Source organism: Rickettsia endosymbiont of Urophora cardui (assembly GCF_964030725.1).
Lineage (GTDB): Bacteria > Pseudomonadota > Alphaproteobacteria > Rickettsiales > Rickettsiaceae > Rickettsia.
In genome coordinates this window covers 173,015-403,700 of sequence record NZ_CAXIPY010000004.1, presented here as the reverse complement: position 1 = coordinate 403,700, position 230,686 = coordinate 173,015, and the positions used below count along the sequence as shown (strand labels likewise).

Below are 230,686 nucleotides of genomic sequence, written 5' to 3'. Positions count from 1 at the left end.
CCTTCTACCATAATTATTCTTTACCCTCCATGCTTGGTATCCTTTGTTTTGTTGATATATAACAGCTGCATCTCTCTCAGTTTTATCCCTAAGCGATTGAACTTTTACTGAAGAGTTTGGGGGTCTAATAACTGGTTTTATCTTCTTCTTTCTCAACAATTGATATGTAGATTCACCGTCATACCCTCGATCTCCCAGAAAATCCTTGGCTCTGACATTAGCTATTAGTAGTCCAATCTGTGATCTATCATCTATAGTATGCTCTGTGGTACTATCGGCAAGTATCATACCTTGATCTTCTATAACGATATGTAGCTTTTTCCATATGCGACGCTTATATTGCTTACCATGCTTATTTTCTAGCCATTCGTTCCCTGTGTAGGCTTGTATCCCTGTACTATCCATTGAAATACAACTAAATTCTTTATCTTGATTTCCATGTAAATACCTAAGATCTAATGACTTCATACGCTTACTTAATGTTGTATAGTCTGGACATCTAATAGATAAACCCGATATTTCAAAGAGCCAGTTTATAAAGCCTTGGGTTTGGCGTAACTTAAGACCGAATAAGCATCTGATCTTCAAACACTGTAATATAGCGTGATCACTATAGCGTCTAGGTCTTCCTCGTTTCATTTCCTCTCTGTACAGCATACCAGCCAATCGCCAAATCACTGGCAATCATAAAATCTATGCGACCCCTATTGCGTAAAAAATTATTATATTCTGACCAATTCGTTATTTTATATTTAGAATACTTGCGTGATTTACTAAAAGGGGCTTTCTTCCGAGATCTCATATAATCTGGATTATTTTTAATTCAGGACATCTTACCAGATTATCACCACTCTTGCTCTACAAATCTTATTTATGCAACAAAGCCAAGATTCATAGGCAATATTTGCAATTTCTTTAGCGTTATTCATAGATGTTTCATAAATAGATTTGAAACATTTTTGGTGACAATCGCTAGCTTGCTTAAAATCATTAGTACCCATTGCTTCTTTAGTAGAATTCAAAATGGTATTAACATTATGTTGTATCATTTCGGAGTTTTTCTTAAGCAAATTTTGCATGCTTTCAGTAGCCATTTGATTTGTTGTTACTAAAATATTTAAAGCTCTTTGCATTGTTCCGGTGGTAGATGAAAAATCTATATTAGGCATATTTTTTAAAGAACTCATATAAAGTTCAGGATTCATATAAGATTTCATAAAATCTAAAAATTGTGTATTATTTAACATTATTTTTCTCCTAAAAATAAATTAAACTTTGTAAAATATAAGTGACTGTGTGTTTTGTGGGTTTGTTAAGAACCCTTAACCCCTTAGTCCATGCTAACATTTATAAAATTACGAGTCAATAATTGTTAGATGGTAAGTTAATATTAAAATTAATTAAGCTTTATAAATAGTTAGATACACAAACACAAGAATTAATAATTAAGTGGCAAAAATACCTCAGCTTGCAAAAAAATTACTCTAATCATACCATGATTTCCTATAATAATGATCTTAAACATTTCCTTGAGTTCATGAATTATTATAATTCGGATATCGTCACAATGGATTATATTAAGGCAGCAGATATAAGATTGATGTGAAGTTGGCTTGCTAAAAGAAAATGTGATAATTTGGTTACTTCATCAATTGCCCGTGTTTTATCTGCCATAAAGAATTTTTATAACGCCAATTTAGGATAAGAGAAGTTGTTCTGGAGCTAAAGCATCAAGTTTTATACGAGATTTAGTGATAGCATAAGAAGTAACACAAGCTAGAATATGCACCAAGAAATTAACAGGAGATCTATGCCTTATATGCTCTAGGTTCATTCTATTTTTTAGTATATTAAATACTGATTCAATTAATGATCGTTTACGTAACATAGCTTTATCTTCTAATTCTAGTAAATAATTCTTCATATCCTTGCTAATATTAGTTATCATTCTTAAATTTCTAGAATAGAGTTTAAACCATAACTCTTTACAAATATATGCTTTATCACCAAATACCTTACCTGTTATCTTCTGAGTTATAGATTCAAGAACAGATAAATCAGCTCTATTTGCTTTTGTTATTTTAACAGCTATAATCTCTGCTTTATGATTAACTGAAGTTTTGACAAAAAATTTTTATTAAAAAAAGTGGCGAGTGTATCAATCTATAATTTGTATTATATATCCAATAATTTACTTTAAATTGTAGAAATATCGCTTTTAAGCTGATAAAAGCACTAAATATTTAACCGCATAGCGAAAATCTAGGGAGCTTGCTCCCTAGATGGATAGCGTTATAATATAAGCGTTGGCATATTATAATTTAGTAGAATGGAATTGAGGCGTAATAGTCATCATGTTTTTAGAATAATGTATCACTTTGTGTGGATACCAAAATCAACTAAACGCAATGGATAAAATTGAAAAAGAAACAAAGCAGTTTAACCTGTTTTGAAACTCGGTCGCTTGCGGCCGAGTTCTTCATCTTTAAATATTTAGTCTATCCGCCAAAAACACTTCAAATCCTGATCATTTGTAATGGGATAGAGTTTTGACAACAAATTGCTAAGATTTTCAATAAAAATTAATAAGTTATGTTAATTTTTACTGATACATTTCTGTGTTGGTCTAATTTTGATATGGAGCTATTGTTAACGATTTTTTATCGTTCATCTAGTTTTTGCATGATGATATTTTTGATTTATGTGGAGTTAGACACGATTTGTAAATGATTTGCAATGCATCGTAAATTCAAACCAATAGCAGAGATTATTGGATTGATAATATCTCCTATCATACCTTTCAAGAAGTTTCTACCCATCCGACCATATTGCTTTAAGTGACCTATTATTGGTTCTATGGCACTGCGTCTCTTGATCATAGACTTGTCCTCTTGTAACAACTTCTTCCGCGTTTTTGGGGTATATACCTTACTCTTCTCCTTTACATTGCTACCACTATACCCAAGATCAACAAATGATTTCTTTATCTTGATTCCAGTGACACTCTCTACTGCTTCAAAGCTCTGATGCAATGTATGACCATCATAAGGATTATTATGAAACGATTTTGCGGATAAAACAAAATTTCTACGACCACTTACTACTACCGCTACTTTATTGCCAAACTCATATGGCTTGTTGCGTTTTCCCTTTCCTATACACTCTACTTCAGGGGCATGAAAACTATATAATACTTTGTTATCTTCTTTATATTGCTTTTTAGCTTCTCTTTTTAAAACAGATTGGTTATGTATTTGTTTTATTTTTTGCAATACTTCTTGATTTTTGAGAGACAAGTTTAATTGCTTATTTTTGATCTCACGCTCACATACTCTAATCAAACGACCCAGTAATATTTTTAAATGCTTCATTATTTTCCAACGCTTCTTGGCTTTACTATGTTCTTTATATTTCCATAGCTTTACTATATCGCGTTTATAGGTTCTAGCGTATGTTTCATTCAAATGTATACCCAAACTGTTGCAAAGCTTTACTATGCTAAGCCTAGCTTTATCCATTAAATAAACATCGTGTGGGTGTTTGATATTCTTAATTTGTACAGTCGTATCAGCGATGATTAATTCCAAATCTTTTTTTTTAATTGTGTTAGTTTTTATCCCAACCCTGATCAACTCCGATAATATCTCATTATATCCAGCTTCACCTAATACACTACGAAACCGTCGTATACTAGTTTCCGAGATAGCTATGTCTTTTTCTATATATTCCCACCCGCAGAAATACTGCCAATACATATTCTCTTTTAGCTCTTCCTCTGATAATGAATCTGAAAAATTATACATTGCTTGTAGCATCGTTATGCCAAGCATCACTCTATGACATTTTCTATTTCTACCAAATTTCTTAATACAAACATTTTTTGATAACCACTCTTCGAGCCTAGACCAATTTATTAATTCTCTTAATTTATATAGCTTATTATTTGGGTTTAATTCTTCTTTTAATTTATAACCAAACAGTTTCCCTTGTTCTTGCGATTTGATAATGTTGTCTATTGGCATTGACTGAAATCCATAAGGTTTATGACCATATTTTATCATTTTCTTACGGATTGTTGTATTACTTCTTGTCTTAAAACCATATTATCTATAAGGCTTGTAGAGTTTTGGCGGACGGACTATTTAGTGCTTTTATCAGCTTAAAAGCGATATTTCTACAATTTAAAGTAAATTATTGGATATATAATACAAATTATAGATTGATACACTCGCCACTTTTTTTAATAAAAATTTTTTGTCAAAACTTCAGATTTAGGCATAGTGTTGCCTCGCATTTACTAGAAAATGGGGCAGATTTACGCTCTATTCAAGAGCTGTTAGGACATAAAAGTTTTCAACTACACAAAGCTATACAAAAACAAGTATAAAGCATTTAGAAACGGCATATGTTACCGCACATCCAATCAAAAAATAAAATGTTATTTAATAATCTTCTTGCGTTAATTTTAAGTTATATATTATATTAATTTAAAACCTTATAAACGCTAATTTAGGATAAGGGATAGATAGAAAGCTTATAGATAAAGGGTTTAAAGGAGATTAATGTTGAGTTATGATAGATTTTTTTAATCTCTCAGGGTTTAATTCCCCGAAGCTCTGCTTCGTGATATCATAAGAAACAACTAAAACTTTTTTAGATACCTCGTAGCTCTGCTGCGAGGAGCATCATTAAAAGATCAGTAACTCAACATGAAAAGATGTATCATAACTGTATATTATTTAGTAGATAATTTTTGTAAAATATATGAAGAATGGATAGAACACCGTCTATTATCAACAAATCAGCAAAGGCATAGAATAGGAAAATTAAGTCTTGCAGAATTGATGACAATAGTCGTATATTTTTATCTATCGCCTTGCAAGGACTTTAAAAACTATTATTTATACTACTTACCGCATAAATATAAGGGTTACTTTAATGTCCCCCTACGGGGATAAAAAATCCCTCGCCTTCAGGCGAAGGGAAGATATAATGAAGTTGCTTTAGCAACGAATTTATAAAAAGATATGAGAAGTTATAGAAAAAATAGTCATAGCCAGTATGATTTAAAAGTACATATTATATGGATACCAAAGTATAGAAAAAGAGCATTGGTAGGAAAAGTAGCTGAGAGAGTCAGGGATTTATTAAGGCAAATTTGCATGGAACATGAAGCATATATAATTTCAGGTAAAGTATCTTGTGATCATGTTCATATATTTATTTCATACCGTCCTCAAGTGGCTTTAAGTAAGCTTGTACAATATCTAAAAGGGAGTAGCTCAAGAATATTATTGCAAGAATTTGCTCATTTAAGGAAACAATTTTGGGGTAATCATTTTTGGGCTAGAGGATATATGGCAGTGAGTTCAGGTAATATTACTGACGAAATGATACAGCAGTATATTGATGAACAAGAAGGTGAGCCAGTAAATGATGATCGATTTCTAATCGATTCCACTTTATAACCCCTCAGCTTATAGCTGAGGGTTGTTTAGTTTACCATGTTATAGTAGAATAGTACAATTATGGCCAAGGTTAATATTGCCATTGTCAATAATGTTGCAATTACTACGAGGTGAAGATACAGGAATATATTTTATTGATTCAACAAAACTATCTATTTGTCATGCTAAGCGCACTTCTAGTAATAGAGTTTTTGGTAAAATTGCCAAAGTTGGGATGAGTAGTTATGGTTGGTTTATGGGATTTAAATTACATTTAATCATTAATCATAAAGCAGAGATTATAGCTGTTAAAATAACAAAAGCAAATAGAGCTGATTTATCTGTTCTTGAATCTATAACTCAGAAGATAACAGGTAAGGTATTTGGTGATAAAGCATATATTTGTAAAGAGTTATGGTTTAAACTCTATTCTAGAAATTTAAGAATGATAACTAATATTCGCAAGGATATGAAGAATTATTTACTAGAATTAGAAGATAAAGCTATGTTACGTAAACGATCATTAATTGAATCAGTATTTAATATACTAAAAAATAGAATGAACCTAGAGCATACAAGGCATAGATCTCCTGTTAATTTCTTGGTGCATATTCTAGCTTGTGTTACTTCTTATGCTATCACTAAATCTCGTATAAAACTTGATGCTTTAGCTCCAGAACAACTTCTCTTATCCTAAATTGGCGTTATAAGTATAGGTACTAAATAGATAATATTGAGATTATGAATATGTTTAACATTACTACATTGCCTGAAGAATATAAGCCGTCTAAAGACGAAGAATATATGTGTAAAAATCACTTAGAATATTTTAGGCAAAAACTTTTAAAGTGGAAAAATTCTTTACTAAGTGAATCTCAAGAAACTTTAAATCATCTAAAAGAAGAAAATTGGAATGAATCAGACCCTAATGATCGTGCTACTACTGAAACAGAAACTGCTTTCGAACTTCGTACTAGAGACAGATATCGCAAGTTATGCGAAAAAATAGAGCAAGCATTAAAGCGTATTGAAGAGGGTGAATATGGTTATTGTGAAGAAACAGGCGACCCTATAGGTATAAAAAGGTTAGAAGCACGACCAATAGCTACATTATGTATTGAAGCACAAATGCAGCATGAAAATTATGAAAAAAATCATTTAGACGAACCGCAGAGATAAGGGCGCTGTTTCAGTAAGTGTGTAAATTTCTAGGATAGGTTATAACTGAAGTTTTGACAAAAATTCTAATTTTTCTGACTAAAGTAAAAATTTGTATTTAAAGTTAAATAGTCTATCCGCCAAAAACACTTCAAATCCTGATCATTTGTAATGGGATAGAGTTTTGACAACAAATTGCTAAGATTTTCAATAAAAATTAATAAGTTATGTTAATTTTTACTGATACATTTCTGTGTTGGTCTAATTTTGATATGGAGCTATTGTTAACGATTTTTTATCGTTCATCTAGTTTTTGCATGATGATATTTTTGATTTATGTGGAGTTAGACACGATTTGTAAATGATTTGCAATGCATCGTAAATTCAAACCAATAGCAGAGATTATTGGATTGATAATATCTCCTATCATACCTTTCAAGAAGTTTCTACCCATCCGACCATATTGCTTTAAGTGACCTATTATTGGTTCTATGGCACTGCGTCTCTTGATCATAGACTTGTCCTCTTGTAACAACTTCTTCCGCGTTTTTGGGGTATATACCTCAGGAGTTTCGCACTTAGCAAATAATATGCTAATCTAGAGAAAAATAGTTTTAGATAAAAATGACAAGATCAAAATGTAGCAAAGATTTATATAAATCATTCTTACAAGCAAGTAGTGTAAGATATACTAGCAAAGCATTATCTGAAGTAAGTCCATTAGATCTATCGCACGATAGTGCAAGTCGATGGTTAAAGAGTAAGGATTTTCGCCCTAGCGAAATCTATAGCAAAGTGTCAAAATATATTGATCTGGAAGATCCTTGTTTATTAGTGGGAGATGACACCTTATTGTCAAAGCAATACAGTAAGAGGATCGAGCTTGTAAATTATCAATATTCTGGGGCTGTACATGATGTTATACCTGGTATAGGAATGGTAAACTTACTGCATTACAATACTCAAATTGATCAATCTACTCCTGTAGATTATAGAATATATGATAAAGAAACTGATGGTAAAACAAAGAACGAGCATTTTTGTGATATGCTTACTTTAGCTAAAGAAAGAGGTATCAAGCCTGATGCTATAGTTATGGATGCTTGGTATAGTGGTTTGGATAATTTAAAACATATACGTAATTTAGGTTGGATATGGGTTACCAACCTAAGAAAAAATAGAAAAGTTAATCGTAATGTTAGCTTGGAAACTTTAGAGATTCCCGATGAAGGGCTAAAAATTCACCTACGTGGATACGGTTGGGTTACGGTATTTAAGTTTGTGGCAAAAAATGGTCGCATTGATTACATAACAACTAATTTAGAGAATCCTACACGTGAGCAAATAGAGAAAATTGTTAAGGCGCGTTGGTCTATAGAAGTTTATCATCGAGAATTGAAACAAACTTGTGGTATTGAATGCTGTCAGGCACGCACGGGTCGAGCTCAAAGAAATCATATTTGCCTTGCTGTATTGGCCTGGCTTGATATGAACAAAAGGAGGATAAATGAAAACATTACTTTATATCAACAAACTTGGGAAGTTATAAAAACATCAATTCAGAACAACATTAAATGGCTTCTAACTAATACACAATTTTGCTAAGTGCGAAACTCCTGTACCTTACTCTTCTCCTTTACATTGCTACCACTATACCCAAGATCAACAAATGATTTCTTTATCTTGATTCCAGTGACACTCTCTACTGCTTCAAAGCTCTGATGCAATGTATGACCATCATAAGGATTATTATGAAACGATTTTGCGGATAAAACAAAATTTCTACGACCACTTACTACTAACGCTACTTTATTGCCAAACTCATATGGCTTGTTGCGTTTTCCCTTTCCTATACACTCTACTTCAGGGGCATGAAAACTATATAATACTTTGTTATCTTCTTTATATTGCTTTTTAGCTTCTCTTTTTAAAACAGATTGGTTATGTATTTGTTTTATTTTTTGCAATACTTCTTGATTTTTGAGAGACAAGTTTAATTGCTTATTTTTGATCTCACGCTCACATACTCTAATCAAACGACCCAGTAATATTTTTAAATGCTTCATTATTTTCCAACGCTTCTTGGCTTTACTATGTTCTTTATATTTCCATAGCTTTACTATATCGCGTTTATAGGTTCTAGCGTATGTTTCATTCAAATGTATACCCAAACTGTTGCAAAGCTTTACTATGCTAAGCCTAGCTTTATCCATTAAATAAACATCGTGTGGGTGTTTGATATTCTTAATTTGTACAGTCGTATCAGCGATGATTAATTCCAAATCTTTTTTTTTAATTGTGTTAGTTTTTATCCCAACCCTGATCAACTCCGATAATATCTCATTATATCCAGCTTCACCTAATACACTACGAAACCGTCGTATACTAGTTTCCGAGATAGCTATGTCTTTTTCTATATATTCCCACCCGCAGAAATACTGCCAATACATATTCTCTTTTAGCTCTTCCTCTGATAATGAATCTGAAAAATTATACATTGCTTGTAGCATCGTTATGCCAAGCATCACTCTATGACATTTTCTATTTCTACCAAATTTCTTAATACAAACATTTTTTGATAACCACTCTTCGAGCCTAGACCAATTTATTAATTCTCTTAATTTATATAGCTTATTATTTGGGTTTAATTCTTCTTTTAATTTATAACCAAACAGTTTCCCTTGTTCTTGCGATTTGATAATGTTGTCTATTGGCATTGACTGAAATCCATAAGGTTTATGACCATATTTTATCATTTTCTTACGGATTGTTGTATTACTTCTTGTCTTAAAACCATATTATCTATAAGGCTTGTAGAGTTTTGGCGGACGGACTAAATATTTAGTGCTTTTATCAGTTTAAAAGCGATATTTCTACAATTTAAAGTAAATTATTTGATATATAATACAAATTATAGATTGATACACCCGCCACTTTTTTTAATGATGCTCCTCGCAGCAGAGCTGCGAGGTATCTATCCAAAAAGCTTTAACTGTTTTTGTTGAAATGCTTTATAAGAAGGTTTGCCTGAACCTTGATTCTGTACATAATTACGTAATTTCTGCTCATCACCATGTTTACCTACTGTGCTCATAAAATATCCTTTACTCCAAAACTCACTTCCCCATAATTTTTCTTTAAGATTTGGATATTTCTCAAACATTTTCTTAGAAGTAATACTTTTTATGATTTGAGTTATTGTTGTTGGGCTATACATTGGTATTGACTGTAATAAAAAATGTACGTGATCTTTATCTACTCCTATTTCTAAAAATCTAATTTCATAACGATCTTCTATGTGCTCACAAATTTTACACAAATAATCATCTAGTTCTTGATTGAATATTACTCTTCTATACTTTGCCGGCGTTACTAAATGATATATTAGTACTGTGACATTATGACTCTTATGTATATAACTGCTTTCTTCCATTCAAGTAGTATATCACGAAGCAGAGCTTCGGGGAATTAAACCCTGAGAGATTAAAAAAAGTGGCGAGTGTATCAATCTATAATTTGTATTATATATCAAATAATTGATGAACGAACATTAGAATTACCCATGACGAATATTAAAATTACCCATTTTTGAGTAAAAAATATTGTCTAAAGTGTTACATTATTATCCTCCGATTTTATAGTTAATTTTTTGCCTTTAGCTGTAGCGATTCTATAACTTTCAGTATTGAGTTCAAGAATTGAAGAATGGTGAACCAATCTGTCAATAACTGCTGACGTAGTCATTTCATCTTTAAAAATAGTATTCCATTTTGCAAAAACTAAATTGCTAGTAATTAATACACTACGCATTTCATAACGTTCAGCTAATAAGGTAAATAAAACATCAGTTTCTTCACGATTATATGGTACATATGATATATCATCAATTATCAATATTTCAAAATATATAATGGACTAATGGTATGGACCTCCTGATATAGAGAATGAAAAGCAGTTGCTAATCTTCTAGGGTTAATATTTAACATATTAAAACAACAATTAAAGAGGTCCATATGGAGGTTACTACAATTGGTATAGATATTGCAAAAAGAATTTTTCAAATTCATGGTGTAGATAAAAATGGCAAGACAGTATTAAAGAAAAAATTGATGAGAGATCAGGTTTTGACATTTATGGCTAATTTACCACAATGTTTAGTAGGGATGGAAGCTTGTGGTGGTTCTAGTTATTGGGCAAGAGAAATAACTAAATTAGGGCATGAAGTAAAACTAATGGCACCGCAATTTGTCAAACCATATGTTAAAACTAATAAAAATGATCAAGCAGATGCTGAAGCGATATGTGAAGCCGTGACAAGACCTAATATGAGATTTGTTGCAATTAAAACTATAGAGCAACAAGAAATTTTATCAATACATAGGGTAAGAGAGAGATTGGTAAAAAATCGTACAGCACTTGCTAATGAAATTAGGGGGCTACTACATGAGTTTGGTTTTATTGTTCCTCAAGGCATTAATAAGGTTATCACAAAATTAATCTCTCAGGGTTTAATTCCCCGAAGCTCTGCTTCGTGATATCATAAGAAACAACTAAAACTTTTTTAGATACCTCGTAGCTCTGCTGCGAGGAGCATCATTTGAGATTTTAGATGCAGGGAAATTAAGCCAGTTAAGTTATCTGTAGAAGTCAAGATTTGATCTTACAGACACTATAAATTTCGTACCTGATTGTCAGTTAAATTTTGACTGTCAGATACATATTCAAGATACAAGATTTCATTATTCTTTTCAACAGCTAATTTCTTACTATCCTTAAAAGTTTGCATAGGAGTTTTACCATAACAATATTTACCAGAATGAGGTCTTTCATTATTGAAATACTCTAGCCAGATATCAAGATCTAATTGTAGGTCATCAAGATTTGTATAAATCTTTTTCCGCATAGCTGTATCAAAGAATTCTTGTTTCATTGTTTTATTAAAACGCTCACACATACCGTTTGTTTGAGGAGAATATGCTTTAGTAGTAGTATGCTCTATACCTTCGATACTTAGAAATAATTCAAAAGCATGATGCTCTATATTCCCCTTATATTCTGACCCACGATCTGTAAGAATACGAAGTATTGGTATCCCTTGAGTCTCATACCATGGTAACACTCGGTCATTAAGCATATCAGCAGCAGTTAAAGCTGTTTTATCAGTATATAGTTTAACATCAGCTACTCTGCTGTAGCTATCAATAAATACCTGAGAATAAACCTTACCTATACCCTTAAAGTTGCCTACATAATATGTATCTTGGCATCCTAGATACCCTGGATGCTGTGTCTCAATTTCTCCATGAGCTTCTTTTTCATTACGACGCTTCTCTAGCACTTGTAATTGTGCCTCAGTAAGCACAATACCATCTTGAGCCATTTTTGCTTCTAATGCTTTAAGTCTTTTACTGATGTTGTTTAAATCATTACGTAACCAAATTGATCTTACTCCCCCAGGTGATACAAGTACACCAGTTTTTTTAAGCTCATTTGATACTCTTAGCTGACCATATGCTGGATATTCTATTGCCATATCTAGTACTGCTTTCTCTACAGCAGGATCAACTCTATTCGCTATTATTGGCTTTCTTCGACTAATTTCATACAACGCTTCTTCGCCACCAGTTTCATACAGTTCTTTAAATCTGTAATAACTATCTCTACTATATCCCATCGCTTTACATGCTGATGATATACTACCAAGGCTCTTAGCTAATTCAAGTAAACCTAATTTTGGTTTTATTATTTTTTGATTTAAGTTCATTCTTTATCTCCATTTAATAATTAATTTATTTTACTAAATGTAAGATATAATCTTGTATCTTAGTATTGTCTTTAGTAAACAACTATAAGATACTTAAGGGCACTTAAGTAAGAAGACTAATATGCCGTATTAAATCTTAGGGCTATGTAACCCTGTAGTTGAGATCAAACAATTAGTCTTCACATACTCATTAAAGATCGGACGGTATTCTTAGGTCTTGAAATTAATCAATGAACCTGTATTTACAAGGTTGATCTTTGGGTATTCTACTTATTATTAACATAGAAGGTCAAATATGAGTAGCATTATTTTGGGTATAGATATTTCTAAAGCAACATTTGACGTAGCTTTATTAAATGATAATAAAATCAAAACCAAAAAGTTTAATAATACTGCAAAAGGCTTTGCTGCACTAAAACAATGGTTAGAAAAAAAGGGAATAGATACTGCTCACGCTTGTATGGAATCAACAGGTGGTTACGAAGTTAGGTTAGCTCAATATCTTTATGATAATACATTTAAAGTTAGTGTCGTAAATCCAGCTCGCATCAAGGGCTTTGCAATGAGCAAGCTTTCAAGAGTTAAAACTGACAAATCTGATTGTGAATTGATAGCTTCTTTTTGCAAGGCTATGCAACCTGATCTTTGGCAACCAACCCCTATACATATTAAAGAATTACAACAATGGGTAAGACGCTTGGATAGTTTGATTGCTAATAAAAATCAAGAAAATAATAGATTGAGCGGAGCAAGTAAAGCAGTTGCCATTAACATTATGATTCATATTGAATTTCTGGATAAGCAAATTAAGGAAGTAGAAGAACTTATCTCTAATCATATTAAAGGACACAAAGACTTACATGATAAAAGTAAACTTCTTGATTCAATCCCTGGTATAGGAGAAAAAACAATAGGAGTGATACTTGCTTTTCTTGTTGTAGAAAATTTTAATTCTGCAAAACAACTAGCTGCGTTTGTTGGTCTTAACCCAAAGCCAAAACAATCAGGCACTTCTGTCCATGGAATAGGAAAAATATCAAAAACAGGAGATGCTAATTTACGTAAAGCTTTTTATATGCCTGCCATAGTTGCTATAAAACATAATCCGATTATTAAGGATTTTAGTCAACGTTTGAGCAATGTTGGAAAATCTAAAATGGTTATAGTGATTGCTGCTATGCGTAAGTTGCTTCACATAATTTATGGTGTTCTTAATAACAAAACATCTTTTAGTGCAAATATAAAAACCCTGTAAAATAAAATTGAGGTAAAATAATGAAAAAGTTGTTGACACTCAAGACGGTATCTCAACTATTACAATTTAATGTTGTTCTGAATTGATGTTTTTATAACTTCCCAAGTTTGTTGATATAAAGTAATGTTTTCATTTATCCTCCTTTTGTTCATATCAAGCCAGGCCAATACAGCAAGGCAAATATGATTTCTTTGAGCTCGACCCGTGCGTGCCTGACAGCATTCAATACCACAAGTTTGTTTCAATTCTCGATGATAAACTTCTATAGACCAACGCGCCTTAACAATTTTCTCTATTTGCTCACGTGTAGGATTCTCTAAATTAGTTGTTATGTAATCAATGCGACCATTTTTTGCCACAAACTTAAATACCGTAACCCAACCGTATCCACGTAGGTGAATTTTTAGCCCTTCATCGGGAATCTCTAAAGTTTCCAAGCTAACATTACGATTAACTTTTCTATTTTTTCTTAGGTTGGTAACCCATATCCAACCTAAATTACGTATATGTTTTAAATTATCCAAACCACTATACCAAGCATCCATAACTATAGCATCAGGCTTGATACCTCTTTCTTTAGCTAAAGTAAGCATATCACAAAAATGCTCGTTCTTTGTTTTACCATCAGTTTCTTTATCATATATTCTATAATCTACAGGAGTAGATTGATCAATTTGAGTATTGTAATGCAGTAAGTTTACCATTCCTATACCAGGTATAACATCATGTACAGCCCCAGAATATTGATAATTTACAAGCTCGATCCTCTTACTGTATTGCTTTGACAATAAGGTGTCATCTCCCACTAATAAACAAGGATCTTCCAGATCAATATATTTTGACACTTTGCTATAGATTTCGCTAGGGCGAAAATCCTTACTCTTTAACCATCGACTTGCACTATCGTGCGATAGATCTAATGGACTTACTTCAGATAATGCTTTGCTAGTATATCTTACACTACTTGCTTGTAAGAATGATTTATATAAATCTTTGCTACATTCTGATCTTGTCATTTTTATCTAAAACTATTTTTCTCTAGATTAGCATATTATTTGCTAAGTGCGAAACTCCTGTGAATATCAAGAACAAATAAATCATTTACAAGAGCAAAATGATGAACTTGCTAAAGCTCTTGGTAGAATCACAGTTGAGAGGGACTGGGCCGTGGGAAAGCTCAAAAGCTTGGATTTATCAAATAAAAAGAGTCTTGTACACTCCAAGCTAAATCAACTCTCAAAATCAAGACAGTGTCAGGAGTTTCGCACTTAGCAAAATTGTGTATTAGTTAGAAGCCATTTAATGTTGTTCTGAATTGATGTTTTTATAACTTCCCAAGTTTGTTGATATAAAGTAATGTTTTCATTTATCCTCCTTTTGTTCATATCAAGCCAGGCCAATACAGCAAGGCAAATATGATTTCTTTGAGCTCGACCCGTGCGTGCCTGACAGCATTCAATACCACAAGTTTGTTTCAATTCTCGATGATAAACTTCTATAGACCAACGCGCCTTAACAATTTTCTCTATTTGCTCACGTGTAGGATTCTCTAAATTAGTTGTTATGTAATCAATGCGACCATTTTTTGCCACAAACTTAAATACCGTAACCCAACCGTATCCACGTAGGTGAATTTTTAGCCCTTCATCGGGAATCTCTAAAGTTTCCAAGCTAACATTACGATTAACTTTTCTATTTTTTCTTAGGTTGGTAACCCATATCCAACCTAAATTACGTATATGTTTTAAATTATCCAAACCACTATACCAAGCATCCATAACTATAGCATCAGGCTTGATATAGCTAACACGGAAATGTTTCTACCACATATTAGGAAAAACTTAGGCATTGATCAATAATTTTATGTAAACAGTTTTTAAAGTTAGTCCAGCAATGTTTAATAGTATTTAGATCTGGTGAATATGTGAGTAAATACAAAAACTATGGTAAAAACCTTTTCGCGTTAGCTATACCTCTTTCTTTAGCTAAAGTAAGCATATCACGAAAATGCTCGTTCTTTGTTTTACCATCAGTTTCTTTATCATATATTCTATAATCTACAGGAGTAGATTGATCAATTTGAGTATTGTAATGCAGTAAGTTTACCATTCCTATACCAGGTATAACATCATGTACAGCCCCAGAATATTGATAATTTACAAGCTCGATCCTCTTACTGTATTGCTTTGACAATAAGGTGTCATCTCCCACTAATAAACAAGGATCTTCCAGATCAATATATTTTGACACTTTGCTATAGATTTCGCTAGGGCGAAAATCCTTACTCTTTAACCATCGACTTGCACTATCGTGCGATAGATCTAATGGACTTACTTCAGATAATGCTTTGCTAGTATATCTTACACTACTTGCTTGTAAGAATGATTTATATAAATCTTTGCTACATTTTGATCTTGTCATTTTTATCTAAAACTATTTTTCTCTAGATTAGCATATTATTTGCTAAGTGCGAAACTCCTGAGTGTGAACTATTAAAGATTAGTCGATCTACAGCCTACTATAAATCCAAGGAGATGAGTATAAATAAATTAAGTATTTTAAATAGAATAGATGAAATATATACAGATAATCCTGAATTTGGTTATCGCTATATTCATCAACAGTTACTAGAAGATGGTTTTATTGTCGGTAAAGATCGAGTACTGAAATATATGAGGATGATGGGTATAGAAGCTATTTACCCACATAAGAAAAAATCTACTTCTCGAAACGATAGTGAGCATAAGATCTATAGCTACTTACTTGATCAATATTGGACTAAATCTGGCTCAACAAAGCAAGTGTATGTGCCTAATGTGAATGAGGTTTGGAGTGGTGACATTACTTACATTAGAACTAATGGTGGCTTTATGTATATGGCAGCTATTATAGATTGGCATAGCAAGGCCATATTGAGCTATAAACTGTCAAATTCTATGGATGCATCTCTTGTAACTGATGTCTTGAAACAAGCTCTCAGTAAGTATAACGCTCCACAGATATTTAATAGTGATCAAGGTAGCCAATATACCAGTTATGACCACATAAATATTCTCAAGGAGCATGATATCCAAATTTCAATGAATGGCAAAGGTAGAAGTATTGATAATATAGTAATAGAAAGGTTTTTTAGAACTTTAAAATATAATTGTATCTTTATTAATGATTTTAACAATGTTAAAGAGTTAAAAGAGGGGATTGATCATTATCTGAATAAATATAATTATCACAGATTTCATTCAAGTATTGGTTATAAAAAGCCTATGAATGTATATCTGAATTATATGCAAAATTATCAGCAAATTGCTGCCTGATAATCGAAAAATTAGGAAAACATACTACTCATTTTTTTGTCTTGATTTTTCATGTATGGACCTCCTGTAGAATGCAAGAAAAAAATAACATCAATAATAAAAACAAACAAATGCAGTCATGTATCCGGCTTATAGCTGATAAATCAACCTAATTTATTCTACAGCCCTGATGGAATTCGCTGGCTTACAAACTATATACTTATCAGTCCATCGGCTTCTAAAAGAGCCACTGAAAAACGCAGTTTTTTTGTAAGCTAAGGTTTGTCTTATTTACCATCAATATTAATTATCTCAAGCATATTTCGGGTTGGAATCTCTTACATATTGTTTTGCTTTTACCTATTCATTATATAGTCTATCCGCCAAAAACACTTCAAATCCTGATCATTTGTAATGGGATAGAGTTTTGACAACAAATTGCTAAGATTTTCAATAAAAATTAATAAGTTATGTTAATTTTTACTGATACATTTCTGTGTTGGTCTAATTTTGATATGGAGCTATTGTTAACGATTTTTTATCGTTCATCTAGTTTTTGCATGATGATATTTTTGATTTATGTGGAGTTAGACACGATTTGTAAATGATTTGCAATGCATCGTAAATTCAAACCAATAGCAGAGATTATTGGATTGATAATATCTCCTATCATACCTTTCAAGAAGTTTCTACCCATCCGACCATATTGCTTTAAGTGACCTATTATTGGTTCTATGGCACTGCGTCTCTTGATCATAGACTTGTCCTCTTGTAACAACTTCTTCCGCGTTTTTGGGGTATATACCTTACTCTTCTCCTTTACATTGCTACCACTATACCCAAGATCAACAAATGATTTCTTTATCTTGATTCCAGTGACACTCTCTACTGCTTCAAAGCTCTGATGCAATGTATGACCATCATAAGGATTATTATGAAACGATTTTGCGGATAAAACAAAATTTCTACGACCACTTACTACTACCGCTACTTTATTGCCAAACTCATATGGCTTGTTGCGTTTTCCCTTTCCTATACACTCTACTTCAGGGGCATGAAAACTATATAATACTTTGTTATCTTCTTTATATTGCTTTTTAGCTTCTCTTTTTAAAACAGATTGGTTATGTATTTGTTTTATTTTTTGCAATACTTCTTGATTTTTGAGAGACAAGTTTAATTGCTTATTTTTGATCTCACGCTCACATACTCTAATCAAACGACCCAGTAATATTTTTAAATGCTTCATTATTTTCCAACGCTTCTTGGCTTTACTATGTTCTTTATATTTCCATAGCTTTACTATATCGCGTTTATAGGTTCTAGCGTATGTTTCATTCAAATGTATACCCAAACTGTTGCAAAGCTTTACTATGCTAAGCCTAGCTTTATCCATTAAATAAACATCGTGTGGGTGTTTGATATTCTTAATTTGTACAGTCGTATCAGCGATGATTAATTCCAAATCTTTTTTTTTAATTGTGTTAGTTTTTATCCCAACCCTGATCAACTCCGATAATATCTCATTATATCCAGCTTCACCTAATACACTACGAAACCGTCGTATACTAGTTTCCGAGATAGCTATGTCTTTTTCTATATATTCCCACCCGCAGAAATACTGCCAATACATATTCTCTTTTAGCTCTTCCTCTGATAATGAATCTGAAAAATTATACATTGCTTGTAGCATCGTTATGCCAAGCATCACTCTATGACATTTTCTATTTCTACCAAATTTCTTAATACAAACATTTTTTGATAACCACTCTTCGAGCCTAGACCAATTTATTAATTCTCTTAATTTATATAGCTTATTATTTGGGTTTAATTCTTCTTTTAATTTATAACCAAACAGTTTCCCTTGTTCTTGCGATTTGATAATGTTGTCTATTGGCATTGACTGAAATCCATAAGGTTTATGACCATATTTTATCATTTTCTTACGGATTGTTGTATTACTTCTTGTCTTAAAACCATATTATCTATAAGGCTTGTAGAGTTTTGGCGGACGGACTATATAAATCACCATTTATTTTACTTATAAGTGCTATGCTACACACTCTTTAGCTACAAACTTTACTCTCTACATAATCATCTCCTGATCTTAGTACAGCAAACACCACTCTTGCCAACTTATTAGCTATGGCAACTGTCGTTTTATTATGGCTACTTCGCTCAGATAAATTAAACATCCATTTCGTAAATTGGCTAAAATCTTTTTTAGATTTCTGTTCTTCCGATGTAAATCTTATCTTGGCATTTAGTACGGCTTTGTTGCATAAATAAGATTTGTAGAGCAAGAGTGGTGATAATCTGGTAAGATGTCCTGAATTAAAAATAATCCAGATTATATGAGATCTCGGAAGAAAGCCCCTTTTAGTAAATCACGCAAGTATTCTAAATATAAAATAACGAATTGGTCAGAATATAATAATTTTTTACGCAATAGGGGTCGCATAGATTTTATGATTGCCAGTGATTTGGCGATTGGCTGGTATGCTGATTACAGAGAGGAAATGAAACGAGGAAGACCTAGACGCTATAGTGATCACGCTATATTACAGTGTTTGAAGATCAGATGCTTATTCGGTCTTAAGTTACGCCAAACCCAAGGCTTTATAAACTGGCTCTTTGAAATATCGGGTTTATCTATTAGATGTCCAGACTATACAACATTAAGTAAGCGTATGAAGTCATTAGATCTTAGGTATTTACATGGAAATCAAGATAAAGAATTTAGTTGTATTTCAATGGATAGTACAGGGATACAAGCCTACACAGGGAACGAATGGCTAGAAAATAAGCATGGTAAGCAATATAAGCGTCGCATATGGAAAAAGCTACATATCGTTATAGAAGATCAAGGTATGATACTTGCCGATAGTACCACAGAGCATACTATAGATGATAGATCACAGATTGGACTACTAATAGCTAATGTCAGAGCCAAGGATTTTCTGGGAGATCGAGGGTATGACGGTGAATCTACATATCAATTGTTGAGAAAGAAGAAGATAAAACCAGTTATTAGACCCCCAAACTCTTCAGTAAAAGTTCAATCGCTTAGGGATAAAACTGAGAGAGATGCAGCTGTTATATATCAACAAAACAAAGGATACCAAGCATGGAGGGTAAAGAATAATTATGGTAGAAGGGAGCGTGTAGAGAACACGTTCTTTCGATTTAAAACTTCTTTTGGTAGTAAGTTTCTATCAAGACATGATCAAAATATGACAAAAGAAATGTCTATTAAATGCCACTTATTAAACAAAATGTTTGAAATTGGTAAACCTATCTCTGTGCCTGTTGGCTAGGCTAGCATTGCGGGGTTAGGGGCAGTATATTCAAAAGCTTATTTATGCAACAAAGCCCTGCTGCGAGGAGCATCATTTTAGTAAATTTGACCATTCAGGATCGGACGCATCACCAGGAGTTTGGATTTCTCGCTCGTTATGACCAGTCAAGTCAATTGCATAAATTCTATTTTTACCGGAAGATTTGCCGTTTGATGGCCCACCCTTAGCAAACATAATAACCCGTCCATTAGGCGACCAACAAGGGCTTTCAACTAAATAACCACTTGCTATTACTCTTTCACTATTTTCATCATCTTGCGGATATGGCGTCATAACACCGATATGAAAAGTTTTACCTTCTGAACCTCTAATAATTTTAGTAAATGCTATATAATCCCCTCGAGGCGACCAGCTGGGAGCCATATAAGAACCACCACCGAAACTAATACGCTGGACATTGCTACCATCAGAATTCATTATATACAGTTGAGGCACACCATTTCTATCAGAATTAAAAACAATTCTGCGTCCGTCCGGTGAGTAGCTTGGGGAAGTATTAATGCCAAAACCATCAGTTAGTTTATGAAGCCTTTTGGTTGCAAGGTCAATTTCATAAATATGAGTTGAGCCGTTCTTAGCTATGGACATTACAGCTTTTCTACCATCAGGTGCAAATCTTGGAGCAAAGGATATTCCAGCAAAATCACCAACTATGCTTTCTTTACCTGTTTTTAAATCCTTTTCATAAACAAGAGTACGTCTTTTAGTAGCATAGGAAACATAAAAAATCTTATCTGCTGAACCAGAAAACCTTGGAGTTAAAACTAACGATTTACCATCGGTAATATATCGGTTATTAGCACCATCATAATCCATTAAAGCAATTCTTTTTACTTTTTTTAAATCAGGACCGCTTTCAGCTACATATATTATCTTACTATCAAAATAACCAGTATCACCTGTGATTTTTTCATAGATTTTATCAGCAATTTTATGGGCTGCTCTTCGCCATAAATTTTCAGGCAGTTCAAGTACTTCACCGCCGAGCTGTTTTTCAAGTAATGTATCCCATAATATAAAACTGATTCTAAGCTTACCATTTTCAAGCTTTTTTACTGCCCCATTAACTAATAAACTAGCATTAATTTGACGCCATGCCGCAAAAAGCGGTTTATATCCAATACCAGTTTTTTCTTCTATAAAAGAAGCAGAAGAAATAGGACGAAACAACCCACAAAGCTTTAAATCATTAGATATAACTTTCACTATTTCATGACCTACTGTATTATCCGAAGCAGAATCAGCCTCAAAATTATTCACCGCTATCGGAGTTGGGTCAGCCGTTCCATATTCAATATTGATTGTCTCAATAGCATAGCTATTAAAACTAAAAAATAGTAAAACAAAATATATAATGTTTTTCACTAAATTACTCCTTTGTGTGGTGGCGTCACCTCGTGGCTAGGATTGCCCTCATGGATCGAAAAACGCCCTAAGGTTAGCCATCCCGTGATTTATTGGCTCTGTCTCATCAATTGTGTAAATTTCGTGAACCATTAAATCCTACCATCAAATTTGATCATAAAATGAGCCATAGCTTCATTCCAATTGGGGGATAGGCATAGACCATTTTTTGGTAATATAATCAATTGTCAGATATAAAACCTTAAATACTGCGTCATCATTTGGAAAGATGCGTTTATTCTTAGTAACTTTTCTCAATTGGCTATTCAGCGATTCTATCGCATTTGTAGTGTAAATAATCTTACGAATCTCCTTTGGATATTGCAAGAAAATTATCAAATTATCCCAATTATTATACCAAGATTTAGCTATATGCGGATATTGCTTACTCCATTTTTGATCAAATGACTCAAGAGCTAATTCTGCTTCTTTTTCAGTAGCAGAAGTATAGATTAGTTTCAAATCCGCTGCTAATTGCTTTCTATCTTTATATGATACATATTTGAGGCTATTCCTGATCTGATGGACAATACAAATTTGATGTTCAGTTTTCGGATATACTGATGCAATAGCATCAGACATACCAGTTAGATTATCACTACAAGCAATTAAGATATCTTTTACTCCTCGATTCTTCATTTCAGTAAAATTACCAAGCCAAAATTTAGCTCCTTCATTCTCACTTATCCATAAGCCTAAAATATCCTTTCTGCCAGATAAATCTATTCCTAAAGCTACATATACTGATTTATTAATAATAAGTTTATCTTGTCTTACTTTCACTACTAAACAGTCAAAATATACTATAGGGTATACTGATTCAAGAGGTCTACTCTGCCAAATCTTGACCTCATCTATTACTTCATCTGTAATCCTGCTGATTAGGCTCTCACTGATCTCAGCTCCATATAATTCTTGCAATTGTGTTTTAATATCAGACACACTCATACCCTTCGCATATAAGGATATTATCTTTTGGTCTAAGCCATCTATTCTTGTTTGTTTCTTTGAGACTATTATAGGTTCAAATTTACCTTGTCTGTCTCTTGGAACATTTAGCTCTATAGTACCATTCTCACTAATCAGATTCTTACTAAAACTACCATTCCTCGCATTCTCAGTTTCAGCTCTATCATACTTGCTATAACCTAAATGTTCTGACATCTCAGCATGCAGTGCTCGCTCTAAAATACCCTTGGTTAATTCCTTAATGTCCCCCTTCGGGGATCAAAAATCCCTCGCCTTTAGGCGAAGGGAAGATATAATGAAATTGCTTTAGCAATGAATTTATATCAAGAAATATGAGAAGTTATAGAAAGAATAGTCATAGTCAGTATGATTTAAAAGTGCATCTTATATGGATACCAAAATATAGGAAGAGAATATTGATAGGCAAAGTATCGGAAAGGACTAGAGATTTACTGAGGCAGATTTGCATGGAACATGAAGTACATATAATTTCAGGGAAAATATCATGTGATCACGTACATATGTTTATCTCATATAAGCCGCAAATATCTCTTAGCAAGTTAGTACAGTATTTAAAAGGCATTAGCTCAAGAATTTTATTGCAAGAATTTACTCATTTACGAAAACAATTTTGGGGCAATCATTTGTGGGCTAGGGGCTATATGGCAGTCAGTTCAGGTAATATAACTGATGAAATGATACAGCACTATATTGATGAACAGGAAGGTGAACCTGTGAATGATGATCGATTTCTAATCGATTCCACTTTATAACCCCTCAGCTTATAGCTGAGGGTTGTTTAGTTAATCCATTCTGACTTAGTAACCTGAATTCTGGATTAATCTAGGTTTGGAAGTAAGTATTTACAAGGGATAGAAGATACTCTATATAATTTTTAGCAAAAAAACAAGAGTATCCCCATGAAGAAAGATATTACTGCATTATTTTGTTTTGTCGATGATTTTTGTAAAATTAGCGAGCAGTGGATTAATAAATCATTTCTACCATTAATTAACAGGAGATCTATGCCTTGTATGCTCTAGGTTCATTCTATTTTTTAGTATATTAAATACTGATTCAATTAATGATCGTTTACGTAACATAGCTTTATCTTCTAATTCTAGTAAATAATTCTTCATATCCTTGCGAATATTAGTTATCATTCTTAAATTTCTAGAATAGAGTTTAAACCATAACTCTTTACAAATATATGCTTTATCACCAAATACCTTACCTGTTATCTTCTGAGTTATAGATTCAAGAACAGATAAATCAGCTCTATTTGCTTTTGTTATTTTAACAGCTATAATCTCTGCTTTATGATTAATGATTAAATGTAATTTAAATCCCATAAACCAACCATAACTACTCATCCCAACTTTGGCAATTTTACCAAAAACTCTATTACTAGAAGTGCGCTTAGCATGACAAATAGATAGTTTTGTTGAATCAATAAAATATATTCCTGTATCTTCACCTCGTAGTAATTGCAACATTATTGACAATGGCAATATTAACCTTGGCCATAATTGTACTATTCTACTATAACATGGTAAATTAAAGTAACCCTTATATTTATGCGGTAAGTAGTATAAATAATAGTTTTTAAAGTCCTTGCAAGGCGATAGATAAAAATATATGACTATTGTCATCAATTCTGCAAGACTTAATTTTCCTATTCTATGCCTTTGCTGATTTGTTGATAATAGACGGTGTTCTATCCATTCTTCATATATTTTACAAAAATTAGCTACTAAATAATATACAGTTATGATACATCTTTTCATGTTGAGTTACTGATCTTTTATTAAAAAAATCTATCATAACTCAACATTAATCTCCTTTAAACCCTTTCTCTATAAGCTTTCTATCTATCCCTTATCCTAAATTAGCGTTCTCAGGGTTTAATTCCCCGAAGCTCTGCTTCGTGATATCATAAGAAACAACTAAAACTTTTTTAGATACCTCGTAGCTCTGCTGCGAGGAGCATCATTATACTAAAAAATAGAATGAACCTAGAGCATACAAGGCATGGCTTTGTTGCATAAATAAGCTTTTGAATATACTGCCCCTAACCCCGCAATGCTAGCCTAGCCAACAGGCACAGAGATAGGTTTACCAATTTCAAACATTTTGTTTAATAAGTGGCATTTAATAGACATTTCTTTTGTCATATTTTGATCATGTCTTGATAGAAACTTACTACCAAAAGAAGTTTTAAATCGAAAGAACGTGTTCTCTACACGCTCCCTTCTACCATAATTATTCTTTACCCTCCATGCTTGGTATCCTTTGTTTTGTTGATATATAACAGCTGCATCTCTCTCAGTTTTATCCCTAAGCGATTGAACTTTTACTGAAGAGTTTGGGGGTCTAATAACTGGTTTTATCTTCTTCTTTCTCAACAATTGATATGTAGATTCACCGTCATACCCTCGATCTCCCAGAAAATCCTTGGCTCTGACATTAGCTATTAGTAGTCCAATCTGTGATCTATCATCTATAGTATGCTCTGTGGTACTATCGGCAAGTATCATACCTTGATCTTCTATAACGATATGTAGCTTTTTCCATATGCGACGCTTATATTGCTTACCATGCTTATTTTCTAGCCATTCGTTCCCTGTGTAGGCTTGTATCCCTGTACTATCCATTGAAATACAACTAAATTCTTTATCTTGATTTCCATGTAAATACCTAAGATCTAATGACTTCATACGCTTACTTAATGTTGTATAGTCTGGACATCTAATAGATAAACCCGATATTTCAAAGAGCCAGTTTATAAAGCCTTGGGTTTGGCGTAACTTAAGACCGAATAAGCATCTGATCTTCAAACACTGTAATATAGCGTGATCACTATAGCGTCTAGGTCTTCCTCGTTTCATTTCCTCTCTGTAATCAGCATACCAGCCAATCGCCAAATCACTGGCAATCATAAAATCTATGCGACCCCTATTGCGTAAAAAATTATTATATTCTGACCAATTCGTTATTTTATATTTAGAATACTTGCGTGATTTACTAAAAGGGGCTTTCTTCCGAGATCTCATATAATCTGGATTATTTTTTAATTCAGGACATCTTACCAGATTATCACCACTCTTGCTCTACAAATTTTATTTATGCAACAAAGCCGCAGTGCTCGCTCTAAAATACCCTTGGTTAATTCCTTAATCTCTCAGGGTTTAATTCCCCGAAGCTCTGCTTCGTGATATCATAAGAAACAACTAAAACTTTTTTAGATACCTCGTAGCTCTGCTGCGAGGAGCATCATTTAATCCATTCTGACTTAGTACTGTTTTTAAATCTACTCCGCCTTCTATCAGCAAATCTATTGCTTCATTTATTTTTTTATTCTTCTCTATTTGCATTTCTGTTACCTATATTTTTAATTACTTCTAATATAGGCTCAACAAAAATTTACACAATCATTGCAAAAGACTCCACCATTGAGTTAATCTTCTCTATCAATGGTTTTTGCCATGGAGAATAAGGATTGCAAAAATATACTTTTCGTTCAGATTTTGGCAATAGTTGTTCATGATTGGTAAATTCTTTGCCATTATCTAACGTTATGCTTTTGATTATATGCGACAATTGTTTAAGTTTTTTATTCATGTTACCAATCACATCTTGTGTTCTTTTTGAACGGTTTAAAGTGAGAAACACTTTTTGTGTTCTGATATCCACAAGAGCGCCTATATTACGACTTTGATTACCTTTGTTAAAAGTTAAATCACCTTCTAAATGACCTATTGCTGCTATCTTTCTATTTATCTCTGGTCTTTCAGTAATGGAAACTCGATTTGGTATTGTAATTCTTTTGTTTCTGATTCTTGTACCATGATGCAACCTATTTTTCCTTTTTCTTGCTAAAGATAAATATAATTTTTGCCTTTGTGCTATAGGAGATGTATAAATAAACTGGTATATACTCTCTGTAGAAATATTGACAGTATCTCGTGATAGTTTACGTCTACCTGAAATTATATCTGGTGAAATACCCTGTGTTAACTGCTTTATTATTTCTGCTCGTAAATTATTATCAATATCTCATTTTCTTTTTCTCTTACCTTGCCTTAAACTGCAAGCAAGTGTGTTAGCCCTATCTGGTCTATAATTATGCCTCATTCTCTTGAGTTCATAACATATAGTGCTTTTATCACGGCCAATCTTTGTCCCTATATATCGCGAGCTATAACCACTCTTATTCATTTCGTATATTTTAAATCTTTCATCTATCGTTAAATGAGCCATGATATATCTATATTTAAATGATGCTCCTCGCAGCAGAGCTACGAGGTATCTAAAAAAGTTTTAGTTGTTTCTTATGATATCACGAAGCAGAGCTTCGGGGAATTAAACCCTGAGAGATTAATTATAGAACTTTCCTCTGACAATTGATTATATTACCAAAAAATGGTCTATGCCTATCCCCAATTGGAATGAAGCTATGGCTCATTTTATGATCAAATTTGATGGTAGGATTTAATGGCTCACGAAATTTACACAATTGATGAAACAGAGCCTAATTGCATACTGTATGAAACCTAACAAACCTGTATATCTCAAAATTAGCTAATCCAGAATTCAGGTATCAATATTCTCTTCCTATATTTTGGTATCCATATAAGATGCACTTTTAAATCATACTGACTATGACTATTCTTTCTATAACTTCTCATATTTCTTGATATAAATTCATTGCTAAAGCAATTTCATTATATCTTCCCTTCGCCTAAAGGCGAGGGATTTTTGATCCCCGAAGGGGGACATTAATCCATTCTGACTTAGTACTGTTTTTAAATCTACTCCGCCTTCTATCAGCAAATCTATTGCTTCATTTATTTTTTTATTCTTCTCTATTTGCATTTCTGTTACCTATATTTTTAATTACTTCTAATATAGGCTCAACAAAAATTTACACAATCATTGCCAAAGACTCTTTACCTATTGAATGATTCTACCGCAATAAATTGATGCTTATTATTTATTGCATAAATATTGCTAGCATAGAAAAAATAAAAAACTATAAATATAAAATATTTTGTAAAATTTAACATTTTTATTATTGTACTTTATTAATGATAGGGGTTTTAACTCCTCTTAAAAATTCTTCAGTATTTAAGACTTTTTTACCCTCTTGTTGAAGTTTTTTTATCGTTAATATTCCTTTTCCACAAGCTATTTCTAATTTTTTGTTAATAATTGTCCCCGGAGTAAAATTATGTTCTTCATCTGAATATTCTGCTTCAAGAATTTTGATCGTTTTATCATTATATTTAAAATATACTCCTGGCCATGGATTCATACCTCGAACTTTGCAATTAATAGCATAGGCAGAATCTTGCCAATTAACTCTACCCTCTTCTTTAGTTAATTTATGAGCGTAAGTAACACCCTCATTAGATTGAGGTTTCGGCACTATCTTATCGATATTTGCAAGCGTTTTAATTAACAGTTCTGCACCCAAACTAGCACATTTATCATGAAGCTCTTGTAAGGTTATCCTATCTTCTAACTCAAAATCCTCTTTCATCAATATATCACCCGTATCAAGCCCTGCATCCATCTGCATAATACATACACTGCTTGTTTTATCGCCCTCTATAATAGTACGCTGTAAGGGAGCTGCTCCTCTATGACGAGGTAAATCAGACGGATGAATATTAAGGCAACCATATTTCTTAGCATCTAAAATATTTTGCGGAATGATAAAACCATATGCAATAACGACTATTATGTCAGCATCAATATTATTAATTAGGTTTGCAGCTTCTTCATTACGAAGCGTTGTAGGAGTATAGACAGGAATTTGAGCCTCATCAGCTAATTGATGTATAGGAGATTTAGTTTCACTAAGCCCCCTACCCTTAGCTTTAGGCGGTTGCGTAAAAGCTGCAACAACTTTATGATTTGAACTTATTAATTTGGTAAGAGCAGGAACAACGAACTCAGGCGTCCCCATGAATATTATCTTCACACTATATTTTTTTTGAGTTTCTTAAGCTTACGAAGAGCTATATCGCGTTTCATACTACTTAGATAATCGATCATTAGCTTTCCTTCCAAATGATCATACTCATGTTGAATTACTCTTGCAAGCCAATCATTAGCTTCAAGTTCTTGCGGTTTGTTATGATAATCTAAATATCTGATTTTTATAGATTCTGATCTTGCTATCTCATAACGTTGTTCAGGTACTGAGATACATCCTTCATTAGCTATAACAAGCTCTCCTGATTTTTCTATTATTTCAGGATTTACTATAAATAACGGATAAAAATCTTTTGGTCTTTTAATCGGATCATGATCTTTTATATCAATTACCATGATACGTTTTAGTACCCCAACCTGCACAGCAGCAAGTCCTCCTCCATCTTCATGGTACATAGTCTCGACCATATCATCCATAAATTTTCGGATTTGGTCATTAACCTCTGGAACGGCTTGAGATTTTTGTTTTAACCTTTCATCAGGTGCTGTAACGATAGGCAGTATTGACATATTTTTTCATCTAATATTTAATCAATTATATCACAAAACCCTTAAAATGTAAAGAATACAAACTACTGAAGTTTTGACAAAATCCTTTCCATAAGGAGAAATGTATTCCAATTTTTTTATACTTTTTTAGTAATAACAAAATTTATTTATTCTATTTGGGTACATAATGTATCAAAAACTGTAGCAATTTTGTCTAATATTGCTGGTTTATACTCACTAATATTATTGGGTAATGCTAGCTTTTTAAATGATGCTCCTCGCAGCAGAGCTACGAGGTATCTACCCAAAAAGCTTTAACTGTTTTTGTTGAAATGCTTTATAAGAAGGTTTGCCTGAACCTTGATTCTGTACATAATTACGTAATTTCTGCTCATCACCATGTTTACCTACTGTGCTCATAAAATATCCTTTACTCCAAAACTCACTTCCCCATAATTTTTCTTTAAGATTTGGATATTTCTCAAACATTTTCTTAGAAGTAATACTTGGAAAGTTCTATAATTAATTAAGCCAGATATAATCAATTTTTAATCTCTCAGGGTTTAATTCCCCGAAGCTCTGCTTCGTGATATCATAAGAAACAACTAAAACTTTTTTAGATACCTCGTAGTTCTGCTGCGAGGAGCATCATTTAAATATAGATATATCATGGCTCATTTAACGATAGATGAAAGATTTAAAATATACGAAATGAATAAGAGTGGTTATAGCTCGCGATATATAGGGACAAAGATTGGCCGTGATAAAAGCACTATATGTTATGAACTCAAGAGAATGAGGCATAATTATAGACCAGATAGGGCTAACACACTTGCTTGCAGTTTAAGGCAAGGTAAGAGAAAAAGAAAATGAGATATTGATAATAATTTACGAGCAGAAATAATAAAGCAGTTAACACAGGGTATTTCACCAGATATAATTTCAGGTAGACGTAAACTATCACGAGATACTGTCAATATTTCTACAGAGAGTATATACCAGTTTATTTATACATCTCCTATAGCACAAAGGCAAAAATTATATTTATCTTTAGCAAGAAAAAGGAAAAATAGGTTGCATCATGGTACAAGAATCAGAAACAAAAGAATTACAATACCAAATCGAGTTTCCATTACTGAAAGACCAGAGATAAATAGAAAGATAGCAGCAATAGGTCATTTAGAAGGTGATTTAACTTTTAACAAAGGTAATCAAAGTCGTAATATAGGCGCTCTTGTGGATATCAGAACACAAAAAGTGTTTCTCACTTTAAACCGTTCAAAAAGAACACAAGATGTGATTGGTAACATGAATAAAAAACTTAAACAATTGTCGCATATAATCAAAAGCATAACGTTAGATAATGGCAAAGAATTTACCAATCATGAACAACTATTGCCAAAATCTGAACGAAAAGTATATTTTTGCAATCCTTATTCTCCATGGCAAAAACCATTGATAGAGAAGATTAACTCAATGGTGCACAGAGTATACTCTAAATCTTTAGATATAAAAAAATTAACAATAAAGCAATTACAAGAAATTGAGGATTTTTTAAATAATTTACCAAGAAAAGTGCTCGGTTATAAAACACCCCATGAGGTATGGGAAGAAAATATAAATCTGGCTTAATTAATACTGGAATTTACCTTTTGCAAAAACTAAATTGCTAGTAAATGATGCTCCTCGCAGCAGAGCTACGAGGTATCTAAAAAAGTTTTAGTTGTTTCTTATGATATCACGAAGCAGAGCTTCGGGGAATTAAACCCTGAGAGATTAATAAATCAGTATATGTAGCTTTAGGAATAGATTTATCTGGCAGACAGGATATTTTAGGCTTATGGATAAGTGAGCATGAAGGAGCTAAATTTTGGCTTGGTAATTTTACTGAAATGAAGAATCGAGGAATAAAAGATATCTTAATTGCTTGTAGTGATAATCTAACTGGTATGTCTGATGCTATTGCATCAGTATATCCGAAAACTGAACATCAAATTTGTATTGTCCATCAGATCAGGAATAGCCTCAAATATGTATAGCTAACACGGAAATGTTTCTACCACAGATTAGGAAAAACTTAGGCATTGATCAATAATTTTACGTAAACAGTTTTTAAAGTTAGTCCAGCAATGTTTAATAGGATTGAGATCTGGTGAATATGTGAGTAAATACAAAAACTATGGTAAAACCCTTTCCGCGTTAGCTATATCATATAAAGATAGAAAGCAATTAGCAGCGGATTTGAAACTAATCTATACTTCTGCTACTGAAAAAGAAGCAGAATTAGCTCTTGAGTCATTTGATCAAAAATGGAGTAAGCAATATCCGCATATAGCTAAATCTTGGTATAATAATTGGGATAATTTGATAATTTTCTTGCAATATCCAAAGGAGATTCGTAAGATTATTTACACTACAAATGCGATAGAATCGCTGAATAGCCAATTGAGAAAAGTTACTAAGAATAAACGCATCTTTCCAAATGATGACGCAGTATTTAAGGTTTTATATCTGACAATTGATTATATTACCAAAAAATGGTCTATGCCTATCCCCAATTGGAATGAAGCTATGGCTCATTTTATGATCAAATTTGATGGTAGAATTTAATGGTTCACGAAATTTACACAATTGATGAGACAGAGCCACGTGAGCACCACAGATCTTATAAGACGACGTAGCCAATTTTTCAAGTTTATCGAGTATACTCTACCTTTTACCCATTGCGTAACTAGTAATCAGATTTTTAATAGGCTTAAAGTTATTTATCGCTTTAAACCCTATTTGTCTTAAATGCCTTAAACTTTTTGAATGATTTAAAAAAATATTATTAAGCTCATCAGTTAGCTTATACATGATAAAATTATCTGTTTGTCTTGATTTTTGGTATTCTGATAGCGGTAAATTATTACTTACTACGCTAATTAAGGATTCAATATCTTTTATACCTTGATTAAGCCCCTGCCCGGCTAATGGATGCACCACGTGAGCACTATCGGCAATAAGTACTATCTTGTTGTGAAAATATCTATTTGCTATACGAGCTTTGAGAGGAAAGCCGTTTACCTCGCTATCTACAGTGATTTTTCCAAGTGAATTACCAGCATTTCTTTGCGTTAAGAATCTTACCTCTTCAATAGGCAACTGCATAATTAACGCAGCTTGATCAGAAGAAGTTGACCATATCACAGAAGAACTATGTTGATCTTTCATAGGCAATAATGCAAAAGGACCTAGAGGCAGAAAATGCTCCATAGCACAATTTTCATGCGGCTTTTCATGCTTAATGTTAAACACTACAGCAGTTTGATATGGTTTTTCTATTTCATTTGCAAAATAATGTGATCTAACCTTCGAATTTGTACCATCACATATAATTAGTAAATTAGATTTAACGTGGATTTCATCATTAAACTTAATAATAGAATGTTCATCATGGCTTATAACCTCTTGATATTCTTTATTATCGACTAATGTCATCAGCGGATTATTAATTATTTTTGATAATAATATTTTCTTAAAATCGTTATTCTGAACTACATACCCTAAAGAACTATCATTTTTTAGTTCCAATATTTCAGGAGCTTTATTATCAACTACATAAACATCTTTCATGTGGCTTACAAACTCTTCCAGCTCTTGCCGTATATCAATGGAAGATAAAAAATCCTTAGAATAAGGCGTCAAAGCAGTGGTTCTAATATCGTTAAAAAAGCCAGGACTTTTTACAGATTTACTTTCAAATATAGTAGTTTCTACACCTTTTTTGGCAAAAGCAAGAGCGGTTAACATACCACTCAAACCACATCCCAAAATCACTTTATCAATCTGCTTTGTTTTTATCTGATTCATATACAAAATATTTTAAATAACCGTTTGTTGCTATAAAGCTCAATAAAAAATAAATAATTGCTATATCTAAATATGAGCTATTGCCTAGATAAAAACCCAAGCAGTAAATAAATAAACTCACCACACTAGTTAAACTGTTTAGGATTAATAGCTTAGTGAAAATATCCGTTTTTCTGATAAATAGATAGGTTATTAAAGAAATAAATAAAGAAATAATAATTAGAAAGATATGAATCATAATTAATTTGCTATGTATTTAAAGGGCTTATTGATTATATGTTAGGCTCTGTCTCATCAATTGTGTAAATTTCGTGAACCATTAAATTCTACCATCAAATTTGATCATAAAATGAGCCATAGCTTCATTCCAATTGGGGATAGGCATAGACCATTTTTTGGTAATATAATCAATTGTCAGATATAAAACCTTAAATACTGCGTCATCATTTGGAAAGATGCGTTTATTCTTAGTAACTTTTCTCAATTGGCTATTCAGCGATTCTATCGCATTTGTAGTGTAAATAATCTTACGAATCTCCTTTGGATATTGCAAGAAAATTATCAAATTATCCCAATTATTATACCAAGATTTAGCTATATGCGGATATTGCTTACTCCCTTTTTGATCAAATGACTCAAGAGCTAATTCTGCTTCTTTTTCAGTAGCAGAAGTATAGATTAGTTTCAAATCCGCTGCTAATTGCTTTCTATCTTTATATGATACATATTTGAGGCTATTCCTGATCTGATGGACGGTAAATTCCAGTATTAATTAAGCCAGATTTATATTTTCTTCCCATACCTCATTGGGTGTTTTATAACCGAGCACTTTTCTTGGTAAATTATTTAAAAAATCCTCAATTTCTTGTAATTGCTTTATTGTTAATTTTTTTATATCTAAAGATTTAGAGTATACTCTGTGCACCATTGAGTTAATCTTCTCTATCAATGGTTTTTGCCATGGAGAATAAGGATTGCAAAAATATACTTTTCGTTCAGATTTTGGCAATAGTTGTTCATGATTGGTAAATTCTTTGCCATTATCTAACGTTATGCTTTTGATTATATGCGACAATTGTTTAAGTTTTTTATTCATGTTACCAATCACATCTTGTGTTCTTTTTGAACGGTTTAAAGTGAGAAACACTTTTTGTGTTCTGATATCCACAAGAGCGCCTATATTACGACTTTGATTACCTTTGTTAAAAGTTAAATCACCTTCTAAATGACCTATTGCTGCTATCTTTCTATTTATCTCTGGTCTTTCAGTAATGGAAACTCGATTTGGTATTGTAATTCTTTTGTTTCTGATTCTTGTACCATGATGCAACCTATTTTTCCTTTTTCTTGCTAAAGATAAATATAATTTTTGCCTTTGTGCTATAGGAGATGTATAAATAAACTGGTATATACTCTCTGTAGAAATATTGACAGTATCTCGTGATAGTTTACGTCTACCTGAAATTATATCTGGTGAAATACCCTGTGTTAACTGCTTTATTATTTCTGCTCGTAAATTATTATCAATATCTAATTTTCTTTTTCTCTTACCTTGCCTTAAACTGCAAGCAAGTGTGTTAGCCCTATCTGGTCTATAATTATGCCTCATTCTCTTGAGTTCATAACATATAGTGCTTTTATCACGGCCAATCTTTGTCCCTATATATCGCGAGCTATAACCACTCTTATTCATTTCGTATATTTTAAATCTTTCATCTATCGTTAAATGAGCCATGATATATCTATATTTAAATGATGCTCCTCGCAGCAGAGCTACGAGGTATCTAAAAAAGTTTTAGTTGTTTCTTATGATATCACGAAGCAGAGCTTCGGGGAATTAAACCCTGAGAGATTAAAAATTGATTATATCTGGCTTAATTAATTATAGAACTTTCCATTAAAAATTTTTTGTCAAAACTTCAGAGGTTATAAGTTAGCATTTTTTAACTGGATCCCGTGAATAAATCACGGGATGACAATTGGAAAACCGATCCCTCATACGGGAATGACATAAAAGCCACTCAAAAATTCCAATTGTTCCTCGCAATGACAGAGAAATACAACCCCCCATAAATCAATGAACCAATAATAATAACTAAGGGTGTTAGAGGTAGATCACAATAAAAAGAGGCAGTAGCAGCACAGAAATTAATAAATAGCGAAATAAAAATTGATATTATAATCATCATAGCAGGGCTGCCTACCATAAATCTTGCAATCATAGCAGGAATAAGTAACACAGCCGTCACCATAAGAACCCCAACTATTTTAATTGCAGAAAATACTGATATAGATAAAATAAGTAAAAATAGTAGTTCTATAATATTAACTTTTACGCCTTTAATTATGGCAATATCTCTGTTAATAATTATAAGAAGAATTTTATTATAAAAATATGCAATAAAACATATAATAGCTATAAGCATTATTGCTAGCACAATTAAATCATCAAAAGCTACAGATAAAATATCGCCAAACAGTAAATTAACTATATTGTTTTGAGCAGAAGAAAAATAATTAATAATTAAAGCAATAGCCAGCATAGAGCTAGAAATTAAATTAATAACTGCATTTTTCTCAGAATTATTTTGGAAAATAAACACAAAAATTGAAAAAAGAATTGCAACAATTAGTCCTGAATATATTAATGGAAAATGAGCAATAATACTAATGCTGACTGCTAGAAAACTACTATGAGCAAGCCCGTCGCCGAAGTAAACATATCTTTTCCATAATGCTATGCAGCCAATAGGAGCAAATATGCAGCTAATTAAAATTAAGGCTAGTATTATTAGTACCATATAAGTATATTATAGCTATGTCTTCAGTTAATAAAAACGAATTAGAAAAATTTGAGAAAATCTCTCATAGTTGGTGGAATAAGGATGGGGAATTCGGTATTTTACACCGCATAAATCCTATTCGCCTTAACTATATAATAGAGAAGATAAAATCGCATTACAACGATATTTCTGATTTGGAAGTATTAGATGTAGGTTGTGGTGGTGGTTTAATTGCTACTAATCTTGCGATGCAAGGTTTTAACGTTACGGCTATTGATGCTTTGCAAAGTAATATTGATACTGCTTTGGCTTATGCTACAGAAAATAATATTAAGGTAAATTATTCAAAAAGCACTATAGAAGAATTAGAAAACGATAAGCAATATGATGTAGTGATTTGTCTTGAAGTTATTGAGCATGTGGAAAATGTTCAAGAATTTATGCTGAATTTAGTAAAGCGTATTAAGCCAAAAGGTATGGCTATAATTTCTACGATTAACCGCACCAAAAAAGCTTATTTACTTGGGATAATAGCAGCTGAATATATACTCGGATGGGTGCCAAAAAATACCCATGATTATAGTAAGTTTATAAAACCATCTGAAATTTATGAGATGCTAGAAAATACTAATGTAGAAATTGAGGAGCTAAAAGGTTTGGTATATAACATGGCAGAAGACAAATGGCATTTAAGTGATGATGATATAGATGTAAACTATTTTGTATATTTGAAGAAAAATGATAACCCATCATTGCGAGGAGCGTAGCGACGAAGCAATCTTATTAAACATCCTGAGATTGTGCACGTACAAAACTTATAGTTTCTTCTCGCAATGACATCTATGTATAAAAAAATGACTAACAACGTGATTACTAGATTTGCTCCGTCACCGACGGGGTTTTTACATATAGGTTCAGCAAGAACGGCTTTATTCAATTATTTATTTGCTAAGCATAATAACGGCAAATTCTTATTACGTATTGAAGATACTGATAAAGAAAGATCAACAGAAGCAGCGGTAGAAGCCATATTTTCAGGACTGAAATGGCTAGGGCTTAATTGGGATGATGAAGTTGTATTCCAATCTAAACGCAATGATCTTTATAAGGAAGCAGCATTAAAGTTGCTTGCAGAGGGTAAGGCATATTATTGTTTTACACCTCAGGAAGAAATAGAAAAGCAAAGACAAGAAGCTCTAGAAAATAAGCAGCATTTTATTTTTAATAGTAGGTGGCGTGATAAAACTTCTGATACTTACCCAAAAGACATAAAGCCGGTTATACGTTTAAAAACTCCGAGATCAGGTAGCATAACAATTCATGACACGCTACAAGGTGATGTGGTAATTGAGAACTCTCACATTGATGATATGGTACTGCTGCGTAGTGATGGCACTGCTACTTACATGTTAGCCGTGGTGGTGGATGATCACGATATAGGCATAACTCATATTATTAGAGGTGATGATCATTTAACAAATGCTGCAAGGCAAATCGCTATATATAACGCTTTTGGTTACCAGGTTCCAAGCATGACTCATATACCGCTAATTCATGGAGCAGATGGTGCTAAATTGTCTAAAAGGCATGGGGCTTTAGGTGTTGAATCTTATAAGGATATGGGGTATTTGCCGGAAAGCTTATGTAATTATCTATTGCGTCTTGGTTGGAGTCATGGGGATGATGAGATTATCCAGATGGATCAAGCTATCGAATGGTTTAACCTAGATTCACTCGGTAAATCACCTGCAAGGCTTGATTTTACTAAAATGAACAGCTTAAATAGCCATTATTTAAGAATGCTTGATGAGAACAGTTTAATTACTAAAATTTTAGAGATATTAAATCGAAATTATAAGGTCAGCGAGCAGGAAGTAAATTATATAAAACTTGGTCTGCAAGGTTTATTAGTTAGAAGCGAAACCTTACTAGATTTAGCAAATCTTGCAAAAATTTATTTAATAGATACTCCTATTGCTTATGAAAATGATGCAAAGGAAATTATAGAAAATTGCGATAAAAATTTGCTTAGCAATGTTATAGAAAGCCTAGAAAAACTTGAGCAGTTTGATAAAGAATCAGTGCAGTCTGAATTTAAGAAAATAGTGGCAGCAAATAGTTTAAATATGAATGAAGTTATGAAGCCTGTGAGAGCTTTAATTACAGGTATGGTTGGCTCACCTAGCATATTTGAAATTGCTGAAATTTTAGGGAAAGAAAATATTTTAAAAAGGTTAAAAGTAAAATGAAAAATTACATAAAGAAAATTATATTTGTTTGTAGTGGGTTATTTGTAATAGCTGGGGTTTTTGTATTATTGAGGGTGGAAAATGTGGCTTTGTTGCATAAATAAGCTTTTGAATATACTGCCCCTAACCCCGCAATGCTAGCCTAGCCAACAGGCACAGAAATAGGTTTACCAATTTCAAACATTTTGTTTAATAAGTGGCATTTAATAGACATTTCTTTTGTCATATTTTGATCATGTCTTGATAGAAACTTACTACCAAAAGAAGTTTTAAATGAGTCTTTTGCAATGATTGTGTAAATTTTTGTTGAGCCTATATTAGAAACCTGAATTCTGGATTAATCTAGGTTTGGAAGTAAGTATTTACAAGGGATAGAAGATACTCTATATAATTTTTAGCAAAAAAACAAGAGTATCCCCATGAAGAAAGATATTACTGCATTATTTTGTTTTGTCGATGATTTTTGTAAAATTAGCGAGCAGTGGATTAATAAATCATTTCTACCATTAATTAATAAAAACCCTACAAGAAAGCCTGAAATAAGCTATTCTGAGCTGTTAACAATAGTGCTTTTATACCATCAATCACCTTGTAAAAACTTTAAATATTTTTATATGTCCTATCTACAATTATATAAATCAGACTTTGTAACTCTTCCATCATATACTCGTTTTATAGCTCTCAAACCAAGAGTTCTGAGTTATTTAGTTTTATTACTTGAATGGTATATGCAGGCAGCTCAATCTACGGGAGTTTCTTATATTGACGCCACATCTTTAGAGGTTTGTCATCGAAAAAGAATCTCTCGTAATAAAGTCTTTGCCGGTATTGCTGCTTTGGGTAAAACAACAAAAAGTTGGTTTTTTGGTCTAAAATTACATTTGGTTATTAACGAAAAAGGTGAGATTCAAGGTCTAAAACTAACGCCTGGTAATGTAGAGGATAGAGCGCCGGTTTCGATAATCACCGGTAAATTCCAGTATTAATCTCTCAGGGTTTAATTCCCCGAAGCTCTGCTTCGTGATATCATAAGAAACAACTAAAACTTTTTTAGATAGTCTATCCGCCAAAAACACTTCAAATCCTGATCATTTGTAATGGGATAGAGTTTTGACAACAAATTGCTAAGATTTTCAATAAAAATTAATAAGTTATGTTAATTTTTACTGATACATTTCTGTGTTGGTCTAATTTTGATATGGAGCTATTGTTAACGATTTTTTATCGTTCATCTAGTTTTTGCATGATGATATTTTTGATTTATGTGGAGTTAGACACGATTTGTAAATGATTTGCAATGCATCGTAAATTCAAACCAATAGCAGAGATTATTGGATTGATAATATCTCCTATCATACCTTTCAAGAAGTTTCTACCCATCCGACCATATTGCTTTAAGTGACCTATTATTGGTTCTATGGCACTGCGTCTCTTGATCATAGACTTGTCCTCTTGTAACAACTTCTTCGATAGTGGACTAATGGTATGGACCTCCTGATATAGAGAATGAAAAGCAGTTGCTAATCTTCTAGGGTTAATATTTAACATATTAAAACAACAATTAAGGAGGTCCATATGGAGGTTACTACAATTGGTATAGATATTGCAAAAAGAATTTTTCAAATTCATGGTGTAGATAAAAATGGCAAGACAGTATTAAAGAAAAAATTGATGAGAGATCAGGTTTTGACATTTATGGCTAATTTACCACAATGTTTAGTAGGGATGGAAGCTTGTGGTGGTTCTAGTTATTGGGCAAGAGAAATAACTAAATTAGGGCATGAAGTAAAACTAATGGCACCGCAATTTGTCAAACCATATGTTAAAACTAATAAAAATGATCAAGCAGATGCTGAAGCGATATGTGAAGCCGTGACAAGACCTAATATGAGATTTGTTGCAATTAAAACTATAGAGCAACAAGAAATTTTATCAATACATAGGGTAAGAGAGAGATTGGTAAAAAATCGTACAGCACTTGCTAATGAAATTAGGGGGCTACTACATGAGTTTGGTTTTATTGTTCCTCAAGGCATTAATAAGGTTATCACAAAATTAATTGAGATTTTAGATGCAGGGAAATTAAGCCAGTTAAGTTATCAAACATTTAGTGAACTAAAAGAAGAATTCTTAGATAATAACAGAAAAATAAAAGAGATAGAAAAACGATTAACAATGATAGCAAGTAACCTAACTCAATATCAACGATTAAGAGCTATACCTGGTCTTGGTTTAATTACTGCTACTGCTTTAATAGCATCAATAGGTAATGCTACAAGTTTTGAGAATGGCAGGCAATTATCGGCATGGCTAGGATTAGTGCCAAGACAACATTCAAGTGGTGGGAAGGATAAGCTGCTGGGAATTAGCAAGCGAGGTGATGTATACTTACGCACTTTATTAATTCAAGGGGCTAGAGCTGTACTAAATGCCAAGATAAGATTTACATCGGAAGAACAGAAATCTAAAAAAGATTTTAGCCAATTTACGAAATGGATGTTTAATTTATCTGAGCGAAGTAGCCATAATAAAACGACAGTTGCCATAGCTAATAAGTTGGCAAGAGTGGTGTTTGCTGTACTAAGATCAGGAGATGATTATGTAGAGAGTAAAGTTTGTAGCTAAAGAGTGTGTAGCATAGCACTTATAAGTAAAATAAATGGTGATTTATATAATGAATAGGTAAAAGCAAAACAATATGTAAGAGATTCCAACCCGAAATATGCTTGAGATAATTAATATTGATGGTAAATAAGACAAACCTTAGCTTACAAAAAAACTGCGTTTTTCAGTGGCTCTTTTAGAAGCCGATGGACTGATAAGTATATAGTTTGTAAGCCAGCGAATTCCATCAGGGCTGTAGAATAAATTAGGTTGATTTATCAGCTATAAGCCGGATACATGACTGCATTTGTTTGTTTTTATTATTGATGTTATTTTTTTCTTGCATTCTACAGGAGGTCCATACATGAAAAATCAAGACAAAAAAATGAGTAGTATGTTTTCCTAATTTTTCGATTATCAGGCAGCAATTTGCTGATAATTTTGCATATAATTCAGATATACATTCATAGGCTTTTTATAACCAATACTTGAATGAAATCTGTGATAATTATATTTATTCAGATAATGATCAATCCCATCTTTTAACTCTTTAACATTGTTAAAATCATTAATAAAGATACAATTATATTTTAAAGTTCTAAAAAACCTTTCTATTACTATATTATCAATACTTCTACCTTTGCCATTCATTGAAATTTGGATATCATGCTCCTTGAGAATATTTATGTGGTCATAACTGGTATATTGGCTACCTTGATCACTATTAAATATCTGTGGAGCGTTATACTTACTGAGAGCTTGTTTCAAGACATCAGTTACAAGAGATGCATCCATAGAATTTGACAGTTTATAGCTCAATATGGCCTTGCTATGCCAATCTATAATAGCTGCCATATACATAAAGCCACCATTAGTTCTAATGTAAGTAATGTCACCACTCCAAACCTCATTCACATTAGGCACATACACTTGCTTTGTTGAGCCAGATTTAGTCCAATATTGATCAAGTAAGTAGCTATAGATCTTATGCTCACTATCGTTTCGAGAAGTAGATTTTTTCTTATGTGGGTAAATAGCTTCTATACCCATCATCCTCATATATTTCAGTACTCGATCTTTACCGACAATAAAACCATCTTCTAGTAACTGTTGATGAATATAGCGATAACCAAATTCAGGATTATCTGTATATATTTCATCTATTCTATTTAAAATACTTAATTTATTTATACTCATCTCCTTGGATTTATAGTAGGCTGTAGATCGACTAATCTTTAATAGTTCACACTGTCTTGATTTTGAGAGTTGATTTAGCTTGGAGTGTACAAGACTCTTTTTATTTGATAAATCCAAGCTTTTGAGCTTTCCCACGGCCCAGTCCCTCTCAACTGTGATTCTACCAAGAGCTTTAGCAAGTTCATCATTTTGCTCTTGTAAATGATTTATTTGTTCTTGATATTCACTCAAAACTTTAGCTGGTTCAAAAGCTAATGCCGCATTACCTAAAAACTGTTTTTTCCAATTTTGAATTGTTTTAACACTTATTGCATATTTTGAAGCTAACTGACCAAGTGTCGACTCCTCTTTTATTAATTCTAATACTATCCCCGTTTTTTCTGAAGCACTGAAAATTTTTACTTTATTTTTCTTCATCTTTCCTCTTAAGTTTATTGCTATTTATTCTAACTTATTGCGGAAACACACTCCTTCATTTTTTTGTCCAATTTTTTCAGTCCATTATATCTTGTACACTCCAAGCTAAATCAACTCTCAAAATCAAGACAGTGTGAACTATTAAAGATTAGTCGATCTACAGCCTACTATAAATCCAAGGAGATGAGTATAAATAAATTAAGTATTTTAAATAGAATAGATGAAATATATACAGATAATCCTGAATTTGGTTATCGCTATATTCATCAACAGTTACTAGAAGATGGTTTTATTGTCGGTAAAGATCGAGTACTGAAATATATGAGGATGATGGGTATAGAAGCTATTTACCCACATAAGAAAAAATCTACTTCTCGAAACGATAGTGAGCATAAGATCTATAGCTACTTACTTGATCAATATTGGACTAAATCTGGCTCAACAAAGCAAGTGTATGTGCCTAATGTGAATGAGGTTTGGAGTGGTGACATTACTTACATTAGAACTAATGGTGGCTTTATGTATATGGCAGCTATTATAGATTGGCATAGCAAGGCCATATTGAGCTATAAACTGTCAAATTCTATGGATGCATCTCTTGTAACTGATGTCTTGAAACAAGCTCTCAGTAAGTATAACGCTCCACGGCTTTGTTGCATAAATAAGCTTTTGAATATACTGCCCCTGGCTTTGTTGCATAAATAAGATTTGTAGAGCAAGAGTGGTGATAATCTGGTAAGATGTCCTGAATTAAAAATAATCCAGATTATATGAGATCTCGGAAGAAAGCCCCTTTTAGTAAATCACGCAAGTATTCTAAATATAAAATAACGAATTGGTCAGAATATAATAATTTTTTACGCAATAGGGGTCGCATAGATTTTATGATTGCCAGTGATTTGGCGATTGGCTGGTATGCTGATTACAGAGAGGAAATGAAACGAGGAAGACCTAGACGCTATAGTGATCACGCTATATTACAGTGTTTGAAGATCAGATGCTTATTCGGTCTTAAGTTACGCCAAACCCAAGGCTTTATAAACTGGCTCTTTGAAATATCGGGTTTATCTATTAGATGTCCAGACTATACAACATTAAGTAAGCGTATGAAGTCATTAGATCTTAGGTATTTACATGGAAATCAAGATAAAGAATTTAGTTGTATTTCAATGGATAGTACAGGGATACAAGCCTACACAGGGAACGAATGGCTAGAAAATAAGCATGGTAAGCAATATAAGCGTCGCATATGGAAAAAGCTACATATCGTTATAGAAGATCAAGGTATGATACTTGCCGATAGTACCACAGAGCATACTATAGATGATAGATCACAGATTGGACTACTAATAGCTAATGTCAGAGCCAAGGATTTTCTGGGAGATCGAGGGTATGACGGTGAATCTACATATCAATTGTTGAGAAAGAAGAAGATAAAACCAGTTATTAGACCCCCAAACTCTTCAGTAAAAGTTCAATCGCTTAGGGATAAAACTGAGAGAGATGCAGCTGTTATATATCAACAAAACAAAGGATATAGCTAACGCGGAAAGGTTTTTACCATAGTTTTTGTATTTACTCACATATTCACCAGATCTAAATCCTATTAAACATTGCTGGACTAACTTTAAAAACTGTTTACGTAAAATTATTGATCAATGCCTAAGTTTTTCCTAATCTGTGGTAGAAACATTTCCGTGTTAGCTATACCAAGCATGGAGGGTAAAGAATAATTATGGTAGAAGGGAGCGTGTAGAGAACACGTTCTTTCGATTTAAAACTTCTTTTGGTAGTAAGTTTCTATCAAGACATGATCAAAATATGACAAAAGAAATGTCTATTAAATGCCACTTATTAAACAAAATGTTTGAAATTGGTAAACCTATCTCTGTGCCTGTTGGCTAGGCTAGCATTGCGGGGTTAGGGGCAGTATATTCAAAAGCTTATTTATGCAACAAAGCCGTGTGTCAAAGATATGATTGCCCCGATAATATTTGATGGAACATGTAATAAGAACATTTTTGAAACTTATGTACAAGAGATATTGATCAAGGAATTAAAGCCTAGTCAGATAGTCGTAATGGATAATATTAATTTTCATAAAAGTACAAAAGTGAAAACGTTAATTGAATCTGTTGGTTGCAGTATTTTATTTTTACCAACTTATTCTCCTGATTTAAATCCTATTGAGCATTACTGGTTTAAAATCAAGAATGCAATTAGGAAAGTTGCAGGAGATTTTGAAGTCTATCCGCCAAAAACACTTCAAATCCTGATCATTTGTAATGGGATAGAGTTTTGACAACAAATTGCTAAGATTTTCAATAAAAATTAATAAGTTATGTTAATTTTTACTGATACATTTCTGTGTTGGTCTAATTTTGATATGGAGCTATTGTTAACGATTTTTTATCGTTCATCTAGTTTTTGCATGATGATATTTTTGATTTATGTGGAGTTAGACACGATTTGTAAATGATTTGCAATGCATCGTAAATTCAAACCAATAGCAGAGATTATTGGATTGATAATATCTCCTATCATACCTTTCAAGAAGTTTCTACCCATCCGACCATATTGCTTTAAGTGACCTATTATTGGTTCTATGGCACTGCGTCTCTTGATCATAGACTTGTCCTCTTGTAACAACTTCTTCCGCGTTTTTGGGGTATATACCTTACTCTTCTCCTTTACATTGCTACCACTATACCCAAGATCAACAAATGATTTCTTTATCTTGATTCCAGTGACACTCTCTACTGCTTCAAAGCTCTGATGCAATGTATGACCATCATAAGGATTATTATGAAACGATTTTGCGGATAAAACAAAATTTCTACGACCACTTACTACTACCGCTACTTTATTGCCAAACTCATATGGCTTGTTGCGTTTTCCCTTTCCTATACACTCTACTTCAGGGGCATGAAAACTATATAATACTTTGTTATCTTCTTTATATTGCTTTTTAGCTTCTCTTTTTAAAACAGATTGGTTATGTATTTGTTTTATTTTTTGCAATACTTCTTGATTTTTGAGAGACAAGTTTAATTGCTTATTTTTGATCTCACGCTCACATACTCTAATCAAACGACCCAGTAATATTTTTAAATGCTTCATTATTTTCCAACGCTTCTTGGCTTTACTATGTTCTTTATATTTCCATAGCTTTACTATATCGCGTTTATAGGTTCTAGCGTATGTTTCATTCAAATGTATACCCAAACTGTTGCAAAGCTTTACTATGCTAAGCCTAGCTTTATCCATTAAATAAACATCGTGTGGGTGTTTGATATTCTTAATTTGTACAGTCGTATCAGCGATGATTAATTCCAAATCTTTTTTTTTAATTGTGTTAGTTTTTATCCCAACCCTGATCAACTCCGATAATATCTCATTATATCCAGCTTCACCTAATACACTACGAAACCGTCGTATACTAGTTTCCGAGATAGCTATGTCTTTTTCTATATATTCCCACCCGCAGAAATACTGCCAATACATATTCTCTTTTAGCTCTTCCTCTGATAATGAATCTGAAAAATTATACATTGCTTGTAGCATCGTTATGCCAAGCATCACTCTATGACATTTTCTATTTCTACCAAATTTCTTAATACAAACATTTTTTGATAACCACTCTTCGAGCCTAGACCAATTTATTAATTCTCTTAATTTATATAGCTTATTATTTGGGTTTAATTCTTCTTTTAATTTATAACCAAACAGTTTCCCTTGTTCTTGCGATTTGATAATGTTGTCTATTGGCATTGACTGAAATCCATAAGGTTTATGACCATATTTTATCATTTTCTTACGGATTGTTGTATTACTTCTTGTCTTAAAACCATATTATCTATAAGGCTTGTAGAGTTTTGGCGGACGGACTTTGAAACATTCTATGATGCTGTTTACTATGTTCTTAAAAAAGTCACTATCTTATCGCATTAAGCTATACTTTATAAGTTTGGTTATCTTTTTGTCAAAACTTCAGTTTTAAATAATCTGCTAAATAGCGAGCAAATTGGTTATTTTGAACTGGCAAACTTACAATATTTTTAATATCCTTTCTAATGGCAGATAAAGGATCATTTTTATTTTTTATATTCATAATATAACCATGTAATTCTTCTTTATTATTCGCAGTATACATACCTTGCTGCATCATTTTTCCAATTTCATTTAAAGAACTTTTAACAGGAGTATAGATGATAGGTCTTCCTGTCAAAAAGAACTCTGCCATAGTAGAGCTAAAATCACCTATGTACAAATCTGCAGTCATTATAGTATCTAAGAAATCTCCACTATCTTCAATCCTAAAATTTTTTAAACACAATAATTCCTTAATAAGCATATTATAAGAATGACGCTTCATAATTTTTGTATTTTCGACCAATTGCCATTCTAACAATGGATGACTATAAAATACAAAGTCAATATTACTATCAATTTTAACAAGAGTAATAAAGTAATCAAGATATTTTAAAAAATTAGAACTCTCTGATGTTCCCGTCCATCTAGGTTTCCAGACTATTCTGAAAGATTTTTCTCTCGAAAGACTCCAACGTTTTGGGAAATCTTCATAATTTTGTAAATATTTTTCGCATTTTAAGTATCCTATAGCTTTTGCCTTTTCAGGCATTTTTTGATTGATTTCTTTTTCTATATATTGATTTTCTACAAAAATTTTCCACATTACTTTTGTAAAAGGATTTTTTTCTAACAATCCCTCATAAAGACCTGTATGTTTTATCATATTAAGACCGTAAGAAATATGTGCAATACGAGCGTACTGAGCAACATGAGTAGAATGAAACAATTCGGATTTCCTATAGTCATCGTATAAAATTTGATATATAACAAGATCAGGAGAAAAAGATTCAATGTCTATATACTCTTTTGAACATGAGTTATATCCCATTACATACGTTATGTTTCTTTCGTCAAAATAATTAGCTAGCTCTTCGATATTATTGAATACATAGTTTTTATTTTCACATGGGATAAGTATAAATTGTACATCAAAGAATTTATCCTGTTTAATTTCATTATAAAAACTTTCAAATAAATTAAATGTAGGATTTTGAATAATAAAAATTATTTTCATTGAATGGTCCTTAAGAAAAAACTAAAATATCGGTCTGTAGAAGTTAAGATACCGTCTTGAGTGTCAACAACTTTTTCATTATTTTACCTCAATTTTATTTCACAGGGTTTTTATATTTGCACTAAAAGATGTTTTGTTATTAAGAACACCATAAATTATGTGAAGCAACTTACGCATAGCAGCAATCACTATAACCATTTTAGATTTTCCAACATTGCTCAAACGTTGACTAAAATCCTTAATAATCGGATTATGTTTTATAGCAACTATGGCAGGCATATAAAAAGCTTTACGTAAATTAGCATCTCCTGTTTTTGATATTTTTCCTATTCCATGGACAGAAGTGCCTGATTGTTTTGGCTTTGGGTTAAGACCAACAAACGCAGCTAGTTGTTTTGCAGAATTAAAATTTTCTACAACAAGAAAAGCAAGTATCACTCCTATTGTTTTTTCTCCTATACCAGGGATTGAATCAAGAAGTTTACTTTTATCATGTAAGTCTTTGTGTCCTTTAATATGATTAGAGATAAGTTCTTCTACTTCCTTAATTTGCTTATCCAGAAATTCAATATGAATCATAATGTTAATGGCAACTGCTTTACTTGCTCCGCTCAATCTATTATTTTCTTGATTTTTATTAGCAATCAAACTATCCAAGCGTCTTACCCATTGTTGTAATTCTTTAATATGTATAGGGGTTGGTTGCCAAAGATCAGGTTGCATAGCCTTGCAAAAAGAAGCTATCAATTCACAATCAGATTTGTCAGTTTTAACTCTTGAAAGCTTGCTCATTGCAAAGCCCTTGATGCGAGCTGGATTTACGACACTAACTTTAAATGTATTATCATAAAGATATTGAGCTAACCTAACTTCGTAACCACCTGTTGATTCCATACAAGCGTGAGCAGTATCTATTCCCTTTTTTTCTAACCATTGTTTTAGTGCAGCAAAGCCTTTTGCAGTATTATTAAACTTTTTGGTTTTGATTTTATTATCATTTAATAAAGCTACGTCAAATGTTGCTTTAGAAATATCTATACCCAAAATAATGCTACTCATATTTGACCTTCTATGTTAATAATAAGTAGAATACCCAAAGATCAACCTTGTAAATACAGGTTCATTGATTAATTTCAAGACCTAAGAATACCGTCCGATCTTTAATGAGTATGTGAAGACTAATTGTTTGATCTCAACTACAGGGTTACATAGCCCTAAGATTTAATACGGCATATTAGTCTTCTTACTTAAGTGCCCTTAAGTATCTTATAGTTGTTTACTAAAGACAATACTAAGATACAAGATTTAATCTTACAGATATTTAAAATCTAAATGTATGCTTCTGTTAAATTTTTTAACTTTTGTTGTTCTTCATATTTTTTCTTATATTCTGGATTTAGCAAGATGTTTTTCTCATGATTAAAAACTCTTCTCGTGATTTCATATGCATTTGTTGCCTTTCTGTTCCATATATAGTCCGTCCGCCAAAACTCTACAAGCCTTATAGATAATATGGTTTTAAGACAAGAAGTAATACAACAATCCGTAAGAAAATGATAAAATATGGTCATAAACCTTATGGATTTCAGTCAATGCCAATAGACAACATTATCAAATCGCAAGAACAAGGGAAACTGTTTGGTTATAAATTAAAAGAAGAATTAAACCCAAATAATAAGCTATATAAATTAAGAGAATTAATAAATTGGTCTAGGCTCGAAGAGTGGTTATCAAAAAATGTTTGTATTAAGAAATTTGGTAGAAATAGAAAATGTCATAGAGTGATGCTTGGCATAACGATGCTACAAGCAATGTATAATTTTTCAGATTCATTATCAGAGGAAGAGCTAAAAGAGAATATGTATTGGCAGTATTTCTGCGGGTGGGAATATATAGAAAAAGACATAGCTATCTCGGAAACTAGTATACGACGGTTTCGTAGTGTATTAGGTGAAGCTGGATATAATGAGATATTATCGGAGTTGATCAGGGTTGGGATAAAAACTAACACAATTAAAAAAAAAGATTTGGAATTAATCATCGCTGATACGACTGTACAAATTAAGAATATCAAACACCCACACGATGTTTATTTAATGGATAAAGCTAGGCTTAGCATAGTAAAGCTTTGCAACAGTTTGGGTATACATTTGAATGAAACATACGCTAGAACCTATAAACGCGATATAGTAAAGCTATGGAAATATAAAGAACATAGTAAAGCCAAGAAGCGTTGGAAAATAATGAAGCATTTAAAAATATTACTGGGTCGTTTGATTAGAGTATGTGAGCGTGAGATCAAAAATAAGCAATTAAACTTGTCTCTCAAAAATCAAGAAGTATTGCAAAAAATAAAACAAATACATAACCAATCTGTTTTAAAAAGAGAAGCTAAAAAGCAATATAAAGAAGATAACAAAGTATTATATAGTCCGTCCGCCAAAACTCTACAAGCCTTATAGATAATATGGTTTTAAGACAAGAAGTAATACAACAATCCGTAAGAAAATGATAAAATATGGTCATAAACCTTATGGATTTCAGTCAATGCCAATAGACAACATTATCAAATCGCAAGAACAAGGGAAACTGTTTGGTTATAAATTAAAAGAAGAATTAAACCCAAATAATAAGCTATATAAATTAAGAGAATTAATAAATTGGTCTAGGCTCGAAGAGTGGTTATCAAAAAATGTTTGTATTAAGAAATTTGGTAGAAATAGAAAATGTCATAGAGTGATGCTTGGCATAACGATGCTACAAGCAATGTATAATTTTTCAGATTCATTATCAGAGGAAGAGCTAAAAGAGAATATGTATTGGCAGTATTTCTGCGGGTGGGAATATATAGAAAAAGACATAGCTATCTCGGAAACTAGTATACGACGGTTTCGTAGTGTATTAGGTGAAGCTGGATATAATGAGATATTATCGGAGTTGATCAGGGTTGGGATAAAAACTAACACAATTAAAAAAAAAGATTTGGAATTAATCATCGCTGATACGACTGTACAAATTAAGAATATCAAACACCCACACGATGTTTATTTAATGGATAAAGCTAGGCTTAGCATAGTAAAGCTTTGCAACAGTTTGGGTATACATTTGAATGAAACATACGCTAGAACCTATAAACGCGATATAGTAAAGCTATGGAAATATAAAGAACATAGTAAAGCCAAGAAGCGTTGGAAAATAATGAAGCATTTAAAAATATTACTGGGTCGTTTGATTAGAGTATGTGAGCGTGAGATCAAAAATAAGCAATTAAACTTGTCTCTCAAAAATCAAGAAGTATTGCAAAAAATAAAACAAATACATAACCAATCTGTTTTAAAAAGAGAAGCTAAAAAGCAATATAAAGAAGATAACAAAGTATTATATAGTTTTCATGATAGTGGACTGAAAAATCAAGACAAAAAAATGAGTAGTATGTTTTCCTAATTTTTCGATTATCAGGCAGCAATTTGCTGATAATTTTGCATATAATTCAGATATACATTCATAGGCTTTTTATAACCAATACTTGAATGAAATCTGTGATAATTATATTTATTCAGATAATGATCAATCCCCTCTTTTAACTCTTTAACATTGTTAAAATCATTAATAAAGATACAATTATATTTTAAAGTTCTAAAAAACCTTTCTATTACTATATTATCAATACTTCTACCTTGGCCATTCATTGAAATTTGGATATCATGCTCCTTGAGAATATTTATGTGGTCATAACTGGTATATTGGCTACCTTGATCACTATTAAATATCTGTGGAGCGTTATACTTACTGAGAGCTTGTTTCAAGACATCAGTTACAAGAGATGCATCCATAGAATTTGACAGTTTATAGCTCAATATGGCCTTGCTATGCCAATCTATAATAGCTGCCATATACATAAAGCCACCATTAGTTCTAATGTAAGTAATGTCACCACTCCAAACCTCATTCACATTAGGCACATACACTTGCTTTGTTGAGCCAGATTTAGTCCAATATTGATCAAGTAAGTAGCTATAGATCTTATGCTCACTATCGTTTCGAGAAGTAGATTTTTTCTTATGTGGGTAAATAGCTTCTATACCCATCATCCTCATATATTTCAGTACTCGATCTTTACCGACAATAAAACCATCTTCTAGTAACTGTTGATGAATATAGCGATAACCAAATTCAGGATTATCTGTATATATTTCATCTATTCTATTTAAAATACTTAATTTATTTATACTCATCTCCTTGGATTTATAGTAGGCTGTAGATCGACTAATCTTTAATAGTTCACACTGTCTTGATTTTGAGAGTTGATTTAGCTTGGAGTGTACAAGACTCTTTTTATTTGATAAATCCAAGCTTTTGAGCTTTCCCACGGCCCAGTCCCTCTCAACTGTGATTCTACCAAGAGCTTTAGCAAGCTCATCATTTTGCTCTTGTAAATGATTTATTTGTTCTTGATATTCACTCAAAACTTTAGCTGGTTCAAAAGCTAATGCCGCATTACCTAAAAACTGTTTTTTCCAATTTTGAATTGTTTTAACACTTATTGCATATTTTGAAGCTAACTGACCAAGTGTCGACTCCTCTTTTATTAATTCTAATACTATCCCCGTTTTTTCTGAAGCACTGAAAATTTTTACTTTATTTTTCTTCATCTTTCCTCTTAAGTTTATTGCTATTTATTCTAACTTATTGCGGAAACACACTCCTTCATTTTTTTGTCCAATTTTTTTAGTCCATTATACATGCCCCTGAAGTAGAGTGTATAGGAAAGGGAAAACGCAACAAGCCATATGAGTTTGGCAATAAAGTAGCGGTAGTAGTAAGTGGTCGTAGAAATTTTGTTTTATCCGCAAAATCGTTTCATAATAATCCTTATGATGGTCATACATTGCATCAGAGCTTTGAAGCAGTAGAGAGTGTCACTGGAATCAAGATAAAGAAATCATTTGTTGATCTTGGGTATAGTGGTAGCAATGTAAAGGAGAAGAGTAAGGTATATACCCCAAAAACGCGGAAGAAGTTGTTACAAGAGGACAAGTCTATGATCAAGAGACGCAGTGCCATAGAACCAATAATAGGTCACTTAAAGCAATATGGTCGGATGGGTAGAAACTTCTTGAAAGGTATGATAGGAGATATTATCAATCCAATAATCTCTGCTATTGGTTTGAATTTACGATGCATTGCAAATCATTTACAAATCGTGTCTAACTCCACATAAATCAAAAATATCATCATGCAAAAACTAGATGAACGATAAAAAATCGTTAACAATAGCTCCATATCAAAATTAGACCAACACAGAAATGTATCAGTAAAAATTAACATAACTTATTAATTTTTATTGAAAATCTTAGCAATTTGTTGTCAAAACTCTATCCCATTACAAATGATCAGGATTTGAAGTGTTTTTGGCGGATAGACTATATAGTTTTCATGCCCCTGAAGTAGAGTGTATAGGAAAGGGAAAACGCAATAAGCCATATGAGTTTGGCAATAAAGTAGCGGTAGTAGTAAGTGGTCGTAGAAATTTTGTTTTATCCGCAAAATCGTTTCATAATAATCCTTATGATGGTCATACATTGCATCAGAGCTTTGAAGCAGTAGAGAGTGTCACTGGAATCAAGATAAAGAAATCATTTGTTGATCTTGGGTATAGTGGTAGCAATGTAAAGGAGAAGAGTAAGGTATATACCCCAAAAACGCGGAAGAAGTTGTTACAAGAGGACAAGTCTATGATCAAGAGACGCAGTGCCATAGAACCAATAATAGGTCACTTAAAGCAATATGGTCGGATGGGTAGAAACTTCTTGAAAGGTATGATAGGAGATATTATCAATCCAATAATCTCTGCTATTGGTTTGAATTTACGATGCATTGCAAATCATTTACAAATCGTGTCTAACTCCACATAAATCAAAAATATCATCATGCAAAAACTAGAGGCTCTGTCTCATCAATTGTGTAAATTTCGTGAACCATTAAATTCTACCATCAAATTTGATCATAAAATGAGCCATAGCTTCATTCCAATTGGGGATAGGCATAGACCATTTTTTGGTAATATAATCAATTGTCAGATATAAAACTTTAAATACTGCGTCATCATTTGGAAAGATGCGTTTATTCTTAGTAACTTTTCTCAATTGGCTATTCAGCGATTCTATCGCATTTGTAGTGTAAATAATCTTACGAATCTCCTTTGGATATTGCAAGAAAATTATCAAATTATCCCAATTATTATACCAAGATTTAGCTATATGCGGATATTGCTTACTCCATTTTTGATCAAATGACTCAAGAGCTAATTCTGCTTCTTTTTCAGTAGCAGAAGTATAGATTAGTTTCAAATCCGCTGCTAATTGCTTTCTATCTTTATATGATACATATTTGAGGCTATTCCTGATCTGATGGACAATACAAATTTGATGTTCAGTTTTCGGATATACTGATGCAATAGCATCAGACATACCAGTTAGATTATCACTACAAGCAATTAAGATATCTTTTACTCCTCGATTCTTCATTTCAGTAAAATTACCAAGCCAAAATTTAGCTCCTTCATTCTCACTTATCCATAAGCCTAAAATATCCTTTCTGCCAGATAAATCTATTCCTAAAGCTACATATACTGATTTATTAATAATAAGTTTATCTTGTCTTACTTTCACTACTAAACAGTCAAAATATACTATAGGGTATACTGATTCAAGAGGTCTACTCTGCCAAATCTTGACCTCATCTATTACTTCATCTGTAATCCTGCTGATTAGGCTCTCACTGATCTCAGCTCCATATAATTCTTGCAATTGTGTTTTAATATCAGACACACTCATACCCTTCGCATATAAGGATATTATCTTTTGGTCTAAGCCATCTATTCTTGTTTGTTTCTTTGAGACTATTATAGGTTCAAATTTACCTTGTCTGTCTCTTGGAACATTTATCTCTATAGTACCATTCTCACTAATCAGATTCTTACTAAAACTACCATTCCTCGCATTCTCAGTTTCAGCTCTATCATACTTGCTATAACCTAAATGTTCTGACATCTCAGCATGCAGTGCTCGCTCTAAAATACCCTTGGTTAATTCCTTAATTAATCCATTCTGACTTAGTACTGTTTTTAAATCTACTCCGCCTTCTATCAGCAAATCTATTGCTTCATTTATTTTTTTATTCTTCTCTATTTGCATTTCTGTTACCTATATTTTTAATTACTTCTAATATAGGCTCAACAAAAATTTACACAATCATTGCAAAAGACTCAAACTAGATGAACGATAAAAAATCGTTAACAATAGCTCCATATCAAAATTAGACCAACACAGAAATGTATCAGTAAAAATTAACATAACTTATTAATTTTTATTGAAAATCTTAGCAATTTGTTGTCAAAACTCTATCCCATTACAAATGATCAGGATTTGAAGTGTTTTTGGCGGATAGACTATATAGCCTAATTTCGGCACCGTCAAGTTAATAGGTATAAATTAAGTATTGAGCGATGGTAATAACAATTGTTCGGTAAATTCCAGTATTAATCTCTCAGGGTTTAATTCCCCGAAGCTCTGCTTCGTGATATCATAAGAAACAACTAAAACTTTTTTAGATACCTCGTAGCTCTGCTGCGAGGAGCATCATTTAAAAAATCCTCAATTTCTTGTAATTGCTTTATTGTTAATTTTTTTATATCTAAAGATTTAGAGTATACTCTGTGCACCATTGAGTTAATCTTCTCTATCAATGGTTTTTGCCATGGAGAATAAGGATTGCAAAAATATACTTTTCGTTCAGATTTTGGCAATAGTTGTTCATGATTGGTAAATTCTTTGCCATTATCTAACGTTATGCTTTTGATTATATGCGACAATTGTTTAAGTTTTTTATTCATGTTACCAATCACATCTTGTGTTCTTTTTGAACGGTTTAAAGTGAGAAACACTTTTTGTGTTCTGATATCCACAAGAGCGCCTATATTACGACTTTGATTACCTTTGTTAAAAGTTAAATCACCTTCTAAATGACCTATTGCTGCTATCTTTCTATTTATCTCTGGTCTTTCAGTAATGGAAACTCGATTTGGTATTGTAATTCTTTTGTTTCTGATTCTTGTACCATGATGCAACCTATTTTTCCTTTTTCTTGCTAAAGATAAATATAATTTTTGCCTTTGTGCTATAGGAGATGTATAAATAAACTGGTATATACTCTCTGTAGAAATATTGACAGTATCTCGTGATAGTTTACGTCTACCTGAAATTATATCTGGTGAAATACCCTGTGTTAACTGCTTTATTATTTCTGCTCGTAAATTATTATCAATATCTAATTTTCTTTTTCTCTTACCTTGCCTTAAACTGCAAGCAAGTGTGTTAGCCCTATCTGGTCTATAATTATGCCTCATTCTCTTGAGTTCATAACATATAGTGCTTTTATCACGGCCAATCTTTGTCCCTATATATCGCGAGCTATAACCACTCTTATTCATTTCGTATATTTTAAATCTTTCATCTATCGTTAAATGAGCCATGATATATCTATATTTAATTAAAAATTGATTATATCTGGCTTAATTAATTATAGAACTTTCCATCGAAACAGTATTTAGTCTATCCGCCAAAAACACTTCAAATCCTGATCATTTGTAATGGGATAGAGTTTTGACAACAAATTGCTAAGATTTTCAATAAAAATTAATAAGTTATGTTAATTTTTACTGATACATTTCTGTGTTGGTCTAATTTTGATATGGAGCTATTGTTAACGATTTTTTATCGTTCATCTAGTTTTTGCATGATGATATTTTTGATTTATGTGGAGTTAGACACGATTTGTAAATGATTTGCAATGCATCGTAAATTCAAACCAATAGCAGAGATTATTGGATTGATAATATCTCCTATCATACCTTTCAAGAAGTTTCTACCCATCCGACCATATTGCTTTAAGTGACCTATTATTGGTTCTATGGCACTGCGTCTCTTGATCATAGACTTGTCCTCTTGTAACAACTTCTTCCGCGTTTTTGGGGTATATACCTTACTCTTCTCCTTTACATTGCTACCACTATACCCAAGATCAACAAATGATTTCTTTATCTTGATTCCAGTGACACTCTCTACTGCTTCAAAGCTCTGATGCAATGTATGACCATCATAAGGATTATTATGAAACGATTTTGCGGATAAAACAAAATTTCTACGACCACTTACTACTACCGCTACTTTATTGCCAAACTCATATGGCTTGTTGCGTTTTCCCTTTCCTATACACTCTACTTCAGGGGCATGAAAACTATATAATACTTTGTTATCTTCTTTATATTGCTTTTTAGCTTCTCTTTTTAAAACAGATTGGTTATGTATTTGTTTTATTTTTTGCAATACTTCTTGATTTTTGAGAGACAAGTTTAATTGCTTATTTTTGATCTCACGCTCACATACTCTAATCAAACGACCCAGTAATATTTTTAAATGCTTCATTATTTTCCAACGCTTCTTGGCTTTACTATGTTCTTTATATTTCCATAGCTTTACTATATCGCGTTTATAGGTTCTAGCGTATGTTTCATTCAAATGTATACCCAAACTGTTGCAAAGCTTTACTATGCTAAGCCTAGCTTTATCCATTAAATAAACATCGTGTGGGTGTTTGATATTCTTAATTTGTACAGTCGTATCAGCGATGATTAATTCCAAATCTTTTTTTTTAATTGTGTTAGTTTTTATCCCAACCCTGATCAACTCCGATAATATCTCATTATATCCAGCTTCACCTAATACACTACGAAACCGTCGTATACTAGTTTCCGAGATAGCTATGTCTTTTTCTATATATTCCCACCCGCAGAAATACTGCCAATACATATTCTCTTTTAGCTCTTCCTCTGATAATGAATCTGAAAAATTATACATTGCTTGTAGCATCGTTATGCCAAGCATCACTCTATGACATTTTCTATTTCTACCAAATTTCTTAATACAAACATTTTTTGATAACCACTCTTCGAGCCTAGACCAATTTATTAATTCTCTTAATTTATATAGCTTATTATTTGGGTTTAATTCTTCTTTTAATTTATAACAAAACAGTTTCCCTTGTTCTTGCGATTTGATAATGTTGTCTATTGGCATTGACTGAAATCCATAAGGTTTATGACCATATTTTATCATTTTCTTACGGATTGTTGTATTACTTCTTGTCTTAAAACCATATTATCTATAAGGCTTGTAGAGTTTTGGCGGACGGACTATTTAGTGTGCTGAAGGGTGCTTTCGAGCTCGAACATACAAGACATAGATCAATTTGGAATGCCTTTGTACATATCTTATCCGCCCTAATTGCATACTGTATGAAACCTAACAAACCTGCTATATCTCAAAATTAGCTAATCCAGAATTCAGGTTGAGAGATTAAAAAAAGTGGCGAGTGTATCAATCTATAATTTGTATTATATATCAAATAATTTACTTTAAATTGTAGAAATATCGCTTTTAAGATGATAAAAGCACTAAATATTTAACTTTAAATATAAATTTTTACTTTAGTCAGAAAAATTAGAATTTTTGTCAAAACTTCAGATCCTAACTTTCTTATATTATATTAATCTTTCTTGACATTGGACCAAAAATATTGTATAAACTTTCGCATCTTCAGAATGTAACAAAACAGTATATAGTCTCTAAATTTTTTAGAGAAAATATCTTTTCATAAAATCTCGAAGTGCTTAAGTTTTTTTTTTGTCCCTAGGGCTTTATAATGCTAAGTACCTCATCATCGCGACCGTTTAAAAGCAAATTTAGAGCCGCTTTTTGGCCTATTCATAACTACGAACTCGGAAAATTTATTCCGATGAGTGCCTTAATGTTTTGCATTTTATTTAATCAAAATATTTTACGAATATTAAAAGATAGTATTTTAATTTCTGAAATCAGTGCAGAGATAGCTGGTTTTGCTAAAGTTTATTGTGTTACACCTGCAGCTGCTTTATTTGTAACTATTTATGCTAAAATGATTAATCATCTTACTTTTGAGAAGATTTTTTATTATTTAACTGCATTTTTTATCGGCTTTTTTGTTTTATTTGCTTTTGTTATCTATCCTAATACTCATATTGTTCATGTGCATCCGAACTATTTAGCTGATTGGATGGAACGCTACCCGCATTTTAAATGGTATATATCATTAATAGGCAATTGGGGTTATATAGTATATTACAGCCTCGCCGAGCTTTGGCCTAATATTTTTTATGTATTATTATTCTGGCAATTCGCCAATGAGCTTACTACTACTGAAGAAGCTAAAAGACTCTATACGCTTTTCTCGTTATTTGGTAATTCATCTTTAATATTAGTGGGCTTCTTAATGATGAATTTATCATCTGAAGAGACTATTGTGAAGCACTTTATAAATATTTCTGACAGCAAAATCACTTTAGTACAAATATCAACTATTTTGGTTACAATCGTTGCAGTTATTTGTTGTCTACTAATTCGTTTTATTAGCAGAAATGTTTTTACTAATCCTTTATTTTATGCTAAGGCAAAAAGTGGACGATCAACTTCCGAGCGTATGGGGATCATTAAGAGCTTTAAATATATTGCAAAATCTAAATATTTATGGCTACTTTTAATCTGCTCCGCAGCATTTGGTTTTGCTATTAATTTAGTTGAAGCCGTATGGAAAGCAAAAATTAAGGAGCTATATCCAACTGTTAATACTTATGCTGAATTTAACAGCTTGTATATACTTTGGACCGGCGTTGCTATTATGGTTATGACTATTATCGGCAATAATGTTATGCGTATGCACAACTGGTTTGTTGCTGCTGTAATCTCACCTGTGATAATAATGGTTACTGGAGTTCTGTTCTTTGTGCTTATTGTATTTGATCAAAAAATCCTATCATTATTTGATGGGGCAATTTTAATGTCACCTCTTGCACTTGCCGTATCTATCGGCGGAATCCAGAATATTTTAGCTAAGGGAACAAAATATTCTATATGGGATACTTCAAGAGAAATGCTATATATCCCTCTTGATCAAGAGTTAAAAACAAAAGGTAAAGCTGCTGTTGACGTGATAAGTGCAAAAGTTGGTAAATCATCAAGTGGGCTTGTACAATCTATTATATTTACCATAATCCCAACTGCAACTTTTACCTCTATTTCACCTGTTCTAATGATGGTGTTTACTTTCGTATGCCTTGCTTGGATTTATGCGGTGAGAAAGATATATTTCGAATATCAAAAAATCGCGTAGACACAGATAGAACTTGAAAAATTGGCATCGTCGTTTTATAAGAGCTGCGGTACTCACATATTAAGTATATGCTCCGTTCCTTGCCTTATAACTGAAGTTTTGACAAAAAGATAGCCAAACTTATAAGTTATGATATAAATACGCTCAAATCTGAAGTTTTGACAAAAATTCAGATACAAGAAATGTTGCAAGAAATAAAAAATTTTTCCCTATAATCAAGATGTGGTTTTAGAATTAATACTATCACTAGTAACTAATGATAGCGTTAAAGCAAGATCTGTTGTTGAATTAACAACTAATAAAGATTTTCAGCGTAGTTGGTCAAGTGTATACAGAGCTATAGAGAATTTTTACTGTGCTCGTGATGAATCATTAAATATAAGAGATAAGCAACGTTTTAAGACTCGAGAAGATATAGAAAAATACTTAATAAGGGAAAGTTCTATAATTAATTAAGCCAGATATAATCAATTTTTAATCTCTCAGGGTTTAATTCCCCGAAGCTCTGCTTCGTGATATCATAAGAAACAACTAAAACTTTTTTAGATACCTCGTAGCTCTGCTGCGAGGAGCATCATTTAAATATAGATATATCATGGCTCATTTAACGATAGATGAAAGATTTAAAATATACGAAATGAATAAGAGTGGTTATAGCTCGCGATATATAGGGACAAAGATTGGCCGTGATAAAAGCACTATATGTTATGAACTCAAGAGAATGAGGCATAATTATAGACCAGATAGGGCTAACACACTTGCTTGCAGTTTAAGGCAAGGTAAGAGAAAAAGAAAATTAGATATTGATAATAATTTACGAGCAGAAATAATAAAGCAGTTAACACAGGGTATTTCACCAGATATAATTTCAGGTAGACGTAAACTATCACGAGATACTGTCAATATTTCTACAGAGAGTATATACCAGTTTATTTATACATCTCCTATAGCACAAAGGCAAAAATTATATTTATCTTTAGCAAGAAAAAGGAAACAGGAGTTTCGCACTTAGCAAATAATATGCTAATCTAGAGAAAAATAGTTTTAGATAAAAATGACAAGATCAAAATGTAGCAAAGATTTATATAAATCATTCTTACAAGCAAGTAGTGTAAGATATACTAGCAAAGCATTATCTGAAGTAAGTCCATTAGATCTATCGCACGATAGTGCAAGTCGATGGTTAAAGAGTAAGGATTTTCGCCCTAGCGAAATCTATAGCAAAGTGTCAAAATATATTGATCTGGAAGATCCTTGTTTATTAGTGGGAGATGACACCTTATTGTCAAAGCAATACAGTAAGAGGATCGAGCTTGTAAATTATCAATATTCTGGGGCTGTACATGATGTTATACCTGGTATAGGAATGGTAAACTTACTGCATTACAATACTCAAATTGATCAATCTACTCCTGTAGATTATAGAATATATGATAAAGAAACTGATGGTAAAACAAAGAACGAGCATTTTTGTGATATGCTTTCTTTAGCTAAAGTAAGCATATAGCTCACACGGAAATGTTTCTACCACAGATTAGGAAAAACTTAGGCATTGATCAATAATTTTACGTAAACAGTTTTTAAAGTTAGTCCAGCAATGTTTAATAGGATTTAGATCTGGTGAATATGTGAGTAAATACAAAAACTATGGTAAAAACCTTTCCGCGTTAGCTATATCACAAAAATGCTCGTTCTTTGTTTTACCATCAGTTTCTTTATCATATATTCTATAATCTACAGGAGTAGATTGATCAATTTGAGTATTGTAATGCAGTAAGTTTACCATTCCTATACCAGGTATAACATCATGTACAGCCCCAGAATATTGATAATTTACAAGCTCGATCCTCTTACTGTATTGCTTTGACAATAAGGTGTCATCTCCCACTAATAAACAAGGATCTTCCAGATCAATATATTTTGACACTTTGCTATAGATTTCGCTAGGGCGAAAATCCTTACTCTTTAACCATCGACTTGCACTATCGTGCGATAGATCTAATGGACTTACTTCAGATAATGCTTTGCTAGTATATCTTACACTACTTGCTTGTAAGAATGATTTATATAAATCTTTGCTACATTTTGATCTTGTCATTTTTATCTAAAACTATTTTTCTCTAGATTAGCATATTATTTGCTAAGTGCGAAACTCCTGGGTGATTTAACTTTTAACAAAGGTAATCAAAGTCGTAATATAGGCGCTCTTGTGGATATCAGAACACAAAAAGTGTTTCTCACTTTAAACCGTTCAAAAAGAACACAAGATGTGATTGGTAACATGAATAAAAAACTTAAACAATTGTCGCATATAATCAAAAGCATAACGTTAGATAGTCTATCCGCCAAAAACACTTCAAATCCTGATCATTTGTAATGGGATAGAGTTTTGACAACAAATTGCTAAGATTTTCAATAAAAATTAATAAGTTATGTTAATTTTTACTGATACATTTCTGTGTTGGTCTAATTTTGATATGGAGCTATTGTTAACGATTTTTTATCGTTCATCTAGTTTTTGCATGATGATATTTTTGATTTATGTGGAGTTAGACACGATTTGTAAATGATTTGCAATGCATCGTAAATTCAAACCAATAGCAGAGATTATTGGATTGATAATATCTCCTATCATACCTTTCAAGAAGTTTCTACCCATCCGACCATATTGCTTTAAGTGACCTATTATTGGTTCTATGGCACTGCGTCTCTTGATCATAGACTTGTCCTCTTGTAACAACTTCTTCCGCGTTTTTGGGGTATATACCTTACTCTTCTCCTTTACATTGCTACCACTATACCCAAGATCAACAAATGATTTCTTTATCTTGATTCCAGTGACACTCTCTACTGCTTCAAAGCTCTGATGCAATGTATGACCATCATAAGGATTATTATGAAACGATTTTGCGGATAAAACAAAATTTCTACGACCACTTACTACTACCGCTACTTTATTGCCAAACTCATATGGCTTGTTGCGTTTTCCCTTTCCTATACACTCTACTTCAGGGGCATGAAAACTATATAATACTTTGTTATCTTCTTTATATTGCTTTTTAGCTTCTCTTTTTAAAACAGATTGGTTATGTATTTGTTTTATTTTTTGCAATACTTCTTGATTTTTGAGAGACAAGTTTAATTGCTTATTTTTGATCTCACGCTCACATACTCTAATCAAACGACCCAGTAATATTTTTAAATGCTTCATTATTTTCCAACGCTTCTTGGCTTTACTATGTTCTTTATATTTCCATAGCTTTACTATATCGCGTTTATAGGTTCTAGCGTATGTTTCATTCAAATGTATACCCAAACTGTTGCAAAGCTTTACTATGCTAAGCCTAGCTTTATCCATTAAATAAACATCGTGTGGGTGTTTGATATTCTTAATTTGTACAGTCGTATCAGCGATGATTAATTCCAAATCTTTTTTTTTAATTGTGTTAGTTTTTATCCCAACCCTGATCAACTCCGATAATATCTCATTATATCCAGCTTCACCTAATACACTACGAAACCGTCGTATACTAGTTTCCGAGATAGCTATGTCTTTTTCTATATATTCCCACCCGCAGAAATACTGCCAATACATATTCTCTTTTAGCTCTTCCTCTGATAATGAATCTGAAAAATTATACATTGCTTGTAGCATCGTTATGCCAAGCATCACTCTATGACATTTTCTATTTCTACCAAATTTCTTAATACAAACATTTTTTGATAACCACTCTTCGAGCCTAGACCAATTTATTAATTCTCTTAATTTATATAGCTTATTATTTGGGTTTAATTCTTCTTTTAATTTATAACCAAACAGTTTCCCTTGTTCTTGCGATTTGATAATGTTGTCTATTGGCATTGACTGAAATCCATAAGGTTTATGACCATATTTTATCATTTTCTTACGGATTGTTGTATTACTTCTTGTCTTAAAACCATATTATCTATAAGGCTTGTAGAGTTTTGGCGGACGGACTAGATAATGGCAAAGAATTTACCAATCATGAACAACTATTGCCAAAATCTGAACGAAAAGTATATTTTTGCAATCCTTATTCTCCATGGCAAAAACCATTGATAGAGAAGATTAACTCAATGGTGCACAGAGTATACTCTAAATCTTTAGATATAAAAAAATTAACAATAAAGCAATTACAAGAAATTGAGGATTTTTTAAATAATTTACCAAGAAAAGTGCTCGGTTATAAAACACCCAATGAGGTATGGGAAGAAAATATAAATCTGGCTTAATTAATACTGGAATTTACCGTTAAAACAATTCAAAATTGGAAAAAACAGTTTTTAGGTAATGCGGCATTAGCTTTTGAACCAGCTAAAGTTTTGAGTGAATATCAAGAACAAATAAATCATTTACAAGAGCAAAATGATGAACTTGCTAAAGCTCTTGGTAGAATCACAGTTGAGAGGGACTGGGCCGTGGGAAAGCTCAAAAGCTTGGATTTATCAAATAAAAAGAGTCTTGTACACTCCAAGCTAAATCAACTCTCAAAATCAAGACAGTGTGAACTATTAAAGATTAGTCGATCTACAGCCTACTATAAATCCAAGGAGATGAGTATAAATAAATTAAGTATTTTAAATAGAATAGATGAAATATATACAGATAATCCTGAATTTGGTTATCGCTATATTCATCAACAGTTACTAGAAGATGGTTTTATTGTCGGTAAAGATCGAGTACTGAAATATATGAGGATGATGGGTATAGAAGCTATTTACCCACATAAGAAAAAATCTACTTCTCGAAACGATAGTGAGCATAAGATCTATAGCTACTTACTTGATCAATATTGGACTAAATCTGGCTCAACAAAGCAAGTGTATGTGCCTAATGTGAATGAGGTTTGGAGTGGTGACATTACTTACATTAGAACTAATGGTGGCTTTATGTATATGGCAGCTATTATAGATTGGCATAGCAAGGCCATATTGAGCTATAAACTGTCAAATTCTATGGATGCATCTCTTGTAACTGATGTCTTGAAACAAGCTCTCAGTAAGTATAACGCTCCACAGATATTTAATAGTGATCAAGGTAGCCAATATACCAGTTATGACCACATAAATATTCTCAAGGAGCATGATATCCAAATTTCAATGAATGGCAAAGGTAGAAGTATTGATAATATAGTAATAGAAAGGTTTTTTAGAACTTTAAAACCTGAATTCTGGATTAGCTAATTTTGAGATATAGCAGGTTTGTTAGGTTTCATACAGTATGCAATTAGGGCGGATAAGATATGTACAAAGGCATTCCAAATTGATCTATGTCTTGTATGTTCGATCTCGAAAGCACCCTTCAGCACACTAAATACTGTTTCGATAATTGAGCGTTTGCGTAATAATATTTTTTCAAATAATGGCATAAGTTTATTCTTCATTTTCTTCTTTATGCCAGTTACTAACTTGATTCCTTTGCTGTATAGATCATCAAAGAGCTCCTGTTTGATATAACCCTTATCGCCAAACAATAATCCCGTGATATGTTTGGTGATTATCGAAACCGGCGCTCTATCATCTACATTACCAGGCGTTAGTTTTAGACCTTGAATCTCACCTTTTTCGTTAATAACCAAATGTAATTTTAGACCAAAAAACCAACTTTTTGTTGTTTTACCCAAAGCAGCAATACCGGCAAAGACTTTATTACGAGAGATTCTTTTTCGATGACAAACCTCTAAAGATGTGGCGTCAATATAAGAAACTCCCGTAGATTGAGCTGCCTGCATATACCATTCCAGTAATAAAACTAAATAACACAGAACTCTTGGTTTTAGAGCTATAAAACGAGTATATGATGGAAGAGTTACAAAGTCTGATTTATATAATTGTAGATAGGACATATAAAAATATTTAAAGTTTTTACAAGGTGATTGATGGTATAAAAGCACTATTGTTAACAGCTCAGAATGGCTTTGTTGCATAAATAAGCTTTTGAATATACTGCCCCTAACCCCGCAATGCTAGCCTAGCCAACAGGCACAGAGATAGGTTTACCAATTTCAAACATTTTGTTTAATAAGTGGCATTTAATAGACATTTCTTTTGTCATATTTTGATCATGTCTTGATAGAAACTTACTACCAAAAGAAGTTTTAAATCGAAAGAACGTGTTCTCTACACGCTCCCTTCTACCATAATTATTCTTTACCCTCCATGCTTGGTATCCTTTGTTTTGTTGATATATAACAGCTGCATCTCTCTCAGTTTTATCCCTAAGCGATTGAACTTTTACTGAAGAGTTTGGGGGTCTAATAACTGGTTTTATCTTCTTCTTTCTCAACAATTGATATGTAGATTCACCGTCATACCCTCGATCTCCCAGAAAATCCTTGGCTCTGACATTAGCTATTAGTAGTCCAATCTGTGATCTATCATCTATAGTATGCTCTGTGGTACTATCGGCAAGTATCATACCTTGATCTTCTATAACGATATGTAGCTTTTTCCATATGCGACGCTTATATTGCTTACCATGCTTATTTTCTAGCCATTCGTTCCCTGTGTAGGCTTGTATCCCTGTACTATCCATTGAAATACAACTAAATTCTTTATCTTGATTTCCATGTAAATACCTAAGATCTAATGACTTCATACGCTTACTTAATGTTGTATAGTCTGGACATCTAATAGATAAACCCGATATTTCAAAGAGCCAGTTTATAAAGCCTTGGGTTTGGCGTAACTTAAGACCGAATAAGCATCTGATCTTCAAACACTGTAATATAGCGTGATCACTATAGCGTCTAGGTCTTCCTCGTTTCATTTCCTCTCTGTAATCAGCATACCAGCCAATCGCCAAATCACTGGCAATCATAAAATCTATGCGACCCCTATTGCGTAAAAAATTATTATATTCTGACCAATTCGTTATTTTATATTTAGAATACTTGCGTGATTTACTAAAAGGGGCTTTCTTCCGAGATCTCATATAATCTGGATTATTTTTTAATGTCCCCCTTCGGGGATCAAAAATCCCTCGCCTTTAGGCGAAGGGAAGATATAATGAAATTGCTTTAGCAATGAATTTATATCAAGAAATATGAGAAGTTATAGAAAGAATAGTCATAGTCAGTATGATTTAAAAGTGCATCTTATATGGATACCAAAATATAGGAAGAGAATATTGATAGGCAAAGTATCGGAAAGGACTAGAGATTTACTGAGGCAGATTTGCATGGAACATGAAGTACATATAATTTCAGGGAAAATATCCTGTGATCACGTACATATGTTTATCTCATATAAGCCGCAAATATCTCTTAGCAAGTTAGTACAGTATTTAAAAGGCATTAGCTCAAGAATTTTATTGCAAGAATTTACTCATTTACGAAAACAATTTTGGGGCAATCATTTGTGGGCTAGGGGCTATATGGCAGTCAGTTCAGGTAATATAACTGATGAAATGATACAGCACTATATTGATGAACAGGAAGGTGAACCTGTGAATGATGATCGATTTCTAATCGATTCCACTTTATAACCCCTCAGCTTATAGCTGAGGGTTGTTTAGTTCAGGACATCTTACCAGATTATCACCACTCTTGCTCTACAAATTTTATTTATGCAACAAAGCCGTTTCGTAGTGTATTAGGTGAAGCTGGATATAATGAGATATTATCGGAGTTGATCAGGGTTGGGATAAAAACTAACACAATTAAAAAAAAAGATTTGGAATTAATGGCTTTGTTGCATAAATAAAATTTGTAGAGCAAGAGTGGTGATAATCTGGTAAGATGTCCTGAATTAAAAAATAATCCAGATTATATGAGATCTCGGAAGAAAGCCCCTTTTAGTAAATCACGCAAGTATTCTAAATATAAAATAACGAATTGGTCAGAATATAATAATTTTTTACGCAATAGGGGTCGCATAGATTTTATGATTGCCAGTGATTTGGCGATTGGCTGGTATGCTGATTACAGAGAGGAAATGAAACGAGGAAGACCTAGACGCTATAGTGATCACGCTATATTACAGTGTTTGAAGATCAGATGCTTATTCGGTCTTAAGTTACGCCAAACCCAAGGCTTTATAAACTGGCTCTTTGAAATATCGGGTTTATCTATTAGATGTCCAGACTATACAACATTAAGTAAGCGTATGAAGTCATTAGATCTTAGGTATTTACATGGAAATCAAGATAAAGAATTTAGTTGTATTTCAATGGATAGTACAGGGATACAAGCCTACACAGGGAACGAATGGCTAGAAAATAAGCATGGTAAGCAATATAAGCGTCGCATATGGAAAAAGCTACATATCGTTATAGAAGATCAAGGTATGATACTTGCCGATAGTACCACAGAGCATACTATAGATGATAGATCACAGATTGGACTACTAATAGCTAATGTCAGAGCCAAGGATTTTCTGGGAGATCGAGGGTATGACGGTGAATCTACATATCAATTGTTGAGAAAGAAGAAGATAAAACCAGTTATTAGACCCCCAAACTCTTCAGTAAAAGTTCAATCGCTTAGGGATAAAACTGAGAGAGATGCAGCTGTTATATATCAACAAAACAAAGGATACCAAGCATGGAGGGTAAAGAATAATTATGGTAGAAGGGAGCGTGTAGAGAACACGTTCTTTCGATTTAAAACTTCTTTTGGTAGTAAGTTTCTATCAAGACATGATCAAAATATGACAAAAGAAATGTCTATTAAATGCCACTTATTAAACAAAATGTTTGAAATTGGTAAACCTATCTCTGTGCCTGTTGGCTAGGCTAGCATTGCGGGGTTAGGGGCAGTATATTCAAAAGCTTATTTATGCAACAAAGCCGTTCATGATTGGTAAATTCTTTGCCATTATCTAACGTTATGCTTTTGATTATATGCGACAATTGTTTAAGTTTTTTATTCATGTTACCAATCACATCTTGTGTTCTTTTTGAACGGTTTAAAGTGAGAAACACTTTTTGTGTTCTGATATCCACAAGAGCGCCTATATTACGACTTTGATTACCTTTGTTAAAAGTTAAATCACCTTCTAAATGACCTATTGCTGCTATCTTTCTATTTATCTCTGGTCTTTCAGTAATGGAAACTCGATTTGGTATTGTAATTCTTTTGTTTCTGATTCTTGTACCATGATGCAACCTATTTTTCCTTTTTCTTGCTAAAGATAAATATAATTTTTGCCTTTGTGCTATAGGAGATGTATAAATAAACTGGTACAGGAGTTTCGCACTTAGCAAAGTTGCGAATCAGTTAAAAGCCATCTGATATTGTTTTGAATTGATGTTTTTATAACTTCCCAAGTTTGTTGATATAAAGTAATGTTTTCATTTACAGGAGTTTCGCACTTAGCAAATAATATGCTAATCTAGAGAAAAATAGTTTTAGATAAAAATGACAAGATCAAAATGTAGCAAAGATTTATATAAATCATTCTTACAAGCAAGTAGTGTAAGATATACTAGCAAAGCATTATCTAAAGTAAGTCCATTAGATCTATCGCACGATAGTGCAAGTCGATGGTTAAAGAGTAAGGATTTTCGCCCTAGCGAAATCTATAGCAAAGTGTCAAAATATATTGATCTGGAAGATCCTTGTTTATTAGTGGGAGATGACACCTTATTGTCAAAGCAATACAGTAAGAGGATCGAGCTTGTAAATTATCAATATTCTGGGGCTGTACATGATGTTATACCTGGTATAGGAATGGTAAACTTACTGCATTACAATACTCAAATTGATCAATCTACTCCTGTAGATTATAGAATATATGATAAAGAAACTGATGGTAAAACAAAGAACGAGCATTTTTGTGATATGCTTACTTTAGCTAAAGAAAGAGGTATCAAGCCTGATGCTATAGTTATGGATGCTTGGTATAGTGGTTTGGATAATTTAAAACATATACGTAATTTAGGTTGGATATGGGTTACCAACCTAAGAAAAAATAGAAAAGTTAATCGTAATGTTAGCTTGGAAACTTTAGAGATTCCCGATGAAGGGCTAAAAATTCACCTACGTGGATACGGTTGGGTTACGGTATTTAAGTTTGTGGCAAAAAATGGTCGCATTGATTACATAACAACTAATTTAGAGAATCCTACACGTGAGCAAATAGAGAAAATTGTTAAGGCGCGTTGGTCTATAGAAGTTTATCATCGAGAATTGAAACAAACTTGTGGTATTGAATGCTGTCAGGCACGCACGGGTCGAGCTCAAAGAAATCATATTTGCCTTGCTGTATTGGCCTGGCTTGATATGAACAAAAGGAGGATAAATGAAAACATTACTTTATATCAACAAACTTGGGAAGTTATAAAAACATCAATTCAGAACAACATTAAATGGCTTCTAACTAATACACAATTTTGCTAAGTGCGAAACTCCTGTGGTATATACTCTCTGTAGAAATATTGACAGTATCTCGTGATAGTTTACGTCTACCTGAAATTATATCTGGTGAAATACCCTGTGTTAACTGCTTTATTATTTCTGCTCGTAAATTATTATCAATATCTAATTTTCTTTTTCTCTTACCTTGCCTTAAACTGCAAGCAAGTGTGTTAGCCCTATCTGGTCTATAATTATGCCTCATTCTCTTGAGTTCATAACATATAGTGCTTTTATCACGGCCAATCTTTGTCCCTATATATCGCGAGCTATAACCACTCTTATTCATTTCGTATATTTTAAATCTTTCATCTATCGTTAAATGAGCCATGATATATCTATATTTAAATGATGCTCCTCGCAGCAGAGCTACGAGGTATCTAAAAAAGTTTTAGTTGTTTCTTATGATATCACGAAGCAGAGCTTCGGGGAATTAAACCCTGAGAGATTAAAAATTGATTATATCTGGCTTAATTAATTATAGAACTTTCCCGTTCTTTCGATTTAAAACTTCTTTTGGTAGTAAGTTTCTATCAAGACATGATCAAAATATGACAAAAGAAATGTCTATTAAATGCCACTTATTAAACAAAATGTTTGAAATTGGTAAACCTATCTCTGTGCCTGTTGGCTAGGCTAGCATTGCGGGGTTAGGGGCAGTATATTCAAAAGCTTATTTATGCAACAAAGCCAGACAGAGCCCAATTGGAATGAAGCTATGGCTCATTTTATGATCAAATTTGATGGTAGAATTTAATCTCTCAGGGTTTAATTCCCCGAAGCTCTGCTTCGTGATATCATAAGAAACAACTAAAACTTTTTTAGATACCTCGTAGCTCTGCTGCGAGGAGCATCATTTATGCAACAAAGCCACGAAGCAGAGCTTCGGGGAATTAAACCCTGAGAGATTAAAAAAAGTGGCGAGTGTATCAATCTATAATTTGTATTATATATCAAATAATTTACTTTAAATTGTAGAAATATCGCTTTTAAGCTGATAAAAGCACTAAATATTTAACTTTAAATATAAATTTTTATTTTAGTCAGAAAAATCAGAATTTTTGTCAAAACTTCAGATGCATTAACTAAGATAGATGCTTGATGATTATTATCTTATCTATCCCATAATTAAGTTACGGGATAAAAAAGCATTTGAATAAAGACAAATCAAATTGCAGAGTAACGAAGATAGCCTTAAGCTGACTCAGCTAAAGTCTCTGTTGCAGATTCTTCAGTTTTTTGCTCACGTAAATAATCTTGTATCTCTGATTCTGATCTTGCAACAATCACTGTAACTTCTGTACTAAGCTCAGCATGCAATCTTACTTCAACCTTGTAAATCCCTGTAGATTTAATCTGAGTATCAAGAATTATATTTAAATGAGAAATAGGGTAAGATACAGCTTGAGATAATTTTTCGGCTATTTCTTTATTATTTACTGAACCAAATAACTTACCATCATCTGATGTTTGACGAACAAAAATTAATTTTTGATCTTTAATAAGATCATTAATTTTTGTTATTTCTGATTTTATTTGTTTATCTTTTTCTTCTAATTCATGTTTCTGCTTAACAATTAATTCTTTATTAAGCTCAGTAGCTCTAATAGCTAATTTTTGTGGTAAAAGATAATTACGACCAAATCCGTCGGCTACTTTATGTATTTCCCCTATCTTACCTAATTTTCTCACCGGTTTAATTAAAATAACTTCCATGGTATTATACGTCCTTTACTTAGCTTGAAATACAAAAGGTAACAATGCTAAAATTCTTGCAATTTTAATAGCATTATTTAGCTTTCTTTGTTTTTTTGCACAAACATTTGTGATTCTACTTGGTAGCATTCTACCACCTTCGGAAACAAATTTTATTAAAAGCTCTGGATTTTTATAATCAATAACCGGTGCATTAGGCACAGAAAGAGGGCAACCTTGACGTCTTCTAAAGAACACTTTTTTAGAAGCTCTTTCCATTGGTTTTCGGGTTGTTGTTTCACTAGTATTATTTTTCGACATTCTTTACCTTAATTCCTGCAAATTTAGATTTGATTATTTATAATTAGCCGTTACATCAATTACTGGAGTATTTTCTGTACTTTGATTTTTTAATATCGGTGAAGGCTCATTACTAATTGAATCTACTTTCTGTGTAAGAAATCTTATGATATTTTCATTAAGTTTCATTTTTCTTTCTAGCTCTTGCTTTACAGCTGGAGTAGTATCAAGACCTAAAAGGTAATAATGTCCTTTTTTGTGATTACCGATTTTATACGCTAAAGCTCTTAATCCCCAGTATTCTTTTTTTACAATAGCACCGTTATTATCTTTAATGATTTTACTAAAATCATCAACTATTTTATCTATATCATTTAATGATACGTCTTGACGCACAATAAAAACTGACTCGTAAAAACTCATAATTATAAGAATCCCAACAAAAACTTTAAAATAAAGCTGTTTATAGCAACTGAAACTATTAAATTCAAGTATTATTTTTAAAAAATTATTATTTCTTTGTTTATTTTTAAAAAAGTTTGCTATAACCCCTAGTAAATCTGAAGATTATTAACAAAAATTTCAATTATTTACTAAATGATGCTCCTCGCAGCAGAGCTACGAGGTATCTAAAAAAGTTTTAGTTGTTTCTTATGATATCACGAAGCAGAGCTTCGGGGAATTAAACCCTGAGAGATTAATAAGTATCCAAGCGAATTATGCACAATACGTAAATATAGGACACGTAAGGATCCATTTGTGAAGCACTGGGATGAAATAGAATCAATGCTAGAATCAGCACCGGAGTTGCAAGCAACTACCATATTAGCATATTTGACAGAAAAGTATCATGGGAATTATAATGGGAAGCAATTACGCTGTTTGCAGAAAAGGTTGAAACAATGGAGAGCTGCACATGGTAAGGATAAGACAGTAATCTTTTTACAAAATATTCTTCCTGGCAAACAGAGTCAGTCTGATTGGACCAATATGAATCAATTGGGTATTTGTATTGGTGGGCAACCATATCCTCACTTACTATTTCATTTTATGTTGCCTTATTCATGTTGGGAAACTTTTAGCATATGCCATAGTGAAAGTTTTGATACATTAGCATCAGGGTTTGAAAAAGCTGTATGGGAGTTAGGTGGAGTTTTACCAGAGCATCGTACAGATAATTTAAGTGCAGCTACCAAGCAATGTGGTAAGGCTTTGTTGCATAAATAAGCTTTTGAATATACTGCCCCTAACCCCGCAATGCTAGCCTAGCCAACAGGCACAGAGATAGGTTTACCAATTTCAAACATTTTGTTTAATAAGTGGCATTTAATAGACATTTCTTTTGTCATATTTTGATCATGTCTTGATAGAAACTTACTACCAAAAGAAGTTTTAAATCGAAAGAACGTGTTCTCTACACGCTCCCTTCTACCATAATTATTCTTTACCCTCCATGCTTGGTATCCTTTGTTTTGTTGATATATAACAGCTGCATCTCTCTCAGTTTTATCCCTAAGCGATTGAACTTTTACTGAAGAGTTTGGGGGTCTAATAACTGGTTTTATCTTCTTCTTTCTCAACAATTGATGTGTAGATTCACCGTCATACCCTCGATCTCCCAGAAAATCCTTGGCTCTGACATTAGCTATGGCTTTGTTGCATAAATAAGATTTGTAGAGCAAGAGTGGTGATAATCTGGTAAGATGTCCTGAATTAAAAATAATCCAGATTATATGAGATCTCGGAAGAAAGCCCCTTTTAGTAAATCACGCAAGTATTCTAAATATAAAATAACGAATTGGTCAGAATATAATAATTTTTTACGCAATAGGGGTCGCATAGATTTTATGATTGCCAGTGATTTGGCGATTGGCTGGTATGCTGATTACAGAGAGGAAATGAAACGAGGAAGACCTAGACGCTATAGTGATCACGCTATATTACAGTGTTTGAAGATCAGATGCTTATTCGGTCTTAAGTTACGCCAAACCCAAGGCTTTATAAACTGGCTCTTTGAAATATCGGGTTTATCTATTAGATGTCCAGACTATACAACATTAAGTAAGCGTATGAAGTCATTAGATCTTAGGTATTTACATGGAAATCAAGATAAAGAATTTAGTTGTATTTCAATGGATAGTACAGGGATACAAGCCTACACAGGGAACGAATGGCTAGAAAATAAGCATGGTAAGCAATATAAGCGTCGCATATGGAAAAAGCTACATATCGTTATAGAAGATCAAGGTATGATACTTGCCGATAGTACCACAGAGCATACTATAGATGATAGATCACAGATTGGACTACTAATAGCTAATGTCAGAGCCAAGGATTTTCTGGGAGATCGAGGGTATGACGGTGAATCTACATATCAATTGTTGAGAAAGAAGAAGATAAAACCAGTTATTAGACCCCCAAACTCTTCAGTAAAAGTTCAATCGCTTAGGGATAAAACTGAGAGAGATGCAGCTGTTATATATCAACAAAACAAAGGATACCAAGCATGGAGGGTAAAGAATAATTATGGTAGAAGGGAGCGTGTAGAGAACACGTTCTTTCGATTTAAAACTTCTTTTGGTAGTAAGTTTCTATCAAGACATGATCAAAATATGACAAAAGAAATGTCTATTAAATGCCACTTATTAAACAAAATGTTTGAAATTGGTAAACCTATCTCTGTGCCTGTTGGCTAGGCTAGCATTGCGGGGTTAGGGGCAGTATATTCAAAAGCTTATTTATGCAACAAAGCCAAGCAGTAGTTCATACATTATCCCAAAACGTTCCATTAGAAAAGTCACGTTCCACATCATCAACGACAGCATTAAGCTATCATGACACCACGAGACTAATTGAGTTATATTACCAAGGTTTACAATCTATTTGCGATGGTGAGTATCAAAAAGCAATTGAAAATTTCACCGCAATCCACGAGGTATATCCTAATTGTGCTGCGGTATGGAGAGAGCGGGGGCGAGCATTAGTATTACAAGGAGAGAGGGGGCAGGGATTAGCTGCCCTGCTAAAAGCCGATCAGTTATCTGTGAATAACAAGTATGCGATTACACACGAAAATCATACACAAACCGATATATTGAAAATAGACCAGTCTACTCAAACTGACATCGCACCCATCGCAACGTCGTCTGTACAAACAGACAGTAGCACTATAGGAGCGAGCGAGATAGCTACGCAGACGCTCCCAGCTAAGATATTTAGTACATTTACTCAAACAGCAGCACTAGAGCACAAGAATACTGGTATTCAAACCAATTCTGTGGCTATAGGAAGCACAGAGCAGAAAGTACAAACTGAAGCAAATGTTACAAATCAAGATGTGCAAACTGATGATATCGCTACAAATAAGAATTATAGCGATACTAGTACTAGTACTGATGATTTGTTTGTGCTTGGTGCAGGTGTAAGTCATTCGGATATTTTAGACTGGGAAGTAGCATCGCACTCGTCTTCCGAATCTGATGAATCTTCATATTCTGAATCTGTATCAGCAGGAAGTATAGATGAAGAAGAGGAGCGATTTTTATCAGACGAATCACAACAAATATTATCACAAGACAATAGTTATTTTTATAATACGGTAGCTGAAATAGATGAGATGCTAGCATCAGATTTAGACGAAGAAGTGACTCATGCTTTGGAAGACAATAACAATAATGCCTTCTCGCAAAGACAGCAAGAGTTAGAATCTGAGAAAGCAAGGCTAGCAAGTGCATCTATGGAGCTAGCCTCTCACAGTACAAGCAATATGACTGGTAGCATCATATCGGATATAGATAAAAGACTTAAGGATGCTTTCAGTCTGTCAGTAGTTTCGGCTGGCGAAGAAGAGCAGGAGCGTGCTAGTAGCATTGTAGGAGATCACACTGGTTTTTATATTAGTCCTTTTATAGGCAAGACCATACAACAAGAGATAGCAAGTCGTAGTGGTTATCATAGCAAAAATAGAGGTGCGATTATAGGCTATGATATACGCACTAATGATTCTATATTACTGGGTTTTAATTTTACCAAAGCTAATTCAAAAATAAAGTTTCGTAATAATAAACTAGGTGACACCGCAAGTCTTAAAGGAAATTTCTATTCTTTATATGGATTATATACCCCATCTGATCAGAATATTTTCATAAGCACTATTGGCATATATGGAATAAGCGATATCAAGAGCAGTGCTAAGCGTCCAGATAGCCAAATAGCAACCAGCAATCACAAAGCATATAGTAATATTATGCAGGTAATGTTTGGTTATAATTATAAGCCTATAAGCTCTTTAAGCATTAAGCCAATATTTGGTATCAAATATAGTAAGATACGGGACGCATCATATCGCGAATATGGAGCAGGTGCTTATAATTTAGCGCTGTCAGGCACAAAATCACTAGAGCTTGAAACTATAACAGGTTTGAAGTTATCAAATAGTTCTGTGCATGCCTCTAGCATCAGTATTACTCCTGAGATGCATTGTTTTCTACATAAAAATATTAAGTCGAAGAATCCAAATATCACAGCTAAGTTTTTGGATGAGGGAGCTTTATTGTCTTCAGGTCCTATTAATAGATCTAAATTAGTTTTAAGTTATGGAGCGGGATTAAATGTTGCGGCAAAGAATCTAGAGATTGGTTTGTTTTATAACGGTAATAAGGCACGTAAATATATGTCACATGCAGGCAGTATTAAGCTGAAGATTAATATTTAAATGAGTAAGTAATGCGTGAGGAGCCTTAAAAGCAGAGTCAAGAAGTAACTAGAAACTTCCGCGTATAATCTAACTTAAGTTACAGAGGCGGAAGTGATTAGAATTTTAGGTTTTATTGATTTTCAACAAAATAGGAAAAAAATAAAAAATCAAAAAATGCTCTCATGAAGCCGAATCTTGGTCAGAGAGCAAAAAATATATACCAACAATAAAAGGAGAAATCAATGATAAATAAATACACAACGCCAATATTTTTAATACTCATATCTTTAATGAACACACCAGCATATGCAGAGTTTAAAAAAGCAAAAACTTTGATGGAAAAAGTAAAAGGAGGTCTAGTTGGATTGTCAACAGTTACAGTAATTCTTGCGATTATTTGGTGTGGCTACAAGATACTATTTGGTGGTTCTACACTCCGAGAGATGGCACCTATTTTAATTGGCGCGGTAGTACTTGGAGCTGCAACAGAAATAGGCAATCTACTTACAAAATGAAAAATTAAAACTAAAAATTTCAAGAAATAGCAAAGAACATGCAAGAAAAATATAAAATCACGCAGCATAAAATATACAAGGCGATCATTAGACCGGTATTATTTTTCGGTGTGCCTTTAGAGTTATTTTTTTGCATTGCTGCCTTTCTATTTGGTATTGGACTATATTTTGGTCCAATCGTTTGGTTTTTCATCCCAGTAGTTATATTAAGTCTTGGCTTGCTAACCAGAAAGGATGCATTCTTTTTTCACATACTATATCTAAAATGGAAAACTAGTTGGCATTTGAATTTGCCAATCACATGCCATCCAAGATTTCCATTACCTTGGTACAGCAAGCGAAAAAGGCAAGTCGCAAAGGTAAACAAAACACTTGGATGTCAAGCGGTTTCTGGTGCTAGGTATACTGCGGACACGCAAGTAGGCATATGCAAAGTAGTAAGAAGAAGAGGTAGTCTGTGAAATTAAACCATGTTGCCACATTTAATGATTTAGTGCCTTACTCCTCGTGCGTAAGTAGCGAAGTCGTAATGACTAAAAACCAAGATTTTGTATTAACTTGGCAATTAGATGGATTTCCTATTGAATGTGAAAGCATACAGAATTTAGATATTAACAATATGCTTACCCACAATTTCTTGAGAAGTTTTGCATCAGAAAACATTACATTTTATGTGCATATTGTAAGGTCAAAACACCATGATCACTTTGAAGTAGAGACCAAAAATTACTTTGCTGACCGTATTAGTGATTTGTACTACCAGTCACTCGCATCAGAAGCTTTCCGTCGTAACCGTATATTCTTTACAATGGTATACTCGCCGCACAATATATTTGAGCGAGCTGCGTTTAAGGCTACAAGCCCGCAGGAGCAAAAGAAAAGAATAGATGAGCTTTTAAAGAAAGTATCTGAGTTTTCGGAAAGAATAAGTGGTTTTCTTGAAAGATTTGGAGGAAGGAAGTTAACAACATATCAAAACGCACAAGGAGTGGTGTTTTCAAAGCAGTTAGAGTTCTTTAATTTCCTAATATCAAATGTTTGGCAAAAAGTACCAGTACTTAAAAAACCTATCTACGAGACATTTGGAACAAATGACGTATATTTCGCTAATCAAAACGGTCAAATTAATACATCTATGGATAAGAAGTTTTTTAAGGCTATTGAGATATAGCTAACACGGAAATGTTTCTACCACAGATTAGGAAAAACTTAGGCATTGATCAATAATTTTATGTAAACAGTTTTTAAAGTTAGTCCAGCAATGTTTAATAGGATTTAGATCTGGTGAATATGTGAGTAAATACAAAAACTATGGTAAAAACCTTTTCGCGTTAGCTATATCAGAGTTTCCTGATAGCACAAATAGTTTAAGTATGAGTAGCTTACTAATATCTGATTGTGATTTTGTATTAACACAATCTTTCTCATGCGTAAGCAAAAGAAAATCACTTAGCTTCATTAACAATGTCATTAAGAAGCTAAGAGCTTCAGAAGATGACGCATTAACACAAAGAGATGATTTAATTGATGCTAAAGACGAACTCGCTGGCAATGAGATTTTCTTTGGCAAGTATCATTTTAGCTTAGCTATATATGGTAATTCCTTAGAAGAAGCAAAACAAAGCGCCAATAAGCAGATGAGTATCTTAAGTGATTTAGGTTTTGTAGCAATACTTGCTGAATTCTCATTATACGGTCACTTTTTTTCTCAACTACCTGCTGTATTTGACTTAAGACCGCGTCTTTCTTCTATGGCATCGAGGCATTTTGTAGATCTTGCAAGTTTTCACAATTTTGAAAGTGGCAAGAGAGACCAGAATTGCTGGGGTGAGGCGGTTGCAATCCTTAAGACTCCTAACAAGCAAGCTTACTATTTAAATCTTCACGAGTCAAAACTTGGCAAAGATGAGTTTGGTGAAAAGAACAACGCAAGTACTTCAGTAATAGGCTCAACTGGTTCAGGTAAGACTATGTTACTGTCATTCTTACAAATATGCTTGCAAAAATACGGCACTGAAGGGTAAATTCCAGTATTAATTAAGCCAGATTTATATTTTCTTCCCATACCTCATTGGGTGTTTTATAACCGAGCACTTTTCTTGGTAAATTATTTAAAAAATCCTCAATTTCTTGTAATTGCTTTATTGTTAATTTTTTTATATCTAAAGATTTAGAGTATACTCTGTGCACCATTGAGTTAATCTTCTCTATCAATGGTTTTTGCCATGGAGAATAAGGATTGCAAAAATATACTTTTCGTTCAGATTTTGGCAATAGTTGTTCATGATTGGTAAATTCTTTGCCATTATCTAACGTTATGCTTTTGATTATATGCGACAATTGTTTAAGTTTTTTATTCATGTTACCAATCACATCTTGTGTTCTTTTTGAACGGTTTAAAGTGAGAAACACTTTTTGTGTTCTGATATCCACAAGAGCGCCTATATTACGACTTTGATTACCTTTGTTAAAAGTTAAATCACCTTCTAAATGACCTATTGCTGCTATCTTTCTATTTATCTCTGGTCTTTCAGTAATGGAAACTCGATTTGGTATTGTAATTCTTTTGTTTCTGATTCTTGTACCATGATGCAACCTATTTTTCCTTTTTCTTGCTAAAGATAAATATAATTTTTGCCTTTGTGCTATAGGAGATGTATAAATAAACTGGTATATACTCTCTGTAGAAATATTGACAGTATCTCGTGATAGTTTACGTCTACCTGAAATTATATCTGGTGAAATACCCTGTGTTAACTGCTTTATTATTTCTGCTCGTAAATTATTATCAATATCTAATTTTCTTTTTCTCTTACCTTGCCTTAAACTGCAAGCAAGTGTGTTAGCCCTATCTGGTCTATAATTATGCCTCATTCTCTTGAGTTCATAACATATAGTGCTTTTATCACGGCCAATCTTTGTCCCTATATATCGCGAGCTATAACCACTCTTATTCATTTCGTATATTTTAAATCTTTCATCTATCGTTAAATGAGCCATGATATATCTATATTTAAATGATGCTCCTCGCAGCAGAGCTACGAGGTATCTAAAAAAGTTTTAGTTGTTTCTTATGATATCACGAAGCAGAGCTTCGGGGAATTAAACCCTGAGAGATTAAAAATTGATTATATCTGGCTTAATTAATTATAGAACTTTCCATATAAATCACCATTTATTTTACTTATAAGTGCTATGCTACACACTCTTTAGCTACAAACTTTACTCTCTACATAATCATCTCCTGATCTTAGTACAGCAAACACCACTCTTGCCAACTTATTAGCTATGGCAACTGTCGTTTTATTATGGCTACTTCGCTCAGATAAATTAAACATCCATTTCGTAAATTGGCTAAAATCTTTTTTAGATTTCTGTTCTTCCGATGTAAATCTTATCTTGGCATTTAGTACAGCTCTAGCCCCTTGAATTAATAAAGTGCGTAAGTATACATCACCTCGCTTGCTAATTCCCAGCAGCTTATCCTTCCCACCACTTGAATGTTGTCTTGGCACTAATCCTAGCCATGCCGATAATTGCCTGCCATTCTCAAAACTTGTAGCATTACCTATTGATGCTATTAAAGCAGTAGCAGTAATTAAACCAAGACCAGGTATAGCTCTTAATCGTTGATATTGAGTTAGGTTACTTGCTATCATTGTTAATCGTTTTTCTATCTCTTTTATTTTTCTGTTATTATCTAAGAATTCTTCTTTTAGTTCACTAAATGTTTGATAACTTAACTGGCTTAATTTCCCTGCATCTAAAATCTCAATTAATTTTGTGATAACCTTATTAATGCCTTGAGGAACAATAAAACCAAACTCATGTAGTAGCCCCCTAATTTCATTAGCAAGTGCTGTACGATTTTTTACCAATCTCTCTCTTACCCTATGTATTGATAAAATTTCTTGTTGCTCTATAGTTTTAATTGCAACAAATCTCATATTAGGTCTTGTCACGGCTTCACATATCGCTTCAGCATCTGCTTGATCATTTTTATTAGTTTTAACATATGGTTTGACAAATTGCGGTGCCATTAGTTTTACTTCATGCCCTAATTTAGTTATTTCTCTTGCCCAATAACTAGAACCACCACAAGCTTCCATCCCTACTAAACATTGTGGTAAATTAGCCATAAATGTCAAAACCTGATCTCTCATCAATTTTTTCTTTAATACTGTCTTGCCATTTTTATCTACACCATGAATTTGAAAAATTCTTTTTGCAATATCTATACCAATTGTAGTAACCTCCATATGGACCTCCTTAATTGTTGTTTTAATATGTTAAATATTAACCCTAGAAGATTAGCAACTGCTTTTCATTCTCTATATCAGGAGGTCCATACCATTAGTCCACTATCGTTAATTCCTTAATTAATCCATTCTGACTTAGTACTGTTTTTAAATCTACTCCACCTTCTATCAGCAAATCTATTGCTTCATTTATTTTTTTATTCTTCTCTATTTGCATTTCTGTTACCTATATTTTTAATTACTTCTAATATAGGCTCAACAAAAATTTACACAATCATTGCAAAAGACTCAAAAATTCACCTACGTGGATACGGTTGGGTTACGGTATTTAAGTTTGTGGCAAAAAATGGTCGCATTGATTACATAACAACTAATTTAGAGAATCCTACACGTGAGCAAATAGAGAAAATTGTTAAGGCGCGTTGGTCTATAGAAGTTTATCATCGAGAATTGAAACAAACTTGTGGTATTGAATGCTGTCAGGCACGCACGGGTCGAGCTCAAAGAAATCATATTTGCCTTGCTGTATTGGCCTGGCTTGATATGAACAAAAGGAGGATAAATGAAAACATTACTTTATATCAACAAACTTGGGAAGTTATAAAAACATCAATTCAGAACAACATTAAATGGCTTCTAACTAATACACAATTTTGCTAAGTGCGAAACTCCTGTAAGGATTGCAAAAATATACTTTTCGTTCAGATTTTGGCAATAGTTGTTCATGATTGGTAAATTCTTTGCCATTATCTAACGTTATGCTTTTGATTATATGCGACAATTGTTTAAGTTTTTTATTCATGTTACCAATCACATCTTGTGTTCTTTTTGAACGGTTTAAAGTGAGAAACACTTTTTGTGTTCTGATATCCACAAGAGCGCCTATATTACGACTTTGATTACCTTTGTTAAAAGTTAAATCACCTTCTAAATGACCTATTGCTGCTATCTTTCTATTTATCTCTGGTCTTTCAGTAATGGAAACTCGATTTGGTATTGTAATTCTTTTGTTTCTGATTCTTGTACCATGATGCAACCTATTTTTCCTTTTTCTTGCTAAAGATAAATATAATTTTTGCCTTTGTGCTATAGGAGATGTATAAATAAACTGGTATATACTCTCTGTAGAAATATTGACAGTATCTCGTGATAGTTTACGTCTACCTGAAATTATATCTGGTGAAATACCCTGTGTTAACTGCTTTATTATTTCTGCTCGTAAATTATTATCAATATCTAATTTTCTTTTTCTCTTACCTTGCCTTAAACTGCAAGCAAGTGTGTTAGCCCTATCTGGTCTATAATTATGCCTCATTCTCTTGAGTTCATAACATATAGTGCTTTTATCACGGCCAATCTTTGTCCCTATATATCGCGAGCTATAACCACTCTTATTCATTTCGTATATTTTAAATCTTTCATCTATCGTTAAATGAGCCATGATATATCTATATTTAAAATGATGCTCCTCGCAGCAGAGCTACGAGGTATCTAAAAAAGTTTTAGTTGTTTCTTATGATATCACGAAGCAGAGCTTCGGGGAATTAAACCCTGAGAGATTAAAAAAAGTGGCGAGTGTATCAATCTATAATTTGTATTATATATCAAATAATTTACTTTAAATTGTAGAAATATCGCTTTTAAGCTGATAAAAGCACTAAATATTTAACTTTAAATATAAATTTTTACTTTAGTCAGAAAAATTAGAATTTTTGTCAAAACTTCAGAAGAAAATGTTTGAGAAATATCCAAATCTTAAAGAAAAATTATGGGGAAGTGAGTTTGGGAGTAAAGGATATTTTATGAGCACAGTAGGTAAACATGGTGATGAGCAGAAATTATGTAATTATGTACAGAATCAAGGTTCAGGCAAACCTTCTTATAAAGCATTTCAACAAAAACAGTTAAAGCTTTTTGGATAGATACCTCGTAGCTCTGCTGCGAGGTATCTAAAAAAGTTTTAGTTGTTTCTTATGATATCACGAAGCAGAGCTTCGGGGAATTAAACCCTGAGAGATTAAAAAAAGTGGCGAGTGTATCAATCTATAATTTGTATTATATATCAAATAATTACTTTAAATTGTAGAAATATCGCTTTTAAGCTGATAAAAGCACTAAATATTTAACTTTAAATATAAATTTTTACTTTAGTCAGAAAAATTAGAATTTTTGTCAAAACTTCAGAAATTAGATATCCAACCAAAATTAAATACAAAATGGCAAACAAGATAAGTACTCAGAGATAATTGATATATATAAATTGGTAATTGACTGATTGGACAAAAAAGTTTATCATCACCTCAAGTTAAATATAGTCAGGACATGTATGAAAGTCGTTAGTTCGTTAAAATCATTGAAAAAACGTGATAAAGATTGTCAAATCGTTAAAAGAAGAGACAAAATTTTTGTAATAAATAAGAAGAATAAAAGATTTAAGGCAAAACAAGGTTAAATATTTTTAAAGTATAGATAATAATGGCGGGACACTCAAAGTTTAAAAATATTCAGCATCGTAAAGGTGCTCAAGATAAGAAAAGAGCAAAAGTTTTTACAAAATTAATCCGTGAGATAGTTACTGCCGTCAAAGCTGGCTCTACAAACCCCGATAATAATCCACGTCTTAGAACTGCTTTAGCCACTGCTCGCAGCCAAAATCTTCCTAAAGAAAGAATTGATAAAGCTGTTAATAGTGCTAATGATTCCGCTAATAATGAAAATTATACAGAAATTAGATATGAGGGTTATGCACCCGGCGGTATTGCTATAATAGTTGAAGCTTTAACTGACAATAAAAATCGTACTGCTGCTGAGGTACGCTCCAGCTTTACTAAATATGGCGGCAATTTGGGCGAAACCGGTAGCGTTAATTTTTTATTCAAACATTGTGGAGTCATTCAATATCCTCTAGAAATTAGCTCAGTTGAAAATATTTTAGAAACTGCAATAGAAGCAGGAGCAGATGATATAGTTTCAGATGAAGTACTACATACTATATACACCGATATTGAAAATTTTTCTAATGTCTTAGAGTTTCTAACAGATAAATATGGCACTGCTGAAGAAGCTTATATAGGATGGGTTCCTTTAAATACAATAATTATCGATGATAAAGAAAAAGCTGAAAAGCTTCTAAAGCTTGTTGATCTTTTAGAAGAAAGCGACGATGTGCAGAGAGTTTTCGGTAATTACGAATTATCAGATGAAATTTACGAGATTTTACAAGGCAGTGATGAATAATATGCAAATAATTATTTTAGCAGCTGGCAAAGGCAGCAGAATGGAGTCTGATTTACCAAAAGTAATGCATGAGGTTGGTGGCGTTCCAATGCTTGAAACAGTGTTAAATAATTCTCTTAAAGTAACTGATGATGTAGTTATAGTTTATTCAGAAGATTTAAAAAAATATTTGACACCTTATGAAAATATGTGTCGTTTTGCCTTACAAAAAGAGCCTAAAGGTACAGCTCATGCTACTCATGCAGCAATAGATTTGATTGATAAGAATAAAACTACTTTAGTATTATATGGTGATCACCCACTTATTACTCCGGAATTAATGAATGAATTAGTAGAATACCTAAATTTTAGTAACGCTTCATTAGTAACATTATGTTTTGAAAGAGATGATCCCGCTTTTTATGGTAGAATCTCCATAGATCAAAATGGTGAATTTTTGGAAATAATTGAATATAAAAATGCTAATGAAGAACAAAAGAAAATAAAGCTTTGTAATTCTGGAATTATGGCATTTAATCCTGGAATTTTAAACAAATATTTACCTTTATTTGCTACTGATTTTAGAGATAATAAAGAAGTTTATTTAACAGAAATAGTAAAATTGTGCAAAGCTAAAGAAGAAAAAGTTTCTTATTTATTATCTGATAATCATGATTTGATTGTCGGTGTTAATACTAACAATGAACTTTTGGAAGCTAACAATATTTTTTCAAATAATAAATAATAGTAAATTCTATTATAGCTCTCATAAATGGATATTAAATTTGTATTTAAGATCTGAAGTTTTGACAAAAAATTTTTATTAAAAAAAGTGGCGAGTGTATCAATCTATAATTTGTATTATATATCCAATAATTTACTTTAAATTGTAGAAATGTCGCTTTTAAGCTGATAAAAGCACTAAATATTTAACTTTAAATATAAATTTTTACTTTAGTCAGAAAAATTAGAATTTTTGTCAAAACTTCAGTAAGATGGAACCCGCTTTCCATCTCAAATACTCATTATTTATGGATAGATGGCCGAGCGGTTTAAGGCGCACGCCTGGAAAGCGTGTTCACGGCAACGTGTCGGGGGTTCGAATCCCCCTCTATCCGCCAGCTAAAAATTAAAACTAATAATATATATAATTAGCACTTTTTCTTTTCTACTGAAGTTTTGACAAAAATTCTAATTTTTCTGACTAAAGTAAAAATTTATATTTAAAGTTAAATATTTAGTGCTTTTATCAGCTTAAAAGCGATATTTCTACAATTTAAAGTAAATTATTGGATATATAATACAAATTATAGATTGATACACTCGCCACTTTTTTTAATAAAAATTTTTTGTCAAAACTTCAGTTTCTAAAGTCTTTATTTTATTTTCTCTCTACCGTTATATATTCCTAAAAAAATTGGTATACGAATACACAAAACACTTCATTATTTTGAATATCTATTCGATTATATAGCTTAATGCGATAAGGTAGTGACTTATAGTATGAGTTGGATTATACTAAATGAAAAACTTATGGCAAAGGCATATTCATACGATTTAAGAATACGAGTAATAAAAAGTTTAACAGATGGTAAAACAATAAAAGAGACTGCAGAGCTATACTCTATTAGTAGGAAGACTATAATAGAGTGGAAAAAATTAAAGAAACAAACTGGCGATGTCAAAGCAAAAAGTGGTTATCATACAGGACATCGTAGAATAATAAGAGACATAGAGGGATTTAAAAAATTTATAGAACTTAATTTTGATAAAACCACCATGGAGCTAGCTAAGAACTGGAGTCAAAAAGTATCTGCAAGTACTATATCAAGATTGCTTAATAAATTAGGTTATAGTTATAAAAAAAACTTTTCTTCATCCCAAAAGGGATATTGGTCTAAGGAATGAGTTTATATTGAAACTAAAAACTATAGATAAACAAGATTTAGTATTTATAGATGAGTCTGGGATAGAAGATAATAGCTTTAGAGAACACGGGTGGAGCATTATCGGTCAAAGATGTTATGGTGAAAAGGTCTATCAACATCAATCACGTATTAGTATGATTGCTGGGCTGTGTGTCAAAGATATGATTGCCCCGATAATATTTGATGGAACATGTAATAAGAACATTTTTGAAACTTATGTACAAGAGATATTGATCAAGGAATTAAAGCCTAGTCAGATAGTCGTAATGGATAAATGATGCTCCTCGCAGCAGAGCTACGAGGTATCTAAAAAAGTTTTAGTTGTTTCTTATGATATCACGAAGCAGAGCTTCGGGGAATTAAACCCTGAGAGATTAATGATCGTTTACGTAACATAGCTTTATCTTCTAATTCTAGTAACCTGAATTCTGGATTAGCTAATTTTGAGATATAGCAGGTTTGTTAGGTTTCATACAGTATGCAATTAGGGCGGATAAGATATGTACAAAGGCATTCCAAATTGATCTATGTCTTGTATGTTCGATCTCGAAAGCACCCTTCAGCACACTAAATACTGTTTCGATAATTGAGCGTTTGTGTAATAATATTTTTTCAAATAATGGCATAAGTTTATTCTTCATTTTCTTCTTTATGCCAGTTACTAACTTAATTCCTTTGCTGTATAGATCATCAAAGAGCTCCTGTTTGATATAACCCTTATCGCCAAACAATAATCCCGTGATATGTTTGGTGATTATCGAAACCGGTATAATGGACTAATGGTATGGACCTCCTGATATAGAGAATGAAAAGCAGTTGCTAATCTTCTAGGGTTAATATTTAACATATTAAAACAACAATTAAGGAGGTCCATATGGAGGTTACTACAATTGGTATAGATATTGCAAAAAGAATTTTTCAAATTCATGGTGTAGATAAAAATGGCAAGACAGTATTAAAGAAAAAATTGATGAGAGATCAGGTTTTGACATTTATGGCTAATTTACCACAATGTTTAGTAGGGATGGAAGCTTGTGGTGGTTCTAGTTATTGGGCAAGAGAAATAACTAAATTAGGGCATGAAGTAAAACTAATGGCACCGCAATTTGTCAAACCATATGTTAAAACTAATAAAAATGATCAAGCAGATGCTGAAGCGATATGTGAAGCCGTGACAAGACCTAATATGAGATTTGTTGCAATTAAAACTATAGAGCAACAAGAAATTTTATCAATACATAGGGTAAGAGAGAGATTGGTAAAAAATCGTACAGCACTTGCTAATGAAATTAGGGGGCTACTACATGAGTTTGGTTTTATTGTTCCTCAAGGCATTAATAAGGTTATCACAAAATTAATTGAGATTTTAGATGCAGGGAAATTAAGCCAGTTAAGTTATCAAACATTTAGTGAACTAAAAGAAGAATTCTTAGATAATAACAGAAAAATAAAAGAGATAGAAAAACGATTAACAATGATAGCAAGTAACCTAACTCAATATCAACGATTAAGAGCTATACCTGGTCTTGGTTTAATTACTGCTACTGCTTTAATAGCATCAATAGGTAATGCTACAAGTTTTGAGAATGGCAGGCAATTATCGGCATGGCTAGGATTAGTGCCAAGACAACATTCAAGTGGTGGGAAGGATAAGCTGCTGGGAATTAGCAAGCGAGGTGATGTATACTTACGCACTTTATTAATTCAAGGGGCTAGAGCTGTACTAAATGCCAAGATAAGATTTACATCGGAAGAACAGAAATCTAAAAAAGATTTTAGCCAATTTACGAAATGGATGTTTAATTTATCTGAGCGAAGTAGCCATAATAAAACGACAGTTGCCATAGCTAATAAGTTGGCAAGAGTGGTGTTTGCTGTACTAAGATCAGGAGATGATTATGTAGAGAGTAAAGTTTGTAGCTAAAGAGTGTGTAGCATAGCACTTATAAGTAAAATAAATGGTGATTTATATAATGAATAGGTAAAAGCAAAACAATATGTAAGAGATTCCAACCCGAAATATGCTTGAGATAATTAATATTGATGGTAAATAAGACAAACCTTAGCTTACAAAAAAACTGCGTTTTTCAGTGGCTCTTTTAGAAGCCGATGGACTGATAAGTATATAGTTTGTAAGCCAGCGAATTCCATCAGGGCTGTAGAATAAATTAGGTTGATTTATCAGCTATAAGCCGGATACATGACTGCATTTGTTTGTTTTTATTATTGATGTTATTTTTTTCTTGCATTCTACAGGAGGTCCATACATGAAAAAATTGGACAAAAAAATGAAGGAGTGTGTTTCCGCAATAAGTTAGAATAAATAGCAATAAACTTAAGAGGAAAGATGAAGAAAAATAAAGTAAAAATTTTCAGTGCTTCAGAAAAAACGGGGATAGTATTAGAATTAATAAAAGAGGAGTCGACACTTGGTCAGTTAGCTTCAAAATATGCAATAAGTGTTAAAACAATTCAAAATTGGAAAAAACAGTTTTTAGGTAATGCGGCATTAGCTTTTGAACCAGCTAAAGTTTTGAGTGAATATCAAGAACAAATAAATCATTTACAAGAGCAAAATGATGAACTTGCTAAAGCTCTTGGTAGAATCACAGTTGAGAGGGACTGGGCCGTGGGAAAGCTCAAAAGCTTGGATTTATCAAATAAAAAGAGTCTTGTACACTCCAAGCTAAATCAACTCTCAAAATCAAGACAGTGTGAACTATTAAAGATTAGTCGATCTACAGCCTACTATAAATCCAAGGAGATGAGTATAAATAAATTAAGTATTTTAAATAGAATAGATGAAATATATACAGATAATCCTGAATTTGGTTATCGCTATATTCATCAACAGTTACTAGAAGATGGTTTTATTGTCGGTAAAGATCGAGTACTGAAATATATGAGGATGATGGGTATAGAAGCTATTTAGAGTCTTTTGCAATGATTGTGTAAATTTTTGTTGAGCCTATATTAGAAGTAATTAAAAATATAGGTAACAGAAATGCAAATAGAGAAGAATAAAAAAATAAATGAAGCAATAGATTTGCTGATAGAAGGCGGAGTAGATTTAAAAACAGTACTAAGTCAGAATGGATTAATTAAGGAATTAACCAAGGGTATTTTAGAGCGAGCACTGCATGCTGAGATGTCAGAACATTTAGGTTATAGCAAGTATGATAGAGCTGAAACTGAGAATGCGAGGAATGGTAGTTTTAGTAAGAATCTGATTAGTGAGAATGGTACTATAGAGATAAATGTTCCAAGAGACAGACAAGGTAAATTTGAACCTATAACAGTCTCAAAGAAACAAACAAGAATAGATGGCTTAGACCAAAAGATAATATCCTTATATGCGAAGGGTATGAGTGTGTCTGATATTAAAACACAATTGCAAGAATTATATGGAGCTGAGATCAGTGAGAGCCTAATCAGCAGGATTACAGATGAAGTAATAGATGAGGTCAAGATTTGGCAGAGTAGACCTCTTGAGTCAGTATACCCTATAGTATATTTTGACTGTTTAGTAGTGAAAGTAAGACAAGCTAAACTTATTATTAATAAATCAGTATATGTAGCTTTAGGAATAGATTTATCTGGCAGAAAGGATATTTTAGGCTTATGGATAAGTGAGAATGAAGGAGCTAAATTTTGGCTTGGTAATTTTACTGAAATGAAGAATCGAGGAGTAAAAGATATCTTAATTGCTTGTAGTGATAATCTAACTGGTATGTCTGATGCTATTGCATCAGTATATCCGAAAACTGAACATCAAATTTGTATTGTCCATCAGATCAGGAATAGCCTCAAATATGTATCATATAAAGATAGAAAGCAATTAGCAGCGGATTTGAAACTAATCTATACTTCTGCTACTGAAAAAGAAGCAGAATTAGCTCTTGAGTCATTTGATCAAAAATGGAGTAAGCAATATCCGCATATAGCTAAATCTTGGTATAATAATTGGGATAATTTGATAATTTTCTTGCAATATCCAAAGGAGATTCGTAAGATTATTTACACTACAAATGCGATAGAATCGCTGAATAGCCAATTGAGAAAAGTTACTAAGAATAAACGCATCTTTCCAAATGATGACGCAGTATTTAAAGTTTTATATCTGACAATTGATTATATTACCAAAAAATGGTCTATGCCTATCCCCAATTGGAATGAAGCTATGGCTCATTTTATGATCAAATTTGATGGTAGAATTTAATGGTTCACGAAATTTACACAATTGATGAGACAGAGCCGCTATTTACCCACATAAGAAAAAATCTACTTCTCGAAACGATAGTGAGCATAAGATCTATAGCTAGTCCGTCCGCCAAAACTCTACAAGCCTTATAGATAATATGGTTTTAAGACAAGAAGTAATACAACAATCCGTAAGAAAATGATAAAATATGGTCATAAACCTTATGGATTTCAGTCAATGCCAATAGACAACATTATCAAATCGCAAGAACAAGGGAAACTGTTTGGTTATAAATTAAAAGAAGAATTAAACCCAAATAATAAGCTATATAAATTAAGAGAATTAATAAATTGGTCTAGGCTCGAAGAGTGGTTATCAAAAAATGTTTGTATTAAGAAATTTGGTAGAAATAGAAAATGTCATAGAGTGATGCTTGGCATAACGATGCTACAAGCAATGTATAATTTTTCAGATTCATTATCAGAGGAAGAGCTAAAAGAGAATATGTATTGGCAGTATTTCTGCGGGTGGGAATATATAGAAAAAGACATAGCTATCTCGGAAACTAGTATACGACGGTTTCGTAGTGTATTAGGTGAAGCTGGATATAATGAGATATTATCGGAGTTGATCAGGGTTGGGATAAAAACTAACACAATTAAAAAAAAAGATTTGGAATTAATCATCGCTGATACGACTGTACAAATTAAGAATATCAAACACCCACACGATGTTTATTTAATGGATAAAGCTAGGCTTAGCATAGTAAAGCTTTGCAACAGTTTGGGTATACATTTGAATGAAACATACGCTAGAACCTATAAACGCGATATAGTAAAGCTATGGAAATATAAAGAACATAGTAAAGCCAAGAAGCGTTGGAAAATAATGAAGCATTTAAAAATATTACTGGGTCGTTTGATTAGAGTATGTGAGCGTGAGATCAAAAATAAGCAATTAAACTTGTCTCTCAAAAATCAAGAAGTATTGCAAAAAATAAAACAAATACATAACCAATCTGTTTTAAAAAGAGAAGCTAAAAAGCAATATAAAGAAGATAACAAAGTATTATATAGTTTTCATGCCCCTGAAGTAGAGTGTATAGGAAAGGGAAAACGCAACAAGCCATATGAGTTTGGCAATAAAGTAGCGGTAGTAGTAAGTGGTCGTAGAAATTTTGTTTTATCCGCAAAATCGTTTCATAATAATCCTTATGATGGTCATACATTGCATCAGAGCTTTGAAGCAGTAGAGAGTGTCACTGGAATCAAGATAAAGAAATCATTTGTTGATCTTGGGTATAGTGGTAGCAATGTAAAGGAGAAGAGTAAGGTATATACCCCAAAAACGCGGAAGAAGTTGTTACAAGAGGACAAGTCTATGATCAAGAGACGCAGTGCCATAGAACCAATAATAGGTCACTTAAAGCAATATGGTCGGATGGGTAGAAACTTCTTGAAAGGTATGATAGGAGATATTATCAATCCAATAATCTCTGCTATTGGTTTGAATTTACGATGCATTGCAAATCATTTACAAATCGTGTCTAACTCCACATAAATCAAAAATATCATCATGCAAAAACTAGATGAACGATAAAAAATCGTTAACAATAGCTCCATATCAAAATTAGACCAACACAGAAATGTATCAGTAAAAATTAACATCAGGAGTTTCGCACTTAGCAAAATTGTGTATTAGTTAGAAGCCATTTAATGTTGTTCTGAATTGATGTTTTTATAACTTCCCAAGTTTGTTGATATAAAGTAATGTTTTCATTTATCCTCCTTTTGTTCATATCAAGCCAGGCCAATACAGCAAGGCAAATATGATTTCTTTGAGCTCGACCCGTGCGTGCCTGACAGCATTCAATACCACAAGTTTGTTTCAATTCTCGATGATAAACTTCTATAGACCAACGCGCCTTAACAATTTTCTCTATTTGCTCACGTGTAGGATTCTCTAAATTAGTTGTTATGTAATCAATGCGACCATTTTTTGCCACAAACTTAAATACCGTAACCCAACCGTATCCACGTAGGTGAATTTTTAGCCCTTCATCGGGAATCTCTAAAGTTTCCAAGCTAACATTACGATTAACTTTTCTATTTTTTCTTAGGTTGGTAACCCATATCCAACCTAAATTACGTATATGTTTTAAATTATCCAAACCACTATACCAAGCATCCATAACTATAGCATCAGGCTTGATACCTCTTTCTTTAGCTAAAGTAAGCATATCACAAAAATGCTCGTTCTTTGTTTTACCATCAGTTTCTTTATCATATATTCTATAATCTACAGGAGTAGATTGATCAATTTGAGTATTGTAATGCAGTAAGTTTACCATTCCTATACCAGGTATAACATCATGTACAGCCCCAGAATATTGATAATTTACAAGCTCGATCCTCTTACTGTATTGCTTTGACAATAAGGTGTCATCTCCCACTAATAAACAAGGATCTTCCAGATCAATATATTTTGACACTTTGCTATAGATTTCGCTAGGGCGAAAATCCTTACTCTTTAACCATCGACTTGCACTATCGTGCGATAGATCTAATGGACTTACTTCAGATAATGCTTTGCTAGTATATCTTACACTACTTGCTTGTAAGAATGATTTATATAAATCTTTGCTACATTTTGATCTTGTCATTTTTATCTAAAACTATTTTTCTCTAGATTAGCATATTATTTGCTAAGTGCGAAACTCCTGAACATAACTTATTAATTTTTATTGAAAATCTTAGCAATTTGTTGTCAAAACTCTATCCCATTACAAATGATCAGGATTTGAAGTGTTTTTGGCGGATAGACTAGCTACTTACTTGATCAATATTGGACTAAATCTGGCTCAACAAAGCAAGTGTATGTGCCTAATGTGAATGAGGTTTGGAGTGGTGACATTACTTACATTAGAACTAATGGTGGCTTTATGTATATGGCAGCTATTATAGATTGGCATAGCAAGGCCATATTGAGCTATAAACTGTCAAATTCTATGGATGCATCTCTTGTAACTGATGTCTTGAAACAAGCTCTCAGTAAGTATAACGCTCCACAGATATTTAATAGTGATCAAGGTAGCCAATATACCAGTTATGACCACATAAATATTCTCAAGGAGCATGATATCCAAATTTCAATGAATGGCAAAGGTAGAAGTATTGATAATATAGTAATAGAAAGGTTTTTTAGAACTTTAAAATATGGTAAATTCCAGTATTAATTAAGCCAGATTTATATTTTCTTCCCATACCTCATTGGGTGTTTTATAACCGAGCACTTTTCTTGGTAAATTATTTAAAAAATCCTCAATTTCTTGTAATTGCTTTATTGTTAATTTTTTTATATCTAAAGATTTAGAGTATACTCTGTGCACCATTGAGTTAATCTTCTCTATCAATGGTTTTTGCCATGGAGAATAAGGATTGCAAAAATATACTTTTCGTTCAGATTTTGGCAATAGTTGTTCATGATTGGTAAATTCTTTGCCATTATCTAACGTTATGCTTTTGATTATATGCGACAATTGTTTAAGTTTTTTATTCATGTTACCAATCACATCTTGTGTTCTTTTTGAACGGTTTAAAGTGAGAAACACTTTTTGTGTTCTGATATCCACAAGAGCGCCTATATTAGACTTTGATTACCTTTGTTAAAAGTTAAATCACCTTCTAAATGACCTATTGCTGCTATCTTTCTATTTATCTCTGGTCTTTCAGTAATGGAAACTCGATTTGGTATTGTAATTCTTTTGTTTCTGATTCTTGTACCATGATGCAACCTATTTTTCCTTTTTCTTGCTAAAGATAAATATAATTTTTGCCTTTGTGCTATAGGAGATGTATAAATAAACTGGTATATACTCTCTGTAGAAATATTGACAGTATCTCGTGATAGTTTACGTCTACCTGAAATTATATCTGGTGAAATACCCTGTGTTAACTGCTTTATTATTTCTGCTCGTAAATTATTATCAATATCTAATTTTCTTTTTCTCTTACCTTGCCTTAAACTGCAAGCAAGTGTGTTAGCCCTATCTGGTCTATAATTATGCCTCATTCTCTTGAGTTCATAACATATAGTGCTTTTATCACGGCCAATCTTTGTCCCTATATATCGCGAGCTATAACCACTCTTATTCATTTCGTATATTTTAAATCTTTCATCTATCGTTAAATGAGCCATGATATATCTATATTTAAATGATGCTCCTCGCAGCAGAGCTACGAGGTATCTAAAAAAGTTTTAGTTGTTTCTTATGATATCACGAAGCAGAGCTTCGGGGAATTAAACCCTGAGAGATTAATCCACTGCTCGCTAATTTTACAAAAATCATCGACAAAACAAAATAATGCAGTAATATCTTTCTTCATGGGGATACTCTTGTTTTTTTGCTAAAAATTATATAGAGTATCTTCTATCCCTTGTAAATACTTACTTCCAAACCTAGATTAATCCAGAATTCAGGTATATAATTTAATCTCTCAGGGTTTAATTCCCCGAAGCTCTGCTTCGTGATATCATAAGAAACAACTAAAACTTTTTTAGATACCTCGTAGCTCTGCTGCGAGGAGCATCATTATATATAATTTCAATATATCCTTAATAGCTTCTACTCTATTTGGTTCACAGTATGGTAAATCTAATATGTGAATATTTTGTAATATAAAATTAACCTCTGCTGAGTTCTTAAATAAAAAATTCGGTTGCAGAGGATAATCTTCGATTAAAAAATTATATAAATTAGCAAAAAACCGAATTTGCAGTTTCATAAGCTTGTAGAAATAGTTTCATCTCTTCTACGTTACTTATATTACTCAATTTAAATGGATAGTTGATTTTTCTAAGCATATTTGTTAGCACATTTCCTGCTCCTATTTCTACTATATGGGTAATATCTAGCTCGTTAAATAGCTCTAAAGTTTCACGCCATCTAACTCGCCCGCATATTTGGAAAACCAGATTTTGCTTGATTTCTAGAGGATCTAACACAGGCTTTGCAGTATAATTTTGAATTACTGGTATTAGAGGTTTGTTAATTACGCTATTATCAAGTGCTATTCGCATTTTCTCCTCTGCCGGCTTCATTAAACTACAGTGAAACGGAGCACTTACCTTTAGCTTTATTGCTTTATATCCTGCTTCTTTAACAAGATTAATAGCGTGATCAACAGCTTCCACTTTACCGCTAATTACAATCTGTCCTTCGATATTATCATTTGCTATTTCACATAAACTTTCTTTTGCTATTGTCTCAAGCTCATCTATGGATATACCGATACAAGCAGCCATAGCACCAACATTAGCAGGGCAGGCTTCTTGCATGGAGCTGCTGCGTGTATGCAGTAATTTCGCTGCCGTCTCAATACTAATACTTTCAGCAGCACATAGAGCAGAGTATTCACCTAAGGAATGACCGGCAACATAATCACAAAGCTGAACTATATTTTTATTATTAGTCTCGGCTTTTATGGTATTTATTATCGCCATAGATACAGCCATTAATGCTGGCTGTGCATTAGTAGTTAATGTTAATTCTTCCGAAGTAGAATTAAAAATTATATCAGTAAGTTTTCGTTTTAGTGCTTCATCGATTGTTTGGAATGTTTCTTTTGCGGATTTAAAATTATCGTAAAAATCCTTGCCCATGCCAATGGCTTGCGACCCTTGACCTGGAAAGATAAAGGCTGTTTTCATATTTTATATTATTGTTAAGATTGAGTTTATTAATAAATGTTATGAATTTTTTCTGAAATAGTCAAATTATTTTAATCTCTCAGGGTTTAATTCCCCGAAGCTCTGCTTCGTGATATACTACTTGAATGGAAGAAAGCAGTTATATACATAAGAGTCATAATGTCACAGTACTAATATATCATTTAGTAACGCCGGCAGAGTATAGAAGAGTAATATTCAATCAAGAACTAGATGATTATTTGTGTAAAATTTGTGCGCACATAGAAGATCGTTATGAAATTAGATTTTTAGAAATAGGAGTAGATAAAGATCACGTACATTTTTTATTACAGTCAATACCAATGTATAGCCCAACAAAAATAACTCAAATCATAAAAAGTATTACTTCTAAGAAAATGTTTGAGAAATATCCAAATCTTAAAGAAAAATTATGGGGAAGTGAGTTTTGGAGTAAAGGATATTTTATGAGCACAGTAGGTAAACATGGTGATGAGCAAAAATTACGTAATTATGTACAGAATCAAGGTTCAGGCAAACCTTCTTATAAAGCATTTCAACAAAAACAGTTAAAGCTTTTTGGATAGATACCTCGTAGCTCTGCTGCGAGGAGCATCATTAAAAATTTTTTGTCAAAACTTCAGGTTAATAGAACGAGCTTGCAAACCATTTTCTGCTAGATACTCAATCCAATTTCTTACATTTTCAGTAGTAATATTTAATTCTGATAATTTTTGTTTGGTAAGATAATTATGAAAATCAAATAAATCACGCTTATAACTAAGTATGGAATTTTTTGATAATGCTCGCTCAGCGAGTAACATTTCTAGGAATTGTGAAATAAATTCCATAAAATTTTTAATTTTAGATGGAGGCTAGGGTCGGAATCGAACCGACGAATAGAGGATTTGCAGTCCACGGCATTACCACTTTGCTACCCAGCCAGTATAATCGCAGTAATACTAACAATATTCAGAGAAAAAAGCAAATAAATTTTATATAACTCGTCATTGCGAGCCACTGAAAGTGGCGTGGCAATCTTATGAACGCCAATTTAGGATAAGAGAAGTTGTTCTGGAGCTAAAGCATCAAGTTTTATACGAGATTTAGTGATAGCATAAGAAGTAACACAAGCTAGAATATGCACCAAGAAATTAACAGGAGATCTATGCCTTGTATGCTCTAGGTTCATTCTATTTTTTAGTATATTAAATACTGATTCAATTGATGATCGTTTACGTAACATCTGAAGTTTTGACAAAAAATTTTTATTAAAAAAAGTGGCGAGTGTATCAATCTATAATTTGTATTATATATCAAATAATTTACTTTAAATTGTAGAAATATCGCTTTTAAGCTGATAAAAGCACTAAATATTTAACTTTAAATATAAATTTTTACTTTAGTCAGAAAAATTAGAATTTTTGTCAAAACTTCAGGTAACATAGCTTGATCTTCTAATTCTAGTAAATAATTCTTCATATCCTTGCGAATATTAGTTATCATTCTTAAATTTCTAGAATAGAGTTTAAACCATAACTCTTTACAAATATATGCTTTATCACCAAATACCTTACCTGTTATCTTCTGAGTTATAGATTCAAGAACAGATAAATCAGCTCTATTTGCTTTTGTTATTTTAACAGCTATAATCTCTGCTTTATGATTATTAAATGTAATTTAAATCCCATAAACCGGAAAGTTCTATAATTAATTAAGCCAGATATAATCAATTTTTAATCTCTCAGGGTTTAATTCCCCGAAGCTCTGCTTCGTGATATCATAAGAAACAACTAAAACTTTTTTAGATACCTCGTAGCTCTGCTGCGAGGAGCATCATTTAAATATAGATATATCATGGCTCATTTAACGATAGATGAAAGATTTAAAATATACGAAATGAATAAGAGTGGTTATAGCTCGCGATATATAGGGACAAAGATTGGCCGTGATAAAAGCACTATATGTTATGAACTCAAGAGAATGAGGCATAATTATAGACCAGATAGGGCTAACACACTTGCTTGCAGTTTAAGGCAAGGTAAGAGAAAAAGAAAATTAGATATTGATAATAATTTACGAGCAGAAATAATAAAGCAGTTAACACAGGGTATTTCACCAGATATAATTTCAGGTAGACGTAAACTATCACGAGATACTGTCAATATTTCTACAGAGAGTATATACCAGTTTATTTATACATCTCCTATAGCACAAAGGCAAAAATTATATTTATCTTTAGCAAGAAAAAGGAAAAATAGGTTGCATCATGGTACAAGAATCAGAAACAAAAGAATTACAATACCAAATCGAGTTTCCATTACTGAAAGACCAGAGATAAATAGAAAGATAGCAGCAATAGGTCATTTAGAAGGTGATTTAACTTTTAACAAAGGTAATCAAAGTCGTAATATAGGCGCTCTTGTGGATATCAGAACACAAAAAGTGTTTCTCACTTTAAACCGTTCAAAAAGAACACAAGATGTGATTGGTAACATGAATAAAAAACTTAAACAATTGTCGCATATAATCAAAAGCATAACGTTAGATAATGGCAAAGAATTTACCAATCATGAACAACTATTGCCAAAATCTGAACGAAAAGTATATTTTTGCAATCCTTATTCTCCATGGCAAAAACCATTGATAGAGAAGATTAACTCAATGGTGCACAGAGTATACTCTAAATCTTTAGATATAAAAAAATTAACAATAAAGCAATTACAAGAAATTGAGGATTTTTTAAATAATTTACCAAGAAAAGTGCTCGGTTATAAAACACCCAATGAGGTATGGGAAGAAAATATAAATCTGGCTTAATTAATACTGGAATTTACCCTGTACAAATTAAGAATATCAAACACCCACACGATGTTTATTTAATGGATAAAGCTAGGCTTAGCATAGTAAAGCTTTGCAACAGTTTGGGTATACATTTGAATGAAACATACGCTAGAACCTATAAACGCGATATAGTAAAGCTATGGAAATATAAAGAACATAGTAAAGCCAAGAAGCGTTGGAAAATAATGAAGCATTTAAAAATATTACTGGGTCGTTTGATTAGAGTATGTGAGCGTGAGATCAAAAATAAGCAATTAAACTTGTCTCTCAAAAATCAAGAAGTATTGCAAAAAATAAAACAAATACATAACCAATCTGTTTTAAAAAGAGAAGCTAAAAAGCAATATAAAGAAGATAACAAAGTATTATATAGTTTTCATGCCCCTGAAGTAGAGTGTATAGGAAAGGGAAAACGCAACAAGCCATATGAGTTTGGCAATAAAGTAGCGGTAGTAGTAAGTGGTCGTAGAAATTTTGTTTTATCCGCAAAATCGTTTCATAATAATCCTTATGATGGTCATACATTGCATCAGAGCTTTGAAGCAGTAGAGAGTGTCACTGGAATCAAGATAAAGAAATCATTTGTTGATCTTGGGTATAGTGGTAGCAATGTAAAGGAGAAGAGTAAGGTATATACCCCAAAAACGCGGAAGAAGTTGTTACAAGAGGACAAGTCTATGATCAAGAGACGCAGTGCCATAGAACCAATAATAGGTCACTTAAAGCAATATGGTCGGATGGGTAGAAACTTCTTGAAAGGTATGATAGGAGATATTATCAATCCAATAATCTCTGCTATTGGTTTGAATTTACGATGCATTGCAAATCATTTACAAATCGTGTCTAACTCCACATAAATCAAAAATATCATCATGCAAAAACTAGATGAACGATAAAAAATCGTTAACAATAGCTCCATATCAAAATTAGACCAACACAGAAATGTATCAGTAAAAATTAACATAACTTATTAATTTTTATTGAAAATCTTAGCAATTTGTTGTCAAAACTCTATCCCATTACAAATGATCAGGATTTGAAGTGTTTTTGGCGGATAGACTTTATAACCCCTCAGCTATAAGCTGAGGGTTGTTTAGTTAATCTCTCAGGGTTTAATTCCCCGAAGCTCTGCTTCGTGATATCATAAGAAACAACTAAAACTTTTTTAGATATAGCTAACACGGGAAGGTTTTTACCATTGCTGCCGTTATTGCATCACGAAAATCTTTAAAGTTTTTAATAATTTTTCTCAAGTAATTTTTAAAATTAGCCCAACAGTGTTCAATAGAATTTAAATCTGGAGAATAGACCGGTAGATAAATAAGAGTACAACCCGCTTTTTCTATTAATTCCTTTACCAACGGTGACTTATGAATACTCGCATTATCCATTATTACACATTGTCCAGGTTTTAGTGATGGGCATAATAGCTCACCTACCCACTGATTAAATAATTGCTTATCAATATAACCGGAATGCTCTAACGGAGCAATTAATTCTTTGGTGCCCTTATTATAACCAGCAACTATATTTACTCGCTCAGTAGCAAAACCTGCTTGCTCTGAGTAAGCTCTTGTTCCTCTTTCTGACCATCCGTACAACAGGGTTATATTATTACTTACCCCCATTTCGTCACAATACACAAGTTTATCAGATGCTATTTGATCAATATATTCCACAAATTGTTTTCTAGCTTCTTCATCCCTGCCTTTGTATTTTGGCTCTTTTTTTATATGTAATTTTCATTCTATGAAGCGTGTCATAAAATGTGCTCATTGGCAGCTCGGGCGCTACTGCATCTCTTATATCTATAGCTCGGCTATCAGGATTATTTGCTAAAAATTCAATTATATTCTCCTTATTAGTAAACCTAGCATCACGTCCACTTTGCAGATGTTGTCTTGAGCTGTAGTCTCCATTTTCTTTATAACGTCTAATCCAATTTGATATCGTATGACGCTCTATACCTAATAAGTCTGAGGAAAGTTCTATAATTAATCTCTCAGGGTTTAATTCCCCGAAGCTCTGCTTCGTGATATCATAAGAAACAACTAAAACTTTTTTAGATACCTCGTAGCTCTGCTGCGAGGAGCATCATTCTCTCAGGGTTTAATTCCCCGAAGCTCTGCTTCGTGATATACTACTTGAATGGAAGAAAGCAGTTATATACATAAGAGTCATAATGTCACAGTACTAATATATCATTTAGTAACGCCGGCAAAGTATAGAAGAGTAATATTCAATCAAGAACTAGATGATTATTTGTGTAAAATTTGTGAGCACATAGAAGATCGTTATGAAATTAGATTTTTAGAAATAGGAGTAGATAAAGATCACGTACATTTTTTATTACAGTCAATACCAATGTATAGCCCAACAAAAATAACTCAAATCATAAACTGAAGTTTTGACAAAAATTCTAATTTTTCTGACTAAAATAAAAATTTATATTTAAAGTTAAATATTTAGTGCTTTTATCAGCTTAAAAGCGATATTTCTACAATTTAAAGTAAATTATTTGATATATAATACAAATTATAGATTGATACACTCGCCACTTTTTTTAATAGATTTTAGATTAAGTGATGGAAGCAAGTAGTACGATTGGCTAACCTGACGCTAAAACCCGAAAAGCTTGATTATACCTTGCGTCCGCCGTTCGATACGTTCGTAAAGATACCAAAAAATGGTAAATGGTGGAGGCAAAGGGAATCGAACCCTTGACCCTCTGCGTGCAAAGCAGATGCTCTACCCCTGAGCTATGCCCCCAATATGTGACTTATTATATAAGCTACGGAAGTGAAATTGTTATATTTGTAAGTAATTAAATCAAACTAAGCTAAATTTTTGACTAAGTTCCAAGGTAGCACTTGCCCATTATTTCCTAATACCAAATCTCCGGAAGATTTGATTTCGGCAGCTAAAAAAGAAGAACCTTGTTGAGGGATATATTTTGATGGTATAATCTCTTCGCCTTTATAAAAATGTACTTTAGCTGATTCCCTAGCGGTTGGGTTGTTTTTAGAAGCAGTTTTTGCTTTAGACATAGCTTATAATTTTTTAACTTAAATTAGATTTTGTAGAATATAATTTTTTTTTGCTAGATTGTCAATAGTCGCTTAGCTTAAAAGATATATTATTTTAAAATTAGACTTCGTCATTGCGAGGAAATTACAAAGCAATTAACAAAGCAATCCAGTAAAAAAATGCTAATTTATAGCATTTTTTATTATTTTCTGGATCCCGTGGACAAGCCACGGGATGACGCATAACTACTTTTTAGCTTCGTTATTTGCAGCTGGAGGTAACATAATTTTTAAGTCAGCTTTAGCTTCTAAACCGCTAATATATTTTTTCAGTATTTCTGCTGCTAATATATTATCGATAGTCATTTTAGCTTCTTCTGTAGTTGGGATAGGTACAGGTTTTTTCTCAAGAACCTTAATGATATGCCAACCATAATCAGTTTTTACCGGTGTTGAAACTTCGTTTACTTTTAAAGCAAAAGCTTTATTTTCAAACTCAGGTACTAACTGCCCTGGTTGATTTAATAAAATGTAACCGATTACGCCACCATTTGTAGCAGAAGCTTTATCAAGAGAAGATTCTCCTGCAAGTTTAGCAAAATCTGCACCTTTGTTTAATTTATTTTTTAAATCATTAGCTTCTTTTTCAGATTTCACTAAAATATGAGCAACTTTGATTTGTTCTTTACCTTTTAGGCTAGTTACATATTTATTATATTCATCATCAAACATCTTATCGGTAAGATTAGATTTTACATAATTTTCTAACAATTCTTTTTGAGCTAATTGATTTTTTGCATTTTCAAGCTTTTTTTGGAATTCTTTAGAAGAGGTGATGTTTGATTTCTCAACTTCTTTCTTTAATAAAATATTATTAACATAAATTCTTATCAATTTATCTTGATCCTGTGGTGGGAAATCGTCAAAATTTTTGATAGTTTCACCTGAAGGAAGATTAAGTTGTGGTTTAAATTCTTTCATTATTTGTGATTCTCTTACTTCACCACCTGTGTAAGTAGCAACCACTCTATCCGGGTTATCTCCAAAAGCGATACCGGAAAGCATACTAACGGATAAAAGTACAATTGATAGTTTTTTCATTATTTATGACTCATAATTTGTTAAATATAAATTTAAATCCTATAAAAATAATAAATACCCGTCAACAGCTATTTTATAATATTTTATTAATAACTGAAGTTTTGACAAAAAATTTTTATTAAAAAAAGTGGCGAGTGTATCAATCTATAATTTGTATTATATATCAAATAATTTACTTTAAATTGTAGAAATATCGATCGCTTTTAAGCTGATAAAAGCACTAAATATTTAACTTTAAATATAAATTTTTACTTTAGTCAGAAAAATTAGAATTTTTGTCAAAACTTCAGTAATAATTATTTACGGATTATTCTGCAACAGGGTTGTTTGAAATAAATATATAAAGACATAAATATATAACTAATTGATAATTTTATAAAATACCCTATATTTATATGTACAAAAATATATTTAAGGATTTTGATGTTTTCTATATTGAAAAAAATTTTTGGTACGGCAAATGATCGTACGATAAAAAAACTATTTTCTGACATTGCAAAAATTAATTCGCTTGAACCTGCGATTCAAAAATTATCAGATGAAGAATTAAAAAATAAAACTATAGAATTTAAGAAAAAACTTAAAAATGGTGCTACTTTAGATGATATAGCATATGAAGCATTTGCGGTAGTTAGGGAGGCTGCTAGAAGAGTATATGGGATGCGTCATTTTGATGTGCAGCTTATAGGTGGTTTGGTATTACACAGAGGAATGATTACCGAGATGCGTACAGGAGAGGGCAAAACCTTAGTTGCAACACTTCCTGCATATTTAAATGCTTTAGCTGAAAAAGGTGTGCATGTTGTAACAGTTAATGATTATCTTGTTAGCCGTGATTCTGCTTCCATGGGCAAGATTTATAATTTTTTAGGTTTATCAGTTGGATGTATTGTTGCTGGTATGACAGATGAAGCTAAGCGAGAAGCTTATAATTCTGATATTACATATGCCACAAATAATGAGCTTGGCTTTGATTACCTAAGAGATAATATGAAATATAGCTTGCAAGAGCGAGTACTTCGTCCTTTTAACTTTGCTATTATCGATGAAGTAGATTCAATTTTAATAGATGAAGCAAGAACTCCGCTAGTTATTTCTGGTCCAGTTAATGATAATTCAGAATTATATGGTAAAGTCGATCAGCTTGTACGCATGCTTAATGTAAGTGATTTTGAAAAAGATGAAAAATTAAAAACTATCAATTTAACGGAAACTGGTATTAGTCATGTAGAATCACTTTTAAGCCAAGCAGATATTATAAAGCCCGATTCTGGATTATACGATTTTGAAAATTTAAGCTTAGTGCATTACGTTAATCAAGCTCTTAGAGCACACAATATGTTTACAATCGATGTAGATTATTTAGTACGTGATGGTACAGTAATGATCATAGATGAGTTTACAGGACGTGTAATGGAAGGACGTAGATATTCTGAAGGGCTACATCAAGCGTTAGAAGCAAAAGAAAACGTAAAAATCCAAAACGAAAACCAAACGCTTGCATCTATTACTTTCCAAAATTATTTCCGTAATTACCCTAAATTATCAGGCATGACTGGTACAGCTATGACCGAAGCACCAGAGCTAAAAGATATATATAATCTTGATGTAGTAGCAGTGCCGACGCATAATAAAGTTACAAGACGTGATCTTGATGACGAAATTTATGGAAGCAAAAAAGAAAAATATGATGCTATTTTAAAACTAATTAAAGATTGTTATGATCGTGGTCAGCCGGTGCTTGTCGGTACTGTAAGTATTGAAAAGTCAGAAGAAATTTCTAATGTTCTAAATAAAAACAAAATACCTCATAAAGTATTAAATGCTAAATTCCACGAGCAGGAAGCATTTATTATCGCTCAAGCAGGTAGATTTAAAGCAGTAACGATTGCAACTAATATGGCAGGACGAGGCACTGATATTATGCTTGGCGGTAATCCTGAAATGCTGATAGAGCAGATAGATAGAAAATCTTTAACTAATGCTGCTTATAAAGAAAAAGTAAATGAGACAAAAGCTCAAATAGCTGAAGAGAAAAAGCGAGTAATTGCAGCAGGCGGATTATTTGTAATAGGTACAGAACGTCATGAAAGCCGTAGAATAGATAACCAGCTGCGTGGTAGATCGGGCAGACAAGGTGATCCAGGTAATACTAAATTTTTCTTATCACTTGATGATGATTTAATGCGTATTTTTGCCTCAGAACGTATTTCAGGAGTGCTTCGGACGCTTGGCTTAAAAGATGGTGAGGCAATACATCATCCAATGATTAGCCGATCACTCGAGAAAGCTCAGCAAAAAGTCGAGGGGCATAACTATGAAATACGTAAAAATTTATTACGTTTTGACGATGTGATGAATGATCAGCGTAAAATAATATATGAGCAAAGAACTGAAATTATTAAATCTAAAGATAGTTATGACTTCTTAAGCAGTACTACTGAGGAATTAGCTAAAAAAATAGTGCTAACTTTTATGCCAGCGGGCTCTTATAGAGAAGATTGGGATATAGAAAATTTAAGCGTAGAACTACACCGCACCTTTGCTATAAAGCTTGATCAAAATCTGATAAGCAAAAATGATGTAACAGAAGAAGAAGTTACAAAAATTGTTATTCAAACAGCCGATAGTATATATAAATCTAAGGAAGAAGCCTATAGTCCTGACTTGATGCATAATGCTGTAAAATATATTTTATTAACTACGCTTGATCAGGTTTGGAAAGATCACTTGCATAGCTTAGATCACTTAAGACAAGGTATATCTCTTAGAGCTTATGCCCAAAAAGATCCTTTGAGCGAATATAAAAGAGAGGCATTTAACTTATTTGAGCATATGCTTAATAATTTAAAAGAACTCTTTATTCAAACAGTCTACCACTTCCATATTGACTTAAAGCATATTCAAAAAGAAGATATATCGCTTGAAAATAAAAAGTTACAAAATAACATGCATGAAAGTCGTGAAGATCCAGCATTTAGTAAGTATAATGCAGGTAGTAACTTAGAAACTGATCTTAGACCTGTCATATCACGCATTAACCCAGAGGATAGAGACCCTAAAAACCCTACTAGTTGGGGCAAGGTATCTAGAAATGAGCTATGCCCTTGTGGTTCAGGTAAGAAATATAAATATTGCCACGGACTAAACGAGTAGGAAATTACACACTTCTATCTGAAAATTATTTATAACGCTAATTTAGGATAAGGGATGGCTTTGTTGCATAAATAAGATTTGTAGAGAAAGAGTGGTGATAATCTGGTAAGATGTCCTGATTAATGATCGTTTACGTAATGATGAACGAACATTAGAATTACCCATGACGAATATTAAAAACCTGAATTCTGGATTAGCTAATTTTGAGATATAGCAGGTTTGTTAGGTTTCATACAGTATGCAATTAGGGCGGATAAGATATGTACAAAGGCATTCCAAATTGATCTATGTCTTGTATGTTCGATCTCGAAAGCACCCTTCAGCACACTAAATACTGTTTCGATAATTGAGCGTTTGCGTAATAATATTTTTTCAAATAATGGCATAAGTTTATTCTTCATTTTCTTCTTTATGCCAGTTACTAACTTGATTCCTTTGCTGTATAGATCATCAAAGAGCTCCTGTTTGATATAACCCTTATCGCCAAACAATAATCCCGTGATATGTTTGGTGATTATCGAAACCGGCGCTCTATCATCTACATTACCAGGCGTTAGTTTTAGACCTTGAATCTCACCTTTTTCGTTAATAACCAAATGTAATTTTAGACCAAAAAACCAACTTTTTGTTGTTTTACCCAAAGCAGCAATACCGGCAAAGACTTTATTACGAGAGATTCTTTTTCGATGACAAACCTCTAAAGATGTGGCGTCAATATAAGAAACTCCCGTAGATTGAGCTGCCTGCATATACCATTCAAGTAATAAAACTAAATAACTCAGAACTCTTGGTTTTAGAGCTATAAAACGAGTATATGATGGAAGAGTTACAAAGTCTGATTTATATAATTGTAGATAGGACATATAAAAATATTTAAAGTTTTTACAAGGTGATTGATGGTATAAAAGCACTATTGTTAACAGCTCAGAATAGCTTATTTCAGGCTTTCTTGTAGGGTTTTTATTAATTAATGGTAGAAATGATTTATTAATCCACTGCTCGCTAATTTTACAAAAATCATCGACAAAACAAAATAATGCAGTAATATCTTTCTTCATGGGGATACTCTTGTTTTTTTGCTAAAAATTATATAGAGTATCTTCTATCCCTTGTAAATACTTACTTCCAAACCTAGATTAATCCAGAATTCAGGTTAAAATTACCCATTTTTGAGTAAAAAATATTGTCTAAAGTGTTACATTATTATCCTCCGATTTTATAGTTAATGTTTTGCCTTTAGCTGTAGCGATTCTATAACTTTCAGTATTGAGTTCAAGAATTGAAGAATGGTGAACCAATCTGTCAATAACTGCTGACGTAGTCATTTCATCTTTAAAAATAGTATTCCATTTTGCAAAAACTAAATTGCTAGTAATTAATACACTACGCATTTCATAACGTTCAGCTAATAAGGTAAATAAAACATCAGTTTCTTCACGATTATATGGTACATATGATATATCATCAATTATCAATATTTCAAAATAATCGAATTTTTTAATAATTTGCTTAAGTTTTAAACTAAGGAGTCTTTTGCAATGATTGTGTAAATTTTTGTTGAGCCTATATTAGCAGTAATTAAAAATATAGGTAACAGAAATGCAAATAGAGAAGAATAAAAAAATAAATGAAGCAATAGATTTGCTGATAGAAGGTGGAGTAGATTTAAAAACAGTACTAAGTCAGAATGGATTAATTAAGGAATTAACCAAGGGTATTTTAGAGCGAGCACTGCATGCTGAGATGTCAGAACATTTAGGTTATAGCAAGTATGATAGAGCTGAAACTGAGAATGCGAGGAATGGTAGTTTTAGTAAGAATCTGATTAGTGAGAATGGTACTATAGAGCTAAATGTTCCAAGAGACAGACAAGGTAAATTTGAACCTATAATAGTCTCAAAGAAACAAACAAGAATAGATGGCTTAGACCAAAAGATAATATCCTTATATGCGAAGGGTATGAGTGTGTCTGATATTAAAACACAATTGCAAGAATTATATGGAGCTGAGATCAGTGAGAGCCTAATCAGCAGGATTACAGATGAAGTAATAGATGAGGTCAAGATTTGGCAGAGTAGACCTCTTGAATCAGTATACCCTATAGTATATTTTGACTGTTTAGTAGTGAAAGTAAGACAAGATAAACTTATTATTAATAAATCAGTATATGTAGCTTTAGGAATAGATTTATCTGGCAGAAAGGATATTTTAGGCTTATGGATAAGTGAGAATGAAGGAGCTAAATTTTGGCTTGGTAATTTTACTGAAATGAAGAATCGAGGAGTAAAAGATATCTTAATTGCTTGTAGTGATAATCTAACTGGTATGTCTGATGCTATTGCATCAGTATATCCGAAAACTGAACATCAAATTTGTATTGTCCATCAGATCAGGAATAGCCTCAAATATGTATCATATAAAGATAGAAAGCAATTAGCAGCGGATTTGAAACTAATCTATACTTCTGCTACTGAAAAAGAAGCAGAATTAGCTCTTGAGTCATTTGATCAAAAATGGAGTAAGCAATATCCGCATATAGCTAAATCTTGGTATAATTTGATAATTTTCTTGCAATATCCAAAGGAGATTCGTAAGATTATTTACACTACAAATGCGATAGAATCGCTGAATAGCCAATTGAGAAAAGTTACTAAGAATAAACGCATCTTGCCAAATGATGACGCAGTATTTAAAGTTTTATATCTGACAATTGATTATATTACCAAAAAATGGGCTCTGTCTCATCAATTGTGTAAATTTCGTGAACCATTAAATTCTACCATCAAATTTGATCATAAAATGAGCCATAGCTTCATTCCAATTGGGGATAGGCATAGACCATTTTTTGGTAATATAATCAATTGTCAGATATAAAACCTTAAATACTGCGTCATCATTTGGAAAGATGCGTTTATTCTTAGTAACTTTTCTCAATTGGCTATTCAGCGATTCTATCGCATTTGTAGTGTAAATAATCTTACGAATCTCCTTTGGATATTGCAAGAAAATTATCAAATTATCCCAATTATTATACCAAGATTTAGCTATATGCGGATATTGCTTACTCCATTTTTGATCAAATGACTCAAGAGCTAATTCTGCTTCTTTTTCAGTAGCAGAAGTATAGATTAGTTTCAAATCCGCTGCTAATTGCTTTCTATCTTTATATGATACATATTTGAGGCTATTCCTGATCTGATGGACAATACAAATTTGATGTTCAGTTTTCGGATATACTGATGCAATAGCATCAGACATACCAGTTAGATTATCACTACAAGCAATTAAGATATCTTTTACTCCTCGATTCTTCATTTCAGTAAAATTACCAAGCCAAAATTTAGCTCCTTCATTCTCACTTATCCATAAGCCTAAAATATCCTTTCTGCCAGATAAATCTATTCCTAAAGCTACATATACTGATTTATTAATAATAAGTTTATCTTGTCTTACTTTCACTACTAAACAGTCAAAATATACTATAGGGTATACTGATTCAAGAGGTCTACTCTGCCAAATCTTGACCTCATCTATTACTTCATCTGTAATCCTGCTGATTAGGCTCTCACTGATCTCAGCTCCATATAATTCTTGCAATTGTGTTTTAATATCAGACACACTCATACCCTTCGCATATAAGGATATTATCTTTTGGTCTAAGCCATCTATTCTTGTTTGTTTCTTTGAGACTATTATAGGTTCAAATTTACCTTGTCTGTCTCTTGGAACATTTAGCTCTATAGGGAAAGTTCTATAATTAATTAAGCCAGATATAATCAATTTTTAATCTCTCAGGGTTTAATTCCCCGAAGCTCTGCTTCGTGATATCATAAGAAACAACTAAAACTTTTTTAGATACCTCGTAGCTCTGCTGCGAGGAGCATCATTTAAATATAGATATATCATGGCTCATTTAACGATAGATGAAAGATTTAAAATATACGAAATGAATAAGAGTGGTTATAGCTCGCGATATATAGGGACAAAGATTGGCCGTGATAAAAGCACTATATGTTATGAACTCAAGAGAATGAGGCATAATTATAGACCAGATAGGGCTAACACACTTGCTTGCAGTTTAAGGCAAGGTAAGAGAAAAAGAAAATTAGATATTGATAATAATTTACGAGCAGAAATAATAAAGCAGTTAACACAGGGTATTTCACCAGATATAATTTCAGGTAGACGTAAACTATCACGAGATACTGTCAATATTTCTACAGAGAGTATATACCAGTTTATTTATACATCTCCTATAGCACAAAGGCAAAAATTATATTTATCTTTAGCAAGAAAAAGGAAAAATAGGTTGCATCATGGTACAAGAATCAGAAACAAAAGAATTACAATACCAAATCGAGTTTCCATTACTGAAAGACCAGAGATAAATAGAAAGATAGCAGCAATAGGTCATTTAGAAGGTGATTTAACTTTTAACAAAGGTAATCAAAGTCGTAATATAGGCGCTCTTGTGGATATCAGAACACAAAAAGTGTTTCTCACTTTAAACCGTTCAAAAAGAACACAAGATGTGATTGGTAACATGAATAAAAAACTTAAACAATTGTCGCATATAATCAAAAGCATAACGTTAGATAGTCCGTCCGCCAAAACTCTACAAGCCTTATAGATAATATGGTTTTAAGACAAGAAGTAATACAACAATCCGTAAGAAAATGATAAAATATGGTCATAAACCTTATGGATTTCAGTCAATGCCAATAGACAACATTATCAAATCGCAAGAACAAGGGAAACTGTTTGGTTATAAATTAAAAGAAGAATTAAACCCAAATAATAAGCTATATAAATTAAGAGAATTAATAAATTGGTCTAGGCTCGAAGAGTGGTTATCAAAAAATGTTTGTATTAAGAAATTTGGTAGAAATAGAAAATGTCATAGAGTGATGCTTGGCATAACGATGCTACAAGCAATGTATAATTTTTCAGATTCATTATCAGAGGAAGAGCTAAAAGAGAATATGTATTGGCAGTATTTCTGCGGGTGGGAATATATAGAAAAAGACATAGCTATCTCGGAAACTAGTATACGACGGTTTCGTAGTGTATTAGGTGAAGCTGGATATAATGAGATATTATCGGAGTTGATCAGGGTTGGGATAAAAACTAACACAATTAAAAAAAAAGATTTGGAATTAATCATCGCTGATACGACTGTACAAATTAAGAATATCAAACACCCACACGATGTTTATTTAATGGATAAAGCTAGGCTTAGCATAGTAAAGCTTTGCAACAGTTTGGGTATACATTTGAATGAAACATACGCTAGAACCTATAAACGCGATATAGTAAAGCTATGGAAATATAAAGAACATAGTAAAGCCAAGAAGCGTTGGAAAATAATGAAGCATTTAAAAATATTACTGGGTCGTTTGATTAGAGTATGTGAGCGTGAGATCAAAAATAAGCAATTAAACTTGTCTCTCAAAAATCAAGAAGTATTGCAAAAAATAAAACAAATACATAACCAATCTGTTTTAAAAAGAGAAGCTAAAAAGCAATATAAAGAAGATAACAAAGTATTATATAGTTTTCATGCCCCTGAAGTAGAGTGTATAGGAAAGGGAAAACGCAACAAGCCATATGAGTTTGGCAATAAAGTAGCGGTAGTAGTAAGTGGTCGTAGAAATTTTGTTTTATCCGCAAAATCGTTTCATAATAATCCTTATGATGGTCATACATTGCATCAGAGCTTTGAAGCAGTAGAGAGTGTCACTGGAATCAAGATAAAGAAATCATTTGTTGATCTTGGGTATAGTGGTAGCAATGTAAAGGAGAAGAGTAAGGTATATACCCCAAAAACGCGGAAGAAGTTGTTACAAGAGGACAAGTCTATGATCAAGAGACGCAGTGCCATAGAACCAATAATAGGTCACTTAAAGCAATATGGTCGGATGGGTAGAAACTTCTTGAAAGGTATGATAGGAGATATTATCAATCCAATAATCTCTGCTATTGGTTTGAATTTACGATGCATTGCAAATCATTTACAAATCGTGTCTAACTCCACATAAATCAAAAATATCATCATGCAAAAACTAGATGAACGATAAAAAATCGTTAACAATAGCTCCATATCAAAATTAGACCAACACAGAAATGTATCAGTAAAAATTAACATAACTTATTAATTTTTATTGAAAATCTTAGCAATTTGTTGTCAAAACTCTATCCCATTACAAATGATCAGGATTTGAAGTGTTTTTGGCGGATAGACTAGATAATGGCAAAGAATTTACCAATCATGAACAACTATTGCCAAAATCTGAACGAAAAGTATATTTTTGCAATCCTTATTCTCCATGGCAAAAACCATTGATAGAGAAGATTAACTCAATGGTGCACAGAGTATACTCTAAATCTTTAGATATAAAAAAATTAACAATAAAGCAATTACAAGAAATTGAGGATTTTTTAAATAATTTACCAAGAAAAGTGCTCGGTTATAAAACACCCAATGAGGTATGGGAAGAAAATATAAATCTGGCTTAATTAATACTGGAATTTACCCTCTACAAATCTTATTTATGCAACAAAGCCCTGCTGCGTAATGCGTAAGGTGAGTAATTTATCACTTTTTTAATTATAGCATAAGTTTTGGTTTGTTGGATACCTGATTTTGTTAATTATTACTTGCTTTGCATTACAAATTTTTATTTAATTATTGTAATATATGTCGAGTGGTTTTGACATAGTCTTAATTTTATTAGTACTAAAAAATGAAATTTTATCAAACAGTAAGTTATTATAAGATAGGGTTACGAATTATAATATTGGTATTTTTATCAATATTACACGTTGATACACTAGTAATGGCTTCAGATCATGACGATGGTTATGTGACAGTAACAAGCAAAAAGAGCAAAAGAAAACAGGGAACACTAGATCAAAAAGTAGCAAAGTCACAAGTAAGCGTTGATGTTCAAATACAAGCGATGCAGGCTCAAAATAAAGTTCAAGCAGATGCAGTAGCTGAACAGCAAAAACTACAAGCAGAACGTGAAGCTAATGAAAGAGCTGAACAGCAAAAACTGCAAGCAGAATGTGAAGCTAATGAAAGAGCTGAACAGCAAAAACTGCAAGCAGAACGTGAAGCTAATGAAAGAGCTGAACAGCAAAAACTGCAAGCAGAACGTGAAGCTAATGAAAGAGCTGAACAGCAAAAACTGCAAGCAGAACGTGAAGCTAATGAAAGAGCTGAACAGCAAAAACTGCAAGCAGAACGTGAAGCTAATGAAAGAGCTGAACAGCAAAAACTGCAAGCAGAACGTGAAGCTAATGAAAGAGCTGAACAGCAAAAACTGCAAGCAGAGTATCAGCAATGTCAAACTAACTCAATAAGAGTAGACGAGGAATATGTTAAAAAACCTGAGTCACAACAATTAGCTGAGGCAATCAATAATATGATCGTTGGACATACGGAAAATGCTTTTGTATCGGCAGCGCAAAAAGAAGTGATCCGAGAAAAATCTACACTTGTTATAAAAAATCCTGAAAAATATGCGGTAGAACTGGCTCAAGAATTAGTAAAGAATAAAGCTGAACTAAAAGAAGTGATTAAAATAGCTAATTATGATGCTTTTGTAGTGGGTAAAACACAACAAGAGCAAGCTTTATTATTTGCAACAAATTTAGCTCAGGTTGCACCTGATAATATAAAAAAAGTAGTAGAGCATTTAACCGAGCAAGGAACAAGAGCGGTTAATGTAGCAAATATGATGTATAAAGTAGTCACTTCTAACATTAATAATCACCTATCAGGTGGTACTATGGTAGCAGTTGCAGCGGGTGATCAAGAAAGCCCTATAGTTACTAAAAAAGGATTATGGGTTATCGGTACTTTTGGTTCAAGTAATCAAGATGCACATCAAGGTAATCCTAGCTATAAAGGCACTGTATCCGGCGGTATTATCGGTGGTGATATTTATATCGGGGAAAATAGTCTTGTCGGTATTGCATATAGCCGTATGAACGCTGACTTTAGGTTTAAAGATCCAAGCACTGGTGATAAACTGTCGGCAGAAAGCGATATTATTTCTCTATACGGCCAACAACAATTTAGTATCGGTCTTATATTACAAGAAATATTTTCAGCAAGTAACAGTAAAATTAACACCAAGAATTTAAGACAAGTTGGACCTAATAGGTATAAGACTGCTAGCGGTAAATATACAAGCAAAGCTTACGGTTTTGAGGGTAATATCGGTTATCAATTCTCTGTCATGGACGGTATAAATTTAATGCCTAATATTGGTATTAGATATAATACGTATAAAGATACTTCTTATATCGAAACCGGTACAGGCGTGAATAATATGTATATCGCAGGTACGTCGGGTAACTTAACTACCGGTATTCTAGGTATAAAAATAACTACTCCTAAGAGAGTATCAAACGATGCTCAAATAGTACCGGGATTACATGCTTCCATAGAAAATAGTTTGAGCAATAAGCAACCTAAGGTGAAAGCTAGATTTATTTGGGCAGATAATTACTTTGAGAAGACTACAAGCAATAGCACACCAAAAGTCAGCTATACTGTAGGTGCAAATTTACTTGCATCTTATAAGAATATTGAGCTACTTGCAACGTATCACTGTAATTTACGTAACAAATATACTAGTCATCAAGGTTCATTAAAGTTAAAGATATTGTTCTAATAATGTAAATCTTTAGACCTGAAGTTTTGACAAAACTTCAGTGAGACGGGTTATTGAAAAAATGGCTAGGTTGGCGTCGGTTACAATTGAAAATTCAAGGACTAAGGAGAACAAAACCTGGCTCTGTTTCATCAATTGTGTAAATTTCGTGAGCCATTAAATCCTACCATCAAATTTGATCATAAAATGAGCCATAGCTTCATTCCAGTTGGGGATAGGCATAGACCATTTTTTGGTAATATAATCAATTGTCAGATATAAAACCTTAAATACTGCGTCATCATTTGGAAAGATGCGTTTATTCTTAGTAACTTTTCTCAATTGGCTATTCAGCGATTCTATCGCATTTGTAGTGTAAATAATCTTACGAATCTCCTTTGGATATTGCAAGAAAATTATCAAATTATCCCAATTATTATACCAAGATTTAGCTATATACGGATATTGCTTACTCCATTTTTGATCAAATGACTCAAGAGCTAATTCTGCTTCTTTTTCAGTAGCAGAAGTATAGATTAGTTTCAAATCCGCGAGTCTTTTGCAATGATTGTGTAAATTTTTGTTGAGCCTATATTAGAAGTAATTAAAAATATAGGTAACAGAAATGCAAATAGAGAAGAATAAAAAAATAAATGAAGCAATAGATTTGCTGATAAAAGGCGGAGTAGATTTAAAAACAGTACTAAGTCAGAATGGATTAATCTCTCAGGGTTTAATTCCCCGAAGCTCTGCTTCGTGATATCATAAGAAACAACTAAAACTTTTTTAGATACCTCGTAGCTCTGCTGCGAGGAGCATCATTTAAGGAATTAACCAAGGGTATTTTAGAGCGAGCACTGCATGCTGAGATGTCAGAACATTTAGGTTATAGCAAGTATGATAGAGCTGAAACTGAGAATGCGAGGAATGGTAGTTTTAGTAAGAATCTGATTAGTGAGAATGGTACTATAGAGCTAAATGTTCCAAGAGACAGACAAGGTAAATTTGAACCTATAATAGTCTCAAAGAAACAAACAAGAATAGATGGCTTAGACCAAAAGATAATATCCTTATATGCGAAGGGTATGAGTGTGTCTGATATTAAAACACAATTGCAAGAATTATATGGAGCTGAGATCAGTGAGAGCCTAATCAGCAGGATTACAGATGAAGTAATAGATGAGGTCAAGATTTGGCAGAGTAGACCGCTTGAATCAGTATACCCTATAGTATATTTTGACTGTTTAGTAGTGAAAGTAAGACAAGATAAACTTATTATTAATAAATCAGTATATGTAGCTTTAGGAATAGATTTATCTGGCAGAAAGGATATTTTAGGCTTATGGATAAGTGAGAATGAAGGAGCTAAATTTTGGCTTGGTAATTTTACTGAGATGAAAAATAGAGGAGTAAAAGATATCTTAATTGCTTGTAGTGATAATCTAACTGGTATGTCTGATGCTATTGCATCAGTATACCCGAAAACTGAACATCAAATTTGTATTGTCCATCAGATCAGGAATAGCCTCAAATATGTATCATATAAAGATAGAAAGCAATTAGCAGCGGATTTGAAACTAATCTATACTTCTGCTACTGAAAAAGAAGCAGAATTAGCTCTTGAGTCATTTGATCAAAAATGGAGTAAGCAATATCCGCATATAGCTAAATCTTGGTATAATAATTGGGATAATTTGATAATTTTCTTGCAATATCCAAAGGAGATTCGTAAGATTATTTACACTACAAATGCGATAGAATCGCTGAATAGCCAATTGAGAAAAGTTACTAAGAATAAACGCATCTTTCCAAATGATGACGCAGTATTTAAGGTGTTATATCTGATAATTGATTATATTACCAAAAAATGGTCTATGCCTATCCCCAAATTGGAATGAAGCTATGGCTCATTTTATGATCAAATTTGATGGTAGAATTTTGACTAACGAATATTAGAATTACCCTCAACGAACATTAAAATTACCTATAAAAAAGAAGTAACTATGGACAGTAAAATCGAATAAAAATTTATTTTTAAATATTTAAATATTATTCGAGAATTACTGATGACATGTACAAATAACCAAGTAGGTATTTTAATGCAAAAGATCAAAAAATATAATCAGATAATTTCTGCTGCAAAAGCAGGTATGAGTGTAAAAACGGCACGTAAGTATTTACGTATTAATAAGTATCCAAGCGAATTACGCACAATACGTAAATATAGGACACGTAAGGATCCATTTGTGAAGCACTGGGATGAAATAGAATCAATGCTAGAATCAGCACCGGAGTTGCAAGCAACTACCATATTAGCATATTTGACAGAAAAGTATCATGGGAATTATAATGGGAAGCAATTACGCTGTTTGCAGAAAAGGTTGATAGTGGACTAATGGTATGGACCTCCTGATATAGAGAATGAAAAGCAGTTGCTAATCTTCTAGGGTTAATATTTAACATATTAAAACAACAATTAAGGAGGTCCATATGGAGGTTACTACAATTGGTATAGATATTGCAAAAAGAATTTTTCAAATTCATGGTGTAGATAAAAATGGCAAGACAGTATTAAAGAAAAAATTGATGAGAGATCAGGTTTTGACATTTATGGCTAATTTACCACAATGTTTAGTAGGGATGGAAGCTTGTGGTGGTTCTAGTTATTGGGCAAGAGAAATAACTAAATTAGGGCATGAAGTAAAACTAATGGCACCGCAATTTGTCAAACCATATGTTAAAACTAATAAAAATGATCAAGCAGATGCTGAAGCGATATGTGAAGCCGTGACAAGACCTAATATGAGATTTGTTGCAATTAAAACTATAGAGCAACAAGAAATTTTATCAATACATAGGGTAAGAGAGAGATTGGTAAAAAATCGTACAGCACTTGCTAATGAAATTAGGGGGCTACTACATGAGTTTGGTTTTATTGTTCCTCAAGGCATTAATAAGGTTATCACAAAATTAATTGAGATTTTAGATGCAGGGAAATTAAGCCAGTTAAGTTATCAAACATTTAGTGAACTAAAAGAAGAATTCTTAGATAATAACAGAAAAATAAAAGAGATAGAAAAACGATTAACAATGATAGCAAGTAACCTAACTCAATATCAACGATTAAGAGCTATACCTGGTCTTGGTTTAATTACTGCTACTGCTTTAATAGCATCAATAGGTAATGCTACAAGTTTTGAGAATGGCAGGCAATTATCGGCATGGCTAGGATTAGTGCCAAGACAACATTCAAGTGGTGGGAAGGATAAGCTGCTGGGAATTAGCAAGCGAGGTGATGTATACTTACGCACTTTATTAATTCAAGGGGCTAGAGCTGTACTAAATGCCAAGATAAGATTTACATCGGAAGAACAGAAATCTAAAAAAGATTTTAGCCAATTTACGAAATGGATGTTTAATTTATCTGAGCGAAGTGGCTTTGTTGCATAAATAAGCTTTTGAATATACTGCCCCTAACCCCGCAATGCTAGCCTAGCCAACAGGCACAGAGATAGGTTTACCAATTTCAAACATTTTGTTTAATAAGTGGCATTTAATAGACATTTCTTTTGTCATATTTTGATCATGTCTTGATAGAAACTTACTACCAAAAGAAGTTTTAAATCGAAAGAACGTGTTCTCTACACGCTCCCTTCTACCATAATTATTCTTTACCCTCCATGCTTGGTATCCTTTGTTTTGTTGATATATAACAGCTGCATCTCTCTCAGTTTTATCCCTAAGCGATTGAACTTTTACTGAAGAGTTTGGGGGTCTAATAACTGGTTTTATCTTCTTCTTTCTCAACAATTGATATGTAGATTCACCGTCATACCCTCGATCTCCCAGAAAATCCTTGGCTCTGACATTAGCTATTAGTAGTCCAATCTGTGATCTATCATCTATAGTATGCTCTGTGGTACTATCGGCAAGTATCATACCTTGATCTTCTATAACGATATGTAGCTTTTTCCATATGCGACGCTTATATTGCTTACCATGCTTATTTTCTAGCCATTCGTTCCCTGTGTAGGCTTGTATCCCTGTACTATCCATTGAAATACAACTAAATTCTTTATCTTGATTTCCATGTAAATACCTAAGATCTAATGACTTCATACGCTTACTTAATGTTGTATAGTCTGGACATCTAATAGATAAACCCGATATTTCAAAGAGCCAGTTTATAAAGCCTTGGGTTTGGCGTAACTTAAGACCGAATAAGCATCTGATCTTCAAACACTGTAATATAGCGTGATCACTATAGCGTCTAGGTCTTCCTCGTTTCATTTCCTCTCTGTAATCAGCATACCAGCCAATCGCCAAATCACTGGCAATCATAAAATCTATGCGACCCCTATTGCGTAAAAAATTATTATATTCTGACCAATTCGTTATTTTATATTTAGAATACTTGCGTGATTTACTAAAAGGGGCTTTCTTCCGAGATCTCATATAATCTGGATTATTTTTTAATTCAGGACATCTTACCAGATTATCACCACTCTTGCTCTACAAATTTTATTTATGCAACAAAGCCACTAATCCTAGCCATGCCGATAATTGCCTGCCATTCTCAAAACTTGTAGCATTACCTATTGATGCTATTAAAGCAGTAGCAGTAATTAAACCAAGACCAGGTATAGCTCTTAATCGTTGATATTGAGTTAGGTTACTTGCTATCATTGTTAATCGTTTTTCTATCTCTTTTATTTTTCTGTTATTATCTAAGAATTCTTCTTTTAGTTCACTAAATGTTTGATAACTTAACTGGCTTAATTTCCCTGCATCTAAAATCTCAATTAATTTTGTGATAACCTTATTAATGCCTTGAGGAACAATAAAACCAAACTCATGTAGTAGCCCCCTAATTTCATTAGCAAGTGCTGTACGATTTTTTACCAATCTCTCTCTTACCCTATGTATTGATAAAATTTCTTGTTGCTCTATAGTTTTAATTGCAACAAATCTCATATTAGGTCTTGTCACGGCTTCACATATCGCTTCAGCATCTGCTTGATCATTTTTATTAGTTTTAACATATGGTTTGACAAATTGCGGTGCCATTAGTTTTACTTCATGCCCTAATTTAGTTATTTCTCTTGCCCAATAACTAGAACCACCACAAGCTTCCATCCCTACTAAACATTGTGGTAAATTAGCCATAAATGTCAAAACCTGATCTCTCATCAATTTTTTCTTTAATACTGTCTTGCCATTTTTATCTACACCATGAATTTGAAAAATTCTTTTTGCAATATCTATACCAATTGTAGTAACCTCCATATGGACCTCCTTAATTGTTGTTTTAATATGTTAAATATTAACCCTAGAAGATTAGCAACTGCTTTTCATTCTCTATATCAGGAGGTCCATACCATTAGTCCATTATATCAGTAAATCTCTAGTCCTTTCCGATACTTTGCCTATCAATATTCTCTTCCTATATTTTGGTATCCATATAAGATGCACTTTTAAATCATACTGACTATGACTATTCTTTCTATAACTTCTCATATTTCTTGATATAAATTCATTGCTAAAGCAATTTTATTATATCTTCCCTTCGCCTAAAGGCGAGGGATTTTTGATCCCCGAAGGGGGACATTAAATTTTATAATTTTCAACTGTTACGTTATTTACCATGAAATTTTTTATTTATAATCCTTTATCAAACACAGCATTTTTAAATATAAAAGTAAGAATAATGCTATCAAAGAATTTATTATAATTAACGATATCCCTCATCTAAAATTATCTATAAAAGCACATGCACAACAAGGCAAAGCTAACGAAGAGATCATAAATTTTTTAGCAACAGAATGGCAGTTATTGCGGAGTAATTTAGAAATTACTAAAGGACATACTAACAGCTTAAAGACAATTTTAATAAAAAATATTGACGAAGAGTATTTAAATTTGATTATTAGTGCTTATATTAAGTAAGTAAAGTTTTGTTTTTAACGTCATTGCGAGGAGACGCCATTAGGCGTCGACGAAGCAATCTCAGGAGGTCTCATGAGATTGCCACGCTCCTTTCAGTCGCTCGCAATGACATTTTTAAATAACAAAACTAAAACAAGAATTTAAATTGGATTTAGTATGAAACAAGAAAAAAAGAAATTTGATGCCGAAGTTGGTAAGATTTTAAATTTAATGATTCACTCTCTTTATAGTAATAAAGAGATTTTTATGCGGGAGTTAATTTCTAATGCCTCTGATGCTTGTGATAAGCTGCGTTATTTATCTCAAAGCAACGCTGAATTAGTAGCCGGTGACTCTAACTTTAAGATTACTGTTAAAGTTGATAAAAATAACGGACAAGTTATCATACGTGATAACGGAATCGGTATGAATAAAGAGGATTTAATCGAGAATTTAGGCACTATTGCAAGATCGGGTACGGCAAATTTCCTTAAGAATCTCTCAGGTGATTCTAAAAAAGATAATATGCTAATTGGTCAGTTTGGCGTTGGCTTTTACTCAAGCTTTATGGTAGCTGATAAGGTCACTATAACTTCAAGAAAAGCTGGCGAAGACAAAGTATATGTTTGGGAATCGGAAGGCGAAGGCGAATATATTGTCTCAAGCTCAGATAGAGAGTTTAGCAGAGGAACGGAAATTACTTTGCACATTAAAAAAGAAGAGGATACATTTCTTGATCATTTCAGATTAAAGCATATAGTTAAAAGCTATTCCGATCATATAGCCGTACCGATATATTTCTTTGATGAGGGGGATAATAACGAAATACAACTAAATTCTGCCTCAGCTTTATGGACAAGATCAAAATCCGAAATCACTGAAGAGCAATATAAAGAATTCTATAAAAGCTTATCTTATGCGGTAGATGATCCTTGGATTACCATGCATAATAAAAATGAGGGAGCTATAGAGTTTACAAATCTGCTATTTATCCCATCAAGCAAAACTTATGATTTATTCCATCCTGATCGCAAAAGACGAGTGAAATTATATATTAAGAGAGTATTTATTTCTGATGAGAATATTGATTTAATCCCCTCATATTTAAGGTTCTTACGTGGTGTGGTTGATTCAGAAGATTTACCGCTGAATATTAGCCGTGAATCATTGCAACATAATAATGTGCTTGAGAAAATCAAGAACGCTATAACTAAAAGAGTATTAGGTGAGTTGAAGAAAAAGAAAGAAGATTCGCCTGATGAGTATAATAATTTTTGGACTAATTTTGGCGGAGCTTTAAAGGAAGGGTTATGTGAAGCTACAACCGATCACGAAAAATTATTAGAAGTATGTATATTTAGAAGTGCCTTGCATAATAAAATGATTAGCCTTGATGAATATATAAAAGGCTTTAAAGAGGGGCAGAATACTATATATTATTTAAGTGGTGATAATCCTGATAAGCTGCTTTCAAGCCCGCAAATAGAGGGGTTATTAAGTAAAAATATCGATGTGTTATTATTTACCGATACTGTTGATGATTTTTGGGTAAATGTTAATAGCGAATATAAAGGACATGCGATTAAATCGGCTACAAGAAGCGATATTGATGTAGATCAAGCTACTTCATCATCTGAGGAAAAAGATAAAGATGAGAAAAAATCTGATGATGAATATAAATCATTAACTGATTATTTTAAAGAGGTTTTAGGGAGTTTAGTTAAGGATGTTAAAATATCTAAAAAACTGACTTCAAGCCCTGCTTGTCTTGCCGTAGGTGAAGCCGCTATGGATATTCGTATGGAACGTTTCTTAATTGAACAAAAACAAATAGCAAATGCTTCTGCTAAAAATCTAGAGTTAAACCCTAAAAATAAAATCATAGAAAAAATCTTTAACGATTTAAAAGCAAATAATAAAAATAATGAAGAGCTAGTTAAGTTAATATTTGATCAAGCTTGTATTTTAGAGGGTGAACCGGTAGCAGATACAGGGGCTTTTTCAAAAAGACTTAATGATATTGTACAAAAAGCTATATTATAGCTTTAAAATTATTTAGTTTTAATATAGAATGGTTGCATATGTCATCCCCGCGTAGGCGGGGATCCAGCATAAAGCGAGATAGCCTAAGCTTTTAATTTTAGAAACTTATTGTATTCATATTTATTATTACTGGATCCCCGCCTACGCGGGGATGACATTTTAAATGTCAATTTTTCAAACAAGATAATAGGTTTAATGTCTTATTACGATACTATATTTAGCAATCATATAGATAAAATTAAAAGCGAGGGAAGATATCGCGAGTTTAAAGCTTTAAAAAGACAAGCCGATAATTTTCCTTTCGCTATGTGCGATGATAAACAAATAGTCATGTGGTGTATTAATGACTATTTAGATATGAGCAAGCATCCAAAAGTAGTACAGGCTTCCATAGATGCATTGCTAAAATATGGCGTTGGTTCAGGCGGAACAAGAAATATCGGCGGTAACAATGTAGCTATTCTTGAACTTGAGCAGGAGCTAGCAAGTTTGCATAACAAAGAAGCTTCTTTAGTTTTCACCTCCGGCTTTGTGGCGAATGATACAACACTTGCAACTCTTGCCAAAATCATGCCTAATCTTGTCTTTTTTTCTGATGAGCTAAATCATGCATCGATCATTGCCGGCATTACCGGTTCTAAAGCCGAAAAGCGTATATACAGACATTTAGACGTTAAGCATTTAGAAGAGCTGCTCCAATCAGTTGATGTTAATAGACCGAAAATAATTGTTTTTGAGTCTGCTTATTCTATGGACGGCTTCTTTTCTCCTGTTAAAGATATAATCAATTTAGCTAAAAAATATAATGCTTTAACCTTTATTGATGAAGTCCATACAGTAGGTTTATATGGCAAAACCGGTGCTGGTATTGCTGAGCTTCTTGATTGTAGCGATGAAATCGACATTATCCAAGGCACGCTTGCCAAAGCATATGGCACTATTGGCGGTTATATCACCGCAAACCATAGCCTAATTGATGCTATCAGATTATCAGCGTCCGGCTTTATTTTTACCACCTCATTGCCGCCGGTAATTTCTACTGCTGCAACGCATAGTATTAGGCATTTAAAAGAATCTAATCAAGAACGAAAAACGCATCAGCAGGTGGTTAGCAAGCTTAAAAGCTCTTTTGACCGCTTTAACATCCCTTATCTTAAAAATGAAAGCCATATAGTGCCGATAATTATTGGGGATCCTATTAAGGCTGCTAAAGCTTCTAATATGCTGCTTAATGAGTATAGCATTTACGTTCAACATATCAATTTTCCAACTGTTCCAAGAGGCACTGAACGCCTCCGAATTATCCCAACTCCTGCACATACCGACGAAATGATAAATGCTTTATCTATCGCTTTAGTGCAGATATTTGCTGCATTAAATATAGAATTATCTTCTACACAAGAGTTAAATGATGAGATATATTTAAACCTTATTGCTTGATCGGCGTGGCGTAATCAGTGATAACTTGGAAAATGCCTTGTATGTCATTCCTGCTTAAGGCTTGCTTGCGTAGATCGATTTTTCCGTCATTGCGAGGAAATTACGAAGTAATTGACGAAGCAATCCAGCTAAAAAATGCTAATTTATAGCATTTTTTATTATTTTTTCTAGATTGCTACGCTCCTTGCAGTCGCTCGCAATGACGACTCTCGATCCACGCAAGCAAGCCTTAAGCGGGAATGAGATAAGAATTATCCAACAATGCCTTTTACTCTTCATTTATTAGAATTATAATATGCATAAAGATGAGTTAATTTTGAGATATATAGCTAACACGGAAAGGTTTTTACCATAGTTTTTGTATTTACTCACATATTCACCAGATCTAAATCCTATTAAACATTGCTGGACTAACTTTAAAAACTGTTTACGTAAAATTATTGATCAATGCCTAAGTTTTTCCTAATCTGTGGTAGAAACATTTCCGTGTTAGCTATAGCGGGTTTGTTAGGTTTCATACAGTATGCAATTAGGGCGGATAAGATATGTACAAAGGCATTCTAAATTGATCTATGTCTTGTATGTTCGATCTCGAAAGCACCCTTCAGCACACTAAATACTGTTTCGATAATTGAGCGTTTGCGTAATAATATTTTTTCAAATAATGGCATAAGTTTATTCTTCATTTTCTTCTTTATGCCAGTTACTAACTTGATTCCTTTGCTGTATAGATCATCAAAGAGCTCCTGTTTGATATAACCCTTATCGCCAAACAATAATCCCGTGATATGTTTGGTGATTATCGAAACCGGCGCTCTATCATCTACATTACCAGGCGTTAGTTTTAGACCTTGAATCTCACCTTTTTCGTTAATAACCAAATGTAATTTTAGACCAAAAAACCAACTTTTTGTTGTTTTACCCAAAGCAGCAATACCGGCAAAGACTTTATTACGAGAGATTCTTTTTCGATGACAAACCTCTAAAGATGTGGCGTCAATATAAGAAACTCCCGTAGATTGAGCTGCCTGCATATACCATTCAAGTAATAAAACTAAATAACTCAGAACTCTTGGTTTTAGAGCTATAAAACGAGTATATGATGGAAGAGTTACAAAGTCTGATTTATATAATTGTAGGAGTCTTTTGCAATGATTGTGTAAATTTTTGTTGAGCCTATATTAGAAGTCATTAAAAATATAGGTAACAGAAATGCAAATAGAGAAGAATAAAAAAATAAATGAAGCAATAGATTTGCTGATAAAAGGCGGAGTAGATTTAAAAACAGTACTAAGTCAGAATGGAATGATGCTCCTCGCAGCAGAGCTACGAGGTATCTAAAAAAGTTTTAGTTGTTTCTTATGATATCACGAAGCAGAGCTTCGGGGAATTAAACCCTGAGAGATTAATTTATTTTACTAAATGTAAGATATAATCTTGTATCTTAGTATTGTCTTTAGTAAACAACTATAAGATACTTAAGGGCACTTAAGTAAGAAGACTAATATGCCGTATTAAATCTTAGGGCTATGTAACCCTGTAGTTGAGATCAAACAATTAGTCTTCACATACTCATTAAAGATCGGACGGTATTCTTAGGTCTTGAAATTAATCAATGAACCTGTATTTACAAGGTTGATCTTTGGGTATTCTACTTATTATTAACATAGAAGGTCAAATATGAGTAGCATTATTTTGGGTATAGATATTTCTAAAGCAACATTTGACGTAGCTTTATTAAATGATAATAAAATCAAAACCAAAAAGTTTAATAATACTGCAAAAGGCTTTGCTGCACTAAAACAATGGTTAGAAAAAAAGGGAATAGATACTGCTCACGCTTGTATGGAATCAACAGGTGGTTACGAAGTTAGGTTAGCTCAATATCTTTATGATAATACATTTAAAGTTAGTGTCGTAAATCCAGCTCGCATCAAGGGCTTTGCAATGAGCAAGCTTTCAAGAGTTAAAACTGACAAATCTGATTGTGAATTGATAGCTTCTTTTTGCAAGGCTATGCAACCTGATCTTTGGCAACCAACCCCTATACATATTAAAGAATTACAACAATGGGTAAGACGCTTGGATAGTTTGATTGCTAATAAAAATCAAGAAAATAATAGATTGAGCGGAGCAAGTAAAGCAGTTGCCATTAACATTATGATTCATATTGAATTTCTGGATAAGCAAATTAAGGAAGTAGAAGAACTTATCTCTAATCATATTAAAGGACACAAAGACTTACATGATAAAAGTAAACTTCTTGATTCAATCCCTGGTATAGGAGAAAAAACAATAGGAGTGATACTTGCTTTTCTTGTTGTAGAAAATTTTAATTCTGCAAAACAACTAGCTGCGTTTGTTGGTCTTAACCCAAAGCCAAAACAATCAGGCACTTCTGTCCATGGAATAGGAAAAATATCAAAAACAGGAGATGCTAATTTACGTAAAGCTTTTTATATGCCTGCCATAGTTGCTATAAAACATAATCCGATTATTAAGGATTTTAGTCAACGTTTGAGCAATGTTGGAAAATCTAAAATGGTTATAGTGATTGCTGCTATGCGTAAGTTGCTTCACATAATTTATGGTGTTCTTAATAACAAAACATCTTTTAGTGCAAATATAAAAACCCTGTAAAATAAAATTGAGGTAAAATAATGAAAAAGTTGTTGACACTCAAGACGGTATCTCAACTATTACACTTATAAAGCATTTCAACAAAAACAGTTAAAGCTTTTTGGATAGATACCTCGTAGCTCTGCTGCGAGGAGCATCATTTCTGTAACTGCTTTGATACTTTATGTGGGTCATCCTCTGAAATAGAAGATATTAATCCTTGCTCTATCTTATTATAATCCATAATTACCTTGATTATCTCTAATTTAACTAACTAAAATCCGTATGCAAATAATAAATCAAGACTTACGCTATGTTATTATAAATAAGCTTAAAACCCTTGATGTAAAGGTACGTTTTTATAGTGCATCACTTCATAAGATCCCTGAATGCATGGGAATTATGCGAAACATAGCGTAAGTCTTGAAATATTACTACACTCGCCATATAAAAGCTTAACATAATTATTTACAAAACACAATAATCAACTAGCAGATATTATCATCACCTATTAAATTCGCCGTATCATCATCACTGAAATATGCTTCATCTAAAGCACTATAATTGTTATGAAACCACTGATTTTGCAATACATCCATCTCTTTTGTGGGCATGTTATCCTTATGAGCTCCTATCTCCTTAAAATGATTATATATATCATCACTATTTAAGCTATTTGCTTCCTTACCGGCAATATAGGCTGTTTTAAAGATTTCCTTTGTTATCTGCTTTACTAAGTGCTGCTCTTCTAATCTCTCCTTAGTATAATGTATTCCCCCATTTACCCAAAAGTTTTGAATAGATGCAATAAATGGTACATTTTCGCATACATAGTTTTTAAACCTAGTAAATAAACTCTCCTCTTCTTGTATGATTAAAGCATTATCTTCTTTCCACTGCTCTAATATATTATGTGTTATCTCACATAACTCCTCTTCATTAGTACCATCAAGTCCTTGTAATATCTTCTTCGAGATACCTTGATCCATCTTCTTTAAAAGCATAAGGGGGATATTTATCATCTCCTTAACCGCTACTATTTCACATGATAATATTTTGATTGCATTTGATACAGCAACTAATGGTACTGATAATACCTTTAATACTGTACTTAAAGCACTATACCTATATTCATGCGAAGTTAAACTATATATATCGCTATATTTCTTATGATCACCTATACTACAACTATTTAACGTCCTTATATTTAAATCAATTTTATTCTCTATATACTGAGTTGTATAATTACTATAATCTGTCATGGTTTTTCTTATTCTCTCCTATAAATATTAAATATATAATTAATGCAAAAGTAGAGGTTTTAAGCCTCTACACCTATATCAATATGATGGGATAATTCTGATCCTCTACCATCACATACAACTTCAGTAGTATATTCTTTGGTAGCATTTAATGATACTTCAGATTTAAATTCATCTTGGTTAGTAAACATATTACTAAAAACTTGCAAAAACTTATTCTGAAATATATTAAATTCTCCTATGCTACTGTCCTTAAATTCACCATCAGCAATTACAGGAAGTGGCTTAGATAAAGCTATAACTTGATCATTGTTAAGGTTTTGTAAAAATGCTTCTACCATTTCACTTTCTTTGGGACTTAAGCTTGCAAGTGCCCTTTCGATAGTAGATACCTGCTGATCATTTAGATTGGCTCCTAATTTTTGTGCCAATTCTTCAGATATTATTACTTTGTCAATGTTATTATTTACAACGAACATATCGTCTCTAACATACTCAGCATCACCCTTGATATTTTGTTCTTGATTATAATTATGAAGCAAATTGTCACATAACTTCTGTAATTGCTGATCATGCTCCTTTATATACTGACGCCCCACTTCCTCTAAAGCAGCTATATTTTTTACTTTTGCATTATCTAAACTGGATGTTTCTTTAGTAATTGGTAGCTTTACCTCCATAAACTCATCTGTACCCGGTAAATCACTCCTGACCGCAGAACTAGCATTCTCTTCGCTTGCGTGCATTAATCTATCTATTAGCTTGCCCTTAGACATCCAACCTATTGCTCCATCATTATTTGGCGTCTCAAACAGTTTCAATACTCCATCACACACCATTACTACTGGATTAACATGCTTTAAAAACTTCCAAACTCCATTACTTGTTAAACCTTCATTTGACTTATCACTTACAGGTATTGCTTCATGAAAATTAAGTGCATCATTAAAGTTCACTGAACACACCATAGTTTTATCTAATATTTCTTTTTGCTGCTCACGGTTATTATTGCCTTTTAATATCTTTAATGCCTCATATGCCGGACGGTTAGCAGCTAACCCTCCATCTGCATAGGCATATAATGCTTCTTTTGATACAGATGTACCTGCAATAGCACTTGCATTCGTTACCGCCTTAAAATATGTAGGTGCTGCTGTAGTTGCAAGCAGCACATCCTTAAGACTTGGATCACTATGTCCGCTTGTCCCAAATAGATTATGGCTGTCAAATACTTCTACTTCCCGCTCATCTGTATTTAAATTTGTCACCGGTATCATTAAGCGTGATGTAGCTTCACTTAAACGCATGCCTCCTAAATGATCATCTAATATTTTCTCTAATGGCTTTTGACTGTATTTATGTGTAAATACTTGCTTCACTCCGCTTAATAACTCATCTGGAAATATTTGCGGGGCCGCTGCCTTAAATATCTCAAGTGCTTCTTTTGCACTATATTTTGACTCACTACTGCCTGGTTCTTTTGGAATAGTTAGCAATCCTGCAATAAGTCCGCCAACGCTAGTGCCTGTTATTATTGGAAATAACTCCGTTATAGATTTACCGGTACGCTCCTCTATCTCAGCGAGTACCACTAACTCCGCTATCCCTTTTACCCCTCCTCCTGATAATGATAATATCCGATTACTCTTCACAATCTCAGGATCTATATTTGATGTTATATTTTGTTCTTTATTGCTCATTGTTTCTCTCATTAATTTTATTGATTATTAAATAATTGTATATTTCTGTCCCTAACTTGCTCACTTAAAATGAGTACTCCATTGCAGCTTTCTTACCACAAAAGGCTACAGAGATTTTAAATATCTTATTTATATGAGGATAATTATCAATTGTAGTATCATATTTCTTATCATTTATTTGCTTTAATCCTTCTTGCGCCGCTTTGACTAATATTGTTTCTTCTTTTGCCACTTTATACTCAATAATAAATGCTTTATCTCCTTTATCGCTTCTTGCAATAAGTCGGTGATCAAACCTGCCATAACCTGATTCTATATTCGACTCTATAATATAATAAGACGATAAAGGAGCAAATATACCTCCCATTAAATTATGGTAATCACGCTCGCAATGCAAATCATGATAAGAGGTCGAACATATAAAATACTTCTTTAACTGATCAAAAAACTTACCTATCTCACCTTGGGTTAATAATTTCATGAAATGATCATACTCACTCTTTGTCCTTATATTTAATTTATTACTAATCCAACCTATGACACGATTAACATAGATACTTTTTATCTCTTTATTTGGGATAGATAAACTATATAAAGGATACTCATTATCACCATTATCAAGCTCTGCATTTAAATAACCTGCAAATACCAATAAACTAAAAAACACATCTTGATTATTATTGATATCCGTCAATGATATTTGCTTATATAAATATTTAGTTACTTTTTTATTCTCTATTAATCTCTGTAAATCATGCTGTACATCATCAGATTTCAATACTGTATCTATTAAAGCTGTACCACCACTATCTACCCAATAATGATCTAATTTTTTAGATGATATACATTGCATGATAGACCACGGATTATATAATAACTCTTCTCCTATCTTATAACCATTATACCAATCTCTAATTTTCGTCTGTTTAATTTCAACTGAAGCTTGACTCAGTAACTTTGATACTTCTGATTCTGTAAAACCATAAAACTTAGAAAAATTATTATCAAGTACTGTATATTCAGTAATATTATTTAAATCTGAAAATAAGTTAGCCTTAGCAATCCGAAGTATCCCCGTAATAACTCCTTTCTCTAAATACTCATTACCTTTTAAACATGAACCGAATATACCTCTAAATAATTCAAGTGCATTTTCAAACTCTCGTGTCTCTCCAAATTTATAATAAGCTTCATTTATTGGAGTATCATATTCATCAATTAGTATGTATACTTTCTGTTTAAAATGCTTAAAACCTGAATTCTGGATTAATCTAGGTTTGGCAGTAAGTATTTACAAAGGATAGAAGATACTCTATATAATTTTTAGCAAAAAAACAAGAGTATCCCCATGAAGAAAGATATTACTGCATTATTTTGTTTTGTCGATGATTTTTGTAAAATTAGCGAGCAGTGGATTAATAAATCATTTCTATAGCTAACGCGAAAAGGTTTTTACCATAGTTTTTGTATTTACTCACATATTCACCAGATCTAAATCCTAATGATGCTCCTCGCAGCAGAGCTACGAGGTATCTAAAAAAGTTTTAGTTGTTTCTTATGATATCACGAAGCAGAGCTTCGGGGAATTAAACCCTGAGAGATTAAACATTGCTGGACTAACTTTAAAAACTGTTTACATAAAATTATTGATCAATGCCTAAGTTTTTCCTAATCTGTGGTAGAAACATTTCCGTGTTAGCTATACCATTCATTAATAAAAATCCTACAAGAAAGCCTGAAATAAGCTATTCTGAGCTGTTAACAATAGTGCTTTTATACCATCAATCACCTTGTAAAAACTTTAAATATTTTTATATGTCCTATCTACAATTATATAAATCAGACTTTGTAACTCTTCCATCATATACTCGTTTTATAGCTCTAAAACCAAGAGTTCTGAATTATTTAGTTTTATTACTTGAATCTGAAGTTTTGACAAAATCCTTTCCATAAGGAGAAATGTATTCCAATTTTTTTATACTTTTTTAGTAATAACAAAATTTATTTATTCTATTTGGGTACATAATGTATCAAAAACTGTAGCAATTTTGTCTAATATTGCTGGTTTATACTCACTAATATTATTGGGTAATTCTAGCTTTTTAATTAATGGTAGAAATGATTTATTAATCCACTGCTCGCTAATTTTACAAAAATCATCGACAAAACAAAATAATGCAGTAATATCTTTCTTCATGGGGATACTCTTGTTTTTTTGCTAAAAATTATATAGAGTATCTTCTATCCCTTGTAAATACTTACTTCCAAACCTAGATTAATCCAGAATTCAGGTTTAAACAGTAACTTACTCAAAAATAATAATGCACTGTGTATTCTATCTATGTTATATTATTACTTAAATAATCCTCAAACTTGTTCTTATCCAGAGAACTAATGTAGGTACTGTTCAGTAAATACTCATGATCTTCAAAAACTGTGATTATTTTTTCCCTTACTTTAGCTTCTATAATTTGATAATTATTACCTTTTATATCCTTAAGGCTCAAGAAAATTACAGGAAATTCTCCTTGTCTTTTCATTGCATACGCTACACTTGCTATTTTTAAAGAATGTAATTTTTTTGGTTCATTATAACGTGCATTTAACTCAAGTGTACCACCCGAAAAGAATTTTTTATTTACTTTCTGCTCATCTGCTAAAACATTACCATCTACTTCTATCTCAAAAAATCTCTTTATCATACTCATATTAATACTTTTACCCCAACGCCTTGGTCTAGCTATGAGTATTACTTCACTCCCATTATCTAGTAATTCTTTTATCATCAGACTCTTATCAACAAACAAATCACCACCTACTACTAATGTAGAAAAATCATCCGTACCTGATATTATTTTAATGATAGGACTACTATTAGTAGCATATTGTTCCTCATACTTCTTAATGGCTTGTACTATTTCTATAGTCTGTTGTGGTAATATAGCTAAAAACTTTGCTTTAACATTATCCACAACATCTGTGAAAAACTGACTTATCTTTTCCTTGCTTATATTTTTACTACCACTAGCAATAGCGTCTTGCCATATTTTGTGACTGTGTGTCCATTGATATAAATACTTACTACTATGCTCACCATATTCAGAATAAATCTGATAAATGAATTCTCGGGTTTTTAAACTAAATCCATTAACATTAACCTTATAAGGCAAAGGAATAGGATCAGTACCATATACTTTAAACTCATGATATAGCTAACGCGAAAAGGTTTTTACCATAGTTTTTGTATTTACTCACATATTCACCAGATCTAAATCCTATTAAACATTGCTGGACTAACTTTAAAAACTGTTTACATAAAATTATTGATCAATGCCTAAGTTTTTCCTAATCTGTGGTAGAAACATTTCCGTGTTAGCTATATAACTCGCGTACTACCGGTCCATGTTGCCACGCCTCAATCTCCTCCTTAAATAGTGGTGCGTCATATAATGCAAGATGAATCCCTTGCGCTATATACATTAGCTTTTGTAATTTTAATTGCGTAATTACATCACCTGCCTCCCTATCCACTAATAATGATGCTCCTCGCAGCAGAGCTACGAGGAGCATCATTAGAATTTTTTAAAGATTTAGATGAAAGTGAGCAGAGCTCACTTTCCAAATGCTGTGAATGTAAAGTTTGTGAGAATGTTTGTGGTTTTATCTGATTGTTTTTATTTTCATCTATATTTTCATTACTTATTTTTATTATTATAGGCATTGTTTTTTGGCATGCCGCCTGAGAACCCCCATAATATGACTAACGAATATTAGAATTACCCTCAACGAACATTAAAATTACCTATACAGGAGTTTCGCACTTAGCAAAATTGTGTATTAGTTAGAAGCCATTTAATGTTGTTCTGAATTGATGTTTTTATAACTTCCCAAGTTTGTTGATATAAAGTAATGTTTTCATTTATCCTCCTTTTGTTCATATCAAGCCAGGCCAATACAGCAAGGCAAATATGATTTCTTTGAGCTCGACCCGTGCGTGCCTGACAGCATTCAATACCACAAGTTTGTTTCAATTCTCGATGATAAACTTCTATAGACCAACGCGCCTTAACAATTTTCTCTATTTGCTCACGTGTAGGATTCTCTAAATTAGTTGTTATCAGGAGTTTCGCACTTAGCAAATAATATGCTAATCTAGAGAAAAATAGTTTTAGATAAAAATGACAAGATCAAAATGTAGCAAAGATTTATATAAATCATTCTTACAAGCAAGTAGTGTAAGATATACTAGCAAAGCATTATCTGAAGTAAGTCCATTAGATCTATCGCACGATAGTGCAAGTCGATGGTTAAAGAGTAAGGATTTTCGCCCTAGCGAAATCTATAGCAAAGTGTCAAAATATATTGATCTGGAAGATCCTTGTTTATTAGTGGGAGATGACACCTTATTGTCAAAGCAATACAGTAAGAGGATCGAGCTTGTAAATTATCAATATTCTGGGGCTGTACATGATGTTATACCTGGTATAGGAATGGTAAACTTACTGCATTACAATACTCAAATTGATCAATCTACTCCTGTAGATTATAGAATATATGATAAAGAAACTGATGGTAAAACAAAGAACGAGCATTTTTGTGATATGCTTACTTTAGCTAAAGAAAGAGGTATCAAGCCTGATGCTATAGTTATGGATGCTTGGTATAGTGGTTTGGATAATTTAAAACATATACGTAATTTAGGTTGGATATGGGTTACCAACCTAAGAAAAAATAGAAAAGTTAATCGTAATGTTAGCTTGGAAACTTTAGAGATTCCCGATGAAGGGCTAAAAATTCACCTACGTGGATACGGTTGGGTTACGGTATTTAAGTTTGTGGCAAAAAATGGTCGCATTGATTACATAACAACTAATTTAGAGAATCCTACACGTGAGCAAATAGAGAAAATTGTTAAGGCGCGTTGGTCTATAGAAGTTTATCATCGAGAATTGAAGCAAACTTGTGGTATTGAATGCTGTCAGGCACGCACGGGTCGAGCTCAAAGAAATCATATTTGCCTTGCTGTATTGGCCTGGCTTGATATGAACAAAAGGAGGATAAATGAAAACATTACTTTATATCAACAAACTTGGGAAGTTATAAAAACATCAATTCAGAACAACATTAAATGGCTTCTAACTAATACACAATTTTGCTAAGTGCGAAACTCCTGGTTATGTAATCAATGCGACCATTTTTTGCCACAAACTTAAATACCGTAACCCAACCGTATCCACGTAGGTGAATTTTTAGCCCTTCATCGGGAATCTCTAAAGTTTCCAAGCTAACATTACGATTAACTTTTCTATTTTTTCTTAGGTTGGTAACCCATATCCAACCTAAATTACGTATATGTTTTAAATTATCCAAACCACTATACCAAGCATCCATAACTATAGCATCAGGCTTGATACCTCTAAAGTAAGCATATCACAAAAATGCTCGTTCTTTGTTTTACCATCAGTTTCTTTATCATATATTCTATAATCTACAGGAGTAGATTGATCAATTTGAGTATTGTAATGCAGTAAGTTTACCATTCCTATACCAGGTATAACATCATGTACAGCCCCAGAATATTGATAATTTACAAGCTCGATCCTCTTACTGTATTGCTTTGACAATAAGGTGTCATCTCCCACTAATAAACAAGGATCTTCCAGATCAATATATTTTGACACTTTGCTATAGATTTCGCTAGGGCGAAAATCCTTACTCTTTAACCATCGACTTGCACTATCGTGCGATAGATCTAATGGACTTACTTCAGATAATGCTTTGCTAGTATATCTTACACTACTTGCTTGTAAGAATGATTTATATAAATCTTTGCTACATTTTGATCTTGTCATTTTTATCTAAAACTATTTTTCTCTAGATTAGCATATTATTTGCTAAGTGCGAAACTCCTGCTATAAAAAAGAAGTAACTATGGACAGTAAAATCGAATAAAAATTTATTTTTAAATATTTAAATATTATTCGAGAATTACTGATGACATGTACAAATAACCAAGTAGGTATTTTAATGCAAAAGATCAAAAAATATAATCAGATAATTTCTGCTGCAAAAGCAGGTATGAGTGTAAAAACGGCACGTAAGTATTTACGTATTAATAAGTATCCAAGCGAATTACGCACAATACGTAAATATAGGACACGTAAGGATCCATTTGTGAAGCACTGGGATGAAATAGAATCAATGCTAGAATCAGCACCGGAGTTGCAAGCAACTACCATATTAGCATATTTGACAGAAAAGTATCATGGGAATTATAATGGGAAGCAATTACGCTGTTTGCAGAAAAGGTTGAAACAATGGAGAGCTGCACATGGTAAGGATAAGACAGTAATCTTTTTACAAAATATTCTTCCTGGCAAACAGAGTCAGTCTGATTGGACCAATATGAATCAATGAGTCTTTTGCAATGATTGTGTAAATTTTTGTTGAGCCTATATTAGAAGTAATTAAAAATATAGGTAACAGAAATGCAAATAGAGAAGAATAAAAAAATAAATGAAGCAATAGATTTGCTGATAGAAGGCGGAGTAGATTTAAAAACAGTACTAAGTCAGAATGGATTAATTAAGGAATTAACCAAGGGTATTTTAGAGCGAGCACTGCATGCTGAGATGTCAGAACATTTAGGTTATAGCAAGTATGATAGAGCTGAAACTGAGAATGCGAGGAATGGTAGTTTTAGTAAGAATCTGATTAGTGAGAATGGTACTATAGAGCTAAATGTTCCAAGAGACAGACAAGGTAAATTTGAACCTATAATAGTCTCAAAGAAACAAACAAGAATAGATGGCTTAGACCAAAAGATAATATCCTTATATGCGAAGGGTATGAGTGTGTCTGATATTAAAACACAATTGCAAGAATTATATGGAGCTGAGATCAGTGAGAGCCTAATCAGCAGGATTACAGATGAAGTAATAGATGAGGTCAAGATTTGGCAGAGTAGACCTCTTGAATCAGTATACCCTATAGTATATTTTGACTGTTTAGTAGTGAAAGTAAGACAAGATAAACTTATTATTAATAAATCAGTATATGTAGCTTTAGGAATAGATTTATCTGGCAGACAGGATATTTTAGGCTTATGGATAAGTGAGAATGAAGGAGCTAAATTTTGGCTTGGTAATTTTACTGAAATGAAGAATCGAGGAGTAAAAGATATCTTAATTGCTTGTAGTGATAATCTAACTGGTATGTCTGATGCTATTGCATCAGTATATCCGAAAACTGAACATCAAATTTGTATTGTCTATCAGATCAGGAATAGCCTCAAATATGTATCATATAAAGATAGAAAGCAATTAGCAGCGGATTTGAAACTAATCTATACTTCTGCTACTGAAAAAGAAGCAGAATTAGCTCTTGAGTCATTTGATCAAAAATGGAGTAAGCAATATCCGCATATAGCTAAATCTTGGTATAATAATTGGGATAATTTGATAATTTTCTTGCAATATCCAAAGGAGATTCGTAAGATTATTTACACTACAAATGCGATAGAATCGCTGAATAGCCAATTGAGAAAAGTTACTAAGAATAAACGCATCTTTCCAAATGATGACGCAGTATTTAAAGTTTTATATCTGACAATTGATTATATTACCAAAAAATGGTCTATGCCTATCCCCAATTGGAATGAAGCTATGGCTCATTTTATGATCAAATTTGATGGTAGAATTTAATGGTTCACGAAATTTACACAATTGATGAGACAGAGCCGCACGTTATAATGAACCAAAAAAATTACATTCTTTAAAAATAGCAAGTGTAGCGTATGCAATGAAAAGACAAGGAGCATTTCCTGTAATTTTCTTGAGCCTTAAGGATATAAAAGGTAATAATTATCAAATTATAGAAGCTAAAGTAAGGGAAAAAATAATCACAGTTTTTGAAGATCATGAGTATTTACTGAACAGTACTTACATTAGTTCTCTGGATAAGAACAAGTTTGAGGATTATTTAAGTAATAATATAACAATAGATAGAATACACAGTGCATTATTATTTTTGAGTAAGTTACTGTTTAAGCATTTTAAACAGAAAGTATACATACTAATTGATGAATATGATACTCCAATAAATGAAGCTTATTATAAATTTGGAGAGACACGAGAGTTTGAAAATGCACTTGAATTATTTAGAGGTATATTCGGTTCATGTTTAAAAGGTAATGAGTATTTAGAGAAAGGAGTTATTACGGGGATACTTCGGATTGCTAAGGCTAACTTATTTTCAGATTTAAATAATATTACTGAATATACAGTACTTGATAATAATTTTTCTAAGTTTTATGGTTTTACAGAATCAGAAGTATCAAAGTTACTGAGTCAAGCTTCAGTTGAAATTAAACAGACGAAAATTAGAGATTGGTATAATGGTTATAAGATAGGAGAAGAGTTATTATATAATCCGTGGTCTATCATGCAATGTATATCATCTAAGAAATTAGATCATTATTGGGTAGATAGTGGTGGTACATCTTTAATAGATACAGTATTGAAATCTGATGATGTACAGCATGATTTACAGAGATTAATAGAGAATAAAAAAGTAACTAAATATTTATATAAGCAAATATCATTGACGGATATCAATAATAATCAAGATGTGTTTTTTAGTTTATTGGTATTTGCAGGTTATTTAAATGCAGAACTTGATAATAGTGATGAGGAGTATCCTTTATATAGTTTATCTATCCCAAATAAAGAGATAAAAAGTATATATGTTAATCGTGTCATAGGTTGGATTAGTAATAAATTAAATATAAGGACAAAGAGTGAGTATGATCATTTCATGAAATTATTAACCCAAGGTGAGATAGGTAAGTTTTTTGATCAGTTAAAGAAGTATTTTATATGCTCGACCTCTTATCATGATTTGTATTGCGAGCGTGATTACCATAATTTAATGGGAGGTATATTCGCCCCATTATCTCATAATTACATTATAGAATCGAATATAGAATCAGGTTATGGTAGGTTTGATCACCGACTTATTGCAAGAAGCGATAAAGGAGATAAAGCATTTATTATTGAGTATAAAGTGGAAAAAGAAGAAACAACATTAGTCAAAGCGGCGCAAGAAGGATTAAAGCAAATAAATGATAAGAAATATTATACTACAATTGATAATTATCCTCATATAAATAAGATATTTAAAATCTCTGTAGCCTTTTGTGGTAAGAAAGCTGCCATGGAGTACTCATTTTAAGTGTAGAAGTTAAGATTTGATCTTACAGACACTATAAATTTTGCCCCTGATTGTCAGTTAAATTTTGACTGTCAGATACATATTCAAGATACAAGATTTCATTATTCTTTTCAACAGCTAATTTCTTACTATCCTTAAAAGTTTGCATAGGAGTTTTTCCATAACAATATTTACCAGAATGAGGTCTTTCATTATTGAAATACTCTAGCCAGATATCAAGATCTAATTGTAGGTCATCAAGAGCTGTATAAATCTTTTTCCGCATAGCTGTATCAAAGAATTCTTGTTTCATGGTTTTATTAAAACGCTCACACATACCGTTTGTTTGAGGAGAATATGCTTTAGTAGTAGTATGCTCTATACCTTCGATACTTAGAAATAATTCAAAAGCATGATGCTCTATATTCCCCTTATATTCTGACCCACGATCTGTCAGAATACGAAGTATTGGTATCCCTTGAGTCTCATACCATGGTAACACTCGGTCATTAAGCATATCAGCAGCAGTTAAAGCTGTTTTATCAGTATATAGTTTAACATCAGCTACTCTGCTGTAGCTATCAATAAATACCTGAGAATAAACCTTACCTATACCCTTAAAGTTGCCTACATAATATGTATCTTGGCATCCTAGATACCCTGGATGCTGTGTCTCAATTTCTCCATGAGCTTCTTTTTCATTACGACGCTTCTCTAGCACTTGTAATTGTGCCTCAGTAAGCACAATACCATCTTGAGCCATTTTTGCTTCTAATGCTTTAAGTCTTTTACTGATGTTGTTTAAATCATTACGTAACCAAATTGATCTTACTCCCCCAGGTGATACAAGTACACCTGTCTTTTTAAGCTCATTTGATACTCTTAGCTGACCATATGCTGGATATTCTATTGCCATATCTAGTACTGCTTTCTCTACAGCAGGATCAACTCTATTCGCTATTATTGGCTTTCTTCGACTAATTTCATACAACGCTTCTTCGCCACCAGTTTCATACAGTTCTTTAAATCTGTAATAACTATCTCTACTATATCCCATCGCTTTACATGCTGATGATATACTACCAAGGCTCTTAGCTAATTCAAGTAAACCTAATTTTGGTTTTATTATTTTTTGATTTAAGTTCATTCTTTATCTCCATTTAATAATTAATTTATTTTACTAAATGTAAGATATAATCTTGTATCTTAGTATTGTCTTTAGTAAACAACTATAAGATACTTAAGGGCACTTAAGTAAGAAGACTAATATGCCGTATTAAATCTTAGGGCTATGTAACCCTGTAGTTGAGATCAAACAATTAGTCTTCACATACTCATTAAAGATCGGACGGTATTCTTAGGTCTTGAAATTAATCAATGAACCTTGTATCTTGAATATGTATCTGACAGTCAAAATTTAACTGACAATCAGGGGCAAAATTTATAGTGTCTGTAAGATCAAATCTTAACTTCTACATCTAAAAAAGTTTTAGTTGTTTCTTATGATATCACGAAGCAGAGCTTCGGGGAATTAAACCCTGAGAGATTAAAAATTGATTATATCTGGCTTAATTAATTATAGAACTTTCCCTTAAGCCCATAGCCTCCTTGCCAGCAATATAGGCTGTTTTAAAGATTTCCTTGGTTATCTTCTTTACTAAGTGCTGCTCTTCTAGTTGTGCCACACTATAATGTATTCCCCCATTTACCCAAAAGTTTCTAATAGATTCAATAAATGGTACATTTTCACATACATAGTTTTTAAAACGAGTAAATAAACTCTCCTCCTCCTGTGGGATCAAAGCATTATCTTCCTTCCACTGCTCTAATATATTATTTGTTATATCTCGCAGCTCTGCTTCATTGGTATCATCAAGGCCTTGTAATATCTTTTTTGCAATATTTTGATCCATCTTTTTTAAAAGAATCAGTGGTATATTGACCATTTCCTTAACCGCTACTACTTCACATGATAATATTTTGATTGCATTTGATACAGCAACTAATGGTATTGCCATGATCTTTAATACCGTACTTAAAGCACTATACCTATATTCATGCGAAGTTAAATGTCAACACCGGTCGAAAAATGATACAGATTTTTAATATGCAGCAGTTGAAAATTGATACAGCATCATAAAAAATTATCTGATATTTAAGTCATAAAATTATCCTCCTGTTTATTAATAATTTCTATTGGCACAAGACCAGCTTTCTTTTTATCCTTAAGCCTGAAACTATCACCTTTAATATTGAGTATAGTGGAGTGGTGAAGCAGACGATCTAAGATAGCAGCTGTAAGAGCACTATCCTGAGCAAGACTATTATGCCATTGTCCAAACGGAAGATTACTTGTAAGAATTATGCTCCCTTTTTCGTAACGCTTTGCTATAACTTGAAATAACAGATTAGCTTGTTCCTGTTTTAACGGCAGATACCCAAACTCATCTATTATGAGTAATTTATATGGTAGTATTACTCTTTTGAATATGGAGTCCAGGTTTCCCTGATTTAGCCCAGCATTAAGTACAAGCATCAAATCTGCAGCTGTTGTAAATTTAGTCTTGATGCCACATTGTGTAGCTGCATAACCAAGAGCAATAGCTATATGGGTTTTTCCTACTCCAGAAGGACCAAGTAGAATAATATTTTCCTGTCTTTCTACAAAAGACAGAGACCTTAGACCTTCCAGAATCTTGCGTTTTATTCCTGTAGCAAAATCATAATCAAAATTATCCAGCGTTTTAATAATAGGAAAACCTGCCATTCTGGTGAGTATTGATTTACTCCTATTCTGTCGTTCCAACAGCTCTGTTTTTAATATTGACTCAAGGAAATCCGTATAACTTGAATCTTCTTTACTAGAGGATTGTGCAATATCAAAATAATTTTCAGCTATCTGAATAACTGAAGTTTTGACAAAAAGATAACCAAACTTATAAAGTATGATATAAATACGCTCAAATACAAAATGGTTTTTAGTGTGTATGATTATGCAAGAAATGTTGCAAGAAATAAAAAATTTTCCCCTATAATCAAGATGTGGTTTTAGAATTAATACTATCACTAGTAACTAATGATAGCGTTAAAGCAAGATCTGTTGTTGAATTAACAACTAATAAATATTTTCAGCGTAGTTGGTCAAGTGTATACAGAGCTATAGAGAATTTTTACTGTGCTCGTGATGAATCATTAAATATAAGAGATGAGCAACGTTTTAAGACTCGAGAAGATATAGAAAAATACTTAATAAGTAAACTGATTAATGAGGGTAAAAACTTACTGCAAATAGATACTACAGTGAGTAGCAAGAAAGATTCCAAGAAAGCAATTGATCGTACATATATTAGACAGAATGCTAATAACCGACCAGTTGCGGGTTATGAATATAGTGTAGTTTGCATCGGTGCTCAGCCTAAATGGTCTGTACCAATATCTATAAATAGAGTAAAATCAGATGAGAATAAGTATAGCAAAGGTAGCAAACAAATAATGAAAATTGTTAAGCAAATACCACAAAAGGCTCTAAATATAACAGTAGGTGATGCAGGTTATAGCGCTCTATCTTTCATTCACCCGCTGCACAATGAAGCAAATACGGTAACAATAACCCGCCAAAGAATTAATCGCAGTATTTACAAAATATATATAGAGGAGCAAAAAACAAGAGGTCGTAAAAGATCTTATGGAGCTAAGATTTCTTGTAGTAGTTCTGATAATTTACTGATTCCAGATACAGAAGAAACTGTAGTAAAGGCTACAAAAAATGGTGACATATCAATTAGTATTTCACTATTTAAGAATTATCTAATCAAGGGCAAGAAACAGCATATCATGTCTGATAAACCGCTGAATTTTATTCAGGTTAAGGTGTTAGATGCATCAGGAAATAGGAAATATAACAGAGATTTATGGTTATGTGTTTCTGGCCAACAAAAAGATAAAATCAGTGGTAAAGAAGTATATGAATACTATAGACAAAGGTTTGATATTGAGCATTTTTTTAAATTTGGTAAGTCAAAATTATTGATGGATAAATTTCAAACGAATGATCCAAATAAAGATGAGGATTATATGTTATTCGTAATGCTAGCGTACAACATATTGTATCATGCACAATCTTCAGTTAAGGCAAGAAAAGTAAGGGCATGGGATAAAAAAATCAATAGCAATATGTTGTCTCCAAGTGAAGTTTATAGATCTATGCCACAAATTGCCCTTGAAGAAATATTAGAAAAGTCTATATCCAGAGGGATACCAGATCATAGAAATATTAGAAATAATCATCAGGTCAAACCATTTGCACCAGTAATACGCAAAAGTAATAAACACGGTAAGTTGGAAATTACAATAAAATCAAGTTTTGATGGAAGTAACCAAATTACCAAAACCTCATTTAATAAAAAGCTAGAATTACCAAATAATATTAGTAAGTATAAACCAGCAATATTAGACAAAATTGCTACAGTTTTTGACACATTATGTACCCAAATAGAATAAATAAATTTTGTTATTACTAAAAAAGTATAAAAAAATTGGAATACATTTCTCCTTATGGAAAGGATTTTGTCAAAACTTCAGGAATAAGGTTTAAAGAGCGGCACAGCTCTTCTATACGTTGGTGCTGCAGGTTCATAATGCCTCCAGTATACTTTGGTATATGCAGAGGGAATGTTGTAAGGAAACTGTAGAAAATCGTTCCCTTTTATCTTCCATAATCTCTAGTGCTGCAGGATGACTACCGCTATAATCCAATGGTAGTGGTTGAAGAGTACTCCTTTCAAACTTTAATCTTTCTGCAGGTATTTCGCCTATTGTTCCATGCACACGCATATTTGCTATATCTCGCAGACACTTTAGCACCTCCGAATTTGCAGTATAATGGACTAATGGTATGGACCTCCTGATATAGAGAATGAAAAGCAGTTGCTAATCTTCTAGGGTTAATATTTAACATATTAAAACAACAATTAAGGAGGTCCATATGGAGGTTACTACAATTGGTATAGATATTGCAAAAAGAATTTTTCAAATTCATGGTGTAGATAAAAATGGCAAGACAGTATTAAAGAAAAAATTGATGAGAGATCAGGTTTTGACATTTATGGCTAATTTACCACAATGTTTAGTAGGGATGGAAGCTTGTGGTGGTTCTAGTTATTGGGCAAGAGAAATAACTAAATTAGGGCATGAAGTAAAACTAATGGCACCGCAATTTGTCAAACCATATGTTAAAACTAATAAAAATGATCAAGCAGATGCTGAAGCGATATGTGAAGCCGTGACAAGACCTAATATGAGATTTGTTGCAAATGATGCTCCTCGCAGCAGAGCTACGAGGTATCTAAAAAAGTTTTAGTTGTTTCTTATGATATCACGAAGCAGAGCTTCGGGGAATTAAACCCTGAGAGATTAAAACTATAGAGCAACAAGAAATTTTATCAATACATAGGGTAAGAGAGAGATTGGTAAAAAATCGTACAGCACTTGCTAATGAAATTAGGGGGCTACTACATGAGTTTGGTTTTATTGTTCCTCAAGGCATTAATAAGGTTATCACAAAATTAATTGAGATTTTAGATGCAGGGAAATTAAGCCAGTTAAGTTATCAAACATTTAGTGAACTAAAAGAAGAATTCTTAGATAATAACAGAAAAATAAAAGAGATAGAAAAACGATTAACAATGATAGCAAGTAACCTAACTCAATATCAACGATTAAGAGCTATACCTGGTCTTGGTTTAATTACTGCTACTGCTTTAATAGCATCAATAGGTAATGCTACAAGTTTTGAGAATGGCAGGCAATTATCGGCATGGCTAGGATTAGTGCCAAGACAACATTCAAGTGGTGGGAAGGATAAGCTGCTGGGAATTAGCAAGCGAGGTGATGTATACTTACGCACTTTATTAATTCAAGGGGCTAGAGCTGTACTAAATGCCAAGATAAGATTTACATCGGAAGAACAGAAATCTAAAAAAGATTTTAGCCAATTTACGAAATGGATGTTTAATTTATCTGAGCGAAGTAGCCATAATAAAACGACAGTTGCCATAGCTAATAAGTTGGCAAGAGTGGTGTTTGCTGTACTAAGATCAGGAGATGATTATGTAGAGAGTAAAGTTTGTAGCTAAAGAGTGTGTAGCATAGCACTTATAAGTAAAATAAATGGTGATTTATATAATGAATAGGTAAAAGCAAAACAATATGTAAGAGATTCCAACCCGAAATATGCTTGAGATAATTAATATTGATGGTAAATAAGACAAACCTTAGCTTACAAAAAAACTGCGTTTTTCAGTGGCTCTTTTAGAAGCCGATGGACTGATAAGTATATAGTTTGTAAGCCAGCGAATTCCATCAGGGCTGTAGAATAAATTAGGTTGATTTATCAGCTATAAGCCGGATACATGACTGCATTTGTTTGTTTTTATTATTGATGTTATTTTTTTCTTGCATTCTACAGGAGGTCCATACATGAAAAAATTGGACAAAAAAATGAAGGAGTGTGTTTCCGCAATAAGTTAGAATAAATAGCAATAAACTTAAGAGGAAAGATGAAGAAAAATAAAGTAAAAATTTTCAGTGCTTCAGAAAAAACGGGGATAGTATTAGAATTAATAAAAGAGGAGTCGACACTTGGTCAGTTAGCTTCAAAATATGCAATAAGTGTTAAAACAATTCAAAATTGGAAAAAACAGTTTTTAGGTAATGCGGCATTAGCTTTTGAACCAGCTAAAGTTTTGAGTGAATATCAAGCACAAATAAATCATTTACAAGAGCAAAATGATGAACTTGCTAAAGCTCTTGGTAGAATCACAGTTGAGAGGGACTGGGCCGTGGGAAAGCTCAAAAGCTTGGATTTATCAAATAAAAAGAGTCTTGTACACTCCAAGCTAAATCAACTCTCAAAATCAAGACAGTGTGAACTATTAAAGATTAGTCGATCTACAGCCTACTATAAATCCAAGGAGATGAGTATAAATAAATTAAGTATTTTAAATAGAATAGATGAAATATATACAGATAATCCTGAATTTGGTTATCGCTATATTCATCAACAGTTACTAGAAGATGGTTTTATTGTCGGTAAAGATCGAGTACTGAAATATATGAGGATGATGGGTATAGAAGCTATTTAGAGTCTTTTGCAATGATTGTGTAAATTTTTGTTGAGCCTATATTAGAAGTAATTAAAAATATAGGTAACAGAAATGCAAATAGAGAAGAATAAAAAAATAAATGAAGCAATAGATTTGCTGATAGAAGGTGGAGTAGATTTAAAAACAGTACTAAGTCAGAATGGATTAATTAAGGAATTAACCAAGGGTATTTTAGAGCGAGCACTGCATGCTGAGATGTCAGAACATTTAGGTTATAGCAAGTATGATAGAGCTGAAACTGAGAATGCGAGGAATGGTAGTTTTAGTAAGAATCTGATTAGTGAGAATGGTACTATAGAGCTAAATGTTCCAAGAGACAGACAAGGTAAATTTGAACCTATAATAGTCTCAAAGAAACAAACAAGAATAGATGGCTTAGACCAAAAGATAATATCCTTATATGCGAAGGGTATGAGTGTGTCTGATATTAAAACACAATTGCAAGAATTATATGGAGCTGAGATCAGTGAGAGCCTAATCAGCAGGATTACAGATGAAGTAATAGATGAGGTCAAGATTTGGCAGAGTAGACCTCTTGAATCAGTATACCCTATAGTATATTTTGACTGTTTAGTAGTGAAAGTAAGACAAGATAAACTTATTATTAATAAATCAGTATATGTAGCTTTAGGAATAGATTTATCTGGCAGAAAGGATATTTTAGGCTTATGGATAAGTGAGAATGAAGGAGCTAAATTTTGGCTTGGTAATTTTACGGCTCTGTCTCATCAATTGTGTAAATTTCGTGAACCATTAAATTCTACCATCAAATTTGATCATAAAATGAGCCATAGCTTCATTCCAATTGGGGATAGGCATAGACCATTTTTTGGTAATATAATCAATTGTCAGATATAAAACCTTAAATACTGCGTCATCATTTGGAAAGATGCGTTTATTCTTAGTAACTTTTCTCAATTGGCTATTCAGCGATTCTATCGCATTTGTAGTGTAAATAATCTTACGAATCTCCTTTGGATATTGCAAGAAAATTATCAAATTATCCCAATTATTATACCAAGATTTAGCTAGTCCGTCCGCCAAAACTCTACAAGCCTTATAGATAATATGGTTTTAAGACAAGAAGTAATATAACAATCCGTAAGAAAATGATAAAATATGGTCATAAACCTTATGGATTTCAGTCAATGCCAATAGACAACATTATCAAATCGCAAGAACAAGGGAAACTGTTTGGTTATAAATTAAAAGAAGAATTAAACCCAAATAATAAGCTATATAAATTAAGAGAATTAATAAATTGGTCTAGGCTCGAAGAGTGGTTATCAAAAAATGTTTGTATTAAGAAATTTGGTAGAAATAGAAAATGTCATAGAGTGATGCTTGGCATAACGATGCTACAAGCAATGTATAATTTTTCAGATTCATTATCAGAGGAAGAGCTAAAAGAGAATATGTATTGGCAGTATTTCTGCGGGTGGGAATATATAGAAAAAGACATAGCTATCTCGGAAACTAGTATACGACGGTTTCGTAGTGTATTAGGTGAAGCTGGATATAATGAGATATTATCGGAGTTGATCAGGGTTGGGATAAAAACTAACACAATTAAAAAAAAAGATTTGGAATTAATCATCGCTGATACGACTGTACAAATTAAGAATATCAAACACCCACACGATGTTTATTTAATGGATAAAGCTAGGCTTAGCATAGTAAAGCTTTGCAACAGTTTGGGTATACATTTGAATGAAACATACGCTAGAACCTATAAACGCGATATAGTAAAGCTATGGAAATATAAAGAACATAGTAAAGCCAAGAAGCGTTGGAAAATAATGAAGCATTTAAAAATATTACTGGGTCGTTTGATTAGAGTATGTGAGCGTGAGATCAAAAATAAGCAATTAAACTTGTCTCTCAAAAATCAAGAAGTATTGCAAAAAATAAAACAAATACATAACCAATCTGTTTTAAAAAGAGAAGCTAAAAAGCAATATAAAGAAAAGATAACAAAGTATTATATAGTTTTCATGCCCCTGAAGTAGAGTGTATAGGAAAGGGAAAACGCAACAAGCCATATGAGTTTGGCAATAAAGTAGCGGTAGTAGTAAGTGGTCGTAGAAATTTTGTTTTATCCGCAAAATCGTTTCATAATAATCCTTATGATGGTCATACATTGCATCAGAGCTTTGAAGCAGTAGAGAGTGTCACTGGAATCAAGATAAAGAAATCATTTGTTGATCTTGGGTATAGTGGTAGCAATGTAAAGGAGAAGAGTAAGGTATATACCCCAAAAACGCGGAAGAAGTTGTTACAAGAGGACAAGTCTATGATCAAGAGACGCAGTGCCATAGAACCAATAATAGGTCACTTAAAGCAATATGGTCGGATGGGTAGAAACTTCTTGAAAGGTATGATAGGAGATATTATCAATCCAATAATCTCTGCTATTGGTTTGAATTTACGATGCATTGCAAATCATTTACAAATCGTGTCTAACTCCACATAAATCAAAAATATCATCATGCAAAAACTAGATGAACGATAAAAAATCGTTAACAATAGCTCCATATCAAAATTAGACCAACACAGAAATGTATCAGTAAAAATTAACATAACTTATTAATTTTTATTGAAAATCTTAGCAATTTGTTGTCAAAACTCTATCCCATTACAAATGATCAGGATTTGAAGTGTTTTTGGCGGATAGACTAGCTATATGCGGATATTGCTTACTCCATTTTTGATCAAATGACTCAAGAGCTAATTCTGCTTCTTTTTCAGTAGCAGAAGTATAGATTAGTTTCAAATCCGCTGCTAATTGCTTTCTATCTTTGATAGTGGACTAATGGTATGGACCTCCTGATATAGAGAATGAAAAGCAGTTGCTAATCTTCTAGGGTTAATATTTAACATATTAAAACAACAATTAAGGAGGTCCATATGGAGGTTACTACAATTGGTATAGATATTGCAAAAAGAATTTTTCAAATTCATGGTGTAGATAAAAATGGCAAGACAGTATTAAAGAAAAAATTGATGAGAGATCAGGTTTTGACATTTATGGCTAATTTACCACAATGTTTAGTAGGGATGGAAGCTTGTGGTGGTTCTAGTTATTGGGCAAGAGAAATAACTAAATTAGGGCATGAAGTAAAACTAATGGCACCGCAATTTGTCAAACCATATGTTAAAACTAATAAAAATGATCAAGCAGATGCTGAAGCGATATGTGAAGCCGTGACAAGACCTAATATGAGATTTGTTGCAATTAAAACTATAGAGCAACAAGAAATTTTATCAATACATAGGGTAAGAGAGAGATTGGTAAAAAATCGTACAGCACTTGCTAATGAAATTAGGGGGCTACTACATGAGTTTGGTTTTATTGTTCCTCAAGGCATTAATAAGGTTATCACAAAATTAATTGAGATTTTAGATGCAGGGAAATTAAGCCAGTTAAGTTATCAAACATTTAGTGAACTAAAAGAAGAATTCTTAGATAATAACAGAAAAATAAAAGAGATAGAAAAACGATTAACAATGATAGCAAGTAACCTAACTCAATATCAACGATTAAGAGCTATACCTGGTCTTGGTTTAATTACTGCTACTGCTTTAATAGCATCAATAGGTAATGCTACAAGTTTTGAGAATGGCAGGCAATTATCGGCATGGCTAGGATTAGTGCCAAGACAACATTCAAGTGGTGGGAAGGATAAGCTGCTGGGAATTAGCAAGCGAGGTGATGTATACTTACGCACTTTATTAATTCAAGGGGCTAGAGCTGTACTAAATGCCAAGATAAGATTTACATCGGAAGAACAGAAATCTAAAAAAGATTTTAGCCAATTTACGAAATGGATGTTTAATTTATCTGAGCGAAGTAGCCATAATAAAACGACAGTTGCCATAGCTAATAAGTTGGCAAGAGTGGTGTTTGCTGTACTAAGATCAGGAGATGATTATGTAGAGAGTAAAGTTTGTAGCTAAAGAGTGTGTAGCATAGCACTTATAAGTAAAATAAATGGTGATTTATATAATGAATAGGTAAAAGCAAAACAATATGTAAGAGATTCCAACCCGAAATATGCTTGAGATAATTAATATTGATGGTAAATAAGACAAACCTTAGCTTACAAAAAAACTGCGTTTTTCAGTGGCTCTTTTAGAAGCCGATGGACTGATAAGTATATAGTTTGTAAGCCAGCGAATTCCATCAGGGCTGTAGAATAAATTAGGTTGATTTATCAGCTATAAGCCGGATACATGACTGCATTTGTTTGTTTTTATTATTGATGTTATTTTTTTCTTGCATTCTACAGGAGGTCCATACATGAAAAATCAAGACAAAAAAATGAGTAGTATGTTTTCCTAATTTTTCGATTATCAGGCAGCAATTTGCTGATAATTTTGCATATAATTCAGATATACATTCATAGGCTTTTTATAACCAATACTTGAATGAAATCTGTGATAATTATATTTATATAATGGACTAAAAAAATTGGACAAAAAAATGAAGGAGTGTGTTTCCGCAATAAGTTAGAATAAATAGCAATAAACTTAAGAGGAAAGATGAAGAAAAATAAAGTAAAAATTTTCAGTGCTTCAGAAAAAACGGGGATAGTATTAGAATTAATAAAAGAGGAGTCGACACTTGGTCAGTTAGCTTCAAAATATGCAATAAGTGTTAAAACAATTCAAAATTGGAAAAAACAGTTTTTAGGTAATGCGGCATTAGCTTTTGAACCAGCTAAAGTTTTGAGTGAATATCAAGAACAAATAAATCATTTACAAGAGCAAAATGATGAGCTTGCTAAAGCTCTTGGTAGAATCACAGTTGAGAGGGACTGGGCCGTGGGAAAGCTCAAAAGCTTGGATTTATCAAATAAAAAGAGTCTTGTACACTCCAAGCTAAATCAACTCTCAAAATCAAGACAGTGTGAACTATTAAAGATTAGTCGATCTACAGCCTACTATAAATCCAAGGAGATGAGTATAAATAAATTAAGTATTTTAAATAGAATAGATGAAATATATACAGATAATCCTGAATTTGGTTATCGCTATATTCATCAACAGTTACTAGAAGATGGTTTTATTGTCGGTAAAGATCGAGTACTGAAATATATGAGGATGATGGGTATAGAAGCTATTTACCCACATAAGAAAAAATCTACTTCTCGAAACGATAGTGAGCATAAGATCTATAGCTACTTACTTGATCAATATTGGACTAAATCTGGCTCAACAAAGCAAGTGTATGTGCCTAATGTGAATGAGGTTTGGAGTGGTGACATTACTTACATTAGAACTAATGGTGGCTTTATGTATATGGCAGCTATTATAGATTGGCATAGCAAGGCCATATTGAGCTATAAACTGTCAAATTCTATGGATGCATCTCTTGTAACTGATGTCTTGAAACAAGCTCTCAGTAAGTATAACGCTCCACAGATATTTAATAGTGATCAAGGTAGCCAATATACCAGTTATGACCACATAAATATTCTCAAGGAGCATGATATCCAAATTTCAATGAATGGCCAAGGTAGAAGTATTGATAATATAGTAATAGAAAGGTTTTTTAGAACTTTAAAATATAATTGTATCTTTATTAATGATTTTAACAATGTTAAAGAGTTAAAAGAGGGGATTGATCATTATCTGAATAAATATAATTATCACAGATTTCATTCAAGTATTGGTTATAAAAAGCCTATGAATGTATATCTGAATTATATGCAAAATTATCAGCAAATTGCTGCCTGATAATCGAAAAATTAGGAAAACATACTACTCATTTTTTTGTCTTGATTTTTCAGTCCACTATCTTATTCAGATAATGATCAATCCCATCTTTTAACTCTTTAACATTGTTAAAATCATTAATAAAGATACAATTATATTTTAAAGTTCTAAAAAACCTTTCTATTACTATATTATCAATACTTCTACCTTTGCCATTCATTGAAATTTGGATATCATGCTCCTTGAGAATATTTATGTGGTCATAACTGGTATATTGGCTACCTTGATCACTATTAAATATCTGTGGAGCGTTATACTTACTGAGAGCTTGTTTCAAGACATCAGTTACAAGAGATGCATCCATAGAATTTGACAGTTTATAGCTCAATATGGCCTTGCTATGCCAATCTATAATAGCTGCCATATACATAAAGCCACCATTAGTTCTAATGTAAGTAATGTCACCACTCCAAACCTCATTCACATTAGGCACATACACTTGCTTTGTTGAGCCAGATTTAGTCCAATATTGATCAAGTAAGTAGCTATAGATCTTATGCTCACTATCGTTTCGAGAAGTAGATTTTTTCTTATGTGGGTAAATAGCTTCTATACCCATCATCCTCATATATTTCAGTACTCGATCTTTACCGACAATAAAACCATCTTCTAGTAACTGTTGATGAATATAGCGATAACCAAATTCAGGATTATCTGTATATATTTCATCTATTCTATTTAAAATACTTAATTTATTTATACTCATCTCCTTGGATTTATAGTAGGCTGTAGATCGACTAATCTTTAATAGTTCACACTGTCTTGATTTTGAGAGTTGATTTAGCTTGGAGTGTACAAGACTCTTTTTATTTGATAAATCCAAGCTTTTGAGCTTTCCCACGGCCCAGTCCCTCTCAACTGTGATTCTACCAAGAGCTTTAGCAAGTTCATCATTTTGCTCTTGTAAATGATTTATTTGTTCTTGATATTCACTCAAAACTTTAGCTGGTTCAAAAGCTAATGCCGCATTACCTAAAAACTGTTTTTTCCAATTTTGAATTGTTTTAACACTTATTGCATATTTTGAAGCTAACTGACCAAGTGTCGACTCCTCTTTTATTAATTCTAATACTATCCCCGTTTTTTCTGAAGCACTGAAAATTTTTACTTTATTTTTCTTCATCTTTCCTCTTAAGTTTATTGCTATTTATTCTAACTTATTGCGGAAACACACTCCTTCATTTTTTTGTCCAATTTTTTCATGTATGGACCTCCTGTAGAATGCAAGAAAAAAATAACATCAATAATAAAAACAAACAAATGCAGTCATGTATCCGGCTTATAGCTGATAAATCAACCTAATTTATTCTACAGCCCTGATGGAATTCGCTGGCTTACAAACTATATACTTATCAGTCCATCGGCTTCTAAAAGAGCCACTGAAAAACGCAGTTTTTTTGTAAGCTAAGGTTTGTCTTATTTACCATCAATATTAATTATCTCAAGCATATTTCGGGTTGGAATCTCTTACATATTGTTTTGCTTTTACCTATTCATTATATAAATCACCATTTATTTTACTTATAAGTGCTATGCTACACACTCTTTAGCTACAAACTTTACTCTCTACATAATCATCTCCTGATCTTAGTACAGCAAACACCACTCTTGCCAACTTATTAGCTATGGCAACTGTCGTTTTATTATGGCTACTTCGCTCAGATAAATTAAACATCCATTTCGTAAATTGGCTAAAATCTTTTTTAGATTTCTGTTCTTCCGATGTAAATCTTATCTTGGCATTTAGTACAGCTCTAGCCCCTTGAATTAATAAAGTGCGTAAGTATACATCACCTCGCTTGCTAATTCCCAGCAGCTTATCCTTCCCACCACTTGAATGTTGTCTTGGCACTAATCCTAGCCATGCCGATAATTGCCTGCCATTCTCAAAACTTGTAGCATTACCTATTGATGCTATTAAAGCAGTAGCAGTAATTAAACCAAGACCAGGTATAGCTCTTAATCGTTGATATTGAGTTAGGTTACTTGCTATCATTGTTAATCGTTTTTCTATCTCTTTTATTTTTCTGTTATTATCTAAGAATTCTTCTTTTAGTTCACTAAATGTTTGATAACTTAACTGGCTTAATTTCCCTGCATCTAAAATCTCAATTAATTTTGTGATAACCTTATTAATGCCTTGAGGAACAATAAAACCAAACTCATGTAGTAGCCCCCTAATTTCATTAGCAAGTGCTGTACGATTTTTTACCAATCTCTCTCTTACCCTATGTATTGATAAAATTTCTTGTTGCTCTATAGTTTTAATTGCAACAAATCTCATATTAGGTCTTGTCACGGCTTCACATATCGCTTCAGCATCTGCTTGATCATTTTTATTAGTTTTAACATATGGTTTGACAAATTGCGGTGCCATTAGTTTTACTTCATGCCCTAATTTAGTTATTTCTCTTGCCCAATAACTAGAACCACCACAAGCTTCCATCCCTACTAAACATTGTGGTAAATTAGCCATAAATGTCAAAACCTGATCTCTCATCAATTTTTTCTTTAATACTGTCTTGCCATTTTTATCTACACCATGAATTTGAAAAATTCTTTTTGCAATATCTATACCAATTGTAGTAACCTCCATATGGACCTCCTTAATTGTTGTTTTAATATGTTAAATATTAACCCTAGAAGATTAGCAACTGCTTTTCATTCTCTATATCAGGAGGTCCATACCATTAGTCCATTATATTTATATGATACATATTTGAGGCTATTCCTGATCTGATGGACAATACAAATTTGATGTTCAGTTTTCGGATATACTGATGCAATAGCATCAGACATACCAGTTAGATTATCACTACAAGCAATTAAGATATCTTTTACTCCTCGATTCTTCATTTCAGTAAAATTACCAAGCCAAAATTTAGCTCCTTCATTCTCACTTATCCATAAGCCTAAAATATCCTTTCTGCCAGATAAATCTATTCCTAAAGCTACATATACTGATTTATTAATAATAAGTTTATCTTGTCTTACTTTCACTACTAAACAGTCAAAATATACTATAGGGTATACTGATTCAAGAGGTCTACTCTGCCAAATCTTGACCTCATCTATTACTTCATCTGTAATCCTGCTGATTAGGCTCTCACTGATCTCAGCTCCATATAATTCTTGCAATTGTGTTTTAATATCAGACACACTCATACCCTTCGCATATAAGGATATTATCTTTTGGTCTAAGCCATCTATTCTTGTTTGTTTCTTTGAGACTATTATAGGTTCAAATTTACCTTGTCTGTCTCTTGGAACATTTAGCTCTATAGTACCATTCTCACTAATCAGATTCTTACTAAAACTACCATTCCTCGCATTCTCAGTTTCAGCTCTATCATACTTGCTATAACCTAAATGTTCTGACATCTCAGCATGCAGTGCTCGCTCTAAAATACCCTTGGTTAATTCCTTAATTAATCCATTCTGACTTAGTACTGTTTTTAAATCTACTCAACCTTCTATCAGCAAATCTATTGCTTCATTTATTTTTTTATTCTTCTCTATTTGCATTTCTGTTACCTATATTTTTAATTACTTCTAATATAGGCTCAACAAAAATTTACACAATCATTGCAAAAGACTCAATTTTACTGAAATGAAGAATCGAGGAGTAAAAGATATCTTAATTGCTTGTAGTGATAATCTAACTGGTATGTCTGATGCTATTGCATCAGTATATCCGAAAACTGAACATCAAATTTGTATTGTCCATCAGATCAGGAATAGCCTCAAATATGTATCATATAAAGATAGAAAGCAATTAGCAGCGGATTTGAAACTAATCTATACTTCTGCTACTGAAAAAGAAGCAGAATTAGCTCTTGAGTCATTTGATCAAAAATGGAGTAAGCAATATCCGCATATAGCTAAATCTTGGTATAATAATTGGGATAATTTGATAATTTTCTTGCAATATCCAAAGGAGATTCGTAAGATTATTTACACTACAAATGCGATAGAATCGCTGAATAGCCAATTGAGAAAAGTTACTAAGAATAAACGCATCTTTCCAAATGATGACGCAGTATTTAAGGTTTTATATCTGACAATTGATTATATTACCAAAAAATGGTCTATGCCTATCCCCAATTGGAATGAAGCTATGGCTCATTTTATGATCAAATTTGATGGTAGAATTTAATGGTTCACGAAATTTACACAATTGATGAGACAGAGCCCCCTTCGCATATAAGGATATTATCTTTTGGTCTAAGCCATCTATTCTTGTTTGTTTCTTTGAGACTATTATAGGTTCAAATTTACCTTGTCTGTCTCTTGGAACATTTATCTCTATAGTACCATTCTCACTAATCAGATTCTTACTAAAACTACCATTCCTCGCATTCTCAGTTTCAGCTCTATCATACTTGCTATAACCTAAATGTTCTGACATCTCAGCATGCAGTGCTCGCTCTAAAATACCCTTGGTTAATTCCTTAATTAATCCATTCTGACTTAGTACTGTTTTTAAATCTACTCCGCCTTCTATCAGCAAATCTATTGCTTCATTTATTTTTTTATTCTTCTCTATTTGCATTTCTGTTACCTATATTTTTAATTACTTCTAATATAGGCTCAACAAAAATTTACACAATCATTGCAAAAGACTCAAAAAATGGTCTATGCCTATCCCCAATTGGAATGAAGCTATGGCTCATTTTATGATCAAATTTGATGGTAGAATTTAATGGTTCACGAAATTTACACAATTGATGAGACAGAGCCGATGACAAATTACAACTTACCCGGATTAAAGGTAAACTCACACTCTTTCCAATGATGAAATCTTGCAGGATCAAGATTGTCGATAGGGCTTGCTTTCCATACTGCCCTAACTGCACTATCTGATAATGCTTCGCAAATACTACTTGGAATACCAGGGCAAATTTTTTTTACAACTTTTGCCTGTTCTACATTACCTGCTTTATCTAAAACAATATGAACAAATATTATTAGATTCTTATTACCCCTAGCACCTGCCGGAATATTACTCCAATTTCTTTCAATCTGACGCCTTATTGATGAACTTTCATTATCTGAAAGAGGTAATCCTTCTGAATAAACTCCCTTAGCCTCTTTCTTATTATCAACTTTCTCTGACCTTTTATGCTTATTCGATTTTACATTATCACCTTCTGAAGACTGTTCCAAGTTCTTTAATAAAGAATCAAGCTCATCAGTTTTAGGTTCTTGCTTTTTTTCCTCTTTAGGTTTCTCTATCGGCTTTTTTTCTTCTTTCTTTTCTTCAGTTTTTTTTGCCTCTGCTACCTGTTTTTTTTCCTCTGCTTTAGGCTTTTCTTCTTTTATTTCCTCTTTTTTCTCAGGTAGTGCTTCCTCTACTTCTTCTGGTGTTTTCTCCTCTATCGGCTTTTTTGCTTCTATTTTTGGCTTTTCTTCTACTGGTTTGGTTTCAGGTTCTTGTGCTTTTTCCTCTTTAGGTAAATCTTTAGGCTTCTCTTCTTTAGGTTTAGTCTGCTCTGATTTTTTAGCATCTTCATTCTCTATCGGAGCTTCTTTTTGCTTCGTTTGCGTTATGATATTAGCTTTCTCACTAATAGGCAACATTTCAAAAGTTATGGTTTGCTCTTCTGGTAATTTTTCAAAAAGAGATGGCATACCAAATAGAAAAAAATATAAAAGAAGTAAGTGCAGTGCAATAGAGCAGCTAAGGAAAACTGTGAAATTATCCTTATTGTTTGTATCGTTACTTTTCATTATTTTTAATATTTGAAATAAGAGCTACACGAGAGAATCCGGCTGCATGAATTTCTGATACTATTTCTACCACTTCACCATAAGAAACGTTTTTATCACCTCTCACAAAAATCCTAGTATCTTTTTTCTCTTTAGTGATATTTACAAGCTTATCAGTTAAATGCTTTCTTTCAATAGGTGTTTCAAGAAGGAAAACTTCACCTTTATTATTGATAGTAACAACTAGAGGCTCATCTTGTCCTGAGATTGGACTCAAATTTGTTTCAGGTAAGTCGACATTTACGCCTGAAACTAACATCGGGGAAGTGATCATAAAAATAATTAGCAACACAAGCATTACGTCGACAAGCGGCGTAACGTTGATTTCACTAACTACGGCTCTTTTACTTTTGCTATTACTTCCGGCAAGCTTAATAGCCATTACATCTTCTCCTGATCAATTGCCTTAGAAAGTATGGAGTTTAACTCGCTAATAAAATCCTCAATTTTATTATTGATCAGAGTAATACGGGAAATAAGATAATTGTAAAAAATGACAGCAGGAATAGCTGCAAATAAGCCTATTGCGGTTGCAAGTAACGCTTCAGCAATACCAGGGGCTACTACTGCAAGTGAGGTATTTTTTGAAGTAGCAATTGACTGGAAACTGTGCATAATCCCCCAAACAGTACCAAATAACCCAATAAACGGGCTACTAGAGCCGACAGTTGCTAGAAAGCTTAAGTTTTTCTCTAATTTTTCGATTTCTCTGTTTTGAGCAAGATACATTGAATTTGTAATACGCTCTTTATGATTATTTTTTAATAACTCAGGAAGTCCCTTAGTATTTATACTTTTACATTCATCCATAGCTGAGACAAATATTAAAGCTAGCGGATTGTTAACTGACCTTTTTATGCTATCATATAGCTGCTCTAAAACACCACCTGACCAAAAAGTATTTTCAAATGCTCGCATTTTTCGTTGCACCTGCATTAGCTTAAATACTTTATCCAGAATGATAGCCCACGACCAAATAGAAGCGATAAGCAGCATTAGCATAACTGACTTACCGATAATATCAGATGAACTTATTAAAGAAAAAATCGATAAATGATCTTGCACAGCGACTTCTAAACCATCGCTAATATTAGTATCTGCACTCATTGAATATATATTATTTAATTATTCTAAAATTAAAATAATATATCGTTATTTTGATTTTGTCATTAGGTATATAGAAAATATTTGAGTTTCTAGAACCTGAATTCTGGATTAATCTAGGTTTGGAAGTAAGTATTTACAAGGGATAGAAGATACTCTATAGCTAACACGAAAAGGTTTTTACCATAGTTTTTGTATTTACTCACATATTCACCAGATCTAAATCCTATTAAATATTGCTGGACTAACTTTAAAAACTGTTTACATAAAATTATTGATCAATGCCTAAGTTTTTCCTAATCTGTGGTAGAAACATTTCCGTGTTAGCTATATATAATTTTTAGCAAAAAAACAAGAGTATCCCCATGAAGAAAGATATTACTGCATTATTTTGTTTTGTCGATGATTTTTGTAAAATTAGCGAGCAGTGGATTAATAAATCATTTCTACCATTAATTAATAAAAACTCTACAAGAAAGCCTGAAATAAGCTATTCTGAGCGGCTTTGTTGCATAAATAAAATTTGTAGAGCAAGAGTGGTGATAATCTGGTAAGATGTCCTGAATTAAAAAATAATCCAGATTATATGAGATCTCGGAAGAAAGCCCCTTTTAGTAAATCACGCAAGTATTCTAAATATAAAATAACGAATTGGTCAGAATATAATAATTTTTTACGCAATAGGGGTCGCATAGATTTTATGATTGCCAGTGATTTGGCGATTGGCTGGTATGCTGATTACAGAGAGGAAATGAAACGAGGAAGACCTAGACGCTATAGTGATCACGCTATATTACAGTGTTTGAAGATCAGATGCTTATTCGGTCTTAAGTTACGCCAAACCCAAGGCTTTATAAACTGGCTCTTTGAAATATCGGGTTTATCTATTAGATGTCCAGACTATACAACATTAAGTAAGCGTATGAAGTCATTAGATCTTAGGTATTTACATGGAAATCAAGATAAAGAATTTAGTTGTATTTCAATGGATAGTACAGGGATACAAGCCTACACAGGGAACGAATGGCTAGAAAATAAGCATGGTAAGCAATATAAGCGTCGCATATGGAAAAAGCTACATATCGTTATAGAAGATCAAGGTATGATACTTGCCGATAGTACCACAGAGCATACTATAGATGATAGATCACAGATTGGACTACTAATAGCTAATGTCAGAGCCAAGGATTTTCTGGGAGATCGAGGGTATGACGGTGAATCTACATATCAATTGTTGAGAAAGAAGAAGATAAAACCAGTTATTAGACCCCCAAACTCTTCAGTAAAAGTTCAATCGCTTAGGGATAAAACTGAGAGAGATGCAGCTGTTATATATCAACAAAACAAAGGATACCAAGCATGGAGGGTAAAGAATAATTATGGTAGAAGGGAGCGTGTAGAGAACACGTTCTTTCGATTTAAAACTTCTTTTGGTAGTAAGTTTCTATCAAGACATGATCAAAATATGACAAAAGAAATGTCTATTAAATGCCACTTATTAAACAAAATGTTTGAAATTGGTAAACCTATCTCTGTGCCTGTTGGCTAGGCTAGCATTGCGGGGTTAGGGGCAGTATATTCAAAAGCTTATTTATGCAACAAAGCCATGTTTATCGGGCTTACATATAATAAGACCACTGCCCCTTTAACGATATTATCTTATATAACTCTTGGAGTAGTAGGCATGCCTATATTTGGGGAATTTTCCAGTGGCTTACGAATATTATTCGGTCCTACAGCTGGATATCTAGCAGGCTTTATAATTGCTGTATACGTTATGGCAAGCTTAAAAGATAAAATTTTTATTAATAATAAGCTATTAAATCAAATTACCTTATGTTTAATCGGTAATATAATTATTATGAGCTTAGGCTGGATGTGGCTTGCTAAAATGATAGGAGCAAGCGGTGCATTTTATGGTGGTGTATTACCCTTTATAATACCAGGTATAATTAAATCAGCTTTATTAATTGGGCTTATTAACGTAGTAAAACCAAAAGCCAAATATACTAGTTGAACTTGAAAAATTAGCTGTTATATGTCCTTCCCGCTTAAGGCTTGCTTGCGTGGATCATTCTCCCCCTGTCATCCCGTGGCTTGTCTGGCGTTGCTGCATGGATACTGAAGTTTTGACAAAAATTCTAATTTTTCTGACTAAAGTAAAAATTTATATTTAAAGTTAAATATTTAGTGCTTTTATCAGCTTAAAAGCGATATTTCTACAATTTAAAGTAGATTATTTGATATATAATACAAATTATAGATTGATACACTCGCCACTTTTTTTAATCTCTCAGGGTTTAATTCCCCGAAGCTCTGCTTCGTGATATACTACTTGAATGGAAGAAAGCAGTTATATACATAAGAGTCATAATGTCACAGTACTAATATATCATTTAGTAATGCCGGCAAAGTATAGAAGAGTAATATTCAATCAAGAACTAGATGATTATTTGTGTAAAATTTGTGAGCACATAGAAGATCGTTATGAAATTAGATTTTTAGAAATAGGAGTAGATAAACTGAAGTTTTGACAAAAAATTTTTATTAAAAAAAGTGGCGAGTGTATCAATCTATAATTTGTATTATATATCAAATAATTTACTTTAAATTGTAGAAATATCGCTTTTAAGCTGATAAAAGCACTAAATATTTAACTTTAAATATAAATTTTTACTTTAGTCAGAAAAATTAGAATTTTTGTCAAAACTTCAGGATAAAGATCACGTACATTTTTTATTACAGTCAATACCAATGTATAGCCCAACAAAAATAACTCAAATCATAAATAAGTATTACTTCTAAGAAAATGTTTGAGAAATATCCAAATCTTAAACAGGAGTTTCGCACTTAGCAAAGTTGCGAATCAGTTAAAAGCCATCTGATATTGTTTTGAATTGATGTTTTTATAACTTCCCAAGTTTGTTGATATAAAGTAATGTTTTCATTTATCCTCCTTTTATTCATATCAAGCCAGGCAAATACTGCAAGGCAAATATGATTTCTTTGAGCTCGGCCCGTGCGTGCCTGACAGCGTTCAATACCACAAGTTTGTTTTAATTCTCGATGATAAACCTCTATAGACCAACGTGCCTTAACAATTTTCTCTATTTGCTCACGTGTGGGATTTTCCAAGTTCGTTGTTATGTAATCAATGCGACCATTCTTTGCCACAAACTTAAATACCGTAACCCAACCGTATCCACGTAGGTGAATTTTTAGCCCCTCATCGGGTATCTCTAAACTTTCCAAGCTAACATTATGATTAACTTTTCTATTTTTCCTTAGGGTGGTAACCCATAGCCAGCCTAAATTACGTATATGTTTTAAATTCTCCAACCCGCTATACCAAGCATCCATGACTATGGCATCAGGATTGAGACCTCTTTCTTTAGCTAAAGTAAGCATATCACAAAAATGCTCATTCTTTGTTTTACCATCAGTGTCTTTATCATATATTCTATAATCTACGGGAGTAGATTGAGCAATTTTAGTATTGTAATGTAGTAAGTTTACCATTCCTATACCAGGTATAACATCATGTACAGCTCCAGAATATTGATAACGTACAAGCTCAATCTTCTGACTGTATTGCTTTGATAATAAGGTGTCATCCCCCACTAATAAACACGGTGCTTCCCAATCTATATATTTTGACACTTCCTTATAGATTTCGCTAGGACGAAAATCCTTACTCTTTAACCATCGACTTGCACTATCGTGAGATAGATCTACTGGACTCACTTCAGATAATGCCTTGCTAGTATATCTGACACTACTTGCTTGTAAAAATGATTTATATAAGTCCTTGCTACATTTTGTTCTTGTCATTTTTATCTAAAACTATTTTTCTCTAGATTAACATACTTTTTGCTAAGTGCGAAACTCCTGTTAAAGAAAAATTATGGGGAAGTGAGTTTTGGAGTAAAGGATATTTTATGAGCACAGTAGGTAAACATGGTGATGAGCAGAAATTACGTAATTATGTACAGAATCAAGGTTCAGGCAAACCTTCTTATAAAGCATTTCAACAAAAACAGTTAAAGCTTTTTGGATAGATACCTCGTAGCTCTGCTGCGAGGAGCATCATTTTAAAAATTTTTTGTCAAAACTTCAGATGGATACCAAATCGTCATTGCGAGGAGCGTAGCGACGTGGCAATCCAGAAAAAATAACAAAAAATGCTAATTTATAGCATTTTTTAACTAGATTGCTTCGTCAATTACTTGGTAATTTTCTCGCAATGACGGAAAAACCAATCCATGCAACAATAAGATTTTTTAAATCTTTTTCTATCTTGAGCTTTTAAAGTCTTATATAACTCTATTATTCATAAAAAAACCAACAAAAATGTTCATGCCGCATTTTCTAGTACCACCACCAAACTGGAAAAACCAAATTAAATATGACCTTGAAAACATAAGTAGCCTTTTAAAAGCTTTAGGCGATCCTCACTTAATGCTTCCTCCTGTAATACATATAGCAGGTACAAACGGCAAAGGCTCAAGTAGTGCGATGCTTAAAAGCATTTTTACGCAAGCTGGTTATAAAGTACATTGCTATACTTCCCCACATTTATTAGAGTTTAACGAGCGGATTATAGTAGCAGGTGAAAGAATTTCAGATGATGAATTATGGCAAGTTTGTGAGCATGTTAGGGTAGCAAGTGAGAAATTTAACATTGAACCTAGCTTTTTTGAAGGAACAACAGCTGCAGCTTTTCTAGCATTTGCGAATAATAAAGCTGATATATTAATTTTAGAAACAGGACTCGGCGGTAGATTTGATGCAACAAATGTAATAGATCATCCGTTAATTACGTTAATTACCCCCATTTCATATGATCATATGCATGTGCTAGGGTCAACCTTGCAGCTAATAGCTTTTGAAAAAGCTGGCATTATGAAGCAGGGCACGCCTTGTGTTATAAGCGTACAAGTTCCCGAAGTTCATGAAATATTATTTGCAAAAGCAGAAAATTTAGCAGCCCCAACCTTTTGTTACGAATATGATTTCGGTATACAAAAAACGGATAACGGATTTATTTACTCCTCACAAAATTTTACCTATGAATTTCCTGCTCCTTTGCTCTTTGGTGATCATCAATTAATCAATGCAGCAAGCGTTATTGCTTTGATAAGCCTAATTAACAAACAATTTAATATTAATAATGAGGCTATTGCTAAAGGTCTGCAAAATACTATTTGGTCTGCCAGAATTGAGAAAATTAACCCGCAAAAATATTCTAGATCAATAGGTGATAACGTACAAATTTGGGTGGATGGAGCTCATAATAATAGCGGAGCCCAAGCCTTAACAGCATGGATTCGTGATAATTTAAAATCACCGATATATTTAATACTCGGTATGACTAAAAACCGCAATATAGAAGAGTTTTGTGCTTACTTCAAAGGTTTGATAACTAAAGGTTATGGGGTTAAAGTTTTATCTGAAACATTAAGCTATAATGCTGAGATAATAGCCTTAGAGGCAAGCAAAACCGGTATTGATTTTGCTGCTAGTGAAAGTCTTGAAGAAGCAATTATAGACATAAAAAAAATAAATGGCGATAATAAAGCAAATATCATAATAACCGGCTCGCTTTTCTTAGCGGCTGATTTTTACAAGCTACTGCAATCACTTATTTGACTTTCAAATTTTGAAGTATCAAAACTTCAGATTGATACACTCGCCACTTTTTTTAATCTCTCAGGGTTTAATCTCTCAGGGTTTAATTCCCCGAAGCTCTGCTTCGTGATATACTACTTGAATGGAAGAAAGCAGTTATATACATAAGAGTCATAATGTCACAGTACTAATATATCATTTAGTAATGCCGGCAAAGTATAGAAGAGTAATATTCAATCAAGAACTAGATGATTATTTGTGTAAAATTTGTGAGCACATAGAAGATCGTTATGAAATTAGATTTTTAGAAATAGGAGTAGATAAACTGAAGTTTTGACAAAAAATTTTTATTAAAAAAAGTGGCGAGTGTATCAATCTATAATTTGTATTATATATCAAATAATTTACTTTAAATTGTAGAAATATCGCTTTTAAGCTGATAAAAGCACTAAATATTTAACTTTAAATATAAATTTTTACTTTAGTCAGAAAAATTAGAATTTTTGTCAAAACTTCAGGATAAAGATCACGTACATTTTTTATTACAGTCAATACCAATGTATAGCCCAACAAAAATAACTCAAATCATAAAAAGTATTACTTCTGACTAACGAATATTAGAATTACCCTCAACGAACATTAAAATTACCTATAAAAAAGAAGTAACTATGGACAGTAAAATCGAATAAAAATTTATTTTTAAATATTATTCGAGAATTACTGATGACATGTACAAATAACCAAGTAGGTATTTTAATGCAAAAGATCAAAAAATATAATCAGATAATTTCTGCTGCAAAAGCAGGTATGAGTGTAAAAACGGCACGTAAGTATTTACGTATTAATAAGTATCCAAGCGAATTACGCACAATACGTAAATATAGGACACGTAAGGATCCATTTGTGAAGCACTGGGATGAAATAGAATCAATGCTAGAATCAGCACCGGAGTTGCAAGCAACTACCATATTAGCATATAGCTAGTCCGTCCGCCAAAACTCTACAAGCCTTATAGATAATATGGTTTTAAGACAAGAACAGGAGTTTCGCACTTAGCAAATAATATGCTAATCTAGAGAAAAATAGTTTTAGATAAAAATGACAAGATCAAAATGTAGCAAAGATTTATATAAATCATTCTTACAAGCAAGTAGTGTAAGATATACTAGCAAAGCATTATCTGAAGTAAGTCCATTAGATCTATCGCACGATAGTGCAAGTCGATGGTTAAAGAGTAAGGATTTTCGCCCTAGCGAAATCTATAGCAAAGTGTCAAAATATATTGATCTGGAAGATCCTTGTTTATTAGTGGGAGATGACACCTTATTGTCAAAGCAATACAGTAAGAGGATCGAGCTTGTAAATTATCAATATTCTGGGGCTGTACATGATGTTATACCTGGTATAGGAATGGTAAACTTACTGCATTACAATACTCAAATTGATCAATCTACTCCTGTAGATTATAGAATATATGATAAAGAAACTGATGGTAAAACAAAGAACGAGCATTTTTGTGATATGCTTACTTTAGCTAAAGAAAGAGGTATCAAGCCTGATGCTATAGTTATGGATGCTTGGTATAGTGGTTTGGATAATTTAAAACATATACGTAATTTAGGTTGGATATGGGTTACCAACCTAAGAAAAAATAGAAAAGTTAATCGTAATGTTAGCTTGGAAACTTTAGAGATTCCCGATGAAGGGCTAAAAATTCACCTACGTGGATACGGTTGGGTTACGGTATTTAAGTTTGTGGCAAAAAATGGTCGCATTGATTACATAACAACTAATTTAGAGAATCCTACACGTGAGCAAATAGAGAAAATTGTTAAGGCGCGTTGGTCTATAGAAGTTTATCATCGAGAATTGAAACAAACTTGTGGTATTGAATGCTGTCAGGCACGCACGGGTCGAGCTCAAAGAAATCATATTTGCCTTGCTGTATTGGCCTGGCTTGATATGAACAAAAGGAGGATAAATGAAAACATTACTTTATATCAACAAACTTGGGAAGTTATAAAAACATCAATTCAGAACAACATTAAATGGCTTCTAACTAATACACAATTTTGCTAAGTGCGAAACTCCTGAAGAAGTAATACAACAATCCGTAAGAAAATGATAAAATATGGTCATAAACCTTATGGATTTCAGTCAATGCCAATAGACAACATTATCAAATCGCAAGAACAAGGGAAACTGTTTGGTTATAAATTAAAAGAAGAATTAAACCCAAATAATAAGCTATATAAATTAAGAGAATTAATAAATTGGTCTAGGCTCGAAGAGTGGTTATCAAAAAATGTTTGTATTAAGAAATTTGGTAGAAATAGAAAATGTCATAGAGTGATGCTTGGCATAACGATGCTACAAGCAATGTATAATTTTTCAGATTCATTATCAGAGGAAGAGCTAAAAGAGAATATGTATTGGCAGTATTTCTGCGGGTGGGAATATATAGAAAAAGACATAGCTATCTCGGAAACTAGTATACGACGGTTTCGTAGTGTATTAGGTGAAGCTGGATATAATGAGATATTATCGGAGTTGATCAGGGTTGGGATAAAAACTAACACAATTAAAAAAAAAGATTTGGAATTAATCATCGCTGATACGACTGTACAAATTAAGAATATCAAACACCCACACGATGTTTATTTAATGGATAAAGCTAGGCTTAGCATAGTAAAGCTTTGCAACAGTTTGGGTATACATTTGAATGAAACATACGCTAGAACCTATAAACGCGATATAGTAAAGCTATGGAAATATAAAGAACATAGTAAAGCCAAGAAGCGTTGGAAAATAATGAAGCATTTAAAAATATTACTGGGTCGTTTGATTAGAGTATGTGAGCGTGAGATCAAAAATAAGCAATTAAACTTGTCTCTCAAAAATCAAGAAGTATTGCAAAAAATAAAACAAATACATAACCAATCTGTTTTAAAAAGAGAAGCTAAAAAGCAATATAAAGAAGATAACAAAGTATTATATAGTTTTCATGCCCCTGAAGTAGAGTGTATAGGAAAGGGAAAACGCAACAAGCCATATGAGTTTGGCAATAAAGTAGCGGTAGTAGTAAGTGGTCGTAGAAATTTTGTTTTATCCGCAAAATCGTTTCATAATAATCCTTATGATGGTCATACATTGCATCAGAGCTTTGAAGCAGTAGAGAGTGTCACTGGAATCAAGATAAAGAAATCATTTGTTGATCTTGGGTATAGTGGTAGCAATGTAAAGGAGAAGAGTAAGGTATATACCCCAAAAACGCGGAAGAAGTTGTTACAAGAGGACAAGTCTATGATCAAGAGACGCAGTGCCATAGAACCAATAATAGGTCACTTAAAGCAATATGGTCGGATGGGTAGAAACTTCTTGAAAGGTATGATAGGAGATATTATCAATCCAATAATCTCTGCTATTGGTTTGAATTTACGATGCATTGCAAATCATTTACAAATCGTGTCTAACTCCACATAAATCAAAAATATCATCATGCAAAAACTAGATGAACGATAAAAAATCGTTAACAATAGCTCCATATCAAAATTAGACCAACACAGAAATGTATCAGTAAAAATTAACATAACTTATTAATTTTTATTGAAAATCTTAGCAATTTGTTGTCAAAACTCTATCCCATTACAAATGATCAGGATTTGAAGTGTTTTTGGCGGATAGACTAGCTAACGCGAAAAGGTTTTTACCATAGTTTTTGTATTTACTCACATATTCACCAGATCTAAATCCTATTAAACATTGCTGGACTAACTTTAAAAACTGTTTACATAAAATTATTGATCAATGCCTAAGTTTGTCCTAATTTGTGGTAGAAACATTTCCGTGTTAGCTATATTTGACAGAAAAGTATCATGGGAATTATAATGGGAAGCAATTACGCTGTTTGCAGAAAAGGTTGAAACAATGGAGAGCTGCACATGGTAAGGATAAGACAGTAATCTTTTTACAAAATATTCTTCCTGGCAAACAGAGTCAGTCTGATTGGACCAATATGAATCAATTGGGTATTTGTATTGGTGGGCAACCATATCCTCACTTACTATTTCATTTTATGTTGCCTTATTCATGTTGGGAAACTTTTAGCATATGCCATAGTGAAAGTTTTGATACATTAGCATCAGGGTTTGAAAAAGCTGTATGGGAGTTAGGTGGAGTTTTACCAGAGCATCGTACAGATAATTTAAGTGCAGCTACCAAGCAATGTGGTAATAGTAGACAATTTACAGAAAGATGGCAAGAATTGCTTGGTTATTACAATGTTGCACCATCGCGAAATAATCCAGGCGTCAGTCATGAAAATGGTTCTGTTGAAAAAAGTCATGATACATTTAAGCAAGCAGTGAATCAACATCTGCTATTACGTGGATCACGTAATTTTGTTGATTTAAAAGCTTATGAATTATTCCTTACACAAATTAAAGAAAAGCGAAATGGCTTTGTTGCATAAATAAGATTTGTAGAGCAAGAGTGGTGATAATCTGGTAAGATGTCCTGAATTAAAAATAATCCAGATTATATGAGATCTCGGAAGAAAGCCCCTTTTAGTAAATCACGCAAGTATTCTAAATATAAAATAACGAATTGGTCAGAATATAATAATTTTTTACGCAATAGGGGTCGCATAGATTTTATGATTGCCAGTGATTTGGCGATTGGCTGGTATGCTGATTACAGAGAGGAAATGAAACGAGGAAGACCTAGACGCTATAGTGATCACGCTATATTACAGTGTTTGAAGATCAGATGCTTATTCGGTCTTAAGTTACGCCAAACCCAAGGCTTTATAAACTGGCTCTTTGAAATATCGGGTTTATCTATTAGATGTCCAGACTATACAACATTAAGTAAGCGTATGAAGTCATTAGATCTTAGGTATTTACATGGAAATCAAGATAAAGAATTTAGTTGTATTTCAATGGATAGTACAGGGATACAAGCCTACACAGGGAACGAATGGCTAGAAAATAAGCATGGTAAGCAATATAAGCGTCGCATATGGAAAAAGCTACATATCGTTATAGAAGATCAAGGTATGATACTTGCCGATAGTACCACAGAGCATACTATAGATGATAGATCACAGATTGGACTACTAATAGCTAATGTCAGAGCCAAGGATTTTCTGGGAGATCGAGGGTATGACGGTGAATCTACATATCAATTGTTGAGAAAGAAGAAGATAAAACCAGTTATTAGACCCCCAAACTCTTCAGTAAAAGTTCAATCGCTTAGGGATAAAACTGAGAGAGATGCAGCTGTTATATATCAACAAAACAAAGGATACCAAGCATGGAGGGTAAAGAATAATTATGGTAGAAGGGAGCGTGTAGAGAACACGTTCTTTCGATTTAAAACTTCTTTTGGTAGTAAGTTTCTATCAAGACATGATCAAAATATGACAAAAGAAATGTCTATTAAATGCCACTTATTAAACAAAATGTTTGAAATTGGTAAACCTATCTCTGTGCCTGTTGGCTAGGCTAGCATTGCGGGGTTAGGGGCAGTATATTCAAAAGCTTATTTATGTGTAGAAGTCAAGATTTGATCTTACAGACACTATAAATTTCGTACCTGATTGTCAGTTAAATTTTGACTGTCAGATACATATTCAAGATACAAGATTTCATTATTCTTTTCAACAGCTAATTTCTTACTATCCTTAAAAGTTTGCATAGGAGTTTTACCATAACAATATTTACCAGAATGAGGTCTTTCATTATTGAAATACTCTAGCCAGATATCAAGATCTAATTGTAGGTCATCAAGATTTGTATAAATCTTTTTCCGCATAGCTGTATCAAAGAATTCTTGTTTCATTGTTTTATTAAAACGCTCACACATACCGTTTGTTTGAGGAGAATATGCTTTAGTAGTAGTATGCTCTATACCTTCGATACTTAGAAATAATTCAAAAGCATGATGCTCTATATTCCCCTTATATTCTGACCCACGATCTGTAAGAATACGAAGTATTGGTATCCCTTGAGTCTCATACCATGGTAACACTCGGTCATTAAGCATATCAGCAGCAGTTAAAGCTGTTTTATCGGAAAGTTCTATAATTAATTAAGCCAGATATAATCAATTTTTAATCTCTCAGGGTTTAATTCCCCGAAGCTCTGCTTCGTGATATCATAAGAAACAACTAAAACTTTTTTAGATACCTCGTAGCTCTGCTGCGAGGAGCATCATTTAAATATAGATATATCATGGCTCATTTAACGATAGATGAAAGATTTAAAATATACGAAATGAATAAGAGTGGTTATAGCTCGCGATATATAGGGACAAAGATTGGCCGTGATAAAAGCACTATATGTTATGAACTCAAGAGAATGAGGCATAATTATAGACCAGATAGGGCTAACACACTTGCTTGCAGTTTAAGGCAAGGTAAGAGAAAAAGAAAATTAGATATTGATAATAATTTACGAGCAGAAATAATAAAGCAGTTAACACAGGGTATTTCACCAGATATAATTTCAGGTAGACGTAAACTATCACGAGATACTGTCAATATTTCTACAGAGAGTATATACCAGTTTATTTATACATCTCCTATAGCACAAAGGCAAAAATTATATTTATCTTTAGCAAGAAAAAGGAAAAATAGGTTGCATCATGGTACAAGAATCAGAAACAAAAGAATTACAATACCAAATCGAGTTTCCATTACTGAAAGACCAGAGATAAATAGAAAGATAGCAGCAATAGGTCATTTAGAAGGTGATTTAACTTTTAACAAAGGTAATCAAAGTCGTAATATAGGCGCTCTTGTGGATATCAGAACACAAAAAGTGTTTCTCACTTTAAACCGTTCAAAAAGAACACAAGATGTGATTGGTAACATGAATAAAAAACTTAAACAATTGTCGCATATAATCAAAAGCATAACGTTAGATAATGGCAAAGAATTTACCAATCATGAACAACTATTGCCAAAATCTGAACGAAAAGTATATTTTTGCAATCCTTATTCTCCATGGCAAAAACCATTGATAGAGAAGATTAACTCAATGGTGCACAGAGTATACTCTAAATCTTTAGATATAAAAAAATTAACAATAAAGCAATTACAAGAAATTGAGGATTTTTTAAATAATTTACCAAGAAAAGTGCTCGGTTATAAAACACCCAATGAGGTATGGGAAGAAAATATAAATCTGGCTTAATTAATACTGGAATTTACCATCAGTATATAGTTTAACATCAGCTACTCTGCTGTAGCTATCAATAAATACCTGAGAATAAACCTTACCTATACCCTTAAAGTTGCCTACATAATATGTATCTTGGCATCCTAGATACCCTGGATGCTGTGTCTCAATTTCTCCATGAGCTTCTTTTTCATTACGACGCTTCTCTAGCACTTGTAATTGTGCCTCAGTAAGCACAATACCATCTTGAGCCATTTTTGCTTCTAATGCTTTAAGTCTTTTACTGATGTTGTTTAAATCATTACGTAACCAAATTGATCTTACTCCCCCAGGTGATACAAGTACACCAGTTTTTTTAAGCTCATTTGATACTCTTAGCTGACCATATGCTGGATATTCTATTGCCATATCTAGTACTGCTTTCTCTACAGCAGGATCAACTCTATTCGCTATTATTGGCTTTCTTCGACTAATTTCATACAACGCTTCTTCGCCACCAGTTTCATACAGTTCTTTAAATCTGTAATAACTATCTCTACTATATCCCATCGCTTTACATGCTGATGATATACTACCAAGGCTCTTAGCTAATTCAAGTAAACCTAATTTTGGTTTTATTATTTTTTGATTTAAGTTCATTCTTTATCTCCATTTAATAATTAATTTATTTTACTAAATGTAAGATATAATCTCAACTATTACAATTTATGCAACAAAGCCGCTGCGAGGAGCATCATTAACTGTCCGGTACTATTGATTTATTCACGGGATCCAGTTAAAAATACTAATTTTATTAGTATTTTTTATTATTTTCTGGATCTAGTTCCCAAGCCATGGTATGACATAGTGACTCCTGAGATTGCTTAGTTGAAACTTTCAGTTTCTTTTCGCAATGACGGAAAAAATCGCTCCATATAACAAGACTCGTCTTGCAATGAAGTTAAATCTTTTTAATTATTAAACTAGTGTTAGTACCGCCAAACCCGAAAGAATTGGAAAGTACGTAGTTTATTTTAGCCTCTTTAGCTTTAAGTGCAACTAAGTCTAGCTTAACTTCGTCCATTGGATTTTCTAAATTTAGAGTAGGTGGTGCAATCTGATCTCTAATTGCAAGCGTACCAAAAATAAATTCAACACTTCCGGCAGCACCAAGCAAATGCCCTATTGAAGATTTAGTAGAAGACATTAAAACTTTAGGGTTAGCTTCTAAAAATAATCTCTGAACTGCATTTAATTCGATCGCATCGCCTATATCAGTAGAAGTACCGTGTGCGTTAATATAGTCAATCGCATCAGGGGTTATACCAGCATCTTGTAAAGCTTCATGCATTGCTCGATAAGCTCCTCTCCCTTCAGGATGCGGAGCTGTCATATGATACGCATCACCCGTAGAGCCGTATCCTACGACTTCACCATAAATTTTAGCACCACGACGCATAGCACGTTCGTATTCTTCTAAGACTACAACACCAGCTCCTTCGCCCATAACAAAACCACCTCGATCCTTATCCCAAGGTCTCGATGCTTTTTCAGGATCATCGTTATATTTAGTGCATAAAGCTCTTGCTGCTACAAAACCTGCAACTCCAACAGGTGTTACCGGTGCTTCCGCACCGCCTGCGATCATAACATCAGCATAGCCATGCTTTATCATACGCATAGCATCGCCTATAGCATGTGCTCCAGTAGAGCAAGCCGTTACTGCAGCTTGGTTTGGACCACTAAAGCCATATTTTATTGAAACAAGACCTGATAAAAGATTAATTAAGGAAGCTGGAATAAAGAAGGGGCTAACCTTACCATTATTTTCTTGATGAAGCTTTACAGAAGTATCTTCGATCATTTTAAGACCGCCAATTCCTGAACCTAATATTAAACCGGTTCTGTCACGTGATTCTTGATCCTCTGGTAACCATCCACTATCTTCAATTGCTTCAGTTGCAGCTGCAACGCCATAATGGATAAATTTATCCATTTTACTCAATCTATTTACATCTTCAGTTTTCGTAAAATTTTCAAGTTTGAAGCCATTCTCTTCAGAATGGTTTAATAGTCCTGCAATTTTGCAGGCAAGTTTGGAAGTGTCAAATGCTGTAATAGTTTTTATACCGCTTACCCCTTGGACTATATTATCCCAAGATGACTTAACGTTAAGCCCAACTGGGGTAATCAGCCCAAGACCAGTAATAACTACTCTTTTATTCATGGTTTGATTTAACATCCTTAATTATTTTTTATTAGGTCTTAATTTGACACAGATTAAGATTTATGTTCTTTTATATAGTTAACAACATCTGCTACTTTTTTTATCTTAGTTGCTTCTTCATCAGGAACATCAACACCAAATTCTTTCTCTATTTCCATCATTATTTCTACTGTAGATAGGCTATCTACTCCTAAATCTTCTGCAAATCGCGAGTCCACGCTGATTTCTTCAATTTTTTTCCCTTGATTATCAGCAATAATTTTGATAACTTTCTGCTCGATATTATCCACTTTACTCATAATTTTGAACTCCATAAATCATTTTTATTAGTTTGTATATTTATAAACATAAGTTTAATATTTTAAAATATTATGAATACTTATTATTCATAGCTATTTTAGCTTTAAAAGAACTTCTAGCACAAAAAATTGTTTTATACCAGCATAAAATTTTATACCATTAACATTCCACCATTTACATGTAGAGTTTGACCAGTAATATATGATGATTGATTGCTTGCTAAGAATGCAACTGCATTTGCTATATCTTCAGGCATACCATATGTTCCTTTCGGGATTTTTCGTGTTATAGCTTCTTTTTGTTCAGCATTTAACTTATTAGTCATATCAGATTTAATAAAACCTGGAGCTACTGCATTAACTGTAATTCCTCTGGTTGCAACTTCATAAGCAAGCGACTTTGTCATACCGATTAAACCTGCTTTAGAAGCACAGTAATTCGCTTGCCCAGGATTCCCTGAAACTCCTACTATTGAGGCTATGTTAATGATGCGTCCGTATCTATTAGTCATCATCTTTTTTATTGCTTCACGATTTAAGATGAAATTTGCTTTTAAATTAATGTCAATAACTTGGTCAAAATCTTCATTTTTCATTCTTATTGCTAGCGTATCTTTGGTAATACCGGCATTACAGACCAAAATATCTAATTTTTCTATTTGAGCTACTAAATTGCTGCATTCTTCAGTATTTGTAAGATTACAAACTTTAATAGTGTAATTATCTTTTAAATCATCGCCAAGAGCTTTTAATTTCTCCTCATTACTCCCGCTTATAATTACACGACTTCCGAGCTTATGAAGCTGCCTTGCGATAGCACCGCCTATACCCCCTGAAGCTCCAGTAATTAATGCTGTTTGACCGCTTAAATCAATCATTTACTTCCTCCTCTTGTTCAAAATTTATATTAGTGACTTTAGACGATTTTTCTCGTACGAGCTTTTCAATTTCATTAGAAATTTTTGGGTTATCTTTTAACTGAAGTTTTGACAAAAAATTTTTAAAATGATGCTCCTCGCAGCAGAGCTACGAGGTATCTAAAAAAGTTTTAGTTGTTTCTTATGATATCACGAAGCAGAGCTTCGGGGAATTAAACCCTGAGAGATTAAGCGACTAGGCACAGAATAAGCTACAGATAAAATACTAACTGTACTGCTTGGATTAACACGTACTGATAATATTGTAGGTGCATTCCATTTCCTGATTGGTAACTCTTTTAAATGAAGGCTCTGTCTCATCAATTGTGTAAATTTCGTGAACCATTAAATTCTACCATCAAATTTGATCATAAAATGAGCCATAGCTTCATTCCAATTGGGGATAGGCATAGACCATTTTTTGGTAATATAATCAATTGTCAGATATAAAACTTTAAATACTGCGTCATCATTTGGAAAGATGCGTTTATTCTTAGTAACTTTTCTCAATTGGCTATTCAGCGATTCTATCGCATTTGTAGTGTAAATAATCTTACGAATCTCCTTTGGATATTGCAAGAAAATTATCAAATTATCCCAATTATTATACCAAGATTTAGCTATATGCGGATATTGCTTACTCCATTTTTGATCAAATGACTCAAGAGCTAATTCTGCTTCTTTTTCAGTAGCAGAAGTATAGATTAGTTTCAAATCCGCTGCTAATTGCTTTCTATCTTTATATGATACATATTTGAGGCTATTCCTGATCTGATGGACAATACAAATTTGATGTTCAGTTTTCGGATATACTGATGCAATAGCATCAGACATACCAGTTAGATTATCACTACAAGCAATTAAGATATCTTTTACTCCTCGATTCTTCATTTCAGTAAAATTACCAAGCCAAAATTTAGCTCCTTCATTCTCACTTATCCATAAGCCTAAAATATCCTTTCTGCCAGATAAATCTATTCCTAAAGCTACATATACTGATTTATTAATAATAAGTTTATCTTGTCTTACTTTCACTACTAAACAGTCAAAATATACTATAGGGTATACTGATTCAAGAGGTCTACTCTGCCAAATCTTGACCTCATCTATTACTTCATCTGTAATCCTGCTGATTAGGCTCTCACTGATCTCAGCTCCATATAATTCTTGCAATTGTGTTTTAATATCAGACACACTCATACCCTTCGCATATAAGGATATTATCTTTTGGTCTAAGCCATCTATTCTTGTTTGTTTCTTTGAGACTATTATAGGTTCAAATTTACCTTGTCTGTCTCTTGGAACATTTATCTCTATAGTACCATTCTCACTAATCAGATTCTTACTAAAACTACCATTCCTCGCATTCTCAGTTTCAGCTCTATCATACTTGCTATAACCTAAATGTTCTGACATCTCAGCATGCAGTGCTCGCTCTAAAATACCCTTGGTTAATTCCTTAATTAATCCATTCTGACTTAGTACTGTTTTTAAATCTACTCCGCCTTCTATCAGCAAATCTATTGCTTCATTTATTTTTTTATTCTTCTCTATTTGCATTTCTGTTACCTATATTTTTAATTACTTCTAATATAGGCTCAACAAAAATTTACACAATCATTGCAAAAGACTCTAAATGAACTAATTCTTCAGCTAATTTTTCTTTTCTACAGCTATTTCGCTTTTCTTTAATTTGTGTAAGGAATAATTCATAAGCTTTTAAATCAACAAAATTACGTGATCCACGTAATAGCAGATGTTGATTCACTGCTTGCTTAAATGTATAGCTAACACGGAAATGTTTCTACCACATATTAGGAAAAACTTAGGCATTGATCAATAATTTTATGTAAACAGTTTTTAAAGTTAGTCCAGCAATGTTTAATAGTATTTAGATCTGGTGAATATGTGAGTAAATACAAAAACTATGGTAAAAACCTTTTCGCGTTAGCTATATCATGACTTTTTTCAACAGAACCATTTTCATGACTGACGCCTGGATTATTTCGCGATGGTGCAACATTGTAATAACCAAGCAATTCTTGCCATCTTTCTGTAAATTGTCTACTATTACCACATTGCTTGGTAGCTGCACTTAAATTATCTGTACGATGCTCTGGTAAAACTCCACCTAACTCCCATACAGCTTTTTCAAACCCTGATGCTAATGTATCAAAACTTTCACTATGGCATATGCTAAAAGTTTCCCAACATGAATAAGGCAACATAAAATGAAATAGTAAGTGAGGATATGGTTGCCCACCAATACAAATACCCAATTGATTCATATTGGTCCAATCAGACTGACTCTGTTTGCCAGGAAGAATATTTTGTAAAAAGATTACTGTCTTATCCTTACCATGTGCAGCTCTCCATTGTTTCAACCTTTTCTGCAAACAGCGTAATTGCTTCCCATTATAATTCCCATGATACTTTTCTGTCAAATATGCTAATATGGTAGTTGCTTGCAACTCCGGTGCTGATTCTAGCATTGATTCTATTTCATCCCAGTGCTTCACAAATGGATCCTTACGTGTCCTATATTTACGTATTGTGCGTAATTCGCTTGGATACTTATTAATACGTAAATACTTACGTATTAATCTCTCAGGGTTTAATTCCCCGAAGCTCTGCTTCGTGATATCATAAGAAACAACTAAAACTTTTTTAGATACCTCGTAGCTCTGCTGCGAGGAGCATCATTTAAGTATCCAAGCGAATTACGCACAATACGTAAATATAGGACACGTAAGGATCCATTTGTGAAGCACTGGGATGAAATAGAATCAATGCTAGAATCAGCACCGGAGTTGCAAGCAACTACCATATTAGCATATTTGACAGAAAAGTATCATGGGAATTATAATGGGAAGCAATTACGCTGTTTGCAGAAAAGGTTGAAACAATGGAGAGCTGCACATGGTAAGGATAAGACAGTAATCTTTTTACAAAATATTCTTCCTGGCAAACAGAGTCAGTCTGATTGGACCAATATGAATCAATTGGGTATTTGTATTGGTGGGCAACCATATCCTCACTTACTATTTCATTTTATGTTGCCTTATTCATGTTGGGAAACTTTTAGCATATGCCATAGTGAAAGTTTTGATACATTAGCATCAGGGTTTGAAAAAGCTGTATGGGAGTTAGGTGGAGTTTTACCAGAGCATCGTACAGATAATTTAAGTGCAGCTACCAAGCAATGTGGTAATAGTAGACAATGATAGTGGACTAATGGTATGGACCTCCTGATATAGAGAATGAAAAGCAGTTGCTAATCTTCTAGGGTTAATATTTAACATATTAAAACAACAATTAAGGAGGTCCATATGGAGGTTACTACAATTGGTATAGATATTGCAAAAAGAATTTTTCAAATTCATGGTGTAGATAAAAATGGCAAGACAGTATTAAAGAAAAAATTGATGAGAGATCAGGTTTTGACATTTATGGCTAATTTACCACAATGTTTAGTAGGGATGGAAGCTTGTGGTGGTTCTAGTTATTGGGCAAGAGAAATAACTAAATTAGGGCATGAAGTAAAACTAATGGCACCGCAATTTGTCAAACCATATGTTAAAACTAATAAAAATGATCAAGCAGATGCTGAAGCGATATGTGAAGCCGTGACAAGACCTAATATGAGATTTGTTGCAATTAAAACTATAGAGCAACAAGAAATTTTATCAATACATAGGGTAAGAGAGAGATTGGTAAAAAATCGTACAGCACTTGCTAATGAAATTAGGGGGCTACTACATGAGTTTGGTTTTATTGTTCCTCAAGGCATTAATAAGGTTATCACAAAATTAATTGAGATTTTAGATGCAGGGAAATTAAGCCAGTTAAGTTATCAAACATTTAGTGAACTAAAAGAAGAATTCTTAGATAATAACAGAAAAATAAAAGAGATAGAAAAACGATTAACAATGATAGCAAGTAACCTAACTCAATATCAACGATTAAGAGCTATACCTGGTCTTGGTTTAATTACTGCTACTGCTTTAATAGCATCAATAGGTAATGCTACAAGTTTTGAGAATGGCAGGCAATTATCGGCATGGCTAGGATTAGTGCCAAGACAACATTCAAGTGGTGGGAAGGATAAGCTGCTGGGAATTAGCAAGCGAGGTGATGTATACTTACGCACTTTATTAATTCAAGGGGCTAGAGCTGTACTAAATGCCAAGATAAGATTTAAATCGGAAGAACAGAAATCTAAAAAAGATTTTAGCCAATTTACGAAATGGATGTTTAATTTATCTGAGCGAAGTAGCCATAATAAAACGACAGTTGCCATAGCTAATAAGTTGGCAAGAGTGGTGTTTGCTGTACTAAGATCAGGAGATGATTATGTAGAGAGTAAAGTTTGTAGCTAAAGAGTGTGTAGCATAGCACTTATAAGTAAAATAAATGGTGATTTATATAATGAATAGGTAAAAGCAAAACAATATGTAAGAGATTCCAACCCGAAATATGCTTGAGATAATTAATATTGATGGTAAATAAGACAAACCTTAGCTTACAAAAAAACTGCGTTTTTCAGTGGCTCTTTTAGAAGCCGATGGACTGATAAGTATATAGTTTGTAAGCCAGCGAATTCCATCAGGGCTGTAGAATAAATTAGGTTGATTTATCAGCTATAAGCCGGATACATGACTGCATTTGTTTGTTTTTATTATTGATGTTATTTTTTTCTTGCATTCTACAGGAGGTCCATACATGAAAAATCAAGACAAAAAAATGAGTAGTATGTTTTCCTAATTTTTCGATTATCAGGCAGCAATTTGCTGATAATTTTGCATATAATTCAGATATACATTCATAGGCTTTTTATAACCAATACTTGAATGAAATCTGTGATAATTATATTTATTCAGATAATGATCAATCCCCTCTTTTAACTCTTTAACATTGTTAAAATCATTAATAAAGATACAATTATATTTTAAAGTTCTAAAAAACCTTTCTATTACTATATTATCAATACTTCTACCTTTGCCATTCATTGAAATTTGGATATCATGCTCCTTGAGAATATTTATGTGGTCATAACTGGTATATTGGCTACCTTGATCACTATTAAATATCTGTGGAGCGTTATACTTACTGAGAGCTTGTTTCAAGACATCAGTTACAAGAGATGCATCCATAGAATTTGACAGTTTATAGCTCAATATGGCCTTGCTATGCCAATCTATAATAGCTGCCATATACATAAAGCCACCATTAGTTCTAATGTAAGTAATGTCACCACTCCAAACCTCATTCACATTAGGCACATACACTTGCTTTGTTGAGCCAGATTTAGTCCAATATTGATCAAGTAAGTAGCTATAGATCTTATGCTCACTATCGTTTCGAGAAGTAGATTTTTTCTTATGTGGGTAAATAGCTTCTATACCCATCATCCTCATATATTTCAGTACTCGATCTTTACCGACAATAAAACCATCTTCTAGTAACTGTTGATGAATATAGCGATAACCAAATTCAGGATTATCTGTATATATTTCATCTATTCTATTTAAAATACTTAATTTATTTATACTCATCTCCTTGGATTTATAGTAGGCTGTAGATCGACTAATCTTTAATAGTTCACACTGTCTTGATTTTGAGAGTTGATTTAGCTTGGAGTGTACAAGACTCTTTTTATTTGATAAATCCAAGCTTTTGAGCTTTCCCACGGCCCAGTCCCTCTCAACTGTGATTCTACCAAGAGCTTTAGCAAGTTCATCATTTTGCTCTTGTAAATGATTTATTTGTGCTTGATATTCACTCAAAACTTTAGCTGGTTCAAAAGCTAATGCCGCATTACCTAAAAACTGTTTTTTCCAATTTTGAATTGTTTTAACACTTATTGCATATTTTGAAGCTAACTGACCAAGTGTCGACTCCTCTTTTATTAATTCTAATACTATCCCCGTTTTTTCTGAAGCACTGAAAATTTTTACTTTATTTTTCTTCATCTTTCCTCTTAAGTTTATTGCTATTTATTCTAACTTATTGCGGAAACACACTCCTTCATTTTTTTGTCCAATTTTTTCATGTATGGACCTCCTGTAGAATGCAAGAAAAAAATAACATCAATAATAAAAACAAACAAATGCAGTCATGTATCCGGCTTATAGCTGATAAATCAACCTAATTTATTCTACAGCCCTGATGGAATTCGCTGGCTTACAAACTATATACTTATCAGTCCATCGGCTTCTAAAAGAGCCACTGAAAAACGCAGTTTTTTTGTAAGCTAAGGTTTGTCTTATTTACCATCAATATTAATTATCTCAAGCATATTTCGGGTTGGAATCTCTTACATATTGTTTTGCTTTTACCTATTCATTATATAAATCACCATTTATTTTACTTATAAGTGCTATGCTACACACTCTTTAGCTACAAACTTTACTCTCTACATAATCATCTCCTGATCTTAGTACAGCAAACACCACTCTTGCCAACTTATTAGCTATGGCAACTGTCGTTTTATTATGGCTACTTCGCTCAGATAAATTAAACATCCATTTCGTAAATTGGCTAAAATCTTTTTTAGATTTCTGTTCTTCCGATGTAAATCTTATCTTGGCATTTAGTACAGCTCTAGCCCCTTGAATTAATAAAGTGCGTAAGTATACATCACCTCGCTTGCTAATTCCCAGCAGCTTATCCTTCCCACCACTTGAATGTTGTCTTGGCACTAATCCTAGCCATGCCGATAATTGCCTGCCATTCTCAAAACTTGTAGCATTACCTATTGATGCTATTAAAGCAGTAGCAGTAATTAAACCAAGACCAGGTATAGCTCTTAATCGTTGATATTGAGTTAGGTTACTTGCTATCATTGTTAATCGTTTTTCTATCTCTTTTATTTTTCTGTTATTATCTAAGAATTCTTCTTTTAGTTCACTAAATCAGGAGTTTCGCACTTAGCAAATAATATGCTAATCTAGAGAAAAATAGTTTTAGATAAAAATGACAAGATCAAAATGTAGCAAAGATTTATATAAATCATTCTTACAAGCAAGTAGTGTAAGATATACTAGCAAAGCATTATCTGAAGTAAGTCCATTAGATCTATCGCACGATAGTGCAAGTCGATGGTTAAAGAGTAAGGATTTTCGCCCTAGCGAAATCTATAGCAAAGTGTCAAAATATATTGATCTGGAAGATCCTTGTTTATTAGTGGGAGATGACACCTTATTGTCAAAGCAATACAGTAAGAGGATCGAGCTTGTAAATTATCAATATTCTGGGGCTGTACATGATGTTATACCTGGTATAGGAATGGTAAACTTACTGCATTACAATACTCAAATTGATCAATCTACTCCTGTAGATTATAGAATATATGATAAAGAAACTGATGGTAAAACAAAGAACGAGCATTTTTGTGATATGCTTACTTTAGCTAAAGAAAGAGGTATCAAGCCTGATGCTATAGTTATGGATGCTTGGTATAGTGGTTTGGATAATTTAAAACATATACGTAATTTAGGTTGGATATGGGTTACCAACCTAAGAAAAAATAGAAAAGTTAATCGTAATGTTAGCTTGGAAACTTTAGAGATTCCCGATGAAGGGCTAAAAATTCACCTACGTGGATACGGTTGGGTTACGGTATTTAAGTTTGTGGCAAAAAATGGTCGCATTGATTACATAACAACTAATTTAGAGAATCCTACACGTGAGCAAATAGAGAAAATTGTTAAGGCGCGTTGGTCTATAGAAGTTTATCATCGAGAATTGAAACAAACTTGTGGTATTGAATGCTGTCAGGCACGCACGGGTCGAGCTCAAAGAAATCATATTTGCCTTGCTGTATTGGCCTGGCTTGATATGAACAAAAGGAGGATAAATGAAAACATTACTTTATATCAACAAACTTGGGAAGTTATAAAAACATCAATTCAGAACAACATTAAATGGCTTCTAACTAATACACAATTTTGCTAAGTGCGAAACTCCTGTAAATGTTTGATAACTTAACTGGCTTAATTTCCCTGCATCTAAAATCTCAATTAATTTTGTGATAACCTTATTAATGCCTTGAGGAACAATAAAACCAAACTCATGTAGTAGCCCCCTAATTTCATTAGCAAGTGCTGTACGATTTTTTACCAATCTCTCTCTTTGTAGAAGTTAAGATTTGATCTTACAGACACTATAAATTTTGCCCCTGATTGTCAGTTAAATTTTGACTGTCAGATACATATTCAAGATACAAGATTTCATTATTCTTTTCAACAGCTAATTTCTTACTATCCTTAAAAGTTTGCATAGGAGTTTTTCCATAACAATATTTACCAGAATGAGGTCTTTCATTATTGAAATACTCTAGCCAGATATCAAGATCTAATTGTAGGTCATCAAGAGCTGTATAAATCTTTTTCCGCATAGCTGTATCAAAGAATTCTTGTTTCATGGTTTTATTAAAACGCTCACACATACCGTTTGTTTGAGGAGAATATGCTTTAGTAGTAGTATGCTCTATACCTTCGATACTTAGAAAGTCCGTCCGCCAAAACTCTACAAGCCTTATAGATAATATGGTTTTAAGACAAGAAGTAATACAACAATCCGTAAGAAAATGATAAAATATGGTCATAAACCTTATGGATTTCAGTCAATGCCAATAGACAACATTATCAAATCGCAAGAACAAGGGAAACTGTTTGGTTATAAATTAAAAGAAGAATTAAACCCAAATAATAAGCTATATAAATTAAGAGAATTAATAAATTGGTCTAGGCTCGAAGAGTGGTTATCAAAAAATGTTTGTATTAAGAAATTTGGTAGAAATAGAAAATGTCATAGAGTGATGCTTGGCATAACGATGCTACAAGCAATGTATAATTTTTCAGATTCATTATCAGAGGAAGAGCTAAAAGAGAATATGTATTGGCAGTATTTCTGCGGGTGGGAATATATAGAAAAAGACATAGCTATCTCGGAAACTAGTATACGACGGTTTCGTAGTGTATTAGGTGAAGCTGGATATAATGAGATATTATCGGAGTTGATCAGGGTTGGGATAAAAACTAACACAATTAAAAAAAAAGATTTGGAATTAATCATCGCTGATACGACTGTACAAATTAAGAATATCAAACACCCACACGATGTTTATTTAATGGATAAAGCTAGGCTTAGCATAGTAAAGCTTTGCAACAGTTTGGGTATACATTTGAATGAAACATACGCTAGAACCTATAAACGCGATATAGTAAAGCTATGGAAATATAAAGAACATAGTAAAGCCAAGAAGCGTTGGAAAATAATGAAGCATTTAAAAATATTACTGGGTCGTTTGATTAGAGTATGTGAGCGTGAGATCAAAAATAAGCAATTAAACTTGTCTCTCAAAAATCAAGAAGTATTGCAAAAAATAAAACAAATACATAACCAATCTGTTTTAAAAAGAGAAGCTAAAAAGCAATATAAAGAAGATAACAAAGTATTATATAGTCTATCCGCCAAAAACACTTCAAATCCTGATCATTTGTAATGGGATAGAGTTTTGACAACAAATTGCTAAGATTTTCAATAAAAATTAATAAGTTATGTTAATTTTTACTGATACATTTCTGTGTTGGTCTAATTTTGATATGGAGCTATTGTTAACGATTTTTTATCGTTCATCTAGTTTTTGCATGATGATATTTTTGATTTATGTGGAGTTAGACACGATTTGTAAATGATTTGCAATGCATCGTAAATTCAAACCAATAGCAGAGATTATTGGATTGATAATATCTCCTATCATACCTTTCAAGAAGTTTCTACCCATCCGACCATATTGCTTTAAGTGACCTATTATTGGTTCTATGGCACTGCGTCTCTTGATCATAGACTTGTCCTCTTGTAACAACTTCTTCCGCGTTTTTGGGGTATATACCTTACTCTTCTCCTTTACATTGCTACCACTATACCCAAGATCAACAAATGATTTCTTTATCTTGATTCCAGTGACACTCTCTACTGCTTCAAAGCTCTGATGCAATGTATGACCATCATAAGGATTATTATGAAACGATTTTGCGGATAAAACAAAATTTCTACGACCACTTACTACTACCGCTACTTTATTGCCAAACTCATATGGCTTGTTGCGTTTTCCCTTTCCTATACACTCTACTTCAGGGGCATGAAAACTATATAATACTTTGTTATCTTCTTTATATTGCTTTTTAGCTTCTCTTTTTAAAACAGATTGGTTATGTATTTGTTTTATTTTTTGCAATACTTCTTGATTTTTGAGAGACAAGTTTAATTGCTTATTTTTGATCTCACGCTCACATACTCTAATCAAACGACCCAGTAATATTTTTAAATGCTTCATTATTTTCCAACGCTTCTTGGCTTTACTATGTTCTTTATATTTCCATAGCTTTACTATATCGCGTTTATAGGTTCTAGCGTATGTTTCATTCAAATGTATACCCAAACTGTTGCAAAGCTTTACTATGCTAAGCCTAGCTTTATCCATTAAATAAACATCGTGTGGGTGTTTGATATTCTTAATTTGTACAGTCGTATCAGCGATGATTAATTCCAAATCTTTTTTTTTAATTGTGTTAGTTTTTATCCCAACCCTGATCAACTCCGATAATATCTCATTATATCCAGCTTCACCTAATACACTACGAAACCGTCGTATACTAGTTTCCGAGATAGCTATGTCTTTTTCTATATATTCCCACCCGCAGAAATACTGCCAATACATATTCTCTTTTAGCTCTTCCTCTGATAATGAATCTGAAAAATTATACATTGCTTGTAGCATCGTTATGCCAAGCATCACTCTATGACATTTTCTATTTCTACCAAATTTCTTAATACAAACATTTTTTGATAACCACTCTTCGAGCCTAGACCAATTTATTAATTCTCTTAATTTATATAGCTTATTATTTGGGTTTAATTCTTCTTTTAATTTATAACCAAACAGTTTCCCTTGTTCTTGCGATTTGATAATGTTGTCTATTGGCATTGACTGAAATCCATAAGGTTTATGACCATATTTTATCATTTTCTTACGGATTGTTGTATTACTTCTTGTCTTAAAACCATATTATCTATAAGGCTTGTAGAGTTTTGGCGGACGGACTATATAGTTTTCATGCCCCTGAAGTAGAGTGTATAGGAAAGGGAAAACGCAACAAGCCATATGAGTTTGGCAATAAAGTAGCGGTAGTAGTAAGTGGTCGTAGAAATTTTGTTTTATCCGCAAAATCGTTTCATAATAATCCTTATGATGGTCATACATTGCATCAGAGCTTTGAAGCAGTAGAGAGTGTCACTGGAATCAAGATAAAGAAATCATTTGTTGATCTTGGGTATAGTGGTAGCAATGTAAAGGAGAAGAGTAAGGTATATACCCCAAAAACGCGGAAGAAGTTGTTACAAGAGGACAAGTCTATGATCAAGAGACGCAGTGCCATAGAACCAATAATAGGTCACTTAAAGCAATATGGTCGGATGGGTAGAAACTTCTTGAAAGGTATGATAGGAGATATTATCAATCCAATAATCTCTGCTATTGGTTTGAATTTACGATGCATTGCAAATCATTTACAAATCGTGTCTAACTCCACATAAATCAAAAATATCATCATGCAAAAACTAGATGAACGATAAAAAATCGTTAACAATAGCTCCATATCAAAATTAGACCAACACAGAAATGTATCAGTAAAAATTAACTGTAGAAGTTAAGATTTGATCTTACAGACACTATAAATTTTGCCCCTGATTGTCAGTTAAATTTTGACTGTCAGATACATATTCAAGATACAAGATTTCATTATTCTTTTCAACAGCTAATTTCTTACTATCCTTAAAAGTTTGCATAGGAGTTTTTCCATAACAATATTTACCAGAATGAGGTCTTTCATTATTGAAATACTCTAGCCAGATATCAAGATCTAATTGTAGGTCATCAAGATCTGTATAAATCTTTTTCCGCATAGCTGTATCAAAGAATTCTTGTTTCATGGTTTTATTAAAACGCTCACACATACCGTTTGTTTGAGGAGAATATGCTTTAGTAGTAGTATGCTCTATACCTTCGATACTTAGAAATAATTCAAAAGCATGATGCTCTATATTCCCCTTATATTCTGACCCACGATCTGTCAGAATACGAAGTATTGGTATCCCTTGAGTCTCATACCATGGTAACACTCGGTCATTAAGCATATCAGCAGCAGTTAAAGCTGTTTTATCAGTATATAGTTTAACATCAGCTACTCTGCTGTAGCTATCAATAAATACCTGAGAATAAACCTTACCTATACCCTTAAAGTTGCCTACATAATATGTATCTTGGCATCCTAGATACCCTGGATGCTGTGTCTCAATTTCTCCATGAGCTTCTTTTTCATTACGACGCTTCTCTAGCACTTGTAATTGTGCCTCAGTAAGCACAATACCATCTTGAGCCATTTTTGCTTCTAATGCTTTAAGTCTTTTACTGATGTTGTTTAAATCATTACGTAACCAAATTGATCTTACTCCCCCAGGTGATACAAGTACACCTGTCTTTTTAAGCTCATTTGATACTCTTAGCTGACCATATGCTGGATATTCTATTGCCATATCTAGTACTGCTTTCTCTACAGCAGGATCAACTCTATTCGCTATTATTGGCTTTCTTCGACTAATTTCATACAACGCTTCTTCGCCACCAGTTTCATACAGTTCTTTAAATCTGTAATAACTATCTCTACTATATCCCATCGCTTTACATGCTGATGATATACTACCAAGGCTCTTAGCTAATTCAAGTAAACCTAATTTTGGTTTTATTATTTTTTGATTTAAGTTCATTCTTTATCTCCATTTAATAATTAATTTATTTTACTAAATGTAAGATATAATCTCAACTATTACAAATGATGCTCCTCGCAGCAGAGCTACGAGGTATCTATCCAAAAAGCTTTAACTGTTTTTGTTGAAATGCTTTATAAGAAGGTTTGCCTGAACCTTGATTCTGTACATAATTACGTAATTTCTGCTCATCACCATGTTTACCTACTGTGCTCATAAAATATCCCTTACTCCAAAACTCACTTCCCCATAATTTTTCTTTAAGATTTGGATATTTCTCAAACATTTTCTTAGAAGTAATACTTTTTATGATTTGAGTTATTTTTGTTGGGCTATACATTGGTATTGACTGTAATAAAAAATGTACGTGATCTTTATCTACTCCTATTTCTAAAAATCTAATTTCATAACGATCTTCTATGTGCTCACAAATTTTACACAAATAATCATCTAGTTCTTGATTGAATATTACTCTTCTATACTTTGCCGGCGTTACTAAATGATATATTAGTACTGTGACATTATGACTCTTATGTATATAACTGCTTTCTTCCATTCAAGTAGTATATCACGAAGCAGAGCTTCGGGGAATTAAACCCTGAGAGATTAACTTTAAATATAAATTTTTACTTTAGTCAGAAAAATTAGAATTTTTGTCAAAACTTCAGTTGTATAATCATACACACTAAAACCCCTTTTGTATTTGAGCGTATTTATATCATAACTTATAAGTGTGGCTATCTTTTTGTCAAAACTTCAGGTTTATATTTTCTTCGGCAAAAACAGTATTAGTAATAAAAATGGATAAAGCAACAGTAAATAATTGTAGTAATTTGATCATTATATAGCTAACACGGAAATGTTTCTACCACAGATTAGGAAAAACTTAGGCATTGATCAATAATTTTACGTAAACAGTTTTTAAAGTTAGTCCAGCAATGTTTAATAGGATTTAGATCTGGTGAATATGTGAGTAAATACAAAAACTATGGTAAAAACCTTTCCGCGTTAGCTATATTTATCTTGGAAAAATTTTTAAGGATATTATATCTTTAGCCTATTGGCGGTCAACTATATTTTTTCTAATTACAGCAGCAAATATGCCCAATAGCAATAAAGTAATAGTAACAGTTAAAGAAATATAAGCTGGAATGGCTATATAATGATGAATAAATATTTTAATTCCGATAAATATTAAAATTAATGCTAAGGAGTATTTGATATAGCTGAATCGTTCAACAATTTCTGCAAGACAGAAGAATAAAGCTCTAAGCCCTAAAATAGCAAAAATATTTGAGGTATAAATAATATAGGCATCATTAGTAATGGCAAATATAGCGGGTATACTGTCTATGGCAAAGACTAAATCTATTGCCTCTATTAATACCAAAGAGATAAAAAGAGGAGTAATATATAGTTTTTTATTACGTGTAACAAAGAATTTATCCCCCTCCAGGTTAGACGTAACATTTAGATATTTTATTATTGACTTATAAAGATAAGAATTCTGTATATCAAAGGTTTTATGAGATACATAAAAAGTTTTTACGCCCGTAGCAATAAGTATTACAGCAAAAATATATAATAACCAAGAGAACTTATTTATCAGTATAATCCCGCCATAAATCATTACAGCCCTGAAAGCTATTACTCCGATTATGCCAAAGAATAAAACACGATGTTGATATTTTTGCGGAATCTTAAAAAATGGGAAGATAATTGAGACAACAAAGATATTATCAAGCGACATAGCCTTTTCAATTAGAAAACAAGTATAATATTCACGTGTGCTATCTGCTCCCATATTATAATAAATATAAATGCCAAATAAGCAGGATATTGTAAAATAGAAAAGGCTAAAGAGTAAGCTTTGCTTAAAGCTCATTACTTCATTTTTTTTATGTATAATCCCTAAATCAAGTACTAATAAAGCAAAAATTATGGTGTAAAAAATAACCCAACTCATAACTTATCTCAACATTCTATATTGCATATGGAAATATAATCCACCACCACCCATAACTCTTAACTGGAATTTTATAGTATTTTCTCCTTGTTTTAAATAAGACTTGATATCAATAGGTAAATTACTAGCCTGTAGTGCTTTCCCCTGATCATTACCATTGTTACATTGGTTTTTATTATCTAAGGAATCAACAGATGATATAGGTGCACTAAGAACTTTTGTATCATTAACATATACAAGCGTGCAATCATCATACCATAAGTTTTCTATTCTAAAATAGTCAATATCTGACATAATTACATCTAAAGTTACTTTAAAAGTTATAGTAAATAATTTAGTCTGACCTGGCTCATTAGTTGCATCTATTTTTGACCCATCATTCGGATTGAAAGCCATATCATTCGGATTCCATGAACTTTGTATAGGCGGTACATTTAAGTAAAAATCACCCGTCTTAGTATTAGGATCATAAGGGGTATTAGGTCTTATTGTTGAAGGCGGAAAATTATTATCACCGATTACTACTGGTAAACCTTTTGATTCTCTACAACCAATATTTTGTCCTAAAGGCTCAAATTCAATAGTTTTTTTATCAAAATTTGATAAACAATAACGCTTAAGGCTTGTTCCTTTTGGTTCCAGATTTGGATATGGATCTAAAGATGGATCTATTTCTACCCAATTAGGTGGACATCTACCCACCCTTAACTCTCCTATATCTGTTTCATCCCATAACGCATTGCCATCAGCAGCTTGAGGAGAAGTAATTGCGGAACAAACAGGAGCTAAAATAGGCGAACATAGATTCAATTCTCGCCAAGTTTTATCTCTTACATCTGAAACCTTAACATCATATGTTGGTTGATTAGGTTTTGCAGGATCATCACTAGGATAAAATGTAACTTTATAATATTGAGTAGCATCTAATATAGAGCCTAAACTAGATTTAGGTTCTAACCTATTTACATAGTCTGTAGTTAAGACGCACACAGGAGTATTAGGATTATCATTATTAGTATAACAATTAGTATTATTAGCACATTTATAAACGGTAATACCTTTTCCTTTACCTGATAAAGTTTCTACTTGAGAACAACCGCTTGTACTTTCACATAAACTAAGATTTGCATAATTAGCATCTTCAGCAAATTTACTTTTAAGTACGGTACAATCTACAGTATTTGACTGATCTAATTTAGCAAGCACACAGTTTATTTGTTGATTATTATTAGGATTACCAGGTGTTGTTGATGGTGGTGGTGGTACAGGACTACAATGCTGGAAATTCTTAGGCATTAAGCAGGTATGCGTTCCACCTTGTACATATTTACCATTTATATATTTCAAATATTTTAAATAGACTGCATTTGGGTTCGGATTACCATTATTGTCATAAGGCGGTATATTATCTTTATATACGCCGCGAATTGTTATTTGGTTTAACGCATTAGGACCTGAAAATGGCATAGCAATATATTTATCATCCGGATATTTTGGTGGATCTTTAGGGATAAATGCAACAGAGGAACTATAATTATAACCAGCAAGCGTTACTATACTTTCTGTAGCATTAGGGTTATTAGGGTCAGGTGCTGCATATGATAATGGGGTTACAAGTGTGCTAGTTTGATCTATAATATTACTCTTATCATCTATTACTTGCATAGAAGCAACAAATTGTGGAGTATAATAAGTATTACTTGGGCAGATAATTCCCGAATATGGTTTTTCACATTCATAAGTAGCTAAACTATATGAATCACTTACTCTAGGCACACATCCTGCTAAACTACTCGCTTCAAATACACAGATATCTGCTGGATCCTGTGTATCTGTTTTAGTATTACTAATAGAAGCATAAAGGCTTCGAGATTTATTGTTACTATCATTTAAAGTAAAGCTTTTCTGTATTGGCATTAAATTATCTTTATCTTGAACTTGCACTTCAGGAAATTGTACGCTTACATCAACAAACTGACCTATATTAGCTCCCCATATTTTTTGACAAGAAGTTGATTTATTTGCTTCTGCAGTACCACAATCAGGTATATTACTTATAAAATAATCACTAGGAGTTTCAAGTTTATCCATAACCTGCGAATATACTATTCTAAAACCTTGATTACAACCATTAGCAGTAACATCGCAAGTTAATTTTATATTTGTATTAATGCAAGGAGCACCATTCGAAGAACTACTACAAGGTTTAATAAAATCTGTATAAGCAGTAGCTACGTGAGCACTACTTGCTGAAGTAAATACCCCTTTTATTTCTACACAAGTATTAAGATCAGGATTGGTACCGGTACAAATAGGTATAAGATTATTAAAACTAACACGTACTGTATTATTAATAATATTATTTCTAACATTTGATACTACGCAAGGCAAGACAACGGAAGATTGCTTAAAAGTTCCATCAGGGTTTTTAACACTACATACATTATTAATGACCGCAGGAACGCTAAGCTCGTTTAAACTTTTACAAAATGGCGGCGGGTAAGGACCTAAAGGTAATTGTACACAACCGAAAGAAAAATCATCTACAGAACCGTTTAAAGACCCAAAAGTTTCAATGATTGGTATTATTACATTATTAGGGAAGAAATTAAATAGGTCACCTATAGAGTTAAATACAGTTTGTAGTACTTTTATTATTTCCGAATCTTGACTTATCATACCAAGCAGTTTAGAAAGTAAACTTGGTATATTTGCCCCGTTTAATGTAGTAACTAGAAATTTCAATACTTGGGCAATTGGACTCAACTTAGTAGTTTTATGTAGTGGTTGACTATTAGGATTCCAGTCCGCAAGGTCAGTATGTGCTCCTGAATCTGAAACAAGATTTACACTACCTGGATCACTATATGCACAAAGCTTAGGGGAAGAAATAGTAAGTATTTGTCCGTCTACCCCAACTATAGTATCGTCACTATCGGTAAAACCAACTTTATTAAGATGAAATCCTGCAGTATATCCAGGATCAGCAGGGGAAGGATCAGAATTTATTCCAGGAGGAGGTGCCATTGCAGGCACTGCAATTCTGGCACAAACTCTAGTTAGCGGTAAACCATAACCGGTTGGCCATAATACGCATTGTCCATCCCAATTTAAATTAGTGTTCTGAGACCAACAAGCAGCAGCATTACAGCTTTGAATTCTAATAGTTATTTTGGGAGTAAAATAGGTACTGTCTGGTGACGCTTGAGCACATCTATTTAATACAAAAGGTACAAACCTACCAGGATAATCAAATTGTAATAAACAATTATCAGTATCACGACCATCACTTTTATTCCAAGGAGGACAATTTGCACCTGTTTTAAATGTCTTTGTTATTTCATTTGGACCTTTATTCCAAGTTTCTGTTCTTTCACTTTGCCCACAATTACAAGGATCAGTAATACACCCACCTATAGTATCCCAAATACTGGCATGTGTATTAATTGAGCAAAATAGAAATAAAAAAAATAATAAATATTTTTTCAACACTTTGAGTAATTGTTATAAAATAGTTGTTATATAGTAGTCATATACCGCAGATATTTTAAGATTTGGAAGTCAAATAAGCGGTGAGCCTGCGGAGCGTAGATAACTACGTGAGCACAGGCGAATCCCGAAATTTGGCTTGCCAAATCTTGAAATATCAAAGGTAGACTAGTCTACGTTTAATGCATCGTATAAATAATTAATCCAATTATCTGGCGGTCCTTGGTATTTTTCTAGCACTTCTTTATAGATAGCCATTTCTTCCTTTTTACTTGATAAAATACGCACGACCCCGACTAATGCTGCTATACTTAATTCTAAAGCTATAGATTCATTATCTTTATTAATTAAAAACATTCTACTGGTAAGTATTAATTGCGATAACTTACGTATTTCTGAATCTGTTAAACCTAAAATCTCATCTAAATCTTCGATTTTTACATCAGACGGTAAAATAATTTTAGTATTAATTATTTCAAGCCATGTTTTTAAAGTATATTTCGGATATGCCTTAAGGTAAATAAAATTAAAATTACCTACAAAGATACCATTATTTTCAGATAAATTATTAAAAATTAAGCTTATATTATCACTATAAATTTCAGGTTTATAGAGTTTATCAAAACTATCTGCAGCAAATATTTTAGGTTTAGTACCTACTAAGCTTAAATGGTAAGTAAGTGCATAAACTACACTAGCACAAACACTTTGATGTTTTTTTAAGTTATTATTAAATTGTTCTAAATATTTTCTTTCACTTGGATAAAATTGCTTAGCAAAAGGTTCATCTGAAAGCTTGTATAAATTAAGACCGACAATACTACTTTCATTAATATTAAAAACTGACTGGTCAAATAAACCGCTATATAATTGTCCCTCAGTGAAGCCTTTTAATTTATCTAATATTGTACTGCCACCCTCTTCTTTAAAATCTTCCAATTTTAAGATGTCAGAAAAAATTCGCTTTTCCTTATCAATTGATAAAATTTTACTTCTGAGTTTTTCTAAAAAAGTTAGTTCTACTTCATTAAGCGGTGAAATATAATGACCACTTAACATCTTTAAAAATTCTAAAATAAAAGCTTGCGATTTTTCTGTATCATCTACTAAAAATGGGTTGATAATTTGCTTATCAATTTCTAACCACGTCCCCTCTAATGCTTCGATAAAAATCTTAGAATCATTGCTATTAGAGATATAAATTATTGTTGGATCATACTTAGTTGATTCTGACACCAGAAAATTTAATAATACTGTTTTACCAGTTTTTTCTGTACCAAAAATACAAGTATTACCCCTACCAGTTTTATCATGAAAATTCATGAAATAAGGAGTACCTCTTTCCATTCTAAGTAGTGTTAATGCTCGTCCCCAAGAAGTATATTGGCTACCTAAAGGTGAGTTGTGCAGAACAGCAAGAGATGCTATATGATCTGACAATAAAGGCGACATTCTTCGTATGAAAGCAAAATTAGCCGGTAATTGTGCCCAAAATGTTTGTTCTATATTAAGGTCTTCTTTTACATGAACAATACCAAGTTTAAAAAGCTCTCTTGCAGCTTTTGCAACAGAAGCAGTAAGTTTATCTTCATCTTCTTCTATAACAGCAATTGAAATCTGTTGATTACAAAACTCAAAAGAAGATTTATTATCATTAAGTTTATTAATCCCTTTATGCTCAATCAAGTTATTATCATTAGTAATTTTTAAAATATAATCCTGCCCCTTTAAAGCAGCAGTCACTACTTTTTTATCAACAAAGTAAAATATCTCGGTTATTATTAATTCAAGCGGCAGCTGCAAAAACTTATCAAGAACTTCAGAAGGAGATTCTTGATATTCTTTGATAGATAACAAGGAAATAAATTTTTTATTTTGTTCCTGATTCGTAACTATCATTTTATCGCCACTAATCGTATAAGTACTTCTACCTATTGCACTTGATAAATCTATTATAGGTACTAAACAATCACTATCGTTAATATTAGCTATTCGGTTATATAAAAATAAAGGTGCAGAAAATGTGTTTTCATTTTCAAATGTTATACCAAGCTTTTCTGCATCAAATTCATTTAAGTCATTCAAAATATTATTAGCAAGACTTTCTAGCTTCTGAACAGCAGACTCTAAATATTTATTTTCAAAGTCTACGATTAATTTAGTTGATAAAGAATTTATCAAGGAGCCAAAATTTTTAATTTTAATCTTGGCAGAATCATGTACTATGGAAATATATAAAGTATTAACAAATTTATCATTCCAGTGATTTTTTCTCTGCCATAATGCATGGATGTGAGCAGGTAATAATTTTTTATACGGAGTAGGATCGTCTAAATTTTGTTTTTCTCTTATTGTATGCATCCAAAAAGCAAAATCATAACTATTTGTATGCTTTTTTACGGAAGCTCTAATTATTTCACGTAAATTTTGTATTTTATCACTAATTTTTTCCGAACTGATACCATAGACTTTAATAATTTGTAGTAACTGACCATCCTTGGTAAGCAAAGTATGCTCATTATAGTGACATGCTATAGGTATAAAATTCGGAGCATTATAATTATATATATCCTTATCAAACTTTCGTAAACCACTAAACACAAATAACCTTAATTTAAATTAATTTGTTGTCATCCCTTGAAGGCTTTGTTGCATGGGTTGAGAGCCATCATTGCGAGAAGAAACTGAAAGTTCCGACGAAGCAATCTCAGAAATCATATGCTGTTTCATGAGATCGCCACGCTCCTTTTAGTCGCGTAGCTTATGACGGGAAAAACGAGCCATGTAACGATCCAGTCACAGTATAACACCAAGCTATAATCGCAAACACTTACTGCAAAACTTTATCATGTAATAAACATTATTACAAAACTTTACCTAATTATTTACGTTTAATCTCTCAGGGTTTAATTCCCCGAAGCTCTGCTTCGTGATATCATAAGAAACAACTAAAACTTTTTTAGATACCTCGTAGCTCTGCTGCGAGGAGCATCATTATTCTTTATATGCAGTGATTTTTTGTAACCCTCCCATGTAATTTACCAGAACATCCGGTATGGTTATTGAACCGTCTTCATTTTGATAATTTTCTAAAATTGCAACCATAGTTCTACCAATTGGTAAGCCAGAAGCGTTTAAGGTATGAACTAAAGTAGTATCATGACTACCAAATTCCTTATGTCGTGCTTTCATTCTACGTGCTTGAAAATCACCACAATTAGAACAGCTAGCAATTTCACGATACTGCTTTTGTCCAGGAAGCCAAACTTCTATATCATAAGTTTTTTGTGATGCAAACCCCATATCAGCTGTACAAAGTAGCATAGTGCGATAAGGTAATCCTAGTTTCTGTAGGATAGTTTCTGAAGCGTTAGTCATGTATTCATGCTCGTTTTTTGACTCTTCAGGTGTTGTAATAGATACAAGCTCTACTTTACTAAATTGATGCAATCTAATCATACCTCTAGTATCTCTACCGCTGCTACCTGCTTCTGATCTAAAGCATGGTGTATAAGCAACAAGTCTCATAGGTAATTTTTCACGAGGAATAATAGTATCGGCAACCATGTTGACCAATGACACTTCTGCGGTTGGAATTAGCCTATAGCCGTTTGTAGTTGCAAAAGATTCATCGGCAAATTTAGGTAACTGACCCGCATTATACATAGCATTATCTCGAACTAGCACTGGAGGCGACACTTCAAGGAAACCGAACTCTCCAGTATGAACATCAAGCATGAAATTGGCTAAAGCACGCTCTAATTTTGCTAAATCACCTTTTAATGTTACGAATCTAGCACCTGAAATTTTTGCCGTTTGCTCAAAATCCATTAGATCTAGCTTTACACCAAGCTCAAAATGTTGTTTTTTATTTTGAGCATTAAGATCTACTTCTCCATGAGTACGAATTAATTTATTCATACTTTCATCAATACCATATGGCACTTCTTCATCAGGAATATTAGGAAGAGTATTTAATAGCTCATTTAGCTCATTATTATTATTTAAATCTTGTTCGAGTTCTTCTAGCTTTTCATTGATGTCCTTGACATCTCTTTGTAATCCTTCAAATTCCTCGCCGCTTTTAGGATTTATGTTACCTAAAATTTTTGACTTTACTTTACGTGCGTGCTGAAATTCTTGAATTAGATTAGTGATTTTTCTTTTTTTACCATCAAGCTCTTCGATTCTTTTTGCCATAGGTTCAATAAATCTCTGCCTAAGCTTATCATCGAATAATTCTTGATTTTCTCTAATCCATTTAATATTTAGCATTTATGACCTCGGTTTTTTCTATATAATTACATATTATTATTGAAATTTCATATAATAAAAGCAGCGGTATTGCAAGAGCAAACTGGCTTAATATATCGGGAGGAGTTAATATTCCTGCAATAATAAAGTTAATAACTATCGCAAAGCGTCTTTTTTGCTTAAGCGTTTCTATTGTAATTATTTTTAATGTATTTAATATTATTAAAACAACTGGAAGTTGAAAGGCAACACCAAAAGCTATAATTAGATGAATAACTAGATTTAAATATTCACTAATCCTAGCTTCTAAAACTATCGGTACTATTAAATCACGCTTTTCAAAACTAAGGAAAAAATTCCAAGCTTTTGGCATTACGAAATAAAAAACGAAAATACTACCACACCAGAATAAAATAGGCGATATAAAAAGAATAAACGCAATAATTTTTTTTTCATGGCGATATAATCCCGGACTAACGAATAAGTAACATTCTAAAGCAATTACCGGTATAATAATAGCGAAAGCTGCAAAAGCTGCAAGCTTAATATAAGTAAAAAATGCCTCAGTAAGTCCAGTATAGATTATATTTCGTAAATTATCCTTACTTAGTTTAGCAAGCGGTTCTAATAAGAAACTATAAATAGTATCACTAAAATAATAGCAAATAGCAAATGCAACTATAAAAATAATAAATATTCTAGATAATCTTACTTTAAGCTCTGATAAATGTTCTTGAAAAGAATATAATTTCATAACTAATATAATATACTTCTTTTTTTCTTTTTCAAGAATTGCTATTTTTCTTAACACACCCTAGCGTAAAATGATGCTCCTCGCAGCAGAGCTACGAGGTATCTATCCAAAAAGCTTTAACTGTTTTTGTTGAAATGCTTTATAAGAAGGTTTGCCCGAACCTTGATTCTGTACATAATTACGTAATTTCTGCTCATCACCATGTTTACCTACTGTGCTCATAAAATATCCTTTACTCCAAAACTCACTTCCCCATAATTTTTCTTTAAGATTTGGATATTTCTCAAACATTTTCTTAGAAGTAATACTTTTTATGATTTGAGTTATTTTTGTTGGGCTATACATTGGTATTGACTGTAATAAAAAATGTACGTGATCTTTATCTACTCCTATTTCTAAAAATCTAATTTCATAACGATCTTCTATGTGCTCACAAATTTTACACAAATAATCATCTAGTTCTTGATTGAATATTACTCTTCTATACTTTGCCGGCGTTACTAAATGATATATTAGTACTGTGACATTATGACTCTTATGTATATAACTGCTTTCTTCCATTCAAGTAGTATATCACGAAGCAGAGCTTCGGGGAATTAAACCCTGAGAGATTAATGGTAGAAATGATTTATTAATCCACTGCTCGCTAATTTTACAAAAATCATCGACAAAACAAAATAATGCAGCAATATCTTTCTTCATGGCTTTGTTGCATAAATAAGCTTTTGAATATACTATACTGCCCCTAACCCCGCAATGCTAGCCTAGCCAACAGGCACAGAGATAGGTTTACCAATTTCAAACATTTTGTTTAATAAGTGGCATTTAATAGACATTTCTTTTGTCATATTTTGATCATGTCTTGATAGAAACTTACTACTAAAAGAAGTTTTAAATCGAAAGAACGTGTTCTCTACACGCTCCCTTCTACCATAATTATTCTTTACCCTCCATGCTTGGTATCCTTTGTTTTGTTGATATATAACAGCTGCATCTCTCTCAGTTTTATCCCTAAGCGATTGAACTTTTACTGAAGAGTTTGGGGGTCTAATAACTGGTTTTATCTTCTTCTTTCTCAACAATTGATATGTAGATTCACCGTCATACCCTCGATCTCCCAGAAAATCCTTGGCTCTGACATTAGCTATTAGTAGTCCAATCTGTGATCTATCATCTATAGTATGCTCTGTGGTACTATCGGCAAGTATCATACCTTGATCTTCTATAACGATATGTAGCTTTTTCCATATGCGACGCTTATATTGCTTACCATGCTTATTTTCTAGCCATTCGTTCCGGCTTTGTTGCATAAATAAGCTTTTGAATATACTGCCCCTAACCCCGCAATGCTAGCCTAGCCAACAGGCACAGAGATAGGTTTACCAATTTCAAACATTTTGTTTAATAAGTGGCATTTAATAGACATTTCTTTTGTCATATTTTGATCATGTCTTGATAGAAACTTACTAGTCTATCCGCCAAAAACACTTCAAATCCTGATCATTTGTAATGGGATAGAGTTTTGACAACAAATTGCTAAGATTTTCAATAAAAATTAATAAGTTATGTTAATTTTTACTGATACATTTCTGTGTGGCTTTGTTGCATAAATAAAATTTGTAGAGCAAGAGTGGTGATAATCTGGTAAGATGTCCTGAATTAAAAAATAATCCAGATTATATGAGATCTCGGAAGAAAGCCCCTTTTAGTAAATCACGCAAGTATTCTAAATATAAAATAACGAATTGGTCAGAATATAATAATTTTTTACGCAATAGGGGTCGCATAGATTTTATGATTGCCAGTGATTTGGCGATTGGCTGGTATGCTGATTACAGAGAGGAAATGAAACGAGGAAGACCTAGACGCTATAGTGATCACGCTATATTACAGTGTTTGAAGATCAGATGCTTATTCGGTCTTAAGTTACGCCAAACCCAAGGCTTTATAAACTGGCTCTTTGAAATATCGGGTTTATCTATTAGATGTCCAGACTATACAACATTAAGTAAGCGTATGAAGTCATTAGATCTTAGGTATTTACATGGAAATCAAGATAAAGAATTTAGTTGTATTTCAATGGATAGTACAGGGATACAAGCCTACACAGGGAACGAATGGCTAGAAAATAAGCATGGTAAGCACAATATAAGCGTCGCATATGGAAAAAGCTACATATCGTTATAGAAGATCAAGGTATGATACTTGCCGATAGTACCACAGAGCATACTATAGATGATAGATCACAGATTGGACTACTAATAGCTAATGTCAGAGCCAAGGATTTTCTGGGAGATCGAGGGTATGACGGTGAATCTACATATCAATTGTTGAGAAAGAAGAAGATAAAACCAGTTATTAGACCCCCAAACTCTTCAGTAAAAGTTCAATCGCTTAGGGATAAAACTGAGAGAGATGCAGCTGTTATATATCAACAAAACAAAGGATACCAAGCATGGAGGGTAAAGAATAATTATGGTAGAAGGGAGCGTGTAGAGAACACGTTCTTTCGATTTAAAACTTCTTTTGGTAGTAAGTTTCTATCAAGACATGATCAAAATATGACAAAAGAAATGTCTATTAAATGCCACTTATTAAACAAAATGTTTGAAATTGGTAAACCTATCTCTGTGCCTGTTGGCTAGGCTAGCATTGCGGGGTTAGGGGCAGTATATTCAAAAGCTTATTTATGCAACAAAGCCATGCGGCATTAGCTTTTGAACCAGCTAAAGTTTTGAGTGAATATCAAGAACAAATAAATCATTTACAAGAGCAAAATGATGAACTTGCTAAAGCTCTTGGTAGAATCACAGTTGAGAGGGACTGGGCCGTGGGAAAGCTCAAAAGCTTGGATTTATCAAATAAAAAGAGTCTTGTACACTCCAAGCTAAATCAACTCTCAAAATCAAGACAGTGTGAACTATTAAAGATTAGTCGATCTACAGCCTACTATAAATCCAAGGAGATGAGTATAAATAAATTAAGTATTTTAAATAGAATAGATGAAATATATACAGATAATCCTGAATTTGGTTATCGCTATATTCATCAACAGTTACTAGAAGATGGTTTTATTGTCGGTAAAGATCGAGTACTGAAATATATGAGGATGATGGGTATAGAAGCTATTTACCCACATAAGAAAAAATCTACTTCTCGAAACGATAGTGAGCATAAGATCTATAGCTACTTACTTGATCAATATTGGACTAAATCTGGCTCAACAAAGCAAGTGTATGTGCCTAATGTGAATGAGGTTTGGAGTGGTGACATTACTTACATTAGAACTAATGGTGGCTTTATGTATATGGCAGCTATTATAGATTGGCATAGCAAGGCCATATTGAGCTATAAACTGTCAAATTCTATGGATGCATCTCTTGTAACTGATGTCTTGAAACAAGCTCTCAGTAAGTATAACGCTCCACAGATATTTAATAGTGATCAAGGTAGCCAATATACCAGTTATGACCACATAAATATTCTCAAGGAGCATGATATCCAAATTTCAATGAATGGCAAAGGTAGAAGTATTGATAATATAGTAATAGAAAGGTTTTTTAGAACTTTAAAATATAATTGTATCTTTATTAATGATTTTAACAATGTTAAAGAGTTAAAAGAGGGGATTGATCATTATCTGAATAAATATAATTATCACAGATTTCATTCAAGTATTGGTTATAAAAAGCCTATGAATGTATATCTGAATTATATGCAAAATTATCAGCAAATTGCTGCCTGATAATCGAAAAATTAGGAAAACATACTACTCATTTTTTTGTCTTGATTTTTCAGTCCACTATCCCATGACGAATATTAAAGAGTCTTTTGCAATGATTGTGTAAATTTTTGTTGAGCCTATATTAGAAGTAATTAAAAATATAGGTAACAGAAATGCAAATAGAGAAGAATAAAAAAATAAATGAAGCAATAGATTTGCTGATAGAAGGCGGAGTAGATTTAAAAACAGTACTAAGTCAGAATGGATTAATTAAGGAATTAACCAAGGGTATTTTAGAGCGAGCACTGCATGCTGAGATGTCAGAACATTTAGGTTATAGCAAGTATGATAGAGCTGAAACTGAGAATGCGAGGAATGGTAGTTTTAGTAAGAATCTGATTAGTGAGAATGGTACTATAGAGCTAAATGTTCCAAGAGACAGACAAGGTAAATTTGAACCTATAATAGTCTCAAAGAAACAAACAAGAATAGATGGCTTAGACCAAAAGATAATATCCTTATATGCGAAGGGTATGAGTGTGTCTGATATTAAAACACAATTGCAAGAATTATATGGAGCTGAGATCAGTGAGAGCCTAATCAGCAGGATTACAGATGAAGTAATAGATGAGGTCAAGATTTGGCAGAGTAGACCTCTTGAATCAGTATACCCTATAGTATATTTTGACTGTTTAGTAGTGAAAGTAAGACAAGATAGTCTATCCGCCAAAAACACTTCAAATCCTGATCATTTGTAATGGGATAGAGTTTTGACAACAAATTGCTAAGATTTTCAATAAAAATTAATAAGTTATGTTAATTTTTACTGATACATTTCTGTGTTGGTCTAATTTTGATATGGAGCTATTGTTAACGATTTTTTATCGTTCATCTAGTTTTTGCATGATGATATTTTTGATTTATGTGGAGTTAGACACGATTTGTAAATGATTTGCAATGCATCGTAAATTCAAACCAATAGCAGAGATTATTGGATTGATAATATCTCCTATCATACCTTTCAAGAAGTTTCTACCCATCCGACCATATTGCTTTAAGTGACCTATTATTGGTTCTATGGCACTGCGTCTCTTGATCATAGACTTGTCCTCTTGTAACAACTTCTTCCGCGTTTTTGGGGTATATACCTTACTCTTCTCCTTTACATTGCTACCACTATACCCAAGATCAACAAATGATTTCTTTATCTTGATTCCAGTCCACTATCCCATGACGAATATTAAAGAGTCTTTTGCAATGATTGTGTAAATTTTTGTTGAGCCTATATTAGAAGTAATTAAAAATATAGGTAACAGAAATGCAAATAGAGAAGAATAAAAAAATAAATGAAGCAATAGATTTGCTGATAGAAGGCGGAGTAGATTTAAAAACAGTACTAAGTCAGAATGGATTAATTAAGGAATTAACCAAGGGTATTTTAGAGCGAGCACTGCATGCTGAGATGTCAGAACATTTAGGTTATAGCAAGTATGATAGAGCTGAAACTGAGAATGCGAGGAATGGTAGTTTTAGTAAGAATCTGATTAGTGAGAATGGTACTATAGAGCTAAATGTTCCAAGAGACAGACAAGGTAAATTTGAACCTATAATAGTCTCAAAGAAACAAACAAGAATAGATGGCTTAGACCAAAAGATAATATCCTTATATGCGAAGGGTATGAGTGTGTCTGATATTAAAACACAATTGCAAGAATTATATGGAGCTGAGATCAGTGAGAGCCTAATCAGCAGGATTACAGATGAAGTAATAGATGAGGTCAAGATTTGGCAGAGTAGACCTCTTGAATCAGTATACCCTATAGTATATTTTGACTGTTTAGTAGTGAAAGTAAGACAAGATAAACTTATTATTAATAAATCAGTATATGTAGCTTTAGGAATAGATTTATCTGGCAGAAAGGATATTTTAGGCTTATGGATAAGTGAGAATGAAGGAGCTAAATTTTGGCTTGGTAATTTTACTGAAATGAAGAATCGAGGAGTAAAAGATATCTTAATTGCTTGTAGTGATAATCTAACTGGTATGTCTGATGCTATTGCATCAGTATATCCGAAAACTGAACATCAAATTTGTATTGTCCATCAGATCAGGAATAGCCTCAAATATGTATCATATAAAGATAGAAAGCAATTAGCAGCGGATTTGAAACTAATCTATACTTCTGCTACTGAAAAAGAAGCAGAATTAGCTCTTGAGTCATTTGATCAAAAATGGAGTAAGCAATATCCGCATATAGCTAAATCTTGGTATAATAATTGGGATAATTTGATAATTTTCTTGCAATATCCAAAGGAGATTCGTAAGATTATTTACACTACAAATGCGATAGAATCGCTGAATAGCCAATTGAGAAAAGTTACTAAGAATAAACGCATCTTTCCAAATGATGACGCAGTATTTAAAGTTTTATATCTGACAATTGATTATATTACCAAAAAATGGTCTATGCCTATCCCCAATTGGAATGAAGCTATGGCTCATTTTATGATCAAATTTGATGGTAGAATTTAATGGTTCACGAAATTTACACAATTGATGAGACAGAGCCACTTCAAATCCTGATCATTTGTAATGGGATAGAGTTTTGACAACAAATTGCTAAGATTTTCAATAAAAATTAATAGTCCGTCCGCCAAAACTCTAAAAGCCTTATAGGCAATAGGGTTTTAAGGCAAAAATGCATAGTAAAATCCATAAGAAAATGAAAGGTTTTATATCAAAAGCTTATGGAAATACAAAAAAATGACAATAAAAAAATGAATGCATTTTGGGAAATAGTGTGGTTTTTAATACAAAAATTTAAAATCAGCCCTCAAAATTAGAGTAATTTGCTCTAAAATCGCACTATTTTTGGAAATTAGTGACACAAGTGATATTTTTTAGAGTTTTGGCGGAGGGACTTAATAAGTTATGTTAATTTTTACTGATACATTTCTGTGTTGGTCTAATTTTGATATGGAGCTATTGTTAACGATTTTTTATCGTTCATCTAGTCCGTCCGCCAAAACTCTACAAGCCTTATAGATAATATGGTTTTAAGACAAGAAGTAATACAACAATCCGTAAGAAAATGATAAAATATGGTCATAAACCTTATGGATTTCAGTCAATGCCAATAGACAACATTATCAAATCGCAAGAACAAGGGAAACTGTTTGGTTATAAATTAAAAGAAGAATTAAACCCAAATAATAAGCTATATAAATTAAGAGAATTAATAAATTGGTCTAGGCTCGAAGAGTGGTTATCAAAAAATGTTTGTATTAAGAAATTTGGTAGAAATAGAAAATGTCATAGAGTGATGCTTGGCATAACGATGCTACAAGCAATGTATAATTTTTCAGATTCATTATCAGAGGAAGAGCTAAAAGAGAATATGTATTGGCAGTATTTCTGCGGGTGGGAATATATAGAAAAAGACATAGCTATCTCGGAAACTAGTATACGACGGTTTCGTAGTGTATTAGGTGAAGCTGGATATAATGAGATATTATCGGAGTTGATCAGGGTTGGGATAAAAACTAACACAATTAAAAAAAAAGATTTGGAATTAATCATCGCTGATACGACTGTACAAATTAAGAATATCAAACACCCACACGATGTTTATTTAATGGATAAAGCTAGGCTTAGCATAGTAAAGCTTTGCAACAGTTTGGGTATACATTTGAATGAAACATACGCTAGAACCTATAAACGCGATATAGTAAAGCTATGGAAATATAAAGAACATAGTAAAGCCAAGAAGCGTTGGAAAATAATGAAGCATTTAAAAATATTACTGGGTCGTTTGATTAGAGTATGTGAGCGTGAGATCAAAAATAAGCAATTAAACTTGTCTCTCAAAAATCAAGAAGTATTGCAAAAAATAAAACAAATACATAACCAATCTGTTTTAAAAAGAGAAGCTAAAAAGCAATATAAAGAAGATAACAAAGTATTATATAGTTTTCATGCCCCTGAAGTAGAGTGTATAGGAAAGGGAAAACGCAACAAGCCATATGAGTTTGGCAATAAAGTAGCGGTAGTAGTAAGTGGTCGTAGAAATTTTGTTTTATCCGCAAAATCGTTTCATAATAATCCTTATGATGGTCATACATTGCATCAGAGCTTTGAAGCAGTAGAGAGTGTCACTGGAATCAAGATAAAGAAATCATTTGTTGATCTTGGGTATAGTGGTAGCAATGTAAAGGAGAAGAGTAAGGTATATACCCCAAAAACGCGGAAGAAGTTGTTACAAGAGGACAAGTCTATGATCAAGAGACGCAGTGCCATAGAACCAATAATAGGTCACTTAAAGCAATATGGTCGGATGGGTAGAAAGTCCGTCCGCCAAAACTCTAAAAGCCTTATAGGCAATAGGGTTTTAAGGCAAAAATGCATAGTAAAATCCATAAGAAAATGAAAGGTTTTATATCAAAAGCTTATGGAAATACAAAAAAATGACAATAAAAAAATGAATGCATTTTGGGAAATAGTGTGGTTTTTAATACAAAAATTTAAAATCAGCCCTCAAAATTAGAGTAATTTGCTCTAAAATCGCACTATTTTTGGAAATTAGTGACACAAGTGATATTTTTTAGAGTTTTGGCGGAGGGACTAGAAACTTCTTGAAAGGTATGATAGGAGATATTATCAATCCAATAATCTCTGCTATTGGTTTGAATTTACGATGCATTGCAAATCATTTACAAATCGTGTCTAACTCCACATAAATCAAAAATATCATCATGCAAAAACTAGATGGTCCGTCCGCCAAAACTCTAAAAGCCTTATAGGCAATAGGGTTTTAAGGCAAAAATGCATAGTAAAATCCATAAGAAAATGAAAGGTTTTATATCAAAAGCTTATGGAAATACAAAAAAATGACAATAAAAAAATGAATGCATTTTGGGAAATAGTGTGGTTTTTAATACAAAAATTTAAAATCAGCCCTCAAAATTAGAGTAATTTGCTCTAAAATCGCACTATTTTTGGAAATTAGTGACACAAGTGATATTTTTTAGAGTTTTGGCGGAGGGACTAGATGAACGATAAAAAATCGTTAACAATAGCTCCATATCAAAATTAGACCAACACAGAAATGTATCAGTAAAAATTAACATAACTTATTAATTTTTATTGAAAATCTTAGCAATTTGTTGTCAAAACTCTATCCCATTACAAATGATCAGGATTTGAAGTGTTTTTGGCGGATAGACCATCTAGTTTTTGCATGATGATATTTTTGATTTATGTGGAGTTAGACACGATTTGTAAATGATTTGCAATGCATCGTAAATTCAAACCAATAGCAGAGATTATTGGATTGATAATATCTCCTATCATACCTTTCAAGAAGTTTCTACCCATCCGACCATATTGCTTTAAGTGACCTATTATTGGTTCTATGGCACTGCGTCTCTTGATCATAGACTTGTCCTCTTGTAACAACTTCTTCCGCGTTTTTGGGGTATATACCTTACTCTTCTCCTTTACATTGCTACCACTATACCCAAGATCAACAAATGATTTCTTTATCTTGATTCCAGTGACACTCTCTACTGCTTCAAAGCTCTGATGCAATGTATGACCATCATAAGGATTATTATGAAACGATTTTACGGATAAAACAAAATTTCTACGACCACTTACTACTACCGCTACTTTATTGCCAAACTCATATGGCTTGTTGCGTTTTCCCTTTCCTATACACTCTACTTCAGGGGCATGAAAACTATATAATACTTTGTTATCTTCTTTATATTGCTTTTTAGCTTCTCTTTTTAAAACAGATTGGTTATGTATTTGTTTTATTTTTTGCAATACTTCTTGATTTTTGAGAGACAAGTTTAATTGCTTATTTTTGATCTCACGCTCACATACTCTAATCAAACGACCCAGTAATATTTTTAAATGCTTCATTATTTTCCAACGCTTCTTGGCTTTACTATGTTCTTTATATTTCCATAGCTTTACTATATCGCGTTTATAGGTTCTAGCGTATGTTTCATTCAAATGTATACCCAAACTGTTGCAAAGCTTTACTATGCTAAGCCTAGCTTTATCCATTAAATAAACATCGTGTGGGTGTTTGATATTCTTAATTTGTACAGTCGTATCAGCGATGATTAATTCCAAATCTTTTTTTTTAATTGTGTTAGTTTTTATCCCAACCCTGATCAACTCCGATAATATCTCATTATATCCAGCTTCACCTAATACACTACGAAACCGTCGTATACTAGTTTCCGAGATAGCTATGTCTTTTTCTATATATTCCCACCCGCAGAAATACTGCCAATACATATTCTCTTTTAGCTCTTCCTCTGATAATGAATCTGAAAAATTATACATTGCTTGTAGCATCGTTATGCCAAGCATCACTCTATGACATTTTCTATTTCTACCAAATTTCTTAATACAAACATTTTTTGATAACCACTCTTCGAGCCTAGACCAATTTATTAATTCTCTTAATTTATATAGCTTATTATTTGGGTTTAATTCTTCTTTTAATTTATAACCAAACAGTTTCCCTTGTTCTTGCGATTTGATAATGTTGTCTATTGGCATTGACTGAAATCCATAAGGTTTATGACCATATTTTATCATTTTCTTACGGATTGTTGTATTACTTCTTGTCTTAAAACCATATTATCTATAAGGCTTGTAGAGTTTTGGCGGACGGACAAGATAAACTTATTAATGATGCTCCTCGCAGCAGAGCTACGAGGTATCTAAAAAAGTTTTAGTTGTTTCTTATGATATCACGAAGCAGAGCTTCGGGGAATTAAACCCTGAGAGATTAAAAATTGATTATATCTGGCTTAATTAATTATAGAACTTTCCAATTCCAAATCTTTTTTTTTAATTGTGTTAGTTTTTATCCCAACCCTGATCAACTCCGATAATATCTCATTATATCCAGCTTCACCTAATACACTACGAAACCGTCGTATACTAGTTTCCGAGATAGCTATGTCTTTTTCTATATATTCCCACCCGCAGAAATACTGCCAATACATATTCTCTTTTAGCTCTTCCTCTGATAATGAATCTGAAAAATTATACATTGCTTGTAGCATCGTTATGCCAAGCATCACTCTATGACATTTTCTATTTCTACCAAATTTCTTAATACAAACATTTTTTGATAACCACTCTTCGAGCCTAGACCAATTTATTAATTCTCTTAATTTATATAGCTTATTATTTGGGTTTAATTCTTCTTTTAATTTATAACCAAACAGTTTCCCTTGTTCTTGCGATTTGATAATGTTGTCTATTGGCATTGACTGAAATCCATAAGGTTTATGACCATATTTTATCATTTTCTTACGGATTGTTGTATTACTTCTTGTCTTAAAACCATATTATCTATAAGGCTTGTAGAGTTTTGGCGGACGGACTAAATACTGCGTCATCATTTGGAAAGATGCGTTTATTCTTAGTAACTTTTCTCAATTGGCTATTCAGCGATTCTATCGCATTTGTAGTGTAAATAATCTTACGAATCTCCTTTGGATATTGCAAGAAAATTATCAAATTATCCCAATTATTATACCAAGATTTAGCTATATGCGGATATTGCTTACTCCATTTTTGATCAAATGACTCAAGAGCTAATTCTGCTTCTTTTTCAGTAGCAGAAGTATAGATTAGTTTCAAATCCGCTGCTAATTGCTTTCTATCTTTATATGATACATATTTGAGGCTATTCCTGATCTGATGGACAATACAAATTTGATGTTCAGTTTTCGGATATACTGATGCAATAGCATCAGACATACCAGTTAGATTATCACTACAAGCAATTAAGATATCTTTTACTCCTCGATTCTTCATTTCAGTAAAATTACCAAGCCAAAATTTAGCTCCTTCATTCTCACTTATCCATAAGCCTAAAATATCCTTTCTGCCAGATAAATCTATTCCTAAAGCTACATATACTGATTTATTAATAATAAGTTTATCTTGTCTTACTTTCACTACTAAACAGTCAAAATATACTATAGGGTATACTGATTCAAGAGGTCTACTCTGCCAAATCTTGACCTCATCTATTACTTCATCTGTAATCCTGCTGATTAGGCTCTCACTGATCTCAGCTCCATATAATTCTTGCAATTGTGTTTTAATATCAGACACACTCATACCCTTCGCATATAAGGATATTATCTTTTGGTCTAAGCCATCTATTCTTGTTTGTTTCTTTGAGACTATTATAGGTTCAAATTTACCTTGTCTGTCTCTTGGAACATTTAGCTCTATAGTACCATTCTCACTAATCAGATTCTTACTAAAACTACCATTCCTCGCATTCTCAGTTTCAGCTCTATCATACTTGCTATAACCTAAATGTTCTGACATCTCAGCATGCAGTGCTCGCTCTAAAATACCCTTGGTTAATTCCTTAATTAATCCATTCTGACTTAGTACTGTTTTTAAATCTACTCCACCTTCTATCAGCAAATCTATTGCTTCATTTATTTTTTTATTCTTCTCTATTTGCATTTCTGTTACCTATATTTTTAATTACTTCTAATATAGGCTCAACAAAAATTTACACAATCATTGCAAAAGACTCTATACTTTTCGTTCAGATTTTGGCAATAGTTGTTCATGATTGGTAAATTCTTTGCCATTATCTAACGTTATGCTTTTGATTATATGCGACAATTGTTTAAGTTTTTTATTCATGTTACCAATCACATCTTGTGTTCTTTTTGAACGGTTTAAAGTGAGAAACACTTTTTGTGTTCTGATATCCACAAGAGCGCCTATATTACGACTTTGATTACCTTTGTTAAAAGTTAAATCACCTTCTAAATGACCTATTGCTGCTATCTTTCTATTTATCTCTGGTCTTTCAGTAATGGAAACTCGATTTGGTATTGTAATTCTTTTGTTTCTGATTCTTGTACCATGATGCAACCTATTTTTCCTTTTTCTTGCTAAAGATAAATATAATTTTTGCCTTTGTGCTATAGGAGATGTATAAATAAACTGGTATATACTCTCTGTAGAAATATTGACAGTATCTCGTGATAGTTTACGTCTACCTGAAATTATATCTGGTGAAATACCCTGTGTTAACTGCTTTATTATTTCTGCTCGTAAATTATTATCAATATCTAATTTTCTTTTTCTCTTACCTTGCCTTAAACTGCAAGCAAGTGTGTTAGCCCTATCTGGTCTATAATTATGCCTCATTCTCTTGAGTTCATAACATATAGTGCTTTTATCACGGCCAATCTTTGTCCCTATATATCGCGAGCTATAACCACTCTTATTCATTTCGTATATTTTAAATCTTTCATCTATCGTTAAATGAGCCATGATATATCTATATTTAAATGATGCTCCTCGCAGCAGAGCTACGAGGTATCTAAAAAAGTTTTAGTTGTTTCTTATGATATCACGAAGCAGAGCTTCGGGGAATTAAACCCTGAGAGATTAAAAAAATCTATCATAACTCAACATTAATCTCCTTTAAACCCTTTATCTATAAGCTTTCTATCTATCCCTTATCCTAAATTAGCGTTCTCAGGGTTTAATTCCCCGAAGCTCTGCTTCGTGATATACTACTTGAATGGAAGAAAGCAGTTATATACATAAGAGTCATAATGTCACAGTACTAATATATCATTTAGTAACGCTAATATTCAATCAAGAACTAGATGATTATTTGTGTAAAATTTGTGAGCACATAGAAGATCGTTATGAAATTAGATTTTTAGAAATAGGAGTAGATAAAGATCACGTACATTTTTTATTACAGTCAATACCAATGTATAGCCCAACAAAAATAACTCAAATCATAAAAAGTATTACTTCTAAGAAAATGTTTGAGAAATATCCAAATCTTAAAGAAAAATTATGGGGAAGTGAGTTTTGGAGTAAAGGATATTGTATGAGCACAGTAGGTAAACATGGTGATGAGCAGAAATTACGTAATTATGGGAAAGTTCTATAATTAATTAAGCCAGATATAATCAATTTTTAATCTCTCAGGGTTTAATTCCCCGAAGCTCTGCTTCGTGATATCATAAGAAACAACTAAAACTTTTTTAGATACCTCGTAGCTCTGCTGCGAGGAGCATCATTGCCTATTTTAGAATTTACACACTGATATATCCAGAGCCGGACATGAAAGTATAGTTGTGTAAGGTGCTATCTAGTTGTTTGGGAACTAGATCCATATATCATTTCTGCATGAGCTACGCGACTGTAAGGAGCGTGGCAATCTCATTAAACATCCTGAGATTGCTTCGTCAATTACTCCGTAATTTCCTCGCAATGACGACTCTCAATCTATGCGAGAATGACCTTTTTCTAAACCTTAACTAATATATGTCTTTTTTTACCGGCAGAGAGTTTAATAACCTTATTATCAAGTAAGAAAGTAGTATTAATTACCATATTCTCATCTTCTATAAGCTGATCATTTACTTTAGCTCCTTTTCCTCTTATAAGTTTGCGGGCGCCAGATTTTGAGGTAGCAAGCCCAGCTTCATGAAATAGCTCAAACGCAGTAATGCCTGCTTGTAACATTTCCGGCTCTAGAACTATGGTAGTTAAATTTTCGTCAATTTGTCCTTGTTCAAATATTTTTACTGAAATCTCTAAAGCGGTCTTGGCTTCTTGCTCTCCATGACAAAGTTTAGTCAATTCATAAGCGAGTTGCTTTTTAGCGGCATTAATATCTTCAGCTGCTAAATTTTCAAACACTACAAGCTCTTCATTTGTTAGCTCGCTATATAATTTAGCAAATCTAACTATGTCAGCATCTTCGCAATTACGCCAATATTGGTAATAATCATATGGGCTTAGCAGAGCTTCGTTAAGCCATACAGCACCTGCAGCCGTCTTACCCATCTTAGCCCCTGAAGCGGTTGTAAGTAACGGCGTTGTCATGCCAAACACTTCTTTGCTACTTATTTTGCGAGTTAAATCAGCTCCCATTACTATATTACCCCACTGATCACTACCGCCAAGTTGCAGGCTGCAATTATAATGCTTGCTTAAATAGTAAAAATCATAGGCTTGCAGCAACATATAGTTAAACTCCAAAAAGCTTAAATGTTGCTCCCGCTCTAGTCTTAACTTTACTGAATCCATAGTTAGCATGCGGTTGACAGAAAAATGGCTGCTGAAATCTCGTAGGAAATCTAAATAATAAAGTGAATCTAACCACTCTGCATTATCTAGCATGATAGCATCGCTTTCACCATCGCCAAATTTAATAAATTTTGACAAAGATTTTTTGATACCTTCAGCATTTTTGGCAATATCTTCTTTGCTTAAAATTTTTCTAGCTTCATCTTTCCAAGTAGGATCACCGATTTTACTCGTACCACCGCCGATAATCACTATTGGCTTATGCCCATGCTTTTGAAGTAGTCGTAATATCATTATCTGCATTAAACTACCGATATGTAGCGATGTTGCAGTGCAGTCAAAGCCAATATAAGCAGCGATCTTACTTTCTTTTGTTATACTAGTTAACCGCTCTAAGTCGGTACATTGGTGGAAATATCCTTTATTTGTAAATTCTTCTATAAAAGTCATATTATGTATTAATTTTTAAAATTATAGTTTGTTATGTAATGTATCAATCCTAGCACTTTTTTGTCATTCCCGTGTGGATCGAAAAGTATCCTAAGGTAGTCGAACTAGATCCAGAAAATAATAAAAAATACTAATGTTATTAGTATTTTTAACTGGATCCCGTGAATAAATCACGGGATGACAGAGGAAAATGATCCACGCAACAAAGTCTACGTAGGAATAGCATAGAAGTCTTTCACAAAAATAACATCCTACAATATAAGCTATTTTTGCTATATTGTTAACTGAAGTTTTGACAAAAATTCTAATTTTTCTGACTAAAGTAAAAATTTATATTTAAAGTTAAATATTTAGTGCTTTTATCAGCTTAAAAGCGATATTTCTACAATTTAAAGTAAATTATTTGATATATAATACAAATTATAGATTGATACACTCGCCACTTTTTTTAATCTCTCAGGGTTTAATTCCCCGAAGCTCTGCTTCGTGATATACTACTTGAATGGAAGAAAGCAGTTATATACATAAGAGTCATAATGTCACAGTACTAATATATCATTTAGAACGCCGGCAAAGTATAGAAGAGTAATATTCAATCAAGCACTAGATGATTATTTGTGTAAAATTTGTGAGCACATAGAAGATCGTTATGAAATTAGATTTTTAGAAATAGGAGTAGATAAAGATCACGTACATTTTTTATTACAGTCAATACCAATGTATAGCCCAACAAAAATAACTCAAATCATAAAAAGTATTACTTCTAAGAAAATGTTTGAGAAATATCCAAATCTTAAAACCTGAATTCTGGATTAGCTAATTTTGAGATATAGCAGGTTTGTGAGGTTTCATACAGTATGCAATTAGGGCGGATAAGATATGTACAAAGGCATTCCAAATTGATCTATGTCTTGTATGTTCGATCTCGAAAGCACCCTTCAGCACACTAAATACTGTTTCGATAATTGAGCGTTTGCGTAATAATATTTTTTCAAATAATGGCATAAGTTTATTCTTCATTTTCTTCTTTATGCCAGTTACTAACTTGATTCCTTTGCTGTATAGATCATCAAAGAGCTCCTGTTTTATATAACCCTTATCGCCAAACAATAATCCCGTGATATGTTTGGTGATTATCGAAACCGGCGCTCTATCATCTACATTACCAGGCGTTAGTTTTAGACCTTGAATCTCACCTTTTTCGTTAATAACCAAATGTAATTTTAGACCAAAAAACCAACTTTTTGTTGTTTTACCCAAAGCAGCAATACCGGCAAAGACTTTATTACGAGAGATTCTTTTTCGATGACAAACCTCTAAAGATGTGGCGTCAATATAAGAAACTCCCGTAGATTGAGCTGCCTGCATATACCATTCAAGTAATAAAACTAAATAACTCAGAACTCTTGGTTTTAGAGCTATAAAACGAGTATATGATGGAAGAGTTACAAAGTCTGATTTATATAATTGTAGATAGGACATATAAAAATATTTAAAGTTTTTACAAGGTGATTGATGGTATAAAAGCACTATTGTTAACAGCTCAGAATAGCTTATTTCAGGCTTTCTTGTAGGGTTTTTATTAATTAATGGTAGAAATGATTTATTAATCCACTGCTCGCTAATTTTACAAAAATCATCGACAAAACAAAATAATGCAGTAATATCTTTCTTCATGGGGATACTCTTGTTTTTTTGCTAAAAATTATATAGAGTATCTTCTATCCCTTGTAAATACTTACTTCCAAACCTAGATTAATCCAGAATTCAGGTTTAAAGAAAAATTATGGGGAAGTGAGTTTTGGAGTAAAGGATATTTTATGAGCACAGTAGGTAAACATGGTGATGAGCAGAAATTACGTAATTATGTACAGAATCAAGGTTCAGGCAAACCTTCTTATAAAGCATTTCAACAAAAACAGTTAAAGCTTTTTGGATAGATACCTCGTAGCTCTGCTGCGAGGAGCATCATTTTTGCTATATCTCGCTTTATGCTGGATTCCCGCCTACGCGGGAATGACATATAAGGTTACCTAGTCCGTCCGCCAAAACTCTACAAGCCTTATAGATAATATGGTTTTAAGACAAGAAGTAATACAACAATCCGTAAGAAAATGATAAAATATGGTCATAAACCTTATGGATTTCAGTCAATGCCAATAGACAACATTATCAAATCGCAAGAACAAGGGAAACTGTTTGGTTATAAATTAAAATAAGAATTAAACCCAAATAATAAGCTATATAAATTAAGAGAATTAATAAATTGGTCTAGGCTCGAAGAGTGGTTATCAAAAAATGTTTGTATTAAGAAATTTGGTAGAAATAGAAAATGTCATAGAGTGATGCTTGGCATAACGATGCTACAAGCAATGTATAATTTTTCAGATTCATTATCAGAGGAAGAGCTAAAAGAGAATATGTATTGGCAGTATTTCTGCGGGTGGGAATATATAGAAAAAGACATAGCTATCTCGGAAACTAGTATACGACGGTTTCGTAGTGTATTAGGTGAAGCTGGATATAATGAGATATTATCGGAGTTGATCAGGGTTGGGATAAAAACTAACACAATTAAAAAAAAAGATTTGGAATTAATCATCGCTGATACGACTGTACAAATTAAGAATATCAAACACCCACACGATGTTTATTTAATGGATAAAGCTAGGCTTAGCATAGTAAAGCTTTGCAACAGTTTGGGTATACTTGGGTATACATTTGAATGAAACATACGCTAGAACCTATAAACGCGATATAGTAAAGCTATGGAAATATAAAGAACATAGTAAAGCCAAGAAGCGTTGGAAAATAATGAAGCATTTAAAAATATTACTGGGTCGTTTGATTAGAGTATGTGAGCGTGAGATCAAAAATAAGCAATTAAACTTGTCTCTCAAAAATCAAGAAGTATTGCAAAAAATAAAACAAATACATAACCAATCTGTTTTAAAAAGAGAAGCTAAAAAGCAATATAAAGAAGATAACAAAGTATTATATAGTTTTCATGCCCCTGAAGTAGAGTGTATAGGAAAGGGAAAACGCAACAAGCCATATGAGTTTGGCAATAAAGTAGCGGTAGTAGTAAGTGGTCGTAGAAATTTTGTTTTATCCGCAAAATCGTTTCATAATAATCCTTATGATGGTCATACATTGCATCAGAGCTTTGAAGCAGTAGAGAGTGTCACTGGAATCAAGATAAAGAAATCATTTGTTGATCTTGGGTATAGTGGTAGCAATGTAAAGGAGAAGAGTAAGGTATATACCCCAAAAACGCGGAAGAAGTTGTTACAAGAGGACAAGTCTATGATCAAGAGACGCAGTGCCATAGAACCAATAATAGGTCACTTAAAGCAATATGGTCGGATGGGTAGAAACTTCTTGAAAGGTATGATAGGAGATATTATCAATCCAATAATCTCTGCTATTGGTTTGAATTTACGATGCATTGCAAATCATTTACAAATCGTGTCTAACTCCACATAAATCAAAAATATCATCATGCAAAAACTAGATGAACGATAAAAAATCGTTAACAATAGCTCCATATCAAAATTAGACCAACACAGAAATGTATCAGTAAAAATTAACATAACTTATTAATTTTTATTGAAAATCTTAGCAATTTGTTGTCAAAACTCTATCCCATTACAAATGATCAGGATTTGAAGTGTTTTTGGCGGATAGACTATATAGTCCGTCCGCCAAAACTCTACAAGCCTTATAGATAATATGGTTTTAAGACAAGAAGTAATACAACAATCCGTAAGAAAATGATAAAATATGGTCATAAACCTTATGGATTTCAGTCAATGCCAATAGACAACATTATCAAATCGCAAGAACAAGGGAAACTGTTTGGTTATAAATTAAAAGAAGAATTAAACCCAAATAATAAGCTATATAAATTAAGAGAATTAATAAATTGGTCTAGGCTCGAAGAGTGGTTATCAAAAAATGTTTGTATTAAGAAATTTGGTAGAAATAGAAAATGTCATAGAGTGATGCTTGGCATAACGATGCTACAAGCAATGTATAATTTTTCAGATTCATTATCAGAGGAAGAGCTAAAAGAGAATATGTATTGGCAGTATTTCTGCGGGTGGGAATATATAGAAAAAGACATAGCTATCTCGGAAACTAGTATACGACGGTTTCGTAGTGTATTAGGTGAAGCTGGATATAATGAGATATTATCGGAGTTGATCAGGGTTGGGATAAAAACTAACACAATTAAAAAAAAAGATTTGGAATTAATCATCGCTGATACGACTGTACAAATTAAGAATATCAAACACCCACACGATGTTTATTTAATGGATAAAGCTAGGCTTAGCATAGTAAAGCTTTGCAACAGTTTGGGTATACATTTGAATGAAACATACGCTAGAACCTATAAACGCGATATAGTAAAGCTATGGAAATATAAAGAACATAGTAAAGCCAAGAAGCGTTGGAAAATAATGAAGCATTTAAAAATATTACTGGGTCGTTTGATTAGAGTATGTGAGCGTGAGATCAAAAATAAGCAATTAAACTTGTCTCTCAAAAATCAAGAAGTATTGCAAAAAATAAAACAAATACATAACCAATCTGTTTTAAAAAGAGAAGCTAAAAAGCAATATAAAGAAGATAACAAAGTATTATATAGTTTTCATGCCCCTGAAGTAGAGTGTATAGGAAAGGGAAAACGCAACAAGCCATATGAGTTTGGCAATAAAGTAGCGGTAGTAGTAAGTGGTCGTAGAAATTTTGTTTTATCCGCAAAATCGTTTCATAATAATCCTTATGATGGTCATACATTGCATCAGAGCTTTGAAGCAGTAGAGAGTGTCACTGGAATCAAGATAAAGAAATCATTTGTTGATCTTGGGTATAGTGGTAGCAATGTAAAGGAGAAGAGTAAGGTATATACCCCAAAAACGCGGAAGAAGTTGTTACAAGAGGACAAGTCTATGATCAAGAGACGCAGTGCCATAGAACCAATAATAGGTCACTTAAAGCAATATGGTCGGATGGGTAGAAACTTCTTGAAAGGTATGATAGGAGATATTATCAATCCAATAATCTCTGCTATTGGTTTGAATTTACGATGCATTGCAAATCATTTACAAATCGTGTCTAACTCCACATAAATCAAAAATATCATCATGCAAAAACTAGATGAACGATAAAAAATCGTTAACAATAGCTCCATATCAAAATTAGACCAACACAGAAATGTATCAGTAAAAATTAACATAACTTATTAATTTTTATTGAAAATCTTAGCAATTTGTTGTCAAAACTCTATCCCATTACAAATGATCAGGATTTGAAGTGTTTTTGGCGGATAGACTACCTACACCTGAATAAAATATAACATTTTTTTAAAACTGTCCGGTACTATAGAATAAATCACGGGATGACAGGGGAAAATGATCCACGCAGGCAATGCCTCTTCGCAATGATGATTTCTTTATTTTAAATTAGACCAGATGCGGTTTTTGGCAATATAGAAGAATATAGTAAACGCTACTAAAAACATCATAACTTTAAGCCCCATAGATTTACGATGTTCCATTTCCGGCTCGGCTGCCCATTGTAGAAATACTGCAACATCGTGGCTCATTTGCTCAACACTTGCATTAGTGCCGTCCATATAAGTCACCTGCCCATCTATTAGAGGAGGGGGCATTGCTATCTGACCGCCTGGGAAATACGGATTATAGTGAGCACCATTCATTAGCTTGAATCCTGTAGGCGGTTCAGCATAACCGGTAAGTAGTGAATATACATAATTCGCTCCATCATGGCGGGCTTTTATTATCAATGATAAATCAGGCGGATGAGCACCATTATTAGCCGCTCTTGCTGCCTGCTCATTTGGATAAGGCGATACAAAATGATCAGATGGAAGAGCAGGGCGATCAAACATCTCACCATCATCATTCGGACCATCCTTTACTGTATAATTTTTAGCAATTTCTTTGATCTCTTCTTCAGAAAAGCCAATATCCTTAAGATTACGATAATATAGATTGCTTAAGCTGTGGCAAACGCTACATACTTCTTTATAGACCTGAAAACCTCTTTGTGCGGCTTCACGATCAACACTGCCACGCAATCCTTCAAAATGCCATTTCATTTTTTTGGGATGTAACGCTTCCTCATTGGCTAAGCTTAAAGCAGAGGTTAATATTATGATGATAGAAGTAAGTAGTTTAGTTTTCATATAATTTTTTTGACCGTCATTGCGAGGAAAAATTGAAAATTTTGACGAAGCAATCTCAGGAGTTTATTATTGTTTTATGAGATTGTTGTATCAAGATTTTATCTTTTATTGCAACAATATTTTTATTTATAGAATAATTTCATTATATAAATCATCCCAGTTTGTATTTATTTGTTCTAATGATGCTCCTCGCAGCAGAGCTACGAGGTATCTATCCAAAAAGCTTTAACTGTTTTTGTTGAAATGCTTTATAAGAAGGTTTGCCTGAACCTTGATTCTGTACATAATTACGTAATTTCTGCTCATCACCATGTTTACCTACTGTGCTCATAAAATATCCTTTACTCCAAAACTCACTTCCCCATAATTTTTCTTTAAGATTTGGATATTTCTCAAACATTTTCTTAGAAGTAATACTTTTTATGATTTGAGTTATTTTTGTTGGGCTATACATTGGTATTGACTGTAATAAAAAATGTACGTGATCTTTATCTACTCCTATTTCTAAAAATCTAATTTCATAACGATCTTCTATGTGCTCACAAATTTTACACAAATAATCATCTAGTTCTTGATTGAATATTACTCTTCTATACTTTGCCGGCGTTACTAAATGATATATTAGTACTGTGACATTATGACTCTTATGTATATAACTGCTTTCTTCCATTCAAGTAGTATATCACGAAGCAGAGCTTCGGGGAATTAAACCCTGAGAGATTAATTTAATCTTTTTATTTCTTGAATCAGCCTTAATTTGTTTTTCTTTATTTATTGCCGAATCCATAGTTCTGAAGTTTTGACAAAAATTCTAATTTTTCTGACTAAAGTAAAAATTTATATTTAAAGTTAAATATTTAGTGCTTTTATCAGCTTAAAAGCGATATTTCTACAATTTAAAGTAAATTATTTGATATATAATACAAATTATAGATTGATACACTCGCCACTTTTTTTAATCTCTCAGGGTTTAATTCCCCGAAGCTCTGCTTCGTGATATCATAAGAAACAACTAAAACTTTTTTAGATACCTCGTAGCTCTGCTGCGAGGAGCATCATTAAAAATTTTTTGTCAAAACTTCAGGTTTGATGAAGCTCATAAAATACTAATATTTTACAATTATATTTTTTACTAAAACCTTTAATGTTTTCGTTTTTATGTTGGTATATTCTTTTTATAAGATTAGAGGTTACACCGGTATAAATTATACCATTTTTTTTATTAGTAGTTATATATACAGCTGGTTGTTTCATAAATTTGTATAATACAAAAACGTCATGACCTATACTTCCTGAGATTGCCACGCCACTTTCAGTGGCTCGCAATGACTTTTATATTTCAATAACGGTTCTACAACTCCTCCGGTAGTGGTAGTGGTTTCTCATATTTACCTATCAATGGCAAAGCTACTAGAAAATGGAAGAAGTAATAACAAGCAGCAAAACGGCTAATGGTAATATACGGCTCTTCTGCAGGTTGCCCGCCTAGATAACCGAGCAATAAGCAATCTGCTATAAATATCCAAAAAGCAATACGATATATTGGTCTATAGTTGGCACTTCTTACCTTTGAAGTATCTAGCCAAGGTAATAAGAATAACACAAATATACTGCCAAACATTAGTAGTACACCGCCAAGCTTAGACGGCACAGCACGCAATATCGCATAAAATGGCAGAAAATACCATTCAGGAACAATATGAGCAGGTGTAACTAGCGGGTTTGCAGGAATGTAATTGTCCGGATGACCTAAATAATTCGGCTCATAAAAAATAAAATAGGCAAATATTATGAAATAAACCCCAAAACCAACGAAATCCTTAATCGTATAATAAGGATGGAAAGAAATCGTATCTTTAGAGCTTTTAACATCAATACCTTTCGGATTATTTGAACCATGTTGATGCAATGCTACTAGATGTAGCATTACAAGAGCAACGATAACAAAAGGCAATAAATAATGCAGTGAAAAGAATCTGTTTAACGTTGGGTTATCCACCGAAAAACCACCCCACAACCATGTCACAATCGATTTACCGATTAATGGAATAGCTGAGAATAGATTAGTAATAACTGTTGCACCCCAATAGCTCATTTGCCCCCAAGGTAGCACATAGCCCATAAAAGCAGTAGCCATCATGGTTAGGAAAATGATTATACCGATATGCCACAGTAATTCCCTCGGTGCTTTGTACGAGCCATAATATAGTCCTCTTGCTATATGTAAATATACGGCTGCAAAAAACATTGAGGCACCAACAGCATGAGTATAACGCAGTAACCAGCCATAATTAACGTTACGCATGATTTTCTCAACGCTATCAAAAGCATGATCAACATGCGGCGTATAATGCATTGCAAGTATAATACCGGTAATTATCTGAATTACTAACGCAATGCCGGCAATAGAGCCTAGATTCCACAAATAACTAAGGTTTTTTGGGGTTTGATAATGGCTAAAATGCTTTAGAAAAGAGAAGACTGGAAGACGGTAATCTATCCACTCTATAATAGCATTAGTCTTTCCAGTTTTTGGGGTAATGTTGTCGCTCATAGGTAATTACCCGATTCTAATTTTTTTGTCGCTAATAAAAGTGTAGGGCGGTACTGCTAAATTTAAAGGTGCAGGACCTCTTCTTACTCTACCTGATGAATCATATTGTGAACCATGGCACGGGCAGAACCATCCGTCATAATCACCTTGATTTGCAAGTGGTACGCAACCTAAATGTGTACAGATACCAATTGTTACTAACCAATTATCATGCCCAGCTTTTACACGATCTTGATCTTCTTCAGGATCAATAAGCTCTGACATTTTTACAGCCCGTGCTTCAGCAATTTTATCTGGAGTGCGGTTAGTAATGAATACCGGTTTTCCTTGCCATTTAACTGTAACTGTTTGACCTACAGCGATATTTGATAAATCAACTTCAATTGATGATAAGGCAAGAACATCGGCTGAAGGGTTTAAAGAATCAATAAGAGGCCAAAGCGTACATGCAGCTCCAACTGCTGCAACGCTACTAGCCGTTAAGACCATGAAATCACGACGTGAGGTTTTAGAGCGATCCTCAAACTCTACTTTGTTATCGTTATTAGTATCTTCAGTATCTGACATATTTAGTTTGTATTCGTATTATTACCATTATCATAAGGATTTACTATTGGGGCACGCGGTTCGGGAACAAGTGCCATCACCCTCGCCACCATCTTCAGGCTTGTTAATAAGCCTTTCTACACCTTGCTGTAATTTTTGCTCTCCTGTACCTTCTTTAACTTCATATTTTCCTGGATCACCTAAACAATTCCAAAAGTTAACTAAATTATCCCAATTAGGACCAAGTTTTACAGTACAATTTTGAGCAATAGCTTTACTAGTATCTAATATCTCAACTGTTGTTCTGTCAAAATAGTCTATAAAGCCGATTTTCTCAAGCCCTTTTACTACATAAAACAATACAATTAATGATGCAACGGCTATCATTATATACCATTTGCTAATAATACCCCATAAGAAAACACCCATAGGATTAGCCGCAATTAACCTTCGTAGAGCCTGCCACATATTATTTTCTCAAAAAAAATTTATTATCTTATCTTATACTATTATGCTAGTAAAAATAAAGAAAATAATCATGTTATGCTGTAAATATTTCTGATTAAATATGAACTTAAGACAAATGAAATAGGTAAAATTACTAAATTAATACCTATCATAATGAAAATTAATTGTAAATTACTATCTTGTAGCACTAACCCCGTCATTATAATACTGGGAATTAGTAAAGGCATAATAAATATGCCGATAAAATTAGCATTAACCTTAAAATAGCTTTGCATACTACCCGATAACACTACTAAGCTACTTGATAAAATTAATACAAGCCAGACGCTAATAAAGAAAAATGTTATTTCTAGTAAGGTTTGGCTGAAAAAAATATAAATAATAGGTAACGTTAAAATTATCCCTATCGTACTACTTATAAATATCGCAAAAAATTTGGCTAGTACTATTTTAGTTGAATTAACTATAGATAACATTAATTCTAAGCTTCCATCTTCTAAGTCAGACTTAAATATAATAGAAGAAAAACCAATCAATGAAATTAATAAACAAATTACCGAAAAGATTAAGCCGAATTTCTTGATATCTTCATGGCTGTTGATTAAAGTAGTGCTAATAATACAAAATAGAAAAAATATAATTAGATATTTAATCATATTATTGATACGATTCTGCACTATAAATTCACGTTTAATTAGTAAAAACAAGCTATTCACAATTGTTAAATGAGTTGTAAATTGAATACATAATAGCGGCAACTGTTAAGCCTATGCCTATCTCTACAGCAAATATTCCTATATGTTGAGCAGTTAGACTATCGTTAACAAAATTTGTTAGAGAATAATAGTTTAAGTAATTATCATTAAAAAATAGCGATATCACACCGGTAAATCCGTATATCATAACACCTAAAGCAGCAATAATTATTAGCGTATTTACTGAAAAATATCGATGTAATTTTTGGCTACCATATACTAGATCATAAGCAATAAGAGAGGAGGCAAATATAACACCCGCTTGAAATCCGCCTCCAGGTGATGCTTCCCCATTAAGCTGAATATATAAGCTATATAGAATTATATAAGGTACTATAAAAATAGAGATGTTTTTTGTTATTTTTGTCATCCCATGACCTGACCAGGGGATATTGTATTGCATACTGTGTTCTACATCATTTTTTCTTGAAAATACTAGCAGCACAGAAATTCCAGCAATTAAAATTACGCTAGTTTCGCCTAAGGTATCATATCCTCTATAGCTAGCTAAAATGGCTGCTACAAAAGATGGTACTCCAATATCCTTACTGGTATTTTCTACATAATATTTAGTTAGATGTGTGTGGAGCAAGGCTTGTTCATCTCCATAATCTGGTAATTCAAGCCCCATATAAATAAGAGTTGCTACAAACAATAAACATATTAAGCTTGCCGGAATGATTCTAGTCCTTTGGATTATTTTTAAATTAGAGGGTAATTTTCGTAATAAATTTAAATATACGCAGGTTGATAGGCACGCTCCAAGGGCTGCTTCAGTCATCGCAACATCTGGTGCATCCATAAGTAAATAAGATACACCAATTAATAAGCTAAATGCCGAGGTATATATTATTGCTTCCAATAAATCTTTAGCTAAAATGATTTTAATTGAAATGATAACGAGTAAAAAAACAATAAGATTAAGTAGGTAATTACTGAGATCAAAATTTAAAAGCATAAACATTGTCTTACTTTTTCCTAGATTCCTGCTTTCGCAAGAACGACATTGAACATAGTGACCCTTTACCAAGAGCGTGAGTTGCTACCGGATTTAATAAGAAAATTAATAGAGCAGCTAAAAGTAGCTTAAAGCAATTAAAAAGGTTTCCTGCAAGGCATGCAAAACCTATTAAGCAAATCGGTACCCCAAAGCTTTCAATAACACTTGCGGCGTGCAATTTTGTATAAAAATCAGGGAAACGAAAAAAACCGATAATACCTGAAAATATAGCGAACAGCCCAATAATTACCAATAATATTCCAATGTAAGATAATATCATATTTTTATTTTAAGTAGGAGAAAGCAACATTGTTATGTGGATTGAAAAGCATATTATATCGTTCTCGCTTAAGGCTTGCCTGCGTGGATACCAAATCGTCATTGCGAATGAGCGAAGCGAGTGTGGCAATCCAGGGAAAATAATAAAAAATACTAATTTTATTAGTATTTTTAACTGGCTCTAGTTCATAAATCACGGGATGACAGAGGAAAATGATCCATGCAACAAAGCTTTTTTCGCAATGACGATTCCTGATCTATGCGGGGCAAATCCTAAATGTGGATGACATTATCCATGAAAATCGGCTCTGTCTCATCAATTGTGTAAATTTCGTGAACCATTAAATTCTACCATCAAATTTGATCATAAAATGAGCCATAGCTTCATTCCAATTGGGGATAGGCATAGACCATTTTTTGGTAATATAATCAATTGTCAGATATAAAACTTTAAATACTGCGTCATCATTTGGAAAGATGCGTTTATTCTTAGTAACTTTTCTCAATTGGCTATTCAGCGATTCTATCGCATTTGTAGTGTAAATAATCTTACGAATCTCCTTTGGATATTGCAAGAAAATTATCAAATTATCCCAATTATTATACCAAGATTTAGCTATATGCGGATATTGCTTACTCCATTTTTGATCAAATGACTCAAGAGCTAATTCTGCTTCTTTTTCAGTAGCAGAAGGGTAAATTCCAGTATTAATTAAGCCAGATTTATATTTTCTTCCCATACCTCATTGGGTGTTTTATAACCGAGCACTTTTCTTGGTAAATTATTTAAAAAATCCTCAATTTCTTGTAATTGCTTTATTGTTAATTTTTTTATATCTAAAGATTTAGAGTATACTCTGTGCACCATTGAGTTAATCTTCTCTATCAATGGTTTTTGCCATGGAGAATAAGGATTGCAAAAATATACTTTTCGTTCAGATTTTGGCAATAGTTGTTCATGATTGGTAAATTCTTTGCCATTATCTAACGTTATGCTTTTGATTATATGCGACAATTGTTTAAGTTTTTTATTCATGTTACCAATCACATCTTGTGTTCTTTTTGAACGGTTTAAAGTGAGAAACACTTTTTGTGTTCTGATATCCACAAGAGCGCCTATATTACGACTTTGATTACCTTTGTTAAAAGTTAAATCACCTTCTAAATGACCTATTGCTGCTATCTTTCTATTTATCTCTGGTCTTTCAGTAATGGAAACTCGATTTGGTATTGTAATTCTTTTGTTTCTGATTCTTGTACCATGATGCAACCTATTTTTCCTTTTTCTTGCTAAAGATAAATATAATTTTTGCCTTTGTGCTATAGGAGATGTATAAATAAACTGGTATATACTCTCTGTAGAAATATTGACAGTATCTCGTGATAGTTTACGTCTACCTGAAATTATATCTGGTGAAATACCCTGTGTTAACTGCTTTATTATTTCTGCTCGTAAATTATTATCAATATCTAATTTTCTTTTTCTCTTACCTTGCCTTAAACTGCAAGCAAGTGTGTGAGCCCTATCTGGTCTATAATTATGCCTCATTCTCTTGAGTTCATAACATATAGTGCTTTTATCACGGCCAATCTTTGTCCCTATATATCGCGAGCTATAACCACTCTTATTCATTTCGTATATTTTAAATCTTTCATCTATCGTTAAATGAGCCATGATATATCTATATTTAATGATGCTCCTCGCAGCAGAGCTACGAGGTATCTAAAAAAGTTTTAGTTGTTTCTTATGATATCACGAAGCAGAGCTTCGGGGAATTAAACCCTGAGAGATTAAAAATGGATTATATCTGGCTTAATTAATTATAGAACTTTCCCTATTATAGGTTCAAATTTACCTTGTCTGTCTCTTGGAACATTTATCTCTATAGTACCATTCTCACTAATCAGATTCTTACTAAAACTACCATTCCTCGCATTCTCAGTTTCAGCTCTATCATACTTGCTATAACCTAAATGTTCTGACATCTCAGCATGCAGTGCTCGCTCTAAAATACCCTTGGTTAATTCCTTAATTAATCCATTCTGACTTAGTACTGTTCAGGAGTTTCGCACTTAGCAAAAAGTATGTTAATCTAGAGAAAAATAGTTTTAGATAAAAATGACAAGAACAAAATGTAGCAAGGACTTATATAAATCATTTTTACAAGCAAGTAGTGTCAGATATACTAGCAAGGCATTATCTTGTAGAAGTTAAGATTTGATCTTACAGACGCTATAAATTTTGCCCCTGATTGTCAGTTAAATTTTGACTGTCAGATACATATTCAAGATACAAGATTTCATTATTCTTTTCAACAGCTAATTTCTTACTATCCTTAAAAGTTTGCATAGGAGTTTTTCCATAACAATATTTACCAGAATGAGGTCTTTCATTATTGAAATACTCTAGCCAGATATCAAGATCTAATTGTAGGTCATCAAGAGCTGTATAAATCTTTTTCCGCATAGCTGTATCAAAGAATTCTTGTTTCATGGTTTTATTAAAACGCTCACACATACCGTTTGTTTGAGGAGAATATGCTTTAGTAGTAGTATGCTCTATACCTTCGATACTTGGAAAGTTCTATAAATGATGCTCCTCGCAGCAGAGCTACGAGGAGCATCATTTAAATATAGATATATCATGGCTCATTTAACGATAGATGAAAGATTTAAAATATACGAAATGAATAAGAGTGGTTATAGCTCGCGATATATAGGGACAAAGATTGGCCGTGATAAAAGCACTATATGTTATGAACTCAAGAGAATGAGGCATAATTATAGACCAGATAGGGCTCACACACTTGCTTGCAGTTTAAGGCAAGGTAAGAGAAAAAGAAAATTAGATATTGATAATAATTTACGAGCAGAAATAATAAAGCAGTTAACACAGGGTATTTCACCAGATATAATTTCAGGTAGACGTAAACTATCACGAGATACTGTCAATATTTCTACAGAGAGTATATACCAGTTTATTTATACATCTCCTATAGCACAAAGGCAAAAATTATATTTATCTTTAGCAAGAAAAAGGAAAAATAGGTTGCATCATGGTACAAGAATCAGAAACAAAAGAATTACAATACCAAATCGAGTTTCCATTACTGAAAGACCAGAGATAAATAGAAAGATAGCAGCAATAGGTCATTTAGAAGGTGATTTAACTTTTAACAAAGGTAATCAAAGTCGTAATATAGGCGCTCTTGTGGATATCAGAACACAAAAAGTGTTTCTCACTTTAAACCGTTCAAAAAGAACACAAGATGTGATTGGTAACATGAATAAAAAACTTAAACAATTGTCGCATATAATCAAAAGCATAACGTTAGATAATGGCAAAGAATTTACCAATCATGAACAACTATTGCCAAAATCTGAACGAAAAGTATATTTTTGCAATCCTTATTCTCCATGGCAAAAACCATTGATAGAGAAGATTAACTCAATGGTGCACAGAGTATACTCTAAATCTTTAGATATAAAAAAATTAACAATAAAGCAATTACAAGAAATTGAGGATTTTTTAAATAATTTACCAAGAAAAGTGCTCGGTTATAAAACACCCAATGAGGTATGGGAAGAAAATATAAATCTGGCTTAATTAATACTGGAATTTACCATTAGAGGTATATGTTATCGTATTCATAGTCACAATTCTGGAAGTAATAATAGTGTGGTCCCTTTTTGATTGACAATGACAACTATAAAGTAAGTGCATATTTAAATAACAGACCAGCCATTGGAATTACTAAGAATCAGTTAACTATATTGGTATAGAATGCATTGAATGGCATGACCCAATATGGTTTAATAGACTGCTGTATACTAGATAAATATTCATTTCCAATAATTACCATTAAAATCAGTAATTAATAAGTGAGAATGAGTGGTTAAAAACTAATTGATATTATTAAAAGCTAGATATTATGGCAAATCATCCAAAAAAATTGGTTATGTATTCAATTTGTTGATTAGTCTTAAACAACTTCTCGTACACCTTATTATTGGGTACTGAGATTATATCTAGAACTATTATATTTAACCTCAACCTAGGGGATTTTATCCGTGATACTCAGACTTCTAACTCATTTTGTATCTTAAGTATTATGGGTAAAAAAGTATAAACAACAAATTGAATACATGACCAAAAAATTAATAAAATAACTTATAAAGATAATGAGCAAAAAATCAATTATGCCAGAAATTTCTGTTAAAAGTACTAAGGAGCAAATTTTAACTGCCTATAATGAGGTGTTAGCTAAGTTGAATGATAAACAACTAGCTACCCCTCAAGAACAGAAAAAACAACAAGAGAAACAAGAGTTGGTAAGTAAGGTCAGCTCTGATTCATCTGATAGTATATTAACTGAATTAAGTAGCTTAAAATCTAAAACTATCAAACAGATTGATAATTTATCAGAACAATTATTGAGCGAATTTGAAAAATTGGCTAATTTGCGAGAAGCTATTATTTTGGAGCAACAACATTTGCAGGAATTATACCAAATTAATGAAACAGCAAATAGTTTGTCAGCTTTATTACAAGCACAAGCTGAGCAAAAAGAGCGTTTTGAGCAGGAGATGAGTCAAAGAAAACAAGATTTTGAACAAGATATAAATAGTCAGAAATTGCATTGGCAACAACAACGAGCAGCACTTGAACAAGACTATAAGGAACAGAAAGAATTGCTTAGCAAAACTAGAAAACGTGAGGAAGAAGAATATAATTATACT

190 protein-coding genes, 3 tRNA genes and 79 pseudogenes (2 of these 272 cut by a window edge) are annotated in these 230,686 nt (G+C 32.7%); 129 read left to right on the top strand and 143 right to left on the bottom strand.

The window, feature by feature from the left end; translation table 11 throughout:
* The 3 genes in view from AAHI98_RS05330 to AAHI98_RS05320 are tightly spaced (at most 31 nt apart) and all read right to left on the bottom strand, a layout consistent with a single transcriptional unit that may run on beyond the window.
* On the bottom strand, positions 1-657 hold the 5' portion of the coding sequence (locus AAHI98_RS05330) for an IS5 family transposase (protein ID WP_342225244.1). 159 nt of this gene lie to the left of the window's left edge; the window shows 657 of its 816 coding nt (coding positions 1-657); the start codon lies at positions 655-657; its stop codon lies off the left edge, out of view.
* Positions 620-802, bottom strand: a complete 183-nt coding sequence (locus tag AAHI98_RS05325) for a hypothetical protein (protein ID WP_342225243.1) — start codon at positions 800-802, stop codon at positions 620-622. The genes AAHI98_RS05330 and AAHI98_RS05325 overlap by 38 nt, the downstream gene beginning before the upstream one ends.
* A gap of 31 nt (positions 803-833) precedes the next feature.
* The gene (locus AAHI98_RS05320; RefSeq protein WP_342225242.1) at positions 834-1,247 is read right to left on the bottom strand and encodes a phasin family protein; all 414 of its coding nucleotides are present in this window, start codon (positions 1,245-1,247) and stop codon (positions 834-836) included.
* A 194-nt stretch (positions 1,248-1,441) separates the two neighbouring features.
* Between AAHI98_RS05320 and AAHI98_RS05315 the strand changes: the two are divergent.
* A pseudogene (locus AAHI98_RS05315) lies at positions 1,442-1,687 on the top strand (site-specific integrase); the annotation flags it as partial.
* A gap of 9 nt (positions 1,688-1,696) precedes the next feature.
* Here the strand turns inward: AAHI98_RS05315 and AAHI98_RS05310 are convergent.
* Together AAHI98_RS05310 and AAHI98_RS05305 are read right to left on the bottom strand one after the other, a co-directional pair.
* Positions 1,697-2,107 (bottom strand): annotated as a pseudogene (locus AAHI98_RS05310) (transposase); the annotation flags it as partial.
* 592 nt (positions 2,108-2,699) lie between these two features.
* Complete coding sequence (locus tag AAHI98_RS05305; RefSeq protein WP_342224717.1) at positions 2,700-4,061, bottom strand: IS5 family transposase; 1,362 nt, start codon at positions 4,059-4,061, stop codon at positions 2,700-2,702.
* A gap of 209 nt (positions 4,062-4,270) precedes the next feature.
* Between AAHI98_RS05305 and AAHI98_RS05300 the strand changes: the two are divergent.
* The 5 genes and pseudogenes from AAHI98_RS05300 to dksA form a co-directional block, all read left to right on the top strand.
* A pseudogene (locus AAHI98_RS05300) lies at positions 4,271-4,434 on the top strand (tyrosine-type recombinase/integrase); the annotation flags it as partial.
* A gap of 275 nt (positions 4,435-4,709) precedes the next feature.
* Positions 4,710-4,946: pseudogene (locus tag AAHI98_RS05295) on the top strand (IS982 family transposase); the annotation flags it as partial.
* Between the two features lie 81 nt (positions 4,947-5,027).
* Entirely contained in the window at positions 5,028-5,468 is a 441-nt protein-coding gene (tnpA, locus tag AAHI98_RS05290; protein WP_342225002.1) for an IS200/IS605 family transposase, read from the top strand.
* A 19-nt stretch (positions 5,469-5,487) separates the two neighbouring features.
* A pseudogene (locus tag AAHI98_RS05285) lies at positions 5,488-6,144 on the top strand (IS982 family transposase); the annotation flags it as partial.
* Positions 6,145-6,194: 50 nt separating this feature from the next.
* Entirely contained in the window at positions 6,195-6,626 is a 432-nt protein-coding gene (gene dksA, locus AAHI98_RS05280; RefSeq protein WP_342225240.1) for an RNA polymerase-binding protein DksA, read from the top strand.
* Positions 6,627-6,939: 313 nt separating this feature from the next.
* Here dksA and AAHI98_RS05275 read toward each other — a convergent pair whose 3' ends face one another.
* Positions 6,940-7,140: a hypothetical protein gene (locus tag AAHI98_RS05275; protein WP_342224789.1), complete on the bottom strand. Its 201-nt coding sequence runs from the start codon at positions 7,138-7,140 to the stop codon at positions 6,940-6,942.
* A gap of 89 nt (positions 7,141-7,229) precedes the next feature.
* Between AAHI98_RS05275 and AAHI98_RS05270 the strand changes: the two genes are divergently transcribed.
* Positions 7,230-8,210: an IS701 family transposase gene (locus AAHI98_RS05270; RefSeq protein WP_342224656.1), complete on the top strand. Its 981-nt coding sequence runs from the start codon at positions 7,230-7,232 to the stop codon at positions 8,208-8,210.
* On the opposite strand, the gene AAHI98_RS05265 is transcribed toward AAHI98_RS05270, so the two are convergent.
* The 3 genes from AAHI98_RS05265 to AAHI98_RS05255 all read right to left on the bottom strand — a co-directional run bounded on the left by AAHI98_RS05265 (position 8,207) and on the right by AAHI98_RS05255 (position 10,499).
* Entirely contained in the window at positions 8,207-9,361 is a 1,155-nt protein-coding gene (locus AAHI98_RS05265) for an IS5 family transposase (RefSeq protein ID WP_342225239.1), read from the bottom strand. The two genes, AAHI98_RS05270 and AAHI98_RS05265, sit on opposite strands and share 4 nt — an antisense overlap.
* A gap of 218 nt (positions 9,362-9,579) precedes the next feature.
* Positions 9,580-10,038 carry an IS200/IS605 family transposase gene (gene tnpA / locus AAHI98_RS05260; RefSeq protein ID WP_342225238.1) on the bottom strand — a complete coding sequence of 153 codons (459 nt, stop codon included), beginning with the start codon at positions 10,036-10,038 and terminating at the stop codon, positions 9,580-9,582.
* A gap of 173 nt (positions 10,039-10,211) precedes the next feature.
* The gene (locus AAHI98_RS05255; RefSeq protein ID WP_342225237.1) at positions 10,212-10,499 is read right to left on the bottom strand and encodes an ATP-binding protein; all 288 of its coding nucleotides are present in this window, start codon (positions 10,497-10,499) and stop codon (positions 10,212-10,214) included.
* Between the two features lie 119 nt (positions 10,500-10,618).
* On the opposite strand from AAHI98_RS05255, the pseudogene AAHI98_RS05250 reads away from it, so the two are divergent.
* A pseudogene (locus tag AAHI98_RS05250) lies at positions 10,619-11,089 on the top strand (IS110 family RNA-guided transposase); the annotation flags it as partial.
* Between the two features lie 185 nt (positions 11,090-11,274).
* Here AAHI98_RS05250 and AAHI98_RS05245 read toward each other — a convergent pair.
* Complete coding sequence (locus AAHI98_RS05245) at positions 11,275-12,369, bottom strand: IS481 family transposase (protein ID WP_342225236.1); 1,095 nt, start codon at positions 12,367-12,369, stop codon at positions 11,275-11,277.
* A gap of 295 nt (positions 12,370-12,664) precedes the next feature.
* On the opposite strand from AAHI98_RS05245, the gene AAHI98_RS05240 reads away from it, so the two are divergent.
* The gene (locus AAHI98_RS05240; protein ID WP_342224639.1) at positions 12,665-13,624 is read left to right on the top strand and encodes a transposase; all 960 of its coding nucleotides are present in this window, start codon (positions 12,665-12,667) and stop codon (positions 13,622-13,624) included.
* A 59-nt stretch (positions 13,625-13,683) separates the two neighbouring features.
* Here the strand turns inward: AAHI98_RS05240 and AAHI98_RS05235 are convergent, their stop codons facing one another.
* Positions 13,684-14,640, bottom strand: coding sequence for an IS701 family transposase (locus AAHI98_RS05235; protein WP_342225235.1), 957 nt, complete (start codon positions 14,638-14,640; stop codon positions 13,684-13,686).
* 91 nt (positions 14,641-14,731) lie between these two features.
* On the opposite strand from AAHI98_RS05235, the pseudogene AAHI98_RS05230 reads away from it, so the two are divergent.
* Positions 14,732-14,881 (top strand): annotated as a pseudogene (locus AAHI98_RS05230) (IS3 family transposase); the annotation flags it as partial.
* Between the two features lie 11 nt (positions 14,882-14,892).
* Here AAHI98_RS05230 and AAHI98_RS05225 read toward each other — a convergent pair.
* Both AAHI98_RS05225 and AAHI98_RS05220 read right to left on the bottom strand, forming a co-directional pair.
* Positions 14,893-15,417, bottom strand: a pseudogene (locus AAHI98_RS05225) (transposase); the annotation flags it as partial.
* A gap of 175 nt (positions 15,418-15,592) precedes the next feature.
* A pseudogene (locus AAHI98_RS05220) lies at positions 15,593-16,045 on the bottom strand (IS701 family transposase); the annotation flags it as partial.
* Positions 16,046-16,071: 26 nt separating this feature from the next.
* On the opposite strand from AAHI98_RS05220, the gene AAHI98_RS05215 reads away from it, so the two are divergent.
* The gene (locus AAHI98_RS05215) at positions 16,072-16,938 is read left to right on the top strand and encodes an IS3 family transposase (RefSeq protein ID WP_342225384.1); all 867 of its coding nucleotides are present in this window, start codon (positions 16,072-16,074) and stop codon (positions 16,936-16,938) included.
* A 556-nt stretch (positions 16,939-17,494) separates the two neighbouring features.
* On the opposite strand, the gene AAHI98_RS05210 is transcribed toward AAHI98_RS05215, so the two are convergent.
* The gene (locus AAHI98_RS05210; RefSeq protein WP_342224717.1) at positions 17,495-18,856 is read right to left on the bottom strand and encodes an IS5 family transposase; all 1,362 of its coding nucleotides are present in this window, start codon (positions 18,854-18,856) and stop codon (positions 17,495-17,497) included.
* Between the two features lie 127 nt (positions 18,857-18,983).
* On the bottom strand, positions 18,984-19,220 hold the full coding sequence (locus AAHI98_RS05205) for a hypothetical protein (RefSeq protein ID WP_342225232.1): 237 nt from the start codon (positions 19,218-19,220) through the stop codon (positions 18,984-18,986).
* A gap of 51 nt (positions 19,221-19,271) precedes the next feature.
* On the opposite strand from AAHI98_RS05205, the gene AAHI98_RS05200 reads away from it, so the two are divergent.
* Positions 19,272-20,234 carry an IS5 family transposase gene (locus AAHI98_RS05200; protein ID WP_342224734.1) on the top strand — a complete coding sequence of 321 codons (963 nt, stop codon included), beginning with the start codon at positions 19,272-19,274 and terminating at the stop codon, positions 20,232-20,234.
* Positions 20,235-20,306: 72 nt separating this feature from the next.
* On the opposite strand, the gene tolB is transcribed toward AAHI98_RS05200, so the two are convergent.
* Together tolB and AAHI98_RS05190 are read right to left on the bottom strand one after the other, a co-directional pair.
* Positions 20,307-21,641: a Tol-Pal system beta propeller repeat protein TolB gene (gene tolB / locus AAHI98_RS05195; protein WP_342225231.1), complete on the bottom strand. Its 1,335-nt coding sequence runs from the start codon at positions 21,639-21,641 to the stop codon at positions 20,307-20,309.
* Between the two features lie 131 nt (positions 21,642-21,772).
* Positions 21,773-22,901 (bottom strand): annotated as a pseudogene (locus AAHI98_RS05190) (IS256 family transposase); the annotation flags it as partial.
* A gap of 80 nt (positions 22,902-22,981) precedes the next feature.
* Here AAHI98_RS05190 and tnpA (AAHI98_RS05185) point away from each other — a divergent pair.
* Both tnpA (AAHI98_RS05185) and AAHI98_RS18520 read left to right on the top strand, forming a co-directional pair.
* Positions 22,982-23,422, top strand: a complete 441-nt coding sequence (tnpA, locus tag AAHI98_RS05185) for an IS200/IS605 family transposase (protein WP_095568239.1) — start codon at positions 22,982-22,984, stop codon at positions 23,420-23,422.
* Between the two features lie 147 nt (positions 23,423-23,569).
* Positions 23,570-23,668 (top strand): annotated as a pseudogene (locus tag AAHI98_RS18520) (IS982 family transposase); the annotation flags it as partial.
* On the opposite strand, the pseudogene AAHI98_RS05180 reads toward AAHI98_RS18520, so the two are convergent.
* The 9 genes and pseudogenes from AAHI98_RS05180 to AAHI98_RS05140 form a co-directional block, all read right to left on the bottom strand.
* Positions 23,660-24,436: pseudogene (locus AAHI98_RS05180) on the bottom strand (IS982 family transposase); the annotation flags it as partial. The pseudogenes AAHI98_RS18520 and AAHI98_RS05180 sit on opposite strands and share 9 nt — an antisense overlap.
* Before the next feature lie 303 nt (positions 24,437-24,739).
* The gene (locus tag AAHI98_RS05175; RefSeq protein ID WP_342224734.1) at positions 24,740-25,702 is read right to left on the bottom strand and encodes an IS5 family transposase; all 963 of its coding nucleotides are present in this window, start codon (positions 25,700-25,702) and stop codon (positions 24,740-24,742) included.
* Positions 25,703-25,879: 177 nt separating this feature from the next.
* Positions 25,880-26,023 (bottom strand): hypothetical protein, encoded by a 144-nt coding sequence (locus AAHI98_RS05170; RefSeq protein WP_342225229.1) that lies wholly within the window; start codon positions 26,021-26,023, stop codon positions 25,880-25,882.
* A 73-nt stretch (positions 26,024-26,096) separates the two neighbouring features.
* Positions 26,097-26,909: pseudogene (locus AAHI98_RS05165) on the bottom strand (IS30 family transposase); the annotation flags it as partial.
* Positions 26,910-27,247: 338 nt separating this feature from the next.
* A pseudogene (locus AAHI98_RS18515) lies at positions 27,248-27,337 on the bottom strand (IS200/IS605 family transposase); the annotation flags it as partial.
* A gap of 22 nt (positions 27,338-27,359) precedes the next feature.
* Entirely contained in the window at positions 27,360-27,524 is a 165-nt protein-coding gene (locus tag AAHI98_RS05155) for a hypothetical protein (protein WP_342225228.1), read from the bottom strand.
* Between the two features lie 196 nt (positions 27,525-27,720).
* Positions 27,721-28,635, bottom strand: coding sequence for a methionyl-tRNA formyltransferase (gene fmt, locus AAHI98_RS05150; RefSeq protein ID WP_342225227.1), 915 nt, complete (start codon positions 28,633-28,635; stop codon positions 27,721-27,723).
* Positions 28,632-29,159: a peptide deformylase gene (gene def, locus AAHI98_RS05145; RefSeq protein WP_342225226.1), complete on the bottom strand. Its 528-nt coding sequence runs from the start codon at positions 29,157-29,159 to the stop codon at positions 28,632-28,634. The genes fmt and def overlap by 4 nt, the downstream gene beginning before the upstream one ends.
* A gap of 279 nt (positions 29,160-29,438) precedes the next feature.
* Entirely contained in the window at positions 29,439-29,642 is a 204-nt protein-coding gene (locus AAHI98_RS05140; protein WP_342224974.1) for a transposase, read from the bottom strand.
* A 165-nt stretch (positions 29,643-29,807) separates the two neighbouring features.
* Between AAHI98_RS05140 and AAHI98_RS05130 the strand changes: the two are divergent.
* The 3 pseudogenes from AAHI98_RS05130 to AAHI98_RS05120 form a co-directional block, all read left to right on the top strand.
* Positions 29,808-30,770, top strand: a pseudogene (locus AAHI98_RS05130) (IS30 family transposase).
* 143 nt (positions 30,771-30,913) lie between these two features.
* Positions 30,914-31,174: pseudogene (locus AAHI98_RS05125) on the top strand (transposase); the annotation flags it as partial.
* A 172-nt stretch (positions 31,175-31,346) separates the two neighbouring features.
* Positions 31,347-31,748, top strand: a pseudogene (locus tag AAHI98_RS05120) (transposase); the annotation flags it as partial.
* Between the two features lie 99 nt (positions 31,749-31,847).
* On the opposite strand, the gene ubiH reads toward AAHI98_RS05120, so the two are convergent.
* The 5 genes and pseudogenes from ubiH to AAHI98_RS05095 form a co-directional block, all read right to left on the bottom strand.
* The gene (ubiH, locus tag AAHI98_RS05115) at positions 31,848-32,990 is read right to left on the bottom strand and encodes a 2-octaprenyl-6-methoxyphenyl hydroxylase (protein WP_342225223.1); all 1,143 of its coding nucleotides are present in this window, start codon (positions 32,988-32,990) and stop codon (positions 31,848-31,850) included.
* A complete protein-coding gene (locus AAHI98_RS05110; protein ID WP_342225222.1) occupies positions 32,962-33,228 on the bottom strand; it encodes a monovalent cation/H+ antiporter complex subunit F in 267 nt (88 codons plus the stop codon). Before AAHI98_RS05110 ends, ubiH begins: the two co-directional genes overlap by 29 nt.
* A gap of 81 nt (positions 33,229-33,309) precedes the next feature.
* Positions 33,310-33,744 (bottom strand): annotated as a pseudogene (locus tag AAHI98_RS05105) (transposase); the annotation flags it as partial.
* An 18-nt stretch (positions 33,745-33,762) separates the two neighbouring features.
* Positions 33,763-34,725, bottom strand: a complete 963-nt coding sequence (locus AAHI98_RS05100; protein WP_342224646.1) for an IS30 family transposase — start codon at positions 34,723-34,725, stop codon at positions 33,763-33,765.
* Positions 34,726-35,011: 286 nt separating this feature from the next.
* A complete protein-coding gene (locus AAHI98_RS05095; protein ID WP_342225221.1) occupies positions 35,012-35,791 on the bottom strand; it encodes a metal ABC transporter permease in 780 nt (259 codons plus the stop codon).
* Positions 35,792-35,808: 17 nt separating this feature from the next.
* Here AAHI98_RS05095 and ubiG point away from each other — a divergent pair, with 17 nt between their 5' ends.
* The 3 genes and pseudogenes from ubiG to AAHI98_RS05080 form a co-directional block, all read left to right on the top strand.
* On the top strand, positions 35,809-36,540 hold the full coding sequence (gene ubiG / locus AAHI98_RS05090; protein ID WP_342225220.1) for a bifunctional 2-polyprenyl-6-hydroxyphenol methylase/3-demethylubiquinol 3-O-methyltransferase UbiG: 732 nt from the start codon (positions 35,809-35,811) through the stop codon (positions 36,538-36,540).
* Positions 36,541-36,627: 87 nt separating this feature from the next.
* Positions 36,628-38,022, top strand: a complete 1,395-nt coding sequence (gltX, locus tag AAHI98_RS05085) for a glutamate--tRNA ligase (RefSeq protein WP_342225380.1) — start codon at positions 36,628-36,630, stop codon at positions 38,020-38,022.
* A gap of 419 nt (positions 38,023-38,441) precedes the next feature.
* Positions 38,442-38,990 (top strand): annotated as a pseudogene (locus tag AAHI98_RS05080) (IS982 family transposase); the annotation flags it as partial.
* A 292-nt stretch (positions 38,991-39,282) separates the two neighbouring features.
* Here AAHI98_RS05080 and AAHI98_RS05075 read toward each other — a convergent pair.
* Positions 39,283-39,483: a hypothetical protein gene (locus tag AAHI98_RS05075; protein ID WP_342224789.1), complete on the bottom strand. Its 201-nt coding sequence runs from the start codon at positions 39,481-39,483 to the stop codon at positions 39,283-39,285.
* A 114-nt stretch (positions 39,484-39,597) separates the two neighbouring features.
* On the opposite strand from AAHI98_RS05075, the gene AAHI98_RS05070 reads away from it, so the two are divergent.
* Entirely contained in the window at positions 39,598-40,647 is a 1,050-nt protein-coding gene (locus tag AAHI98_RS05070) for an IS110 family RNA-guided transposase (protein WP_342224642.1), read from the top strand.
* Positions 40,648-41,043: 396 nt separating this feature from the next.
* On the opposite strand, the gene AAHI98_RS05065 is transcribed toward AAHI98_RS05070, so the two are convergent.
* Complete coding sequence (locus tag AAHI98_RS05065; RefSeq protein ID WP_342224643.1) at positions 41,044-42,240, bottom strand: IS3 family transposase; 1,197 nt, start codon at positions 42,238-42,240, stop codon at positions 41,044-41,046.
* Positions 42,241-42,303: 63 nt separating this feature from the next.
* Here AAHI98_RS05065 and AAHI98_RS05060 point away from each other — a divergent pair, with 63 nt between their 5' ends.
* The 3 genes and pseudogenes from AAHI98_RS05060 to AAHI98_RS05050 all read left to right on the top strand — a co-directional run.
* The gene (locus tag AAHI98_RS05060; protein ID WP_342225219.1) at positions 42,304-42,945 is read left to right on the top strand and encodes a DDE-type integrase/transposase/recombinase; all 642 of its coding nucleotides are present in this window, start codon (positions 42,304-42,306) and stop codon (positions 42,943-42,945) included.
* Between the two features lie 65 nt (positions 42,946-43,010).
* A complete protein-coding gene (locus AAHI98_RS05055; RefSeq protein WP_342225218.1) occupies positions 43,011-43,784 on the top strand; it encodes an IS5 family transposase in 774 nt (257 codons plus the stop codon).
* Positions 43,785-44,203: 419 nt separating this feature from the next.
* Positions 44,204-44,542: pseudogene (locus AAHI98_RS05050) on the top strand (transposase); the annotation flags it as partial.
* Positions 44,543-44,688: 146 nt separating this feature from the next.
* Here AAHI98_RS05050 and AAHI98_RS05045 read toward each other — a convergent pair.
* From AAHI98_RS05045 to AAHI98_RS05035, 3 genes are all read right to left on the bottom strand, one after another.
* Positions 44,689-46,050, bottom strand: a complete 1,362-nt coding sequence (locus AAHI98_RS05045; protein WP_342224717.1) for an IS5 family transposase — start codon at positions 46,048-46,050, stop codon at positions 44,689-44,691.
* 172 nt (positions 46,051-46,222) lie between these two features.
* Positions 46,223-47,347, bottom strand: coding sequence for a hypothetical protein (locus tag AAHI98_RS05040; protein WP_342225217.1), 1,125 nt, complete (start codon positions 47,345-47,347; stop codon positions 46,223-46,225).
* Between the two features lie 99 nt (positions 47,348-47,446).
* The gene (locus AAHI98_RS05035) at positions 47,447-48,406 is read right to left on the bottom strand and encodes a transposase (RefSeq protein ID WP_342224639.1); all 960 of its coding nucleotides are present in this window, start codon (positions 48,404-48,406) and stop codon (positions 47,447-47,449) included.
* Between the two features lie 494 nt (positions 48,407-48,900).
* Here AAHI98_RS05035 and AAHI98_RS05030 point away from each other — a divergent pair, with 494 nt between their 5' ends.
* Both AAHI98_RS05030 and AAHI98_RS05025 read left to right on the top strand, forming a co-directional pair.
* Positions 48,901-49,809: a transposase gene (locus AAHI98_RS05030; RefSeq protein WP_342224860.1), complete on the top strand. Its 909-nt coding sequence runs from the start codon at positions 48,901-48,903 to the stop codon at positions 49,807-49,809.
* A gap of 46 nt (positions 49,810-49,855) precedes the next feature.
* Positions 49,856-50,791: a transposase gene (locus AAHI98_RS05025; protein WP_342225216.1), complete on the top strand. Its 936-nt coding sequence runs from the start codon at positions 49,856-49,858 to the stop codon at positions 50,789-50,791.
* Between the two features lie 11 nt (positions 50,792-50,802).
* Here AAHI98_RS05025 and AAHI98_RS05020 read toward each other — a convergent pair whose 3' ends face one another.
* Positions 50,803-51,999, bottom strand: coding sequence for an IS3 family transposase (locus AAHI98_RS05020; RefSeq protein WP_342224752.1), 1,197 nt, complete (start codon positions 51,997-51,999; stop codon positions 50,803-50,805).
* Positions 52,000-52,082: 83 nt separating this feature from the next.
* Between AAHI98_RS05020 and AAHI98_RS05015 the strand changes: the two genes are divergently transcribed.
* Both AAHI98_RS05015 and AAHI98_RS05010 read left to right on the top strand, forming a co-directional pair.
* On the top strand, positions 52,083-52,568 hold the full coding sequence (locus AAHI98_RS05015; RefSeq protein WP_342225379.1) for a transposase: 486 nt from the start codon (positions 52,083-52,085) through the stop codon (positions 52,566-52,568).
* Between the two features lie 190 nt (positions 52,569-52,758).
* The gene (locus tag AAHI98_RS05010; protein ID WP_342224861.1) at positions 52,759-53,262 is read left to right on the top strand and encodes a transposase; all 504 of its coding nucleotides are present in this window, start codon (positions 52,759-52,761) and stop codon (positions 53,260-53,262) included.
* Positions 53,263-53,328: 66 nt separating this feature from the next.
* Here the strand turns inward: AAHI98_RS05010 and AAHI98_RS05005 are convergent, their stop codons facing one another.
* The 3 genes from AAHI98_RS05005 to AAHI98_RS04995 form a co-directional block, all read right to left on the bottom strand.
* Entirely contained in the window at positions 53,329-54,543 is a 1,215-nt protein-coding gene (locus tag AAHI98_RS05005) for an IS256 family transposase (RefSeq protein WP_342224684.1), read from the bottom strand.
* Positions 54,544-54,944: 401 nt separating this feature from the next.
* Positions 54,945-55,880: an IS30 family transposase gene (locus AAHI98_RS05000; RefSeq protein ID WP_342225215.1), complete on the bottom strand. Its 936-nt coding sequence runs from the start codon at positions 55,878-55,880 to the stop codon at positions 54,945-54,947.
* A gap of 280 nt (positions 55,881-56,160) precedes the next feature.
* Complete coding sequence (locus AAHI98_RS04995; protein WP_342224851.1) at positions 56,161-57,522, bottom strand: IS5 family transposase; 1,362 nt, start codon at positions 57,520-57,522, stop codon at positions 56,161-56,163.
* 80 nt (positions 57,523-57,602) lie between these two features.
* Between AAHI98_RS04995 and AAHI98_RS04990 the strand changes: the two are divergent.
* The 5 genes and pseudogenes from AAHI98_RS04990 to AAHI98_RS04970 form a co-directional block, all read left to right on the top strand.
* A pseudogene (locus tag AAHI98_RS04990) lies at positions 57,603-57,737 on the top strand (IS982 family transposase); the annotation flags it as partial.
* A 371-nt stretch (positions 57,738-58,108) separates the two neighbouring features.
* On the top strand, positions 58,109-59,611 hold the full coding sequence (gene tlc5 / locus AAHI98_RS04985) for a GTP/GDP exchange transporter Tlc5 (protein ID WP_342225213.1): 1,503 nt from the start codon (positions 58,109-58,111) through the stop codon (positions 59,609-59,611).
* A gap of 222 nt (positions 59,612-59,833) precedes the next feature.
* Positions 59,834-60,067 (top strand): hypothetical protein, encoded by a 234-nt coding sequence (locus AAHI98_RS04980; RefSeq protein WP_342225212.1) that lies wholly within the window; start codon positions 59,834-59,836, stop codon positions 60,065-60,067.
* A 139-nt stretch (positions 60,068-60,206) separates the two neighbouring features.
* A pseudogene (locus AAHI98_RS04975) lies at positions 60,207-60,605 on the top strand (transposase); the annotation flags it as partial.
* A 60-nt stretch (positions 60,606-60,665) separates the two neighbouring features.
* Positions 60,666-61,106, top strand: a pseudogene (locus tag AAHI98_RS04970) (IS701 family transposase); the annotation flags it as partial.
* 177 nt (positions 61,107-61,283) lie between these two features.
* On the opposite strand, the pseudogene AAHI98_RS04965 reads toward AAHI98_RS04970, so the two are convergent.
* Positions 61,284-61,709 (bottom strand): annotated as a pseudogene (locus tag AAHI98_RS04965) (IS701 family transposase); the annotation flags it as partial.
* Between the two features lie 39 nt (positions 61,710-61,748).
* Here AAHI98_RS04965 and AAHI98_RS04960 point away from each other — a divergent pair.
* Positions 61,749-61,988: a hypothetical protein gene (locus tag AAHI98_RS04960; RefSeq protein WP_342225209.1), complete on the top strand. Its 240-nt coding sequence runs from the start codon at positions 61,749-61,751 to the stop codon at positions 61,986-61,988.
* A 162-nt stretch (positions 61,989-62,150) separates the two neighbouring features.
* On the opposite strand, the gene AAHI98_RS04955 is transcribed toward AAHI98_RS04960, so the two are convergent.
* Positions 62,151-63,512, bottom strand: a complete 1,362-nt coding sequence (locus AAHI98_RS04955) for an IS5 family transposase (protein ID WP_342224717.1) — start codon at positions 63,510-63,512, stop codon at positions 62,151-62,153.
* A 77-nt stretch (positions 63,513-63,589) separates the two neighbouring features.
* On the opposite strand from AAHI98_RS04955, the pseudogene AAHI98_RS04950 reads away from it, so the two are divergent.
* Positions 63,590-63,865: pseudogene (locus AAHI98_RS04950) on the top strand (transposase); the annotation flags it as partial.
* Between the two features lie 9 nt (positions 63,866-63,874).
* Positions 63,875-64,795: pseudogene (locus AAHI98_RS04945) on the top strand (IS3 family transposase); the annotation flags it as partial.
* Positions 64,796-64,812: 17 nt separating this feature from the next.
* Here the strand turns inward: AAHI98_RS04945 and AAHI98_RS04940 are convergent.
* Positions 64,813-65,550 (bottom strand): annotated as a pseudogene (locus AAHI98_RS04940) (IS982 family transposase); the annotation flags it as partial.
* A 53-nt stretch (positions 65,551-65,603) separates the two neighbouring features.
* Positions 65,604-66,566, bottom strand: a complete 963-nt coding sequence (locus AAHI98_RS04935; RefSeq protein WP_342224734.1) for an IS5 family transposase — start codon at positions 66,564-66,566, stop codon at positions 65,604-65,606.
* Between the two features lie 111 nt (positions 66,567-66,677).
* Between AAHI98_RS04935 and tnpA (AAHI98_RS04930) the strand changes: the two genes are divergently transcribed.
* Together tnpA (AAHI98_RS04930) and AAHI98_RS04925 are read left to right on the top strand one after the other, a co-directional pair.
* On the top strand, positions 66,678-67,118 hold the full coding sequence (tnpA, locus tag AAHI98_RS04930) for an IS200/IS605 family transposase (protein ID WP_095568239.1): 441 nt from the start codon (positions 66,678-66,680) through the stop codon (positions 67,116-67,118).
* 284 nt (positions 67,119-67,402) lie between these two features.
* A complete protein-coding gene (locus AAHI98_RS04925; RefSeq protein ID WP_342224734.1) occupies positions 67,403-68,365 on the top strand; it encodes an IS5 family transposase in 963 nt (320 codons plus the stop codon).
* Positions 68,366-68,417: 52 nt separating this feature from the next.
* Here the strand turns inward: AAHI98_RS04925 and AAHI98_RS04920 are convergent.
* Both AAHI98_RS04920 and AAHI98_RS18510 read right to left on the bottom strand, forming a co-directional pair.
* A pseudogene (locus AAHI98_RS04920) lies at positions 68,418-68,822 on the bottom strand (IS30 family transposase); the annotation flags it as partial.
* An 8-nt stretch (positions 68,823-68,830) separates the two neighbouring features.
* Positions 68,831-68,932: pseudogene (locus tag AAHI98_RS18510) on the bottom strand (IS701 family transposase); the annotation flags it as partial.
* A 59-nt stretch (positions 68,933-68,991) separates the two neighbouring features.
* On the opposite strand from AAHI98_RS18510, the gene AAHI98_RS04915 reads away from it, so the two are divergent.
* Positions 68,992-69,972 (top strand): IS701 family transposase, encoded by a 981-nt coding sequence (locus AAHI98_RS04915; RefSeq protein WP_342225110.1) that lies wholly within the window; start codon positions 68,992-68,994, stop codon positions 69,970-69,972.
* A gap of 16 nt (positions 69,973-69,988) precedes the next feature.
* On the opposite strand, the pseudogene AAHI98_RS04910 reads toward AAHI98_RS04915, so the two are convergent.
* Positions 69,989-70,318 (bottom strand): annotated as a pseudogene (locus AAHI98_RS04910) (transposase); the annotation flags it as partial.
* A gap of 124 nt (positions 70,319-70,442) precedes the next feature.
* On the opposite strand from AAHI98_RS04910, the gene AAHI98_RS04905 reads away from it, so the two are divergent.
* Positions 70,443-70,622, top strand: coding sequence for a hypothetical protein (locus AAHI98_RS04905; protein WP_342225206.1), 180 nt, complete (start codon positions 70,443-70,445; stop codon positions 70,620-70,622).
* A gap of 559 nt (positions 70,623-71,181) precedes the next feature.
* Here the strand turns inward: AAHI98_RS04905 and rplI are convergent.
* The 3 genes from rplI to rpsF are packed head-to-tail and all read right to left on the bottom strand — an operon-like array spanning position 71,182 to position 72,405.
* A complete protein-coding gene (rplI, locus tag AAHI98_RS04900) occupies positions 71,182-71,703 on the bottom strand; it encodes a 50S ribosomal protein L9 (protein ID WP_342225205.1) in 522 nt (173 codons plus the stop codon).
* A 15-nt stretch (positions 71,704-71,718) separates the two neighbouring features.
* Complete coding sequence (rpsR, locus tag AAHI98_RS04895; protein WP_342225204.1) at positions 71,719-72,003, bottom strand: 30S ribosomal protein S18; 285 nt, start codon at positions 72,001-72,003, stop codon at positions 71,719-71,721.
* 33 nt (positions 72,004-72,036) lie between these two features.
* Entirely contained in the window at positions 72,037-72,405 is a 369-nt protein-coding gene (gene rpsF, locus AAHI98_RS04890) for a 30S ribosomal protein S6 (RefSeq protein ID WP_342225203.1), read from the bottom strand.
* 336 nt (positions 72,406-72,741) lie between these two features.
* Here rpsF and AAHI98_RS04885 point away from each other — a divergent pair, with 336 nt between their 5' ends.
* Positions 72,742-73,209: a hypothetical protein gene (locus AAHI98_RS04885; protein WP_342225202.1), complete on the top strand. Its 468-nt coding sequence runs from the start codon at positions 72,742-72,744 to the stop codon at positions 73,207-73,209.
* A gap of 38 nt (positions 73,210-73,247) precedes the next feature.
* Here the strand turns inward: AAHI98_RS04885 and AAHI98_RS04880 are convergent, their stop codons facing one another.
* On the bottom strand, positions 73,248-73,664 hold the full coding sequence (locus AAHI98_RS04880) for a transposase (RefSeq protein WP_342225201.1): 417 nt from the start codon (positions 73,662-73,664) through the stop codon (positions 73,248-73,250).
* A 51-nt stretch (positions 73,665-73,715) separates the two neighbouring features.
* On the opposite strand from AAHI98_RS04880, the gene AAHI98_RS04875 reads away from it, so the two are divergent.
* From AAHI98_RS04875 to AAHI98_RS04850, 6 genes are all read left to right on the top strand, one after another.
* Positions 73,716-74,678, top strand: a complete 963-nt coding sequence (locus AAHI98_RS04875) for an IS5 family transposase (protein ID WP_342224734.1) — start codon at positions 73,716-73,718, stop codon at positions 74,676-74,678.
* A gap of 44 nt (positions 74,679-74,722) precedes the next feature.
* The gene (locus AAHI98_RS04870) at positions 74,723-76,696 is read left to right on the top strand and encodes an autotransporter outer membrane beta-barrel domain-containing protein (protein ID WP_342225200.1); all 1,974 of its coding nucleotides are present in this window, start codon (positions 74,723-74,725) and stop codon (positions 76,694-76,696) included.
* Between the two features lie 224 nt (positions 76,697-76,920).
* Complete coding sequence (locus AAHI98_RS04865; RefSeq protein WP_342225199.1) at positions 76,921-77,193, top strand: TrbC/VirB2 family protein; 273 nt, start codon at positions 76,921-76,923, stop codon at positions 77,191-77,193.
* Positions 77,194-77,231: 38 nt separating this feature from the next.
* Positions 77,232-77,654 carry a VirB3 family type IV secretion system protein gene (locus AAHI98_RS04860; RefSeq protein WP_342225198.1) on the top strand — a complete coding sequence of 141 codons (423 nt, stop codon included), beginning with the start codon at positions 77,232-77,234 and terminating at the stop codon, positions 77,652-77,654.
* A gap of 68 nt (positions 77,655-77,722) precedes the next feature.
* Positions 77,723-78,364 (top strand): VirB4 family type IV secretion/conjugal transfer ATPase, encoded by a 642-nt coding sequence (locus AAHI98_RS04855; protein ID WP_342225197.1) that lies wholly within the window; start codon positions 77,723-77,725, stop codon positions 78,362-78,364.
* Between the two features lie 121 nt (positions 78,365-78,485).
* Positions 78,486-79,217: a VirB4 family type IV secretion/conjugal transfer ATPase gene (locus AAHI98_RS04850; protein WP_342225196.1), complete on the top strand. Its 732-nt coding sequence runs from the start codon at positions 78,486-78,488 to the stop codon at positions 79,215-79,217.
* A 13-nt stretch (positions 79,218-79,230) separates the two neighbouring features.
* On the opposite strand, the gene AAHI98_RS04845 is transcribed toward AAHI98_RS04850, so the two are convergent.
* From AAHI98_RS04845 to AAHI98_RS04835, 3 genes are all read right to left on the bottom strand, one after another.
* The gene (locus AAHI98_RS04845) at positions 79,231-80,193 is read right to left on the bottom strand and encodes an IS30 family transposase (RefSeq protein ID WP_342224646.1); all 963 of its coding nucleotides are present in this window, start codon (positions 80,191-80,193) and stop codon (positions 79,231-79,233) included.
* Positions 80,194-80,402: 209 nt separating this feature from the next.
* Positions 80,403-81,452, bottom strand: a complete 1,050-nt coding sequence (locus AAHI98_RS04840; protein ID WP_342224642.1) for an IS110 family RNA-guided transposase — start codon at positions 81,450-81,452, stop codon at positions 80,403-80,405.
* Between the two features lie 94 nt (positions 81,453-81,546).
* Positions 81,547-81,669, bottom strand: coding sequence for a hypothetical protein (locus tag AAHI98_RS04835; RefSeq protein WP_342225195.1), 123 nt, complete (start codon positions 81,667-81,669; stop codon positions 81,547-81,549).
* A gap of 74 nt (positions 81,670-81,743) precedes the next feature.
* On the opposite strand from AAHI98_RS04835, the pseudogene AAHI98_RS04830 reads away from it, so the two are divergent.
* A pseudogene (locus tag AAHI98_RS04830) lies at positions 81,744-82,112 on the top strand (transposase); the annotation flags it as partial.
* A 13-nt stretch (positions 82,113-82,125) separates the two neighbouring features.
* Here the strand turns inward: AAHI98_RS04830 and AAHI98_RS04825 are convergent.
* Positions 82,126-82,893 (bottom strand): annotated as a pseudogene (locus tag AAHI98_RS04825) (IS30 family transposase); the annotation flags it as partial.
* A gap of 292 nt (positions 82,894-83,185) precedes the next feature.
* On the opposite strand from AAHI98_RS04825, the gene AAHI98_RS04820 reads away from it, so the two are divergent.
* The 7 genes from AAHI98_RS04820 to AAHI98_RS04790 all read left to right on the top strand — a co-directional run bounded on the left by AAHI98_RS04820 (position 83,186) and on the right by AAHI98_RS04790 (position 86,874).
* A complete protein-coding gene (locus AAHI98_RS04820) occupies positions 83,186-83,374 on the top strand; it encodes a transposase (protein ID WP_342225192.1) in 189 nt (62 codons plus the stop codon).
* 404 nt (positions 83,375-83,778) lie between these two features.
* Complete coding sequence (gene ykgO, locus AAHI98_RS04815) at positions 83,779-83,904, top strand: type B 50S ribosomal protein L36 (protein WP_342225377.1); 126 nt, start codon at positions 83,779-83,781, stop codon at positions 83,902-83,904.
* Between the two features lie 23 nt (positions 83,905-83,927).
* On the top strand, positions 83,928-84,689 hold the full coding sequence (locus AAHI98_RS04810) for a YebC/PmpR family DNA-binding transcriptional regulator (protein WP_342225191.1): 762 nt from the start codon (positions 83,928-83,930) through the stop codon (positions 84,687-84,689).
* Entirely contained in the window at positions 84,682-85,413 is a 732-nt protein-coding gene (locus AAHI98_RS04805) for a sugar phosphate nucleotidyltransferase (protein WP_410526212.1), read from the top strand. The genes AAHI98_RS04810 and AAHI98_RS04805 overlap by 8 nt, the downstream gene beginning before the upstream one ends.
* 288 nt (positions 85,414-85,701) lie before the next feature.
* A tRNA-Ser gene (locus AAHI98_RS04800) sits at positions 85,702-85,789 on the top strand.
* A 382-nt stretch (positions 85,790-86,171) separates the two neighbouring features.
* Positions 86,172-86,576, top strand: a complete 405-nt coding sequence (locus AAHI98_RS04795) for a helix-turn-helix domain-containing protein (protein ID WP_342225189.1) — start codon at positions 86,172-86,174, stop codon at positions 86,574-86,576.
* Between the two features lie 7 nt (positions 86,577-86,583).
* Positions 86,584-86,874: a transposase gene (locus AAHI98_RS04790; RefSeq protein ID WP_342225188.1), complete on the top strand. Its 291-nt coding sequence runs from the start codon at positions 86,584-86,586 to the stop codon at positions 86,872-86,874.
* Between the two features lie 159 nt (positions 86,875-87,033).
* Here the strand turns inward: AAHI98_RS04790 and AAHI98_RS04785 are convergent.
* Positions 87,034-87,363, bottom strand: a pseudogene (locus AAHI98_RS04785) (transposase); the annotation flags it as partial.
* A gap of 107 nt (positions 87,364-87,470) precedes the next feature.
* On the opposite strand from AAHI98_RS04785, the gene AAHI98_RS04780 reads away from it, so the two are divergent.
* The 4 genes from AAHI98_RS04780 to AAHI98_RS04765 all read left to right on the top strand — a co-directional run bounded on the left by AAHI98_RS04780 (position 87,471) and on the right by AAHI98_RS04765 (position 92,357).
* Positions 87,471-88,520: an IS110 family RNA-guided transposase gene (locus tag AAHI98_RS04780; protein ID WP_342224642.1), complete on the top strand. Its 1,050-nt coding sequence runs from the start codon at positions 87,471-87,473 to the stop codon at positions 88,518-88,520.
* Positions 88,521-88,943: 423 nt separating this feature from the next.
* Positions 88,944-89,528: an IS3 family transposase gene (locus tag AAHI98_RS04775; RefSeq protein ID WP_342225187.1), complete on the top strand. Its 585-nt coding sequence runs from the start codon at positions 88,944-88,946 to the stop codon at positions 89,526-89,528.
* Positions 89,529-89,600: 72 nt separating this feature from the next.
* A complete protein-coding gene (locus tag AAHI98_RS04770; RefSeq protein ID WP_342225186.1) occupies positions 89,601-90,815 on the top strand; it encodes an IS256 family transposase in 1,215 nt (404 codons plus the stop codon).
* Positions 90,816-90,995: 180 nt separating this feature from the next.
* Positions 90,996-92,357, top strand: coding sequence for an IS5 family transposase (locus AAHI98_RS04765; RefSeq protein WP_342224717.1), 1,362 nt, complete (start codon positions 90,996-90,998; stop codon positions 92,355-92,357).
* Between the two features lie 121 nt (positions 92,358-92,478).
* On the opposite strand, the gene AAHI98_RS04760 is transcribed toward AAHI98_RS04765, so the two are convergent.
* Positions 92,479-93,459: an IS701 family transposase gene (locus AAHI98_RS04760; protein ID WP_342224656.1), complete on the bottom strand. Its 981-nt coding sequence runs from the start codon at positions 93,457-93,459 to the stop codon at positions 92,479-92,481.
* Between the two features lie 228 nt (positions 93,460-93,687).
* Here AAHI98_RS04760 and AAHI98_RS04755 point away from each other — a divergent pair.
* Positions 93,688-94,014 (top strand): annotated as a pseudogene (locus AAHI98_RS04755) (transposase); the annotation flags it as partial.
* An 18-nt stretch (positions 94,015-94,032) separates the two neighbouring features.
* Here the strand turns inward: AAHI98_RS04755 and AAHI98_RS18505 are convergent.
* Together AAHI98_RS18505 and fabD are read right to left on the bottom strand one after the other, a co-directional pair.
* Positions 94,033-94,994: pseudogene (locus AAHI98_RS18505) on the bottom strand (IS30 family transposase).
* 558 nt (positions 94,995-95,552) lie between these two features.
* Positions 95,553-96,506: an ACP S-malonyltransferase gene (fabD, locus tag AAHI98_RS04740; RefSeq protein WP_342225183.1), complete on the bottom strand. Its 954-nt coding sequence runs from the start codon at positions 96,504-96,506 to the stop codon at positions 95,553-95,555.
* A 125-nt stretch (positions 96,507-96,631) separates the two neighbouring features.
* Here fabD and tnpA (AAHI98_RS04735) point away from each other — a divergent pair, with 125 nt between their 5' ends.
* Positions 96,632-97,090: an IS200/IS605 family transposase gene (gene tnpA, locus AAHI98_RS04735; RefSeq protein WP_342225182.1), complete on the top strand. Its 459-nt coding sequence runs from the start codon at positions 96,632-96,634 to the stop codon at positions 97,088-97,090.
* 51 nt (positions 97,091-97,141) lie between these two features.
* On the opposite strand, the pseudogene AAHI98_RS04730 reads toward tnpA (AAHI98_RS04735), so the two are convergent.
* The 4 genes and pseudogenes from AAHI98_RS04730 to AAHI98_RS18105 all read right to left on the bottom strand — a co-directional run.
* A pseudogene (locus tag AAHI98_RS04730) lies at positions 97,142-97,354 on the bottom strand (site-specific integrase); the annotation flags it as partial.
* An 18-nt stretch (positions 97,355-97,372) separates the two neighbouring features.
* Positions 97,373-97,447: transfer RNA gene (locus AAHI98_RS04725), tRNA-Cys, on the bottom strand.
* A gap of 110 nt (positions 97,448-97,557) precedes the next feature.
* Positions 97,558-97,772, bottom strand: a pseudogene (locus AAHI98_RS04720) (transposase); the annotation flags it as partial.
* Between the two features lie 114 nt (positions 97,773-97,886).
* Positions 97,887-98,141: a transposase gene (locus AAHI98_RS18105; RefSeq protein ID WP_458693693.1), complete on the bottom strand. Its 255-nt coding sequence runs from the start codon at positions 98,139-98,141 to the stop codon at positions 97,887-97,889.
* A 219-nt stretch (positions 98,142-98,360) separates the two neighbouring features.
* Between AAHI98_RS18105 and AAHI98_RS04715 the strand changes: the two genes are divergently transcribed.
* A complete protein-coding gene (locus tag AAHI98_RS04715) occupies positions 98,361-99,323 on the top strand; it encodes an IS30 family transposase (RefSeq protein WP_342224646.1) in 963 nt (320 codons plus the stop codon).
* Entirely contained in the window at positions 99,296-100,204 is a 909-nt protein-coding gene (locus AAHI98_RS04710) for a hypothetical protein (protein ID WP_342225181.1), read from the top strand. Before AAHI98_RS04715 ends, AAHI98_RS04710 begins: the two co-directional genes overlap by 28 nt.
* 318 nt (positions 100,205-100,522) lie before the next feature.
* Here AAHI98_RS04710 and AAHI98_RS04705 read toward each other — a convergent pair whose 3' ends face one another.
* Both AAHI98_RS04705 and AAHI98_RS18100 read right to left on the bottom strand, forming a co-directional pair.
* On the bottom strand, positions 100,523-101,080 hold the full coding sequence (locus AAHI98_RS04705; RefSeq protein ID WP_342225375.1) for an IS630 family transposase: 558 nt from the start codon (positions 101,078-101,080) through the stop codon (positions 100,523-100,525).
* Positions 101,046-101,339, bottom strand: coding sequence for an IS630 transposase-related protein (locus AAHI98_RS18100; RefSeq protein WP_410526210.1), 294 nt, complete (start codon positions 101,337-101,339; stop codon positions 101,046-101,048). The genes AAHI98_RS04705 and AAHI98_RS18100 overlap by 35 nt, the downstream gene beginning before the upstream one ends.
* A gap of 156 nt (positions 101,340-101,495) precedes the next feature.
* On the opposite strand from AAHI98_RS18100, the pseudogene tnpA (AAHI98_RS04700) reads away from it, so the two are divergent.
* A pseudogene (gene tnpA / locus AAHI98_RS04700) lies at positions 101,496-101,744 on the top strand (IS200/IS605 family transposase); the annotation flags it as partial.
* Positions 101,745-102,041: 297 nt separating this feature from the next.
* Here the strand turns inward: tnpA (AAHI98_RS04700) and AAHI98_RS04695 are convergent.
* From AAHI98_RS04695 to AAHI98_RS04685, 3 genes are all read right to left on the bottom strand, one after another.
* Positions 102,042-102,116: transfer RNA gene (locus tag AAHI98_RS04695), tRNA-Ala, on the bottom strand.
* Between the two features lie 65 nt (positions 102,117-102,181).
* Complete coding sequence (locus tag AAHI98_RS04690; RefSeq protein ID WP_011477565.1) at positions 102,182-102,394, bottom strand: hypothetical protein; 213 nt, start codon at positions 102,392-102,394, stop codon at positions 102,182-102,184.
* Between the two features lie 225 nt (positions 102,395-102,619).
* On the bottom strand, positions 102,620-103,474 hold the full coding sequence (locus AAHI98_RS04685; protein ID WP_342225180.1) for a peptidylprolyl isomerase: 855 nt from the start codon (positions 103,472-103,474) through the stop codon (positions 102,620-102,622).
* Between the two features lie 423 nt (positions 103,475-103,897).
* Here AAHI98_RS04685 and secA point away from each other — a divergent pair, with 423 nt between their 5' ends.
* Positions 103,898-106,630: a preprotein translocase subunit SecA gene (gene secA / locus AAHI98_RS04680; RefSeq protein ID WP_342225179.1), complete on the top strand. Its 2,733-nt coding sequence runs from the start codon at positions 103,898-103,900 to the stop codon at positions 106,628-106,630.
* A 197-nt stretch (positions 106,631-106,827) separates the two neighbouring features.
* On the opposite strand, the gene AAHI98_RS04675 is transcribed toward secA, so the two are convergent.
* Together AAHI98_RS04675 and AAHI98_RS04670 are read right to left on the bottom strand one after the other, a co-directional pair.
* Positions 106,828-107,688, bottom strand: a complete 861-nt coding sequence (locus tag AAHI98_RS04675) for an IS982 family transposase (protein ID WP_342225178.1) — start codon at positions 107,686-107,688, stop codon at positions 106,828-106,830.
* A 129-nt stretch (positions 107,689-107,817) separates the two neighbouring features.
* Entirely contained in the window at positions 107,818-108,135 is a 318-nt protein-coding gene (locus AAHI98_RS04670; RefSeq protein ID WP_342225374.1) for an ATP-binding protein, read from the bottom strand.
* Between the two features lie 100 nt (positions 108,136-108,235).
* Here AAHI98_RS04670 and AAHI98_RS04665 point away from each other — a divergent pair.
* Positions 108,236-109,432, top strand: a pseudogene (locus AAHI98_RS04665) (IS256 family transposase); the annotation flags it as partial.
* Here AAHI98_RS04665 and AAHI98_RS04660 read toward each other — a convergent pair.
* Positions 109,400-110,371, bottom strand: a pseudogene (locus AAHI98_RS04660) (IS256 family transposase); the annotation flags it as partial. The pseudogenes AAHI98_RS04665 and AAHI98_RS04660 overlap by 33 nt on opposite strands.
* A gap of 163 nt (positions 110,372-110,534) precedes the next feature.
* On the opposite strand from AAHI98_RS04660, the pseudogene AAHI98_RS04655 reads away from it, so the two are divergent.
* The 4 genes and pseudogenes from AAHI98_RS04655 to AAHI98_RS04640 form a co-directional block, all read left to right on the top strand.
* Positions 110,535-111,230: pseudogene (locus tag AAHI98_RS04655) on the top strand (IS30 family transposase); the annotation flags it as partial.
* 76 nt (positions 111,231-111,306) lie between these two features.
* Positions 111,307-112,668: an IS5 family transposase gene (locus tag AAHI98_RS04650; RefSeq protein WP_342224717.1), complete on the top strand. Its 1,362-nt coding sequence runs from the start codon at positions 111,307-111,309 to the stop codon at positions 112,666-112,668.
* Between the two features lie 202 nt (positions 112,669-112,870).
* Positions 112,871-113,146: pseudogene (locus tag AAHI98_RS04645) on the top strand (transposase); the annotation flags it as partial.
* Positions 113,147-113,373: 227 nt separating this feature from the next.
* On the top strand, positions 113,374-115,314 hold the full coding sequence (locus tag AAHI98_RS04640) for an autotransporter domain-containing protein (RefSeq protein WP_342225173.1): 1,941 nt from the start codon (positions 113,374-113,376) through the stop codon (positions 115,312-115,314).
* 156 nt (positions 115,315-115,470) lie between these two features.
* On the opposite strand, the pseudogene AAHI98_RS04635 reads toward AAHI98_RS04640, so the two are convergent.
* A pseudogene (locus AAHI98_RS04635) lies at positions 115,471-115,845 on the bottom strand (transposase); the annotation flags it as partial.
* 73 nt (positions 115,846-115,918) lie between these two features.
* Between AAHI98_RS04635 and AAHI98_RS04630 the strand changes: the two are divergent.
* From AAHI98_RS04630 to AAHI98_RS04615, 4 genes and pseudogenes are all read left to right on the top strand, one after another.
* Positions 115,919-116,053, top strand: a complete 135-nt coding sequence (locus AAHI98_RS04630) for a hypothetical protein (protein WP_342224747.1) — start codon at positions 115,919-115,921, stop codon at positions 116,051-116,053.
* 64 nt (positions 116,054-116,117) lie between these two features.
* Positions 116,118-117,249, top strand: a pseudogene (locus tag AAHI98_RS04625) (IS256 family transposase); the annotation flags it as partial.
* Between the two features lie 110 nt (positions 117,250-117,359).
* On the top strand, positions 117,360-117,689 hold the full coding sequence (locus AAHI98_RS04620) for a hypothetical protein (protein ID WP_342224746.1): 330 nt from the start codon (positions 117,360-117,362) through the stop codon (positions 117,687-117,689).
* A 94-nt stretch (positions 117,690-117,783) separates the two neighbouring features.
* Positions 117,784-118,635 (top strand): annotated as a pseudogene (locus tag AAHI98_RS04615) (IS110 family RNA-guided transposase); the annotation flags it as partial.
* A gap of 150 nt (positions 118,636-118,785) precedes the next feature.
* Here the strand turns inward: AAHI98_RS04615 and AAHI98_RS04610 are convergent.
* The 3 genes and pseudogenes from AAHI98_RS04610 to AAHI98_RS04600 form a co-directional block, all read right to left on the bottom strand.
* Positions 118,786-119,748, bottom strand: coding sequence for an IS5 family transposase (locus tag AAHI98_RS04610; RefSeq protein WP_342224734.1), 963 nt, complete (start codon positions 119,746-119,748; stop codon positions 118,786-118,788).
* Positions 119,749-119,820: 72 nt separating this feature from the next.
* Positions 119,821-120,579: pseudogene (locus AAHI98_RS04605) on the bottom strand (IS110 family RNA-guided transposase); the annotation flags it as partial.
* A 108-nt stretch (positions 120,580-120,687) separates the two neighbouring features.
* Positions 120,688-120,810, bottom strand: a pseudogene (locus AAHI98_RS04600) (transposase); the annotation flags it as partial.
* A 127-nt stretch (positions 120,811-120,937) separates the two neighbouring features.
* On the opposite strand from AAHI98_RS04600, the pseudogene AAHI98_RS04595 reads away from it, so the two are divergent.
* From AAHI98_RS04595 to hemA, 3 genes and pseudogenes are all read left to right on the top strand, one after another.
* Positions 120,938-121,239: pseudogene (locus AAHI98_RS04595) on the top strand (A1G_07140 family DUF167 domain protein).
* Positions 121,240-121,395: 156 nt separating this feature from the next.
* A complete protein-coding gene (htpG, locus tag AAHI98_RS04590; RefSeq protein ID WP_342225170.1) occupies positions 121,396-123,261 on the top strand; it encodes a molecular chaperone HtpG in 1,866 nt (621 codons plus the stop codon).
* Between the two features lie 195 nt (positions 123,262-123,456).
* Positions 123,457-124,701 (top strand): 5-aminolevulinate synthase, encoded by a 1,245-nt coding sequence (hemA, locus tag AAHI98_RS04585; protein WP_342225372.1) that lies wholly within the window; start codon positions 123,457-123,459, stop codon positions 124,699-124,701.
* A gap of 437 nt (positions 124,702-125,138) precedes the next feature.
* Here hemA and AAHI98_RS04580 read toward each other — a convergent pair.
* Positions 125,139-125,840, bottom strand: a pseudogene (locus tag AAHI98_RS04580) (IS982 family transposase); the annotation flags it as partial.
* Between the two features lie 73 nt (positions 125,841-125,913).
* Here AAHI98_RS04580 and AAHI98_RS04575 point away from each other — a divergent pair.
* Positions 125,914-126,042, top strand: a complete 129-nt coding sequence (locus AAHI98_RS04575) for a hypothetical protein (RefSeq protein WP_342225169.1) — start codon at positions 125,914-125,916, stop codon at positions 126,040-126,042.
* Between the two features lie 339 nt (positions 126,043-126,381).
* Complete coding sequence (locus AAHI98_RS04570) at positions 126,382-127,341, top strand: transposase (RefSeq protein ID WP_342224639.1); 960 nt, start codon at positions 126,382-126,384, stop codon at positions 127,339-127,341.
* A gap of 467 nt (positions 127,342-127,808) precedes the next feature.
* Here AAHI98_RS04570 and AAHI98_RS04565 read toward each other — a convergent pair whose 3' ends face one another.
* The 4 genes and pseudogenes from AAHI98_RS04565 to AAHI98_RS18500 all read right to left on the bottom strand — a co-directional run.
* Positions 127,809-128,582 (bottom strand): hypothetical protein, encoded by a 774-nt coding sequence (locus AAHI98_RS04565; protein WP_342225168.1) that lies wholly within the window; start codon positions 128,580-128,582, stop codon positions 127,809-127,811.
* Positions 128,583-128,641: 59 nt separating this feature from the next.
* Positions 128,642-130,294: a patatin-like phospholipase family protein gene (locus AAHI98_RS04560; RefSeq protein WP_342225167.1), complete on the bottom strand. Its 1,653-nt coding sequence runs from the start codon at positions 130,292-130,294 to the stop codon at positions 128,642-128,644.
* A 52-nt stretch (positions 130,295-130,346) separates the two neighbouring features.
* Positions 130,347-131,135 (bottom strand): PD-(D/E)XK nuclease domain-containing protein, encoded by a 789-nt coding sequence (locus AAHI98_RS04555; protein ID WP_458693691.1) that lies wholly within the window; start codon positions 131,133-131,135, stop codon positions 130,347-130,349.
* A gap of 201 nt (positions 131,136-131,336) precedes the next feature.
* A pseudogene (locus tag AAHI98_RS18500) lies at positions 131,337-131,549 on the bottom strand (AAA family ATPase); the annotation flags it as partial.
* 449 nt (positions 131,550-131,998) lie between these two features.
* On the opposite strand from AAHI98_RS18500, the pseudogene AAHI98_RS04550 reads away from it, so the two are divergent.
* Positions 131,999-132,205 (top strand): annotated as a pseudogene (locus tag AAHI98_RS04550) (IS982 family transposase); the annotation flags it as partial.
* Between the two features lie 175 nt (positions 132,206-132,380).
* On the opposite strand, the pseudogene AAHI98_RS18495 reads toward AAHI98_RS04550, so the two are convergent.
* From AAHI98_RS18495 to AAHI98_RS04525, 5 genes and pseudogenes are all read right to left on the bottom strand, one after another.
* A pseudogene (locus AAHI98_RS18495) lies at positions 132,381-132,479 on the bottom strand (IS982 family transposase); the annotation flags it as partial.
* Between the two features lie 142 nt (positions 132,480-132,621).
* Positions 132,622-133,452 (bottom strand): AAA family ATPase, encoded by an 831-nt coding sequence (locus tag AAHI98_RS04540; protein WP_342225165.1) that lies wholly within the window; start codon positions 133,450-133,452, stop codon positions 132,622-132,624.
* A gap of 202 nt (positions 133,453-133,654) precedes the next feature.
* Positions 133,655-133,762 (bottom strand): type II toxin-antitoxin system antitoxin SocA domain-containing protein, encoded by a 108-nt coding sequence (locus tag AAHI98_RS04535; protein ID WP_342225164.1) that lies wholly within the window; start codon positions 133,760-133,762, stop codon positions 133,655-133,657.
* A gap of 43 nt (positions 133,763-133,805) precedes the next feature.
* Positions 133,806-134,003, bottom strand: coding sequence for a hypothetical protein (locus tag AAHI98_RS04530; RefSeq protein WP_342225163.1), 198 nt, complete (start codon positions 134,001-134,003; stop codon positions 133,806-133,808).
* Positions 134,004-134,103: 100 nt separating this feature from the next.
* Positions 134,104-134,421 (bottom strand): transposase, encoded by a 318-nt coding sequence (locus tag AAHI98_RS04525; RefSeq protein ID WP_342225162.1) that lies wholly within the window; start codon positions 134,419-134,421, stop codon positions 134,104-134,106.
* Positions 134,422-134,460: 39 nt separating this feature from the next.
* Here AAHI98_RS04525 and AAHI98_RS04520 point away from each other — a divergent pair, with 39 nt between their 5' ends.
* Positions 134,461-135,441 (top strand): IS701 family transposase, encoded by a 981-nt coding sequence (locus tag AAHI98_RS04520; RefSeq protein WP_342224656.1) that lies wholly within the window; start codon positions 134,461-134,463, stop codon positions 135,439-135,441.
* A 13-nt stretch (positions 135,442-135,454) separates the two neighbouring features.
* On the opposite strand, the pseudogene AAHI98_RS04510 reads toward AAHI98_RS04520, so the two are convergent.
* Positions 135,455-136,134 (bottom strand): annotated as a pseudogene (locus tag AAHI98_RS04510) (transposase); the annotation flags it as partial.
* 142 nt (positions 136,135-136,276) lie between these two features.
* On the opposite strand from AAHI98_RS04510, the gene AAHI98_RS04505 reads away from it, so the two are divergent.
* The 4 genes and pseudogenes from AAHI98_RS04505 to AAHI98_RS04490 all read left to right on the top strand — a co-directional run bounded on the left by AAHI98_RS04505 (position 136,277) and on the right by AAHI98_RS04490 (position 139,513).
* Positions 136,277-136,699, top strand: coding sequence for a hypothetical protein (locus AAHI98_RS04505; protein ID WP_342225159.1), 423 nt, complete (start codon positions 136,277-136,279; stop codon positions 136,697-136,699).
* Positions 136,700-136,770: 71 nt separating this feature from the next.
* Entirely contained in the window at positions 136,771-137,985 is a 1,215-nt protein-coding gene (locus tag AAHI98_RS04500) for an IS256 family transposase (RefSeq protein WP_342225158.1), read from the top strand.
* Positions 137,986-138,058: 73 nt separating this feature from the next.
* Positions 138,059-138,523: pseudogene (locus AAHI98_RS04495) on the top strand (AAA family ATPase); the annotation flags it as partial.
* A gap of 201 nt (positions 138,524-138,724) precedes the next feature.
* Positions 138,725-139,513, top strand: coding sequence for a PD-(D/E)XK nuclease domain-containing protein (locus AAHI98_RS04490; protein ID WP_342225370.1), 789 nt, complete (start codon positions 138,725-138,727; stop codon positions 139,511-139,513).
* 31 nt (positions 139,514-139,544) lie between these two features.
* Here the strand turns inward: AAHI98_RS04490 and AAHI98_RS04485 are convergent, their stop codons facing one another.
* From AAHI98_RS04485 to istB, 3 genes are all read right to left on the bottom strand, one after another.
* Positions 139,545-140,639 carry an IS481 family transposase gene (locus tag AAHI98_RS04485; RefSeq protein WP_342224693.1) on the bottom strand — a complete coding sequence of 365 codons (1,095 nt, stop codon included), beginning with the start codon at positions 140,637-140,639 and terminating at the stop codon, positions 139,545-139,547.
* Positions 140,640-141,060: 421 nt separating this feature from the next.
* Positions 141,061-141,510 (bottom strand): hypothetical protein, encoded by a 450-nt coding sequence (locus AAHI98_RS04480; RefSeq protein WP_342225157.1) that lies wholly within the window; start codon positions 141,508-141,510, stop codon positions 141,061-141,063.
* 137 nt (positions 141,511-141,647) lie between these two features.
* Positions 141,648-142,448 carry an IS21-like element helper ATPase IstB gene (gene istB / locus AAHI98_RS04475; protein WP_342225369.1) on the bottom strand — a complete coding sequence of 267 codons (801 nt, stop codon included), beginning with the start codon at positions 142,446-142,448 and terminating at the stop codon, positions 141,648-141,650.
* A gap of 86 nt (positions 142,449-142,534) precedes the next feature.
* Here istB and AAHI98_RS04470 point away from each other — a divergent pair, with 86 nt between their 5' ends.
* From AAHI98_RS04470 to AAHI98_RS04455, 4 genes and pseudogenes are all read left to right on the top strand, one after another.
* The gene (locus tag AAHI98_RS04470; RefSeq protein ID WP_342224664.1) at positions 142,535-143,992 is read left to right on the top strand and encodes a transposase; all 1,458 of its coding nucleotides are present in this window, start codon (positions 142,535-142,537) and stop codon (positions 143,990-143,992) included.
* A 484-nt stretch (positions 143,993-144,476) separates the two neighbouring features.
* Positions 144,477-145,626, top strand: a pseudogene (locus tag AAHI98_RS04465) (IS110 family RNA-guided transposase).
* A gap of 423 nt (positions 145,627-146,049) precedes the next feature.
* Positions 146,050-146,634, top strand: a complete 585-nt coding sequence (locus AAHI98_RS04460; protein WP_342225156.1) for an IS3 family transposase — start codon at positions 146,050-146,052, stop codon at positions 146,632-146,634.
* 72 nt (positions 146,635-146,706) lie between these two features.
* Positions 146,707-147,387 (top strand): annotated as a pseudogene (locus tag AAHI98_RS04455) (IS256 family transposase); the annotation flags it as partial.
* A 21-nt stretch (positions 147,388-147,408) separates the two neighbouring features.
* Here AAHI98_RS04455 and AAHI98_RS04450 read toward each other — a convergent pair.
* A pseudogene (locus AAHI98_RS04450) lies at positions 147,409-147,687 on the bottom strand (transposase); the annotation flags it as partial.
* Between the two features lie 77 nt (positions 147,688-147,764).
* Between AAHI98_RS04450 and AAHI98_RS04445 the strand changes: the two are divergent.
* Both AAHI98_RS04445 and AAHI98_RS04440 read left to right on the top strand, forming a co-directional pair.
* Positions 147,765-148,664: a transposase gene (locus AAHI98_RS04445; protein ID WP_342225153.1), complete on the top strand. Its 900-nt coding sequence runs from the start codon at positions 147,765-147,767 to the stop codon at positions 148,662-148,664.
* A 5-nt stretch (positions 148,665-148,669) separates the two neighbouring features.
* Complete coding sequence (locus AAHI98_RS04440) at positions 148,670-149,128, top strand: transposase (RefSeq protein ID WP_342224960.1); 459 nt, start codon at positions 148,670-148,672, stop codon at positions 149,126-149,128.
* Between the two features lie 204 nt (positions 149,129-149,332).
* Here AAHI98_RS04440 and AAHI98_RS04435 read toward each other — a convergent pair.
* Positions 149,333-149,468 (bottom strand): annotated as a pseudogene (locus tag AAHI98_RS04435) (transposase); the annotation flags it as partial.
* Between the two features lie 94 nt (positions 149,469-149,562).
* Between AAHI98_RS04435 and AAHI98_RS04430 the strand changes: the two are divergent.
* A complete protein-coding gene (locus AAHI98_RS04430; protein ID WP_342224642.1) occupies positions 149,563-150,612 on the top strand; it encodes an IS110 family RNA-guided transposase in 1,050 nt (349 codons plus the stop codon).
* A 396-nt stretch (positions 150,613-151,008) separates the two neighbouring features.
* On the opposite strand, the gene AAHI98_RS04425 is transcribed toward AAHI98_RS04430, so the two are convergent.
* The gene (locus AAHI98_RS04425) at positions 151,009-151,134 is read right to left on the bottom strand and encodes a hypothetical protein (protein ID WP_342225151.1); all 126 of its coding nucleotides are present in this window, start codon (positions 151,132-151,134) and stop codon (positions 151,009-151,011) included.
* A 63-nt stretch (positions 151,135-151,197) separates the two neighbouring features.
* On the opposite strand from AAHI98_RS04425, the gene AAHI98_RS04420 reads away from it, so the two are divergent.
* Positions 151,198-152,394 (top strand): IS3 family transposase, encoded by a 1,197-nt coding sequence (locus AAHI98_RS04420; RefSeq protein WP_342224752.1) that lies wholly within the window; start codon positions 151,198-151,200, stop codon positions 152,392-152,394.
* A 49-nt stretch (positions 152,395-152,443) separates the two neighbouring features.
* Here AAHI98_RS04420 and AAHI98_RS04415 read toward each other — a convergent pair whose 3' ends face one another.
* From AAHI98_RS04415 to AAHI98_RS04405, 3 genes and pseudogenes are all read right to left on the bottom strand, one after another.
* Positions 152,444-153,556, bottom strand: coding sequence for an IS3 family transposase (locus AAHI98_RS04415; RefSeq protein ID WP_342225150.1), 1,113 nt, complete (start codon positions 153,554-153,556; stop codon positions 152,444-152,446).
* A gap of 423 nt (positions 153,557-153,979) precedes the next feature.
* Positions 153,980-155,029, bottom strand: coding sequence for an IS110 family RNA-guided transposase (locus tag AAHI98_RS04410; RefSeq protein ID WP_342224642.1), 1,050 nt, complete (start codon positions 155,027-155,029; stop codon positions 153,980-153,982).
* 107 nt (positions 155,030-155,136) lie between these two features.
* Positions 155,137-155,958: pseudogene (locus tag AAHI98_RS04405) on the bottom strand (IS256 family transposase); the annotation flags it as partial.
* Between the two features lie 82 nt (positions 155,959-156,040).
* On the opposite strand from AAHI98_RS04405, the pseudogene AAHI98_RS04400 reads away from it, so the two are divergent.
* Positions 156,041-156,589, top strand: a pseudogene (locus AAHI98_RS04400) (IS256 family transposase); the annotation flags it as partial.
* Here AAHI98_RS04400 and AAHI98_RS04395 read toward each other — a convergent pair.
* The 4 genes from AAHI98_RS04395 to tolQ form a co-directional block, all read right to left on the bottom strand.
* A complete protein-coding gene (locus AAHI98_RS04395; protein ID WP_458693692.1) occupies positions 156,485-156,979 on the bottom strand; it encodes a transposase in 495 nt (164 codons plus the stop codon). The pseudogene AAHI98_RS04400 and the gene AAHI98_RS04395 sit on opposite strands and share 105 nt — an antisense overlap.
* A 203-nt stretch (positions 156,980-157,182) precedes the next feature.
* Entirely contained in the window at positions 157,183-158,163 is a 981-nt protein-coding gene (locus AAHI98_RS04390; RefSeq protein WP_342225148.1) for an energy transducer TonB, read from the bottom strand.
* Positions 158,153-158,584: a protein TolR gene (tolR, locus tag AAHI98_RS04385; protein ID WP_342225147.1), complete on the bottom strand. Its 432-nt coding sequence runs from the start codon at positions 158,582-158,584 to the stop codon at positions 158,153-158,155. The genes AAHI98_RS04390 and tolR overlap by 11 nt, the downstream gene beginning before the upstream one ends.
* Positions 158,584-159,309, bottom strand: coding sequence for a protein TolQ (tolQ, locus tag AAHI98_RS04380; protein ID WP_011476958.1), 726 nt, complete (start codon positions 159,307-159,309; stop codon positions 158,584-158,586). Before tolQ ends, tolR begins: the two co-directional genes overlap by 1 nt.
* A 362-nt stretch (positions 159,310-159,671) precedes the next feature.
* Between tolQ and AAHI98_RS18490 the strand changes: the two are divergent.
* From AAHI98_RS18490 to AAHI98_RS04365, 4 genes and pseudogenes are all read left to right on the top strand, one after another.
* Positions 159,672-159,821: pseudogene (locus tag AAHI98_RS18490) on the top strand (IS982 family transposase); the annotation flags it as partial.
* A gap of 71 nt (positions 159,822-159,892) precedes the next feature.
* On the top strand, positions 159,893-160,855 hold the full coding sequence (locus AAHI98_RS04375) for an IS5 family transposase (protein WP_342224734.1): 963 nt from the start codon (positions 159,893-159,895) through the stop codon (positions 160,853-160,855).
* A gap of 57 nt (positions 160,856-160,912) precedes the next feature.
* Positions 160,913-161,323, top strand: a pseudogene (locus AAHI98_RS04370) (biotin transporter BioY); the annotation flags it as partial.
* Between the two features lie 322 nt (positions 161,324-161,645).
* Positions 161,646-161,828, top strand: a pseudogene (locus tag AAHI98_RS04365) (transposase); the annotation flags it as partial.
* A 328-nt stretch (positions 161,829-162,156) separates the two neighbouring features.
* On the opposite strand, the gene AAHI98_RS04360 reads toward AAHI98_RS04365, so the two are convergent.
* Positions 162,157-163,137: an IS701 family transposase gene (locus tag AAHI98_RS04360; RefSeq protein WP_342224659.1), complete on the bottom strand. Its 981-nt coding sequence runs from the start codon at positions 163,135-163,137 to the stop codon at positions 162,157-162,159.
* A 26-nt stretch (positions 163,138-163,163) separates the two neighbouring features.
* Here AAHI98_RS04360 and AAHI98_RS04355 point away from each other — a divergent pair, with 26 nt between their 5' ends.
* From AAHI98_RS04355 to AAHI98_RS04310, 10 genes and pseudogenes are all read left to right on the top strand, one after another.
* Positions 163,164-163,364: a transposase gene (locus tag AAHI98_RS04355; protein ID WP_410526208.1), complete on the top strand. Its 201-nt coding sequence runs from the start codon at positions 163,164-163,166 to the stop codon at positions 163,362-163,364.
* 60 nt (positions 163,365-163,424) lie between these two features.
* Positions 163,425-163,606 (top strand): annotated as a pseudogene (locus AAHI98_RS04350) (hypothetical protein); the annotation flags it as partial.
* 50 nt (positions 163,607-163,656) lie between these two features.
* The gene (locus tag AAHI98_RS04345; protein WP_342225146.1) at positions 163,657-164,955 is read left to right on the top strand and encodes a bifunctional folylpolyglutamate synthase/dihydrofolate synthase; all 1,299 of its coding nucleotides are present in this window, start codon (positions 163,657-163,659) and stop codon (positions 164,953-164,955) included.
* 121 nt (positions 164,956-165,076) lie between these two features.
* Positions 165,077-165,259 (top strand): annotated as a pseudogene (locus tag AAHI98_RS04340) (transposase); the annotation flags it as partial.
* 178 nt (positions 165,260-165,437) lie between these two features.
* Positions 165,438-165,545: a transposase gene (locus AAHI98_RS04335; protein WP_410526200.1), complete on the top strand. Its 108-nt coding sequence runs from the start codon at positions 165,438-165,440 to the stop codon at positions 165,543-165,545.
* A 112-nt stretch (positions 165,546-165,657) separates the two neighbouring features.
* Positions 165,658-165,918, top strand: a complete 261-nt coding sequence (locus AAHI98_RS04330; RefSeq protein ID WP_342225145.1) for a hypothetical protein — start codon at positions 165,658-165,660, stop codon at positions 165,916-165,918.
* 114 nt (positions 165,919-166,032) lie between these two features.
* The gene (locus tag AAHI98_RS04325; RefSeq protein WP_342224656.1) at positions 166,033-167,013 is read left to right on the top strand and encodes an IS701 family transposase; all 981 of its coding nucleotides are present in this window, start codon (positions 166,033-166,035) and stop codon (positions 167,011-167,013) included.
* 42 nt (positions 167,014-167,055) lie between these two features.
* Positions 167,056-168,417, top strand: a complete 1,362-nt coding sequence (locus tag AAHI98_RS04320) for an IS5 family transposase (protein WP_342224717.1) — start codon at positions 167,056-167,058, stop codon at positions 168,415-168,417.
* A gap of 376 nt (positions 168,418-168,793) precedes the next feature.
* On the top strand, positions 168,794-169,405 hold the full coding sequence (locus AAHI98_RS04315) for a hypothetical protein (protein ID WP_342225144.1): 612 nt from the start codon (positions 168,794-168,796) through the stop codon (positions 169,403-169,405).
* 69 nt (positions 169,406-169,474) lie between these two features.
* A complete protein-coding gene (locus tag AAHI98_RS04310; RefSeq protein ID WP_342224734.1) occupies positions 169,475-170,437 on the top strand; it encodes an IS5 family transposase in 963 nt (320 codons plus the stop codon).
* Between the two features lie 77 nt (positions 170,438-170,514).
* Here AAHI98_RS04310 and AAHI98_RS04305 read toward each other — a convergent pair.
* Positions 170,515-171,009 (bottom strand): annotated as a pseudogene (locus tag AAHI98_RS04305) (integrase core domain-containing protein); the annotation flags it as partial.
* A 158-nt stretch (positions 171,010-171,167) separates the two neighbouring features.
* On the opposite strand from AAHI98_RS04305, the gene AAHI98_RS04300 reads away from it, so the two are divergent.
* Positions 171,168-172,130, top strand: a complete 963-nt coding sequence (locus tag AAHI98_RS04300; RefSeq protein ID WP_342224646.1) for an IS30 family transposase — start codon at positions 171,168-171,170, stop codon at positions 172,128-172,130.
* A gap of 18 nt (positions 172,131-172,148) precedes the next feature.
* Here the strand turns inward: AAHI98_RS04300 and AAHI98_RS04295 are convergent.
* From AAHI98_RS04295 to AAHI98_RS04265, 7 genes and pseudogenes are all read right to left on the bottom strand, one after another.
* A pseudogene (locus tag AAHI98_RS04295) lies at positions 172,149-172,754 on the bottom strand (helix-turn-helix domain-containing protein); the annotation flags it as partial.
* A 301-nt stretch (positions 172,755-173,055) separates the two neighbouring features.
* A complete protein-coding gene (fabF, locus tag AAHI98_RS04290) occupies positions 173,056-174,336 on the bottom strand; it encodes a beta-ketoacyl-ACP synthase II (RefSeq protein ID WP_342225143.1) in 1,281 nt (426 codons plus the stop codon).
* Between the two features lie 38 nt (positions 174,337-174,374).
* The gene (acpP, locus tag AAHI98_RS04285; protein ID WP_095568289.1) at positions 174,375-174,635 is read right to left on the bottom strand and encodes an acyl carrier protein; all 261 of its coding nucleotides are present in this window, start codon (positions 174,633-174,635) and stop codon (positions 174,375-174,377) included.
* Positions 174,636-174,772: 137 nt separating this feature from the next.
* The gene (fabG, locus tag AAHI98_RS04280; protein WP_342225142.1) at positions 174,773-175,498 is read right to left on the bottom strand and encodes a 3-oxoacyl-ACP reductase FabG; all 726 of its coding nucleotides are present in this window, start codon (positions 175,496-175,498) and stop codon (positions 174,773-174,775) included.
* Positions 175,491-175,607 (bottom strand): annotated as a pseudogene (locus AAHI98_RS04275) (recombinase RecA); the annotation flags it as partial. The pseudogene AAHI98_RS04275 and the gene fabG, both read right to left, overlap by 8 nt.
* Positions 175,608-175,882: 275 nt before the next feature.
* Positions 175,883-177,097 (bottom strand): IS256 family transposase, encoded by a 1,215-nt coding sequence (locus AAHI98_RS04270; protein WP_342224684.1) that lies wholly within the window; start codon positions 177,095-177,097, stop codon positions 175,883-175,885.
* A 365-nt stretch (positions 177,098-177,462) separates the two neighbouring features.
* Positions 177,463-178,029 carry a hypothetical protein gene (locus AAHI98_RS04265; RefSeq protein WP_342225141.1) on the bottom strand — a complete coding sequence of 189 codons (567 nt, stop codon included), beginning with the start codon at positions 178,027-178,029 and terminating at the stop codon, positions 177,463-177,465.
* A gap of 270 nt (positions 178,030-178,299) precedes the next feature.
* Here AAHI98_RS04265 and AAHI98_RS04260 point away from each other — a divergent pair, with 270 nt between their 5' ends.
* A complete protein-coding gene (locus AAHI98_RS04260; protein WP_342225140.1) occupies positions 178,300-178,761 on the top strand; it encodes a hypothetical protein in 462 nt (153 codons plus the stop codon).
* Positions 178,762-178,866: 105 nt separating this feature from the next.
* The gene (locus AAHI98_RS04255; RefSeq protein ID WP_342225139.1) at positions 178,867-179,916 is read left to right on the top strand and encodes an IS110 family RNA-guided transposase; all 1,050 of its coding nucleotides are present in this window, start codon (positions 178,867-178,869) and stop codon (positions 179,914-179,916) included.
* Between the two features lie 396 nt (positions 179,917-180,312).
* Here AAHI98_RS04255 and AAHI98_RS04250 read toward each other — a convergent pair whose 3' ends face one another.
* Together AAHI98_RS04250 and AAHI98_RS04245 are read right to left on the bottom strand one after the other, a co-directional pair.
* On the bottom strand, positions 180,313-181,509 hold the full coding sequence (locus AAHI98_RS04250) for an IS3 family transposase (protein ID WP_342224870.1): 1,197 nt from the start codon (positions 181,507-181,509) through the stop codon (positions 180,313-180,315).
* Positions 181,510-181,932: 423 nt separating this feature from the next.
* Positions 181,933-182,430: pseudogene (locus AAHI98_RS04245) on the bottom strand (IS110 family RNA-guided transposase); the annotation flags it as partial.
* 82 nt (positions 182,431-182,512) lie between these two features.
* On the opposite strand from AAHI98_RS04245, the gene AAHI98_RS04240 reads away from it, so the two are divergent.
* A complete protein-coding gene (locus tag AAHI98_RS04240) occupies positions 182,513-183,493 on the top strand; it encodes an IS701 family transposase (protein WP_342224656.1) in 981 nt (326 codons plus the stop codon).
* On the opposite strand, the gene AAHI98_RS04235 is transcribed toward AAHI98_RS04240, so the two are convergent.
* Entirely contained in the window at positions 183,470-183,661 is a 192-nt protein-coding gene (locus AAHI98_RS04235; protein ID WP_342225138.1) for a hypothetical protein, read from the bottom strand. The two genes, AAHI98_RS04240 and AAHI98_RS04235, sit on opposite strands and share 24 nt — an antisense overlap.
* Before the next feature lie 40 nt (positions 183,662-183,701).
* Positions 183,702-184,049: pseudogene (locus AAHI98_RS04230) on the bottom strand (integrase core domain-containing protein); the annotation flags it as partial.
* 78 nt (positions 184,050-184,127) lie between these two features.
* Between AAHI98_RS04230 and AAHI98_RS04225 the strand changes: the two are divergent.
* On the top strand, positions 184,128-185,045 hold the full coding sequence (locus tag AAHI98_RS04225; RefSeq protein WP_342225137.1) for a transposase: 918 nt from the start codon (positions 184,128-184,130) through the stop codon (positions 185,043-185,045).
* Positions 185,046-185,207: 162 nt separating this feature from the next.
* Here AAHI98_RS04225 and AAHI98_RS04220 read toward each other — a convergent pair whose 3' ends face one another.
* Complete coding sequence (locus AAHI98_RS04220) at positions 185,208-186,569, bottom strand: IS5 family transposase (protein ID WP_342224717.1); 1,362 nt, start codon at positions 186,567-186,569, stop codon at positions 185,208-185,210.
* A 65-nt stretch (positions 186,570-186,634) separates the two neighbouring features.
* Here AAHI98_RS04220 and AAHI98_RS04215 point away from each other — a divergent pair, with 65 nt between their 5' ends.
* Complete coding sequence (locus AAHI98_RS04215; RefSeq protein ID WP_342225136.1) at positions 186,635-187,138, top strand: transposase; 504 nt, start codon at positions 186,635-186,637, stop codon at positions 187,136-187,138.
* A gap of 135 nt (positions 187,139-187,273) precedes the next feature.
* Here AAHI98_RS04215 and AAHI98_RS04210 read toward each other — a convergent pair whose 3' ends face one another.
* The 4 genes from AAHI98_RS04210 to AAHI98_RS04195 all read right to left on the bottom strand — a co-directional run bounded on the left by AAHI98_RS04210 (position 187,274) and on the right by AAHI98_RS04195 (position 193,826).
* Positions 187,274-188,368 carry an IS481 family transposase gene (locus tag AAHI98_RS04210; RefSeq protein ID WP_342225135.1) on the bottom strand — a complete coding sequence of 365 codons (1,095 nt, stop codon included), beginning with the start codon at positions 188,366-188,368 and terminating at the stop codon, positions 187,274-187,276.
* Between the two features lie 97 nt (positions 188,369-188,465).
* Positions 188,466-188,924 (bottom strand): IS200/IS605 family transposase, encoded by a 459-nt coding sequence (tnpA, locus tag AAHI98_RS04205; protein WP_342224823.1) that lies wholly within the window; start codon positions 188,922-188,924, stop codon positions 188,466-188,468.
* Positions 188,925-189,425: 501 nt separating this feature from the next.
* Positions 189,426-190,334, bottom strand: coding sequence for a TerC/Alx family metal homeostasis membrane protein (locus AAHI98_RS04200; protein WP_342225134.1), 909 nt, complete (start codon positions 190,332-190,334; stop codon positions 189,426-189,428).
* Between the two features lie 3 nt (positions 190,335-190,337).
* Positions 190,338-193,826 (bottom strand): hypothetical protein, encoded by a 3,489-nt coding sequence (locus AAHI98_RS04195; RefSeq protein WP_342225133.1) that lies wholly within the window; start codon positions 193,824-193,826, stop codon positions 190,338-190,340.
* A gap of 37 nt (positions 193,827-193,863) precedes the next feature.
* On the opposite strand from AAHI98_RS04195, the pseudogene AAHI98_RS04190 reads away from it, so the two are divergent.
* Positions 193,864-193,989 (top strand): annotated as a pseudogene (locus tag AAHI98_RS04190) (palindromic element RPE5 domain-containing protein); the annotation flags it as partial.
* A gap of 2 nt (positions 193,990-193,991) precedes the next feature.
* Here AAHI98_RS04190 and AAHI98_RS04185 read toward each other — a convergent pair.
* From AAHI98_RS04185 to AAHI98_RS04165, 6 genes and pseudogenes are all read right to left on the bottom strand, one after another.
* Positions 193,992-196,424, bottom strand: a complete 2,433-nt coding sequence (locus AAHI98_RS04185; RefSeq protein ID WP_342225132.1) for a VirB4 family type IV secretion/conjugal transfer ATPase — start codon at positions 196,422-196,424, stop codon at positions 193,992-193,994.
* 393 nt (positions 196,425-196,817) lie between these two features.
* Positions 196,818-198,098 (bottom strand): serine--tRNA ligase, encoded by a 1,281-nt coding sequence (serS, locus tag AAHI98_RS04180; RefSeq protein ID WP_342225131.1) that lies wholly within the window; start codon positions 198,096-198,098, stop codon positions 196,818-196,820.
* On the bottom strand, positions 198,085-198,831 hold the full coding sequence (gene tatC / locus AAHI98_RS04175; RefSeq protein ID WP_342225368.1) for a twin-arginine translocase subunit TatC: 747 nt from the start codon (positions 198,829-198,831) through the stop codon (positions 198,085-198,087). Before tatC ends, serS begins: the two co-directional genes overlap by 14 nt.
* Positions 198,832-198,933: 102 nt before the next feature.
* Positions 198,934-199,392 carry an IS200/IS605 family transposase gene (gene tnpA, locus AAHI98_RS04170; protein ID WP_342224823.1) on the bottom strand — a complete coding sequence of 153 codons (459 nt, stop codon included), beginning with the start codon at positions 199,390-199,392 and terminating at the stop codon, positions 198,934-198,936.
* A gap of 42 nt (positions 199,393-199,434) precedes the next feature.
* Positions 199,435-199,533, bottom strand: a pseudogene (locus AAHI98_RS18485) (IS982 family transposase); the annotation flags it as partial.
* Positions 199,534-199,595: 62 nt separating this feature from the next.
* A complete protein-coding gene (locus AAHI98_RS04165) occupies positions 199,596-200,141 on the bottom strand; it encodes a transposase (protein ID WP_342225130.1) in 546 nt (181 codons plus the stop codon).
* Positions 200,142-200,511: 370 nt separating this feature from the next.
* Between AAHI98_RS04165 and AAHI98_RS04160 the strand changes: the two genes are divergently transcribed.
* The 4 genes and pseudogenes from AAHI98_RS04160 to AAHI98_RS04145 form a co-directional block, all read left to right on the top strand.
* On the top strand, positions 200,512-201,018 hold the full coding sequence (locus tag AAHI98_RS04160) for a transposase (protein WP_342224954.1): 507 nt from the start codon (positions 200,512-200,514) through the stop codon (positions 201,016-201,018).
* An 11-nt stretch (positions 201,019-201,029) separates the two neighbouring features.
* The gene (locus AAHI98_RS04155) at positions 201,030-201,476 is read left to right on the top strand and encodes a transposase (protein WP_342224955.1); all 447 of its coding nucleotides are present in this window, start codon (positions 201,030-201,032) and stop codon (positions 201,474-201,476) included.
* A gap of 44 nt (positions 201,477-201,520) precedes the next feature.
* Complete coding sequence (locus AAHI98_RS04150; RefSeq protein WP_410526199.1) at positions 201,521-202,576, top strand: IS3 family transposase; 1,056 nt, start codon at positions 201,521-201,523, stop codon at positions 202,574-202,576.
* A gap of 152 nt (positions 202,577-202,728) precedes the next feature.
* Positions 202,729-203,277, top strand: a pseudogene (locus AAHI98_RS04145) (IS256 family transposase); the annotation flags it as partial.
* A gap of 198 nt (positions 203,278-203,475) precedes the next feature.
* Here the strand turns inward: AAHI98_RS04145 and AAHI98_RS04140 are convergent.
* Positions 203,476-203,676, bottom strand: coding sequence for a hypothetical protein (locus tag AAHI98_RS04140; protein WP_342224789.1), 201 nt, complete (start codon positions 203,674-203,676; stop codon positions 203,476-203,478).
* Between the two features lie 197 nt (positions 203,677-203,873).
* Here AAHI98_RS04140 and AAHI98_RS04135 point away from each other — a divergent pair, with 197 nt between their 5' ends.
* Together AAHI98_RS04135 and AAHI98_RS04130 are read left to right on the top strand one after the other, a co-directional pair.
* Positions 203,874-205,088 carry an IS256 family transposase gene (locus AAHI98_RS04135; protein ID WP_342224662.1) on the top strand — a complete coding sequence of 405 codons (1,215 nt, stop codon included), beginning with the start codon at positions 203,874-203,876 and terminating at the stop codon, positions 205,086-205,088.
* 559 nt (positions 205,089-205,647) lie between these two features.
* Positions 205,648-206,982: an IS5 family transposase gene (locus AAHI98_RS04130; protein WP_342225129.1), complete on the top strand. Its 1,335-nt coding sequence runs from the start codon at positions 205,648-205,650 to the stop codon at positions 206,980-206,982.
* An 827-nt stretch (positions 206,983-207,809) separates the two neighbouring features.
* Here AAHI98_RS04130 and AAHI98_RS04125 read toward each other — a convergent pair.
* The 4 genes and pseudogenes from AAHI98_RS04125 to AAHI98_RS04110 form a co-directional block, all read right to left on the bottom strand.
* Complete coding sequence (locus AAHI98_RS04125; RefSeq protein ID WP_342225128.1) at positions 207,810-209,171, bottom strand: IS5 family transposase; 1,362 nt, start codon at positions 209,169-209,171, stop codon at positions 207,810-207,812.
* 215 nt (positions 209,172-209,386) lie between these two features.
* A complete protein-coding gene (locus AAHI98_RS04120; RefSeq protein WP_342224951.1) occupies positions 209,387-209,890 on the bottom strand; it encodes a transposase in 504 nt (167 codons plus the stop codon).
* 79 nt (positions 209,891-209,969) lie between these two features.
* Positions 209,970-211,073: pseudogene (locus AAHI98_RS04115) on the bottom strand (IS256 family transposase); the annotation flags it as partial.
* 75 nt (positions 211,074-211,148) lie between these two features.
* A pseudogene (locus AAHI98_RS04110) lies at positions 211,149-211,898 on the bottom strand (IS30 family transposase); the annotation flags it as partial.
* A gap of 253 nt (positions 211,899-212,151) precedes the next feature.
* Between AAHI98_RS04110 and tnpA (AAHI98_RS04105) the strand changes: the two are divergent.
* Entirely contained in the window at positions 212,152-212,535 is a 384-nt protein-coding gene (tnpA, locus tag AAHI98_RS04105) for an IS200/IS605 family transposase (protein ID WP_342225127.1), read from the top strand.
* 359 nt (positions 212,536-212,894) lie between these two features.
* On the opposite strand, the gene tyrS is transcribed toward tnpA (AAHI98_RS04105), so the two are convergent.
* Positions 212,895-214,130: a tyrosine--tRNA ligase gene (gene tyrS / locus AAHI98_RS04100; RefSeq protein WP_342225126.1), complete on the bottom strand. Its 1,236-nt coding sequence runs from the start codon at positions 214,128-214,130 to the stop codon at positions 212,895-212,897.
* A 502-nt stretch (positions 214,131-214,632) separates the two neighbouring features.
* Here tyrS and tnpA (AAHI98_RS04095) point away from each other — a divergent pair.
* Positions 214,633-214,910, top strand: a pseudogene (tnpA, locus tag AAHI98_RS04095) (IS200/IS605 family transposase); the annotation flags it as partial.
* A 36-nt stretch (positions 214,911-214,946) separates the two neighbouring features.
* Here the strand turns inward: tnpA (AAHI98_RS04095) and AAHI98_RS04090 are convergent.
* Positions 214,947-215,807, bottom strand: coding sequence for an IS982 family transposase (locus tag AAHI98_RS04090; RefSeq protein ID WP_342225125.1), 861 nt, complete (start codon positions 215,805-215,807; stop codon positions 214,947-214,949).
* A gap of 77 nt (positions 215,808-215,884) precedes the next feature.
* On the opposite strand from AAHI98_RS04090, the gene AAHI98_RS04085 reads away from it, so the two are divergent.
* The 4 genes from AAHI98_RS04085 (at position 215,885) to AAHI98_RS04070 (ending at position 219,265) form a co-directional block, all read left to right on the top strand.
* A complete protein-coding gene (locus tag AAHI98_RS04085; RefSeq protein ID WP_342225367.1) occupies positions 215,885-216,070 on the top strand; it encodes a transposase in 186 nt (61 codons plus the stop codon).
* Positions 216,071-216,391: 321 nt separating this feature from the next.
* Positions 216,392-216,859 carry a transposase gene (locus AAHI98_RS04080; RefSeq protein ID WP_342225366.1) on the top strand — a complete coding sequence of 156 codons (468 nt, stop codon included), beginning with the start codon at positions 216,392-216,394 and terminating at the stop codon, positions 216,857-216,859.
* Positions 216,840-217,616, top strand: a complete 777-nt coding sequence (locus AAHI98_RS04075; protein ID WP_342225124.1) for a transposase — start codon at positions 216,840-216,842, stop codon at positions 217,614-217,616. The genes AAHI98_RS04080 and AAHI98_RS04075 overlap by 20 nt, the downstream gene beginning before the upstream one ends.
* A 287-nt stretch (positions 217,617-217,903) precedes the next feature.
* Positions 217,904-219,265, top strand: a complete 1,362-nt coding sequence (locus AAHI98_RS04070) for an IS5 family transposase (RefSeq protein ID WP_342224717.1) — start codon at positions 217,904-217,906, stop codon at positions 219,263-219,265.
* 323 nt (positions 219,266-219,588) lie between these two features.
* Here the strand turns inward: AAHI98_RS04070 and AAHI98_RS04065 are convergent, their stop codons facing one another.
* The 13 genes and pseudogenes from AAHI98_RS04065 to AAHI98_RS04005 all read right to left on the bottom strand — a co-directional run.
* Positions 219,589-220,344, bottom strand: a complete 756-nt coding sequence (locus AAHI98_RS04065; protein WP_342225123.1) for a cytochrome c1 — start codon at positions 220,342-220,344, stop codon at positions 219,589-219,591.
* Positions 220,345-220,555: 211 nt separating this feature from the next.
* Entirely contained in the window at positions 220,556-221,014 is a 459-nt protein-coding gene (gene tnpA, locus AAHI98_RS04060; protein WP_342224823.1) for an IS200/IS605 family transposase, read from the bottom strand.
* Between the two features lie 410 nt (positions 221,015-221,424).
* On the bottom strand, positions 221,425-221,598 hold the full coding sequence (locus AAHI98_RS04055; protein WP_342225365.1) for a GIY-YIG nuclease family protein: 174 nt from the start codon (positions 221,596-221,598) through the stop codon (positions 221,425-221,427).
* 97 nt (positions 221,599-221,695) lie between these two features.
* On the bottom strand, positions 221,696-222,898 hold the full coding sequence (locus AAHI98_RS04050; RefSeq protein WP_342225122.1) for a cytochrome b: 1,203 nt from the start codon (positions 222,896-222,898) through the stop codon (positions 221,696-221,698).
* 6 nt (positions 222,899-222,904) lie between these two features.
* On the bottom strand, positions 222,905-223,465 hold the full coding sequence (gene petA, locus AAHI98_RS04045) for a ubiquinol-cytochrome c reductase iron-sulfur subunit (protein ID WP_012152012.1): 561 nt from the start codon (positions 223,463-223,465) through the stop codon (positions 222,905-222,907).
* A 30-nt stretch (positions 223,466-223,495) separates the two neighbouring features.
* Complete coding sequence (locus tag AAHI98_RS04040; protein WP_342225121.1) at positions 223,496-223,912, bottom strand: DUF2670 domain-containing protein; 417 nt, start codon at positions 223,910-223,912, stop codon at positions 223,496-223,498.
* Between the two features lie 68 nt (positions 223,913-223,980).
* Positions 223,981-224,628, bottom strand: a complete 648-nt coding sequence (locus tag AAHI98_RS04035; RefSeq protein ID WP_342225120.1) for a heme exporter protein CcmB — start codon at positions 224,626-224,628, stop codon at positions 223,981-223,983.
* Positions 224,621-225,631 carry a DUF4040 domain-containing protein gene (locus tag AAHI98_RS04030; protein ID WP_342225119.1) on the bottom strand — a complete coding sequence of 337 codons (1,011 nt, stop codon included), beginning with the start codon at positions 225,629-225,631 and terminating at the stop codon, positions 224,621-224,623. Before AAHI98_RS04030 ends, AAHI98_RS04035 begins: the two co-directional genes overlap by 8 nt.
* 4 nt (positions 225,632-225,635) lie before the next feature.
* Positions 225,636-225,947 carry a Na+/H+ antiporter subunit G gene (locus AAHI98_RS04025; protein WP_342225118.1) on the bottom strand — a complete coding sequence of 104 codons (312 nt, stop codon included), beginning with the start codon at positions 225,945-225,947 and terminating at the stop codon, positions 225,636-225,638.
* Positions 225,948-226,287: 340 nt separating this feature from the next.
* Positions 226,288-226,647, bottom strand: a pseudogene (locus AAHI98_RS04020) (transposase); the annotation flags it as partial.
* Positions 226,648-226,658: 11 nt separating this feature from the next.
* The gene (locus AAHI98_RS04015; protein WP_342225116.1) at positions 226,659-227,621 is read right to left on the bottom strand and encodes an IS30 family transposase; all 963 of its coding nucleotides are present in this window, start codon (positions 227,619-227,621) and stop codon (positions 226,659-226,661) included.
* Between the two features lie 161 nt (positions 227,622-227,782).
* Positions 227,783-227,995 (bottom strand): annotated as a pseudogene (locus AAHI98_RS04010) (transposase); the annotation flags it as partial.
* 184 nt (positions 227,996-228,179) lie between these two features.
* Positions 228,180-228,527: pseudogene (locus AAHI98_RS04005) on the bottom strand (integrase core domain-containing protein); the annotation flags it as partial.
* A 63-nt stretch (positions 228,528-228,590) separates the two neighbouring features.
* On the opposite strand from AAHI98_RS04005, the gene AAHI98_RS04000 reads away from it, so the two are divergent.
* Both AAHI98_RS04000 and AAHI98_RS03995 read left to right on the top strand, forming a co-directional pair.
* Complete coding sequence (locus tag AAHI98_RS04000) at positions 228,591-229,553, top strand: IS30 family transposase (protein ID WP_342225116.1); 963 nt, start codon at positions 228,591-228,593, stop codon at positions 229,551-229,553.
* 575 nt (positions 229,554-230,128) lie between these two features.
* Positions 230,129-230,686 carry the 5' portion of a coiled-coil domain-containing protein gene (locus tag AAHI98_RS03995; RefSeq protein ID WP_342225115.1) on the top strand. It continues 465 nt past the right edge of the window, so 558 of the gene's 1,023 nt are visible here — the first part of the coding sequence; it begins with the start codon at positions 230,129-230,131; its stop codon lies off the right edge, out of view.

Excerpts from the sequence above, each read along its gene's own strand:
- AAHI98_RS05325 (WP_342225243.1), bottom strand. The coding sequence starts at position 802 with ATGAGATCTCGGAAGAAAGCCCCTTTTAGTAAATCACGCAAGTATTCT.
- AAHI98_RS05320 (WP_342225242.1), bottom strand. The coding sequence starts at position 1,247 with ATGTTAAATAATACACAATTTTTAGATTTTATGAAATCTTATATGAAT.
- AAHI98_RS05305 (WP_342224717.1), bottom strand. The coding sequence starts at position 4,061 with ATGATAAAATATGGTCATAAACCTTATGGATTTCAGTCAATGCCAATA.
- tnpA (WP_342225002.1), top strand. The coding sequence starts at position 5,028 with ATGAGAAGTTATAGAAAAAATAGTCATAGCCAGTATGATTTAAAAGTA.
- dksA (WP_342225240.1), top strand. The coding sequence starts at position 6,195 with ATGTTTAACATTACTACATTGCCTGAAGAATATAAGCCGTCTAAAGAC.
- AAHI98_RS05270 (WP_342224656.1), top strand. The coding sequence starts at position 7,230 with ATGACAAGATCAAAATGTAGCAAAGATTTATATAAATCATTCTTACAA.
- AAHI98_RS05265 (WP_342225239.1), bottom strand. The coding sequence starts at position 9,361 with ATGATAAAATATGGTCATAAACCTTATGGATTTCAGTCAATGCCAATA.
- tnpA (WP_342225238.1), bottom strand. The coding sequence starts at position 10,038 with ATGGAAGAAAGCAGTTATATACATAAGAGTCATAATGTCACAGTACTA.
- AAHI98_RS05245 (WP_342225236.1), bottom strand. The coding sequence starts at position 12,369 with ATGAACTTAAATCAAAAAATAATAAAACCAAAATTAGGTTTACTTGAA.
- AAHI98_RS05240 (WP_342224639.1), top strand. The coding sequence starts at position 12,665 with ATGAGTAGCATTATTTTGGGTATAGATATTTCTAAAGCAACATTTGAC.
- AAHI98_RS05235 (WP_342225235.1), bottom strand. The coding sequence starts at position 14,640 with ATGACAAGATCAGAATGTAGCAAAGATTTATATAAATCATTCTTACAA.
- AAHI98_RS05210 (WP_342224717.1), bottom strand. The coding sequence starts at position 18,856 with ATGATAAAATATGGTCATAAACCTTATGGATTTCAGTCAATGCCAATA.
- AAHI98_RS05200 (WP_342224734.1), top strand. The coding sequence starts at position 19,272 with ATGAGATCTCGGAAGAAAGCCCCTTTTAGTAAATCACGCAAGTATTCT.
- tnpA (WP_095568239.1), top strand. The coding sequence starts at position 22,982 with ATGAGAAGTTATAGAAAGAATAGTCATAGTCAGTATGATTTAAAAGTG.
- AAHI98_RS05175 (WP_342224734.1), bottom strand. The coding sequence starts at position 25,702 with ATGAGATCTCGGAAGAAAGCCCCTTTTAGTAAATCACGCAAGTATTCT.
- AAHI98_RS05170 (WP_342225229.1), bottom strand. The coding sequence starts at position 26,023 with ATGCAAATAGAGAAGAATAAAAAAATAAATGAAGCAATAGATTTGCTG.
- AAHI98_RS05155 (WP_342225228.1), bottom strand. The coding sequence starts at position 27,524 with ATGCAAATAGAGAAGAATAAAAAAATAAATGAAGCAATAGATTTGCTG.
- def (WP_342225226.1), bottom strand. The coding sequence starts at position 29,159 with ATGTCAATACTGCCTATCGTTACAGCACCTGATGAAAGGTTAAAACAA.
- ubiH (WP_342225223.1), bottom strand. The coding sequence starts at position 32,990 with ATGAATCAGATAAAAACAAAGCAGATTGATAAAGTGATTTTGGGATGT.
- AAHI98_RS05110 (WP_342225222.1), bottom strand. The coding sequence starts at position 33,228 with ATGATTCATATCTTTCTAATTATTATTTCTTTATTTATTTCTTTAATA.
- AAHI98_RS05100 (WP_342224646.1), bottom strand. The coding sequence starts at position 34,725 with ATGGCTCATTTAACGATAGATGAAAGATTTAAAATATACGAAATGAAT.
- AAHI98_RS05095 (WP_342225221.1), bottom strand. The coding sequence starts at position 35,791 with ATGGTACTAATAATACTAGCCTTAATTTTAATTAGCTGCATATTTGCT.
- ubiG (WP_342225220.1), top strand. The coding sequence starts at position 35,809 with ATGTCTTCAGTTAATAAAAACGAATTAGAAAAATTTGAGAAAATCTCT.
- gltX (WP_342225380.1), top strand. The coding sequence starts at position 36,628 with ATGACTAACAACGTGATTACTAGATTTGCTCCGTCACCGACGGGGTTT.
- AAHI98_RS05070 (WP_342224642.1), top strand. The coding sequence starts at position 39,598 with ATGGAGGTTACTACAATTGGTATAGATATTGCAAAAAGAATTTTTCAA.
- AAHI98_RS05065 (WP_342224643.1), bottom strand. The coding sequence starts at position 42,240 with ATGAAGAAAAATAAAGTAAAAATTTTCAGTGCTTCAGAAAAAACGGGG.
- AAHI98_RS05055 (WP_342225218.1), top strand. The coding sequence starts at position 43,011 with ATGAGATCTCGGAAGAAAGCCCCTTTTAGTAAATCACGCAAGTATTCT.
- AAHI98_RS05045 (WP_342224717.1), bottom strand. The coding sequence starts at position 46,050 with ATGATAAAATATGGTCATAAACCTTATGGATTTCAGTCAATGCCAATA.
- AAHI98_RS05040 (WP_342225217.1), bottom strand. The coding sequence starts at position 47,347 with ATGAAAATAATTTTTATTATTCAAAATCCTACATTTAATTTATTTGAA.
- AAHI98_RS05035 (WP_342224639.1), bottom strand. The coding sequence starts at position 48,406 with ATGAGTAGCATTATTTTGGGTATAGATATTTCTAAAGCAACATTTGAC.
- AAHI98_RS05030 (WP_342224860.1), top strand. The coding sequence starts at position 48,901 with ATGATAAAATATGGTCATAAACCTTATGGATTTCAGTCAATGCCAATA.
- AAHI98_RS05025 (WP_342225216.1), top strand. The coding sequence starts at position 49,856 with ATGATAAAATATGGTCATAAACCTTATGGATTTCAGTCAATGCCAATA.
- AAHI98_RS05020 (WP_342224752.1), bottom strand. The coding sequence starts at position 51,999 with ATGAAGAAAAATAAAGTAAAAATTTTCAGTGCTTCAGAAAAAACGGGG.
- AAHI98_RS05005 (WP_342224684.1), bottom strand. The coding sequence starts at position 54,543 with ATGCAAATAGAGAAGAATAAAAAAATAAATGAAGCAATAGATTTGCTG.
- AAHI98_RS05000 (WP_342225215.1), bottom strand. The coding sequence starts at position 55,880 with ATGGCTCATTTAACGATAGATGAAAGATTTAAAATATACGAAATGAAT.
- AAHI98_RS04995 (WP_342224851.1), bottom strand. The coding sequence starts at position 57,522 with ATGATAAAATATGGTCATAAACCTTATGGATTTCAGTCAATGCCAATA.
- tlc5 (WP_342225213.1), top strand. The coding sequence starts at position 58,109 with ATGCTAAGTACCTCATCATCGCGACCGTTTAAAAGCAAATTTAGAGCC.
- AAHI98_RS04955 (WP_342224717.1), bottom strand. The coding sequence starts at position 63,512 with ATGATAAAATATGGTCATAAACCTTATGGATTTCAGTCAATGCCAATA.
- AAHI98_RS04935 (WP_342224734.1), bottom strand. The coding sequence starts at position 66,566 with ATGAGATCTCGGAAGAAAGCCCCTTTTAGTAAATCACGCAAGTATTCT.
- tnpA (WP_095568239.1), top strand. The coding sequence starts at position 66,678 with ATGAGAAGTTATAGAAAGAATAGTCATAGTCAGTATGATTTAAAAGTG.
- AAHI98_RS04925 (WP_342224734.1), top strand. The coding sequence starts at position 67,403 with ATGAGATCTCGGAAGAAAGCCCCTTTTAGTAAATCACGCAAGTATTCT.
- AAHI98_RS04915 (WP_342225110.1), top strand. The coding sequence starts at position 68,992 with ATGACAAGATCAAAATGTAGCAAAGATTTATATAAATCATTCTTACAA.
- rplI (WP_342225205.1), bottom strand. The coding sequence starts at position 71,703 with ATGGAAGTTATTTTAATTAAACCGGTGAGAAAATTAGGTAAGATAGGG.
- rpsR (WP_342225204.1), bottom strand. The coding sequence starts at position 72,003 with ATGTCGAAAAATAATACTAGTGAAACAACAACCCGAAAACCAATGGAA.
- rpsF (WP_342225203.1), bottom strand. The coding sequence starts at position 72,405 with ATGAGTTTTTACGAGTCAGTTTTTATTGTGCGTCAAGACGTATCATTA.
- AAHI98_RS04875 (WP_342224734.1), top strand. The coding sequence starts at position 73,716 with ATGAGATCTCGGAAGAAAGCCCCTTTTAGTAAATCACGCAAGTATTCT.
- AAHI98_RS04870 (WP_342225200.1), top strand. The coding sequence starts at position 74,723 with ATGCAACAAAGCCAAGCAGTAGTTCATACATTATCCCAAAACGTTCCA.
- AAHI98_RS04865 (WP_342225199.1), top strand. The coding sequence starts at position 76,921 with ATGATAAATAAATACACAACGCCAATATTTTTAATACTCATATCTTTA.
- AAHI98_RS04860 (WP_342225198.1), top strand. The coding sequence starts at position 77,232 with ATGCAAGAAAAATATAAAATCACGCAGCATAAAATATACAAGGCGATC.
- AAHI98_RS04855 (WP_342225197.1), top strand. The coding sequence starts at position 77,723 with ATGACTAAAAACCAAGATTTTGTATTAACTTGGCAATTAGATGGATTT.
- AAHI98_RS04845 (WP_342224646.1), bottom strand. The coding sequence starts at position 80,193 with ATGGCTCATTTAACGATAGATGAAAGATTTAAAATATACGAAATGAAT.
- AAHI98_RS04840 (WP_342224642.1), bottom strand. The coding sequence starts at position 81,452 with ATGGAGGTTACTACAATTGGTATAGATATTGCAAAAAGAATTTTTCAA.
- AAHI98_RS04835 (WP_342225195.1), bottom strand. The coding sequence starts at position 81,669 with ATGCAAATAGAGAAGAATAAAAAAATAAATGAAGCAATAGATTTGCTG.
- AAHI98_RS04820 (WP_342225192.1), top strand. The coding sequence starts at position 83,186 with ATGTTTGAGAAATATCCAAATCTTAAAGAAAAATTATGGGGAAGTGAG.
- ykgO (WP_342225377.1), top strand. The coding sequence starts at position 83,779 with ATGAAAGTCGTTAGTTCGTTAAAATCATTGAAAAAACGTGATAAAGAT.
- AAHI98_RS04810 (WP_342225191.1), top strand. The coding sequence starts at position 83,928 with ATGGCGGGACACTCAAAGTTTAAAAATATTCAGCATCGTAAAGGTGCT.
- AAHI98_RS04805 (WP_410526212.1), top strand. The coding sequence starts at position 84,682 with ATGAATAATATGCAAATAATTATTTTAGCAGCTGGCAAAGGCAGCAGA.
- AAHI98_RS04795 (WP_342225189.1), top strand. The coding sequence starts at position 86,172 with ATGAGTTGGATTATACTAAATGAAAAACTTATGGCAAAGGCATATTCA.
- AAHI98_RS04780 (WP_342224642.1), top strand. The coding sequence starts at position 87,471 with ATGGAGGTTACTACAATTGGTATAGATATTGCAAAAAGAATTTTTCAA.
- AAHI98_RS04775 (WP_342225187.1), top strand. The coding sequence starts at position 88,944 with ATGAAGAAAAATAAAGTAAAAATTTTCAGTGCTTCAGAAAAAACGGGG.
- AAHI98_RS04770 (WP_342225186.1), top strand. The coding sequence starts at position 89,601 with ATGCAAATAGAGAAGAATAAAAAAATAAATGAAGCAATAGATTTGCTG.
- AAHI98_RS04765 (WP_342224717.1), top strand. The coding sequence starts at position 90,996 with ATGATAAAATATGGTCATAAACCTTATGGATTTCAGTCAATGCCAATA.
- AAHI98_RS04760 (WP_342224656.1), bottom strand. The coding sequence starts at position 93,459 with ATGACAAGATCAAAATGTAGCAAAGATTTATATAAATCATTCTTACAA.
- fabD (WP_342225183.1), bottom strand. The coding sequence starts at position 96,506 with ATGAAAACAGCCTTTATCTTTCCAGGTCAAGGGTCGCAAGCCATTGGC.
- tnpA (WP_342225182.1), top strand. The coding sequence starts at position 96,632 with ATGGAAGAAAGCAGTTATATACATAAGAGTCATAATGTCACAGTACTA.
- AAHI98_RS04715 (WP_342224646.1), top strand. The coding sequence starts at position 98,361 with ATGGCTCATTTAACGATAGATGAAAGATTTAAAATATACGAAATGAAT.
- AAHI98_RS04710 (WP_342225181.1), top strand. The coding sequence starts at position 99,296 with ATGGGAAGAAAATATAAATCTGGCTTAATTAATACTGGAATTTACCCT.
- AAHI98_RS04690 (WP_011477565.1), bottom strand. The coding sequence starts at position 102,394 with ATGTCTAAAGCAAAAACTGCTTCTAAAAACAACCCAACCGCTAGGGAA.
- AAHI98_RS04685 (WP_342225180.1), bottom strand. The coding sequence starts at position 103,474 with ATGAAAAAACTATCAATTGTACTTTTATCCGTTAGTATGCTTTCCGGT.
- secA (WP_342225179.1), top strand. The coding sequence starts at position 103,898 with ATGTTTTCTATATTGAAAAAAATTTTTGGTACGGCAAATGATCGTACG.
- AAHI98_RS04675 (WP_342225178.1), bottom strand. The coding sequence starts at position 107,688 with ATGAAGAAAGATATTACTGCATTATTTTGTTTTGTCGATGATTTTTGT.
- AAHI98_RS04650 (WP_342224717.1), top strand. The coding sequence starts at position 111,307 with ATGATAAAATATGGTCATAAACCTTATGGATTTCAGTCAATGCCAATA.
- AAHI98_RS04640 (WP_342225173.1), top strand. The coding sequence starts at position 113,374 with ATGAAATTTTATCAAACAGTAAGTTATTATAAGATAGGGTTACGAATT.
- AAHI98_RS04630 (WP_342224747.1), top strand. The coding sequence starts at position 115,919 with ATGCAAATAGAGAAGAATAAAAAAATAAATGAAGCAATAGATTTGCTG.
- AAHI98_RS04620 (WP_342224746.1), top strand. The coding sequence starts at position 117,360 with ATGACATGTACAAATAACCAAGTAGGTATTTTAATGCAAAAGATCAAA.
- AAHI98_RS04610 (WP_342224734.1), bottom strand. The coding sequence starts at position 119,748 with ATGAGATCTCGGAAGAAAGCCCCTTTTAGTAAATCACGCAAGTATTCT.
- htpG (WP_342225170.1), top strand. The coding sequence starts at position 121,396 with ATGAAACAAGAAAAAAAGAAATTTGATGCCGAAGTTGGTAAGATTTTA.
- hemA (WP_342225372.1), top strand. The coding sequence starts at position 123,457 with ATGTCTTATTACGATACTATATTTAGCAATCATATAGATAAAATTAAA.
- AAHI98_RS04575 (WP_342225169.1), top strand. The coding sequence starts at position 125,914 with ATGCAAATAGAGAAGAATAAAAAAATAAATGAAGCAATAGATTTGCTG.
- AAHI98_RS04570 (WP_342224639.1), top strand. The coding sequence starts at position 126,382 with ATGAGTAGCATTATTTTGGGTATAGATATTTCTAAAGCAACATTTGAC.
- AAHI98_RS04565 (WP_342225168.1), bottom strand. The coding sequence starts at position 128,582 with ATGACAGATTATAGTAATTATACAACTCAGTATATAGAGAATAAAATT.
- AAHI98_RS04560 (WP_342225167.1), bottom strand. The coding sequence starts at position 130,294 with ATGAGAGAAACAATGAGCAATAAAGAACAAAATATAACATCAAATATA.
- AAHI98_RS04555 (WP_458693691.1), bottom strand. The coding sequence starts at position 131,135 with ATGCAATGTATATCATCTAAAAAATTAGATCATTATTGGGTAGATAGT.
- AAHI98_RS04535 (WP_342225164.1), bottom strand. The coding sequence starts at position 133,762 with ATGTATATAGCGCAAGGGATTCATCTTGCATTATATGACGCACCACTA.
- AAHI98_RS04530 (WP_342225163.1), bottom strand. The coding sequence starts at position 134,003 with ATGCCTATAATAATAAAAATAAGTAATGAAAATATAGATGAAAATAAA.
- AAHI98_RS04520 (WP_342224656.1), top strand. The coding sequence starts at position 134,461 with ATGACAAGATCAAAATGTAGCAAAGATTTATATAAATCATTCTTACAA.
- AAHI98_RS04505 (WP_342225159.1), top strand. The coding sequence starts at position 136,277 with ATGACATGTACAAATAACCAAGTAGGTATTTTAATGCAAAAGATCAAA.
- AAHI98_RS04500 (WP_342225158.1), top strand. The coding sequence starts at position 136,771 with ATGCAAATAGAGAAGAATAAAAAAATAAATGAAGCAATAGATTTGCTG.
- AAHI98_RS04490 (WP_342225370.1), top strand. The coding sequence starts at position 138,725 with ATGCAATGTATATCATCTAAGAAATTAGATCATTATTGGGTAGATAGT.
- AAHI98_RS04485 (WP_342224693.1), bottom strand. The coding sequence starts at position 140,639 with ATGAACTTAAATCAAAAAATAATAAAACCAAAATTAGGTTTACTTGAA.
- AAHI98_RS04480 (WP_342225157.1), bottom strand. The coding sequence starts at position 141,510 with ATGGCAATACCATTAGTTGCTGTATCAAATGCAATCAAAATATTATCA.
- AAHI98_RS04460 (WP_342225156.1), top strand. The coding sequence starts at position 146,050 with ATGAAGAAAAATAAAGTAAAAATTTTCAGTGCTTCAGAAAAAACGGGG.
- AAHI98_RS04445 (WP_342225153.1), top strand. The coding sequence starts at position 147,765 with ATGATAAAATATGGTCATAAACCTTATGGATTTCAGTCAATGCCAATA.
- AAHI98_RS04430 (WP_342224642.1), top strand. The coding sequence starts at position 149,563 with ATGGAGGTTACTACAATTGGTATAGATATTGCAAAAAGAATTTTTCAA.
- AAHI98_RS04420 (WP_342224752.1), top strand. The coding sequence starts at position 151,198 with ATGAAGAAAAATAAAGTAAAAATTTTCAGTGCTTCAGAAAAAACGGGG.
- AAHI98_RS04415 (WP_342225150.1), bottom strand. The coding sequence starts at position 153,556 with ATGAAGAAAAATAAAGTAAAAATTTTCAGTGCTTCAGAAAAAACGGGG.
- AAHI98_RS04410 (WP_342224642.1), bottom strand. The coding sequence starts at position 155,029 with ATGGAGGTTACTACAATTGGTATAGATATTGCAAAAAGAATTTTTCAA.
- AAHI98_RS04390 (WP_342225148.1), bottom strand. The coding sequence starts at position 158,163 with ATGAAAAGTAACGATACAAACAATAAGGATAATTTCACAGTTTTCCTT.
- tolR (WP_342225147.1), bottom strand. The coding sequence starts at position 158,584 with ATGGCTATTAAGCTTGCCGGAAGTAATAGCAAAAGTAAAAGAGCCGTA.
- tolQ (WP_011476958.1), bottom strand. The coding sequence starts at position 159,309 with ATGAGTGCAGATACTAATATTAGCGATGGTTTAGAAGTCGCTGTGCAA.
- AAHI98_RS04375 (WP_342224734.1), top strand. The coding sequence starts at position 159,893 with ATGAGATCTCGGAAGAAAGCCCCTTTTAGTAAATCACGCAAGTATTCT.
- AAHI98_RS04360 (WP_342224659.1), bottom strand. The coding sequence starts at position 163,137 with ATGACAAGAACAAAATGTAGCAAGGACTTATATAAATCATTTTTACAA.
- AAHI98_RS04345 (WP_342225146.1), top strand. The coding sequence starts at position 163,657 with ATGTTCATGCCGCATTTTCTAGTACCACCACCAAACTGGAAAAACCAA.
- AAHI98_RS04330 (WP_342225145.1), top strand. The coding sequence starts at position 165,658 with ATGACATGTACAAATAACCAAGTAGGTATTTTAATGCAAAAGATCAAA.
- AAHI98_RS04325 (WP_342224656.1), top strand. The coding sequence starts at position 166,033 with ATGACAAGATCAAAATGTAGCAAAGATTTATATAAATCATTCTTACAA.
- AAHI98_RS04320 (WP_342224717.1), top strand. The coding sequence starts at position 167,056 with ATGATAAAATATGGTCATAAACCTTATGGATTTCAGTCAATGCCAATA.
- AAHI98_RS04310 (WP_342224734.1), top strand. The coding sequence starts at position 169,475 with ATGAGATCTCGGAAGAAAGCCCCTTTTAGTAAATCACGCAAGTATTCT.
- AAHI98_RS04300 (WP_342224646.1), top strand. The coding sequence starts at position 171,168 with ATGGCTCATTTAACGATAGATGAAAGATTTAAAATATACGAAATGAAT.
- fabF (WP_342225143.1), bottom strand. The coding sequence starts at position 174,336 with ATGTTAAATCAAACCATGAATAAAAGAGTAGTTATTACTGGTCTTGGG.
- acpP (WP_095568289.1), bottom strand. The coding sequence starts at position 174,635 with ATGGAGTTCAAAATTATGAGTAAAGTGGATAATATCGAGCAGAAAGTT.
- fabG (WP_342225142.1), bottom strand. The coding sequence starts at position 175,498 with ATGATTGATTTAAGCGGTCAAACAGCATTAATTACTGGAGCTTCAGGG.
- AAHI98_RS04270 (WP_342224684.1), bottom strand. The coding sequence starts at position 177,097 with ATGCAAATAGAGAAGAATAAAAAAATAAATGAAGCAATAGATTTGCTG.
- AAHI98_RS04265 (WP_342225141.1), bottom strand. The coding sequence starts at position 178,029 with ATGCTAGAATCAGCACCGGAGTTGCAAGCAACTACCATATTAGCATAT.
- AAHI98_RS04255 (WP_342225139.1), top strand. The coding sequence starts at position 178,867 with ATGGAGGTTACTACAATTGGTATAGATATTGCAAAAAGAATTTTTCAA.
- AAHI98_RS04250 (WP_342224870.1), bottom strand. The coding sequence starts at position 181,509 with ATGAAGAAAAATAAAGTAAAAATTTTCAGTGCTTCAGAAAAAACGGGG.
- AAHI98_RS04240 (WP_342224656.1), top strand. The coding sequence starts at position 182,513 with ATGACAAGATCAAAATGTAGCAAAGATTTATATAAATCATTCTTACAA.
- AAHI98_RS04225 (WP_342225137.1), top strand. The coding sequence starts at position 184,128 with ATGATAAAATATGGTCATAAACCTTATGGATTTCAGTCAATGCCAATA.
- AAHI98_RS04220 (WP_342224717.1), bottom strand. The coding sequence starts at position 186,569 with ATGATAAAATATGGTCATAAACCTTATGGATTTCAGTCAATGCCAATA.
- AAHI98_RS04210 (WP_342225135.1), bottom strand. The coding sequence starts at position 188,368 with ATGAACTTAAATCAAAAAATAATAAAACCAAAATTAGGTTTACTTGAA.
- tnpA (WP_342224823.1), bottom strand. The coding sequence starts at position 188,924 with ATGGAAGAAAGCAGTTATATACATAAGAGTCATAATGTCACAGTACTA.
- AAHI98_RS04200 (WP_342225134.1), bottom strand. The coding sequence starts at position 190,334 with ATGAGTTGGGTTATTTTTTACACCATAATTTTTGCTTTATTAGTACTT.
- serS (WP_342225131.1), bottom strand. The coding sequence starts at position 198,098 with ATGCTAAATATTAAATGGATTAGAGAAAATCAAGAATTATTCGATGAT.
- tatC (WP_342225368.1), bottom strand. The coding sequence starts at position 198,831 with ATGAAATTATATTCTTTTCAAGAACATTTATCAGAGCTTAAAGTAAGA.
- tnpA (WP_342224823.1), bottom strand. The coding sequence starts at position 199,392 with ATGGAAGAAAGCAGTTATATACATAAGAGTCATAATGTCACAGTACTA.
- AAHI98_RS04165 (WP_342225130.1), bottom strand. The coding sequence starts at position 200,141 with ATGCAACAAAGCCGGAACGAATGGCTAGAAAATAAGCATGGTAAGCAA.
- AAHI98_RS04160 (WP_342224954.1), top strand. The coding sequence starts at position 200,512 with ATGAGATCTCGGAAGAAAGCCCCTTTTAGTAAATCACGCAAGTATTCT.
- AAHI98_RS04155 (WP_342224955.1), top strand. The coding sequence starts at position 201,030 with ATGATACTTGCCGATAGTACCACAGAGCATACTATAGATGATAGATCA.
- AAHI98_RS04150 (WP_410526199.1), top strand. The coding sequence starts at position 201,521 with ATGCAACAAAGCCATGCGGCATTAGCTTTTGAACCAGCTAAAGTTTTG.
- AAHI98_RS04135 (WP_342224662.1), top strand. The coding sequence starts at position 203,874 with ATGCAAATAGAGAAGAATAAAAAAATAAATGAAGCAATAGATTTGCTG.
- AAHI98_RS04130 (WP_342225129.1), top strand. The coding sequence starts at position 205,648 with ATGATAAAATATGGTCATAAACCTTATGGATTTCAGTCAATGCCAATA.
- AAHI98_RS04125 (WP_342225128.1), bottom strand. The coding sequence starts at position 209,171 with ATGATAAAATATGGTCATAAACCTTATGGATTTCAGTCAATGCCAATA.
- AAHI98_RS04120 (WP_342224951.1), bottom strand. The coding sequence starts at position 209,890 with ATGATAAAATATGGTCATAAACCTTATGGATTTCAGTCAATGCCAATA.
- tnpA (WP_342225127.1), top strand. The coding sequence starts at position 212,152 with ATGGAAGAAAGCAGTTATATACATAAGAGTCATAATGTCACAGTACTA.
- tyrS (WP_342225126.1), bottom strand. The coding sequence starts at position 214,130 with ATGACTTTTATAGAAGAATTTACAAATAAAGGATATTTCCACCAATGT.
- AAHI98_RS04090 (WP_342225125.1), bottom strand. The coding sequence starts at position 215,807 with ATGAAGAAAGATATTACTGCATTATTTTGTTTTGTCGATGATTTTTGT.
- AAHI98_RS04070 (WP_342224717.1), top strand. The coding sequence starts at position 217,904 with ATGATAAAATATGGTCATAAACCTTATGGATTTCAGTCAATGCCAATA.
- AAHI98_RS04065 (WP_342225123.1), bottom strand. The coding sequence starts at position 220,344 with ATGAAAACTAAACTACTTACTTCTATCATCATAATATTAACCTCTGCT.
- tnpA (WP_342224823.1), bottom strand. The coding sequence starts at position 221,014 with ATGGAAGAAAGCAGTTATATACATAAGAGTCATAATGTCACAGTACTA.
- AAHI98_RS04055 (WP_342225365.1), bottom strand. The coding sequence starts at position 221,598 with ATGAAACAACCAGCTGTATATATAACTACTAATAAAAAAAATGGTATA.
- AAHI98_RS04050 (WP_342225122.1), bottom strand. The coding sequence starts at position 222,898 with ATGAGCGACAACATTACCCCAAAAACTGGAAAGACTAATGCTATTATA.
- petA (WP_012152012.1), bottom strand. The coding sequence starts at position 223,465 with ATGTCAGATACTGAAGATACTAATAACGATAACAAAGTAGAGTTTGAG.
- AAHI98_RS04040 (WP_342225121.1), bottom strand. The coding sequence starts at position 223,912 with ATGTGGCAGGCTCTACGAAGGTTAATTGCGGCTAATCCTATGGGTGTT.
- AAHI98_RS04030 (WP_342225119.1), bottom strand. The coding sequence starts at position 225,631 with ATGTTTATGCTTTTAAATTTTGATCTCAGTAATTACCTACTTAATCTT.
- AAHI98_RS04025 (WP_342225118.1), bottom strand. The coding sequence starts at position 225,947 with ATGATATTATCTTACATTGGAATATTATTGGTAATTATTGGGCTGTTC.
- AAHI98_RS04015 (WP_342225116.1), bottom strand. The coding sequence starts at position 227,621 with ATGGCTCATTTAACGATAGATGAAAGATTTAAAATATACGAAATGAAT.
- AAHI98_RS04000 (WP_342225116.1), top strand. The coding sequence starts at position 228,591 with ATGGCTCATTTAACGATAGATGAAAGATTTAAAATATACGAAATGAAT.